This is a genomic window from Azovibrio restrictus DSM 23866 (assembly GCF_000429665.1).
GTDB lineage: Bacteria > Pseudomonadota > Gammaproteobacteria > Burkholderiales > Rhodocyclaceae > Azovibrio > Azovibrio restrictus.
This window is the reverse complement of record NZ_AUCH01000001.1, coordinates 1-221,854: the sequence shown is the minus strand read 5'-3', so window position 1 is coordinate 221,854 and position 221,854 is coordinate 1. Positions and strand designations below refer to the sequence as shown.

The 221,854-nt window shown below is 65.6% G+C and carries 215 protein-coding genes, 9 tRNA genes and 1 pseudogene (1 of these 225 cut by a window edge); 111 read left to right on the top strand and 114 right to left on the bottom strand.

The window, feature by feature from the left end; all coding sequences use genetic code 11:
• Positions 1-119 carry the 3' portion of a lipoprotein-releasing ABC transporter ATP-binding protein LolD gene (lolD, locus tag G474_RS0101125; RefSeq protein ID WP_026685383.1) on the top strand. The gene continues 568 nt to the left of window position 1, outside the view, so the window shows 119 of its 687 coding nt (coding positions 569-687); its start codon lies off the left edge, out of view; the stop codon is at positions 117-119.
• Here lolD and G474_RS0101120 read toward each other — a convergent pair.
• Entirely contained in the window at positions 91-645 is a 555-nt protein-coding gene (locus G474_RS0101120) for a DUF2062 domain-containing protein (protein ID WP_026685382.1), read from the bottom strand. The two genes, lolD and G474_RS0101120, sit on opposite strands and share 29 nt — an antisense overlap.
• 100 nt (positions 646-745) lie before the next feature.
• Here G474_RS0101120 and G474_RS0101115 point away from each other — a divergent pair, with 100 nt between their 5' ends.
• Both G474_RS0101115 and G474_RS0101110 read left to right on the top strand, forming a co-directional pair.
• Entirely contained in the window at positions 746-3,121 is a 2,376-nt protein-coding gene (locus tag G474_RS0101115) for a DNA internalization-related competence protein ComEC/Rec2 (RefSeq protein WP_043462744.1), read from the top strand.
• Positions 3,122-3,151: 30 nt separating this feature from the next.
• Entirely contained in the window at positions 3,152-4,012 is an 861-nt protein-coding gene (locus G474_RS0101110; RefSeq protein WP_026685380.1) for an alpha/beta fold hydrolase, read from the top strand.
• 154 nt (positions 4,013-4,166) lie between these two features.
• Here the strand turns inward: G474_RS0101110 and G474_RS0101105 are convergent, their stop codons facing one another.
• Positions 4,167-7,016: a ribonuclease E/G gene (locus tag G474_RS0101105; RefSeq protein WP_026685379.1), complete on the bottom strand. Its 2,850-nt coding sequence runs from the start codon at positions 7,014-7,016 to the stop codon at positions 4,167-4,169.
• Positions 7,017-7,460: 444 nt separating this feature from the next.
• Here G474_RS0101105 and G474_RS0101100 point away from each other — a divergent pair, with 444 nt between their 5' ends.
• Genes G474_RS0101100 through G474_RS0101085 form a run of 4 tightly spaced genes read left to right on the top strand, consistent with a single transcriptional unit; the run spans position 7,461 to position 10,458 of the window.
• Complete coding sequence (locus tag G474_RS0101100; RefSeq protein WP_026685378.1) at positions 7,461-8,483, top strand: RluA family pseudouridine synthase; 1,023 nt, start codon at positions 7,461-7,463, stop codon at positions 8,481-8,483.
• A gap of 12 nt (positions 8,484-8,495) precedes the next feature.
• On the top strand, positions 8,496-9,152 hold the full coding sequence (locus tag G474_RS0101095; protein ID WP_026685377.1) for an HAD family hydrolase: 657 nt from the start codon (positions 8,496-8,498) through the stop codon (positions 9,150-9,152).
• Entirely contained in the window at positions 9,131-9,478 is a 348-nt protein-coding gene (locus tag G474_RS0101090; RefSeq protein WP_026685376.1) for a Rieske (2Fe-2S) protein, read from the top strand. The genes G474_RS0101095 and G474_RS0101090 overlap by 22 nt, the downstream gene beginning before the upstream one ends.
• Before the next feature lie 11 nt (positions 9,479-9,489).
• Positions 9,490-10,458 carry a S49 family peptidase gene (locus G474_RS0101085; protein ID WP_026685375.1) on the top strand — a complete coding sequence of 323 codons (969 nt, stop codon included), beginning with the start codon at positions 9,490-9,492 and terminating at the stop codon, positions 10,456-10,458.
• A gap of 62 nt (positions 10,459-10,520) precedes the next feature.
• On the opposite strand, the gene G474_RS0101080 is transcribed toward G474_RS0101085, so the two are convergent.
• A complete protein-coding gene (locus tag G474_RS0101080; protein ID WP_026685374.1) occupies positions 10,521-11,228 on the bottom strand; it encodes an SAM-dependent methyltransferase in 708 nt (235 codons plus the stop codon).
• A complete protein-coding gene (locus G474_RS0101075; protein ID WP_026685373.1) occupies positions 11,228-11,821 on the bottom strand; it encodes a Maf family protein in 594 nt (197 codons plus the stop codon). The genes G474_RS0101080 and G474_RS0101075 overlap by 1 nt, the downstream gene beginning before the upstream one ends.
• Before the next feature lie 195 nt (positions 11,822-12,016).
• Here G474_RS0101075 and G474_RS22345 point away from each other — a divergent pair, with 195 nt between their 5' ends.
• The 9 genes from G474_RS22345 (at position 12,017) to G474_RS0101030 (ending at position 18,433) form a co-directional block, all read left to right on the top strand.
• Positions 12,017-12,430, top strand: a complete 414-nt coding sequence (locus tag G474_RS22345) for a YceD family protein (RefSeq protein ID WP_245589278.1) — start codon at positions 12,017-12,019, stop codon at positions 12,428-12,430.
• Between the two features lie 22 nt (positions 12,431-12,452).
• Positions 12,453-12,632 carry a 50S ribosomal protein L32 gene (gene rpmF / locus G474_RS0101065; protein ID WP_026685371.1) on the top strand — a complete coding sequence of 60 codons (180 nt, stop codon included), beginning with the start codon at positions 12,453-12,455 and terminating at the stop codon, positions 12,630-12,632.
• 79 nt (positions 12,633-12,711) lie between these two features.
• A complete protein-coding gene (gene plsX, locus G474_RS0101060; RefSeq protein WP_026685370.1) occupies positions 12,712-13,731 on the top strand; it encodes a phosphate acyltransferase PlsX in 1,020 nt (339 codons plus the stop codon).
• The gene (locus G474_RS0101055; RefSeq protein WP_043462742.1) at positions 13,731-14,696 is read left to right on the top strand and encodes a beta-ketoacyl-ACP synthase III; all 966 of its coding nucleotides are present in this window, start codon (positions 13,731-13,733) and stop codon (positions 14,694-14,696) included. Before plsX ends, G474_RS0101055 begins: the two co-directional genes overlap by 1 nt.
• Positions 14,697-14,707: 11 nt before the next feature.
• Positions 14,708-15,634 carry an ACP S-malonyltransferase gene (gene fabD / locus G474_RS0101050; RefSeq protein ID WP_026685368.1) on the top strand — a complete coding sequence of 309 codons (927 nt, stop codon included), beginning with the start codon at positions 14,708-14,710 and terminating at the stop codon, positions 15,632-15,634.
• Between the two features lie 4 nt (positions 15,635-15,638).
• Complete coding sequence (gene fabG, locus G474_RS0101045; protein WP_026685367.1) at positions 15,639-16,379, top strand: 3-oxoacyl-ACP reductase FabG; 741 nt, start codon at positions 15,639-15,641, stop codon at positions 16,377-16,379.
• 96 nt (positions 16,380-16,475) lie between these two features.
• Positions 16,476-16,712, top strand: coding sequence for an acyl carrier protein (acpP, locus tag G474_RS0101040; RefSeq protein ID WP_026685366.1), 237 nt, complete (start codon positions 16,476-16,478; stop codon positions 16,710-16,712).
• Positions 16,713-16,786: 74 nt separating this feature from the next.
• Positions 16,787-18,019 (top strand): beta-ketoacyl-ACP synthase II, encoded by a 1,233-nt coding sequence (gene fabF / locus G474_RS0101035; protein WP_026685365.1) that lies wholly within the window; start codon positions 16,787-16,789, stop codon positions 18,017-18,019.
• A gap of 15 nt (positions 18,020-18,034) precedes the next feature.
• A complete protein-coding gene (locus tag G474_RS0101030; protein WP_026685364.1) occupies positions 18,035-18,433 on the top strand; it encodes a protein YgfX in 399 nt (132 codons plus the stop codon).
• Here the strand turns inward: G474_RS0101030 and nadB are convergent.
• Positions 18,410-19,996: an L-aspartate oxidase gene (nadB, locus tag G474_RS0101025; protein ID WP_026685363.1), complete on the bottom strand. Its 1,587-nt coding sequence runs from the start codon at positions 19,994-19,996 to the stop codon at positions 18,410-18,412. The genes G474_RS0101030 and nadB overlap by 24 nt on opposite strands.
• Positions 19,997-20,162: 166 nt before the next feature.
• Here nadB and rpoE point away from each other — a divergent pair, with 166 nt between their 5' ends.
• The 10 genes from rpoE to recO all read left to right on the top strand — a co-directional run bounded on the left by rpoE (position 20,163) and on the right by recO (position 28,246).
• The gene (gene rpoE, locus G474_RS0101020; RefSeq protein WP_026685362.1) at positions 20,163-20,762 is read left to right on the top strand and encodes an RNA polymerase sigma factor RpoE; all 600 of its coding nucleotides are present in this window, start codon (positions 20,163-20,165) and stop codon (positions 20,760-20,762) included.
• Positions 20,763-20,813: 51 nt separating this feature from the next.
• Positions 20,814-21,254, top strand: a complete 441-nt coding sequence (locus G474_RS18970; RefSeq protein ID WP_051281619.1) for a SoxR reducing system RseC family protein — start codon at positions 20,814-20,816, stop codon at positions 21,252-21,254.
• A gap of 12 nt (positions 21,255-21,266) precedes the next feature.
• Entirely contained in the window at positions 21,267-22,688 is a 1,422-nt protein-coding gene (locus G474_RS0101010) for a DegQ family serine endoprotease (protein ID WP_156919095.1), read from the top strand.
• Positions 22,689-22,698: 10 nt separating this feature from the next.
• Positions 22,699-22,935 carry a glutaredoxin family protein gene (locus G474_RS0101005; protein WP_043462740.1) on the top strand — a complete coding sequence of 79 codons (237 nt, stop codon included), beginning with the start codon at positions 22,699-22,701 and terminating at the stop codon, positions 22,933-22,935.
• A gap of 68 nt (positions 22,936-23,003) precedes the next feature.
• Entirely contained in the window at positions 23,004-24,794 is a 1,791-nt protein-coding gene (gene lepA / locus G474_RS0101000; protein WP_026685359.1) for a translation elongation factor 4, read from the top strand.
• A gap of 9 nt (positions 24,795-24,803) precedes the next feature.
• Positions 24,804-25,592: a signal peptidase I gene (gene lepB, locus G474_RS0100995; RefSeq protein ID WP_026685358.1), complete on the top strand. Its 789-nt coding sequence runs from the start codon at positions 24,804-24,806 to the stop codon at positions 25,590-25,592.
• Between the two features lie 10 nt (positions 25,593-25,602).
• Positions 25,603-25,953 (top strand): DUF4845 domain-containing protein, encoded by a 351-nt coding sequence (locus G474_RS0100990; RefSeq protein ID WP_026685357.1) that lies wholly within the window; start codon positions 25,603-25,605, stop codon positions 25,951-25,953.
• A gap of 5 nt (positions 25,954-25,958) precedes the next feature.
• Positions 25,959-26,636: a ribonuclease III gene (rnc, locus tag G474_RS0100985; protein ID WP_026685356.1), complete on the top strand. Its 678-nt coding sequence runs from the start codon at positions 25,959-25,961 to the stop codon at positions 26,634-26,636.
• The gene (gene era, locus G474_RS0100980; RefSeq protein ID WP_026685355.1) at positions 26,633-27,517 is read left to right on the top strand and encodes a GTPase Era; all 885 of its coding nucleotides are present in this window, start codon (positions 26,633-26,635) and stop codon (positions 27,515-27,517) included. Before rnc ends, era begins: the two co-directional genes overlap by 4 nt.
• A gap of 3 nt (positions 27,518-27,520) precedes the next feature.
• Positions 27,521-28,246 carry a DNA repair protein RecO gene (gene recO / locus G474_RS0100975; protein ID WP_026685354.1) on the top strand — a complete coding sequence of 242 codons (726 nt, stop codon included), beginning with the start codon at positions 27,521-27,523 and terminating at the stop codon, positions 28,244-28,246.
• Here the strand turns inward: recO and G474_RS0100970 are convergent, their stop codons facing one another.
• Positions 28,247-29,503, bottom strand: coding sequence for an MgtC/SapB family protein (locus G474_RS0100970; protein ID WP_026685353.1), 1,257 nt, complete (start codon positions 29,501-29,503; stop codon positions 28,247-28,249).
• Between the two features lie 43 nt (positions 29,504-29,546).
• Between G474_RS0100970 and ispD the strand changes: the two genes are divergently transcribed.
• Together ispD and ispF are read left to right on the top strand one after the other, a co-directional pair.
• Complete coding sequence (ispD, locus tag G474_RS0100965; RefSeq protein ID WP_026685352.1) at positions 29,547-30,260, top strand: 2-C-methyl-D-erythritol 4-phosphate cytidylyltransferase; 714 nt, start codon at positions 29,547-29,549, stop codon at positions 30,258-30,260.
• On the top strand, positions 30,257-30,763 hold the full coding sequence (gene ispF, locus G474_RS0100960) for a 2-C-methyl-D-erythritol 2,4-cyclodiphosphate synthase (RefSeq protein WP_026685351.1): 507 nt from the start codon (positions 30,257-30,259) through the stop codon (positions 30,761-30,763). The genes ispD and ispF overlap by 4 nt, the downstream gene beginning before the upstream one ends.
• A gap of 34 nt (positions 30,764-30,797) precedes the next feature.
• Here ispF and G474_RS0100955 read toward each other — a convergent pair whose 3' ends face one another.
• From G474_RS0100955 to ompR, 3 genes are all read right to left on the bottom strand, one after another.
• Positions 30,798-31,370: a response regulator gene (locus tag G474_RS0100955; protein ID WP_026685350.1), complete on the bottom strand. Its 573-nt coding sequence runs from the start codon at positions 31,368-31,370 to the stop codon at positions 30,798-30,800.
• A gap of 109 nt (positions 31,371-31,479) precedes the next feature.
• Positions 31,480-32,811, bottom strand: coding sequence for an ATP-binding protein (locus G474_RS18965; protein ID WP_043462819.1), 1,332 nt, complete (start codon positions 32,809-32,811; stop codon positions 31,480-31,482).
• Positions 32,812-32,819: 8 nt separating this feature from the next.
• Positions 32,820-33,554 (bottom strand): osmolarity response regulator transcription factor OmpR, encoded by a 735-nt coding sequence (ompR, locus tag G474_RS0100945; protein WP_026685349.1) that lies wholly within the window; start codon positions 33,552-33,554, stop codon positions 32,820-32,822.
• 164 nt (positions 33,555-33,718) lie between these two features.
• Between ompR and G474_RS0100940 the strand changes: the two genes are divergently transcribed.
• From G474_RS0100940 to G474_RS0100925, 4 genes are read left to right on the top strand one after another with little or no spacing between them, the layout of a single operon-like run.
• On the top strand, positions 33,719-34,102 hold the full coding sequence (locus tag G474_RS0100940) for a DUF3106 domain-containing protein (protein WP_026685348.1): 384 nt from the start codon (positions 33,719-33,721) through the stop codon (positions 34,100-34,102).
• Positions 34,103-34,132: 30 nt separating this feature from the next.
• Positions 34,133-34,819 (top strand): tRNA (adenosine(37)-N6)-threonylcarbamoyltransferase complex dimerization subunit type 1 TsaB, encoded by a 687-nt coding sequence (tsaB, locus tag G474_RS0100935; RefSeq protein WP_026685347.1) that lies wholly within the window; start codon positions 34,133-34,135, stop codon positions 34,817-34,819.
• Between the two features lie 38 nt (positions 34,820-34,857).
• The gene (gene rimI / locus G474_RS0100930) at positions 34,858-35,295 is read left to right on the top strand and encodes a ribosomal protein S18-alanine N-acetyltransferase (protein WP_245589277.1); all 438 of its coding nucleotides are present in this window, start codon (positions 34,858-34,860) and stop codon (positions 35,293-35,295) included.
• Positions 35,292-36,113, top strand: a complete 822-nt coding sequence (locus G474_RS0100925) for a uracil-DNA glycosylase (RefSeq protein ID WP_026685345.1) — start codon at positions 35,292-35,294, stop codon at positions 36,111-36,113. Before rimI ends, G474_RS0100925 begins: the two co-directional genes overlap by 4 nt.
• Before the next feature lie 30 nt (positions 36,114-36,143).
• On the opposite strand, the gene lplT is transcribed toward G474_RS0100925, so the two are convergent.
• The gene (gene lplT, locus G474_RS0100920; RefSeq protein WP_026685344.1) at positions 36,144-37,394 is read right to left on the bottom strand and encodes a lysophospholipid transporter LplT; all 1,251 of its coding nucleotides are present in this window, start codon (positions 37,392-37,394) and stop codon (positions 36,144-36,146) included.
• Positions 37,395-37,604: 210 nt separating this feature from the next.
• Here lplT and G474_RS0100915 point away from each other — a divergent pair, with 210 nt between their 5' ends.
• Genes G474_RS0100915 through G474_RS0100900 form a run of 4 tightly spaced genes read left to right on the top strand, consistent with a single transcriptional unit; the run spans position 37,605 to position 43,485 of the window.
• Positions 37,605-38,507 carry a LysR family transcriptional regulator gene (locus tag G474_RS0100915; protein WP_026685343.1) on the top strand — a complete coding sequence of 301 codons (903 nt, stop codon included), beginning with the start codon at positions 37,605-37,607 and terminating at the stop codon, positions 38,505-38,507.
• A gap of 8 nt (positions 38,508-38,515) precedes the next feature.
• Entirely contained in the window at positions 38,516-39,637 is a 1,122-nt protein-coding gene (gene alr, locus G474_RS0100910) for an alanine racemase (RefSeq protein ID WP_051281617.1), read from the top strand.
• 3 nt (positions 39,638-39,640) lie between these two features.
• Positions 39,641-41,005, top strand: coding sequence for a DNA repair protein RadA (gene radA, locus G474_RS0100905; protein ID WP_026685341.1), 1,365 nt, complete (start codon positions 39,641-39,643; stop codon positions 41,003-41,005).
• Between the two features lie 2 nt (positions 41,006-41,007).
• Complete coding sequence (locus tag G474_RS0100900; RefSeq protein ID WP_051281615.1) at positions 41,008-43,485, top strand: ABC transporter permease; 2,478 nt, start codon at positions 41,008-41,010, stop codon at positions 43,483-43,485.
• Between the two features lie 271 nt (positions 43,486-43,756).
• Here the strand turns inward: G474_RS0100900 and G474_RS0100895 are convergent.
• A tRNA-Asn gene (locus tag G474_RS0100895) sits at positions 43,757-43,832 on the bottom strand.
• A gap of 118 nt (positions 43,833-43,950) precedes the next feature.
• Here G474_RS0100895 and G474_RS0100890 point away from each other — a divergent pair.
• Entirely contained in the window at positions 43,951-45,582 is a 1,632-nt protein-coding gene (locus G474_RS0100890; protein ID WP_169729480.1) for an AsmA-like C-terminal region-containing protein, read from the top strand.
• Between the two features lie 71 nt (positions 45,583-45,653).
• On the opposite strand, the gene G474_RS0100885 is transcribed toward G474_RS0100890, so the two are convergent.
• Complete coding sequence (locus tag G474_RS0100885; protein ID WP_026685338.1) at positions 45,654-46,862, bottom strand: amino acid aminotransferase; 1,209 nt, start codon at positions 46,860-46,862, stop codon at positions 45,654-45,656.
• Positions 46,863-46,970: 108 nt separating this feature from the next.
• Between G474_RS0100885 and uvrB the strand changes: the two genes are divergently transcribed.
• On the top strand, positions 46,971-49,049 hold the full coding sequence (gene uvrB, locus G474_RS0100880) for an excinuclease ABC subunit UvrB (protein WP_026685337.1): 2,079 nt from the start codon (positions 46,971-46,973) through the stop codon (positions 49,047-49,049).
• Positions 49,050-49,220: 171 nt separating this feature from the next.
• Complete coding sequence (locus G474_RS0100875) at positions 49,221-49,706, top strand: low molecular weight protein-tyrosine-phosphatase (RefSeq protein ID WP_026685336.1); 486 nt, start codon at positions 49,221-49,223, stop codon at positions 49,704-49,706.
• Here G474_RS0100875 and G474_RS0100870 read toward each other — a convergent pair.
• The 5 genes from G474_RS0100870 to G474_RS0100850 are packed head-to-tail and all read right to left on the bottom strand — an operon-like array spanning position 49,699 to position 53,241.
• The gene (locus tag G474_RS0100870) at positions 49,699-50,457 is read right to left on the bottom strand and encodes a M90 family metallopeptidase (protein ID WP_043462736.1); all 759 of its coding nucleotides are present in this window, start codon (positions 50,455-50,457) and stop codon (positions 49,699-49,701) included. The genes G474_RS0100875 and G474_RS0100870 overlap by 8 nt on opposite strands.
• On the bottom strand, positions 50,454-51,371 hold the full coding sequence (locus G474_RS0100865) for a DMT family transporter (protein ID WP_026685334.1): 918 nt from the start codon (positions 51,369-51,371) through the stop codon (positions 50,454-50,456). The genes G474_RS0100870 and G474_RS0100865 overlap by 4 nt, the downstream gene beginning before the upstream one ends.
• Positions 51,361-52,095: a DNA polymerase III subunit epsilon gene (gene dnaQ / locus G474_RS0100860; protein WP_026685333.1), complete on the bottom strand. Its 735-nt coding sequence runs from the start codon at positions 52,093-52,095 to the stop codon at positions 51,361-51,363. Before dnaQ ends, G474_RS0100865 begins: the two co-directional genes overlap by 11 nt.
• Positions 52,092-52,529: a ribonuclease HI gene (gene rnhA / locus G474_RS0100855; protein ID WP_026685332.1), complete on the bottom strand. Its 438-nt coding sequence runs from the start codon at positions 52,527-52,529 to the stop codon at positions 52,092-52,094. The genes dnaQ and rnhA overlap by 4 nt, the downstream gene beginning before the upstream one ends.
• Positions 52,522-53,241, bottom strand: a complete 720-nt coding sequence (locus G474_RS0100850) for a class I SAM-dependent methyltransferase (RefSeq protein ID WP_026685331.1) — start codon at positions 53,239-53,241, stop codon at positions 52,522-52,524. The genes rnhA and G474_RS0100850 overlap by 8 nt, the downstream gene beginning before the upstream one ends.
• Positions 53,242-53,269: 28 nt before the next feature.
• On the opposite strand from G474_RS0100850, the gene gloB reads away from it, so the two are divergent.
• Complete coding sequence (gene gloB, locus G474_RS0100845) at positions 53,270-54,028, top strand: hydroxyacylglutathione hydrolase (protein WP_026685330.1); 759 nt, start codon at positions 53,270-53,272, stop codon at positions 54,026-54,028.
• Positions 54,029-54,050: 22 nt separating this feature from the next.
• Here gloB and G474_RS18960 read toward each other — a convergent pair whose 3' ends face one another.
• Together G474_RS18960 and G474_RS0100835 are read right to left on the bottom strand one after the other, a co-directional pair.
• On the bottom strand, positions 54,051-54,440 hold the full coding sequence (locus G474_RS18960; protein WP_043462734.1) for a response regulator transcription factor: 390 nt from the start codon (positions 54,438-54,440) through the stop codon (positions 54,051-54,053).
• 5 nt (positions 54,441-54,445) lie between these two features.
• Positions 54,446-55,399, bottom strand: coding sequence for a GGDEF domain-containing response regulator (locus G474_RS0100835; RefSeq protein ID WP_026685329.1), 954 nt, complete (start codon positions 55,397-55,399; stop codon positions 54,446-54,448).
• 83 nt (positions 55,400-55,482) lie between these two features.
• Between G474_RS0100835 and G474_RS24350 the strand changes: the two genes are divergently transcribed.
• The 3 genes from G474_RS24350 to G474_RS0100820 are packed head-to-tail and all read left to right on the top strand — an operon-like array spanning position 55,483 to position 59,662.
• Positions 55,483-56,799 carry a DNA recombination protein RmuC gene (locus G474_RS24350; protein WP_211228034.1) on the top strand — a complete coding sequence of 439 codons (1,317 nt, stop codon included), beginning with the start codon at positions 55,483-55,485 and terminating at the stop codon, positions 56,797-56,799.
• Positions 56,796-57,212 (top strand): DUF3293 domain-containing protein, encoded by a 417-nt coding sequence (locus G474_RS0100825; protein WP_026685327.1) that lies wholly within the window; start codon positions 56,796-56,798, stop codon positions 57,210-57,212. Before G474_RS24350 ends, G474_RS0100825 begins: the two co-directional genes overlap by 4 nt.
• A gap of 56 nt (positions 57,213-57,268) precedes the next feature.
• Entirely contained in the window at positions 57,269-59,662 is a 2,394-nt protein-coding gene (locus G474_RS0100820) for a serine/threonine protein kinase (RefSeq protein WP_026685326.1), read from the top strand.
• Between the two features lie 53 nt (positions 59,663-59,715).
• On the opposite strand, the gene G474_RS0100815 is transcribed toward G474_RS0100820, so the two are convergent.
• Positions 59,716-60,492 carry an outer membrane protein assembly factor BamD gene (locus G474_RS0100815; RefSeq protein ID WP_026685325.1) on the bottom strand — a complete coding sequence of 259 codons (777 nt, stop codon included), beginning with the start codon at positions 60,490-60,492 and terminating at the stop codon, positions 59,716-59,718.
• A gap of 95 nt (positions 60,493-60,587) precedes the next feature.
• Here G474_RS0100815 and rluD point away from each other — a divergent pair, with 95 nt between their 5' ends.
• The 3 genes from rluD to G474_RS18955 are packed head-to-tail and all read left to right on the top strand — an operon-like array spanning position 60,588 to position 63,178.
• Positions 60,588-61,535: a 23S rRNA pseudouridine(1911/1915/1917) synthase RluD gene (gene rluD, locus G474_RS0100810; protein ID WP_026685324.1), complete on the top strand. Its 948-nt coding sequence runs from the start codon at positions 60,588-60,590 to the stop codon at positions 61,533-61,535.
• A complete protein-coding gene (gene pgeF / locus G474_RS0100805; RefSeq protein ID WP_026685323.1) occupies positions 61,528-62,274 on the top strand; it encodes a peptidoglycan editing factor PgeF in 747 nt (248 codons plus the stop codon). The genes rluD and pgeF overlap by 8 nt, the downstream gene beginning before the upstream one ends.
• 31 nt (positions 62,275-62,305) lie before the next feature.
• The gene (locus G474_RS18955; RefSeq protein WP_084513495.1) at positions 62,306-63,178 is read left to right on the top strand and encodes a ZIP family metal transporter; all 873 of its coding nucleotides are present in this window, start codon (positions 62,306-62,308) and stop codon (positions 63,176-63,178) included.
• Positions 63,179-63,186: 8 nt separating this feature from the next.
• Here G474_RS18955 and G474_RS0100795 read toward each other — a convergent pair whose 3' ends face one another.
• Positions 63,187-63,411 carry a hypothetical protein gene (locus tag G474_RS0100795; protein WP_211228033.1) on the bottom strand — a complete coding sequence of 75 codons (225 nt, stop codon included), beginning with the start codon at positions 63,409-63,411 and terminating at the stop codon, positions 63,187-63,189.
• A gap of 162 nt (positions 63,412-63,573) precedes the next feature.
• Between G474_RS0100795 and phaC the strand changes: the two genes are divergently transcribed.
• The 6 genes from phaC to phaR all read left to right on the top strand — a co-directional run bounded on the left by phaC (position 63,574) and on the right by phaR (position 71,495).
• Entirely contained in the window at positions 63,574-65,319 is a 1,746-nt protein-coding gene (phaC, locus tag G474_RS0100790; RefSeq protein WP_043462731.1) for a class I poly(R)-hydroxyalkanoic acid synthase, read from the top strand.
• 66 nt (positions 65,320-65,385) lie between these two features.
• Positions 65,386-66,126: an acetoacetyl-CoA reductase gene (phbB, locus tag G474_RS0100785; RefSeq protein ID WP_026685320.1), complete on the top strand. Its 741-nt coding sequence runs from the start codon at positions 65,386-65,388 to the stop codon at positions 66,124-66,126.
• A gap of 68 nt (positions 66,127-66,194) precedes the next feature.
• A complete protein-coding gene (phbB, locus tag G474_RS0100780) occupies positions 66,195-66,938 on the top strand; it encodes an acetoacetyl-CoA reductase (RefSeq protein WP_026685319.1) in 744 nt (247 codons plus the stop codon).
• A 154-nt stretch (positions 66,939-67,092) separates the two neighbouring features.
• Positions 67,093-67,917 (top strand): phosphate/phosphite/phosphonate ABC transporter substrate-binding protein, encoded by an 825-nt coding sequence (locus G474_RS18950; protein WP_043462729.1) that lies wholly within the window; start codon positions 67,093-67,095, stop codon positions 67,915-67,917.
• Between the two features lie 4 nt (positions 67,918-67,921).
• Positions 67,922-70,855, top strand: a complete 2,934-nt coding sequence (locus tag G474_RS18945; protein WP_051281613.1) for a response regulator — start codon at positions 67,922-67,924, stop codon at positions 70,853-70,855.
• Between the two features lie 91 nt (positions 70,856-70,946).
• The gene (gene phaR / locus G474_RS18940; RefSeq protein WP_043462726.1) at positions 70,947-71,495 is read left to right on the top strand and encodes a polyhydroxyalkanoate synthesis repressor PhaR; all 549 of its coding nucleotides are present in this window, start codon (positions 70,947-70,949) and stop codon (positions 71,493-71,495) included.
• Positions 71,496-71,507: 12 nt separating this feature from the next.
• Here phaR and gspN read toward each other — a convergent pair whose 3' ends face one another.
• The 13 genes from gspN to G474_RS0100700 form a co-directional block, all read right to left on the bottom strand.
• Complete coding sequence (gspN, locus tag G474_RS0100760; protein ID WP_026685318.1) at positions 71,508-72,326, bottom strand: type II secretion system protein N; 819 nt, start codon at positions 72,324-72,326, stop codon at positions 71,508-71,510.
• Positions 72,323-72,820, bottom strand: coding sequence for a type II secretion system protein GspM (gene gspM, locus G474_RS0100755; RefSeq protein WP_026685317.1), 498 nt, complete (start codon positions 72,818-72,820; stop codon positions 72,323-72,325). The genes gspN and gspM overlap by 4 nt, the downstream gene beginning before the upstream one ends.
• The gene (gene gspL / locus G474_RS0100750; protein ID WP_026685316.1) at positions 72,817-73,992 is read right to left on the bottom strand and encodes a type II secretion system protein GspL; all 1,176 of its coding nucleotides are present in this window, start codon (positions 73,990-73,992) and stop codon (positions 72,817-72,819) included. The genes gspM and gspL overlap by 4 nt, the downstream gene beginning before the upstream one ends.
• Complete coding sequence (gene gspK, locus G474_RS0100745) at positions 73,989-74,900, bottom strand: type II secretion system minor pseudopilin GspK (protein ID WP_026685315.1); 912 nt, start codon at positions 74,898-74,900, stop codon at positions 73,989-73,991. Before gspK ends, gspL begins: the two co-directional genes overlap by 4 nt.
• Positions 74,901-75,494 (bottom strand): type II secretion system minor pseudopilin GspJ, encoded by a 594-nt coding sequence (gene gspJ / locus G474_RS21735; protein WP_026685314.1) that lies wholly within the window; start codon positions 75,492-75,494, stop codon positions 74,901-74,903. It abuts the gene before it with no gap.
• A complete protein-coding gene (gene gspI, locus G474_RS0100735) occupies positions 75,491-75,862 on the bottom strand; it encodes a type II secretion system minor pseudopilin GspI (RefSeq protein ID WP_051281611.1) in 372 nt (123 codons plus the stop codon). The genes gspJ and gspI overlap by 4 nt, the downstream gene beginning before the upstream one ends.
• The gene (locus G474_RS0100730) at positions 75,862-76,362 is read right to left on the bottom strand and encodes a prepilin-type N-terminal cleavage/methylation domain-containing protein (RefSeq protein WP_169729479.1); all 501 of its coding nucleotides are present in this window, start codon (positions 76,360-76,362) and stop codon (positions 75,862-75,864) included. The genes gspI and G474_RS0100730 overlap by 1 nt, the downstream gene beginning before the upstream one ends.
• Positions 76,331-76,786 carry a type II secretion system major pseudopilin GspG gene (gspG, locus tag G474_RS0100725; RefSeq protein WP_043462724.1) on the bottom strand — a complete coding sequence of 152 codons (456 nt, stop codon included), beginning with the start codon at positions 76,784-76,786 and terminating at the stop codon, positions 76,331-76,333. Before gspG ends, G474_RS0100730 begins: the two co-directional genes overlap by 32 nt.
• 7 nt (positions 76,787-76,793) lie before the next feature.
• Complete coding sequence (gene gspF / locus G474_RS0100720; RefSeq protein ID WP_026685310.1) at positions 76,794-77,999, bottom strand: type II secretion system inner membrane protein GspF; 1,206 nt, start codon at positions 77,997-77,999, stop codon at positions 76,794-76,796.
• A gap of 7 nt (positions 78,000-78,006) precedes the next feature.
• A complete protein-coding gene (gspE, locus tag G474_RS0100715; protein WP_425386865.1) occupies positions 78,007-79,479 on the bottom strand; it encodes a type II secretion system ATPase GspE in 1,473 nt (490 codons plus the stop codon).
• Positions 79,480-79,484: 5 nt separating this feature from the next.
• Positions 79,485-81,563, bottom strand: coding sequence for a type II secretion system secretin GspD (gspD, locus tag G474_RS18930; RefSeq protein ID WP_043462722.1), 2,079 nt, complete (start codon positions 81,561-81,563; stop codon positions 79,485-79,487).
• A complete protein-coding gene (locus tag G474_RS0100705; RefSeq protein ID WP_026685308.1) occupies positions 81,560-82,075 on the bottom strand; it encodes a type II secretion system protein N in 516 nt (171 codons plus the stop codon). Before G474_RS0100705 ends, gspD begins: the two co-directional genes overlap by 4 nt.
• A 142-nt stretch (positions 82,076-82,217) precedes the next feature.
• A complete protein-coding gene (locus G474_RS0100700) occupies positions 82,218-84,458 on the bottom strand; it encodes a PhoX family protein (RefSeq protein ID WP_245589276.1) in 2,241 nt (746 codons plus the stop codon).
• 165 nt (positions 84,459-84,623) lie between these two features.
• Here G474_RS0100700 and G474_RS0100695 point away from each other — a divergent pair, with 165 nt between their 5' ends.
• The 4 genes from G474_RS0100695 (at position 84,624) to G474_RS0100680 (ending at position 88,871) form a co-directional block, all read left to right on the top strand.
• Positions 84,624-85,748 carry a response regulator gene (locus G474_RS0100695; protein WP_026685306.1) on the top strand — a complete coding sequence of 375 codons (1,125 nt, stop codon included), beginning with the start codon at positions 84,624-84,626 and terminating at the stop codon, positions 85,746-85,748.
• A 129-nt stretch (positions 85,749-85,877) separates the two neighbouring features.
• The gene (gene rimO, locus G474_RS0100690) at positions 85,878-87,167 is read left to right on the top strand and encodes a 30S ribosomal protein S12 methylthiotransferase RimO (protein WP_425386863.1); all 1,290 of its coding nucleotides are present in this window, start codon (positions 85,878-85,880) and stop codon (positions 87,165-87,167) included.
• A complete protein-coding gene (locus G474_RS0100685) occupies positions 87,136-88,569 on the top strand; it encodes an FAD-binding oxidoreductase (protein WP_051281609.1) in 1,434 nt (477 codons plus the stop codon). The genes rimO and G474_RS0100685 overlap by 32 nt, the downstream gene beginning before the upstream one ends.
• 101 nt (positions 88,570-88,670) lie before the next feature.
• The gene (locus tag G474_RS0100680; protein ID WP_026685303.1) at positions 88,671-88,871 is read left to right on the top strand and encodes a hypothetical protein; all 201 of its coding nucleotides are present in this window, start codon (positions 88,671-88,673) and stop codon (positions 88,869-88,871) included.
• A 74-nt stretch (positions 88,872-88,945) separates the two neighbouring features.
• Here G474_RS0100680 and hslO read toward each other — a convergent pair whose 3' ends face one another.
• From hslO to G474_RS0100640, 8 genes are all read right to left on the bottom strand, one after another.
• Positions 88,946-89,833, bottom strand: a complete 888-nt coding sequence (gene hslO, locus G474_RS0100675; RefSeq protein ID WP_026685302.1) for an Hsp33 family molecular chaperone HslO — start codon at positions 89,831-89,833, stop codon at positions 88,946-88,948.
• Positions 89,830-90,174 carry an ArsC family reductase gene (locus tag G474_RS0100670; RefSeq protein WP_026685301.1) on the bottom strand — a complete coding sequence of 115 codons (345 nt, stop codon included), beginning with the start codon at positions 90,172-90,174 and terminating at the stop codon, positions 89,830-89,832. The genes hslO and G474_RS0100670 overlap by 4 nt, the downstream gene beginning before the upstream one ends.
• 95 nt (positions 90,175-90,269) lie before the next feature.
• On the bottom strand, positions 90,270-90,734 hold the full coding sequence (locus G474_RS0100665) for a cyanophycin metabolism-associated DUF1854 family protein (protein WP_026685300.1): 465 nt from the start codon (positions 90,732-90,734) through the stop codon (positions 90,270-90,272).
• Positions 90,735-90,744: 10 nt separating this feature from the next.
• Complete coding sequence (locus G474_RS0100660) at positions 90,745-92,976, bottom strand: cyanophycin metabolism-associated ABC transporter (RefSeq protein WP_026685299.1); 2,232 nt, start codon at positions 92,974-92,976, stop codon at positions 90,745-90,747.
• Between the two features lie 130 nt (positions 92,977-93,106).
• Positions 93,107-95,062, bottom strand: a complete 1,956-nt coding sequence (locus G474_RS21730) for a putative bifunctional diguanylate cyclase/phosphodiesterase (RefSeq protein ID WP_051281605.1) — start codon at positions 95,060-95,062, stop codon at positions 93,107-93,109.
• Between the two features lie 12 nt (positions 95,063-95,074).
• Entirely contained in the window at positions 95,075-95,923 is an 849-nt protein-coding gene (locus tag G474_RS0100650) for a phosphate/phosphite/phosphonate ABC transporter substrate-binding protein (protein ID WP_084513493.1), read from the bottom strand.
• Between the two features lie 60 nt (positions 95,924-95,983).
• On the bottom strand, positions 95,984-97,393 hold the full coding sequence (locus G474_RS0100645) for a sensor histidine kinase (protein WP_026685297.1): 1,410 nt from the start codon (positions 97,391-97,393) through the stop codon (positions 95,984-95,986).
• Between the two features lie 3 nt (positions 97,394-97,396).
• A complete protein-coding gene (locus tag G474_RS0100640; protein WP_026685296.1) occupies positions 97,397-98,089 on the bottom strand; it encodes a response regulator transcription factor in 693 nt (230 codons plus the stop codon).
• Positions 98,090-98,280: 191 nt separating this feature from the next.
• Here G474_RS0100640 and G474_RS21725 point away from each other — a divergent pair, with 191 nt between their 5' ends.
• From G474_RS21725 to G474_RS18910, 5 genes are all read left to right on the top strand, one after another.
• Positions 98,281-98,826 carry a Spy/CpxP family protein refolding chaperone gene (locus G474_RS21725; RefSeq protein WP_051281603.1) on the top strand — a complete coding sequence of 182 codons (546 nt, stop codon included), beginning with the start codon at positions 98,281-98,283 and terminating at the stop codon, positions 98,824-98,826.
• Positions 98,827-99,230: 404 nt separating this feature from the next.
• The gene (locus tag G474_RS0100630) at positions 99,231-99,899 is read left to right on the top strand and encodes an EF-hand domain-containing protein (RefSeq protein ID WP_026685295.1); all 669 of its coding nucleotides are present in this window, start codon (positions 99,231-99,233) and stop codon (positions 99,897-99,899) included.
• Positions 99,900-100,063: 164 nt separating this feature from the next.
• Positions 100,064-102,226, top strand: coding sequence for a cyanophycin synthetase (locus G474_RS18915; protein ID WP_043462717.1), 2,163 nt, complete (start codon positions 100,064-100,066; stop codon positions 102,224-102,226).
• Positions 102,227-102,262: 36 nt separating this feature from the next.
• Complete coding sequence (cphA, locus tag G474_RS0100620) at positions 102,263-104,842, top strand: cyanophycin synthetase (protein ID WP_026685294.1); 2,580 nt, start codon at positions 102,263-102,265, stop codon at positions 104,840-104,842.
• Positions 104,843-104,849: 7 nt separating this feature from the next.
• Positions 104,850-105,914, top strand: a complete 1,065-nt coding sequence (locus G474_RS18910) for an acyltransferase family protein (protein WP_051281601.1) — start codon at positions 104,850-104,852, stop codon at positions 105,912-105,914.
• A 51-nt stretch (positions 105,915-105,965) separates the two neighbouring features.
• Here the strand turns inward: G474_RS18910 and G474_RS18905 are convergent, their stop codons facing one another.
• Both G474_RS18905 and G474_RS0100605 read right to left on the bottom strand, forming a co-directional pair.
• Positions 105,966-106,655, bottom strand: a complete 690-nt coding sequence (locus tag G474_RS18905; protein ID WP_051281599.1) for a hypothetical protein — start codon at positions 106,653-106,655, stop codon at positions 105,966-105,968.
• A 20-nt stretch (positions 106,656-106,675) separates the two neighbouring features.
• Positions 106,676-107,176 (bottom strand): GNAT family N-acetyltransferase, encoded by a 501-nt coding sequence (locus G474_RS0100605; RefSeq protein WP_026685293.1) that lies wholly within the window; start codon positions 107,174-107,176, stop codon positions 106,676-106,678.
• A 76-nt stretch (positions 107,177-107,252) separates the two neighbouring features.
• Here G474_RS0100605 and G474_RS0100600 point away from each other — a divergent pair, with 76 nt between their 5' ends.
• From G474_RS0100600 to G474_RS0100575, 6 genes are all read left to right on the top strand, one after another.
• Entirely contained in the window at positions 107,253-107,555 is a 303-nt protein-coding gene (locus tag G474_RS0100600; RefSeq protein WP_026685292.1) for a hypothetical protein, read from the top strand.
• Positions 107,556-107,589: 34 nt separating this feature from the next.
• The gene (locus G474_RS0100595) at positions 107,590-108,945 is read left to right on the top strand and encodes a sodium-dependent transporter (protein ID WP_026685291.1); all 1,356 of its coding nucleotides are present in this window, start codon (positions 107,590-107,592) and stop codon (positions 108,943-108,945) included.
• On the top strand, positions 108,945-109,343 hold the full coding sequence (locus G474_RS0100590; RefSeq protein ID WP_026685290.1) for a YchJ family protein: 399 nt from the start codon (positions 108,945-108,947) through the stop codon (positions 109,341-109,343). The genes G474_RS0100595 and G474_RS0100590 overlap by 1 nt, the downstream gene beginning before the upstream one ends.
• Before the next feature lie 192 nt (positions 109,344-109,535).
• Positions 109,536-110,087, top strand: a complete 552-nt coding sequence (locus G474_RS0100585; RefSeq protein ID WP_026685289.1) for a DUF2062 domain-containing protein — start codon at positions 109,536-109,538, stop codon at positions 110,085-110,087.
• Positions 110,087-110,560, top strand: a complete 474-nt coding sequence (gene tadA, locus G474_RS0100580; protein WP_026685288.1) for a tRNA adenosine(34) deaminase TadA — start codon at positions 110,087-110,089, stop codon at positions 110,558-110,560. Before G474_RS0100585 ends, tadA begins: the two co-directional genes overlap by 1 nt.
• The gene (locus G474_RS0100575; RefSeq protein ID WP_026685287.1) at positions 110,554-111,036 is read left to right on the top strand and encodes a L,D-transpeptidase; all 483 of its coding nucleotides are present in this window, start codon (positions 110,554-110,556) and stop codon (positions 111,034-111,036) included. Before tadA ends, G474_RS0100575 begins: the two co-directional genes overlap by 7 nt.
• On the opposite strand, the gene G474_RS0100570 is transcribed toward G474_RS0100575, so the two are convergent.
• Both G474_RS0100570 and ygfZ read right to left on the bottom strand, forming a co-directional pair.
• Positions 111,006-111,773 (bottom strand): NRDE family protein, encoded by a 768-nt coding sequence (locus G474_RS0100570; protein ID WP_026685286.1) that lies wholly within the window; start codon positions 111,771-111,773, stop codon positions 111,006-111,008. The two genes, G474_RS0100575 and G474_RS0100570, sit on opposite strands and share 31 nt — an antisense overlap.
• 10 nt (positions 111,774-111,783) lie before the next feature.
• Entirely contained in the window at positions 111,784-112,809 is a 1,026-nt protein-coding gene (gene ygfZ, locus G474_RS0100565; protein WP_026685285.1) for a CAF17-like 4Fe-4S cluster assembly/insertion protein YgfZ, read from the bottom strand.
• A gap of 89 nt (positions 112,810-112,898) precedes the next feature.
• On the opposite strand from ygfZ, the gene mltG reads away from it, so the two are divergent.
• The 7 genes from mltG to G474_RS23080 all read left to right on the top strand — a co-directional run bounded on the left by mltG (position 112,899) and on the right by G474_RS23080 (position 117,940).
• Complete coding sequence (mltG, locus tag G474_RS0100560; RefSeq protein WP_026685284.1) at positions 112,899-113,894, top strand: endolytic transglycosylase MltG; 996 nt, start codon at positions 112,899-112,901, stop codon at positions 113,892-113,894.
• 15 nt (positions 113,895-113,909) lie between these two features.
• Entirely contained in the window at positions 113,910-114,524 is a 615-nt protein-coding gene (gene tmk, locus G474_RS0100555; protein WP_026685283.1) for a dTMP kinase, read from the top strand.
• Positions 114,521-115,549 (top strand): DNA polymerase III subunit delta', encoded by a 1,029-nt coding sequence (gene holB / locus G474_RS0100550; RefSeq protein ID WP_026685282.1) that lies wholly within the window; start codon positions 114,521-114,523, stop codon positions 115,547-115,549. Before tmk ends, holB begins: the two co-directional genes overlap by 4 nt.
• 9 nt (positions 115,550-115,558) lie before the next feature.
• A complete protein-coding gene (locus tag G474_RS0100545; RefSeq protein ID WP_026685281.1) occupies positions 115,559-115,924 on the top strand; it encodes a PilZ domain-containing protein in 366 nt (121 codons plus the stop codon).
• A 7-nt stretch (positions 115,925-115,931) separates the two neighbouring features.
• A complete protein-coding gene (locus G474_RS0100540) occupies positions 115,932-116,714 on the top strand; it encodes a TatD family hydrolase (RefSeq protein WP_026685280.1) in 783 nt (260 codons plus the stop codon).
• On the top strand, positions 116,711-117,382 hold the full coding sequence (locus G474_RS18900) for an ankyrin repeat domain-containing protein (protein WP_051281597.1): 672 nt from the start codon (positions 116,711-116,713) through the stop codon (positions 117,380-117,382). The genes G474_RS0100540 and G474_RS18900 overlap by 4 nt, the downstream gene beginning before the upstream one ends.
• A gap of 189 nt (positions 117,383-117,571) precedes the next feature.
• The gene (locus G474_RS23080) at positions 117,572-117,940 is read left to right on the top strand and encodes a hypothetical protein (RefSeq protein WP_156919093.1); all 369 of its coding nucleotides are present in this window, start codon (positions 117,572-117,574) and stop codon (positions 117,938-117,940) included.
• Here the strand turns inward: G474_RS23080 and G474_RS0100530 are convergent.
• The 4 genes from G474_RS0100530 to G474_RS0100515 form a co-directional block, all read right to left on the bottom strand.
• Positions 117,841-119,445 carry a glycoside hydrolase family 17 protein gene (locus tag G474_RS0100530; protein ID WP_026685279.1) on the bottom strand — a complete coding sequence of 535 codons (1,605 nt, stop codon included), beginning with the start codon at positions 119,443-119,445 and terminating at the stop codon, positions 117,841-117,843. The two genes, G474_RS23080 and G474_RS0100530, sit on opposite strands and share 100 nt — an antisense overlap.
• A 15-nt stretch (positions 119,446-119,460) precedes the next feature.
• A tRNA-Leu gene (locus G474_RS0100525) sits at positions 119,461-119,545 on the bottom strand.
• Positions 119,546-119,597: 52 nt separating this feature from the next.
• Positions 119,598-119,673 (bottom strand) — tRNA-Gly (locus G474_RS0100520).
• A gap of 31 nt (positions 119,674-119,704) precedes the next feature.
• Positions 119,705-119,780 (bottom strand) — tRNA-Gly (locus tag G474_RS0100515).
• A gap of 147 nt (positions 119,781-119,927) precedes the next feature.
• Here G474_RS0100515 and G474_RS0100510 point away from each other — a divergent pair.
• On the top strand, positions 119,928-120,857 hold the full coding sequence (locus tag G474_RS0100510; RefSeq protein WP_026685278.1) for a hypothetical protein: 930 nt from the start codon (positions 119,928-119,930) through the stop codon (positions 120,855-120,857).
• 229 nt (positions 120,858-121,086) lie between these two features.
• Here the strand turns inward: G474_RS0100510 and G474_RS0100505 are convergent.
• From G474_RS0100505 to uvrC, 12 genes are all read right to left on the bottom strand, one after another.
• Positions 121,087-121,160 (bottom strand) — tRNA-Cys (locus G474_RS0100505).
• A 61-nt stretch (positions 121,161-121,221) separates the two neighbouring features.
• Positions 121,222-121,297: transfer RNA gene (locus tag G474_RS0100500), tRNA-Gly, on the bottom strand.
• Between the two features lie 68 nt (positions 121,298-121,365).
• Entirely contained in the window at positions 121,366-124,110 is a 2,745-nt protein-coding gene (locus G474_RS0100495) for a nitrate reductase (protein ID WP_026685277.1), read from the bottom strand.
• Positions 124,111-124,644: 534 nt separating this feature from the next.
• Entirely contained in the window at positions 124,645-124,953 is a 309-nt protein-coding gene (nirD, locus tag G474_RS0100490; RefSeq protein WP_026685276.1) for a nitrite reductase small subunit NirD, read from the bottom strand.
• Positions 124,954-124,964: 11 nt separating this feature from the next.
• Positions 124,965-127,424 (bottom strand): nitrite reductase large subunit NirB, encoded by a 2,460-nt coding sequence (gene nirB / locus G474_RS0100485; protein ID WP_026685275.1) that lies wholly within the window; start codon positions 127,422-127,424, stop codon positions 124,965-124,967.
• A gap of 11 nt (positions 127,425-127,435) precedes the next feature.
• A complete protein-coding gene (gene cobA, locus G474_RS0100480; RefSeq protein WP_026685274.1) occupies positions 127,436-128,206 on the bottom strand; it encodes a uroporphyrinogen-III C-methyltransferase in 771 nt (256 codons plus the stop codon).
• A 21-nt stretch (positions 128,207-128,227) separates the two neighbouring features.
• Entirely contained in the window at positions 128,228-129,019 is a 792-nt protein-coding gene (locus tag G474_RS0100475; protein WP_211228032.1) for an ABC transporter ATP-binding protein, read from the bottom strand.
• 17 nt (positions 129,020-129,036) lie between these two features.
• On the bottom strand, positions 129,037-129,945 hold the full coding sequence (ntrB, locus tag G474_RS0100470) for a nitrate ABC transporter permease (protein ID WP_156919092.1): 909 nt from the start codon (positions 129,943-129,945) through the stop codon (positions 129,037-129,039).
• A 61-nt stretch (positions 129,946-130,006) separates the two neighbouring features.
• Positions 130,007-131,296, bottom strand: a complete 1,290-nt coding sequence (locus G474_RS0100465) for a CmpA/NrtA family ABC transporter substrate-binding protein (protein WP_051281595.1) — start codon at positions 131,294-131,296, stop codon at positions 130,007-130,009.
• A gap of 289 nt (positions 131,297-131,585) precedes the next feature.
• Positions 131,586-132,161 carry an ANTAR domain-containing response regulator gene (locus G474_RS0100460; RefSeq protein ID WP_026685270.1) on the bottom strand — a complete coding sequence of 192 codons (576 nt, stop codon included), beginning with the start codon at positions 132,159-132,161 and terminating at the stop codon, positions 131,586-131,588.
• A gap of 35 nt (positions 132,162-132,196) precedes the next feature.
• Positions 132,197-132,778: a CDP-diacylglycerol--glycerol-3-phosphate 3-phosphatidyltransferase gene (gene pgsA, locus G474_RS0100455; RefSeq protein ID WP_026685269.1), complete on the bottom strand. Its 582-nt coding sequence runs from the start codon at positions 132,776-132,778 to the stop codon at positions 132,197-132,199.
• Between the two features lie 21 nt (positions 132,779-132,799).
• The gene (gene uvrC, locus G474_RS0100450; RefSeq protein ID WP_084513491.1) at positions 132,800-134,677 is read right to left on the bottom strand and encodes an excinuclease ABC subunit UvrC; all 1,878 of its coding nucleotides are present in this window, start codon (positions 134,675-134,677) and stop codon (positions 132,800-132,802) included.
• A 108-nt stretch (positions 134,678-134,785) separates the two neighbouring features.
• On the opposite strand from uvrC, the gene earP reads away from it, so the two are divergent.
• The 4 genes from earP to G474_RS0100430 all read left to right on the top strand — a co-directional run bounded on the left by earP (position 134,786) and on the right by G474_RS0100430 (position 138,131).
• Complete coding sequence (gene earP / locus G474_RS0100445) at positions 134,786-135,931, top strand: elongation factor P maturation arginine rhamnosyltransferase EarP (protein ID WP_156919091.1); 1,146 nt, start codon at positions 134,786-134,788, stop codon at positions 135,929-135,931.
• A 37-nt stretch (positions 135,932-135,968) separates the two neighbouring features.
• Positions 135,969-136,526: an elongation factor P gene (gene efp / locus G474_RS0100440; protein WP_026685266.1), complete on the top strand. Its 558-nt coding sequence runs from the start codon at positions 135,969-135,971 to the stop codon at positions 136,524-136,526.
• 171 nt (positions 136,527-136,697) lie between these two features.
• On the top strand, positions 136,698-137,246 hold the full coding sequence (locus tag G474_RS0100435) for a YbhB/YbcL family Raf kinase inhibitor-like protein (protein WP_026685265.1): 549 nt from the start codon (positions 136,698-136,700) through the stop codon (positions 137,244-137,246).
• A gap of 66 nt (positions 137,247-137,312) precedes the next feature.
• The gene (locus tag G474_RS0100430) at positions 137,313-138,131 is read left to right on the top strand and encodes a helix-turn-helix transcriptional regulator (protein ID WP_026685264.1); all 819 of its coding nucleotides are present in this window, start codon (positions 137,313-137,315) and stop codon (positions 138,129-138,131) included.
• Between the two features lie 22 nt (positions 138,132-138,153).
• Here G474_RS0100430 and nagZ read toward each other — a convergent pair whose 3' ends face one another.
• The 3 genes from nagZ to G474_RS0100415 are packed head-to-tail and all read right to left on the bottom strand — an operon-like array spanning position 138,154 to position 140,297.
• Positions 138,154-139,173 (bottom strand): beta-N-acetylhexosaminidase, encoded by a 1,020-nt coding sequence (gene nagZ, locus G474_RS0100425; RefSeq protein ID WP_026685263.1) that lies wholly within the window; start codon positions 139,171-139,173, stop codon positions 138,154-138,156.
• Positions 139,170-139,547: a holo-ACP synthase gene (gene acpS, locus G474_RS0100420; RefSeq protein ID WP_026685262.1), complete on the bottom strand. Its 378-nt coding sequence runs from the start codon at positions 139,545-139,547 to the stop codon at positions 139,170-139,172. Before acpS ends, nagZ begins: the two co-directional genes overlap by 4 nt.
• Positions 139,548-139,550: 3 nt before the next feature.
• Positions 139,551-140,297 (bottom strand): pyridoxine 5'-phosphate synthase, encoded by a 747-nt coding sequence (locus tag G474_RS0100415; RefSeq protein ID WP_026685261.1) that lies wholly within the window; start codon positions 140,295-140,297, stop codon positions 139,551-139,553.
• Positions 140,298-140,418: 121 nt separating this feature from the next.
• Here G474_RS0100415 and G474_RS0100410 point away from each other — a divergent pair, with 121 nt between their 5' ends.
• Together G474_RS0100410 and G474_RS0100405 are read left to right on the top strand one after the other, a co-directional pair.
• Positions 140,419-140,802 carry a DUF6394 family protein gene (locus G474_RS0100410; RefSeq protein ID WP_026685260.1) on the top strand — a complete coding sequence of 128 codons (384 nt, stop codon included), beginning with the start codon at positions 140,419-140,421 and terminating at the stop codon, positions 140,800-140,802.
• A 3-nt stretch (positions 140,803-140,805) separates the two neighbouring features.
• The gene (locus tag G474_RS0100405) at positions 140,806-142,515 is read left to right on the top strand and encodes a potassium channel family protein (RefSeq protein ID WP_026685259.1); all 1,710 of its coding nucleotides are present in this window, start codon (positions 140,806-140,808) and stop codon (positions 142,513-142,515) included.
• 73 nt (positions 142,516-142,588) lie between these two features.
• On the opposite strand, the gene G474_RS0100400 is transcribed toward G474_RS0100405, so the two are convergent.
• From G474_RS0100400 to G474_RS0100390, 3 genes are all read right to left on the bottom strand, one after another.
• A tRNA-His gene (locus G474_RS0100400) sits at positions 142,589-142,664 on the bottom strand.
• A gap of 9 nt (positions 142,665-142,673) precedes the next feature.
• Positions 142,674-142,750: transfer RNA gene (locus G474_RS0100395), tRNA-Arg, on the bottom strand.
• A gap of 49 nt (positions 142,751-142,799) precedes the next feature.
• Positions 142,800-142,876 (bottom strand) — tRNA-Pro (locus tag G474_RS0100390).
• Positions 142,877-143,050: 174 nt separating this feature from the next.
• Here G474_RS0100390 and dksA (G474_RS0100385) point away from each other — a divergent pair.
• Complete coding sequence (gene dksA / locus G474_RS0100385; RefSeq protein ID WP_026685258.1) at positions 143,051-143,476, top strand: RNA polymerase-binding protein DksA; 426 nt, start codon at positions 143,051-143,053, stop codon at positions 143,474-143,476.
• A gap of 129 nt (positions 143,477-143,605) precedes the next feature.
• Here dksA (G474_RS0100385) and pnp read toward each other — a convergent pair whose 3' ends face one another.
• The 4 genes from pnp to G474_RS0100365 form a co-directional block, all read right to left on the bottom strand.
• Positions 143,606-145,726, bottom strand: coding sequence for a polyribonucleotide nucleotidyltransferase (pnp, locus tag G474_RS0100380; RefSeq protein ID WP_026685257.1), 2,121 nt, complete (start codon positions 145,724-145,726; stop codon positions 143,606-143,608).
• A gap of 141 nt (positions 145,727-145,867) precedes the next feature.
• Positions 145,868-146,137: a 30S ribosomal protein S15 gene (rpsO, locus tag G474_RS0100375; RefSeq protein WP_026685256.1), complete on the bottom strand. Its 270-nt coding sequence runs from the start codon at positions 146,135-146,137 to the stop codon at positions 145,868-145,870.
• Between the two features lie 127 nt (positions 146,138-146,264).
• Positions 146,265-147,164 (bottom strand): tRNA pseudouridine(55) synthase TruB, encoded by a 900-nt coding sequence (gene truB, locus G474_RS0100370; RefSeq protein ID WP_026685255.1) that lies wholly within the window; start codon positions 147,162-147,164, stop codon positions 146,265-146,267.
• 17 nt (positions 147,165-147,181) lie between these two features.
• Positions 147,182-147,682 carry an FKBP-type peptidyl-prolyl cis-trans isomerase gene (locus G474_RS0100365; RefSeq protein ID WP_211228031.1) on the bottom strand — a complete coding sequence of 167 codons (501 nt, stop codon included), beginning with the start codon at positions 147,680-147,682 and terminating at the stop codon, positions 147,182-147,184.
• A gap of 189 nt (positions 147,683-147,871) precedes the next feature.
• On the opposite strand from G474_RS0100365, the gene G474_RS0100360 reads away from it, so the two are divergent.
• Positions 147,872-148,558 carry an SIMPL domain-containing protein gene (locus G474_RS0100360; protein ID WP_026685253.1) on the top strand — a complete coding sequence of 229 codons (687 nt, stop codon included), beginning with the start codon at positions 147,872-147,874 and terminating at the stop codon, positions 148,556-148,558.
• A 201-nt stretch (positions 148,559-148,759) separates the two neighbouring features.
• Here the strand turns inward: G474_RS0100360 and infA are convergent, their stop codons facing one another.
• The 8 genes from infA to G474_RS18895 form a co-directional block, all read right to left on the bottom strand.
• Positions 148,760-149,017, bottom strand: coding sequence for a translation initiation factor IF-1 (gene infA / locus G474_RS0100355; RefSeq protein ID WP_026685252.1), 258 nt, complete (start codon positions 149,015-149,017; stop codon positions 148,760-148,762).
• Positions 149,018-149,121: 104 nt separating this feature from the next.
• Positions 149,122-149,325, bottom strand: a complete 204-nt coding sequence (locus tag G474_RS0100350; RefSeq protein ID WP_026685251.1) for a cold-shock protein — start codon at positions 149,323-149,325, stop codon at positions 149,122-149,124.
• A 215-nt stretch (positions 149,326-149,540) separates the two neighbouring features.
• Positions 149,541-149,885: a cell division protein FtsB gene (ftsB, locus tag G474_RS0100345; RefSeq protein ID WP_026685250.1), complete on the bottom strand. Its 345-nt coding sequence runs from the start codon at positions 149,883-149,885 to the stop codon at positions 149,541-149,543.
• A gap of 39 nt (positions 149,886-149,924) precedes the next feature.
• Positions 149,925-151,208 carry a phosphopyruvate hydratase gene (gene eno / locus G474_RS0100340; protein ID WP_026685249.1) on the bottom strand — a complete coding sequence of 428 codons (1,284 nt, stop codon included), beginning with the start codon at positions 151,206-151,208 and terminating at the stop codon, positions 149,925-149,927.
• 44 nt (positions 151,209-151,252) lie between these two features.
• Positions 151,253-152,089, bottom strand: a complete 837-nt coding sequence (gene kdsA, locus G474_RS0100335; protein ID WP_026685248.1) for a 3-deoxy-8-phosphooctulonate synthase — start codon at positions 152,087-152,089, stop codon at positions 151,253-151,255.
• A complete protein-coding gene (locus G474_RS0100330; protein ID WP_026685247.1) occupies positions 152,086-153,723 on the bottom strand; it encodes a CTP synthase in 1,638 nt (545 codons plus the stop codon). Before G474_RS0100330 ends, kdsA begins: the two co-directional genes overlap by 4 nt.
• Positions 153,724-153,801: 78 nt before the next feature.
• Complete coding sequence (locus G474_RS0100325) at positions 153,802-154,968, bottom strand: response regulator (RefSeq protein WP_026685246.1); 1,167 nt, start codon at positions 154,966-154,968, stop codon at positions 153,802-153,804.
• A complete protein-coding gene (locus G474_RS18895; RefSeq protein WP_026685245.1) occupies positions 154,965-159,326 on the bottom strand; it encodes a response regulator in 4,362 nt (1,453 codons plus the stop codon). Before G474_RS18895 ends, G474_RS0100325 begins: the two co-directional genes overlap by 4 nt.
• A gap of 138 nt (positions 159,327-159,464) precedes the next feature.
• Here G474_RS18895 and hmuQ point away from each other — a divergent pair, with 138 nt between their 5' ends.
• Both hmuQ and G474_RS0100310 read left to right on the top strand, forming a co-directional pair.
• A complete protein-coding gene (gene hmuQ, locus G474_RS0100315) occupies positions 159,465-159,770 on the top strand; it encodes a heme-degrading protein HmuQ (protein ID WP_026685244.1) in 306 nt (101 codons plus the stop codon).
• A gap of 21 nt (positions 159,771-159,791) precedes the next feature.
• On the top strand, positions 159,792-160,637 hold the full coding sequence (locus tag G474_RS0100310) for a 23S rRNA (adenine(2030)-N(6))-methyltransferase RlmJ (RefSeq protein ID WP_026685243.1): 846 nt from the start codon (positions 159,792-159,794) through the stop codon (positions 160,635-160,637).
• Positions 160,638-160,651: 14 nt separating this feature from the next.
• Here G474_RS0100310 and G474_RS0100305 read toward each other — a convergent pair whose 3' ends face one another.
• Complete coding sequence (locus G474_RS0100305) at positions 160,652-161,011, bottom strand: nucleotide pyrophosphohydrolase (RefSeq protein ID WP_043462713.1); 360 nt, start codon at positions 161,009-161,011, stop codon at positions 160,652-160,654.
• Positions 161,012-161,045: 34 nt separating this feature from the next.
• On the opposite strand from G474_RS0100305, the gene pepD reads away from it, so the two are divergent.
• The 3 genes from pepD (at position 161,046) to G474_RS18890 (ending at position 166,374) form a co-directional block, all read left to right on the top strand.
• The gene (gene pepD, locus G474_RS0100300; RefSeq protein ID WP_043462711.1) at positions 161,046-162,509 is read left to right on the top strand and encodes a beta-Ala-His dipeptidase; all 1,464 of its coding nucleotides are present in this window, start codon (positions 161,046-161,048) and stop codon (positions 162,507-162,509) included.
• 13 nt (positions 162,510-162,522) lie between these two features.
• Positions 162,523-163,050, top strand: coding sequence for a gamma carbonic anhydrase family protein (locus tag G474_RS0100295; protein ID WP_026685240.1), 528 nt, complete (start codon positions 162,523-162,525; stop codon positions 163,048-163,050).
• Positions 163,051-163,146: 96 nt separating this feature from the next.
• The gene (locus G474_RS18890; protein ID WP_051281593.1) at positions 163,147-166,374 is read left to right on the top strand and encodes an EAL domain-containing protein; all 3,228 of its coding nucleotides are present in this window, start codon (positions 163,147-163,149) and stop codon (positions 166,372-166,374) included.
• Positions 166,375-166,431: 57 nt separating this feature from the next.
• Here the strand turns inward: G474_RS18890 and fliW are convergent, their stop codons facing one another.
• Entirely contained in the window at positions 166,432-166,875 is a 444-nt protein-coding gene (gene fliW / locus G474_RS0100285; protein ID WP_026685239.1) for a flagellar assembly protein FliW, read from the bottom strand.
• 198 nt (positions 166,876-167,073) lie between these two features.
• Here fliW and G474_RS0100280 point away from each other — a divergent pair, with 198 nt between their 5' ends.
• Positions 167,074-169,401, top strand: coding sequence for a Tex family protein (locus G474_RS0100280; RefSeq protein ID WP_026685238.1), 2,328 nt, complete (start codon positions 167,074-167,076; stop codon positions 169,399-169,401).
• A gap of 168 nt (positions 169,402-169,569) precedes the next feature.
• Here G474_RS0100280 and G474_RS0100275 read toward each other — a convergent pair whose 3' ends face one another.
• Positions 169,570-170,136 carry a DNA-3-methyladenine glycosylase I gene (locus G474_RS0100275; protein ID WP_051281591.1) on the bottom strand — a complete coding sequence of 189 codons (567 nt, stop codon included), beginning with the start codon at positions 170,134-170,136 and terminating at the stop codon, positions 169,570-169,572.
• Positions 170,137-170,329: 193 nt separating this feature from the next.
• Here G474_RS0100275 and dksA (G474_RS0100270) point away from each other — a divergent pair, with 193 nt between their 5' ends.
• The 3 genes from dksA (G474_RS0100270) to G474_RS0100260 are packed head-to-tail and all read left to right on the top strand — an operon-like array spanning position 170,330 to position 172,429.
• Positions 170,330-170,749: an RNA polymerase-binding protein DksA gene (gene dksA, locus G474_RS0100270; protein WP_026685236.1), complete on the top strand. Its 420-nt coding sequence runs from the start codon at positions 170,330-170,332 to the stop codon at positions 170,747-170,749.
• The gene (locus tag G474_RS0100265; protein ID WP_026685235.1) at positions 170,746-171,819 is read left to right on the top strand and encodes a CobW family GTP-binding protein; all 1,074 of its coding nucleotides are present in this window, start codon (positions 170,746-170,748) and stop codon (positions 171,817-171,819) included. The genes dksA (G474_RS0100270) and G474_RS0100265 overlap by 4 nt, the downstream gene beginning before the upstream one ends.
• 49 nt (positions 171,820-171,868) lie before the next feature.
• A complete protein-coding gene (locus tag G474_RS0100260; protein WP_026685234.1) occupies positions 171,869-172,429 on the top strand; it encodes a gamma carbonic anhydrase family protein in 561 nt (186 codons plus the stop codon).
• 75 nt (positions 172,430-172,504) lie between these two features.
• Here G474_RS0100260 and guaA read toward each other — a convergent pair whose 3' ends face one another.
• From guaA to guaB, 3 genes are read right to left on the bottom strand one after another with little or no spacing between them, the layout of a single operon-like run.
• Positions 172,505-174,136, bottom strand: coding sequence for a glutamine-hydrolyzing GMP synthase (gene guaA, locus G474_RS0100255; RefSeq protein ID WP_026685233.1), 1,632 nt, complete (start codon positions 174,134-174,136; stop codon positions 172,505-172,507).
• Positions 174,137-174,138: 2 nt separating this feature from the next.
• Positions 174,139-174,537, bottom strand: coding sequence for a four helix bundle protein (locus G474_RS22340; RefSeq protein WP_281171685.1), 399 nt, complete (start codon positions 174,535-174,537; stop codon positions 174,139-174,141).
• 9 nt (positions 174,538-174,546) lie between these two features.
• A complete protein-coding gene (guaB, locus tag G474_RS0100250; RefSeq protein ID WP_026685232.1) occupies positions 174,547-176,010 on the bottom strand; it encodes an IMP dehydrogenase in 1,464 nt (487 codons plus the stop codon).
• Between the two features lie 78 nt (positions 176,011-176,088).
• Between guaB and G474_RS0100245 the strand changes: the two genes are divergently transcribed.
• On the top strand, positions 176,089-176,547 hold the full coding sequence (locus G474_RS0100245) for a DUF4124 domain-containing protein (protein ID WP_026685231.1): 459 nt from the start codon (positions 176,089-176,091) through the stop codon (positions 176,545-176,547).
• Positions 176,548-176,626: 79 nt separating this feature from the next.
• On the opposite strand, the gene G474_RS0100240 is transcribed toward G474_RS0100245, so the two are convergent.
• Together G474_RS0100240 and G474_RS0100235 are read right to left on the bottom strand one after the other, a co-directional pair.
• Positions 176,627-176,950, bottom strand: a complete 324-nt coding sequence (locus tag G474_RS0100240; protein WP_026685230.1) for an RnfH family protein — start codon at positions 176,948-176,950, stop codon at positions 176,627-176,629.
• Positions 176,943-177,389 (bottom strand): type II toxin-antitoxin system RatA family toxin, encoded by a 447-nt coding sequence (locus G474_RS0100235; protein ID WP_026685229.1) that lies wholly within the window; start codon positions 177,387-177,389, stop codon positions 176,943-176,945. Before G474_RS0100235 ends, G474_RS0100240 begins: the two co-directional genes overlap by 8 nt.
• Before the next feature lie 62 nt (positions 177,390-177,451).
• On the opposite strand from G474_RS0100235, the gene smpB reads away from it, so the two are divergent.
• On the top strand, positions 177,452-177,907 hold the full coding sequence (smpB, locus tag G474_RS0100230; RefSeq protein WP_026685228.1) for an SsrA-binding protein SmpB: 456 nt from the start codon (positions 177,452-177,454) through the stop codon (positions 177,905-177,907).
• A gap of 57 nt (positions 177,908-177,964) precedes the next feature.
• Positions 177,965-178,627 carry a trimeric intracellular cation channel family protein gene (locus G474_RS0100225; protein WP_026685227.1) on the top strand — a complete coding sequence of 221 codons (663 nt, stop codon included), beginning with the start codon at positions 177,965-177,967 and terminating at the stop codon, positions 178,625-178,627.
• On the opposite strand, the gene G474_RS18885 is transcribed toward G474_RS0100225, so the two are convergent.
• Positions 178,587-178,943: a hypothetical protein gene (locus G474_RS18885; protein WP_043462706.1), complete on the bottom strand. Its 357-nt coding sequence runs from the start codon at positions 178,941-178,943 to the stop codon at positions 178,587-178,589. The genes G474_RS0100225 and G474_RS18885 overlap by 41 nt on opposite strands.
• A gap of 78 nt (positions 178,944-179,021) precedes the next feature.
• Here G474_RS18885 and G474_RS0100215 point away from each other — a divergent pair, with 78 nt between their 5' ends.
• Positions 179,022-179,687 (top strand): VC0807 family protein, encoded by a 666-nt coding sequence (locus G474_RS0100215; protein WP_211228030.1) that lies wholly within the window; start codon positions 179,022-179,024, stop codon positions 179,685-179,687.
• 13 nt (positions 179,688-179,700) lie between these two features.
• Here the strand turns inward: G474_RS0100215 and nudC are convergent, their stop codons facing one another.
• From nudC to G474_RS18875, 15 genes are all read right to left on the bottom strand, one after another.
• Positions 179,701-180,474 carry an NAD(+) diphosphatase gene (gene nudC / locus G474_RS0100210; RefSeq protein WP_026685225.1) on the bottom strand — a complete coding sequence of 258 codons (774 nt, stop codon included), beginning with the start codon at positions 180,472-180,474 and terminating at the stop codon, positions 179,701-179,703.
• Between the two features lie 24 nt (positions 180,475-180,498).
• Positions 180,499-181,710 (bottom strand): MFS transporter, encoded by a 1,212-nt coding sequence (locus tag G474_RS0100205; RefSeq protein ID WP_026685224.1) that lies wholly within the window; start codon positions 181,708-181,710, stop codon positions 180,499-180,501.
• 112 nt (positions 181,711-181,822) lie between these two features.
• Positions 181,823-182,617 (bottom strand): aldolase/citrate lyase family protein, encoded by a 795-nt coding sequence (locus G474_RS0100200; protein WP_026685223.1) that lies wholly within the window; start codon positions 182,615-182,617, stop codon positions 181,823-181,825.
• Positions 182,618-182,685: 68 nt separating this feature from the next.
• Positions 182,686-183,603, bottom strand: a complete 918-nt coding sequence (locus tag G474_RS0100195; RefSeq protein WP_026685222.1) for a SphA family protein — start codon at positions 183,601-183,603, stop codon at positions 182,686-182,688.
• A 68-nt stretch (positions 183,604-183,671) separates the two neighbouring features.
• Positions 183,672-183,863, bottom strand: a complete 192-nt coding sequence (locus G474_RS0100190; protein WP_026685221.1) for a 2-hydroxymuconate tautomerase — start codon at positions 183,861-183,863, stop codon at positions 183,672-183,674.
• Positions 183,864-183,881: 18 nt separating this feature from the next.
• Positions 183,882-184,670, bottom strand: coding sequence for a 2-oxo-3-hexenedioate decarboxylase (gene dmpH, locus G474_RS0100185; RefSeq protein ID WP_026685220.1), 789 nt, complete (start codon positions 184,668-184,670; stop codon positions 183,882-183,884).
• A complete protein-coding gene (gene dmpG, locus G474_RS0100180) occupies positions 184,661-185,698 on the bottom strand; it encodes a 4-hydroxy-2-oxovalerate aldolase (protein ID WP_026685219.1) in 1,038 nt (345 codons plus the stop codon). Before dmpG ends, dmpH begins: the two co-directional genes overlap by 10 nt.
• A gap of 16 nt (positions 185,699-185,714) precedes the next feature.
• Positions 185,715-186,626, bottom strand: a complete 912-nt coding sequence (locus G474_RS0100175) for an acetaldehyde dehydrogenase (acetylating) (protein WP_026685218.1) — start codon at positions 186,624-186,626, stop codon at positions 185,715-185,717.
• Between the two features lie 25 nt (positions 186,627-186,651).
• Positions 186,652-187,446, bottom strand: a complete 795-nt coding sequence (locus tag G474_RS0100170; protein ID WP_026685217.1) for an SDR family NAD(P)-dependent oxidoreductase — start codon at positions 187,444-187,446, stop codon at positions 186,652-186,654.
• Positions 187,447-187,458: 12 nt separating this feature from the next.
• The gene (dmpE, locus tag G474_RS0100165) at positions 187,459-188,247 is read right to left on the bottom strand and encodes a 2-oxopent-4-enoate hydratase (protein ID WP_026685216.1); all 789 of its coding nucleotides are present in this window, start codon (positions 188,245-188,247) and stop codon (positions 187,459-187,461) included.
• A 12-nt stretch (positions 188,248-188,259) separates the two neighbouring features.
• Entirely contained in the window at positions 188,260-189,111 is an 852-nt protein-coding gene (locus G474_RS0100160; RefSeq protein ID WP_211228038.1) for an alpha/beta fold hydrolase, read from the bottom strand.
• An 8-nt stretch (positions 189,112-189,119) separates the two neighbouring features.
• Positions 189,120-190,580, bottom strand: a complete 1,461-nt coding sequence (locus G474_RS0100155; protein ID WP_026685214.1) for a 2-hydroxymuconic semialdehyde dehydrogenase — start codon at positions 190,578-190,580, stop codon at positions 189,120-189,122.
• Positions 190,564-191,043, bottom strand: coding sequence for a GlcG/HbpS family heme-binding protein (locus tag G474_RS18880; RefSeq protein ID WP_051281588.1), 480 nt, complete (start codon positions 191,041-191,043; stop codon positions 190,564-190,566). Before G474_RS18880 ends, G474_RS0100155 begins: the two co-directional genes overlap by 17 nt.
• A complete protein-coding gene (locus tag G474_RS0100145) occupies positions 191,043-191,972 on the bottom strand; it encodes a catechol 2,3-dioxygenase (RefSeq protein WP_026685213.1) in 930 nt (309 codons plus the stop codon). The genes G474_RS18880 and G474_RS0100145 overlap by 1 nt, the downstream gene beginning before the upstream one ends.
• Positions 191,973-191,986: 14 nt before the next feature.
• A complete protein-coding gene (locus tag G474_RS18875; protein WP_043462702.1) occupies positions 191,987-192,343 on the bottom strand; it encodes a 2Fe-2S iron-sulfur cluster-binding protein in 357 nt (118 codons plus the stop codon).
• Between the two features lie 207 nt (positions 192,344-192,550).
• Between G474_RS18875 and G474_RS0100130 the strand changes: the two genes are divergently transcribed.
• Entirely contained in the window at positions 192,551-193,291 is a 741-nt protein-coding gene (locus G474_RS0100130; protein WP_026685212.1) for a GntR family transcriptional regulator, read from the top strand.
• Here the strand turns inward: G474_RS0100130 and G474_RS0100125 are convergent.
• From G474_RS0100125 to G474_RS0100100, 6 genes are all read right to left on the bottom strand, one after another.
• Entirely contained in the window at positions 193,278-194,336 is a 1,059-nt protein-coding gene (locus tag G474_RS0100125; RefSeq protein WP_026685211.1) for an NADH:ubiquinone reductase (Na(+)-transporting) subunit F, read from the bottom strand. The genes G474_RS0100130 and G474_RS0100125 overlap by 14 nt on opposite strands.
• Before the next feature lie 127 nt (positions 194,337-194,463).
• On the bottom strand, positions 194,464-194,823 hold the full coding sequence (locus tag G474_RS0100120; protein WP_026685210.1) for a phenol hydroxylase subunit P4: 360 nt from the start codon (positions 194,821-194,823) through the stop codon (positions 194,464-194,466).
• 64 nt (positions 194,824-194,887) lie between these two features.
• The gene (locus G474_RS0100115; RefSeq protein WP_026685209.1) at positions 194,888-196,441 is read right to left on the bottom strand and encodes an aromatic/alkene/methane monooxygenase hydroxylase/oxygenase subunit alpha; all 1,554 of its coding nucleotides are present in this window, start codon (positions 196,439-196,441) and stop codon (positions 194,888-194,890) included.
• A 23-nt stretch (positions 196,442-196,464) separates the two neighbouring features.
• Positions 196,465-196,734: an MmoB/DmpM family protein gene (locus tag G474_RS0100110; protein ID WP_026685208.1), complete on the bottom strand. Its 270-nt coding sequence runs from the start codon at positions 196,732-196,734 to the stop codon at positions 196,465-196,467.
• A gap of 2 nt (positions 196,735-196,736) precedes the next feature.
• Positions 196,737-197,735 carry an aromatic/alkene monooxygenase hydroxylase subunit beta gene (locus G474_RS0100105; RefSeq protein WP_026685207.1) on the bottom strand — a complete coding sequence of 333 codons (999 nt, stop codon included), beginning with the start codon at positions 197,733-197,735 and terminating at the stop codon, positions 196,737-196,739.
• 34 nt (positions 197,736-197,769) lie between these two features.
• The gene (locus G474_RS0100100) at positions 197,770-198,078 is read right to left on the bottom strand and encodes a phenol hydroxylase subunit (protein ID WP_245589275.1); all 309 of its coding nucleotides are present in this window, start codon (positions 198,076-198,078) and stop codon (positions 197,770-197,772) included.
• Between the two features lie 240 nt (positions 198,079-198,318).
• On the opposite strand from G474_RS0100100, the gene G474_RS0100095 reads away from it, so the two are divergent.
• Positions 198,319-200,013, top strand: a complete 1,695-nt coding sequence (locus G474_RS0100095; RefSeq protein WP_026685205.1) for a sigma-54-dependent Fis family transcriptional regulator — start codon at positions 198,319-198,321, stop codon at positions 200,011-200,013.
• Between the two features lie 57 nt (positions 200,014-200,070).
• Here G474_RS0100095 and G474_RS0100090 read toward each other — a convergent pair.
• The 3 genes and pseudogenes from G474_RS0100090 to G474_RS0100080 form a co-directional block, all read right to left on the bottom strand.
• Positions 200,071-200,820 (bottom strand): annotated as a pseudogene (locus G474_RS0100090) (YoaK family protein); the annotation flags it as partial.
• A 67-nt stretch (positions 200,821-200,887) separates the two neighbouring features.
• The gene (gene ppsA, locus G474_RS0100085) at positions 200,888-203,263 is read right to left on the bottom strand and encodes a phosphoenolpyruvate synthase (RefSeq protein WP_026685203.1); all 2,376 of its coding nucleotides are present in this window, start codon (positions 203,261-203,263) and stop codon (positions 200,888-200,890) included.
• 19 nt (positions 203,264-203,282) lie between these two features.
• On the bottom strand, positions 203,283-204,083 hold the full coding sequence (locus G474_RS0100080) for a GntR family transcriptional regulator (RefSeq protein ID WP_026685202.1): 801 nt from the start codon (positions 204,081-204,083) through the stop codon (positions 203,283-203,285).
• Between the two features lie 235 nt (positions 204,084-204,318).
• Between G474_RS0100080 and G474_RS18870 the strand changes: the two genes are divergently transcribed.
• From G474_RS18870 to G474_RS21720, 13 genes are all read left to right on the top strand, one after another.
• Positions 204,319-205,080: a (Fe-S)-binding protein gene (locus tag G474_RS18870; protein WP_051281586.1), complete on the top strand. Its 762-nt coding sequence runs from the start codon at positions 204,319-204,321 to the stop codon at positions 205,078-205,080.
• Positions 205,077-205,730 (top strand): LutC/YkgG family protein, encoded by a 654-nt coding sequence (locus tag G474_RS18865; RefSeq protein ID WP_043462699.1) that lies wholly within the window; start codon positions 205,077-205,079, stop codon positions 205,728-205,730. The genes G474_RS18870 and G474_RS18865 overlap by 4 nt, the downstream gene beginning before the upstream one ends.
• Positions 205,731-205,750: 20 nt before the next feature.
• Positions 205,751-207,169, top strand: coding sequence for a LutB/LldF family L-lactate oxidation iron-sulfur protein (locus tag G474_RS0100065; protein WP_211228037.1), 1,419 nt, complete (start codon positions 205,751-205,753; stop codon positions 207,167-207,169).
• A gap of 79 nt (positions 207,170-207,248) precedes the next feature.
• A complete protein-coding gene (locus tag G474_RS0100060) occupies positions 207,249-208,631 on the top strand; it encodes a cache domain-containing protein (RefSeq protein ID WP_245589274.1) in 1,383 nt (460 codons plus the stop codon).
• A gap of 163 nt (positions 208,632-208,794) precedes the next feature.
• Positions 208,795-209,436, top strand: coding sequence for a response regulator transcription factor (locus tag G474_RS0100050; protein ID WP_026685199.1), 642 nt, complete (start codon positions 208,795-208,797; stop codon positions 209,434-209,436).
• Positions 209,437-209,458: 22 nt separating this feature from the next.
• Positions 209,459-210,037, top strand: coding sequence for a TRAP transporter small permease subunit (locus G474_RS18860; protein WP_043462697.1), 579 nt, complete (start codon positions 209,459-209,461; stop codon positions 210,035-210,037).
• Between the two features lie 10 nt (positions 210,038-210,047).
• Positions 210,048-211,622 carry a TRAP transporter large permease gene (locus G474_RS18855; protein ID WP_084513489.1) on the top strand — a complete coding sequence of 525 codons (1,575 nt, stop codon included), beginning with the start codon at positions 210,048-210,050 and terminating at the stop codon, positions 211,620-211,622.
• 54 nt (positions 211,623-211,676) lie between these two features.
• Positions 211,677-212,777, top strand: a complete 1,101-nt coding sequence (locus G474_RS0100035; protein WP_026685198.1) for a TRAP transporter substrate-binding protein — start codon at positions 211,677-211,679, stop codon at positions 212,775-212,777.
• A 144-nt stretch (positions 212,778-212,921) separates the two neighbouring features.
• Positions 212,922-215,675, top strand: a complete 2,754-nt coding sequence (locus tag G474_RS0100030) for an FAD-binding and (Fe-S)-binding domain-containing protein (RefSeq protein ID WP_026685197.1) — start codon at positions 212,922-212,924, stop codon at positions 215,673-215,675.
• A gap of 44 nt (positions 215,676-215,719) precedes the next feature.
• Positions 215,720-216,508: a sulfite exporter TauE/SafE family protein gene (locus G474_RS0100025; RefSeq protein ID WP_026685196.1), complete on the top strand. Its 789-nt coding sequence runs from the start codon at positions 215,720-215,722 to the stop codon at positions 216,506-216,508.
• Positions 216,509-216,513: 5 nt separating this feature from the next.
• Positions 216,514-217,389: an AEC family transporter gene (locus G474_RS0100020; RefSeq protein ID WP_026685195.1), complete on the top strand. Its 876-nt coding sequence runs from the start codon at positions 216,514-216,516 to the stop codon at positions 217,387-217,389.
• A gap of 21 nt (positions 217,390-217,410) precedes the next feature.
• Entirely contained in the window at positions 217,411-220,173 is a 2,763-nt protein-coding gene (ppc, locus tag G474_RS0100015; protein WP_026685194.1) for a phosphoenolpyruvate carboxylase, read from the top strand.
• Positions 220,174-220,515: 342 nt separating this feature from the next.
• The gene (locus tag G474_RS21720; protein WP_051281584.1) at positions 220,516-221,151 is read left to right on the top strand and encodes a ComEA family DNA-binding protein; all 636 of its coding nucleotides are present in this window, start codon (positions 220,516-220,518) and stop codon (positions 221,149-221,151) included.
• A 266-nt stretch (positions 221,152-221,417) separates the two neighbouring features.
• Here G474_RS21720 and G474_RS18845 read toward each other — a convergent pair.
• The coding region (locus G474_RS18845) for a transposase (protein WP_043462692.1) at positions 221,418-221,854 on the bottom strand (437 nt) is incomplete at its 5' end.

The window sequence follows — 221,854 nt, the reverse complement described above, 5'->3', positions numbered from 1 at the left end:
AACTGCTCCTGGAGCGGGCCCGCTCGGGGCGCACCAGCCTGATCATCGTCACCCACGATCAGGCTCTGGCCGCCCGCACCGGCCGTACCCTCAGTCTTGAGGACGGGCAGCTGATCTGACCCGGCGGCGCCGGCCCCAGGCGCGGATCAGGTAGATGCGCCAGGCTAGGCGCACCAGGAAATAGCCGGCCAGGGCCAGCACCACCGCCAGGATCAGGAGGCCCAGCCCCAGGGGCTTGCCCAGGCCCAGCATCCATTCCCCCATGGCCCGGGTCCATTGGGGCAGGGTGGCCAGGGCGAACTGGGGCGGTTCGACGAAATTCCCCTCCTGGGGCAGGAACAGGCTGCCGATCTCGTAGGCCAGCAGGTACAGGGGCACCAGGGTGAAGGGATTGGTGTACAGGGTGGTGACCACGGCCAGGGGCAGGTTGACCCGGAACAGGATGGCGCAGAGGGCGGCGCCCGGCATCTGGAACGGGCCGGGAATCAGGCCGCAGAACAGGCCGGTGGCGATGCCGCCGGCGGCCGAGTGGCGGTTCAGATGCCACAGCCGGGGATGGCTCAGGGTGGGGCCGAGCAGGCCCAGCCAGCGGTGTTGCTGGAGGCTCTGGGGATCGGGCAGATAGCGTCTCAGGTGTTTGCGCATGCGGGTCCTGGCCTGGGTTTATGGGCTGGGCGGGGTTGCGTCGGGCGGGATTGGGGGGTATGCATTTGGGTTTTGTGCTGCCCTTTGCTTTAATGGCCCGATGGGGCAGTTAACGGGCATCTTTCTCCTGGCGGGGGCCCTGGGGGTCCTTCTCCTGCAGCAGCAGGCGGCACTGCCGGCCTGGGCTGCCCTCGGCCTGGTTCCGGGCATTTTCCTTCATTTCGTCGTCCTTGCCATCCAGGCCCGGGTTTCCCGGGGCCGGGGCCTGGCCCTGGGGCTAAGCGGCCTGGCCCTGCTGGCGGGGCTGGCCGCTGGCTTCGGCTGGGCCGCCTGGCGGGCGGAACTGCGGCTCGGGGATGCCCTGGACCCGGCCTGGGAAGGGCGGGACATCCAGCTGCAGGGGCAGGTGGTGTCACTGCCCATGGACTTCGAGCGGGGTCAGCGCTTCGAGTTCCGGGTCGAGGCGGTCCTGACCCCCGGGGCCCGGGTGCCGGAGTACCTGTGGCTGAGCCGCTATCGCCGTGGCGCCGAGGACGAGGAGGGGGCAGGCGGGCAGCGTCTGGGTGCCGGGGAGCACTGGGCCCTCACCGTGCGCCTGAAGCGGCCCCATGGGCAGGCCAACCCGGGCGGTTTCGATTACGAGGCCTGGTTGCTGGAGCGCAACTTGCGCGCCACCGGTTATGTGCGGGCCGAGCCCGGGGCCCGGCGGCTGGCCCCCCCGGGTTTGGGGGCCGGGATGGCCCTGGTGCACCGGCTGCGCCAGTCCCTGAGGGAGATTTTCCTCGCCCGCCTGGGGGAGGCGCCCTATGGGGGCATCCTGGTGGCCCTGGCCATCGGTGACCAGCGCGCCATTCCCGGAGCGCAGTGGAACGTCTTCAACCGCACCGGGACCACCCACCTGATGAGTATTTCCGGGCTGCACGTGACCCTGATCGCCAGTCTCCTGGCCTTCCTGATCAACCGCCTGTGGCGCCGCCACCCCCGGCTCTGTCTGCGCCTGCCGGCCCAGCAGGCCGCCCTGCTGGGGGGCGCCCTGGGGGCTCTGGGCTACGGGCTCCTGTCCGGTTTCGGCATCCCCGCCCAGCGCACCTGCCTAATGCTGGGCATCGCTGCCCTGGCCCTGCTTTCCGGGCGTCGGGTCGGGGTCGGACGCATCCTGCTGCTGGCCCTGGCCGGGGTGCTGCTGTTCGATCCCTGGGCCGTGCTGGCCCCGGGGTTCTGGCTCTCTTTCGGGGCCGTGGCGGCCCTGCTCTGGGCCGGACTGCAGGAGCAGCCTCCGGATGGGGCGGGCGGCCGCTGGCGCCGCTGGTTGCTGCAGTTCGGCCGGGCCCAGGGGGCTGCCACCCTGGCGACCCTGCCGGTCCTGCTCTGGGTGTTCCAGCAGTTTCCCCTGGTGTCGCCTCTGGCCAACCTGGTGGCCATTCCCCTAGTGAGTTTCATCGTCACGCCCCTGGTGCTGCTGGCGGCCCTGTTGGCCTGGCTGCCTTTCCTGCCCCTCCTGGAACTGGCTCATCTGCTGATGTCCGGCCTGATGGGGGGCTTGGAGCAGCTGGCGGTCTGGCCTTCCTGGCGGCCGCCGGCTGCGGCCCTCTGGGCGGTGCTGCTGGCGGTCCTGGGGGTGCCTTTGCTGCTCCTGCCCCGGGGCGTGCTGGGCCGGGGAGCCGGGCTGGTCCTGCTCCTGCCCCTGCTGTTCTGGCCCGCCCCCCGGCTGGAGCCGGGGCAGCTGCGGGTCACGGTGCTCGATGTGGGGCAGGGGCAGGCGGTGCTCCTGGAGACGGCGGGCCATAGCCTGCTTTATGACGCCGGCCCCGCCTACGGCAGCGATGACGCGGGGCGGCGGGTGGTGCTGCCCTACCTGGGGCAGCGGGGCATAGGGGCGCTGGACATGCTGGTGCTTTCGCACCGGGATCAGGATCACGCGGGGGGCCTGGATTCCATCCGGGCGGCCCTGCCGGTGCGGCGCCTGCTGTCCTCCATTCCCGAGCTGCCGGGCGGGGAGCCTTGCCGGCGGGGGCAGGCCTGGCAGTGGGACCAGGTGCAGTTCGAGTTCCTGCACCCACCGGCCGGCCGCACTCTGGCGGGGGACAACGGTGACAGCTGCGTGCTGCGGGTCGTCACGGCGGCGGGGCGTCTGCTGCTGCCCGGGGACCTGGGGGTCCGGGAGGAGGCGGAGCTGCTGGCTCTGGACCGGGGCGCCCTGTCGGCCGAGGTCCTGCTGATGCCTCACCATGGCAGCACGACCTCCTCTTCCCTGGCTTTCGTGGCCGCCGTGGGGCCGCAACTGGCCCTGGCCTCCGCCGGTTACCGCAACCGTTTCCAGCATCCCCGTCCGGAAGTGCTGGAGCGTTACTCAGGTCTGGGGGCCCAGGTCTGGCGTACGGACCGGGACGGGGCCCTGATCCTGGAATTCTCCGGGAGCGCCCCCCAGTTGACCGCCTGGCGTCAGGCCGGGCAGCGCTACTGGTGGGGGCGGTAAGATGCCGGTCATCAACAGGGAGGAGAGGCCATGGGCCAGGAGCTGGAACGACGGGAGGAATGGGTGCGTTGCCCGGATGGGCGGGGCAGCCATCGCATGGTTTATTCGGAATGGGGTCCCCGGGATCATCCCCGGGTGCTGGTGTGCGTCCATGGCCTGACCCGCAACGGCCGGGATTTCGACGATCTGGCCCGGGCCCTGGCGGCCGATTACCGAGTGGTCTGTCCCGATGTGGCGGGGCGGGGCCGCAGCGAGCGGCTGGCGGACCCGGCTGCCTACGGCATGCCCCAGTACCTGGCGGACATGCTGGTGCTGCTGGCCCGCCTGAATGTGGAGCAGGTGGATTGGCTGGGCACCTCCATGGGCGGCTTGATCGGCATGGGCCTGGCTGCCCTGGCGGATACGCCGGTGCGGCGCCTGATCCTCAACGACGTGGGGCCGGTGATCACCCGGGCGGCCCTGGAGCGGATCGCCAGCTACGTGGGGGAGGACCGGCGCTGGGACAGCCGGGAGGAGGCCAGTCGCTATTTCCGCCGCATCTGTGCTCCGTTCGGCGCCTTGAGCGAGGCCCAGTGGCAGCACCTGGAACGGCACAGCCTGGTCCAGGAAGCGGGCGGCTGGCGGCTGCATCACGACCCGGCCATAGGCGAGCCGTTCCGGGGCAATTACCTGGCCAGTGAAGTGGAGCTCTGGCCCCTTTACGAGGCCATTTCCTGCCCGGTGCTGGCCCTGCGCGGCGCCGATTCGGACCTGCTCACCCGGGAAGCCTGGCAGGCCATGGGGGCCCGGGGCCCCCGGGCCAGCCTGCTGGAAGTGCCCCAGGTGGGCCACGCCCCCATGCTGATGGACGACAGCCAGATTCAACCGCTACGGGACTGGTTGCTGGCTTAGCTTCCAGGCTCGGGTTACCGGAGTGGGGCAAGGCTGATGCGCCCGACAGGGCAGCGCGCCGTCGTTTCAGCCGGGCCGTGCCGGCGAGTCCGGGCGGCCGCAATGAAAAAGGAGCCCCGGGGGCTCCTTTTTGAGTAGGTTGGGAATTCCCGTCTTACTGCCGGGTTTCCACCATCACCAGGGGCTCGTCTGCCGGGGCGGCAGCGGCCTGGCGGTTACGCCGGGGCCGGCCCAGTTGCACCGGCGCTTCCTGGACGGCGGGAGCCGCAGGGGCGCTGCTGGTCTGCACCAGAACCAGGCCGCTGGCTTCCAGCTCCTTTTCCAGGTCGGCAACCACCAGGGGAGCGGCTGGCTCTGCCGGGGCAGCGGCTGCCACGGGCACCTGAATCGGGGCCGCCGTCAGCTCTGCCTCAGGGGCCGGCGTTGCGGCGACCTCGGTGGATACCGGGCTGGCCGTTTCAGCCGGAGCAGTCTTGGCCACCACCGCCTCTTCTACCGCCGGCGCGCTGTTTTCCACCGGAGCCGGGATGCTTTCCGGGGCGGGGCTCAGTGCGGCTGCTGCTGCCTCGGCCGTTGCCACGGTTTCAGCTGCGGCAGTTTCGGCTACTACAGTTTCAGCTGCCATGGCGGGCTGGGGCTTGGCCTCCACCGGTTCAGGGGCTTCCACCACCGGGGCGGGTTGGGCGGCGACCGCTTCCACCGTCGCCGTGAGCGGGATTTCCGGAGCGGCGGCGCTTTCCTGCACGGGCGCTTCGCTGCTTTCCTGGATTTCGCTGCCGGCTTCGGCATTGTTGCGGTTACGGCCACGGCTGCGGCGGTTGCGGCGGCGGCTGTTTTGCTCCTCGCCGGCTTCCGCATCCGTACTGCCTTGGGTGTTTTCCAGCGCGGCATTGACCGTGGCGGCCACGCCAGCGGCGGCAGCGGCTGCATTCACGTCCAGATTTTCCTGGTCCACCTGGGGCGCTGCCTGGGGGCGTTCCCGACGTTCGCCCCGGGGCCTGCGCTCACGGGGAGCCTGGGCTTCCTGGGGGGGGGCCTTCTCTTCCCGGGGTTCCCGGGATTCGCGCGGCTCACGCTGGTTGCGGCTGCGGGATTCGCTGCGGGCGTTTTCCCGGTTTTCACCCCGTTCCGGACGGTTCTCCCGGGCCGGCTTGTCGCCTTCCCGTTCTTCACCCCGGCGGCTGTCGCTGCGACCATTGCTGCGGCCGTTGCGACGGCTGTCGTTACGGTCCCGGCGGCCTTCCCGGCTTTCCCGGGGCTTGCGCTCGGGGGCTGCGGCGGGGGCCGGCGCGGCCGGGGTGCTGCGGAACCAGGAGAAGATGCGGGAAATGATGCCCGGGTAGGCTTCGGCGGGCTGGGGCGCAGCCGCCGGTTTTTCCTGCACCACCGGGGCCGGCTGTTCCGGGGTGATGTTCTTGATGGCGGCTTCCTGGCGCGGCTTGACGGCCTCGGGCTTGCCGTTGGCCGGCTTCTGGGCTTCCTCGCTGGGGGCTTCCACCATCTTGTAGGAAGGTTCGCGCAGATCCTCGGCATTCAGGTCGTCGTGACGCAGACGCTGGATGTCGTGGGCCGGGGTTTCCAGATGGATGTTGGGAATCAGCAGGATGGACACCCTGTGGCGCAGCTCGATGGCCTGGATGTCGGCACGCTTTTCGTTGAGCAGGAAGGTGGCCACGTCCACGGGAACCTGGACATGCACGGCGGCCGTGTTGTCCTTCATGGCTTCCTCTTCGAGGATGCGCAGGATGTGCAGGGCGGCGGATTCCGTGGAGCGGATGTGGCCGGTGCCGGTACAGCGGGGGCAGGGGATGTAGCTGGTCTCGGCCAGGGCCGGACGCAGGCGCTGGCGGGACAGTTCCATCAGGCCGAAGCGGCTGATCTTGCCCATCTGCACCCGGGCCCGGTCGAACTTCAGGGCGTCCTTGAGGCGGTTTTCCACCTCGCGCTGGTTGCGCTGGGATTCCATGTCGATGAAGTCGATCACGATCAGGCCACCCAGGTCCCTGAGACGCAGCTGGCGGGCCAGTTCATCGGCGGCTTCCAGGTTGGTCTTCAGGGCGGTTTCCTCGATGTCCGCACCCTTGGTGGCACGGCCGGAGTTCACGTCCACGGCCACCAGGGCTTCCGTGTGGTCGATCACGATGGCGCCGCCGGAGGGCAGGTTCACCTGCCGCCCGAAGGCGGTCTCGATCTGGTGTTCGATCTGGAAGCGGGAGAACAGGGGCACGTCGTCCCGGTAACGCTTCACCCGGTTCACGTTGTTGGGCATGACCTGGGCCATGAAGGCCTGGGCCTGCTCGAAGATTTCGTCCGTGTCGATGAGGATTTCACCGATCTCGGGCTGGAAATAGTCGCGGATGGCGCGAATCACCAGGCTGCCTTCCTGGAAGATCAGCAGGGGAGCCTTCTGCTCGGTGGCGACGCTGTCGATGGCGCGCCACAGCTGCAGCAGGTAGTTCAAGTCCCACTGCAGTTCCTCGGCCTGGCGGCCGATGGCGGCGGTGCGGGCGATCAGGCTCATGCCGTTGGGCACTTCCAGCTGATCCATGGTTTCCCGCAGTTCGGCGCGCTCGTCACCGTCTACACGGCGGGAAACGCCGCCACCCCGGGGGTTGTTGGGCATCAGCACCAGATAGCGACCCGCCAGGGAAACGTAGGTGGTCAGGGCAGCGCCCTTGTTGCCACGCTCGTCCTTGTCCACCTGGACGATCAGCTCCTGACCTTCCTTGAGCGCTTCCTTGATGGAGGAGCGGCTGTCGGCACCGGGCTGGAAGTAGCTGCGGGAGATTTCCTTGAACGGCAGGAAACCGTGGCGGTCTGCGCCGTAATCAACGAAAGCAGCTTCCAGAGAGGGCTCGATGCGGGTGATCACGCCCTTGTAGATGTTGCTCTTCCGTTGCTCCTTGGCGGCCGATTCAATGTCGAGATCGATCAGTTTCTGACCATCGACAATGGCGACACGGAGTTCTTCGGCCTGTGTCGCATTGAATAACATGCGTTTCATGTTGTTATGGGGCTCCTGCGCACGCCAAGACAGGCGGCGCGCCCACGCAGCAGCGACCGGTCAGATAACGGTTGATTCCATGGATGCCGTTGTTTGAAGGTTCAAGATCAGGGGTCTGCTTTTAAGCAGTCTGGAGCACGAGGGCTACAGACCATGAATTCTGCGAGGACGATCCGAGGATGCTTGCGATGCGCGAATCAAGTAGTATCGCTACTTTTGGTGAGCGAACTTAACCGGTTTGATCTGCGGGAGACTGGGCAAGTTTGGCCTTTTGCCTGTATGTGAAGCAGCCAGGTGGGCCGGACCTGCCGACATTTAGGTTGTGGTAACAACTGCAGCTTGGAAGGCCCCGGACGGGTTGCCGGGAACCAGGTGCTGGTCGGTCTGACGGTGCGGCTTGTCTTGCAGTCCATGACGCAAAATCGAGGGGCAGTATATTGCAAAATGTCTGACGCAGGAACAAATTCCGTTGCCTATCTGGTGATCGGTGAAGAGGAGCAGGGGCAACGCCTGGACAACTATTTGCTCAGGTATTGCAAGGGGGTTCCCAAGAGCCACGTCTACAGGGTTTTGCGCAGTGGCGAGGTGCGGGTCAACAAGAAGCGCTGCGACGCCACCTACCGGGTCCAGCTGGGTGACAGCATCCGGCTGCCACCCATGCGGCTGGCCGAACGCCGGGTCTCCGAAGTGGAGGAGGCGGCCCAGGCCCGGGTGCAGTTGCCCCTGGTGTATGAGGATGATGCGCTGCTGGCCATAGACAAGCCGGCGGGCATTGCCGTGCACGGCGGCAGCGGCGTCAGTTTCGGGGTGATCGAGTCCCTGCGCCGGCAACGGCCCCAGGCCAAGTTCCTGGAGCTGGCCCATCGCCTGGATCGGGAAACCTCGGGCCTGCTGCTGGTGGGCAAGAAGCGCTCGGCCCTGAATGCCCTGCATGACATGTTCCGGGAAGCGGGGCAGGTGGCCGACAAGCGCTACCTGATGCTGGTGCGGGGGCGCTGGATGAATCCCCTGCAGCAGGTGAAGCTGCCCCTGTTCAAGTATCTGCTCGAATCCGGCGAACGCCGGGTGCGGGTCGATCCCCAGGGCAAGGCTTCCCACACGGTGTTCCGCCTGGTGGCCCGCTGGCAGCGCTTCAGCCTGCTGGAGGGGCAGCTGAAAACCGGTCGTACCCACCAGTTGCGCGTGCATCTGGCACACCTGGGCTATCCCATCCTGGGGGACGAGAAGTACGGGGACTTTGCGCTCAACAAGAGTTTGCAGAAGGAGGGCCTGAAGCGCATGGCCCTGCATGCCCGTTCCATGGATTTTCCCCATCCCCTGGAGGCGCGGCGCCTGCATCTGGTGGCGCCGCTGCCCGAGGCGCTGCGCCAGTTCATCACCCACCTGGATGCGCGGGAGCCCCGGGATTACAGCGCCGACAACCTGGCTGAACTGCTGGCGGGGCCGGAACTCCAGCCGCCCGCCTGACTCCGAGACACCATGCAGACCAATTTCGACCTCATTGTTTTTGACTGGGACGGGACCCTGATGGATTCCGCCGCTGCCATTGTCCATGCCATCCAGGCAGCCAGCCGCGACCTGGGCCTGCCCGAGCCCCCGGAGCAGCGGGCCCGGCACGTGATTGGCCTGGGCCTGTCCGACGCCCTGCAACTGGCGGTTCCGGACCTGCCCGAGACGGCTTATCCGGAGATGGTGGAGCGTTACCGCCACCACTATCTCTCCCGGGACCATGAGCTGGTGCTGTTTGCCGGTGTGGAGGCCCTGCTGCAGGAACTGGCAGCCCGGGGCTACCGGCTGGCCGTGGCCACCGGCAAGAGCCGCCTGGGTCTGGACCGGGCCCTGGATCATTCCGGCCTGCGCGCCTATTTCCATGCCCTGCGCTGTGCCGACCAGTGCCACTCCAAGCCCCATCCCCAGATGCTGGAGGAGCTCATGGATGAACTGGGGGCCGAGCCGGGTCGGACCCTGATGATAGGCGACACCACCCATGACCTGCAGATGGCCCGCAATGCCGGGACCGGTGGCGTGGGGGTGAGCTACGGTGCCCATGCCCTGGAGGACCTGCTGGCCCTGGATCCCTTGGCCTGTGTCCATAGCGTGGAGGCCTTGCAGCAATGGCTGCAGGAGAACGCCTGATCTGTGCCGGGGCGGCCCTGGAGGACGGGGGCGCCGGGGTGCGTTTCGAGGTCGAGCGCTACGGTGAGCAGGTGCCGGCTTTCGTGGTGCGCTACCGGGGGCGGCCCCGGGCTTACCTGAATCGCTGCAGCCATGTGCCGGTAGAGCTGGATTGGCAGCCGGGGCTGTTTTTTGATTCCAGCGGGTTATACTTGATCTGCGCCGTCCATGGCGCCCTGTTTGCCCCGGAATCGGGGCATTGTCTTTCGGGGCGTTGCGCCGGGCGGGGGCTGGAGCCCCTGCAGGTGGAAGAGCGGGCGGATGGCATTTTTCTCATGGAAAACTAGAAGACCGATAAATGGATACCCCTCCCAACGATCCCCGCAATGCTCCCGACTGGGAGCGCAAGACCCTGGAAAAGCTGGCTTTTGCCGCCTTGAGCGAGCAGAAGGCCCGGCGCCGCTGGGGCATCTTCTTCAAGCTGGTGGGTTTTGCCTACCTGGCTGCCGTGCTGGTGGCGGTGATGGACTGGGCGCCCAGCAGCGAGCCGGCCAGCAGCGAGCGCCATACGGCGCTGATCAACGTTTATGGCGCCATCGAGGCCAAGGGGGAGGTGAGTGCTGACAAGATCAACGCGGCGCTGCAGTCCGCCTTTGAAGACAAGAACACCGCTGGCGTGCTGCTGCGCATCAACAGCCCCGGGGGCAGCCCGGTTCAGTCCGGCATCATCTTTGATGAAATGCGCCGTCTGAAGGCCAAACATCCGGATATTCCCCTGTACGCGGTGGTGGAAGATCTCTGTGCCTCCGGCGGCTATTACATCGCTGCTGGTGCGGACAAGATTTACGTGAACAAGGCCAGCATCGTCGGCTCCATCGGCGTGCTGATGAACGGTTTTGGCTTCACGGGCGCCATGGAGAAGCTGGGGGTGGAGCGCCGTCTGCTCACGGCGGGAGAGAACAAGGGCTTCCTGGATCCCTTCTCACCCGTGAATCCGGCCCAGAAGGCCCATGTGGAAGCCATGCTGGGTGCCATCCACCAGCAGTTCATCGACGTGGTGAAGCTGGGGCGGGGCAAGCGCCTCCAGGAGACCCCGGACATGTTCTCCGGGCTGGTCTGGACCGGTGAGCAGAGCATCAAGCTGGGCTTGGCCGACGAGCTGGGAACCGTGGATTCCGTGGCCCGGGACGTGATCAAGGCGGAAAAGCTGGTGGATTACTCGGTCAAGGAAAATCTGGCGGAGCGCTTTGCCAAGCGGCTGGGGGCCGATGCGGCTTCCGGTTTCGGGCGGGGGCTGGTGGAGAGCCTGGGGATGAAGGCCCAGTAACGACTTCTGCAGCTTGTATTCAGGAAAAAAATGGGGCCCATCGAAGGCCCCTTTTTTTGGGCTCAGGCCAGGAGCAGGAATACCGTGGGCCGTCGTTCAAAGTCGGGGGGCGGCTGGCGGCGCCATTCGCCCAGGCTCAGGGTGCGGATGGATTCGCTGGTCAGGGTCAGGTCGGTGGCCAGGCAGAGGCGGGTGGCCGGGTTGCAGTGCTGCAGCAGGGCCTGGAACAGGGCCTGGTTGCGGTAGGGGGTTTCGATGCAGAGCTGGGTCTGGCGCAGGCGCCGGGATTCCTTTTCCAGCTGCAGGATGGCTTGGCGGCGCTCGTCTTCCTTGGCGGGCAGGTAGCCATGAAAGGCAAAGCGCTGGCCGTTGAGGCCGGAGGCCATCAGGGCCAGGAGCAGGGAGGAGGGGCCCACCAGGGGGCGGACCCGGATGTTCCGGGCCTGGGCCAGGGCCACCAGATCGGCGCCCGGGTCGGCCACGGCGGGGCAGCCGGCTTCCGAGATCAGGCCCAGGTCATGGCCCTCCAGCAGGGGCTGGAGCAGGGTGGGCAGGGCCTCCTTGCGGGTGTGTTCGTTCAACTCCTGCAGTTGCAGCTCCTGCAGGGGGACGGGCATGTCCACCCCTTTCAGGAAGGCCCGGGCGGTCTTGGCGTGTTCCACCACGAAGTGGCGCAACTGCCGCACTTGCTCCAGCACGGGGGCGGGCAGTACCTGCCCGGTGTCGCCGGGGCCCAGGGGAACGGGGATCAGGTGCAGGGTGCCGGTCATCAGAGCACCCGCAGGCCGGTTTCCCGGAACAGGTCGCACAGGGCGATCAGGGGCAGGCCCACCAGGGCATTGGGGTCGCTGCCTTCCAGGCGTGCGATCAGGGCGATGCCCAGGCCTTCAGACTTGGCCGAGCCGGCGCAGTTGTAGGCGGGTTCCCGCTCCAGGTAGGCTGCGATTTCCTGGTCTGTCAGGTCCCGGAAGGTCACCAGGGTGGGGATGCCGCGTACATGGGCCTGGTTGTTGCGAGTGTCCAGCAGGCAGAGACCGGTGAAGAAGTTCACGGTCCGGCCCCGGAGTTCCTGCAGTTGCGCCACGGCCCTCTCATGATTGCCGGGCTTGCCATAGATTCTTCCGTCGCAGACGGCCACCTGGTCGCTGCCGATGATCAGGGCGCCGGGGTGGCCGGGGGCCACGGCTCGGGCCTTGGCTTCGGACAGGCGCAGCGCCAGGGCTTCGGGCGTTTCGTCGGGGAGGGGGGTTTCGTCGGTCCTGGGGTCGGCGACCTGGAAATCCGCGATCAGCCGGGACAGGAGCTCACGGCGGAACGGGGAGGTGGAGGCTAGAACCAGGGGGGGCGTGGCGGGCGTGGGCATGGGAGGCGTTGGGTGTCGGGGCAAAAGCGAAAATGTCACAACACCTTAGCTTCGATATTTAGAGTGCTTTAGTGCTTTGACTTACAAAGCCAAAAATAATATCATCCCGCCCCTATGTCGCAACAGCTCGTGATCGACGCCCACCGATTTGTCCGCGAATCCAGGAATCTTGAAGGTTCCCTGGAGTTGTTGGAGTTGCCGCGTCTGCATGATCTGGTCACCCAGGTGGCTGGAAAAGTGCAGTACCGGCTCAAGGGGGTTTCGGGTGAGCGGGGTCAGCCCCGTTTGCATCTTGAGGTGAGCGGTGTCCTGCCCCTGATCTGCCAGCGTTGTCTTGCTACGGTGGAAGAGGAGCTGGAGATCGACAGCCTGCTGGAACTGGTTCCGGAAGGCAGTGAGCCCACCCAGGAAGAGCTGGAGGACGACAGTCTGGATTTTCTGCCCGTGGCGGGTGCCCTGGATGTCAGGGCCCTGATCGAGGACGAGATCCTGCTGGCTTTGCCAGTGGCACCGCGCCACGAAGCATGTGGCTTGCCTTCCGATACCGAAGCGGGCGAACGGCCTCATCCGTTTGCTGCGCTGGCGGGCTTGAAGGGCAAGCTTAACTGATTGTTTTTGAGGAGTTTTACAAATGGCCGTTCAACAGAACAAGAAATCCCCTTCCAAGCGTGGCATGCACCGCGCTCATGACTTCCTGACCAATCCCCCCCTGGCCGTGGAAGCTACCACCGGTGAAGTTCACCTGCGTCACCACATTTCTCCCTCCGGCTTCTACCGGGGCAAAAAAGTCCTGAAGACCAAGGGCGAATAATAAAACACCATCAGGCAGGCAGTTCTACTGGGACTGCCTGCCTTTTCTTTTGCGCGCAATTTAGGTTCGTGCACCCCTGATGCCCCATACCATCGCTATCGACTGCATGGGGGGGGACCATGGTCCCTCCGTTACCGTGCCGGCGGCGCTCGCCTTTCTTCGCTCCCATCCCCAGGCCCGGGTTGTGCTCGTGGGCCAGGAAGCCCTGATCCGTCCCCTGCTTGCAACGACACTTTCCGACCGCTGCCGCATTCAGCATGCCAGCGAGGTGGTGACCATGGACGAGGCTCCGGCCCTGGCCATGCGCAACAAGAAGGATTCTTCCATGCGGGTGGCCGTGAACCTGGTCAAGGCCGGGGAGGCCCAGGCCTGTGTCTCGGCCGGTAATACCGGGGCCCTGATGGCTATTTCCCGTTTCGTGCTGAAGATGCTGCCGGGCATAGACCGGCCGGCGCTTTGCCCGGTGCTGCCCACCATGACCGGCCATGTGCACATGCTGGACCTGGGGGCCAACGTGGATTGTGCAGCGGAGCACCTGCTCCAGTTCGGCATCATGGGCGCCATGCTGGCTGCCGCCGTGGATCACCAGGAACAGCCCCGGGTGGGCCTTCTCAACATCGGGGAGGAGGACATCAAGGGGAACGAGGTGGTGAAGCGGGCGGCGGAGCTGCTCAAGGGATCCGGCCTGAATTTCGTGGGTAACGTCGAGGGTGACGGCATCTACAAGGGCCATGCGGACGTGGTGGTGTGCGACGGGTTTGTCGGCAACGTGGCCCTCAAGGCCTCGGAAGGGGTGGCCCAGATGATGGCCACCGGGCTCCGGCAGGCTTTCAGCCGCAATGTCTTCACCAAGCTCGCTGCCCTGGTGGCCATGCCGGTGCTGAAGCGCTTCAAGCACAATCTCGATCACCGCCGCTACAACGGCGCCTGCCTGCTGGGCCTGAAGGGCCTGGTGGTGAAAAGCCACGGTTCTGCCGATGCCTTTGCTTTCGAGCAGGCCGTTAGCCGTGCCTACGAGGCGGCCAGCAACGGGGTGCTCGAACGTATCGCCGGCAAGCTGGCTGAGTTGCAGGTGCCCCTTGCCGAGGAGGCTGTCTGATGAGTATTTATTCCCGTATTGCCGGGGTTGGCAGTTATCTGCCCGGCAATCCCGTCAGCAACGACGATCTGGTGGCCCGGGGTATCGACACCAGTGACGAATGGATCGTGACCCGCACCGGCATCCGCGCCCGGCATCTGGCTGCGGCCGGGCAGACTTCCAGCCAGATGGGCCGGGAGGCGGCGGAGAAGGCCCTGGCCATGGCCGGCATCGATGCGGCCGAGCTGGATCTGATCATCGTTGCCACGTCCACCCCTGATTACATCTTTCCCAGCACCGCCTGCCTGCTGCAGGGCGCTCTGGGCAACAAGGGGGCCACGGCTTTCGATCTGCAGGCCGTATGCAGCGGCTTTGTCTACGCCCTGAGCGTGGCGGACAAGTTCATCCGCTCCGGGACCCACAAGAAGGCGCTGGTGGTGGGGGCCGAGACTTTCTCCCGCATCCTGGACTGGAAGGACCGGGGCACCTGTGTCCTGTTTGGCGATGGGGCTGGCGCTGTGGTGCTGGAAGCTTCTGCCCAGCCCGGCATCCTGGCCACGGCCCTGCATGCGGACGGCAGCCAGGTGGGCATCCTGTCGGTGCCCGGTCAGGTTGCCGCCGGGCAGGTGACTGGCGACCCCTTCCTGCGCATGGAAGGCCAGGCGGTTTTCAAAACTGCGGTGCGGGTTCTCGCCGATGTGGCCGAGGAGTGCTGTACGGCAGCTGGCATCGCCAGCGGCGAGCTGGACTGGCTGATTCCCCATCAGGCCAACATCCGCATCATCGATGCCACCAGCAAGAAACTGGGCCTGTCCCGGGACAAGGTGGTGGTGACCGTGGATCGTCACGGCAATACCTCGGCTGCTTCCGTGCCCCTGGCTCTGGATGAGGCGGTGCGCGACGGACGCATCCAGCGCGGCCAGAAGGTGCTGCTCGAAGGGGTGGGCGGCGGCTTCACCTGGGGCGCCGTCCTGTTCCAATTCTGAGGAGAAATTTCATGGCCTTTGCTTTCGTGTTTCCCGGTCAGGGTTCCCAGTCGGTCGGCATGATGGGGGCTTACGGCGATGCCGCCGTGGTCCGCGCCACCTTTGACGAGGCTTCCACTGCCCTGGGTCAGGATCTGTGGCAGATGGTGGCCGAGGGGCCGGCCGAGGTGCTGTCCCAGACCGTCAATACCCAGCCGGTGATGCTCACTGCCGGTATTGCCGCCTGGCGCTTGTGGCAGGAAAAAGGGGGCAAGCTCCCTGCCGTGCTCGCAGGCCACAGCCTGGGCGAATATTCCGCCCTGGTGGCTGCCGGGGTGCTGGCCTTCAGCGATGCGGTTCCCCTGGTGCGCCTGCGCGCTGCTGCCATGCAGGAAGCCGTGCCCCTGGGCACCGGCGCCATGGCCGCCATTCTCGGCCTGGACGATGACGGCATCCGTACCGCCTGTGCCGAAGCGGCCCGGGGCGAGGTGGTGGAGCCGGTCAATTTCAATGCCGCCGGCCAGACCGTGATTGCCGGCCACAAGGCCGCCGTGGAGCGGGCCATGGAAGCCTGCAAGACCCGGGGGGCCAAGCGCGCCCTGGCCCTGCCCGTGTCCGCGCCTTTCCATTCTTCCCTGATCCGGCCCGCCGCCGACAAGCTGGCGGCCCGCCTTGCCGAACTGGAGCTCCGTGCTCCGGCCATCCCGGTGGTCAATAACGTGGATGTGGCCGTCGAGTCCGATCCGGCTCGCATCCGAGACGCCCTGGTGCGGCAGGCCTACAATCCCGTGCGCTGGGTCGAAACCATCCAGAAGATGGCCGGCATGGGCGTGACCCTGGTGGCCGAATGCGGTCCCGGCAAGGTTCTGGCGGGGCTGACCAAACGTTGCGCCGATGGCGTCAATGGGGTGGCCCTGGCCGACCTGGCTGCCATCGAAGCCAATCTCAACCTGGAGTAAGACCATGCTGCAAGGACAAATCGCCCTCGTCACCGGCGCTTCCCGGGGTATCGGCAAGGCCGTGGCCCTCGAACTGGCCCGTCTCGGTGCCACCGTGATCGGCACCGCCACCAGCCCCGAAGGGGCCGGCAATATTTCCGCCTACCTGGCTGAAGCCGGTGCCCAGGGGCGGGGCGAGGTGCTGGAAGTGCGTGACCAGGCCCAGGTGGATGCCCTGATCAGCGGCATCGAGAAGGAAATCGGGCCGGTCTCCATCCTGGTCAATAATGCCGGCATCACCCGGGACAACCTGGCCATGCGCATGAAGGACGAGGAATGGGATGCGGTGATCGACACCAATCTCAAGGCCGTGTTCCGCCTGTCCAAGGCGGTCATGCGTGGCATGATGAAGGCCCGTAGCGGCCGCATCATCAACATCACCTCCGTGGTGGGGCATGCCGGCAATCCGGGTCAGGCCAACTACTGTGCCGCCAAGGCGGGCGTTGCCGGCATGACCCGCTCCCTGGCGCGGGAGCTGGGCAGCCGCAACGTGACGGTCAACTGCGTCGCCCCGGGCTTCATCGATACCGATATGACCAAGGTCCTTTCGGACGAACAGAAAACTTCGCTTTTGGGTAATATCCCCCTGGGCCGCCTGGGCCTGCCCGAGGATATCGCGGCGGCAGTGGCCTTCCTGGCTTCCCCCGGCGCTGCCTATGTCACGGGCACCACGGTGCATGTGAATGGCGGAATGTACATGGATTAAGAGTGATCCGGCCGGTGGGAAGATTCTCCCGGGGGCCGGGTTTTGGTAAACTAGCGCGGTTTTTTTATATCCCCGAACAGGGAAGGAGTTTTTTCAATGGATAACATCGTTGAGCGCGTCAAGAAGATTGTCGCCGAACAACTCGGTGTAAACGAAGCGGACATCAAGAACGAGTCCTCCTTCGTGGACGATCTGGGCGCCGATTCGCTGGATACCGTCGAACTGGTGATGGCCCTCGAAGAGGAATTCGAGTGCGAGATCCCGGACGAAGAGGCCGAGAAGATCACCAGCGTCCAGCAGGCGATTGATTACATCCTCGCCAACAAGAAGTAATCCATTCGGTTTGTTTTTCTCGCGAGGCCGGCTTTAATGCCGGCCTCCGTCTATGTATGTGATTGGAGTGCAACTTGGCACGTCGCAGAGTCGTCATCACCGGCCTGGGCATCGTCAGCCCCGTCGGTAACACTGTCGAAGAAGCATGGCAGAACATCCTGGCCGGCCGTTCCGGTATCGGCGCAATTACCAAGTTTGATGCTTCCACCTTCCCCACCCGTATTGCCGGGGAGGTCAAGAATTTTGACATCGGCGCCTACCTTTCTCCCAAGGAAGCGCGCCGCATGGACACCTTCATCCATTTCGGCATGGCCGCCGGCATCCAGGCCGTGCGCGATGCGGGGCTGGATCAGGAACAGGCTGACGCGGAGCGCATCGGCGTCTGCATCGGCTCCGGCATCGGCGGCCTGCCCTTGATCGAGGCCACCAAGGATGAGTTCAACGGGGCCGGGGTGCGCAAGGTTTCCCCCTTCTTCGTGCCGGGCTCCATCATCAACATGATCTCCGGCAACCTGTCCATCCAGTATGGCTTCAAGGGGCCCAACATCGCCCTGGTGACGGCCTGTACCACCGGTACCCATTCCATCGGCGAGGCGGCCCGCATCATCGAGTACGGCGATGCCGACGTGATGGTTGCCGGCGGGGCCGAATCCACGGTATCGCCCCTGGGGGTCGGGGGCTTCTGTGCTGCCCGGGCCCTGTCCACCCGCAATGACGATCCGGCTACCGCCAGCCGCCCCTGGGACAAGGACCGGGACGGTTTCGTGCTGGGCGAGGGTGCCGGGGTGCTGGTGCTGGAAGAGTACGAGCATGCCAAGGCCCGGGGGGCGAAGATCTACGCCGAACTGTCCGGCTACGGCATGAGCGGTGACGCTTACCACATGACGGCTCCCAATGCTGATGGCCCCCGGCGCTGCATCCAGGCTGCCCTGAAGAATGCCGGGGTGAATCCGGACCAGGTGCAGTACCTGAATGCCCATGGTACTTCCACCCCCCTGGGGGACAAGAACGAGTCCGACGCCATCAAGCTGGCTTTCGGCGAGGCGGCCCACAAACTGGTGGTCAATTCCACCAAGTCCATGACCGGCCACCTGCTGGGGGGCGCCGGCGGCATCGAGTCCCTGTTTACCGTGCTGGCCCTCCATCACCAGGTTTCCCCGCCGACCATCAACATCTTCAACCAGGATCCCGAGTGCGACCTGGACTACTGTGCCAACACGGCCCGGGAGATGAAGATCGAGGTGGCCCTGAACAACAACTTCGGGTTCGGCGGCACCAACGGTTCCCTGGTCTTCAAGCGGGTCTGACCCCGCCCTGATGCGGTGCAGTTCCCGGTTTTCGTCGAACTGCACCGCTCCCGCCTGCTGCTGTCCTCCCTGGCGCTCAGCCATTTCCTGGCTGCCCTGGGGATATTCCTGAGCGACTGGCCCCCGGGGCCACGCCTGTTCCTGATCCTGTCCGTTCTGGGTTTGTTCCTGCTCGCCTTGCGCCGCTGGCGGCAGGGGGGCGTCAGGCTGTGTCTGCAGGCTGATGGGGGGCTGACCGTGGATGGGCTTGCCGCCACACGGCTGCCGGGAGGGCTGATCCAGCCCTGGTTGTGCGTGTTTTTCTGGCAGGCAGGGGAGGGACGGCGCCAGACCCTGGTGTTGCTCCCTGACAGTAGCGACAGGGAGAGTCTGCGTCGTCTGCGCGTCTGGCTACTGCTGGCCCGGCGTTCCTAGGCGGCGGTGCAAGGTGGTGTTGCGTGCAATGGGGAGTAGGTCCGGATAGTCGCGGGAGAAGTGCAGGCCGCGGCTTTCCTTGCGCTTCAGGGCGCAACGGACGATCAGGTCGGCGGTGACCACCAGGTTGCGCAGTTCGATCAGGTCGTGGCTGACCCGGAAGTTGGCGTAGAACTCTTCGATTTCCCGCATCAGCAGGCGAATCCGGTGCTGGGCCCGCTTCAGCCGCTTGGTGGTGCGCACGATGCCCACGTAGTCCCACATGAAGCGGCGCAGCTCATCCCAGTTGTGGGCGATCACCACTTCTTCATCCGCATCGGTGACCCGGCTCTCGTCCCACCTGGGGAGTTCAGGGAATGCGCGCCTGGGTTGGGCGAGGATGTCCTGCACGGCGGCTTCGGAAAACACCAGGCATTCGAGCAGGGAGTTGGAGGCCAGCCGGTTGGCCCCGTGCAGACCGGAGCAGGAGGCTTCGCCGGCGGCGTAGAGGCCGGGAATGCCGGTGCGGGCCTTGAGGTCGGTGACGATGCCGCCGCAGGTGTAGTGGGCTGCCGGCACCACCGGGATCGGGTCCCGGGTGATGTCGATGCCCAGTTCCAGGCAGCGGGCATAAATGTTGGGGAAGTGGGCCTTGATGAAGGCTTCGCCCTTGTGGGAGATGTCCAGGAACACGCAGTCCAGGCCGCGCTTCTTCATCTCGAAGTCGATGGCCCGGGCCACCACGTCCCGGGGCGCCAGTTCGGCCCGGTCGTCATGTTCGGGCATGAAGCGGGTGCCGTCCGGGAGCTTGAGCAGCCCGCCTTCGCCGCGCACCGCCTCGGAAATCAGGAAGGATTTGGCCTGGGGATGGTAGAGACAGGTGGGGTGGAACTGGATGAACTCCATGTTGGCCACCCGGCAGCCCGCCCGCCAGGCCATGGCAATGCCGTCGCCGGTGGAGGTGTCTGGATTGGTGGTGTAGAGATAGACCTTGCCGGCGCCGCCAGTGGCGATCAGGGTGTGTTCCGCGCCTATGGTTACCACCTCGCCGCTGTCGTTGTTCAGGACGTAGGCTCCGTAACAGCGGTTTTCGGCCAGACCCAGCTTGTTGCCGGTGATCAGGTCGATGGCGATGTGGTTTTCCAGGATGGTGATCTTCGGGTGCCGGCGGACCTTCTCGGTCAGAGTTTCCTGCACGGCCAACCCGGTGGCGTCGGCCACGTGGATGACCCGGCGGGCGCTGTGGCCCCCTTCCCGGGTCAGGTGGTAGCCGGATTCGTCCTTGGTGAAGGGAACGCCCTGTTCGATCAGCCATTCGATGGCCCGGCGCCCGTTTTCCACCACGAAGCGGGTGGCCCTGGCGTCGTTCAGGTGAGCGCCGGCAATGAAGGTGTCACGAATGTGCGCTTCAATGGAATCCTGGTTGTCCAGCACGGCGGCGATGCCGCCCTGGGCCCAGCTGGAGGCGCTGTCTTCCAGGGCCCGTTTGCTGACCAGCAGGACCCGGCAGTGGTCGGCCAGGCGCAGGGCGGCAGACTGGCCGGCAAGGCCGCTGCCGATGATCAGGACATCATATCGAATCACCTTGAAAATCCTTCCCGGAAAAGTGCCCGGAATATAGCACGGGCGCGGCTTCTCGGCCTGTTTTGCAATTACATTTGGTCACACGGTTTTCGCGTGGGGCAGAGCCAAGGGATGGAGGGCTGGGGTATACTCCTTCGCACCCATAACCCTCAGGATTTCCTGGCGCATGAGCGAGCGTGAGATAGACCAGCAACTGGTGGAGCAGGCCCAGCAGGGCGACCGGCATGCCTTTGACGTGCTGGTGGCCAAGTACCAGCGCAAGCTGGGACGGCTGGTGGCTCGCCTGGTCAAGGACAGCGCCGAGGTGGAGGATGTGGTCCAGGAGGCTTTCATCAAGGCCTACCGGGCCTTGCCGGCTTTCCGCGGCGAGAGCGCCTTCTATACCTGGCTGTACCGGATCGGCGTCAATACGGCCAAGAATTATCTGGTTTCCCAGGGGCGCCGGGCGCCCACCTCCACGGAATTCAACAACGACGAAGCCGAGGGCTTTGCCGAGGGGGACCTGCTGCGGGATATCGATACGCCCGAGAGCCTGTTGATGACCAAGCAGATTGGTCAGACGGTGAACCAGGCCATGGAGACCCTGCCCGAGGAGCTGCGCAACGCCATCGTCCTGCGCGAGATCGAGGGGCTTTCCTACGAGGAAATTGCCCGCATCATGGATTGCCCCATCGGCACCGTGCGTTCCCGCATCTTCCGTGCCCGGGAGGCGGTGGCCAACAAGTTGCGCCCCATGCTGGACGTGGCCCCGGACAAGCGCTGGTAAGCCGCCCCTGCAGTCGGTTCCCTTTGTAAATTCCTTTCCGGTCCTGTTTTGATGGATATTTCCAGTCAGAGTGAACAAACCGGCCGTGTCGTCAGCCTGGAGGGGGAGCATGCCCTGATCCAGGTGCTGGGCGGCGGCTGTGGTCGTTGCCATGAGCCGGGGGGCTGCGGTGGGCAGCAGCTGACCCAGATGTTCTGCAGCACGCCGCGTCAGTACCGGGTGCGCAATCTGCCGGGAGCCCGGCCTGGTGACCTGGTGACCGTGGTGTTGCCCGCCGGGGTGCTCAGCCGCCATGCCACCCTCGGTTATGGCCTGCCGCTCCTGGGGCTGCTCCTGGGGGCCTTGCTGGGGCAGTTGCTGGCGGGCAATGGCGGGGCTCTGGGCGGTGCCGGCCTGGGGCTGCTGCTGGCCTGGGGGGCGGTGCGTTACCGCAGCCGTCAGCTGACTGGAAATTCCCGTAACGAACCCTATATCGGTCGAATCAAGTCCTAGGAGGATAAGCTCGTGATCAGGAAATTACTTGCCTTCGCCGCAGTCTTGCTGGTGGCCTTCCAAGTCCATGCCCAGGCTCCTGCCGGGCGCAGTCTGCCCGATTTTGCCGAGCTGGCGGAGCGCCAGGGGCAGGTGGTGGTGAATATCAGCACTACCCAGATCCAGCGCAACCGGCAGGCTCAGGCTATTCCCTTCGACGAGAACGATCCCATGGCGGAGCTGTTCCGCCGCTTCATGCCCCGGGGCCTGCCCGGCGTTCCCCGGGAATCCGAGAGCCGTTCCCTGGGGTCGGGATTCATCATCAGCGCAGACGGTTACATTCTCACCAATGCCCATGTGGTGGATGGGGCCGACGAGGTGACCGTGCGCTTGAACGACAAGCGGGAGTTCCGGGCCCGCATCATCGGGGCCGACAAGCGTACCGATGTGGCGCTGATCAAGATTGAGGCCTCCGGCCTGCCCGTGGCGCGTCTGGGCAGCCCCGACAGGCTGCGGGTGGGCGAGTGGGTGGCGGCCATCGGTTCTCCCTTCGGGTTCGAGAATTCGGTGACGGCCGGCATCGTGTCCGCCAAGGGGCGTTCCCTGCCCCAGGAAAACTACGTACCTTTCATCCAGACCGACGTGGCCATCAATCCGGGCAATTCCGGCGGCCCCCTGTTCAACATGAGCGGCGAGGTGGTGGGTATCAACTCCCAGATCTACAGCCGCAGTGGTGGCTACATGGGACTTTCCTTTGCCATCCCCATTGACGTGGCCATGGATATCCAGAACCAGCTGCGCGCTTCCGGCAAGGTCAGCCGGGGCCGCATGGGGGTGGTGATCCAGGAGGTGACCAAGGAGCTGGCCGAGTCCTTCGGGCTGGACAAACCCCATGGTGCCATCGTCAATTCCGTGGAAAAGGGCGGGCCTGCCGAGCAGGCCGGGATAGAGGCGGGGGACGTGGTCCTGCGTTTCGACGGCAAGGTCATTTCCTCTTCTGCCGATCTGCCCCGCATTGTGGCGGCGACCCGCCCGGGGACTCGGGTGAGCGTGCAGCTGTGGCGCAAAAGCAGCCTCCGGGAGGTGCATCTGACCGTGGGTGAGGTGCAGGAGGAGAAGGTCCAGGCCCCGCGGCAGGGCAGGGGACAGCGTTCCGAGCAGCAGGCCAACCGCCTGGGGCTGGTGGTGAGCGAGCTGACGCCCGAGCAGCGGCGCCAGCTGGGGGTTGCCGGCGGTCTCCTGGTGGAGGATCTGCGCGGCAATGTGGCACGGGCCGATCTGCGTCCGGGAGATGTGATCCTGGCGCTGATCAACCGGGGGGTGACCACCGAGGTCCGCAGCGTGGAGCAGTTCAACAAGCTGCTGTCTTCCTTCGGGCGGGGGGCCAACGTTACCCTGCTGGTGCGCCGCGGGGAGCTGCAGACCTTCATCACGATCAAGGGCATCAGTGACTGAGGCGCCTCCCATGCTGACCCTGATCAGCAGGGGCTACTGCCATCTCTGTCATGACATGGAGGTGGCCCTGCAACCCCTGCTGGAGGAGTTCGGCATCAGCTTGGAGGTTCTCGATGTGGATGCGGACCCGGAGCTGGAAGCCCGCTACGACGAGCTGGTTCCGGTGCTGCTGCTGGATGGGGTGGAGCTCTGTCATTATTTTCTGGATGAGCCCAAAGTCCGTGCTGTTTTGGCGCGAATTCGCTAGAATTCACGGTCTTTCAGATTCCAGGAAGGGTGCCAGGCGCACCCTTTTTAATTCCTGAACGGGAACCAATGAAGCACATCAGAAATTTCTCCATCATCGCCCACATCGACCATGGCAAGTCCACCCTGGCTGACCGCATCATCCACTACTGCGGTGGCCTCTCCGACCGGGAGATGGAAGCCCAGGTGCTCGATTCCATGGACATCGAGCGGGAGCGGGGCATCACCATCAAGGCCCAGACTGCGGCCCTGAGCTACAAGGCCAGGGACGGGCAGGTGTACAACCTGAACCTGATCGACACCCCGGGCCACGTGGACTTCTCCTACGAAGTCTCCCGCTCGTTGTCGGCCTGCGAAGGGGCCCTGCTGGTGGTGGACGCTTCCCAGGGGGTGGAGGCTCAGACCGTGGCCAACTGCTATACGGCCATCGAACTGGACGTGGAGGTGCTCCCGGTCCTGAACAAGATCGACCTGCCCTCCGCCGACCCGGACAATGCCCGCCAGGAAATCGAGGACGTGATCGGTATTGACGCCACCGATGCGGTGCTGGCTTCCGCCAAGACCGGTCTTGGCGTCGAGGACATCCTGGAAGCCGTGGTGGCGCGCATTCCGGCTCCCGAAGGGGACCCGGAAGCGCCCCTCAAGGCCCTGATCATCGACTCCTGGTTCGATAACTACGTGGGCGTGGTGATGCTGGTCCGGGTCGTGGATGGAGAGCTGAAGCCCAAGGACAGGCTGCAGCTCATGTCCAATGGCAAGCAGTACCTGTGCGAGCAGGTGGGGGTGTTCACGCCCAAGTCCCTGCAGCGGGAGGCCCTGCGGGCCGGGGAGGTGGGCTTCATCATCTCCAACATCAAGGAACTGGATTCCGCCAAGGTGGGCGACACCATCACCCTGGCCACCCGTCCGGCCAGCGAGCCCCTGCCGGGTTTCAAGGAAATCAAGCCCCAGGTGTTCGCCGGCCTTTACCCAGTGGAGGCCAACCAGTACGACCAGCTGCGCGAATCCCTGGAAAAGCTGAAACTGAATGACGCTTCCCTCCAGTACGAGCCGGAAGTCTCCCAGGCCCTGGGCTTCGGTTTCCGCTGCGGCTTCCTGGGTCTCCTGCACATGGAGATCATTCAGGAGCGCCTGGAGCGGGAATTCGACCAGGACCTGATCACCACTGCGCCCACCGTGGTCTACGAAGTGGTGATGAAGGACGGCACGGTGATCCAGGTGGAGAATCCCTCCCGCCTGCCCGATCTCTCCAAGATCGAGGAAATCCGTGAGCCCATCATCACCGCCACCATTTTCGTGCCCCAGGACTACCTGGGCAGCGTCATCACCCTCTGCAACCAGAAGCGCGGCAACCAGGTGGACATGCACTACCACGGCCGCCAGGTGAAGGTGGTGTACGAGATGCCCATGGCCGAAGTGGTGATGGACTTCTTCGACAAGCTCAAGTCCGTGTCCCGGGGTTATGCCTCCCTGGACTACGACTTCAAGGAATACCGGGCCGCCGATGTGGTGAAGCTGGACATCCTCATCAACGGGGAGAAGGTGGATGCCCTGTCCCTGATCGTGCACCGCTCCAACTCCCAGTACCGGGGCCGGGAACTGGCCGCCAAGATGCGCGAACTGATTCCCCGCCAGATGTACGACGTGGCCATTCAGGCGGCCATCGGCTCCAACATCCTGGCTCGGGAAAACGTCAAGGCCATGCGCAAGGACGTGCTGGCCAAGTGCTACGGCGGCGACATCACTCGCAAGAAGAAGCTGCTGGAAAAGCAGAAGGCCGGCAAGAAGCGCATGAAACAGGTGGGTAGCGTGGAAATTCCCCAGGAAGCTTTCCTGGCCGTGCTACGCGTCGATAACTGAGGTTTGTCCATGAATTTTCCCCTGATCCTGTTTGTCCTGCTGGTGGTGACCGGTATCGTCTGGCTGGTGGATCTGCTGTGGTTCAAGAAGCAGCGCGGCAAGTCGGACAAGGACCCCTGGTGGGTGGAGTATGGCGCCAGCTTCTTCCCGGTGATCCTGGTGGTGTTCGTGCTGCGCTCCTTCATCGTCGAGCCTTTCAGGATTCCCTCGGATTCCATGGTGCCCACCTTGTTGAACGGGGATTTCATCCTGGTTAACAAATACACCTACGGGGTCCGCTTACCCATCATCAACAAGAAGGTTCTGGCCATCAATGAGCCCCAGCGGGGAGATGTGATGGTGTTCCGTTTTCCGGAAGATCCCAGCCAGGACTACATCAAACGGGTGATCGGTTTGCCCGGAGATACGGTGGCCTATCAGGACAAGCGCCTGACCATCAACGGCAAGGAAATCCCCGTGGAAGCCCGGGATGATTACCTGCATCCCGAGCGGCTTTATTACTCGGCCCAGTTCGAGGAAAACCTCGGTGGAGTGACCCACCGGATGCTCAATGACCGGGATGCGCCGGCCTATGTCCCCGATGCCAGCCGCTTTCCCGGGCGCGATAAATGCAAATACAATACGGCCGGTGTGATCTGCCAGGTGCCGGAAGGCCATTACTTCGTCATGGGGGATAACCGTGACAACAGTCGCGACAGTCGTGCCTGGGGCTTCGTGCCCGAGGAGAACATCGTAGGCAAGGCATTCTTCATCTGGCTTAATTTTTCCGACTGGAGTCGTGTCGGATCTTTCAAATAAGGGGTTGGGTATGAACAAACAACGTGGCCTGGCGCTCAGTTCTCTGATTTTCTGGTGTATCGGTATCGCGCTGGTGGCGCTGATTGGGATGAAGGTGGTGCCATCGGTGATTGAATACAAAACGGTATTGAATACAGTGAAAACCGTGGCCAATGAAGCGGGAGCGCAGAGTACTGTCGCCGACATCCGGAAGGCGTTCGACAAGTATGACAATGTTAACGACTTCCAATCGGTTTCTGCGCAGGACATCGAAATCACTAAGGAAGGGGGCCAGATCGTTGTTTCCTTCTCCTACGAAAAGCGCATCCCCCTGTTTGCCAACGTCAGCCTGGTGATTGACTACGCCGGTTCTTCAAACTGATATCCATGGAACTGGCGGTACTTGAACGTTCCCTGGGTTACCTTTTTCAGGACAAGCGCCTCCTGGCCCTTGCCCTGACCCACAGGAGCTCCTCGGCCCAACACAATGAGCGGCTCGAGTTCCTGGGGGACGGGGTGCTCAACTGCGTGATTGCGGCAGCCCTGTTTTCCCGTTTCGAAACCTTGCCCGAAGGCGATCTGTCCCGTCTGCGGGCCAATCTGGTGCGCCAGGACACCTTGCACCGCTTGGCCTTGCAACTGCGGCTGGGGGAGTGCCTGCAACTGGGGGATGGGGAGATGCGCAGTGGCGGCCATCAGCGTCCCTCCATCCTGGCGGATGCCCTGGAAGCCATTTTCGGGGCCATCTACATGGAAGCCGGCTTCGAGGCGGCGGCCCTGGTGATCCGCAGGCTCTTTGCCCCGCTCCTGGAGGCCATCGTCCCCGGTCAGGCCATGAAGGACCCCAAGACCCGTTTGCAGGAGTGGCTCCAGGGGCGGCGGCGGCCCCTGCCCAAGTACCAGTTGCTGGAAACCTCGGGCGCAGCCCATGACCAGCGCTTTCATGTGGCCTGCCAGATCGAAGGCCTGGGATTGATCACACAAGGTACGGGCGCCAGCCGGCGCCTGGCCGAACAGGCGGCCGCCGAGCAAGCACTCGCGGCCCTGGAGGAGCAACATTCATGAGCGTCATCCGCTCCGGTTACATCGCCATCGTGGGGCGTCCCAATGTGGGCAAATCCACCCTCCTGAACCAGTTGGTGGGCGAGAAGATCAGCATTGTCTCGCGCAAGGCCCAGACCACCCGTCACCGGATCATGGGCATCCTCACCAACCCGGATGCCCAGTACGTATTCGTGGATACCCCTGGCTTTCAGACCCGTTTTTCCAATGCCCTGAACCGGGCCATGAACCGGGGCGTCACCCAGACTCTGGCGGATGTGGACGTGGTGTTCTTCGTGGTCGAGTCCGGCCGTTTCGATGCCAAGGACGAGGCGGTCCTGCGCCTCCTGCCCGAGGATGTGCCGGTCATCCTGGTGGTCAACAAGACTGACCAGGTGAAGGACAAATCCAGCCTGCTGCCTTTCCTGGCCAAGGTGGCCGAGAAGCGGGAGTTTGCCGCCGTAGTGCCGGTCAGCGCGGCCAAGGGCAAGCAGACGGATGATCTGCTCAAGGTTGCGCGCAAATATCTGCCCCACGAGGAACTGCTGTTCCCGGAGGATGAGCTTACCGACAAGAGCGAGCGTTTCCTGGCCTCCGAGTACATCCGGGAAAAGCTGTTTCGTCTCCTGGGGGATGAGCTGCCCTATGCGGTGACGGTGGAAATCGAGAAGTTCGAGGTGGAAGGCCAGCTGCGCCGCATCTACGCCGCCATCGTGGTGGACAAGGACAGCCACAAGGCCATGGTGATCGGCAAGGGCGGGGAATCCCTGAAGCGCATCGCCTCCGAAGCCCGCCAGGACATGGAGCGCCTGTTCGACGGCAAGGTGTATCTGGAAGTCTGGGTCAAGGTGAAGTCCGGCTGGGCCGATGACGAGCGGCTCCTGAAAAGCCTCGGTTACGAATAAAAGATGCCGCGTGGCAAGGCGGATGGCCAGCGGGCCTATGTCCTCCATACCCGTCCCTACCGGGAAACCAGTCTGCTGGTGGAAGTCTTCAGCCGGGATTACGGCCGGGTAGCCCTGCTAGCCCGGGGGGCGCGTCGTCCCCGTTCCGCCCTGCGGGGCCTGCTCATGGGTTTTCAGCCCCTGGAACTGTCCTGGTCCGGCAAGGGTGAGGTCCTGAACCTGATCAAGGCCGAGTGGCAGGGGGGGCAGCCGCTGTTGATGGGCTTGCCCCTGTTCTGCGGCTATTACCTGAACGAACTGCTGTTGCGGCTGCTGCCCCGGGAGGACCCCCATCCCTTCCTGTTCGAGCGCTATGCCCAGATTCTGCTGCACCTGGGGCAGTCTCCACGCCACCAGGTGGCCGAGGCGGATCTGCGCTGTTTCGAGCGGGCCCTGCTGGGAGACTTGGGCTATGGCCTGCGGCTGGACAGGGACTGGCAGGGGGCGGCCATCGATCCTGGCGCAGCTTATCGCTACGAAATGGAACGAGGGCCTGTGGGGCTTGAAGCCGGGGAGGCCGGGGGCTGGATCATTTCCGGTCAGACCCTGCTGGACATGGCCAGGGACGATTACAGCCGCCCGGTGAGCCGCAGCGAGGCCAAGCAGTTGATGCGCCGTTTGCTGGCCTACTATTTGGACGGGGTGGAACTGGAGTCCCGCAAGCTGTTCAAGGAATTCCAGGAACTCTGATCAGAGCAGCCAGCCCAGGATGCTGCCGGCGGCGATGGTGGAGAACCCGAGGGCGATGGGGCAGGCCATGCGCCGTCCCGCCACCATCACCACGATGCCCAGCTTGAAACTCAGATTGGCGAGCATGGCGATGGTGATGGAGTTGACCGTTTCCGCACTGCTCAGCTTTTCCAGGCCGTATAGACGCAGGGAGGAGAGGGCGATGGCATCCACGTCCGTCAGGCCGGAGACCAGGGAAGCCACGTAAAGCCCGGAACTGCCGGCATAGTCGGACAGGGCAGCCGTCACCACCAGCACCACCGCATAGATGCAGCCGAAGGTCACGGCCGTGCGGATTTCCGCCGGATTGGAAAACTCCATGGCCGGCACCTCTTCGGCACTGGAAAGCCCTCTCCAGGCCAGCAGCACATAAGCCGTCCCGAATGCCAGACCGCCCAGGAGCACCGGCAGCAGCTCTGCCAGCAGGGCGGGTTGCAGCACCGCGGCGTAAGCGCCCAGGCGGAACAGCACCACGAGATTGGCGGTCAGCACCACGACCAGGGCCAGCTTCACCAGGCTGGAACTGCTGGCCGCATGGCGGGCGAACACCAGGGTGGTGGCGGTGCTGGAAGCCAGGCCCCCGAATATCCCCAGCAGTGGGGCCCCCAATTGCTGCCCCATCAGTCGCAGGGCCGCATAACCTGCCAGGCTGAAGCCCGAGATCAGCACCACCATCCACCAGACCTGCCGGGGAGACAGGGCGTCGTAGGGCCCCATGGTGGTATCCGGCAGGATGGGCAGCACCACCAGGGAAAGCACGGCAAACTGCAGGATGGAAATGATGTCCTTGCGGGTCAGTTTTTCCGAGACCTTGCGCAGTTCTGCCTTGAAATAGAGCAGGACCGTGGTGGAAATGCCCAGCATCACGGCCAGGGTCTGGTAGCCGTACCAGATCATGGCGCCATAGCAGTAACACAGCAGCAGGGCCACCACGGAGGTGGTGCCCGGGTCCTTTTCGTCCGGATGGGTGAGATAAGCGGCCACCATCATGGCCCCCACCATCAGCAGGCCTGCGGCCAGGACCCAGGGGGTACCGGTCTTTTCTGCCAGCAAGGCAGTCACCGTTCCCAGCATGCCGACCAGTCCGAAGGTGCGCAGCCCTGCGCGGGCGGAAGGATTGCGCTCCCGTTCCAGGCCCATGAGCAGGCCCAACCCCACGGCGACGGCAAAATCCAGGACCAAATCCATGCTCACGGTGTTTACCACGGTGCCGTTCATTGTTTTCCTCGGTTGGCAGTGTCTCCTGCATTAAAATTACGCTATGGCTCGTTACTACGCAATCGTCCCCGCCGCTGGCAGCGGTTCCCGCTTTGGCGCCGATACTCCCAAGCAATATCTGCCCCTGTTGGGCAAGCCCCTGATCTGGCATACCCTGGCGGCCCTGTGCCGTCACCCCGGCCTGGACCGGGTGTGGGTGGTGCTGTCTCCGGGGGATGCCTGGTGGCAGACTCCCGCATGGCAGGGGTTGTGGCTGGAGCTGGGGCCCAAGCTGGAGGTGGTGACTTGCGGTGGTTCCACCCGGGCCGAGAGCGTCTGCAATGGCCTGCAGGCAGCAGCGACGGCGGTGGCGCCCGACGACTGGGTGCTGGTGCATGACGCGGCGCGCCCCTGCCTGTCCGCCGTCATGCTGGACCGGCTGCTGGAAGAACTGGCAGGGGATCCCGTGGGGGGGCTGCTGGCCGTACCGGTGGCGGATACTTTGAAGCGGGCCGATGAGGCACAGCGGGTGGCGGCGACCCTGGACAGGGATGGGCTGTGGCAGGCCCAGACCCCGCAGATGTTCCGCTATGGCCTGCTGCAGGCGGCCCTGGCGGGGCGTACCCTGGTGACCGATGAGGCGGGGGCCATGGAGGCTGCGGGGCATGCCCCCCGCTTGGTGAAGAGCGAGACCACCAATCTCAAGGTGACCTATCCGGCCGACCTGGGGCTGGCCGAATGGATTTTGCGTGGACGCAATGCCGGAGGGCAGGGATGAACAAGGCAAGTGGATTCAGGATTGGCCAGGGCTATGACGTGCATGCCCTGGTTCCGGGGCGGAAATTGATTCTGGGCGGGGTAGAGATTCCCTTCGAGCGGGGGCTGCTGGGGCATTCCGATGCCGACGCCCTGCTGCACGCTGTCACCGATGCCCTGCTGGGGGCGGCGGGGCTGGGGGATATCGGGCGGCATTTTCCCGATACCGATCCCCGTTACCAGGGGGCGGACAGCCGAGTGCTGCTGCGCGATGCCCTGGCTCTGGTACTTCAGCAGGGATGGCGGCCGGTCAATGTGGATGCCACCCTGATCGCTCAGCAGCCGAGGCTGGCCCCCCATATTCCTGCCATGTGCCAGGTGCTGGCCGCCGATCTGGGCCTGGATGCGGGCTGCGTGAACATCAAGGGCAAGACCAACGAGAAGCTGGGCTATCTGGGGCGCAATGAAGCCATCGAGGCCCAGGCCGTGGTGCTGCTGGTGGCTTCCGGGGAAGGCGGGGACTGATCCAGAGTCCCCTGGGGCAAACCAGCCTGAGTGCTCAGGCCTGCTGCATGGCCACCGCGGGTTGCGATGGCTGGGGGATGGAGGCAGTCTTGGGCCGGCGGGGAATCTGGTTTTCATCCAGCAGGCGCTCGATCCGGGCGAACACCTCGAAGCGGGAAAAGGGCTTCTTCATGAAATCATCGGCGCCGATGCGGGTGCCGAAAAACTGTTCCGTGGCCTGTTCATTGCCGCTGATCATGATGACCGGGATGTCCTTGGTCATGGGGTCCTTGCGCAGGGCGCGCAGCGCGGCAAAACCGTTCATGCCGGGCAGGACGATGTCCAGGAAGATCAGTTCCGGGTGCTGGTTCTGAGCCAGTTCCAGGCCGGATTCGGCATCCAGAGCCTCCAGGGTGACGCAGCCGGCAGAGCGGAGGATGCGTTTCAGGGCCGTGACGATGGTGGGCGAATCGTCAATCAGGAGGATGCGGGTTCCTTCCCTGGGGTTGACGCGACTGCGGGTACGACGGTCTTCCAGGGCGGCAACCTTGACTTCGGGTGCCGGCGCTGGTGTCGCTGGAGTGGATGCTTTGGCAAAAATGGAGCGGAACTGATCGAACAAGCCCACGGTAAACCTTTCCGGACGTGGAGGCGGAGGGGCCGTTATTCGGCTTCTGTTGGTGTTTCCGCCTGGTTGACTATGCTCTGGGGGTGTGACGCGGGGATATTGTACGACGTTATCCTGGGCGGGGCGAGTCCGGTGCCGGGCTCAGGGGAAATTTCAGGGTGGCCAGCAGGCCCCTGCCGTCGATACCGGGACCCAGTTCCAGGCTGCCGCCATGGTTGCGGGCCACCCGTTCTGCGATGGCCAGCCCCAGTCCTGTGCCGCTGGCGCCGCTGCGGGCGCTCTCCCGGCGGGTGAAGGGTTGTTTCAGACGTTCCACCTCGGCAGGCGGAATGCCTTCGCCGCTGTCCTGAACCGAAAGTTCGAGCCAGCCTTTATGGACCCGGCCAGAGAGGGTGACGGGGGGGCTGCCGTATTTCCAGGCGTTATCCACCAGGTTTCCCAGGGCCCGGCTGATGGCCCGGGGCCGCATCGGGGTGGGGGGAAGACTCCCGTGGATTTCCAGGTGCACGGGGCGCTGGATGGCTTGGCCATGATGGGCCAGGGATTCCAGCAGGGCCCTCGGGTCATATTGTTCCACCAGTTCCTCTCCTTCGCCCCGGGCGTAATCCAGGAACTGGGCGATGATGGCATCCATCTGGGCGATGTCGGCGGCCATGCCGGCCTGGGCAGGGCCTTCCGGCAGACTCAGCTCTGCTTCCAGGCGCATCCGCGCCAGGGGGGTGCGCAGATCATGGGAAATCCCGGCCAGGATCTCGGCCCTCTCTTTTTCGTGGTAGGCCAGGTCCCGGGACATGCGGTTGAAAGCCGATGCCAGACGCTGCAACTCTTCCGGGCCTTCTTCCAGCAGGGGCTGGGGGGTACGCCCCAGCCCCACCTGGCGGGCGGCCTGGGCCATGCGGCGCAGGGGGCGGCTGATACGTGAGGCCAGCAACCAGGCCACCACCAGGGCGAGCATGGCGGCCAGGGCGCCCCAGCCCAGCCAGGGCCAGGGAATCCGCCGCTCGGCCCGGTCTACCGGCAGGATCAGCCAGAATTCATCGGGTTCGCTGGGGGCCATGGCAAAACTGATCCACAGGCCGGCTTCACCATTGACCTTGAGGGAAAGGGTGGTGCCTTGTCCCAGGAGCAGACGGATCTGTTCCTGGGTCATGGCCATGAATCCGTCGTGGGGGAGGGGGGTGATCTGATCGTGGTGATCCCGGGGCAGCAAGCGTATGCCCTCCCGGTCGGAGAGTTCCTGCAGCAGGGCCGGACGCAATTCGGGGGCTGCGGTGAGGAGGGCAACCCGCACCAGATTAACGGCGCTGGCGGAGAACTGGGCCAGGGCCCGTGCCCTGGGTTCGGCATCGGCAAGCCGGAAAATCATCACCCAGGCGGCATTGGTCACGACCACCAGCAGGGCAACCCAGAGGAAGGTCCGGGCCAGCAGGGAGCGGGGCATGCCCATTTTTAGTCCTTGCTGGCAGGACTGTCGTCGTCAGGCACGAATACGTAACCGAAACCCCAGACCGTCTGCAGGTAGCGGGGCTTGCCCGGGTCGGGCTCCACCAGCTTGCGCAGGCGGGAAATCTGCACATCGATGGCCCGGTCGAAAGGGCCCTGCTCCCGGCCCCGGGCCAGGGTCATCAGCCGGTCCCGGGACAGGGGCTGGCGGGGATGCTGGAGCAGGGCGGCGAGGACGGCGAACTCTCCGGTGGTGAGGGAGAGCACTTCCCCGGATCGGGTCAGGGTGCGGGCGCTCAAATCCACTTCCAGGCCGCCGAAGGCGACCTTGCCCGGGGTTTCCAGGGGCGCACCGCCGGGGCGTTGCCCCTGACGGCGCAGGACTGCCTGGACGCGGGCCAGCAGTTCCCGGGGATTGAAGGGTTTGGGGAGGTAATCATCGGCTCCCATTTCCAGGCCGACGATGCGGTCGATCTCGTCGCCCCGGGCAGTGAGCATCACGATGGGGAGGTTGTTGCCCTGGCCACGCAGGCGGCGGCAGATGGCCAGCCCGTCTTCCCCTGGCAGCATCAGGTCCAGGACCATCAGGTCGAAGTGTTCCCGCTGCAGGTATTTGTCCATCTGGGCGGCGTCAGCCACGGGCCGTACTTCGTAGCCCTGTTCGCCCAGATAACGCTGGAGCAGGTCCCGGAGGCGGACGTCGTCGTCCACGATGAGCAGGCGTTGGGTGCGTTCGTTCATGGCAGGTAAACTAATGCATCGGGCGTCGGGCTCCAATGGTCAATTGGTAACAAGTCTGGCCCGGGCCGGGATTGGGGCAACATGTTGTTACAAACTGCACCAGGCCCGCTTACAGGCCTGAAGGACAATATTTCCACCATCCATGCTGCCCTGAACTCCTTGTCATGAAAAGGTTTTTTGCCCTGTTGGCCCTGTTTTCCGGAGTGCTCCTCTCGGGCCTCGTGCCGGTCTGGGCAAGACCGCCGGAGGGGCATGAATGGCAGCAGCTGTCCCGGACCGAGCGGGAGCAGATGCGTCAGCAGATGCGCGAGGAGTGGCAGCGCCTGGGGCCCGAAGAGCGGGAATCCCGCAAGCGGGCTTACCGGGAGTACTGGAACAGCGTCGATCCGGAAACCCGGGAGCGGCAGCGCCAGCGTTTCCTCCAGGAGCATCAGCGCCAGCTGCAGCAGATGAGTCCCGAGGAGCGGGAGAATCTCCGTGAAACCTTGCGCCGCCATCATCAGCCGCCCCCCCCTGCCGAGGGCCGGGAGCGGGCGCCCTGGAACTGAAACAGGCCCGGACAGGGTAAAATCCGGGCCATGCAAATACTGGCCCTGGAAACTTCCACCGATGCTGGCTCCTGCGCCCTCTGGCAGGATGGTCAGCTCCTTTCAGCCAGCTGCCCTGCCGGCCGGCCCCATTCCGAAACCCTGATTCCCCTGGTGCAGCAGATGCTAGCCGAGGCAGGCAGCGGCTTTGCCTGTCTGGACGCCATTGCCTTCGGCATGGGGCCCGGGGCTTTCACGGGATTGCGGGTGGCCTGCGGCATTGCCCAGGGCATGGCCGTTGCCCTGGATCGGCCCCTGCTGCCGGTGGGTTCCCTGGAAACCATGGCCTGGGAGGCTGGCGGGCAGCGGGTTGTGAGCCTGCTCGATGCGCGCATGGGTGAGGTCTATTGGGGTCTCTGTGAGCGTCACGCGGATGAGGGCATCGTTCTGCTGGAGGAACCCGGCTTGCTGCTCCCTGACGCGGTGCCCCTGCCTTCTGGAGAGGATTGGCAGATCGTGGGCAATGCCCTGCAGGCTTATCCGGCCCTCGGCAGCCGTCTGGCTGCCTGGGACTGCCAGCCCCAGATACTGCCCCAGGCCCGCAGCGTGGCGGAACTGGGGGCTCTGGCCTTGGCCCGGGGCGAAGCCCTGGATCCAGCCCTGGCGGCACCCCGCTATGTGCGCAACAAGGTGGCGCGCACCACGGCGGAACGCCTTGCGGACGGAGGCCGGCCCTGACTGACATGGCCGCACTGCTGCCCTTGGAGATCGTACCCATGGCGGAAGTCGACCTGGACGGTGTGGCGGCCCTGGAGGCCGTGGCCCAGTCTTTTCCCTGGAGCCGCAGTCATTTTGCCGATTCCCTGGTGGCTGGATATGGGGCCTGGGTGCTGCGCCAGGGGGGCAGTCTGCTGGGTTTCCTGGTGGTGATGACGGCCGTGGATGAAGCCCATCTGCTCAACGTGGCGGTGGCGCCTATGCACCAGGGGCGCGGCCTGGGCGCCCGCCTGCTGCGTCACGCCATGACTTGGTCGGCCCGTAACGGGATGCTCGACATGTATCTGGAAGTCCGGCCTTCCAACACCCGGGCGGAAGCCCTGTACCGCCATTTCGGCTTCCGCCTGATCGGGCGGCGCAAAGCCTACTATCCCGCCCTGGAAGGGCGCGAGGATGCCCTGGTGTTCCGCCGCAGCCTGGAAGGAGTCCTGCCATGAACGAAGCCCATCAGATCCTGCTGCAGGAAATGGGATACACCCTCTGGCAGCTGCGCCAGCCCCAGGTCACCGGGGATATGCCAGAGCAGGAGTGCCGGGAAACAGTTGTCCTGGAGTCTCCGGTTGTGCCGGTGGCAGTGGCCCAGCCGGTTCCTGAAGTCCCTGCACCGGTGGCGCCGGCTGTGGTGCCGGCAGGGGCGGCAGAACCGGCTGCCATGCCGCCGGGCACTGATGCGCGGGCCGCCCGGATTGCCCGTATGGACTGGGATGAGCTCGCCCGGGCCGTGCAGGAGTGCCGGGCCTGCGAGCTCTGCAAACAGCGCCAGCAGGCGGTGCTGGGTGTCGGGGACCGGCAGGCGGACTGGCTGTTCGTGGGCGAGGGACCGGGAGCCGAGGAGGACGCCCGGGGCGAACCTTTCGTGGGCCAGGCGGGCAAGCTCCTGGATGCCATGCTGGCGGCCATCGGGTTGCGGCGGGGTGAAAACGTCTATATCGCCAACGCGGTGAAGTGCCGTCCGGAGGGCAATCGCACGCCCCATGCGGACGAAATGGCCGCTTGCCGGCCCTTCCTGATGCGTCAGGTGGAACTGCTGCAACCGCGGATCATGGTGCTGCTGGGCAAGGCCGCCGTCCATAGCGTCCTGGGGGAGGACAAGTCCCTGGCTTCCATGCGGCAGAAGCTGTTCCGCGCCGGCGAGGTGCCGGTGCTGGTGACCTACCATCCGGCCTATCTGCTGCGCAATCTGCCGGAAAAGGCCAAAGCCTGGGAGGATCTGTGTCTGGCCCGGCGCCAGATGCAAGGCCGGCCGGGCAACTGACGCGGCGGGGTACGGCGGGCCGGGAGCGGCTCAGTGGGGGCTGTCGTCCAGGTGGGCCACGTCGTCGTGCTTTTTCTGGTTGTCCAGATGGCGCCCCCGGATCAGGTACATGATGGTGCTGACGAACAGACCGAACAGGGTCAGGACCCAGTAGATGGACATGTCCATCTTGATCATCAGGTAATAAAGGCCGGTCATGGCCAGCACCGAGAGATTTTCGTTGAAGTTCTGCACCGCGATGGAGTGGCCGGCTCCCATGAGGATGTGGCCCCGGTGCTGCAGCAGGGCATTCATGGGGACCACGAAGAAGCCGGACAGGCCGCCGATCAGCACCAGCAGGGGGACGGCAACCCACATGCTGGTGACGAAGTTCATCACCAGCACGATGATGCCCATGGCGATGCCTAGGGGAATGACCCGCACCGACTTGCGCAGGGTGACGAAGCGGGCCGCCAGGGTGGCCCCTGCCGCCACACCCACGGCCACCACCCCCTGGAGCATGGATGATTTGGAAAGATCCAGGTGCAGGGCGACTTCCGACCACTTGATCACGATGAACTGCAAGGTGGCGCCGGCGCCCCAGAACAGGGTGGTCACCGCCAGGGAAATCTGCCCGAGCTTGTCCCGCCAGAGCAGGGAGAGGCAGTGCTGGAATTCGTGGATCAGGTAGATGGGGTTCTTCTTCAGGGGCTTGTGGTCCACCCCGGTGTCGGGCACGTAGAGGTTGAACAGGGCGGCCACCACGTAGAGCAGGCCGATGATGGCGATGACGATCTCGCCGCTGCTTTCCATGAAGGGCAGCTCCAGGGCCATCAGGGCCTGGGAGACGTTGGGGGTGATCAGGGCGCCGCCCAGGACCACGCCGAGGATGATGGCGCCCACGGTCAGGCCTTCGATCCAGCCGTTGGCCACCACCAGCAGCCGGTGCGGTAGGTATTCGGTGAGGATGCCGTACTTGGCCGGGGAGTAAGCCGCGGCACCCAGGCCCACCACGGCGTAGGCCACCAGAGGATGGACTCCGTAGAACATCATGGCGCAGCCGACGATCTTGATGCTGTTGCTGATCAGCATCACCCGCCATTTGGGCATGGAGTCGGCAAAAGCCCCCACGAAGGCCGCCAGCACCACGTAGGACACGGTGAAGAAGGTCTTCAGCAGGGGCTCGTATTCGCTGGGCGCCTGCATGTCGCGCAGGGCGGCGATGGCGGCAATCAGCAGGGCGTTGTCGGCAAGCGCGGAAAAGAACTGCGCCGCCATGATGATGTAGAAGCCGAAGGGCACGAAGAACTGTCTCTTATGTTGTTTGGCCGGCATGCTACACCCAAGGCGGCAGATTGTGGGTACGGCTTTGTTGTGCTAGGGCGTATTCGCGGCGACCGGGCGTGAACACGCCCTGGAGCGTTCCGGGGGCTTTTTCCCGACCCGGGAGTGCGGCGGGGCATTTCCCTCCTATAATCCCCTGATAAAAAATACTTGTGGGAGGAGACCCCCATGGCTGATCGCCGTTTGCAAGTTTTTCATGCGGTTGCCAAGCATCTGAGTTTCACCAAGGCCGCCGAAGCCCTGTTCATGACCCAACCTGCCGTCACGTTCCAGATCAAGCAGCTGGAAGACCAGTACAACACCCGCCTCTTTGAGCGGGGCCATGGCCGCATCGGCCTGACCCCGGCTGGGGAGATGGTGCTCCAGTACGCGGAACGGATCCTGTCCATGTCCGACGAACTGGAAGCCCGGCTGGGAGAAATGACCGGCGAGATGCGCGGCCCCCTGCTGGTGGGCGCCAGCACCACCATTGCCGAGTTCATCCTGCCCCGGGTGCTGGGGGAGTTCAACGCCCTGTATCCCCAGGTGCGGGCCCGGCTGATCGTGGCCAATTCGGAAATCATCGAGAACCGGGTCGGGGAGCACACCCTGGACATCGGCCTCATCGAAGGTCCGGCCCATCTGCCGGAGCTGCTGGCCGAGACTTGCTGCGAGGATGAGCTGGTGGTGATCTGCGCCCCCGACTATCCCCTGGCCGGTGAGCCGGAAATCACCCCCGCCCTGTTGCGGGACTATGAGTTCATCTCCCGGGAGCCCGGTTCGGGGACCCGGGAGGTGACGGACAATTATTTCAAGGCGGCGGGTATCCCGCCCCAGGATCTGAAGACCCTGATGGAGCTGGGGAGTCCCGAAGCCCTGAAGGGCGTGGTGGCCACGGGCCTGGGCTATGCCATCGTCTCCAAGGTGGTGTGTGGCAAGGAATGTCAGCTGGGGAGCCTGGTGGAGATTCCCTTGTCGCCCCGGCTGACCCGGACCCTGTCCATGGTCTATCCCCGGGATCGTTTCCGTACCCGGCTGGTCACCACATTCGTCGAGTTTGCCAAACAGAAAATGAGGGAGTTGGTGCTGTGAATTCATCCATGCCTGGGATTGCCCAGGCCCAGTCAGCGGTTAGCCGTGTCATCACCCATCGCCCCATCCGGGCCAGCGTCAGGCTCCAGGCCCTGCAGCACAATTTTGCCCAGGCCAGGCGCCTGGCGGGGGAGGCCCGGACCTGGGCCGTGATCAAGGCCAACGCCTATGGTCATGGCCAGTTCCAGGTGGCCCGGGCCCTGCAGGGGCTGAGCGACGGTTTTGCCCTGCTGGAGGTGGAGAACGCCCTGGCCCTGCGGGCGGCGGGCCTGACTCAGCCCATGCTGCTGCTGGAAGGATTCTTCGCGGCTGAAGATGTGCCGGTCCTGGCCCGTCACGACCTGACGGCCGCCATCCATTGCCGGGAACAGCTGGAGATGCTGGCGGCCGCCGAAGCCCGGCCGGCCCGGGCCTACATCAAGCTCAACACCGGCATGAACCGGCTGGGCTTCCGGCCCGCCGACCTGGGTGCCGTGCGCCAGCAACTGGAGCGGCTGGGCATCCGCGATCTGACCCTGATGAGTCATTTTGCCGGGGCGGACACCCCGGAAGGCATCGAGACCCAGCGGCAGGTTTTCATGCAGGCCGCGGCAGGCACGGGCTTGCCTCTGTGCCTGGCCAATTCCGCCGCCCTGATCCGCTACCCGGAAGCCCGGGGCGACTGGGTGCGGCCGGGGATCATGCTCTACGGTGGCAGCCCCTTTGCCGAAACCCCGGCCGATGCCCTGGGGCTGGAGCCGGTGATGACCCTGGAGAGCCGCCTGATCGGCATCCAGGAGCTGCGTGCCGGTGAGCGGGTGGGCTACGGGGGCACCTTCACCGCCCCCGGGCCCATGCGCATCGGGATCGTGGCCTGCGGTTATGCGGACGGCTACCCCCGCCATGCTCCCACGGGAACGCCCGTGGCCGTGGCCGGGCATCCCAGCCGCACCCTGGGCCGGGTGTCCATGGACATGCTGGTGGTGGATCTCCAGGATATGCCGGAAGTCCGCGTGGGAGCGCCCGTCACCCTCTGGGGGGTGGGGGAGGGCGGCCGGGTGGATGCCGACGCGGTGGCCGCCGCCGCCGGCACCATCAGTTATGAGCTCTTCTGCGCCCTGGCTCCCCGGGTGCCCATGGAGTGGCGCTGAGCCATGGCCAAGCCCCGGAGTGTCTATTGCTGCAGTGAATGCGGCGCCACCTCTCCCAAGTGGCAGGGCCAGTGCCCGGGCTGCGGCGCCTGGAACACCTTGGTGGAGGGGGTGGCTGAGACGGGGGGCGGTGCCGGCCACCGCTTCCAGTCCCTGGCGCCTGCTTCCAGGCTGCAGGCCCTGGCGGAGATCGAGGCCAGGGAAGCGGAGCGGATTCCCACCCGCATCAGCGAATTCGACCGGGCCCTGGGAGGCGGTCTGGTGGCCGGCGGCGTGGTCCTCATCGGCGGCGATCCGGGCATAGGTAAAAGCACCTTGCTGCTCCAGGCCCTGGCCGGCCTCTCGGAGCACCTGCCGGCCCTTTACGTGAGCGGCGAGGAATCCGGTGAGCAGGTGGCCTTGCGGGCCCGGCGCCTGGGGCTGGAGGCGAGCCGCCTGAAGCTGCTGGCGGAAATCAACCTGGAGCGCATCCTCGCCGTGTTGCAGGGGGAGCGGCCCCAGGTGGCCGTGGTGGATTCCATCCAGACCCTGTGGTCGGAACAGCTGACCTCGGCCCCCGGGTCCGTGGCCCAGGTGCGGGAATGCGCCGCCCAGCTGACCCGGCTGGCGAAGCAGCTGGGCATCACCGTGATCCTGGTGGGCCACGTGACCAAGGAGGGTGCCCTGGCGGGGCCCCGGGTACTGGAGCACATCGTCGATACGGTGCTCTACTTCGAAGGGGATACCCACTCCAGTTTCCGCCTGATCCGGGCTTTCAAGAATCGCTTCGGGGCGGTCAACGAATTGGGCGTGTTTGCCATGACCGAGAAGGGCCTGAAGGGGGTCAGCAATCCTTCCGCCCTGTTCCTCTCCCAGCATGGCCAGGAGGTGCCGGGAACCTGCATCCTGGTCACCCAGGAGGGCACCCGGCCCCTGCTGGTGGAAATCCAGGCCCTGGTGGACCAGTCCCATGGCAATCCCCGGCGCCTCACCGTGGGGCTGGATGCCCAGCGTCTGGCGATGCTGCTGGCGGTCCTGCACCGGCACGCGGGGGTGGTCTGTTTCGACCAGGATGTGTTCATCAATGCGGTGGGCGGGGTCAAGATCGGGGAACCTGCCGCTGATCTGGCGGTCCTTCTGTCCATAGTCTCCTCCCTGAAAAGCCGGCCCTTGCCGAAGAAGCTGGTGGTCTTTGGCGAAGTGGGCCTGGCCGGGGAGATCCGTCCGGCGCCCCGGGGCCAGGAGCGGCTCAAGGAAGCCGCCAAGCTGGGCTTCACCCACGCCCTGGTGCCGGAAGCCAACCGACCCCGCCAGGCCATCCCGGGCATGACGGTCCTGGGGGTTTCCCGGATCGAAGAGGCGGTGGAAAAACTGCGTTCCCTGGATTGAGCGTGAATAAACTGGCTTTCCGATTGCTGTACCGGGACGCCCGCTCCGGCGAGCTGCGTCTCCTGGTACTGGCCCTGGTGCTGGCGGTGGCTGCGGTCACTGCCGTGGGCTTCTTTACCGACCGGGTGCGTCAGGCCCTGGAGGTGGAGGCCAACCAGCTGCTGGGGGCTGACCTGGTGCTGGCGGCCGACCATCCGCTGCCTGCCGAGTTCCTGGAAGAGGCTGCCAGACTGGGGCTGGAGCGGACCGATACGGTCAGTTTCCCGAGCATGGTCATGACGTCCGGGGGCTTCCGTCTGGCTGACGTGAAGGCGGTGCAGGCCGGCTACCCCTTGCGCGGCCAGCTGCGTCTGGCCCAGGAGGCCGAGGCGGAGGGGGAGCCCCAGCGAGGCGCACCGCCCCGGGGGCAGGTGTGGATAGAGCCGCGCCTGGGCGCCGAATTGGGGTTGAAGCCTGGAGACAGTCTGCAGCTGGGCGAGCGTACCCTGAGCGTGGCGGCCTATCTGACCCTGGAACCCGATCGGGGAGTGAATTTCATGGGGCTGGCGCCCCGGGTCATGCTCAACCTGGATGATCTGGAGTCCACCGGCCTGATCCAGCAAGGAGCCCGGGTGACCTACCGCCTGCTGCTGGCCGGGGAGCGTGCCCGGGTCAAGGATTTCTCGGCCTGGCTGCAAGTCCGGCTGGGACGGGGGGAAAAGCTGGAGGAGGGCAGCCGTCAGGAGGTCCGCTCGGCCCTGGACCGGGCCCGGCGCTTCCTGGGCCTGGCCAGCCTGCTGACCGTGATCCTGGCCGCCGTGGCCATGGCCATGGCGGTGCGGCGCTACATCCAGCGCCATCTGGATGCCTGTGCCCTGCTGCGCTGTCTGGGCGCCAGCCGGGGCGAGGTCCTGGGCTTGTACCTGACCCAGTTCCTGCTCCTGGGGCTGGGGGCCACCCTGGCAGGGATAGGGGCCGGGTATCTGGTGCATTTCGCCTTGCACCAGATCATTTCCGGCCTGCTCAAGACGGTTCTGCCCCCGCCCGGGTTCATGCCCGTTTTTCAGGGTTTAGCCCTGGGGTTGGCCCTGTTGCTGGGTTTTGCCTTGCCGCCCCTGTTGCGCCTGCACCGGGTTTCTCCCCTGCGGGTGATGCGCCGGGATCTGGGGCTGCCCTCCCTGTCTTTGGGGCTGGCCTATGGCCTGGGCCTGGGGGTGCTGGCCGGGCTGATCTTCTGGATGGCTGAAGATCCCACCCTGGGGGCGGCCACCCTGGCTGCCTTCGGCATCGCCCTCCTGGTGTTCCTGCTGCTGGCCCGGGGACTGGTGTGGCTGCTGGCCTGCTGGCGGGGCAGGGGAGGGAGCTTCGGCTGGCGTTACGGGCTGGCGAATCTGGATCGCCATGCCTGGTCGTCCAGCCTGCAGATCCTGGCCCTGGCCCTGGGTTTCATGGCCCTGCTGCTGCTCACGGTGATCCGCAGCGAGTTGCTGGCGGCCTGGCAGCAATCAGTGCCGGCCGATGCCCCCAACCGGTTCATCATCAACATCCAGCCGGAACAGCGCCAGCCCCTGGCCCGGCAACTGGCCGAGGCGGGCTGGCAGGCGGAGCTCGCTCCTATGGTGCGGGGGCGTCTGGTCAGCATCGCCGGGCGCCCGGTACGGGCCACCGACTATCCCGAGGACGAACGGGCCCAGCGCCTGGTGGAGCGGGAATTCAACCTGTCCTGGCGCGCAGACCTGCCGCCGGGCAACCGTATCGAGGCGGGAGCCTGGTTTCCGCCGGACAGCACCGAGGCCCAGGCTTCCGTGGAGGCCGGACTGGCGCGTACCCTGGGCATCAAGCTGGGGGACAGCCTGGAGTTCCAGATTTCCGGCCGCTCGGTGACGGCCCGGGTCAGCAGCCTGCGCAGCCTCAGCTGGGACTCCATGCGCATCAATTTCTTCGTGCTCATGTCCCCGGGTGTGATCGACGCCCTGCCGGCCAGCTACCTGGCCAATTTTCACCTGCCGGACGGGCAGGGGGAGCGTCTGGGGCGCCTGCTCCAGGATTTCCCCAATCTGACGGTGATCGACATCGGCGCCCTATTGGCTCAGTTGCGGGAGGTCATTGCCCAGGTCTCCGGGGTCGTGCAGCTGGTCTTCCTGTTCACCCTGGCGGCCGGGCTGCTGGTTCTACATGGGGCCCTGGTCTCGGCCTTTGATGAGCGGCGTCAGGGATTGGCCATCATGCGCGCCCTGGGAGCCAGTAGTGCCCAGCTGCGCGTCAGCCTGCTGGCGGAGCTGGCGGCCGTCGGTCTGCTGGCCGGGGTGCTGGCGGGTCTGGGGGCGCTGCTGGCGGGGCAGGTGCTGGCCTGGCGCCTGTTCGAACTGTCCCTGCTGCCAGCCTGGTGGGTGCTTCCCCTGGCTGCCCTGGGCGGGCTGTTGTTGACCGTCGCCGTGGGGCGAATTAGTCTGAGCAGGCTATTACGCGTCCGTCCCCTGGAGATGCTCAGGGCTGTCTGATGTATGAATCCGGCTGCGCTCAGGATCATGACGTAGTGCTTGGCTGGAATCGGGAGGAAAACCGGTGTTTTTCTGCTTATGCTCCTGTTTGTCCAGGGATTTTGCACATGGATGCCGTTCGCATGTGCTATAGTGCTGCCCTGCTGGAAACGGGGAGATACAGGAAAAATGCGGGCAAAAAGCAGCTTGGCGATGACCGGTCTGGTGCCGGGTCAGGATGCGGTGCAAAACGCAATGAAAAAGGCCACACCGGAGTGTGGCCTTGCAAATCTGGCTCCTCGACCTGGGCTCGAACCAGGGACCTACGGATTAACAGTCCGGCGCTCTACCGACTGAGCTATCGAGGAATCGATGGGCGGCATTCTATAGAGGCGGGTCGTCCACGTCAACAATAAAAAGGGAGAAATCGGCGCTTTTATGAATTCCAACGATATTTATGTCAAAACTCCTCTGGGCGAGGAGGCCATGACCCAACGGACCCGGGTGGTCCAGCGCAGCCAGCGCATGATTCTGGTGCTGGTGGACGGCAAGACCCGGGTTGGGGAACTGGGGACCAAGATCGGCGATAGCCGTCTGGCGGAAACCGCCCTCAAGGAGCTGGAGGCGGGGGGCTTCATCGCCCTGGCCGATACCCCTGCGGCTTCCATGTCGGTGCCTCCGGCAGCCTTGCCCATGGCTACTCCTTCCCAGCTTTCCCAGTTTTCCACCTTCGGTCCCAAGCCGGTGCGGCAGACGGCGGCCACTGCCAATGCCGAAACGGTGATGCCTAGCAATTTCTCCACTTTTGGCCGTCCGGCCCTGCCCAAGGGGCAAAAGCCCAAGGCAGAGCCCCAGACGCCAGCCCCCATGCGGGCTCCGGTGGAAGAGGCGCCTGCCGATCTGTACCGGCCGCCGCGGCGTCCCCTGCCGCTGGGCAAGGTGATTGCCGGCAGTGTGGTGGGGCTGGTGCTGGCCGGAGTGGCAGGCCTGTTCCTGTATCCCTACGACAATCAGAAAGGGGCCCTGGAGGCCGAACTGAGTCAGCAGCTGGGAACCCCGGTCAGGATAGGTGCCATGGGTCCGGGCTTCGCCCCGGAGCCGGTGCTGGAACTGAAGCAGGTGCGCCTGGGGCCGGCTGGAGAAGGGCAGATCGATACCCTGCAATTGCCTGGCCTGTTCAGCCATTTGACCGGGGGCAGCATCGATCCCCTGGCGCCGGTGACCCTGAAGGGCGGGCACGTGGATCTGGCCCTGCTGGCCGGCTGGCTGGGCAAGCCCACCCCGGGGGCACCCCAGAAGCTGAAGTGGCAGCAGATGCAGCTGATGCTGGGCAGCCGCGTGGTGGCGGAAGTCAATGGTGAGGTGCTGCGAACCGGCAGCGGGCAGCTGCAGCGGGCCAGCCTGGCCACGGCGGATCGTAGCTTCAAGCTGGAAATGGAGCCCCAGGGGCAGGATCTGGGGGTGACCCTGGATGCGGCTTCGTGGAAGCCGCAACCGGAGTTCCCCGTGGTGGTGGATTACTTCTCCGGCAAGGGGCAGCTGCGCCAGGACAAGCTGGTCCTCAGCAGTGCCGATGTGCGTCTGCTGGACGGCCGCTACGAAGGCGAGTTGCTGGTGGACTGGGGGCAGGGCCAGGGGCTGGCCGGCAGCGGTGTCCTGCATCGCATCAATCTGGGCAATCTGGTGGCTGCCACGGGCAGTCAGGCCAAAGTCTCCGGCGAGCTTTCGGGAACCTTGCGTTTCCGGGCCCAGGGCAATACCCCCGAGGCGCTGCTGGGCAGCCTGGAAGCGGATGGGGAGTGGCGGATCGAGCGGGGCGAGCTGCGCGGCGTGGATCTGGCGGATGCGGTGCGACGCGGCAAGGGTCAGGTGGTGCGCGGGGGCAGCACCCGCTTCGAACGGCTCAGCACCGTGGCGCGCCTGGGGGCTTCCGGCCTGCAGCTTTCCGGTGTCCAGGTGGAAGCCGGCCTGATGCGGGCAGAGGGGCGGGCCGATGTGAGCCGGGCCAGCGAGTTGCGGGGGCGCATGCAGGTCAGCCTGTCCCGGGGGAACATGGGTTCCGGCGGGGTGGTGCTGCTGGAGGGGAATTTCCCCAATCTGGAAGCCTCAATCCAGTAACAGCCGGCCGGCGGCAGGCAACAAAAAGGCGGGGTCGAAACCCCGCCTTTTTGTTGCTGCAAGAAAAGGCCTCAGCCCTTGACCACGGCGCCGATGGCTTGAGCCACGGCGGACAGGTTCTTGCTGTTCAGGGCGGCCAGGCAGATGCGTCCGGTGGACACGGCGTAGATGCCGAACTCGGTCTTCAGGCGCTCCACCTGGGCGGCGGTGAGGCCGGTGTAGGAGAACATGCCGCGCTGCTGGATCACGAAGGAGAAGTCCTGGGACACGCCCTGGGCCTTCAGGGCATCCACCAGGCCGCTACGCATGGCGCGGATGCGGTCCCGCATGCCGGCCAGCTCGTCTTCCCACATCTGGCGCAGCTCGGTGCTGCCCAGCACGGCGGCCACCACGGCACCGCCGTGGGTGGGGGGGTTGGAGTAGTTGGTACGGATGACGCGCTTCACCTGGGACAGGACCCGGCCGGCCTCTTCCTTGCTGGCGGTGATGATGGACAGGGCGCCGACCCGCTCGCCGTACAGGGAGAAGCTCTTGGAGAAGGAGCTGGAAACGAAGAACTGCATGCCGGAGGCGGTGAAGGCGCGGATCGCCACGGCGTCCGGGTCGATGCCGTCGGCAAAGCCCTGGTAGGCCATGTCCAGGAAGGGAACCAGGCCCTTTTCCTTGCAGACGGCGACCACTTCCTGCCACTGGGCGTCGGTCAGGTCGGCGCCGGTGGGGTTATGGCAGCAGGCGTGCAGCAGGATCACGGAGCCGGCGGGCAGGGAGGCCAGCTTGGCCTTCATGCCGTCGAAGTTCACGCCCCGGGTGGCGGCATCGTAGTAGGGATAGGTGTCCACGGGGAAGCCGGCAGCCTCGAACAGGGCCCGGTGGTTTTCCCAGGAGGGATCGCTGATGTAGATGGTGGTCTGGGGCAGCAGCTTCTTCAGGTAGTCGGCACCCACCTTCAGGGCGCCAGTGCCGCCCAGGGCCTGGATGGTGACCACGGAACCGTTGCTGGCCAGGTCAGAGCCGGTGCCGAACAGCAGGTTCTGCACGGCCTGGTTGTAGGCGGCGTTGCCTTCGATGGGCTGGTAGCCCCGGGGGGGCTGGGTCTTCAGGCGGGCTTCCTCGGCGGCCTTGACGGCGGCCAGGAGCGGCAGTTTGCCGTTGTCGTCGTAATAGACGCCGACGCCCAGATTGACCTTGGTGGCGCGGCTGTCGGCGTTGAAGGCCTCGGTCAGGCCGAGAATCGGGTCACGGGGCGCCATTTCGACGGCGGCAAAAAGCGAAGCGGTCATGATCTCTCCAGGTGTTCGGTGGTTTGCTTGGGCGGGCCGGTGAATTGGGCAATAATCCGGACTCGGCTCCAGTTAAGGGGTCCAACAAAAACAGCCGGAAATTCTATCATGGCAGCTTCTCCCGACAGCACCTCCAATACACCGGAAAGCCAGGTCATTTCCTTTCCGGGCAGTCCCTTCCGCCTGCACCAGCCTTTCCCCCCGGCCGGAGACCAGCCCGAGGCCATCGGGCAGTTGGTGGAAGGGCTTGCCGACGGGCTCTCGTTCCAGACCCTGCTGGGCGTCACCGGCTCCGGCAAGACCTTCACCATGGCCAACGTCATCGCCCGCACCGGGCGTCCGGCCCTGATCCTGGCCCATAACAAGACCCTGGCGGCCCAGCTCTATTCGGAAATGAAGGAGTTCTTCCCGGAAAATGCGGTGGAGTATTTCGTCTCCTATTACGACTACTACCAGCCGGAAGCCTATGTGCCGTCCCGGGACCTGTTCATCGAGAAGGACTCGGCCATCAACGAGCACATCGAGCAGATGCGCCTGTCGGCCACCAAGAGCCTGCTGGAACGTCGGGACGTGGTGATCGTGGCCTCGGTCTCCTGCATCTACGGCATCGGCGACAAGGAGGACTACCACGACATGATCCTCACCATGCGGGTGGGGGACAAGCTGGACCAGCGGGCCATCGTCAAGCGGCTGACGGAGATGCAGTACCAGCGCAACGACCTGGATTTCCATCGGGGCACCTTCCGGGTCCGCGGCGACGTGATCGACATCTTTCCTGCCGAACACGCCGAGCACGCGGTGCGGGTGGAGCTGTTCGACGACGAGGTGGAGTCCCTGCGCTTCTTCGATCCCCTCACCGGGGAACTGCTGCACAAGGCCCTGCGTTTCACGGTCTTCCCTGCTTCCCATTACGTGACGCCCCGGGACACGGTGCTGCGGGCGGTGGAGGCCATCAAGGAGGAACTGCGTCAGCGGGTGGATTTCTTCCAGCGGGAACAGAAGCTGGTGGAAGCCCAGCGCATTGACCAGCGCACCAAGTTCGACCTGGAAATGCTCAACGAAATCGGCTTTTGCAAGGGCATCGAAAACTACTCCCGGCACCTGTCCGGGCGCCAGCCCGGGGAGCCGCCGCCGACCCTGATCGACTACCTGCCCCGGGATGCCATCATGTTCATCGATGAATCCCACGTCACCATCGGCCAGGTGGGGGGCATGTTCAAGGGGGACCGGTCGCGCAAGGAAAACCTGGTCAATTACGGCTTTCGCCTGCCTTCGGCCCTGGACAACCGGCCCCTCAAGTTTGAGGAATTCGAGGCCATGCTGCGCCAGACCATCTTCGTCTCGGCCACGCCTTCCGCCTATGAAGGGGAGCATGCGGGCCAGGTGGTGGAGCAGGTGGTGCGGCCCACGGGGCTGGTGGACCCGGTGGTGGAGGTGCGTCCCGCCACCACCCAGGTGGATAATCTGCTGCCGGAGATCAAGGCCCGGGTGGCAGTCAATGAACGGGTGCTGGTGACGACGCTCACCAAGCGCATGGCCGAGGACCTGACCGATTTCCTGCGTGAGAACGGCATCAAGGTGCGTTACCTGCACTCGGACATCGACACCGTGGAGCGGGTGGAAATCATCCGCGACCTGCGCCTGGGGGAGTTTGACGTGCTGGTGGGCATCAACCTGCTGCGGGAAGGGCTGGACATTCCTGAAGTGGCCCTGGTGGCCATCCTGGATGCGGACAAGGAAGGCTTCCTGCGCTCCGAACGTTCGCTCATACAAACCATCGGCCGGGCGGCCCGTAACCTGAATGGCAAGGCCATCCTCTATGCGGACAAGATCACCGACTCCATGGGCCGGGCCATGGCTGAAACCGAGCGGCGCCGGGAAAAGCAGATCGCCTTCAACAAGGAACACGGCATCGAGCCCAAGGGCATCGTCAAGCGCATCAAGGACATCATCGATGGCATCTACGATGCGGAGTCGGCCCAGAAGGAACTGAAGGCGGCCCAGCAACAGGCCGGTTACGAGGCCATGAGCGAGAAAGCACTGGCCAAGGAGATCAAGCGCCTGGAAAAACTCATGGGTGAATACGCCAGGAACCTGGAGTTCGAGAAGGCGGCGGCGACTCGGGACGAACTGTTCCGGCTCAAGGAAAGGGTCTTTGGTGCCGCCCTCCACGACCATGAGGGTTGATGCTAATGGCATCAATTTTGGTGGGCGTTATTGCCATCAGGATGACATGGGCGCAGAATGAAACCATAACAACAAGAAACCCTCCAATCCCACAACAAAGGAACAATCATCATGGATACCGCATGGGCGCGCCGGACCCTGTTCCCCCATGCCGTCCGGGAGGATGGCCCGATGAGTAGGTTGTTGTTCGTGTGCATGGGGAACATCTGCCGCTCCCCCACGGCGGAAGGGGTGTTCCGCAAATTGCTGCAGACCCGCAAGCTCGATGCCCGGTTCGAGGTGGATTCGGCCGGCACCCACGGCTACCACGTGGGCGAGCCTCCCGATCCCCGTACCCAGCGGGCTGCTGCTGCCCGGGGCTACGACCTCTCCCAGATGCGGGCCCGCAAGGTGGCCCCCCAGGATTTGGAGTATTTCGACCTGATCCTGGCCATGGACAAGACCAATCTGGACAACCTGCGCCGCATGGTCGATCCGGAAAAGCACCAGAAGCTCCACCTGTTCATGGAGTTCGCCCGGAATTACGACGACGATGAGGTCCCCGATCCCTACTACGGCCTGGGCTATGGCTTTGATGTGGTGATCGACATGGTGGAAGACGCCTCCCAGGGCTTGCTGGAAGCCCTGCTGGCACCCCAGTCGGTGCAGATCAAGTAGGGCGCCGGGCCGGGTCCTGGCGGTAGTAGCGGCGCAGCAGCTGGTACAGCTCCGGGTAGGCGGCCTGCAGGCCGTGGGGATTGGCGAAGAAACTCTCGCTGGTGACTGCAAAGAACTCCGAGGGATGCTCGGCCGCATAGGCGTCCAGCATCAGGGCCTCGCCGTTGTCCAGCCGGTGGCAGAAGTCGTCGTAGGCCCGATACAGCACATTTTCCCACTCGCTGCGCTGCAGGCCCGAGTGTAGGGCGGGAATGCCGTCCACCTCCCCGTTGAGCATGTCCAGCTTGTGGGCGAATTCGTGGATCACCACGTTGTAGTCCCCGTCGGCCAGCTGGGCATCCTGCCAGGAAATGAGCACCGGCCCTCCCTCCCAGGCCTCGCCGGCCACCGTGTCCTCGTACTCGTGCAGGACTCCGGCTTCATCCATCACCTGGCGGGGCACCAGGAATTCCCCGGGATAAACGATGATGCCGACCCAGTCCCGGTAGGCAGACAGGCCCAGCTCCAGGATGGGCAGGCAGGCCTGGGCGCTGATGTTGGTCAGCATGGCATCCTGGAGTTCCAGGCCCTGGGCCCCGGTGAACTCCTTGCTGGCCAGGAACTCCTCGCTCAGTTGCTTGAGTCGGGCCCGCTCCTCCGTCCCCAGGTGATCGAAGATGGACAGCTGGTTCAGGGTGTGCTGCCACAGGCCATGGGGAATCTCCGGGCGGCGGCGGAACCAGCGCTTGAAGGGGGCCAGCCAGCTGCTCATGGGGCCGGTTTCCGGAGCGGGGAGCGGGTGGCCATGCCTATGCCCAGGAAGATCAGGGCGATCCCGGCCAGGTGGTAGGTGGCGGGGCGTTCGTCCAGGAACAGGGCGGCCAGCAGGGTGCCGAACACGGGCATCAGATGGATGAAGAGGCTGGCGCGGCTGGCCCCCACTTCCATGACCCCCCGGTTGTAGAAGATGTAGCCCACGAAGCTGGGGAAAATGCCCACGTAGGCCAGGCTGAGGAGGCTGCCCGGATGCACGTGCATGCTGCGGCCTTGGGCCAGTTCCCAGAGGTAGAGGGGCAGCAGCATGGCCAGTCCCAGGGCGATCAGCAGGGCCAGCAGCAGCATCGGCGCCAGTCCGGGGGGGCGGAACTGCAGCCCCAGGGTGTAGCAGGCCCAGACCAGCACGGCGCCCAGCATCCACAGGTCGCCGCCGTTCAGGGTGAGCTGGGCCAGGGTGGCCGGATCGCCCCGGGTGACGATGGTTAGGGCACCGAGCAGGGAAACCAGCACGCCCAGGCCTTCCAGCCGGCCCAGGTGCTTCTTGAACAGCAGCCAGGCCAGGGTGATGGTGGCTACGGGGATGAAGGAGTTGAGCAGCACCGCATTGGTGGCCGTGGTGGTCTGCAGGGCCAGATAGGCCAGGGTGTTGTAGCCGGCAATGCCCAGGGCCGCCAGGATCAGCAGGGCCGGCCAGTGGCCGGCGAGCAGGTGGCGCTGCTGCCGCCAGTGGGGCCAGGCCAGGGGCAGCACCAGGAGCAGGGCGATGCTCCAGCGCCAGAAAGCCAGGGCGATGGGGGGGATGTCTGCCCGGATGCCGCGTCCCAGGACCATGTTGCCGGACCAGAACAGGGCGGTGAGGGTGAGCAGCAGATAGGGGTTGGCGTACCAGCCGCGCTTTTCAGCTTGCACTGCCGGCAGATTCCGTTTCTGGCTGCAGCCACAGACAGGCGCCCTTGCTCTCTTTCTGGATGCCCTCCAGGACCTGGAGGTGGGCTTCCAGTTCCGCAGCTTCCGCCCGGCGCACGATCAGGGGCGGGCGCTCCCGGGGCGGGCGCTGGGCCACGTCCTCCTGGAGGGCGGCCTGGGTGCTGGTCGGCTGGTCCATGATCAGGCTTTCCTGGCCGCGGGTCATGGCCAGGTACACCTCGGCCAGCAGTTCCGCATCCAGCAAGGCCCCGTGCAGGGTCCGGTGGGCGTTGTTGATCTGGTAGCGCTCGCACAGGGCATCCAGGTTGTTGCGTTTGCCCGGGTAGAGCTCCCGGGCCATCTTCAGGGTGTCCTGGACGCCGCTGCAGACTTCCAGGGTGCGGGGGAAGTTGATGCGGCCGAACTCCATGTCCAGGAAGCCGATGTCGAAGGTGGCATTGTGGATCACCAGTTCCGCACCGCTGATGAAGTCCCGCAGCTCCTGGGCCACATCGATGAACTTGGGCTTGTCTTCCAGAAACTCGTTACTGATGCCGTGCACCGCCATGGCGCCCGCGTCCACTTCCCGTTCCGGATTCACGTAACGGTGCAGGTGGCGGCCCGTGAGGCGGCGGTTTTCCAGCTCGACGCAGGCCACTTCGATGATGCGGTGGCCCTGGCGGTGATCCAGGCCCGTGGTTTCCGTATCCAGGAAAATCTGTCTCATCGGCGTAACTCCTCGATGCCGCGATTGGCCAGGGCATCGGCCCGTTCATTCTCCGGGTGGCCGGCGTGGCCCTTGACCCAGATCCACTGCAGCTGGTGCTGGGCCACCAGCTTGTCCAGCTGCTGCCACAGGTCGGCATTCTTGACCGGCGCCTTGCTGGCGGTCTTCCAGCCGTTCCGCTTCCAGCCGTGGATCCATTCACTGATGCCCTGCTGGACGTACTTGGAGTCCGTATAGACCCGCGCCTGGACCGGCCGTTTCAGGGCTTTCAGGGCCCGGATCACGGCGGTCAGCTCCATGCGGTTGTTGGTGGTCTCGGGCTCGCCGCCCCAGAGTTCCTTCTCGTGGGCGCCGGAGCGGAGCAGGGCGCCCCAGCCGCCGGGGCCCGGGTTGCCCTTGCAGGCGCCGTCGGTATAAATGTCGATGTCAGCCATCCATGTGTTCCTTGCGCACGATGGGGGTGAGGGCCTTGGCGCCAAGCTTGCGGTTGCTCCAGGCCGGCAGGATCAGGCGCATGCCATGCACCCGCTTGATGGCGCGGATCATGTAAACGCTGCCGGCAAAGCCCCACCAGCGGTCGCCCGCCGGCTCCATGAAGCGCCAGCGGCGCAGCCACTGGGCGCTCTTGCAGGGCGGCGCGTAGGCGCCGAAGGCCCCCCGGTCCAGTTCGAAATTGAGGAGTTTGAGCCAGTCCTTGAGCCGCAGGATGGAGAGGTACTGGCCGTTCCAGGGAAAACCCTGGGGGCGGCCGGGCAGGTGCCGGCGCAGCCCCCAGAGGGAGAAGGGGTTGAAGCCGAGGATGAACAGCCGGCCCTCGGGAATCAGGATGCGCTCCACCTCGCGCAGGATCTGGTGGGGGTCCGGGTAGAACTCCAGCACATGGGGCAGGACCACCAGGTCCACGCTCTGGGAGGCGATGGGCAGCTGGGTGAACTCGCACCGCAGCTGGGTGCTTCCGGAAGGGCCGATGCACAGGCGCAGGGGGATGCGGTTGCTGCGCAGGAAGTCCCGTTCCGGCAGGCCCAGTTGCAGGGCGTTGAAGCCGAACACGTCGGCCAGGGCCTCGTCCAGCTTGGCTTGTTCCCAGTCCAGGACATAGTGGCCCTGGGGGGTGTTCAGCCAAGCATCCAAGCCGGGAATTGACATCGTGTGCGCTTCAAACAATAGTTTCGCAATGTTCGAGATTACTGCCATTCCCGCATTCCGGGACAATTACATCTGGGGGCTCTGCCGTAACGGCCGGGCAGTCGTGGTGGACCCGGGCGACGCGGCCCCGGTCCTGGACTGGCTGGCCTCCGGCGCCCTGGCCCTGGAGGCCATCCTGATCACCCATCACCACCAGGACCATCAGGGCGGAGTGCCCGGCCTGCTGGAGCGCCACCCCGGCCTGCAGGTTTTCGGGCCGGGGGCCGAGTCTATCACAGGCCTCAACCATCCCCTGGCCGGCGGGGAGATGATCCAGGTGCTGGATACCCCCGTGGCGGTCTGGTCCGTTCCCGGCCATACCTGCGGGCATCTGGCCTATCTGGCGGAGGATGCCCTGTTCTGCGGCGATACCCTGTTTGGCGCGGGCTGCGGCCGCCTGTTCGAGGGGACGCCGGCGCAGATGTTCCAGGCCATGGAGCGGATTGCCGCCCTGCCGGATTCGACCCGCATTTTTTGCGCCCACGAATACACCCTGCTGAACCTGCCCTTTGCCGCCCTGGTGGAGCCGGAAAATCCGGCCATCCGGGCGCGCGTGGCGGAGAGCGAGGCCCTGAGGCTGGCCGGCCGGGCCACGGTGCCCTCCAGCCTGGCCCTGGAAAAGGCCACCAATCCCTTCCTGCGCTGCCATGAGCCGGCCGTGCAGGCCCGGGTCCGGGAGCGGCAGCCCCAGGCGAGCACGGCCGAAGCGGTGTTTGCCGTGCTACGGGCCTGGCGCGACGAGTTCTGAGTGCAAGCCGCAGCAGAGGGGCTCAGTAGCCCGCGGGGAGAGGGGGCAGGGCGGCGAGGGTGTCGATGATCCGCGCCGCGTTGAAGGGTTTGATGATGAAGCCGTTGGCGCCCAGGCTCATGGCTTCCTGGACATTGCCGGCGCTGGGGGTGCCGGTGATCATCACCACCTGGGTTTCCGGGCGCTTCTGCTTGATGGCCCGGAGGGCCTCCAGGCCGTCCATTTCCGGCATGACCACGTCCAGGCAGACGATGTCCGGTTTCATGCGTTCGTTCATCTCCACGGCGGCCAGGCCGTTTCTGGCCTCGCCTACCACTTCGAACTGGTTTTCGCTGCGCAGGATGGCCCGCAGCAGGGTACGCATGACGTCGTTGTCATCCACGATCAGGACGCGCTTGAGTTTTTCGGGCATGGCTTTCAGGAAGGATGGGTAAGGGGGGCCTGGTGCTGGACCCGGTTGCGGCCGGCGTGCTTGGCCCGGTACAGGGCCTCGTCCGCCTGGCGGAGCAGGTGCTGGCAGGGGGTGTTCCGGCTGGCGGGAATGGAGGCGGCACCTATGCTCAGGGTGACCACCCCGTGGGGGGAATCCGGATGGGCGATGCGCAGGGCGGCCACGGCTTGGCGCAGGCGTTCGGCCACGAAGATCGCGCCACCCAGGCTGGTGTCGGGCAGGATCACGGCGAATTCCTCGCCGCCGTAGCGGGCCGCCAGATCGCCGCCCCGGTCCAGGGTGTCGGCCAGCCCCCGGGCCACCAGCCGCAGGCAGTCGTCCCCGGCCTGATGGCCGAAGCGGTCATTGAAACGCTTGAAGAGATCCACGTCGCAGAGCAGCAAGCCCAGATCGCTGCCCGTACGGTTGGTGCGGCGCCATTCCCGCTCCAGGCTTTCATCGAAGTGGCGCCGGTTGGCGATGCCCGTGAGGCCGTCCACCGAGGACAGGCGCCGCAGTTCCCGGTTGGCGGAGTCCAGGCGCCTGGCCAGCACCACCAGGGAGGTGCGCATCTGGATGATGCGTTGCATGGCGCGGATCTTTGCATTCAGCACCACTTCGCTGACGGGCTTGAACAGGTAGTCGTCCCCCCCGGCAGCGATGCCCCGGGCCATGTCCTCATCGTTGTTGAGCACGGTCAGGAAGATGATCGGGGTCCAGTCCTCCTGGGCTTCCTGCTGGCGCAGGTAACTGGCTACCTGGAAACCGTCGGTGTCGGGCAGCACCACATCGAGGAGCACCAGGTCCGGCTTTTCCCGCGCGAAAGCGGCCATCGCCTCGCCGCCATCGTGGCAGGGAATCGGGGTGTGACCCTGCTGGGCGAGGATCTCGCACAGTACCAGCTGGCTGCTCTGGGTGTCTTCCACCACCAGGATTTTCATAAGGGACGGGGCTTGTCTCGGGTGGGCCTATTCTAGCAGGGGCCGGGGCGTAAAATGGCGCCCCTGACTCGTGAGGAGCTCTCTTGACCGATTATCTGCTGCTGGCCCTGATCGCCTTGCAATTCCTGCTGCTCATCCTGTTCTGGCGTACCCGCCCGTCTCGGGACGGGACGGCTCCGGCCCAGCATCAGGAACTGCTGGGGGGATTGGGGCGCCTGGAGCGCGCCTTGCGTGAAGAGCTGGCCCAGAACCGCCGGGAGTCGGCCGAGGCGGCTTTCCGGGAGCGGGAGGAGCGGCTCCGGGGCCAGGCCCATCTGGCCCAGAGCCTGGGGCAGCACCTGAGCCAGCTGGGCACCCTGCAGGGCGAGCGGCTGGAAGGTTTTGCCCGGGAACTGACACGTTCTTCTCAGGGGCTGGACGAGCGCTTCGTGCAATTGCGCGGCGCCGTGGAGCAGCGGCTCCAGGCCTTGCAGGCGGACAACGCCGGCAAGCTTGAAGAAATGCGGCGCACGGTGGATGAAAAGCTGCACGCCACCCTGGAACAGCGCCTGGGGGAATCCTTCAAGCAGGTGAGCGAGCGCCTGGAGCAGGTGCACCGGGGCCTGGGGGAGATGCAGAATCTGGCCGCCGGGGTGGGGGACCTGAAACGGGTGCTCACCAACGTCAAGACCCGGGGAGCCTGGGGGGAGGTGCAACTGGCCAGCCTGCTGGAGCAGTTGCTCACCGCCGAGCAGTACGGTTGCAACGTGGCGACCCGGCCGGGCAGCAACGAGCGGGTGGAGTTTGCCCTGCGCCTGCCGGGCAAGCTGGACGAACAGCCGGTCTGGCTGCCCATCGACGCCAAGTTTCCCCTGGAGGACTACCAGCGGCTGCTGGAAGCCCAGGAGCGGGGCGAACCCCTGCCAGCCGAGGAGGCCGCCCGGGCCCTGGAGAACCGCCTCAAGGCCGAGGCCCGCAGCATTCGGGAAAAGTATGTGGCGCCGCCCCACACCACCGATTTCGCCATCCTTTACCTGCCCATCGAGGGCCTGTACGCCGAGGCCCTGCGCCGTCCCGGCCTGGCGGACACCCTGCAGCGGGAGTGGCGCATCAATCTGGCCGGGCCCACCACCCTGGCAGCCCTGTTGAACAGTCTGCAGATGGGGTTTCGCACCCTGGCCATTGAGCAGCGTTCAGCCGAGGTCTGGGCCCTGCTGGGCGCCGTCAAGACCGAGTTCGGCAAGTTCGGCGAGGCCCTGGCCCACACCCGCCGCAAGCTGGATGAAGCGAGCAGCAGCATTGGCAAGGCGGAAACCCGGACCCGGGTGCTGTCCCGGCGGCTGAAGGCGGTGGAGGCCCTGCCGGGCAGCGAGGCGGAACGCCTGATCGGCCTGGGGGAGCTGGACGGGGAGGGGCCGTGAGCCACAGCCCGGCACTGGAGGCGGCGTACCGGGCCACCACCTACCGGGTGGAACTACCCGGCCAGACCCTGGCCTTGCGGGTGGGGCAGGCCGAGCCCCGCCTGGATGCCTGGCTGCGGCAAGAGGGCGGGGCGTGCTGGGCGATTATCACGGCCTGGAACCCGGAATCCCGGCCCCTGGGACTCACGGAAAATTCCCGGAGGCAGGAAAAACTGCGGCAAATGCTGCTGGACTGGGGTTATCGCTTCTTTCCCGCTGAGAATCGTTCCGATTCCGGTGTCTGGCCGCCCGAGCCCAGCTTTTTCGTGCTGGGCATACCCAGGGAGAAAGCCCTTGAGCTGGCCGGTGGCTGGGCACAAAATGCCATCTTATGGGGTGGAATTGCCAAAATTCCACAACTATTGTGGATTTAGATAAAAGTTTGTAATACTCACGAAATACTCGCTGCCCTGCTGCCGGACCTGCTCAGATGACAAGAAAAATAGGACGTTTCGAAATCCGCCGGGAGCTGGGGCGCGGTGCCCAGAGCGTGGTGTATCTGGCCTTCGATCCGCAGCTGGAGCGGGAGGTGGCCCTCAAGACCCTGCACTTCGAGCGGCCCGACCCGGCCCAGAATGCCACGCTCCTGGCCGAGGCCCGCATGGTGGGCAAGCTGCGCCACCCGGGCATCGTGCCCATCTTCGAGGCCGGCGAGGAAGGCGGCGACCTGTTCCTGGTGTTCGAGTACGTGCCCGGCGAGAACCTGGCGGTGTATCTGCGCCGCCAGGGGGCCCTGCCGCCGGCCAGGGCGGCGGCTCTGATCGTCGATGTGCTGGATGCGGTGGCTCATGCCCACGCCCACGGCATCATCCACCGGGACCTGAAGCCCAGCAACATCCTCATGGACGAAACCGGGGTGCCCCGGGTCATGGACTTCGGCATCGCCACCCACGTGGCCGAAGCCAGCGGCGGCCAGCAGGAGTTCACCGGAACCCCAGCCTACATGGCGCCCGAGTACATTTCCAGCCGGCTGGTGAGTGAGCGTACCGATGTTTTTGCTGCCGGCCTGATCCTGTTCGAGATGCTGACCGGACAGCGGGCCGTCCAGGGCGACAACATCTATCAGATCATGCACCGGATCGCCAACGAGAGCCTGGAGCTGCCCGGGGACGATGGCAATGTGCGTCTGGATGACCGGCTCGGCAACATCCTGCTCAAGGCCACGGCCCGGGATCCCCAGCAGCGCTACGAGAGCGCCTTGCAGTTCCGCCAGGCCCTGGAGGCCTATCTGGCGCCGGCGGAGGATGCGGCTGCCCAGGGGGGCAGCCCCCAGAGCACCGTGGATTTCCTGCTGCGCCGCCTGCGGCATAAGGGCGACTTTCCGGCCCTGTCCGAGTCGGTCAGCGCCATCAACAAGATCGCCTCCAGCGAAACCGAGAGCATTTCCCGGCTGTCCTCCTCCATCCTCAAGGACTTCTCCCTCACCAACAAGATTCTGCGGCTGGTCAATTCCGCCCATTACCGCCAGGCGGGGGGCGGCAACATCAGCACCGTGTCCCGGGCCATCATCGTCCTGGGCTTCGATGCGGTGCGCAATATCGCGGTCACGGTGCTGCTCTTCGAACACCTGCAGAACAAGGCCAACGCCAACCAGCTCAAGGAAGAGTTCCTGCGCGCCAATCTGGCGGGGCTGCTCTCCAAGGACATCGCCATCAAGCTCCAGTACCGGGACCAGGAGCAGCCCTTCATCTGCGCCGTGTTCCACAACCTGGGCCGGCTCCTCTCCCAGTACTACTTTCCCGAGGAAAGCGAGGAAATCCGCAAGGTGATGCTGCAGAAGGATGTGTCCGAACAGGTAGCCGCCCTGCAGGTGCTGGGGGTGAGTTTCGAGGACCTGGGTATAGGCATTGCCCGCAACTGGGGCTTTCCCCAGCTCATCGTGAGCAGCATGCGCCAGGTGCCTTCCGGACCAGTGCGCAAGCCCAATACTCCCGAAGAGCGCCTGCAGGTGCTGTCGGCCTTCTCCAACGAGGTCTGCCAGGCCATCGCCAGCGCAGCTGCCGAGGACAGGGACAAGGAAATCCGCAAGATTTCCGGCCGTTTCGCCGCCTCCGTGCCCATGGAAGAGAAGGAGCTGAAGCAGACCATCCACGCGGCCGTGGAGGAAGTGACCGAATTCGCCCGGATCATCCGGGTCAACCTGCAGCAGACCCAGTTCGGGCGTCAGCTGCGCAAGCTGGGCGGCGACGCCGGAGCGCCCCGCGGCGAGGACACCACGGTGCTGGGCGAAGCGAGTCTTGAAGGCACGGTCCTGGCGGCTGACGGGGCGGTGGATACGGCCAGCTTTGGGGCCGAGGGGGAGAAGGCCCACGATGCTCAGGCGGTGCTGACCGCCGGCATCCAGGACATCAGCAATACCCTGGTGGAAGGCTTCAAGCTCAACGACATCCTGCGCATCATCCTGGAGACCATGTACCGGGCCATGGGATTCCGGCGGGTCATCCTGTGCATCAAGGACGCCAAGCACAACGTGATGCAGGGCCGTTTCGGCTTCGGCCCGGAGGCCAACGAACTGGCCAAGCAGTTCCGTTTCACCCTGAGCTTCACCCCGGACATCTTTCATGCTGCCACGTCCAAGGGGGTCGATATCCTGATCAGCGACATCGACGATCCCAAGATCGCCACCCGCATTCCCGACTGGTACCGGAAGGCGGTGACGGCCAAGACCTTCGTGGTTTTCCCCCTCAACATCAAGACCAACCCCGTGGCCCTGATCTACGCCGATCGGGAAGAGGCGGGCGGCATCGAGATTTCGGAGAAGGAGCTCTCCTTGCTGCGCACCCTGCGTAACCAGGCGGTCCTGGCCATCAAGCAGGTCAGCTGAGCAGAGGGGGGAGGGGCCGCCTGGCTGTCCAGGCGGCGGGGGGCAGGCTGGGCTCAGAAGACCTGCCACCAGGGCTTCTTCTTTTCCAGGCCCTGGGTGTAGTAGACGCTGTTGGGATAGTTGAGGCGCATCACCCGTTCCGCATCGGCGCGCAGGGCTTCCATGCCCATCTTGTCGTAGGCAGCCACCAGGATGAACAGGGCTTCTTCCTGGGCCGGGGTGTTCGGGTACTGCTTGATGGCGTACTGGCTGCGGTTGGCCGAGGCCACGTAGGCGCCCCGCTTCAAATAGTAGCGGGCCACGTGCACCTCGTGGGCAGCTAGGGCATTGACCAGGTAGTTGAGCCGCTGGATGGCATCGGGGGTGTACTTGCTGTTGGGGAAGCGCTGCACCAGTTCCTTGAAGGTGTCGAAGGATTCCCGGGCCGACTTGGGGTCCCGCTCGGTCTGGTCCTGGGTGTTCAGGTAGCCCATGAAACCCAGGTCGCCGTTGAAGGTGATCAGCCCCTTCAGGTAATACATGTAATCCACGTGGGGGTGGTTCGGGTGCAGTTTGATGAAGCGGTCGCAGGCGGCCAGGGCGGAGGCGGAGTCGCCTTCCTTCCAGTGGGCGTAGGCCACTTCCATCTGGGCCTGCTGGGCGTAGCGGCCGTAGGGGTAGCGGGATTCCAGCTTCTGGAAGTACTTGACCGCTTCCTCCCAGTTGTTGTCGTTCATGGCCGACTTGGCTTCGGAGTACAGCTTGGAAGCCGACCAGCCGGCCGTCATGTCGATCTGTTCGGGCAGCAGGCTGCAGCCGGTGGCTAGGGCCACGGCCAGCACCATGGTCATGCGCCGGATGGGAAGCCGCCATGATCCCGGCCTGGGACGGGAAGACATCTGATGGGCCACCTGCTTTGCCTCAACCCCGGGTACACTTCGCATATATGAACAGTCCAGAAGAAAATCCCGAAGATTATAGCCCAAGCCCGGAAGAGGTTCTGTGGGTTCCCGAGAGCGAGGCCGGACGGCGCCTGGATCAGGTCCTGGCCCTGCTGCTGCCTCAGTATTCCCGCAACCGCCTGCAATCCTGGATCAGGGCCGGGCAGCTGTGGCTGGACGGGGAGGTGGAGCGGGAGCCCAAGCGCAAGGTCCGGGGCGGCGAATCCCTGGCCCTGCTGGCAGTCCCCGACCAGGAAACCCTGGCCCAGGTGCCAGAGGATATTCCCCTGAATATCGTCTACCAGGACGAGGCGCTGCTGGTGCTCGACAAGCCGGCGGGCATGGTGGTGCATCCGGGCAGCGGCAACTGGAGCGGCACCTTGATGAATGCCCTACTGCACCATGATCCGGCTCTGGCGGGCGTGCCCCGGGCCGGGATCGTGCATCGCCTGGACAAAGATACCAGCGGCCTGCTGGTGGTGGCCCGCAGTCTGGAAGCCCAGACCGATCTGGTGCGCCAGCTCCAGGCGCGCACGGTGAAGCGGGAGTACCTGGCCGTGGCCCTGGGTCGGGTGGAGCGGGATGGCAGTGTCGATGCGCCCATCGGCCGGCATCCCAGCCAGCGCATCAAGATGGCCGTGGTGCCCGGGGGCAAGCCGGCGCTCACCCACTACCGGGTGCTGCAGCAGTTCGCCGGGGCGACCCTGCTGGCCTGCCGTCTGGAAACCGGGCGCACCCACCAGATCCGGGTGCATATGGCGCACCTGGGTCATGCCCTGCTCGGGGACCCGGTTTATGGCCGCAGCCCTGCCGGGCTGCCGCCCTTTGCCCGTCAGGCCCTGCATGCGGCGCGGCTGGGCCTGCTGCATCCCCTCAGCGGTGCTCCCATGAGCTGGGAGGCGCCGCTGCCCGAAGACATGCGGCAGCTGCTGGAGGCCCTGGAGCATGCCTGAATTCATCATTCCCGACTGGCCCGCCCCGGCTCGGGTGCGCAGCCTGCAGACCACCCGCCTGGGCGGCATCAGCCTGCCGCCCTATGAGAGCCTCAATCTGGGCCTGCACGTGGGGGATGCGCCTGAGGCCGTGGCCGGCAACCGGGCCCGGGTGGCGGCCAGTCTGCCGGCCCAGCCGTGCTGGCTGGAACAGGTGCACGGCACCCGGGTGCTGGACCTGGACGAGGAGGGCACCCGGGAACGGCGCGCCGATGCTGCCTTTTCCCGTCAGCCGGGGCGGGTCTGCGCGGTGATGACCGCCGACTGCCTGCCGGTGCTGTTCTGCGACCGGGAGGCCCGGGTGGTGGCGGCCGCCCACGCGGGCTGGCGCGGTCTCCTGGAGGGAGTGCTGGAAAACACGGTGGCGGCCATGGGCTTGCCGCCGGCTGTGCTCATGGCCTGGCTGGGGCCGGCCATCGGCCCCGGGGCCTTCGAGGTGGGGGAGGAGGTGCGCCAGGCCTTCACCGCCCGGGACCCGGCCGCCGCCGCCTGCTTCGTCCCCGGTGTGCCAGGCCGGCATCTGGCCGATCTCTACGGGCTTGCCCGCCTGCGCTTGAAGGCTTGCGGGCTCACCTCCATCCACGGGGGCGGCTATTGCACCCATGGGGAGGCGGCGCGCTTCTTTTCCTACCGCCGGGACGGGCGTACCGGCCGCATGGCTAGCCTGATCTGGCTGGAAGCGCCGCCGGAGAGCGTATAATCCACTCCCCTTTTTTCAGGTGTGATGCTCAGTGAGCCCCCTCAACTGGATTCTCTTCAGCAGTGTGGCCGGCGGTGCCGTGAGCGTGCTGGCTGCAGCCCTGCTGGGCAACCTGCTCGGGACCGGGCGGCTGTCGCTGCTGGTCTCCTACGCCATCGGCGCCCTCCTGGGGGCGGCCTTCCTGGAAGTGATTCCCCACGCCTTCAGCGATGGGGGCGACCCGACCCGGGTGGCGGCCACCATCCTGGCCGGCATCCTGGGCTTCTTCGTGCTCGAAAAGCTGGTGCTCTGGCGCCATTGCCACCACGACCACTGCGAGGCCCACGATGCCCGTCCGCCCACCCATGATCATGGACGTTCCGGCCTGCTGATCCTGGTGGGCGACACCTTCCACAATTTCGTGGATGGCATCCTGATCGCCGCGGCCTTCATGCAGGATACCCAGCTGGGCATCGTCACCGCCCTGGCCATCATCGCCCACGAGATTCCCCAGGAGCTGGGGGATTACATGGTGCTGCTCCACTCGGGCTACAGCAAGAAGAAGGCCCTGGTGTTCAACCTGCTCTCCAGCTGCTCCACCCTGGTGGGGGGGCTGCTGGCCTATGTGGCCCTCTCGGCCCTGCAATCCTGGATTCCCTACATCCTGGCCGTGGCCGCGGCGAGCATGATCTACGTGGCCGTGGCCGACCTGATTCCCGGCCTGCACAAGCGGACGGAACTGAGTGCCACCTTGCAGCAGGTCCTGCTCATCGGCCTCGGGGTGGCCACCATCTTCCTGGCCCAGAATCTGTTCGGCCATGATCACGGGCCCGCGGACGGGCACGACCACGAACACGGCAGCTTCTACAGTGAGGGCAACCAGCCTCCCTGGGTGCCCCGGGAACAGCCGCCCCACCGGCATTAGCCGGTGGTTCAGGCTTCCGGACGGCGTTCCTGCTGTTCGGCGAGCCGCTCCCGGTGGGCCCGGTAGCGGCGCCGGGTTTTCGAGGTGGCGAAATAGAGGATCAGGCAGCAGGGGATGCCGCCGTAAAGGATGAAGGTGAGGATTCCGGCAATCAGGCTGGTTTCGGTGGCGGCCACCAGGACGGTCACGTAGAGCCAGCCGATCAGGACGATGTGGATGATCATGGCCGGCATTGTGGAAGATTCGCGCCGGCGGGGCAATCGAGGCGAGCCGGGGCTGGCGCTATCCCGCTCACAGCCCTCTGGGCGGCGCGCCCCGTCAATTGACAGTCGCTGGACTGACATGGAGAATCGGTAAGCTCTGTAGTTCATGCCATTTGCCCACAGGAGCTGTTCATGTCTCAGGCGCAGGGAAGCGACGACGCCATCCACCCGTTGTTCCAGCAGTTTTTCCAGGCGGGCCAGTCCATGGCCCAGGGCTTCGTGTCCTTTCTCCAACAGATGCCCCAGACCGGCATCACCCCGCCGCCGGTGCAGATTCCGCCCCAGGCCGAGGAGCTGACGGCCCTGCAGAAGCAGTTCATGGCCCAGCAGGCCCAGCTCTGGCAGGCCATGCTGGCCCGCAGCCAGGGCAAGGACCAGGACGCCCCGTTCAAGGTGGAGCCGGAGCCCGGCGACCGACGCTTCGTGGCGCCGGAGTGGAACGAAAGCCCCATCTTCGATTACATCCGCCAGAGCTATCTGCTCAATGCCCGCTACCTGAAGGAGATGGTGGAGAAGCTGCCGGTGGATGACGAGCGCTCCAAGGAGAAGCTGCGCTTCGCGGCGCGCCAGTACGTGGATGCCCTGGCGCCCTCCAATTTTGCCGCCACCAACCCGGAATTCATCAAGCTGGCGGTGGAAACCAAGGGTAAGAGCATCACCGACGGCATCAACAACCTGATCGCCGACCTGGAAAAGGGGCGCATCTCCATGACCGACGAATCGGTCTTCGAGGTGGGCCGCAACATCGCCACCACGGAAGGCTGCGTGGTCTTCGAGAATGACCTGATCCAGCTGATCCAGTACAAGCCTCTTACCGCCAAGGTGGCCAAGCGTCCCCTTCTGGTGGTGCCGCCCTGCATCAACAAGTTCTACATCATGGACCTGCAGCCGGAGAACTCCCTGATCCGCTTCATGGTGGAGCAGGGCCATACGGTGTTCCTGGTGTCCTGGCGCAATCCCAAGGCCGAGCAGGCGCATCTGGGCTGGAACGACTATCTGGAGCGGGGCCCCATCGCCGCCATCCAGGTGGTCCAGGAGATCAGCCGCCAGAAGGAGATCAACACCCTGGGTTTCTGCGTCGGCGGCACCCTGCTGGCCTCGGCCCTGGCGGTGCTGGCCGGCCGGGGCGAGAAGCCGGCGGCGTCGCTCACCCTGCTCACCACCCTGCTGGATTTTTCCGACACCGGGGAAATCGGCCTGTTCATCGACGAACAATCCCTGGCGGCCCGGGAGGCCGCCATCGGCAAGGGTGGCCTGCTCCAGGCCCGGGAGCTGCAGAGCACCTTCTCGGCCCTGCGTCCCAACGACCTGATCTGGAACTACGTCACCAACAACTACCTGAAGGGCCAGAAACCCCAGGCCTTCGATCTGCTCTACTGGAACTCCGATTCCACCGGTCTGCCCGGGCCCTTTGCCTGCTGGTACATGCGCAACCTCTACCACGACAACAGCTTGCGCATTCCCGGCAAGCTAGAGATGTGCGGCGTCAAGGTGGATCTGGGCAAGCTGGACATGCCGGTGTACCTGCTTGCCACCCGGGAGGACCACATCGTCCCCTGGCACTCGGCCTACCAGAGCACCCGGCTCCTGTCCGGTGCCATCCGCTTCGTCCTGGGGGCTTCCGGCCATATCGCCGGGGTCATCAATCCCGCCGCGAAGAACAAGCGCAGCTACTGGGTCCATGAGGACGTGAAGGCCGATGCCGAGTCCTGGCTGAGCGCTGCCCAGGAGCAGAAGGGCAGCTGGTGGACCGACTGGGCCGCCTGGATCAAGGCCCACGGGGCCGGCGAGAAGGCTGCACCGAAGAACCCGGGCAACGCCAGGTACAAGCCCATCGAGGCTGCTCCGGGCCGCTATGTGAAGGAAAGGGCCGTCTGATCGGCGCCACCCTTTCTTCTGCATGTAATCCCCGCGTGCAACAATAATTCCAAGGAGAGAGACAAGATGAGCAGGATTGCATTGGTGACTGGCGGCATGGGTGGCCTGGGCGAGGCCATCTGCATCAAGCTGGCGGGCCTGGGCTATCGGGTGGTCACCACCCATTCGCCGGACAACACCAAGGCCGGGGAATGGCTGGCCCGCATGAACAACATGGGCTACGGCTTCAAGGCCTATCCCTGCGACGTGACCGATTTCGATGCCTGCAAGGCCTGTGTCGAGCTGGTCTGCAAGGAAGTGGGGCCGGTGGATGTGCTGGTCAACAACGCCGGCATCACCCGGGACATGACCTTCAGGAAAATGACCAAGGCCGACTGGGACGCGGTCATGCATACCAACCTGGATTCCGTCTTCAACATGACCAAGCAGGTCATGGAGGGCATGCTGGAGAGGGGCTGGGGCCGGGTGGTCAATGTCTCTTCGGTGAACGGCCAGAAAGGCGCCTTCGGCCAGACCAACTATTCCGCCGCCAAGGCCGGGATGCACGGCTTCACCAAGGCCCTGGCCCTGGAAGTGGCCAAGGGCGGGGTGACCGTCAACACCATTTCCCCGGGGTACATCGGCACCCGCATGGTGACCGCCATTCCCCAGGAAATCCTGGATTCCAAGATCCTGCCCCAGATCCCCGTCGGGCGTCTGGGCAAGCCCGAGGAAATCGCCGGCCTGGTGGCCTATCTGGCCTCCGACGAGGCGGCTTTCGTCACTGGCGCCAACATCTCCATCAACGGAGGCCAGCACATGTTCTGAACCGGAACGGTGCTTTCTCTGTTAATTTGTCGCTTCAACAACATCATCAACAAAGGGAAGGAAACTCTATGACCCAACGCGTTGCTCTCGTAACTGGTGCCATGGGTGGTCTCGGTACCGCCATCTGTCAGGAACTGGCCAAGGCCGGTCACAAGGTGGTTGCCGCCTACCATCCCCAATTCGACAACAAGGATGAGTGGGTGAAGGAAATGGAAGCCGCCGGCTTCAAGGACTTCATCCCCGTCGCTGGCGACGTCTCCGACATCGCTTCCGTCCAGGCCATGGTGGCCGAGGCCGAAGCCAAGGCCGGCCAGATCGACATCCTGGTGAACAATGCCGGCATCACCCGCGACAAGATGTTCGCCAAGATGGAAAAGGATCAGTGGGATGCCGTCATCGCCACCAACCTGACCAGCCTGTTCAACGTCACCAAGCAGTGTTCCGCCAAGATGGCCGAGCGTGGCTGGGGCCGCATCATCAACATCTCCTCCGTCAATGGCGTCAAGGGTCAGGCTGGCCAGACCAACTACTCTGCCGCCAAGGCCGGCGTCATCGGCTTCACCAAGGCCCTGGCCCAGGAACTGGCCGCCAAGGGCGTGACCGTCAATGCCATCGCCCCCGGCTACGTGGCCACCAAGATGGTCATGGCCATCAAGCCCGAAATCCTGCAGACCATCGTGGATTCCGTGCCCATGAAGCGTCTGGCCAAGCCCGAGGAAATCGGCTTCGCCTGCGCCTTCCTGTCCTCCGACCTGTCTGGTTTCACCACCGGTGCCACCCTGAACATCAACGGCGGCCTGTACTACCAGTAATCGCTGCCAGACGCACGGATGCGCCAGAAGCCCGGGTTTCCGGGCTTTTTCCATTCTGGCGGGGGATTTCCGGTCCCCGGTATTGAGCTTCCGGCTGGCTGCCTTTGCCGGAGCGGCGCAGAATGTCTCCTGAAAGCAAGAAGAGGAGGAGGGTATGAAGATCAAGATCAGGCATCTGCTGTTGGGGTTGCTGGGGGGGCTGGCCCTGCTGGGGCAGGCCTGGGCCGGGCCCGTGTACAGCTTTTCGGTGGCGCCCCAGTTCGAGCGCCGGGTCCTGTTCGGCATCTGGCAGCCGGTGCTGGCCGAGCTGCAGCAGCGTACCGGCCTGCGCTTCGAGCTGGTGACTTCCCTGTCGGTCAATGACTACGACCAGGATATACGCCGGGGCCGTTACGATTTTGTCTATATCAATCCCTACTTGATGCTGGATGCGGCCAGGTCTCCCGGTTACCTGCCCCTGGTTCGGGATGAGCGGCCTCTGCACGGCATCCTGGTGGTGCGCCAGGACAGCCCGGTCGAGAAGGTGGAGGAACTGCAGGGCAAGACCCTGGCCGTGCCCGCCCTCTCGGCCATGGGGGCCAGCCTGCTGCTGCGGGCCGAGCTGGAGCGCAAGTTCGGCTTGCGCCTGCGGCCGGTGATTGCCAAGACCCACAGTTCCGTGTTCCTGCATGTGGTCAATGGTCTGGCCGACGCCGGGGGCTCCGTGCAGAAGGCGTTGTCCGAGCAGGAGCCCCAGGTGCGCAATGCCCTGCGGGTGCTGTATCGCACCAGCGATGTGGCTTCCCATCCCGTGGCCGTGCACCGGCGGGTGCCGGCAGAGGTGCGCGAGCAGGTCCGGCAGGCTTTCATCGCCATGTCCGCCGATCCCGGCGGCCGGGCCCTGCTGGCCCGGATTCCCATGCAGGAGGCAGTGGCCGCCCGGCTGGAGGACTACCAGGTGATGGAAGAACTGCATCTGGAACGTTATCTGCAGGAATAGGCCCATGTCCCTGCGCTGGAAACTGCTGCTGCCCTTGTTGCTGGCGACCGCCCTCATGGTGCTGACCATGGAGCGGCTGTGGCTGGACCGTTCCCTGGCCCTGGTGGAGCGGCAGCAGGTCCAGTCCATGCAACGCCACCTGGACAGCCTGGGGGAAACCCTGATTCCCCTGGTAATGGGGCAGCAGCTGGACATCATCCACGAAAACCTGGATGCCCTGATGCTGCGCAACCCGGACTGGGTGGCCATGGTGCTGCTCGATGCCCGGGGCCGCCAGCTCTATCCCCTGCAGCTTGCCGGCCGGGATGGGCAGCGCCTGGAGCAGGAGGGGGAACGCCGGCACCTGACGGCGCCCCTGAATTTCGGCGGCCAGGAACTGGCCCGGCTGGAAGCCTGGGTGGATCTGGCACCCTACATGGAGGCCCAGCGGGCCGAGTATCGGGAAATCAGTCAGATCCTGCTGGGCATCCTGCTCCTGGCCACAGGCTCTCTGGTGATCCTGGTGGAGTGGATCGTCTATCGCCCCCTGCGCCGTCTTTCCAGCGCCGCCACCGCTCTGGCCGAGCAGGATTACGATGCGCCCCTGCCCGCCGGAGGCAGGGATGTGCTGGGCACCCTGGTGGGCAGCTTTGCGCGCATGCGGGAACGGCTGAAGGTCCTGCATGGGGAGCTGAGTCGGGAAATCGAGGAGCGTCGGGAGGCCGAAATCAACCTGCGCAAGTTCTACCTGGCGGTGGAACAGAGCCCGGAGAGCATCGTCATCACCAACCTGAAGGCCGAGATCGAATATGTGAACCGGGCCTTCCTGCAGGTCACCGGCTTCACCCAGGAGGAGGTGTTGGGCCAGAACCCGAGGCTGCTGCATGCGGGCAAGACGGGCCAGCAGATCTACCGGGCCCTGTGGGAGGCCCTGGTGGCCGGGCGCTCCTGGCGCGGAGAGTTCGTGAACCGCAAGAAGAATGGCGACGAGTACGTGGAGTCGGCCATCATCATGCCCATCCGCCAGGCGGATGGGGCCATCACCCACTACGTGGCCATCAAGGAAGACATCACCGAGAAGAAGCGCATCGCCGAGGAACTGGAACGCCATCGCAGCCATCTGGAGGAACAGGTGGCGGAACGCACCGGCGAGCTGGTTCTGGCCAAGGCTGCGGCTGAGGCCGCCAACCAGGCCAAGAGCGCCTTCCTGGCCAACATGAGCCACGAGATCCGCACCCCCCTGAATGCCATCCTCGGGCTCACCCACCTGATGCGCAAGGAAGCCAGCCCGGGGCAGCTGGAGCGCCTGGCCAAGATTGACAATGCCGGCCGGCACCTGCTCTCCATCATCAACGACATCCTGGACATCTCCAAGATCGAGGCCGGCAAGCTGCAGCTGGAAGAAAGCGACTTCGCCCTCTCCGCCGTCCTTGACCACGTGCGCTCCCTGCTTTGGGACGCGGCCCGGGCCAAGGGGCTGGAAATCAGCATCGACGGGGACGCGGTGCCGGTCTGGTTGCGCGGCGACGTGATGCGCCTGCGCCAGGGGCTGCTCAACTACGCCAGCAATGCCATCAAGTTCACCCAGGCCGGCAGCATCTGCCTGCGGGCCCGGCTGCTGCAGACCCGGGGGGAGCAGCTGCTGGTCCGTTTCGAGGTGGCCGATACCGGCATAGGCCTGGCCCCGGAGCAGATGGGCCGGTTGTTCCAGGCCTTCGAGCAGGCGGATGCCTCCACCACCCGCAAGTACGGGGGCACCGGCCTGGGGCTGGTGATCACCCGGCGCCTGGCGGAGCTGATGGGCGGCGAGGCCGGCGTCGAAAGCACCCTGGGAGTGGGCAGCACCTTCTGGTTCACGGCCCGGCTGCAGCGGGGCCGGGGCGGGCCCCTGCAGCAGGAGCGGGTCGTGGGCGATGCCGAGCAGCAACTGCGGCAGCGCCACGAAGGCATGCGCCTGCTGCTGGCCGAAGATAACGCCGTCAACCGGGAGGTGGCCCTGGAACTGCTGCACGGGGTGGGGCTGGCCGTGGATGTGGCCGAGAACGGGGTGGAAGCGGTGGAACTGGCCCGTCAGCACCGCTACGACCTGGTGCTGATGGACATGCAGATGCCCCATCTGGATGGCCTGGAGGCTACCCGGGCCATCCGTGCCCTGTCGGGCTGGGCCGCCATTCCCATCCTGGCCATGACCGCCAATGCCTTCGAGGAGGACCGCCGGGCCTGCGCGGCAGCCGGCATGAACGACTTCATCGCCAAACCCGTGGAGCCCGAGTTCCTCTACCACTGCCTGCTGAAATGGCTGCCCAGCCAGGGGAGCGGCAGCGTGGCTGACGGGGCAGGGCCTGCCCAGCCTGAGGCGGCTTCCTCCTGCCACGAGTTAGCTGCCGTGCCGGGGCTGGACCAGGTTGCCGGTCTGGCCCTGGTGCGGGGTAACCGGGAAAGCTACCGGCACATCCTGGAGCTCTTTGTCTCGGGGCACGGGGAGGAGGGGGCGCAGCTGCAAGAAGCCCTGGCCCGGCAGGACTGGCCTGCCATCCAGGCCCGGATTCATGCCTTGAAGGGGGCTGCCGGCAACCTGGGGGCCGTGGCCCTGGCGAGACAGGCGACGGAGCTGAACCTGAGTCTGAAACAGGGGCGGCAGGAGGAGGTGGCCCGGCAGTTGCCGGCTTTCGTTGCTGCCCTGCAACAACTGCTGGCCGATCTGCGCCTGGCCCTGGCCAGCCGGGAGCGTCCCGATACGGCGCCGCCCCAGGTGCTGTCCGGGGACGAAATCCGGGATGCCTGGCAGGCGCTGCTGCAGCTGCTGGAAAGCGACGATCTGGGCGCCCGGCGCCTGCTGGCCAGCCGCCGGGCCGTATTTGCCGGGGTGCTGGGGGAGGAGCGCTGCCGGCAGCTGGAGGCCTGGGTGGCCGACTTCGATTACGACCAGGCCATCCTGTTGCTGCGGGAATCCGCCTGAGCCGGCCTGGGCTTCGGCGCCGGGGAGAGCGGGGCAGGCTTTTTCATTTATAATGCTGCACCGCACATAAACAGCCCTCGGGGAAAACCACATGACTGAGCAGGTCCGGCTGATCAAGAAATATCCCAACCGCCGTCTCTACGACACCAAGACCAGTGCCTACATCACTCTGGGCGACGTCAAGGAACTGGTGCTGAAGTTCGAGAATTTCAAGGTGGTGGATGCCAAGAGCGGTGACGACCTGACCCGCAGCATCCTGTTGCAGATCATCCTGGAAGAGGAAACCGGCGGCGTGCCCATCTTCTCCACCGAGCTCCTGGGCCAGATGATCCGCTTCTACGGCAACGCCATGCAGGGCATGCTGGGCAAGTACCTGGAAAACAACATCAAGATCTTCGTGGAGTTCCAGCAGAAGCTCCAGGACCAGCCCCGTTCCATGTATGGGGAGAACCCCCAGATGCAGACCGATTTCTGGGCCCAGTTCCTGAACTTCCAGCAGCCGGCCATGCAGAGCATGATGTCCGCCTACATGGACCAGAGCAAGAAGATGTTCCAGCAGATGCAGGACCAGATCCAGAGCCAGACCCGCAACATGTTCACCGGCGTTCCCTACGGTCCGGCCGGGGACGACAAGCAGTAAGGCTGGTCCGGCTCAGTTTTCCTGGGCCGCCTTGCCTGTTCCTGCAGGCCTTCCCCCGGCTTTTCCTCCTCCCGTTTTCCCTCCCCACTCCAGTTGCAGCAGATGGCGGCCCGGTTGTTGCGGGTCCCTGCGCCCCAGCTGCGCCAGCCAGGTTTCCAGGGCCGGGGCCAGGCGCCCCGGGTGCCAGGCCTGGCCCTCGAGCCGGTAGCGGCCTCCGGGCTGCCCCTGGAGCCGGCCTTCCAGCTGCAGGGGGCCTGCCAGGGTGTGGAGCTGGAATTCCCCCTGACCCGTTTCGCCCCATACTCCGGTCAGCCGGTAGTCGCCCAGGGCGGCCGGCGCCAGGCTGGTGTGCCCGGCCCCATGCCAGCTCACCGCCAGCTTTCCTGCCCAGCCCTGACCCAGGTTTCGGGCCTCGAACTGTTCCAGTCCCAGCCAGCCCTGCCAGCCGCTTCTAGGCAGCTTTCCGTGCAGCCAGGGCAGCAGGGCGGCGGGCAGGCGCAGGTCCTGGCCGCTCAGGGCCAGCCCGCCCGGAGCCGGGGTCAGTTGCAGCTGCCCCTGGTCCAGCCTGAGCTCGAGCATGGGACCGTCCGCCCAGCCCAGCTGCCAGCGTAGCCAGCCCAGAAGCCGGAAATCCTGTTCCCGGCCCAGCAGCAAAAGGCCCTCGCCGCGCCAGAGACTGCCCCGGGTGGCCGCCAGGGCCAGCTGGCCCTGGCTCAGGGCGGGCAGCAGGCGTTCCCCCAGGGTGGCCGGGGCGGTGCCCAGGAGCAGGGCCAGGAAGCATGCCAAGAAGCCCGCCAGGAACAGCAGGGGCCGGCCTGCTGCCTTCCTCATGGGGCCTCCGGCCCGCGCAGCAGGGCGTCCACCTGCACCCGGCCCGGGCCCCGGGGCTGCAGGTGCAGCTCCGTGGGGCGCAGGCCGAACTCCTGCTGCATGCGTCCCAGCCACTGGAGCCAGCCGTCGAAGGGCACCTGACCCTGGAGCCGCAGCAGGCCGCCCCCTTCCCATTGCAGCCGGGCTTCCCCCCCCAGTTCCCCGGCGCTGGCCAGGATGGCCTGCTGCACCCGGGGTTCGGCCAGGCTGGGCAGGGGGGGCGCCGGATTGTTTTCCAGCTCCTGCCATTGGGCCTGGCCCTGGCGCATCAGCGCCAGTTGCTGCTCCAGGACGGGCAGCTGACGGCGCAGCCGCTGGCTGCGTTCGTGGGCGGTCCACAGGAGCTGCCCCAGCATGGCCAGAGCCAGGATCAGCGCCAGGCTACGCAGGGCCAGCCGCTCCCGGGGGGCGAGCGCCTGCCAGCGCTCTTTCAGGGCGATCAGGGTGCTGTTCATGGGGCGCTCCCGGGGGTGATGTCCAGTTTCAGGGCCAGCATCTCCCCCTGCCGTTCCTGTTCTTGCAGGCGCAGCCGCAATCCGGCGGCGCCCAGCCTGGCCTGCAGCACTTCCAGCCCGGCGGCGGGCAGGCGGGCCCGGGCTTCGAGCCGGCCGTCCAGGTAGTCCAGCTGCTGCAGTTCCAGCCCCGGGTGCTGGCCTAGTGCCTGCAGCAGGGGCAGGAAGTCCCGCTCCCCCAGCAATCCCCTGGCCTGACGCCGGGCATCCAGCTGCCGTTGCAGCTGCAGCAGGGGATCCACCAGGACCGCCTGGGGAAAGGTCTGGCGGAAGTGGCTGCGGATCTGCGCCTGCAATTGCCCTGCCTGCCAGGAGAACAGGCCCCATTGCAGCAGCACTAGGCAGCAGCTGGCGACGGCCAGGGTCAGCAGGGGTTTCTTCAGGAAGCGGTAATGGTGTCCCGGGAGATGGCTGGAACTGCGCGGGCTGTAGTCCCCGTGCAGCAGGCCCGGCCCCGGGGCGGGCTGGAAGGGGCAGCCCTGTTCGGCTTCCAGTTCCCAGGCGGGGGGCAGCGGTTCGGGCGGGGGCTGACCCCCATGGCGCAGCAGGGTCGGCTGGCTGTCTGCGGCCAGCAGCGCCAGCCACTCCCGGGGGTATTCCCTGTAGCCGCCGGCCTGGGCCAGCAGCAGGGTGTCCCCGTCCCAGCGGGCCGAGCGGCGGGGCTCAGTCCCGGTCCCTGCCGGAGGCAGCAGGGCGCCGGCCGGCCAGGCGGCCTCCACTTCCAGCCCCAGCTCCCCGAGCAGGCCCAGTAGCCCTTCCAGGCGGGTCCGGGAAATGACGGCCACCTGGCCCTGGCCGTCCTCCTGGCGGGTCAGCAGCAGGAACTGGCACTGGGCCGGATCGTCCAGCAGCCGTTCTTCCAGGGCGGCGGCCAGCACCTCCGCCCGGCTGGCGGCCGTACCCCGGGGCAGCAGCACCTGGTGCACGGCCACCTGGGCGCCCTGCAGCAGCAGTTCCACCCGGGGCCGGGCCTCGGGGGCGTTCTCCATGCCGGGCCAGTGGCGCGGGGCGCTGCGGCCCTGACCCAGGAGTCGGGTCCCGTCGCAGAGGAACCAGGGGCAGTCCAGGTGTTCCTGGGGCCAGCGGGAGTCGATCAGTAAGCGCAGGGTCGTCATTGCATCAGTAACCAGAGCAGTTGGGGCTGGGGTTGTTGGGGCGTGCGTCGCAACAGGCCCTGGAAGGTGGCCTGGGTGTCGCCTACCCGGGCCGTGACCACGGCCAGGAAATGGTTGCTGCGGGTGTCCAGGGCGGCGGCGGTGCCGGCCCCAGACAGGCGTCCCTGATAGTCGGACAGGTCCCGGAACGGCAGTTGTTCCCGGCTCCGGAGCAGTTCCTGGAGTTCGGCCGGGCCGAGCTCCGGGTGCAGGGCGGCGAGGAGCTGGGCCGAGGCGGTGTTGACGTTGACCGGCTGGGCCTGGGGCAATACCGCCACGTGGGGACGCAGGCGGGCCAGCACGGGACCGTCGTAGCCCTTCACCCGCAGCAGGTTGGAGAGATGTTCCAGGGGCCGGTTGGCGGCCGGGTAGGGAGGCTGGAGGGACAGGTAATAGTCATCTTCCGCGCCCTCCGGCCGGGAGCTGGCGTCGGCATCGAGCCAGTCCGCCAGGGTGTCGGCCAGCTGGGGCGGGAGCTCCAGGGCCCTGAGCAGGCGGCGGTAGAGGTCCAGGGCCTGGGGGTCGATGCGGCCGTCCCGGACCAGGTTGTTCAGGTTCCAGCGCCCCTGCAGGTCCTCCAGGTAGCCGGATACCTCGCCTCCCTCGGCCTGGAAGGGGGGCAGGGGGCGGGCCCAGGCTTCGCCCGGGTGATCCATGGCGCTACGGCGGCCGTCTTCGGCCAGCAGCAGCCGGGCGTATTCAATGCCGCTCCTGGCCAGCTCCCGGGCCTGGGCGTGGTCCCGGGCCGCGGCCTGCTGATCGGTCCAGCGGCTCAGCTGGGTGAGCAGGGCCGTGGCCAGGACCGCCGCCAGGGCGGTCACCAGGAGGGCCATGATGATGGCGGCGCCGTGGTGCCGGAAGCTGCCCATCTATTGCCCCACCGGAATGTCCACCAGCCGTTCCAGCTCGCCCCCTTCGGCCAGACGCAGGCGCAGGCGCACGGCGCGGGGAAAGGGATTCGCATTCGGGCCGGTATCCACGGGCCAGCTGGCGTGCCATTGCTGGCGGCTGTCCAGGTACTGGAGTTCCAGGAGTTCCACCCCCTCCAGCAGGGGATAGGCCTGGAAATCGCCAGCGGGGGACTCGGGGCTGGGCCAGAACAGCATTTCCCAGCGCCCCTGGTGCCAGCGATGCGCCAGCCGCTGGGTGTCCATGCCTTCGTTGCCCAGGCGGCTCAAGGTGAGCTGGGGCTGGGGTCCGTCCCCGGGCCGGGCCCACCAGGGCGGGGCGGCGCTGCCATCTTCCTGCCGCCCCGGGCGGGCAGCCGGCTGCTGCAGGTCCCGGGCGAAGCGTTCCAGGGCCCGGGCCAGATCCTGCCAGCGCCGGGCGCTCTGTTCCACGTGGGCGGTGCTGCGCTGCATGGCTTCCAGGCCCCGGTAGGCGAGCACGGCCATGATGGCCAGCAGGCTCACCGCCACCAGGATTTCCAGCAGGGTGAAGCCCCGGGACCGGACGCCGCTCATGGCTGCCCCAGGTAGGTGACGATGCTCCCGAGGGCCTGGCTCTCCGGGCGGCTGGCATCCATGACCCGGATTTCCACCCGGCGGAAATGGCGGTTGCCGGTGCTGCTCACCACCTCCCGCCAGAGGAAATCCTGCCGGTCCTGGGTGCTCAGGCCCTGCCGTTCCCCCAGGGCGGGCAGGCGCGCTTCGGTGCGCAGGCTGGCCAGCCGGTTTTCCGCCACCCAGCCGGCCAGAAGCCGGAGGCGCAGCTCGCTGGCCTGGGCTGCCCCCTGGCCTCCGGCCCGCAGGGCGGCGCTCAGGGCGATGGCCAGGATGCTCAGGGCCACCAGTACCTCGAGCAGGGTGAAGCCTTGGGGGCGGCGGGCCATCAGCCGGCGCCTCCCAGGAATTCCAGCGCCATGCGGCCGCTGGGGCTGCCCTGGATGCGCCAGCGGCCGGTGCTGCCGGCAATGTCCACCTGGAAGCGGGGGGACTGGCCTGCCGGAAAGATGATGCGGCCTTCCGACCCCAGGGCCTGGCCTTCCACTTCCAGGCGTTCCAGGCGCTGCTCCCCGTCCAGGGGCCGGGGCTGCCCGTCCGGGCCGGCCAGCACCTGCCAGCTCCCGTCCGCGTGGCGCAGCAGCTGGCGGCCCTCGGGGCCCGGACTCCAGGCGTGGGGCCGGCCCTGGCGCAGGCTCAGTTCAGCGGCCCGCTGCAGTTGCCAGAACCAGTCCTGGACCGCCTGCTGCTGCCGTGCTCGGGCCGGGTCCGGCAGGGTCAGGCTGATGCCGCCGGCCAGTACCGCCAGGATCACCAGGGCCACCAGGATTTCCACCAGGGTGAAGCCCCGGGGCGGCTTACAGGGACCAGTTGCCGATATCCGCGTCATGGCCTTCGCCTCCCGCCTCCCCGTCGGCGCCGAAGCTGAATACATCCACCTCGCCGCGCAGGCCCGGGTTCAGATACTGGTAGGGCTGGCCCCAGGGGTCCAGGGGCAGGCGCTCCACGTAGCCGCCGGCCTTCCAGTTGTCCGGCTGGGGCGCCTGCACCGGTTTCTGCACCAGGGCCTGGAGCCCCTGTTCGGTGCTCGGGTAGCGGCGGTTGTCCAGGCGGTAGAGCTTCAGGGCTTGCATCAGGCTGCCGATGTCCTGCCGGGCGGCGACGATGCGGGCCTCATCGGGCCGGCTCATGACCTTGGGCACGATCAGGGCTCCCAAGATGGCGATGATGACCACCACCACCATGATCTCGATCAGGGTGAAGCCGCGGCAGGGGCGGCGGGCGGAGGAAGGCAAGGAGCTGGGCAGGGACATGGTTTTCCTAGTGCAGCAGTTGGTTGATGGCGATGATGGGTTGCAGGATGGCCAGCACGATGAGCAGCACGAAGCCGCCCATGGCCAGGATCAGCAGGGGTTCCAGGAGGCTCATGGCCACCGCGAGGCGGTTGCCCACTTCCTCCTGCTGCTGGCGGGAGACCTTTTCCAGCATTTCGTCCAGGCGCCCGGTCTGCTCGCCGCTGGCGATCATGTGCAGGAGCAGAGGCGGAAAGCGTTTGTCCCGGGCCAGGGCCCGGTGCAGGCTCACCCCTTCCCGCACCAGGCGGATGGCGCCTTCCAGGGACTCCTGCAGGGGCATCAGCCAGAGCACGGCGCGGCCTGCTTCCAGGGCGTGCAGCAGGGGCACGCCGCTGCCCACCAGGATGGCCAGGGTCTGGGCCAGGCGGGCGCTGTCCACGCTCACCAGCAGCCGGCCCAGGGCGGGCAGGCCCATCAGGCGCTGATGCCAGCGGCGGCGCAGGGCCGGCCGGGCCAGGGCGCGGCGGGCCAGCCAGGCCAGGGCCAGGCTGCCCAGGAGCAGCACGGGCCAGGCCAGGCGCAGGAAATCGCTCACGGCGATCAGGGCCCGGGTGAGCAGGGGCAGGGTCTGGTGACCGCTCTGGAACACCCCGACCACCTGGGGCACCACGTACACCATCAGGGCCATGATCACGGCCGTGGCCACCAGCACCACCAGCAGGGGGTAGATCAGGGCCTGGATCAGCTTCTGGCGCAGGGCGTGCCGGGCTTCCAGGGTGTCGGCCAGGCGTTCCATGACCAGGGCCAGCTGGCCGCTCTTTTCCCCCGCCTGCACCAGGGCCTGGTACAGGGGCGGGAAGCTGTCGTCGAACCGGGCCAGGGCCTGGTGTAGGGGATGGCCGGCCAGGATCTCGCTGCGCACCCCGGCGAGGATGGGGCGGCAGGCCGGGTCCTCGCTCTGTTCCATCAGGGCGCTCAGGCTTTGTTCGATGGGTAGGCCCGCATCGAGCAGGGTGGCCCACTGGCGGGTGAGCAGGGTCAGGGCCTGGTGTCCCAGGCGCAGGCGCCGCCGGCCTGGACCCGGCCGGGCCTGGGCGACGCCTTCCAGGGCCAGGGCGAACAGGCCCTGGGCCTTGAGCTGGCTGCGGGCCTGGCGCAGGGTGTCCGCTTCCACCACCCCGGCCAGTTCGGCCCCTTGCAGATCCAGGGCACGGTAACGGAATGCCGCCATGTTCCCCTCAGTCCCGGGTGACCCGCAGCAGCTCTTCCAGGGCGGTTTCGCCCTGGAGCACCCAGCGCAATCCGTCTTCCCGCAGCAGGCGCAGGGGGGCCGGATGCTCCGGGGCGGCGGCGGCCTGGCGCAGCAAGGCTTCCGGGGCCCGGTCGTGGATCAGGCGGCGCAGGCTGTCGTCCACCTCCAGGAGTTCGTAGATGCCGGAACGGCCCTGGTAGCCCGTCTGGGCGCAGCGGGGGCAGCCCACGGGCCGGTACAGCCATTGCGGCTGATGCGGCACCAGGCGTTCCAGCTCCGCCGGGTCGGGACGGACGGCCTCCTTGCAGTGGGGGCAGAGGCGGCGCACCAGGCGCTGGGCCAGGACCCCCTGGAGGCTGGAGGCGAGCAGGAAGGGTTCGATGCCCATGTCCACCAGCCGGGTGACGGCACTGGCGGCGTCGTTGGTGTGCAGGGTGGCGAGCACCAGGTGGCCGGTGAGGCTGGCCTGGACGGCGATCTGGGCGGTTTCCAGGTCGCGAATCTCACCTATCATCACCACGTCCGGGTCCTGGCGCAGGATGGCCCGCAGGGCCTTGGCAAAACTCAGGTCGATGCGCGGATTGACCTGAATCTGGCCGATACCCTGGAGCTCGTATTCCACCGGGTCTTCCACGGTCATGATGTTCTGCTGGCGGCCGTCCAGACGGGACAGGGCCGCGTACAGGGTGGTGGTCTTGCCGGAGCCCGTGGGACCGGTGACCAGCAGGATGCCGTGGGGCTGGCGGATCAGGCCGTCGATCCGGGCCAGGGTGTCCGGGGCCATGCCCAGGGCGGTCAGGTCCAGGCGTTCCGGGTCCTTGTCCAGGAGCCGCAGCACCACCCGTTCCCCGTGCCGGGTGGGCAGGGTGGACACCCGCACGTCGATGGGCCGGCCCGCCACCCGCACGCCGATGCGGCCGTCCTGGGGCAGACGCTTCTCGGCGATGTCCAGGCTGGCCATGATCTTGATGCGCGACACCATGGCCGCGTGCAGGGCCCGGTTGGGGGCGATCACGTCGCGCAGCACCCCGTCCAGGCGGAAGCGCACCACGGACTGGCGCTCGAAGGCTTCCACGTGGATGTCCGAGGCCTCCTCCCGCACCGCCTGGGTGAGCAGGGCGTTGATCATGCGGATGATGGGGGCGTCGTGCTGGCTGTCGAGCAGGTCCTCCACGGGCGGCAGCTCCTGCACCAGGCGGGCGATGTCCAGATCCTGGCCGATGTCGTCGGCCACCTGGGCCGCCGTCTGCTCCCCCTGGCCGTACTGGCTGTCCAGGGCGCCCATGAAGGCTTCCGGGCTGACTCGCTCCAGAGGCGGGGCCACCTGCCAGTGGCGCCACAGCTCGGCCAGGATGGCCGGGTCCGCGTCCTGGCGCAGCCACAGGCGCGCCGCCGCCTCTCCCTCCTGGCGCAGCAGCACCCCGTGGGTCTTGGCAAAGGCGTAGGGCAGGGGCGGCAGGAGGCTCAAGGGGTGGGCTCCTGCAGGGCGGGTAGCCGCGGCGGCTCGGACTCGGGAATCAGTCCCCGCTGGTCCCGGGCAAACTGCTGCTGGGTGCCCAGCAGCTGCTCGTAGCGGTCCTGGGTGTAGCGTTCGTAATCGGCGCTGTCGCGCACGATGCGGGGGCGCAGGAAGACCATCAGCTGGGTTTTCTTGCGCTTCCGGGTCTCGTAGCGGAACAGGTTGCCCAGCACCGGCAGGTCTCCCAGCACCGGCACCTTGTCGTCGCCGCTGCCGTAGTCGTCCTCGATCAGCCCGCCCAGGGCGATGATGTTGCCGTCGTCCACCAGCACGTGGGATTCCAGGGCCCGCTTGTTGGTGGTGGGGCCGGCAGTATTGCTGGCCGTGCCGCTCTGGACCGTGGAGGTTTCCTGGTAGATCTGCACCCTGACCACGCCGCCCTGGGTGATCTGGGGGCGCACCTTGAGGGTCAGGCCCACGTCCTGGCGCTCATAGGTCTGGAAGGGGGTGACGCTGGTGCTGGAGCTGCCGGTGTTGGTGTAGGAGCCGGTGACGAAGGGCAGGTTCTGGCCGACGATGATCCGGGCTTCCTCGTTGTCCAGGGTGAGGATGTTGGGGGTGGACAGGATGTTGGCCTTGGCCTCCGACTCCAGGAAGCGGGCCAGGACCCCCAGGTTGGTGATGGTGCCGATGCCGGGGATGTACACCTGGCCTTTGGCGACGCCGATGTTGAGGCCCTGGCCGGCGCTGCCCACGTTCTGGGCGGTGCTGATGATGTTCTGGCCGCTGCCGCCGAAATTGGTGCCGCCGAAGAAGCGGGAACCGTTGCTGTTGCTGCCCAGCCCGGAAAAATCCTGCCACTGGAGGCCGAATTCGGTGGCCCGCTCGGAGGAGAGCTCCACCACCAGGGCTTCGATATAAACCTGGGCCTGGCGCCGGTCGAGCATTTCGATGACATTGCGCAGATTGTTGAAGATGGGGCCCGGGGCGGTGATGATCAGGGCGTTGCTGGCCACGTCGGCCTGGATCAGGCTGCCCGCCTGGAGGCCGCCTGTCGGGCTGGCGCTGGGGGCGAGGGGGGGCGGGGTGTTGCTGTTCTGGCTGGCGGCCGCGCTCGGGGCTGGGGCCGTCGGCGCGGCGGTGCTCAGGGCGGCGGCGGACTGGCTGTTGTTGGCGCTGCTGTTGTCGCCCCCCAAGATGGCCCGCAGGGTCTGGGCCACCCGGGTGGCCTGGGCATTTTTCAGATACACCACGTGGATGTTGCCCAGGCCCGATTCCTCCTGGTCCAGCTCCGCCACCAGGGCCCGGGCCCGGGCCAGCAGGCCGGGGTTGTCGGTGCGCAGGATCAGCCGGTTGGCGCGAGGGTCGGGAACTGCCGTCAAAGCCGGCTGGCCCGGCAGGTTGCCGCCCTGCATGCCGCTGTAGAGCTTGTTCAGGTGTGCTGCCACCTCCACCACCGAGGCGTGGCGCAGGCCGATCACCTGGGGTTCGTCCCCGTGGGAGACGTCGATGGCGGCGATGATCTTTTCCAGCCGGCGCAGGTTGTCGGCCGCATCCGTGATCACCAGGGCGTTGCCGCCCGGATGGACGGCGATGGACTGGTTCGGGCTCACCAGGGGTTTCAGCACGGCCACCATCTGGTTGGCCGATTCATGGCGGATGGGGAACACCTGGGTCACCACCTGCTCCCCGGAGACGCCGCCCCGGCCCACCAGGGGGCCGGCCTGGGTACGGGCCTCGGCCTCGGGGAGGATCTTGGTGGCCGAGCCCCCTTCCACCACCGCGTAGCCCTGCAGGCGCAGGGCCGAGACCAGCACCTGGTAGGCCATGGGGCGGGGAATGGGCTTGCCGGAGACGATGTTGATGTTGCCCTTGACCCGGGGGTCCATGATGAAGTTGCGGCCGCTCACCTGGGAGATGGCCTTGACCACCGACTCGATGTCCGCATTGACGAAGTTGAGGGTGACTTCCTCGCCGCTGTTGCCGGCGCCAGACTGGGCCTGGGCGGCGGCGGGCAGGCCCAGCAGCAGGGACAGACAGAGGGCCGCCAGCAGCGGGCGGCTTCCCTTGGGGGAAGGCTTCATTCGCGGGATCTCGGAAAACTGGGTTCAGGAAGGGCCAGGCGGGTTTCCACGCCGTCCCGGGAGAGCCACACGGCCCGGGGCTCCATGCGTTGCAGCACCAGGCCCGGGGCGGGACTGGCGCCGTTGGCCACCACCAGGGGCCGGCTTTCCCCCTGGCGCAGCAGCAGGGCGGCGCCCGGCTTGTCGCCGCTGGCGGCGATCAGGCCTACCAGCCGGAACTCCTGGCTTTCCGCCTGGGTCGGCCGGGGCTGGGCGGCCAGGCCGAACAGGTGCAGTTCGGCCAGCTGGGCGGCGGTGGCGGAAGGGCTCTCCGGCAGGGGCGGGGCGGGCAGGCCGCGGGGAGTGAGGAACTGCCAGAGCTGCAGTTGCAGCAGCCAGATACCGCCCAGGCCCAGGGCCAGGGCCAGGAAGCGGGCCAGCCAGCGGTGCGCCCCGGGGGGTAGTTGCACGCCGCGGGCGTCAGAGGAACGGGGCGAAAAAAAGGGCAGGCGCGGCAGCGCGGAAAAGGTCATGGGTTCTTGGAAACGGGGGCGGCGCTAAAGGGCTGCACTATAGGAAACCCAGGTGACAGGCCTGTTACATGCCAGGGTGCGGCGGCCAGTAAAAAGCCCATCCCCCGGAGGGAATGGGCTGCAGGGTGCGGCAGGGGAAAGCTCAGACGCCGACCGGGCCGCCGTCGTTACGGGTGATGACGATGGTGGTGGAGCGGGGACGGGCCGTGCCGCCATCCGGGTAGTGGCTCTGGTAATTGGCCGGGGTGCCGATGTCGGCGGCGGTGGTGTTTTCACCCGGGTGCTGGATGTTCACGAACAGGGCCTTGCCGTCGGGGGTTTCGGTGATGCCGGTGAGCTCGCAGCCCTTGGGGCCGACCAGGAAGCGCTTCAGCTTGTCGCCGGGCGCCTTGCCCACGTAGGTGGTGACGTTCTGATCCGCGTCGCCATTGGCGGGGACCACCTTGCTGGTCACCGTGACGGCGCCGCCATCGCTGACCGTGCCGGGGAGGGCGGCCAGCAGCATGCAGTTGGTCATGTCCGTGTAGGCGCCATCGTCGGTCTGCAGCCACATCAGGCCCGGGGTCTTGCGGCTGAACCAGAGTCCGTCAGGGCTGGAGAAGTCGTTGTCGTCGGTCAGGTCGGAGAGGTTGATGTGGGCCTGGTAGAAGGCTTCGTCATAGTTCACGTTGGCGGCATCGGCCTTGGCCTGGGCCCCGAACAGGTACACGTCCCAGACGAAGCTGGTGGCGGTGGGGTCGCTGCCGTTTTCGCGCCAGCGCACGATGTGGCCATTCACGTTGCCCTTGTTGGGGGAGTTGCCGCCCTTGCTGTCCTGGTAGTAGCGGGGGTTGGCCGCGTCCAGGCCCTTGCCGGCGGAGCCGCGGCTGGCGTTGTTGGTCAGGGTCACATAGACATCGCCATTGACCGGGTTGATGCCGGCCCATTCGGGACGGTCCATCTTGGTGGCGCCCAGGGCGTCGGCCGCCAGGCGGCAGTTGATCAGCACATCGGCCTGGTCGGTGAAGCTGTAGGTGGCGTAGCCGGCGATGGCGGCCTGGGCGATGTCCAGCTTCAGCCAGTTGCCGGTGCCGTCGGCGTTGAAGCGGGCCACGTAGAAGCTGCCGTTATCCAGGTACTTGTCCCCGGCAGCCAGGCCCTTGTTGGCGTCGGCCGGGTCCCAGTTGGCGGCGGAGACATACTTGTAGATGTACTCGTTCTGGGCGTCGTCGCCCATGTAGAACACCAGGGGCTTGCCGGCGGTGACCTTGGCGCAGTTGCAGCCCTCGTGGCCCATGCGGCCCAGGGCGGTACGCTTGCGCGGTGCAGCCGTGGGGTTGAAGGGATCCACCTCGACCACCCAGCCGAAGGTGTTGGTGATGTTGCGGTAGTCCAGGTTGGCGCTGGCGCCGGTGACGCTGGCATTCCAGCGGTCATAGAGGTCGCCGGCGGGAGTGGCGTTGGCCCAGCCGTAGCTGCCGTTGCTGCTGGTGATGCCGTAACGCTGCATGGCCACCTGTTCCTGGGCGGTGTGGGTGGCAACGCCGCTCTTGAAATAGCCGGCCCAGTTTTCCTCACAGGTCAGGTAGGTGCCCCAGGGGGTGTCGCCGTTGGCGCAGTTGTTGAGCGTGCCCCGGGTCTGGGTGCCGTTGGGGGAGTAGGCGGTGACCATCTGGGCATGGCCCCGGGCAGGACCATGGATGTCGCAGGGAGTGGCGGCCGTGATGCGGCGGTTGAAGCTGGAGGCGGTATTCAGTGCGAACGCCCCGGATTTCTTCTGGATCTCGATGACGGACACCCCGTGGGCATGGACTTCCTTGTCCACCTCGGCAGCAACCCGGGCGCTGACGTTGTAGGCGGCCACTTCGGCCGGGGTGTGCAGGAAGATGCGGGTGATGTTCTCGTGGTTCATGCAGATGATGCCACGCTCGGCATTGGCCGCATCCCAGCCGTTGCCGGCGCTGTTGAGGCCGAAGTAGCTCATGCCGTCATTGTGGTCGCCGCAGCGGTACTGGAAGCTGGCGGCCGTATCGGTGCCGTCGTTCAGGTAGGCGGGCGTGCTGGTGTTGATGGGGTCGCCCAGGCGGTACAGGGGAGTGGCGGTATAGCCGGCGGGAACCACGACCATGTCGGCCAGGCTCTTGGCGATGGGATTGAAGCTCAGGGTCAGGGGCGGGGTTTCGTTGTCATCGTCGCTGCCGCCATCGGAGCCGCCGTCGTTGCAGCCGGCGATGCCGAAGGAAAGCATGGAGGTGGTGAGCAGGCCCAGGCTGCCCTTGAGCACGCTGCGGCGGCTCATGCGGGCTTCCAGGATGCTGGTGAAGCTGGGGCTGTCGCTGTTGTTGTGGCCCGTATCGTCAGCGCTCTGGAATTCGCGCTTGGTCATGGGGAGTTTGTCGTTCACGTGGAGCTCCTGTCCGGTTGGTGAAGCCTGGGAATCTAGCCCGCCGGGGTTACGCTTTTATGTTGCCAATATGACGGCCGTTCCCGGGCCACCACTGCCGCGTGCGCCGGCGCCAAAAACGGGGATAATCTCCCGTCATCGTGTAACCCCCGGATGTGAGGCATCATGCAGAACAAGGTACTTGTGGTGGACGACAGCCCGATCAGCCTGGAGATCATGGAAGCCACCCTGGCGGATGCATTCCAGGTCTGTTGCGTCACCTCCGGCGAGGCATGTCTGGAAGCCGTGGCCCGGGAAGTCCCCGACCTGATCCTGCTGGACGTGGAAATGGGCGGCATAGACGGTTACGAAACCTGCCTGCGCCTGAGGGAAAACCTGGATGTGCCGGTGATCTTCGTCTCGGCCCACGACACCCTGGAAGAACGGCTGGCCGGCTACGACGCGGGAGGCGACGACTTCATCGTCAAACCTTTCGACGGGGAGGAAATGCTGCGCAAGGCCCGGCTGCTGGTGGAAAAGCACAACCGGCAGCTGGAGCTCAATGCCCAGCAGGCAGCCATGCGCGAGATGGCCCTGCACTACCGGCGGGACCTGGGGGAAGCCGGGGTATTGCTCAACTTCATGCGCCACAGCCAGAACTGCCTGGATTACCAGGAACTGGCCCAGAAACTGGTGGCCGCCATCAAGGCCTACGACGTGATCGCCCACGTGCAGCTGCGCTGGAATGAGGGCTGCTGCAATCTCACCCCCCAGGGCGAAGCCTCGCCCCTGGAAGTGTCCATCATCGAGCAGAGCCGGGACCTGGGCCGTCTGTTCCAGTTTTCCTCCCGGCTGGTGCTCAACTACGACATGGTGTCCATCCTGGTGCTCAACATGCCCCGGGACGCTGCGGCGGCCACCCGTCTCCAGGACACCCTGATCACCCTGGCGGAAAACACCGAGGCCATCGCCGAGGCGGTGAACATGCGCCAGGAGTCGGCCCAGCGGGCCGAAGCCCTGCAGGTGGCCACCATCAAGAGCCTGGAAACCGTGGAAGGCCTGCGTGACCTGTACAACCGCCAGCGCAGTGAAACCGCCCAGCTGCTGCAGGAACTGGTGAAGAACGTGGAGGATTCCTACCTGTTCCTGGGGCTCACCGACGCCCAGGAAGAAGCGGTGAGCGCCTCCCTGCGCCAGGGGGCCGAACGGATCCTGCAGCTCTTCGCCATGGGCGACCAGATGGACGCACAGTTCGCCTCCCTGCTCGACACCCTGGGCCAGAAGCCCTCCGGCGGGGCCGAGTTGTGGTGAGCTGAGGGCTTGGCGGGCGGGGCTGCCGTGCCCCCATGGCTGCGGCGGCGTGTCCCGGGGGCGGCAGGCGGTATACTCCGGGCTTGTCCATTTGCCCTCTTTGCTATGTCTCAACCCAAACGTGTAGGGATGGTCTCCCTGGGCTGCCCGAAAGCCTCTTCCGACGCGGAACAGATTCTCACCCGCCTCAGGGCCGAGGGTTACCTGATTTCCCCGTCCTACGACGATGCCGATCTGGTGGTGGTCAATACCTGTGGCTTCATCGATGCGGCCGTGGCCGAATCCCTGGATGCCATCGGCGAAGCCCTGGCCGAAAACGGCAAGGTGATCGTCACCGGCTGCCTGGGGGCCCGGGAAAACGTGGTCCTGGAAGCCCATCCCCAGGTACTGGCGGTGACCGGCCCCCATGCCACCGATGAGGTGATGGCGGCCGTGCACCAGCATCTGCCCCCCAGCCATGATCCCTTCACCTCCCTGGTGCCGCCCCAGGGCATCCGCCTGACCCCGGACCACTTTGCCTACCTGAAGATTTCCGAGGGCTGCAATCACAGCTGCACTTTCTGCATCATTCCCTCCCTGCGCGGCCCCCTGGTGTCCCGCCCGGTGGGGGATGTGCTGGAGGAGGCCAGGAAGCTGGCCGAGGCCGGGGTCAAGGAACTGCTGGTGATCTCCCAGGACACCAGTGCCTATGGTGTCGATCTCAAGTACCGCACCGGTTTCTGGGGCGGCAAGCCGGTCAAGACCCGCCTGAAGGAGCTCTGCGAGGCCCTGGCCAGCCTGGGCATCTGGGTGCGGCTCCATTACGTCTATCCCTATCCTTCCGTGGATGACCTGATTCCCCTGATGGCCGAAGGCAAGCTGCTGCCCTACCTGGACGTGCCCTTCCAGCACGCCAATCCGCGCATCCTCAAGGCCATGAAGCGCCCGGCAGCCACCGAGAACACCCTGGCCCGCATCCGCCGCTGGCGGGAAATCTGCCCGGAAATCACCATCCGCTCCACCTTCATCACCGGCTTCCCCGGCGAAACCGAAGAAGAATTTCAGGAGCTCCTGGACTTTCTCCAGGAAGCCCGCCTGGACCGGGTGGGGGCCTTTGCCTACTCGCCGGTGGAGGGCGCCACCGCCAACGAGATTCCCGGTCTGCCCCCGGAAGAGGTGCGGGAGGAGCGCCGCCGCAGGCTGATGGAGCTCCAGGAGGACATCAGCGCCGACAAGCTGGCCGAGAAGATCGGTCGGGAGATCACGGTGCTGGTGGATGCGGTGGACGAGGAGGGGGTGATGGCCCGCACGCCCGGCGATGCGCCGGAAATCGACGGCCTGGTGTACGTGGACGGCTTTTTCGACGCCGAGCCCGGGGATTTCATCCAGGTCAGGATCGTGGACGCGGATGAGCACGACCTCTACGCCGAACCCCGCTGAGACTTCCCGTTTCCTGGAGCGCCTGGCCGCCATCGTCGGTCCCGGGCGGCTGCTCACCGATCCGGCCGACCTGGCTCCCTGGCTGACCGACTGGCGCGGCCGCTACACGGGCCGGGCCCTGGGTCTGGCCAGGCCGGGCAATAGCGCCGAGGTCCAGGCCCTGGTCCGGGCCTGCGTCGCGGCCGGGGTGCCGATGGTGCCCCAGGGGGGCAATACCGGGCTCTGCGGCGGCGCCACGCCGGACTCCAGCGGCAAGGCCCTGATCATCCAGCTCGGGCGGCTGGACCGCATCCGCCAGCTGGACGCCGGCAACCACACCCTGGTGGCCGAGGCCGGCTGCACCCTGGCCAATATCCAGGAAGCCGCAGCGGCGGCCGGGCGCCTGTTTCCTCTCTCCCTGGCCTCGGAGGGCAGCTGCCAGCTGGGGGGCAACCTGTCCACCAATGCCGGCGGCGTTCAGGTGCTGCGCTACGGCACCACCCGGGACCTGGTCCTGGGGGTGGAGGCGGTGCTGCCCAACGGGGAGCTCTGGGACGGTCTCAAGGCCTTGCGCAAGAACAACACCGGCTACGATCTGCGCCACCTGCTGATCGGCGCCGAAGGCACCCTGGGCATCATCACCGCTGCCGTGCTGAAGCTTTTTCCCATGCCCAGGAGCCGGGTCACCTGCTGGCTGGGGGTGGCGTCTCCAGCCGCCGCCGTGGCGCTCCTGGAGCGCACCCTGGAAGTCTTCGATGCGCGCCTCACCGCCTTCGAGCTGGTCTGCCCCCGGTCCCTGGGCCTGGTGCGGCAGTTCATGCCAGGGGCCGTGGCCGTGCCCGAGGCGCCCTGGCATGTGCTGTGCGAATTTTCCGGGGCTGGCGGGGACGAGGCGCTGCAGGCCCGGGTGGAGGAATTCCTGGCCCTGGGCATGGAGGCCGGGAGTCCCCTGGCGGCCCTCCTGGCTCAGTCGGAAAGCCAGCGCCAGGGGCTCTGGGCCCTGCGGGAAAACATTTCCGAGGCCCAGAAGCGGGAAGGCCCCAGCATCAAGCACGACATCGCCCTGCCCATCACCGCCATCGCCACCTTCCTGGATCGGGTGGCTCCCCGCCTGGAGCAGGTTTTTCCCGGCATCCGCCACGTGGTTTTCGGCCACCTGGGGGACGGCAACCTGCATTTCAACCTGTCCATGGCCGGGCGCGACGCCAACGGAGCCCTGCTGCAGCGCCAGGCCGAGGCCAACCGGCTGGTCCACGACCTGGTCCATGAGCTGGGCGGCAGCATCTCCGCCGAGCATGGCCTGGGGCAGCTGAAGCGGGAGGAAATCCGGCGCTACAAGTCGCCGGTGGAGCTGGCGGCCATGGCCGCCATCAAGGGGGCTCTGGACCCCCTGGGGCTGATGAATCCAGGCAAGGTGCTCTGAAAGCGGGAATGCACAGGGGGTATTGCAAGGAGGCGAGGGCTGCTGCTAATCTCCGTCTCAGGTCCGGCGTTTGATCTGGATCAAGAAAAAAGGGAGGCCCCATGAGTAACAACAGCGAAAAATTGCGTGCCGATCTTCTGAATTTCGGCCAGGACGTGGCGGAAAAAGGCCTGGTGGGGGTGGTGGAAGTGCCCGCTCGGGAAGTGCGTTTCGTGGAGCAGGCCTATCGTTCCAGCCTGTTCTGGCTGGCCTGCACCGGGCTGCTAACCTTGGGGCTGGTGGGTTTCCGTTTCATGGGCTGACGCTGACCAGGCCGGCGGCACCGGCCCGGTCGTCAGGCTGCAAGCCCCGTTGTGCAGCACCGGGGCAGAGCCGATCAATGGAGGGGTTTGCTGGCGAACAGCCGGGCCACGTCTTCCTTGCTGAAGCGGTATTCCCGGTTGCAGATGTCGTCCTTCACCAGGATTTCCCCATGCTCGGCCAGCACGGCCTCGGCTTCTTCCCGTCCCAGGGAGAGCAGCATGCCTTCCACCTTTTCCCGGTCCTCCGGGCAGTGGTGGGTGACCGGGCGGGGGTCATAGAGCCGTACGCCCTTGCCGCTTTGTTCCCCCTGCAGGATTTCCTCGTGGAACAGCCGGCCCAGCAGGGTGGCGGCATCCAGTTCCAGCAGTTCCGCTTCCTTGACCGTGGCGGCCAGATGGCTGATCCGGTCCCAGCCGTCCGGGTCCAGGGCATCGGCGCCGGGCAGTTTCTGCAGGAACAGGCAGCAGGCGGCCTGGTCGCTGGCGGCCAGGAAGAGGCGGGCGGCCTGCTGTTCCGACTGCTCCAGGTAGTGTTCGAAGATGCTGGCGATGGAGTCGCCTTCCAGGGGCACGAAGCTCTGGTAGGGCTGCCGGGCCACGGGGAAATCCAGGTTGAGCATCAGCTGGCCGCCCTGGTCCGCGCCCAGCAGCTGCGGCACCGGGGCCGGGGCCAGATTCGCTACGGCTCGGGCCATGCCGCGCAGACGCAGTTGTTCGTCGCAGTCCATGACCAGCAGGGAAATGGGGCCGCCGCCGCGCAGCTGGAAGGTGAGCCGGCCGGGCTGTTTCAGCTGCGCGGCGATGAGCACCGTGACGGCAGCCATCTCGCCCAGCAGCCGGGCTTCCACGGGGCCGTAGCCCCGGCCCCGCTGCAGGCTCTGCCAGCTGGGGCCCAGGTGCACCAGGGCGCCGCGGATGTCCAGGCCCTCGAACAGGAAACGGGTGACGGTATCCGGGCTCACAGCAGCTCCTTGGCGTATTTTTCCGGGTCGAAACCCACCAGCAGGGTCTTGCCGGTGTCCAGCACCGGGCGCTTGATCAGGGCCGGGTATTGGGCCATCAGGGCCTGGGCCTTGGCGGCGTCCACCCCGGTCCGTTCTTCTTCCGTGAGTTTCTTCCACATCAGGCCCCGGGTGTTGAGCAACACCTTCCAGTCGGCCCGGGCCATCCAGTCGGGCAGCTGGCTTTCGGCCACACCGGCCTTCTTGTAGTCGATGAATTCGTAGGCGACGCCCTGTTCACTCAGCCAGTTCATGGCCTTCTTCATGGTGTCGCAGTTCTTGATGCCGTAGATCTTCAACATGGGAACTCCAGAATGCGTTGCGGCCCGGTCTGGCGGGCCGCATCGGGGGCGAATGATAGCAGGGCGGGCCAGCCCCGGCATCCCGGGGCGGGGTTTTACAGGAAGCGCATGAGGAACTTGCGGCTCTGGTGGTTCAGGGCCTGGCGGTCCCGGATCAGGTACTGGAGGCCGTGGTGGTCGGCGATGATCAGGGCGTTGGGACCCAGGCGGCGGATGTCTTCCTCACCCTTCAACACCAGCCGGGTCGGGCCCCGGTCCGTGTCCACTTCCCAGGTGCTGGGGGTGGCAAAGCTGCTGACGTGGCGGATGGCGCGGATTTCCGGCATGAATTCCCGCTGTTCCAGCTCTTCCTGGAGGAGCCGGGCCATGGTTTCCGGCAGGGCTGCCAGGGTGTCGATCCAGAGCAGTTCGTGGCCTTCCGGGCTCATCAGGGCCAGACCCTGGTCGGGGGCGGTGATGGCGAAGGCGCGTACGGGGACAACCCCGGTGTGGGCTTCGCCACTGGCATCGGTAAACACCAGTTGGCCAAAGGCATTGCGTTCCAGTTGTAGGGTTTGCATGGTGCTTTCCTCAGGCGGAGGCCGGGGGCAGGCCCAGCACTTCGTCCAGCTGCTTGGTCTGGGCCTGGTAGAGGCGGTAGTAATGGTCTTCTTTGGCCATCAGTTCGTCGTGATTGCCGATCTCCACGATCTGGCCCCGGTCCATGACCACCAGCCGGTCGGCCTTTCTCAGGGTGGACAGGCGGTGGGCGATGGCGATGGTGGTGCGGCCCTTGATCAGGTTGTCCAGGGCCCCCTGGATTTCCAGCTCGGTTTCCGTATCCACGGCCGAAGTGGCCTCGTCCATGATCAGGATCTTCGGGTCGATCAGCAGGGCCCGGGCGATGGAGATGCGCTGGCGCTCGCCGCCGGAGAGGGCCTGGCCCCGTTCGCCCACCAGGGAGTCGTAGCCGTGGGGCAGGCGCAGGATGAATTCGTGGGCATGGGCGGCCCGGGCGGCGGCGACGATTTCCTCCCGGGTGGCGTCGGGGCGGCCGTAGGCGATGTTCTCGGCGATGGTGCCGAAGAACAGGAAGGGCTCCTGCAGCACCAGGCCGATGTGCTTCCTGTACTCGGACACGGGCAGGCTGCGGATGTCCACCCCGTCGATATGGATGCCCCCGTCGGTCACGTCGTAGAAGCGGCAGATCAGGTTCACCAGGGTGCTCTTGCCCGAGCCGGAGTGGCCCACCAGGCCGATCATCTCGCCCGGGCGGATGTCCAGGTCCACGCCCCTGAGCACCGTGCGGCTGCCGTAGCGGAAGCCCACCCGCTGGATGCTGATGCTGCCTTCCACCCGTTCCAGGTGCTGGGGTTTGGTGGGTTCGGGGACGCTGGAGACATGGTCGAGGATGTCGAAGATGCGCTTCGCCCCGGAGGCCGCCTTCTGGGTCACCGAGACGATGCGGCTCATGGAATCCAGGCGGGTGTAGAAGCGGCCGATGTAGGCCAGGAAGGCGGCCAGCACGCCCACGGTGATCTCGTCGTGGGCCACCAGCCAGATGCCGAAGCCCCAGACGATCAGGAGGCCCACTTCGGTAAGCAGGGTGACCGTGGGGGTGAACAGGGACCAGACGAAGTTGACCCGGTCATTGACCGCCAGGTTGCGGTTGTTGGCTTCCCGGAAGCGGGCTACCTCGCGCTTTTCCTGGGCGAAGGCCTTGACCACCCGGATGCCCGGGATGGTGTCGGCCAGCACGCTGGTGACGTCGGCCCAGACCCGGTCCACCTGCTCGAAACCGTGGCGCAGCTTGTCGCGCACGAAGTGGATCATCCAGGCGATGAAGGGCAGGGGCAGCAGGGTCACCAGGGCCAGCCAGGGATTGATGGAGATCAGGATGGCCGCGGTCATGGCGATCATCAGCACGTCGGTGGCGAAATCGAGCAGGTGCAGGGACAGGAAGACGCAGATCCGGTCCGACTCGCTGCCGATGCGGGCCATCAGGTCGCCGGTGCGCTTGCCGCCGAAATATTCCAGGGAGAGGCCCTGCAGGTGTTCATAGGTGGTGGTGCGCAGGTCGGCGCCGATGCGCTCCGACACCAGGGCCAGGATATAGGTCTTGGCCCAGCCCAGTGCCCAGGCCATGAGTGCCGCCACCAGCAGGCCGCCCAGATACAGGGTCACCTTGTCCTGGTCGATGGCCTGACCGTTCTGGTAGGGAATCAGCACCTCGTCCATGAGCGGCATGGTCAGGTAGGGAGGCACCAGGGTGAAGGCGGTGGCGGCCAGGGTCAGCAGGAAGCCGGCCAGCAGCCGCCCCTGGTAGGGTCTGGCGAAGCGCCAGAGGCGCAGCAGGGTCCAGGTGGAAGGCGGTTGCAGCAGGGCCTTGGCGCAGGTGGGGCATTCTTCCTGGCCGGGCACCATGGGGTTCTGGCAGCGTTCGCAGAGGATTTCTTCCGGCGCCTCGGGGGCCTGGCCGGTTTCCAGTTCCAGGATGCGGGCGGCAAAGGCATCCATCAGCCGCCGGGCCTGCACGTCCTGGCCCAGGGTGTAGTGCCAGAAGGCCCGCCGGCCATGGGCATCCATGAGTTCCAGGGTGACCACCCCGGCATGGTCCCGGCGCCGCAACTCCAGGCCGGGCTGGCAGGCCCATTCCCGCACCTGACCGCTGGCACTGGCGGCCAGGAGGCGCCGGGAGCTGAGCAGCAGGAAGCCGGGGGCAAAGTGCAGGTTCTCATCCAGGTCGGTGGTCATGCCGGCCAGGGAGGTTTCTTCCGGGGACAGCTGGGATTCGAGACGGTTACGCAGATCGTCAAAGGACATGGGCGGCATCAACAGGGGAGGACGGCAGGGCGCCGAAGGGCGGCATTATCCGCAAAAGCGGATGCCAGAGTTAACTGGCGATGGGGCCCCAGGTTGACCGGGGCCCGGGGTTTATTTGCGCGGCCGGGGCTCAGAACGGTTCCGGCTGGTGCAGGGCATAGCCCTGGGCGTAGTCCACGCCCAGTTCGCGCAGGATGGGCAGGAGCTCCGGCACCGCCACGTATTCGGCCACGGTTTTCAGCTGATGGGCCCGGGCCAGGCCGACGATGGCTTCCACCGTGGCCCGGTCGATGGGGTCCTGCAGCAGGTTGTGCACGAACTGGCCGTCGATCTTCAGGTAATCCACATGGAAGCGCTTCAGGTAGCCGAAGGAGGAGAGGCCGCTGCCGAAGTCGTCCAGGGCCATGGTGGCGCCCATGTGGTGGGCATCGGCGATGAAGGCCAGGGCGCCGGCCAGGTTGCCGATGGCCTGGCTTTCGGTGATCTCGAAGCAGATCAGGCGGGGGTCGATGCGGTGATGGGTGATGCGGGCGGCGATGAAGTGGCGCAGCTCTTCCTCGGCCAGGCTGCCGCCGGAGAGGTTGATGTTGAGGTGGTGGAAGGGCAGGTTCCCCGCATCCAGCCGGGCCCGGATGCGGGCCAGGGCGTGGTCGATGACCCAGCGGTCGATGAAGGGCATCAGGTTGTAGCGCTCGGCGGCCGGGATGAATTCGCCCGGGGGCACGATGCGGCCATCCTGGTCGCGCATGCGGATCAGGATTTCGGCGTGGTCGGCGTTGCGGCCATCCAGGCAGGCAATGCGCTGGTGGTAGAGCACGAAACGGTCTTCCTGGAGGGCGGCGGTGATGCCGGTCAGGGACAGGAGCTCCTGCTGGCGCTGGCGGAAATAATCGTCTCCGGGGGCATAGACCTCCACCCGGTTGCGGCCGTGCTCCTTGGCCGCATAACAGGCGGTATCGGCGGCGATCAGCAGGCCGGTCACCGTGTCGATCTGGGGCGAGACCTGCACCAGGCCGACGCTGGCCCCCAACTGGAAGGCCTTGCCTTCCCAGATGAAGGGCAGGGCGCGGATCTCGTCAGTCATCCGCTGAGCGCTCTGGCGAGCCTGCTCCAGGGTCTTGTTGCGGATGATCAGGCCGAACTCGTCACCCCCCAGCCGGGCCACGAAATCGGCGCCGAAGCGCTCGCTCATGACCCGGGCCAGGTTCTGCAGCAGGCGGTCGCCGGCGGCATGGCCGCAGCTGTCATTGACGGCCTTGAACTGGTCCAGATCCAGGTAGAGCACGTACAGGGCCTGGTTGTGGCAGAGGCGCAGGGCTTCCTCCAGGTAGGCCTCGAAGGCGCGGCGGTTGTGCAGCCCGGTGAGGGGGTCGTGGCCGGCCTGGTGGGCCAGTTCCTCCACCCGGGTTTCCACGGCGCTGGCCATGGTGTTGAAGCTGCGGGCCAGGAGGCCGATTTCGTCCTGGGTGGAAATGTCCACATGCACCCGGTAGTCCCCTTCGGCGACCCGGCTGGCTGCTTCGGCCAAGGTGCGCAGGTGGCGGGTGAGCCACAGGCTGGTGACAAAGAGCATGATGGCCGTGAGCAGGATGCCCGCCAGGGCGACGCTCATGCCCTGCCAGATCAGGCGGCTGCGGGCGGCGGCGATGAACCCGGTGGACAGGCCCAGCTGCACCTCCCCATAGGTCTGGCCGATGTAGGTGACCGGGAAGCGCACATGCAGGGTCTGCCCCCAGGGGACGCTGGCCTGGGGTTCCGGCAGGGTCTGTCCGGCATCGATGCCGGAGGCGGCGAGGATCTGGCCCTGGGGGTCCCGGACCGCGATGTAAAGCAGTTCATCGGTCTGGCGCCAGCCGTCGAGAATGTCCCGCAGGGTGGCATAGTCCCGGGCCACCAGGGGCACCGCGATGGCGGTCTGGTAGGCCCGTTCCAGGGACACCACATGCTGGTTCAGCTGGCGGGCCAGTTCCTCCTCCATGCGCAGCAGGCCGCTGACCAGCATCCCGGCCAGGGCCAGGAGTTCGATGATCAGGGCCGCCAGCAGCAGACGGGAACGGAGGGAGCGGAAAAAGGGGACGGAGCTCATGGTGGCCTTGGGTTACGGGGTTTCCAGTTCCATCTGCTGGCGCACGATGGCCACATAGGGGGTGAGGGCCTGGAGGTCGGCATCGCTGACCGGGTCGTAGCCCTGGTAGCCGGTGTCGAGGAAGAAACGCTGGCCTGAGGGGCTCTCGGCGAAGTCCCGCAGGGCCTTCCTGATCGCGGCGATGCGGTTGTCCCCGAGGCGGCGGTGGGCCAGGGTCATCAGGTGCGGAATGCGGATTTCCGAGGGCAGTTCCACCACCTTGCTGCGCACGTCGGGAGGAATCTGCTTCAGGGGGGTGTGGGTGGTCAGGGCGGCGTCGGCTTCGCCCACCGCCACCGCGGCGATGGCGGCTCCGTGGGTGGGATATTCGCGGATGCGGTAGTCGCGGCCCGCCTGCATGCCCTTGTCGGCCAGCCATTTCATGCCGCCGATGGAGGAGATGGAAAACAGGCTGGACAGGGCGATCACCCGGCCGCGCAGGGCCTCCGCATCGCCGATGCCGCTGTCCGGACGGATGACGAAGATGGGCTGCAGGGGGGCACGGTAATGGACCAGGGGCACGTAGCCCTTTTCCGCCGACATCACCGCGAAGTGGGGGCCGGTGATCAGCAGGTCATAGCGCCCGGCCAGGGACTCGCGCACGAAGCTCGTGTAGTCGGCCGCCGTGAACACGTCGATGGGCTGGCCCAGGCGGGCTTCCAGGGCCTGGCGCAGGGGCTGGTGGGTCTTGAGCAGGGCCAGGGCGCTGTTGAAGGGCATGATGCCCAGGGTCAGCCGGGTGTCGGCACGGGCTCCGGTTCCGGATAGTAGCAGTGGCAAGACGGCAAGTCCTGCCAGGAAGGTCCTGCGGCCTGTATGCATGATTTCTCCGCGTTTTTGGAGAATCTATCACTTTGGGCCTATTTTGTCTCCAGCATCATGTCATGGAGCCTTGGGCAGCAGAGGCAGGGTGATCTGCATCAACAGGCCGCCGCCGGGCCGGTTTTCCGCCGTGATCCGGCCCCCGTGGGTTTCCAGGGCGCGGCGGGCAATCGCCAGTCCCAGGCCGTAGCCGTTCGGGTGGCTGTGCGGGTGGGCCCGGCAGAAGGGTTTGAAGATGGTTTCCAGGGCTTCCGGTGGCACCCCGGGGCCCTGGTCGCCGATGTTAAGCCGCAGCCAGCCGTCTGCGGCCGCCGCTTTCACGTCGATCAGCCCTCCGGGCGGCGAATACTTGAGGGCGTTGCGGATCACGTTTTCCAGGGCCCGGCCCAGGAGTTCCTCCCGACCCCGCACCCAGGCCTGTTCGGGGCCCCGGTATTCCACCCGGCAGCCGCTGCCGGAGGCTTCGAAGCTGGCGTCCTCGACGATGCCTTGGAGCAGGGCGGCCACGTCCACCGCCTCGTCCATGGGGCCGGGCATGCCCGACTCCAGGCGGGCCAGGGTCAGCAGTTCGCCCACCAGCCCGTCCATGCGCCGGGTTTCCCGCGTCACCCGCTCCAGGGTCACGGCCATCTTTTCCGGGTTCTGCTGGGCCAGACCGATGGCGGCTTCCAGCCTGGCCAGGGGCGAACGCAGTTCATGGGAAACGTCGTGGAACAGGCGGCGCTGGGAGGTGATCAGGGATTCCAGCTGCTGAGCCATGGCGTCGAAATCCTCCCCCAGCTGGGCGAACTCATCGTGCCGGCGGCCCAGGTGCGCCCCTACCCGGGTATCGAGCCGGCCCGAGGCCACGGCCCGGAAGGCGGCCTGCAACTGGCGGATGGGCTTGACCACGTACCAGGCCAGCAGGGCGCTGAAGGCGAGGCTGGCCAGCAGTCCGGCCAGGATGTGGAACCAGGGCAGGGGCCGGGGACCGGGGGAGGGGCCGGCTCCCTCCATTCCGGGCAGCGGTGGCCGGAGGCCCGCCTCGTCCGGGAGTGGTGCGCGGAATTCCGGGGGCGGGCGGAGACCCGGGGAATGGGGCGGCATGTAGAGCAGGTAGGTCTGGCCCGCCGGGCTCAGGACCTGCAGGGCTGCGGCCTCCCCGTTTGCCTGGCCGGCGGCCAGCATCTGCCGGGCGGCGGCCAGGGGCTCGGGATCCAGGGGGCGGTCCAGGAGCTCCCGGCCCCCTGCATCCACCACCAGGATCTGTTCCGGCCCCCGGTAGTCCTGCAACTGCCGGCGCAGGGCGGTTTCGCCGCCCTGGCGCAGGACCTGAGCGGCCAGCTGCAGCACCAGTTGACTGCGCGGGTCCCTGTTCAGGAGCTGCTGGCGGCTGTCCGCATGCAGCCAGATGAACAGGCCAACGCTGCCCCCCAGGAGCAGCTGGGCGCCCTGGAAGGCCAGGAAGAATTTCCAGAACAGGCGTCCCATCGCTTATTCCCGGGACAGCTGGTAGCCCTGGTTGCGGATGGTCTGGATCCAGTTCTGGCCGTCGGCCCGCTGTCCCAGCTTGTGCCGGATGCGGCTCATGTGCACGTCGATGCTGCGGTCGAAGCGGGACAGGGGGCGGCCCAGCCCCTGTTCGGACAGCTCCCCCTTGCTCACGGCCTTGCCTGCATGCCGGGCCAGCAGGGCGAGCAGGTTGAATTCGGTGCTGGTCAGTTCCAGGGGCAGCGTCTTCCACTCGGCGGTGCGCAGCTGGGGAAAGAGTTTCAGGGGGCCGGCCAGGATGGGCTGGGACAGGCTGTCGTCCCCCTCGTCCCGGGCCTGGAAGCGGCGCAGCACGGCGCGGATGCGGGCGGCCAGTTCCCGGGGGGTGCAGGGCTTGGGCACGTAGTCGTCGGCGCCCATTTCCAGGCCGACGATGCGGTCCACATCATCTCCCTTGGCCGTCAGCATGATCACCGGCATGTCGCTCTGGGCCCGGATCCGCCCCAGCACCTCGACCCCGCTCATCAGGGGCATCATCACGTCGAGCACGGCCAGATCATGCCTGCCGCTCAGGGCCTCACGGCTGCCGCTTTCGCCATCGTGGACCAGGGTCACGGCAAAGCCCTCCTGTTCCAGGTACTCCCGCAGCATCGCCGACAATTCCTGGTCATCGTCCACCAGCAACAACTTCGCCATTTCTTGCAACCTCCTGTTTCAGCGCTGCCCATGATAGCGCCAAGCCTCCCGCTCCTAACCCGGGCGCTGCCTGGCTTTACCAGGATTTACATGGGACTTACCGCCTTTAACCGGCGCCTGAAACACAATGGCATGGCCCCGGGCGCCCCTGTCCGATCAGGTCCGGCCCAGCCATTACCAAGGAGATTCCCATGTCCCACACTTTCGATCTCAGACACTTCCTGCTCTTGAGCAGCCTCGCCCTGGGCCTGCCCCTGCCGGCCCGGGCCCAGATGCCTCCCGGTCCGGAACTGCCGCCGCCGCAGCGCCTGGCCGGGGCCGACTGCCGGCCCGGCCCCTTCCAGGGTGAGCCCCTGCCGCCGTTCCTGGCGGGCCTGGGTTTGAGCGAAGCCCAGCAGGACAAGCTGTTCGAGCTCATGCACGGCCAGGCCAGGCAGCGGCGCGAACTGGGCAAGGCCCTGGCCCGGGCCGATGCCGCCCTGGCCGAGCTGGGGCTGTCACCCGCCTATGACGAGGCCAGGGTCCGGGCCCTGGTCCAGCGCCGGGCGGAGGCCCTGGCGGAACTCACCTTGCTGCAGGTGCGCAGTGAGCACCAGATGTATGAACTGCTGACCCCCGAGCAGCGCCAGACCTTGGCTTCCCGGCCTCCGCGCCGGGAGGGGCCCGGCCCCGACGCAGGCCCCCGGCCCGGGCCTGAAGGCCGCCATCCTCCGCTCCGGGGGCAGGAGCCCCGCTGAAACAGGGTGGGCGCGGCTGTGTGCCTCTGTTCCAGGCGTGACCGGCAGCCTCCGGGGGCGGCAAAACTTGCCGCCCTCTCCGGTCTGTTCATGCAAGCCCATGTTTTCCAATCCGGATTTGCTGCCGGGGCATGTGCCCCTTTTTGCCGCCATGCCGGGGCGGACTGCCGCTACCGGGCTCCGGCGCCGGGGAAATGCTCGAAGAACCGGGCCAGGGCTGTTTTTCCTTAACTTAACTTTACCCGGATTTACTTCGAATAACCTGAATATTCAGTGATTTAGGCCGGTTAATTGCAATAGGGGGGAGCAGCCTCCGGCCTGGCAAGGGGCGGCAGGTACCCCGGGGAGAGGCCGGCAACGGCCCCTTCAGGTTCGTCCATCATTGCATTTGCGAGGAGTTCGCCATGTCTATCAGCAGCGTCAGCAGCAACTCAAGTCTGTCCCAGTACTACAGCACCCGTTCCCTGAAGAACGACACGTCCGAGGTCGTCGATAAACTGTTCTCCCAGCTGGACACCAAGGGTCAGGGCTACCTGGAAGTCAGCGATCTGGAAAACGCTTTCAGTCAGCTGGATTCCGGCAGCGACTCGGGGGTCAGTGCCGAGCAGGTGTTCAGCAGCCTGGATCAGGACGGGGACGGCAAGATCACCAAGGACGAGATGTCCAGCAACCTGGAAAAGCTGGCCGAGGATCTGAACAGCCAGTTTGACGCCATGCGCGTGGCCTCCGGCATGCCTCCGCCGCCGCCGCCCGCCGAGGCAAGCAGCGAGGAGGACGAGGGCTTTACGGCCGAGGAGCTGGAGTCCCTGGCCAGCAGCACCGAGGACAGCAATCTGGCCACCCTGATGAACAGCCTGGCTGCCAACTTCGATGCGGCCGATACCGACGGGGATGGCAAGGTCAGCAGTCAGGAAGCCAGGGCTTACCAGGAGTCCAGCAATACCGAGACGACCAGCAGCACGGCCAGCACCGACAGCACCAGCGAGGCGGCCATCATGCGGCGCATCATGGATCTGGTGCAGGCCTACGGCTCCGGCAGCAGCACCGACAGCGGCCTGTCCGTGTCCGCCTGACGCGGGGTTCCGCGGTGCCCAGGGGCTCCCTGTTTTATCTGGGAGCCCTTTTCATTTGGCACAATTATTTCAGGCGCGGGTAAACCAGCTGTGGAATGATGCGTTTATTTGGGCACCGGACATGAACGGTGTCGATTAATCCACGCTGGAATATCCCCATAAAAATGACCCATAAAAGCATCGAATTCCGCCGCATCCAGTATCTGCGCGGTCCCAATGTCTGGACCTACCGCCCGGTCCTGGAGGCCCTGGTGGATATTGGCGAACTGGAGGACTTCCCCTCCAACAAGATTCCCGGTTTCTATGAACGTCTGTCGGCCTGGCTGCCTTCCCTGATCGAACATCGCTGCAGCTATGAAGAGCGGGGCGGTTTCCTGCGCCGGGTCCAGGAAGGCACCTGGCCCGGGCACATCCTCGAACACGTGACCCTGGAGCTGCAGAACCTGGCCGGCATGCCCGGCGGTTTCGGCAAGGCCCGGGAAGTTTCCGAACGGGGTGTCTACAAGGTGGTGGTGCGGGCCTGGAACGAACAGGTGACCCGGACTGCCCTCCAGTACGGCCGCGATCTGGTGATGGCGGCCATCGAGAACCGGCCCTTTGACGTGGCCGCCTGCGTCGAACACCTGAAGGATCTGGTGGATACTCACTGCCTGGGCCCCAGCACCGGCTGCATCGTGGATGCCGCCGACGACCGGGATATTCCCGCCATCCGTCTCACCGACGGTAACCTGGTGCAGTTGGGTTACGGCTGCCGCCAGCGCCGCATCTGGACGGCGGAAACCGACCGTACCAGCGCCATTGCCGAAAGCATTTCCCGGGACAAGGATCTGACCAAGACCCTGCTCCAGTCCTGCGGCCTGCCGGTCCCCGAGGGGCAGCTGGTGGATAACCCCGAGGCGGCCTGGGAAGCTGCCGAGGACATCGGCCTGCCGGTGGTGGTCAAGCCCGATGACGGCAACCACGGCCGCGGCGTGTTCCTCAACCTGAATACCCGGGCAGAGGTGGAGGCCGCCTACCGGGTTGCCAATGAAGAAGGCAGCAACGTCATTGTCGAGCGCTACATTCCCGGCATCGAGCACCGGCTCCTGGTGGTGGGTGACCAGGTGGTGGCGGCTACCCGGGGCGAAATTGCCCAGGTGGTGGGGGATGGCCAGCACAGCGTGCGCGAGCTGATCGACCTGCAGATCAACGCCGATCCCCGTCGGGGCAGCAGCGAGGAGCATCCCCTCAACTTCATCGGCCTGGATTCCGCCGCCCGGCTGGAAATCCAGCGCCAGGGCTACACCCCCGAAGACGTGCCGGCCGCGGGCAAGGTGGTGGTGGTGCAGCGCATCGGCAACCTGGCCATCGACTGCACTGACGAGGTGCACCCGGACACGGCCCGCACCGTGGCCCTGGCCGCCCGCATCGTGGGGCTCGACATCGCCGGGGTGGACCTGGTGGTGCAGGACATCTCCAAGCCCCTGGAGCCCCAGGCGGGGGCCATCGTCGAGGTCAATGCCGGTCCCGGCCTGCTGATGCACCTGAAGCCCGCCGAGGGCAAGCCCCGGCCCGTGGGCAAGGCCATCGTCGAGCTGCTGTTCCCCAATGGCGACAGCGGCCGGGTGCCCGTGGTGGGCATCACCGGGGCTAGGGGCAAGACCGCCACGGCGCGGCTGCTGACCCATTTCCTTGACCTCACCGGCCAATACATCGGCATGGCCTGCAGCGACGGCATCTTCCTCAACCGCCGCCAGGTGGAAACAGGGGCCCAAACGGCCAAGGTCCAGTGGGAGGCGGCCCGCCGGGTGCTGATGAACCGCCAGGTCCAGGCGGCCGTGATCGAGAACGGCGCCGACGCCATCCTCCGGGATGGCCTGGCCTATGACCGCTGCCAGGTGGGTATCGTCCTGAACAGCGCGCCCATGGCCGATCTTTCCCACCATTACGTGGAAACGCCGGAGCAGATCTACAACGTGCTGCGCACCCAGGTGGATGTGGTGCTCGAAGGCGGGGCCGCCGTGCTCAATGCGGCGGATGCCCAGGTGGCCGACATGGCCCGCCTTGCCGATGGGGAAGTGATCTACTTCGCCCGGGACGGGGAACTGCCGGTGCTGCGCGAACATTGTGTCCAGGGGGGCAGGGCGGTGTTCATCCGCGCTGGCCAGCTGGTGCTGGCCCAGGAGGGGCACGAAACCCCGTTCCTGGAGATGGCCAGCCTGCAGCCCCATCTGGTGGCAGGCCCCATGGCCGACAGCCTGCTGGCCGCCGTGGCCGCTGCCTGGGCCCTGGGCCTGGGCACCGACGTGATCCGGGCCGGCCTGGAAACCTTCCCCGCTGCTGCCTGATCATCCGAAAAAAAGAATATCCAGAGGATTCCTGTCATGGAAATTTCCCGTATCCGCGCCTTGCGCGGTCCCAATCTGTGGAGCCGCCACACCTCCATCGAGGCCATCGTCAGCTGTGAGGAAAGCGAACGGCAGCTGAGCCGTCATCATCCCCAGTTCGAAACCCGCCTGCGGGCACGCTTCCCGGAAATCGGCCAGGTGGCCCTGGCCGACACGGCCCAGACCTTTTCCCTAGCCCACGCCCTGCAGCTGTCCGCCCTGGGGCTCCAGGTCAGCGCCGGCTGCCCGGTAACCTTCGGGCGCACCACCCAGACCGTGGAAACCGGGGTGTACCAGGTGGTGGTGGAATACACCGAGGAAGCCGTGGGCCGCCGCGCCCTGGCCCTGGCCGAGGCCTTGTGCCGGGCCGCCCTGGCGGACACGCCCTTCGATCTGGAACAGGCCCTGGCGGAACTCCGGGAGCTGGACGAGGACGAGCGCCTGGGGCCCAGCACCGGCGCCATCGTCGACGCGGCCATCGCCCGCAACATCCCCTTCCGCCGCCTGACTTCCGGCAGCCTGGTGCAGTTCGGCTGGGGCAGCCGCCAGCGCCGCATCCAGGCCGCAGAGATCGACCGCACCAGCGCCATTGCCGAGGCCATCGCCCAGGACAAGGACCTGACCAAGGATCTGCTCCGGGCGGCCGGGGTCCCCGTGCCCCTGGGCCGGGCCGTGGAGGATGCCGAGGACGCCTGGGCCGCCGCCCAGGAAATCGGTGGCGCCGTGGTGGTCAAACCCCAGGACGGCAACCAGGGCAAGGGGGTGGCGGTGAACCTCAGCACCCGGGAAGAGGTGCTGGCCGCCTATGCAGTGGCTTCCGAGATCAGTTCCAAGGTGCTGGTGGAGCGCTATCTGCCGGGCCAGGACTTCCGTCTGCTGGTGGTGGGTAATCAGCTGGTGGCGGCCGCCCGCCGGGATCCGCCCCAGGTGATCGGCGACGGGGTCCATTCCATCCGGGAACTGGTGCAGCAGGTCAACAGCGACCCGCGCCGGGGCGAGGGCCACGGCACGGCGCTCACCAAGATCCGTTTTGACGACATCGCCCTGGCCACCCTGGAAAAACAGGGTTACAGCGCCGACAGCGTGCCGCCCAAGGGCGCCCTGGTGGCCCTGCGCAACAACGCCAACCTGTCTACCGGGGGCACCGCCACCGACGTGACCGGGGACGTGCATCCGGAACTGGCAGCCCGGGCCGTGGATGCGGCCCAGATGGTGGGCCTGGACATCTGCGGTGTGGACGTGGTCTGCCAGACCGTGCTGAAACCCCTGGAAGAGCAGGGGGGCGGCATCGTCGAAGTGAATGCGGCCCCGGGCCTGCGCATGCACCTGCAGCCTTCCTTCGGGCGGGGCCGGCCCGTGGGCGAGGCCATCATCTCCACCCTGTTCGGCGACGGCGGCAATGGCCGCATTCCCGTGGTGGCGGTGGCCGGTACCAACGGCAAGACCACCACCGTGCGGCTGATCGCCCACATGCTGACCGGCGACAAGCTGCGGGTGGGCATGACCACCACGGACGGGGTCTACATCCAGGACAGGCGCATCGATACCGGCGACTGCAGCGGCCCCCGGAGCGCCCGCAACGTGCTCATGCATCCGGAAGTGGATGCGGCGGTGTTCGAGACCGCCCGGGGCGGCGTGCTGCGCGAGGGGCTGGGCTTCGACCGTTGCAACGTGGCCGTGGTCACCAATATCGGCCAGGGGGACCACCTGGGGCTGTCCTACATCAGCACCGTGGAAGACCTGGCGGTGGTCAAGCGGGTGATCGTGGAAAACGTGGCTCCCGACGGCATGGCGGTGCTGAATGCCACTGACCCAGTGGTGGTGAAGATGGCCGAGCAGTGTCCCGGCGGCATCATCTTCTTCGCCCAGGATGCCCACCATCCGGTGCTGTCCACCCATCTGGCCAAGGGCAAGCGGGGCGTCTACGTGAGTGACGGTCATCTGGTCTATGTGGCCCAGGGGGAGGAGCAGCAGCGCATTTCCCTGGCCCGGGTGCCCCTCACCCGGGGCGGCAGCATCGGCTTCCAGGTGGATAACGTCCTGGCCGCCACGGCCGCCGCCTGGGCCTTGGGCCTGGACTGGCCCACCATCCGCCGCCAGCTGGCCAGCTTCGTCAGCGATGCCAGCACCGCGCCCGGCCGTTTCAACCTGTTCGACTACCGGGGCGCCACACTGATCGCCGATTACGGCCACAATCCGGACGCGATCCAGGCCCTGGTCCAGGCCATCGACAGCATGCCTTCCCGGCGTCGTTCGGTGGTCATCAGCGGCGCCGGGGACCGGCGCGACGAGGATATCCGGCAGCAGACCCAGATTCTCGGTACGGCCTTCGATGACGTGATCCTCTACCAGGACCAGTGTCAGCGGGGCCGGGCTGATGGAGAGGTGCTGGCCCTGCTGCGCCAGGGGCTGGAAGGGGCGAGCCGCACCACCTACGTGGATGAGGTGCGGGGCGAGTTCCTGGCCATAGACCGGGCCCTGGAACGCCTGGAGGCAGGGGATGTCTGCCTGATCCTGGTGGACCAGGTGGAAGAAGCCCTGGCCCACATTGCTGCCCGCGTACAAGAGGTCGCCTGAAACCGTCATGTCCAATACAGTCCGGCGCCTGGCCTTCATCGACCTGTTGAAGGCCTCGGCAGCCCAGTTGGTGGTGCTGCATCATCTGGCCTTCTACGGCCCCATGTCCGACGCAGCCCGGGAGCTTCTGCCCGGGCTGGTGGATTGGTTCAGTGAGTATGCCCGTATCGCGGTGCAGGTGTTCCTGGTGGTAGGCGGCTTTCTAGCGGCCCGGGGGCTGGCGCCCGAGGGGCGCCTGCGGTCCGGCCTGACTCCGCTGCCCTTGATCCTGCAACGTTACCGGCGCCTGGCCGGCCCCTATCTGGTGGCCCTGCTGGTGGCCATAGCCGGGGCCTGGCTGGCGGACCGGTGGATGGATCACGAATCCATCCCGGCGGCGCCGGGCTGGACCCAGTTTGCCGCCCATGCCCTGCTGCTGCACAACATCCTGGGCGTGGAGGCCCTGTCGGCCGGGGTCTGGTATGTGGCCATAGACTTCCAGCTCTTTGCGCTCCTGGTTCTGCTGCTCTGGCTGGGGGCCCGGCGCCGTTACCTGGGCATGGCCCTGGTCCTGGGGCTGGCCCTGGCCTCCCTGTTTCATTTCAACCGGGATGCGGAATGGGATATCTGGGCCCCGTACTTCTTCGGCTCCTACGCCCTGGGGGTCCTGGCCTGGTGGGGTTCGGATCCCCGCTGGAGCGGTCGGGGCCGCAGCCTGATGCTGGCGCTGGTGTTCGGCGCTGCCCTGCTGGCCCTGCTGCTGGACTTCCGGCTGCGCATCGCCGTGGCCCTGGGGGTGGCTGCCTGCCTGGTGCTGGCCCGCAGAGGCGGTATCCTGGAGCGCTGGCCAGACTGGCGTCCGGTGACTTTCCTTGCGCGCATCTCCTACTCCACCTTCCTGGTGCACTTTCCCGTCTGCCTGGTGGTCAATAGCCTGTTCGTCCGCTACGGAGGCGAGGATCCCTGGCTCAACCTGATGGGCATGGGCCTGGCCTGGGCTGCCAGCCTGGGGGCGGGGACCCTGTTTCACCGCTGGGTGGAAACCGCCCGTCTGCCGGCCCTGCATCTGCCGCGCCCGGCGGCCGCCGACTGATCATGGCGCGCCGTGCCTGGCCCGGTTGCCCGGGGCAGGCACGGCCGAGGCTCACTTCCAGTAGGGCAGCAGGGCCTTGGCGGCCCTGATCCGTTCCCGCAATGCCACTTTCTCATCCTGCATCACTGCCAGCAGGAACTGCCTGGGGTCCTGTCGGGGCCCCGGGCCGGCAGCGCCTTCCGGCGCCTGGGTGAGCTGGGCCAGGGCGCGGCTGAAATCGGCGGGGCGGATGCTGCCGATGCCCGCCAGCATGTCGGCCTGCCGTTCCGGGTTGGGGGCCAGGTCCAGGCCCGGGGCGTCGGCGAACATGCTGCCCATGCCCGGGTCGATGAAGGCCGACCAGCGGCCGCTTTCCGGGTCGAAGGCCGGGACCGGGTTCAAGATGTCCGCCCCGGGTCGGGGAAAAATATGCACCCTGGCGGCCGGCAGCCCGGCCAGATGCTGGCGGACCAGGGCTTCGAGAAAGGCTTCCGCCTGGGCCCGGGGTACCGGCTCCGCCAGGGAGAACCAGGCCTGGAAACTGGCCGTGGGCGACACGGACAGGGCCGGGGCGGGCAGGGCCAGTTCATCCTGCACGGCGGCGCAGAGCTTGGCCAGGGCCTCCCAGTCTTCTCCCCGGGAAAGGCCGAGCACCAGGCAGCGGCTCTCTCCGTCCGCGCCCACCAGCCGCAGGGGGGCAGGGGGCAGGGCCTGGCCCGGGAGGAAATAGAGCCGTTCCAGTTCGGCGTGGAGTTTGGGCATGGCGGACCTCTCTTCGGGTTTCACAGGGGGCGGGTCAGGTACACGGCACCGGGGCCGTAGCTTTCCAGGGATTTTTCCGGCGCTGCGTCATTAAAACCGAAGCGGCGCCAGTAGGGGGCCGAGTCCTGCACCGCCACCAGGGTGACCCAGCGCCAGCCCTGGCGGCTGCCCCAGGCCAGGGCGCCGTCGAGCAGGCGGCGGGCCAGCCCCTGGCCCTGAGCCTCCGGGGCCACCGCCATGTCGTGCAGATGCAGGGCATCGGCGGTACCCACCTCCAGGCCCGGGTCATTCAGGGGAGGCGGCAGGCCGCAGCAGGCCGGCTGGGCGAACAGGTAGGCCAGCAGATGGTGCTGGCGCACGGCTACCCAGGCGCTGTCGGGGTAGCGGGCCAGCTTGCCGGCAAAGGTGTCCGGACCTTCATGGAAGTCGCTGTGGTAGGCCTGGTACTGGAGTTGCAGCACCTGTTCCAGGTCGCTGGCCTGCATGGGGCGGAACTGGAGGGGGGAAAGATTTTCAGGCATGGGGGATGGCGCGGTGCGCCTCTGCATTTAATATAACGTTATACAAATTTTAACCCAGGCGCCGGCCTCCCGTTCCATGCCCGATTCCCGTACCGATCCTTCTTCTGTCCCGGCGCTGCCGGATGAAGCCCCGGGCCGCAGCCGGGGCCGGCCCAAAAGCCGTTATGCGGACCGGGGCGAGCAGGTGCGCCAGAACATGCGTCTGTACCGGGCCCGGCGCCAGGCTGAACAACGGGCCCTGCAGCGGGCCATGGAACAGTTGCTGAGGGCCGTGGAGAGCGGCGACCTGCACCAGACCTTTGCGGCGGGCGCCGCCGTGGCGGGAATCTGGAAGGAAAGCACCCAGCGGGACCAGGGCCGCAAGCGCGGCAAGCCCTGATTTTGATAACGTTATCAAAAGTATCGGAAATCCCATGAGCCAACCTGCCTCCTTCCGTTCCACCTGGACCAACCGCTGGGCCTTCATCCTGGTGACCATAGGTTCCGCCGTGGGCCTGGGCAATATCTGGAAGTTCCCCTACATGGCCGGTTCCCAGGGGGGCAGCGCCTTCGTGCTGGTGTATCTGGTCTGCGTGCTGCTGATCGGTCTGCCCCTGCTGATGGCGGAAATCATGATCGGCCGACGGGGGCGGGGCAACCCGGTGTCGGCCATGCTCAACGTGGCAGGGGAAACCCGCAGTTCTTCCTGGTGGGGGCTGGTGGGCTGGGTCGGGGTGGTGGGGGCCCTGCTCATCCTTTCCTTCTACAGCGTGGTGGCGGGCTGGATTCTTGACTACCTGTTCAAGGCCCTGACCGGTTTCCGGGTCGAAACGGCGGCGGCCGCCGGGGCCAGCTTCGAGGCCCTGCTCGGGAATCCCGGGCAGATGATGGTCTGGCACAGCCTGTTCATGATCCTCACCGTGGGGGTGGTGGCCCGGGGCGTGATCGCCGGTATCGAAAAAGCCAACCGGGTGATGATGCCGGCCCTGTTCCTGATCCTGGTGCTGCTCACCCTGTGGGGCGGGGTGGCGGGGGACATGGGGGCGGCCTGGCACTTCATGTTCGATTTCAAGCCCGGGGACCTGACCCCTGGGGTGATTCTGGCGGCCGTGGGGCACGCCTTCTTTTCCCTGAGCCTGGGCATGGGGGCCATCATGGCCTACGGGTCCTACCTGGACCAGGATTCCAGTATCGGGGCCACCAGCCTCTGGGTGGCGCTGGCGGGCACCCTGGTGGGGCTGCTGGCGGGCCTGGCGATCTTTTCCCTGACCTTCGCCCAGGGGCTGGAGCCGGCTTCCGGTCCCGGGCTGATCCTGCAGACCCTGCCCTTGGCCTTTTCGGCCATGCCGGGGGGACAGGTGTTCGCCATCTTCTTCTTCATCCTGGTGCTCTTTGCCGCCTGGACTTCCGCCATTTCCCTGGTGGAACCCTTCGTGGCCTGGCTCACCGAGCGTCTGGGCATCCGTCGGGGGCCGGCGGCCTGGGGCACGGGGCTGGCTGTCTGGTTCCTGGGGCTGGGGGTCTGCCTGTCCTTCAACAACTGGTCGGCTTACACCCTGTTCGGGCTCAACCTCTTCGAGCTTCTGGATTTCCTCACCAGCCGCATCCTGATGCCCCTGTCCGGTCTGGCCATAGCCCTGTTCGTCGGCTGGGCCATGGGCCGGGCGCCAGTGCAGGAGGAGATGCGCCTGCCGGACGGCGCTTTCTCCGCCTGGTACCGGGTGCTGCGTTATCTGGCGCCTCTGGGGATCGTCCTGGTGTTCCTGCATGTGCTGGGAGGGATAGGCTGATGGGGCGCCAGAAAACTCAGAGCGGGGGCTGTCCCTGCGGCAGTGGCAACAGCTACGAGGCCTGTTGCGGGCCCTTGCACCAGGGGGTGCCGGCCGTCACCCCGGAAGCCCTGATGCGCTCCCGCTATGGGGCCTACGTCCTGGGGCTGGAAGCGTATCTGCTGGAAACCTGGCATCCGGGTACCCGCCCGGGGCCCCTGGGTCTGGGTGAAGATGCGGTGCGCTGGCTGGGGCTGGAGGTTGTGCAGGCGCCTGTGCCGAAGGGGGGCGAGGGGGAGGTGGAATTCGTGGCCCGCTACAAGGTGGGAGGGCGGGCCCACCGGCTCCGGGAGCGCAGTCGTTTCCGGCTCCAAGAGGGGCGCTGGTACTACGTGGACGGTATTTTTCCCGACGCTTGAGTTTGCTGGTGCCAGGGGCGGGAACCTGGCCCGGGTTTTTCCACTCCCAGACCTGGTGGCCCCCCGCTGCAGCAAGGGGCGCGGCCCTTGAGTGGCGTCCCGATTGGGGCTATCGTAGCGCCTTTTTTGCAACCTGCTGGCGGGTGGGGCTGACCTCTTCCTGACCGGGCTTTTCGAGTCCACCACACCCCCATGAGCCAATTTTTCAAGCGCTTCCTGCCGGACCCGGACCGCCTCGCCAACACCTGGGGCCTGCGCTGGCTGGGGCCTGCCCTGAAGCATCCGCGCCTGTGGCACTTTTCCCGCCGGGGCATCGCCGTGGGCCTGGGGCTGGGCATCTTCTTCGGTCTCCTGATTCCCATTGCCCAGATTCCCTTTTCGGCCGCTTTTGCCGTGCTGCTGCGGGCCAATGTGCCGACCGCTGTGGCCAGCACCCTGGTGACCAATCCGGTGACTTTCGGTCCCATCTATTATCTGGCCTACCAGGTGGGGGCCACCCTGCTGGGTGAGGATGCAGCGCCTCCGCCGCTCCCCGGGGCCGCCGCCGGGGAAGAGGGTGCCGATCAGGAAAGCATCTGGGACAAGATCACCGGCCTGGGCAAGCCGCTGCTGCTGGGGCTGGGCATCTTTGCCGCCCTCGGGGGGCTGGGCGCCTATCTGCTGGTGTCCTGGATCTGGCGCCTGAAAATCTGGTGGGCCTGGCGCCAGCGGGTGCGCCGGAGAAGGATGGTGCAACTGCCATGATGAGCGACGAATTCTTCATGCGCGAGGCCCTGTCCCAGGCTGAGGCTGCCGGCTGCCTGGGCGAGGTGCCCGTGGGGGCTATTGTGGTGCGGCAGGGGGTGATCGTGGGCCGGGGCTTCAATTCCCCCATCGGCGACCACGATCCCACCGCCCACGCCGAGGTGGCGGCCCTGCGGGATGCTGCCCGGAATCTGGGCAACTACCGCCTGCCCGGGTGCGAACTGTTCGTCACCCTGGAACCCTGCGCCATGTGCGCCGGGGCCATCATGCATGCCCGCATCGCCCGGGTGATCTACGGCGCCCGGGACCCCAAGACCGGCGTCCATGGCAGCATCCTGGACCTGTTTGCGGAAACCCGCCTGAACCATCACGCGGAGGTGGTGGGCGGGGTGCTGGCGGAGGAATGCAGCCGCCTCCTGAGCGATTTCTTTGCGGCCCGGCGGCGCAAGCGGGTGGAGGATTGCCCGTGCTGATGCGCATCTCCCTGGCGGCCCAGACCCTGGAATTGCTCGATGACGCGGGGGAGCTGCTGCGCCGTTATCCGGTGTCCACGGGGGCCCGGGGCGCCGGGGAGCGGCAGGGCAGTTACCAGACGCCCCGGGGGCGGCATCTGGTGCGGGCCAAGATCGGGGCCGGCTGTCCATTGTTTACGGTGTTTTCCGGGCGGCGGCCCACGGGGGAAATCTGGTCCCCGGAGCTGGATGCCGCCTATCCCGGACGGGACTGGATCCTGACCCGCATCCTCTGGCTGTCCGGCTGTGAGCCCGGCTGCAACCGTCTGGGAGAGGTGGATACCATGCGCCGCTACATCTACATCCATGGCACCAGCGAGCAGGCGCCCATGGGGGAGGCCCAATCCCATGGCTGCATCCGCATGCGCAACCGGGACATCCTGGAGCTCTTCGACCTGGTGCCTCCTTACACCCCGGTGGACATCACCGAAGCCTGAGCCCGTTGTTCTCCCAAGTAGCTGCCGCCAGGGCCGAAACTGCGTTCCTGCAGGGTGAAGCCCCCCTGCCTGTGGCCCAGGACCAGGGTTGATGCCCGGGTGCCGTAATCTTCCGAACTCACGAAAATGGCCGAAAGCATGCGTTCCTTGTCCAGGGGAATGCCCGTGTCCGGCAGTTCCCCGTCGGTAGCCCGTTCCCGGTTGGCCAGCAGCGCGAAGAAGGGTTCCGTGGCCGGTAGCTGTTCCAGGGCCTGTTCGAAGGCTTGTTTGGCGGCCAGCAGCTTGGGCCAGGGGGTTTCCAGCTGGTGATTGGAGAGACCGTAGATGCCTGGCTTCAGGGCTTGCGGCTGCCTGCCGTTGCGGTTGCTCCAGTAAAGAAGACGTTCCCGGTCCCCTAGGAGCAGGTTCAGGCCGCCGTAGGAGTCCGGTTCAATTTCTTTAATGAATTCATCTGCCTGGGTGTGGTTCTTGAGGTAGTTTCCAATAAGCGCGCCTCGGGAGCGGGGGGCGGCTTCGGGGCGGCCCTGGCGGACATTGGTGACTGCGGCAAAGCGGCCGTTCCGGTGGCAGGCCAGCCAGCTGCCGCCGGCTTCCAGGTCCCGCCCGCCGAGGATGTCCGGGGCTTCCTCCCAGGGCGCCAGGGGCAGGGTGGGGCGGCGGTAGTATTCGTCCCGGTTGGCCGCCAGGACCAGGGGATAGTCCCGATGCACCTGCCAGGCCACCAGAATCAGGCACATCGGGGAGCCCTCAGGGATTGACGGCCACGGCCTCCAGCAGCGGGCCGCTGGCATCGCCCTGGTGCAGGTCCTCGGCCCCGGGGGCTAAAACCACGGCCAGGGCCACGTAGGCGCCGGCAGGGTCAGGGGCGCAGACCAGCACCTGGCCTGCGGCCTGGTCGGGACTGGCCGGGGAGTGCAGATGCTCGCCGGCAGCCAGGGGCACGGGGCTCTTCAGGCGGTAGAGATGGCGTTTGACCTTGCCCAGATACTGGGTGCGGGCCACCACTTCCTGACCCGGGTAGCAGCCCTTGTGGAAACTGACCCCGCCCATCTTTTCGAAATCGGCCATCTGGGGCACGAATTCCTCCCGGGTGGCGCCGGTAACCCAGGGTAGGGCGGCCTGAACGTCCAGCCAGTGCCAGGCGGGCAGGCCGGCGGCAGGGAGGTGGGCGGAGAGTTGTTGCCACAGGGTGGGCAGGATTTCTTGAGGAGCCGCCACGATGAAGCGGCCATCCGCCAGGCGGATGACGCAGACCTGGTCCTGGACTGCCGTACTCATGGGCGCGTCGGGCACCGGCAGGCCGGCGGCGGCCAGGGCCGGGGCAGCAGCTGTTCCGGCCAGGCCCAGGTGACCCAGCTGCCCGGACAGATCGGCTAGCTGCACCTGGGAGCGCAGCACGAACATCTGCAGGCGTTTCAAGATGGGAGGCACCAGTTCGGCGGCCATCAGCAGGCGGTAGCTCTGCTCCAGGGGATAGTTGATGAAGCTGGCCTGCATCCGTCCCTTGGCGTTACACCAGGACGAGAGCTGGGCCTGGCCGGGCTGGAGGTGGTTCACATCGTTGGTGAACTGGCTGTGCAGGAAGGATTTGGCATCGGGACCGCCGGCTTCGATGCAGGCCAGCTGGAGCAGGGGAACCAGGATGGAGCCGGTGGCGGCTTGCTGCAGTTCCTGGCCGGGCTGACCGAAGTCCAGGATTTCCGTGTTGTCCGGATTGAAGCGGGCGCCAGCGGCGCCCAGGGCTTGCAGCCAGGGGTTGGCTTGGGGATTCATGGGACCTCGCGTAAGGGGTTTGGGCTATTATAGCGCCCGTTCCCTCCACAGCCGGGCCGGGCGGCCTGTCTCTTTGACCTGATCCTGTCGTGAAGTTTCTGCTGCGTACCCTGGTTTTTTGCATCCTCCTTGGCGTCCTGGCCGGCGGTGCTTTTTACGTCTGGTTCACCCGCCCCCTGGAGCTGCCTGCGGCCACGGTGGAATTCCGGGTGGCCCAGGGCAGCGGTTTGCGCGCCGTGGCCCGGGTTCTGGATCAGGCCGGGGTGCCGGTGCAGCCGGATCTGCTGGTCCTGGCGGCCCGTCTGCTGGGCAAGGAAGGGGCGATCCGGGCGGGGACCTATGGCATCGAAAGGGGCATCACCCCGGAACAGTTGCTCGATACCCTGGTCCAGGGCAAGGTGCTGCAGCTGGAGCTGCGGCTGGTGGAGGGCTGGACCTTCCGCCAGTGGCGGGCCCAGATGGCTCGTCAGCCCGGCCTTGAACTCCTGGCCGGGCAGCTTTCCGAAGCGGAGCTGATGGCCCGCCTGGGCCTGGCGGGTCAGGCGGCGGAGGGCATGTTCTTTCCCGATACCTACTTGGTGGACAAGTATTCCTCCGACCTGGAACTCCTGGCCCGGGCGGCCAAGGCCATGCAGAAACACCTGGAGCGGGAATGGGCTGCCCGGGACCCGGGGCTGCCCTACCGCAATGCCTACGAAGCCCTGATCATGGCCTCCATCGTGGAGAAGGAGACCGGCGTGGAGGCGGACCGGCCCCTGGTGGCCGGGGTGTTTGTCAATCGCCTGCGCCAGGGCATGCGCCTGCAGACCGATCCCACGGTGATCTATGGTCTGGGGGAGCGTTTCGATGGCAACCTGCGCAAGGTGGACCTGCAGACCGATACCCCCCACAACACCTATACCCGCGTCGGCCTGCCGCCCACGCCCATCGCCATGCCCAGCCTGGCTTCCCTGCGGGCGGCCCTGCACCCGGCCCGCACCAATGCCCTCTATTTCGTGGCGCGGGGCGACGGCAGCAGCCATTTTTCCGCATCCCTGGATGAACATAACCAGGCCGTGAACCGCTACCAGCGGCGCGGTCGTTGATTGAACGGAGCACCCGTGAGCGGCAGATTCATTACCCTGGAAGGCATAGATGGTGCCGGCAAGAGCAGCCATGTGGAATGGCTGGTGGAGTTCCTGCGGGGCCGGGGGCACCAGGTGGTCTCTACCCGGGAGCCCGGCGGTACGCCCCTGGGAGAAAAACTGCGGGAATGGCTGCTGGCCGAACCCATGCACCTGGAAACCGAGACCCTGCTGATGTTCGCCGCCCGCCGGGAACATCTGGCCCAGGTCATCCTGCCGGCCCTGGCCCGGGGCGAATGGGTGGTCTGCGACCGCTTCACCGATGCCACCCACGCCTACCAGGGCGGAGGCCGGGGGCTGGACCGGCACAAGCTGGCCCAGCTGGAGCAGTGGGTCCATGGGGATTGCCAGCCGGACCTGACCCTGCTGTTCGACGTGCCCTGTGCCGTGGCCCGGAGCCGTATCGCCCTGGCCAACCGGCATCTGGACAGGTTCGAGCAAGAGCAGGCCCAATTCCATGAGCGGGTGCGCCTCGCCTATCTGGATCGGGCTGCAGCTCACGCCCAGCGCTTTCGCGTCATCGACGGGGAGCAGCCTCTGGAAGTAATCCGCCTGCAACTGGAACAACTGCTGCTGGCGGCCGGGGCATGAACAGCATCGAGCTCCATGCCGGCAGCTGGCAGCGCCTGCAGGACTGGCGCGCCAAGCTGCCCCACGCCCTGTTGCTCAGCGGGGTCCGGGGGTTGGGCAAGGTGGAGCTGGCCACGGCTTTTGCCGCCGGTTTGCTGTGTGAAATGCCTCAGCCGGATGGCCGGGCCTGTGGCAGCTGCCTGGCCTGCCGCTGGTTCGAACAGGGCAACCACCCGGATTTCCGCGTCCTGCAGCCGGAGGCCCAGCGGCTGGCGGAGGAGGGGGGCGAGGCCGGCGACAAGGCCAAGCGCGGCGGACAGCAGATCACCATCGATCAGGTGCGGGAGCTGGACGACTTCTTCGCAGTGGGAACTCACCGGCAGGGGCTGCGCATCATTCTTGTGCATCCGGCTGAAACCCTGAACCGCAATGCGGCCAATGCAATTCTTAAAGTACTTGAAGAACCGCCGCCAGGTACATTGTTTTTATTGGTTTCCAATGAGCCCATGCGCTTGTTGCCCACCTTGCGTAGCCGCTGTCAGTCCCTGCCTGTAGGTTTGCCGTCCCGGGAGTCCGCCGTGCGCTTCCTGACGGCGGCCGGTGTCAGTGACGCGGAAACCTGGCTGGCCCTGGCCGGGGGGGCCCCGGGCCTGGCGCTGGGGCTGGCGGAAAAGACCGGGAGCGACTGGATGGAATCCCTGACCCAGGCCCTGGGGCAGGGGGGGCGGCTGGAGGTGATCGCCACGGCCGCGTCCCTGGAAAAGACCCTGAAGGCGGTGAAGGGAGAAAATCCCTTGCCCCAGCTGGTGGATTGGTCCCAGAAGTGGCTGGTGGACCTGAATCTGGCGGTTCAGGGGCTGCCGATTCGTTTTTATATGCAGCAACGCGCTAGAATCGAGGCCTTGGCCGGTAAGAGCAATCCGGTGAAGCTGGTCCGTTTCTATCGCCAGCTACTGAAACTGAGGCGCGAAAGTGAGCACCCTCTCAATGTCCGCCTCTTTCTGGAACAGTTTTTTTTCAGCTATCGCGCCCTGTTCGTGGAGTGAAAGCCAATAATGAGTCAACCTGCAAAAGCCGCAACGCCTCGTCCCAGCGTACTTTCCCTGAACATCAACTCCAAGTCCGCCCTCTACGCGGCCTTCATGCCGATGCTCAAGAATGGCGGCATCTTCATTCCCACCACCCGCAATTACGCCCTGGGTGACGAGGTGTTCATGCTCTTGTCCCTGATGGAGGATCCGGCCAAGCTGCCCATTGCCGGCAAGGTGGTGTGGACCACCCCTGCCGGAGCCCAGAACAACCGGGCCCAGGGGATAGGCATCCACTTCAACGCCGATGAAAGCGGCCAGGAGGCCCGGCGCAAGATAGAAGGGCTGCTGGCCGGGGTGCTCAATTCCACCCGGCCCACCCATACCCTCTGACCGGACGATGCTGGTCGATTCCCACTGCCACCTGGATTTCCCCGATCTGGCCGGGCAGTTGCCGCAACTCCTGGAAGCCATGCAACAGAATGGGGTGGCCGGCGCCCTGTGCATCGGGGTGAACATGGAAGATTTCCCCGGGGTCCTGGCCCTGGCGGAACAGCATCCCCATCTCTTTGCCAGCGTGGGCCTGCATCCCGAGTATGCTGATGTGGACGAACCGGATCAGGCGCGGCTGGAGGCCCTTGCCGCGCACCCCAAGGTGATTGCCATCGGCGAGACCGGCCTCGACTACTACTGGCACAAGGACAAGCCCGAGTGGCAGCGGCAGCGTTTTCGCACCCATATCCGCGCAGCCAGAGCCGCAGGCAAGCCCCTCGTCATCCACACCCGCGACTCCGCCGAGGATACCCTGCGGCTCCTGGAAGAAGAGGGGGCTGCTACAGTGGGCGGCATCATGCACTGCTTCACGGAAAGCTGGGAAATCGCCCGCCGGGCCCTGGATCTGGGTTTCTATCTGTCCTTCTCCGGGATCGTGACCTTCAAGAATGCCACCCAGGTCAAGGAGGTGGCCAGCAAGGCGCCCCTGGATCGCATTCTGGTGGAGACCGATGCGCCTTATCTTGCCCCGGCCCCCTACCGGGGCAAGCTCAACCAGCCCGGCTATGTCCGGTTCGTGGCCGAGGAAATCGCCCGCCTGCGGGGCATGGAATTCCCGGATCTGGCCGTGGCCACCAGTAACAACTTCTTCACCCTGTTTCCCCAGACCCGCGAGGTTCTTGCACCATGATCATTTTTCCGAAAGTCCGGCAACTGGCCTGCGCCCTGATGGTGGCGATTCCCTGCATCACCTCTGCCGCTGTCTATGACGACATGATGTCGGCGGTCAAGCTGGGGGATAAGGGCACGGTGATTGAGCTGCTGAACCGGGGCATGGATGTGAATACCTCGGACAGCGAGGGCAACACCCTGTTGATGCTGGCCGTCCGGGAAGGGAACCTGGAACTGGTGAACCTGTTCATCGGCCAGCGCGCCAAAATCAACGCCCGCAACCGGCACGGAGATTCTGCCCTGCGCATCGCCGCTTACCAGGGGGATCTGCCCATGGTGCAACGCCTGGTGGAGGCCGGCGCCCAGATCAACATGGAAGGCTGGACACCGCTGATCTACGCAGCGTTCAACGGGCACCTGCCGGTGGTGCAGTTCCTGATGAACAAGGGCGCAGACATCAATGCCGTCAGCGAGAATGGCATGACTGCGGCCATGGCAGCCGCCCGGGGCGGGTTCATGGATATCCTGGCGCTGCTGGTCCAGGCCGGAGCCGACCTCAACAAGCAGACCGCCAGCGGTGAAAGCGCTCTGGATTGGGCCATCAAGACACGCAATACCGATGCCGCCGACTACCTGAAGGCCCATGGCGCCTTGCCCGGCAAGGCCGTCAAGATCCAGATCCAGTAAATTGGCAGCATGAACCGCCTGGGTAACGCACCATCCGGAAGCTTTAGTTCTTTTCCTGCAGGCCTGGGGCAGCGCAGTGCCAATATCCAATGGATATCCATCCTTGACTGCGCATAATTTTTATTATGTAAAATTGTGGAGCGATCACAAAAGCTTGGGCGTCTGGCATCACGAGGAGATTTGAACAGGATGAGCCGGAATGTGTTGTTCCTGACAGGCATGGCTGCTTTGGGGGTGGCCCTGGGCTTGCGTCATGGGCTGGTGGAGGCCGAGGGGCTGGGCGTACTGTGCGCCCAGGGGCTGGATGGACGTTGTGTCGTGCGTCAGTGGGTCATCGAGTTGTTCAGCCAGAACCGGCTTGGAATCCTGAGCCTGGGGGCGGCCCTGCTGGCACTGGTGCCGCGTTTTCGGATGCTGGCCTGGCTGGCCTGGGGGGCTGCCATCATGGGACTGGTGCTTTACTGCTTCGATGCTTCGGCCCCAGCGGTTTTGCTGGCCTTGCTGATCCTGACCAGACCGGTGAGTCCCAATAACAGACAGAGCATGGCCCAGGCCTGAGCCTCGGGGTTACCCGGCTCCATGAGCCAGCGCCCCAGTCCGCACAGCATGATCACTACGGCCAGGATGCCCTCCTCCCTTCCGGTCTGGACCGTTCCTGACCAGGCCAGAGCGGCCAGGGTTGGCAGGGGAAGCAGATACAGCCAGTAAGGAAAATCCCGGTAGCGGGGATCGGCCAGGAGCAGCAGGGATGCGGTTGCGGCAGCAAACAGTATTCCCGAACGCAGGCCGGGCAGTATTCTTGCCTGAATGGTGGCGTCAGCCATCATGAAGGGCTGGCGGGCCCGGGCGCCTGCAGCGTGGGCCAGGGCCAGCAGTCCCCCCGCCAGGGCAATGCCGCCAAGTACGCTCCACTCCCATGAATTGCGATAAGCCATCAGGCCGTGTTCCCAGGCCAGCCAGCTGGCGCTTCCCGTCCAGACTCCCGCGATGGCGGCAGCCACCAGATCCTGGCGTGGTCTTTTACGGATCAGGGCCAGGAGGCCGAAGAGCATGAGGCCGCCAGCGCTGGCCAGGACCAGAGCGGTTAGCGAATTCCTCTGGGCTACCGGGCCCTGGAAAGGGAAATTGGCGTGCAAGTCCGTATCCAGGATGCCCCAATATCCCCCTACCGTGCCTTCCAGATGGCGTTTCCAGGGTTGGTCTATGGCCTCGATCAGGTTGTAATCCCAGTCCCGGCGGTGGGCCTCATGAACGAAGCTGCGGATGTATCGGGCCTGCTCCACCTTTCCCGGGCGGGCTGCTTCCCGCTGCCGGCCCTGGCTGGGCCAGCCGGTTTCGCCGATCAGCACCGGTTTGCCATAGTGTTCCAGTAGTTGTTGCCGGACCTGGCCTACGTGGGACACTGCCTGATCCACGGCCACCGGCTCGTCTTCCCAGTAAGGCAGGATGTGGACGGTGATGAAATCCACGCTGTCGGCAAGGCTGGGGTGGCGTAACCAGAATTCCCACACATCCGCGTAGGTGACAGGGACCTGCACCCGGCTCCGGGCTTCATCCAGCAAGGCTTTCAGGGCTGCTTCCGATTGTTCCCGGCGCAGCAGGACTTCGTTACCCACGATCAGGCCCCGTATAACTTTGGGATGACGGTTGGCCAGTTGGATGGCCGTCTCGAGCTCCTGGCGATTCAGGGCTGGATCGTGACCTATCCAGGCACCTAGCAGGACCTTGAGCCCAAGTTGGGCAGCAATTTCAGGTACCAGCTCCAGACCCTGGTTGACCGCGTATATGCGGATACAGCGGGTCAGGGGCGCCAATGCAGCCAGATCACTGGCAATCTGTTCCCGGGAAATCCGGGTGTCGGGATCCAGGGGGGTCTGGCCAGGTAGATGGTAGGGGGCGTAGGAAACGCAAGCGAGCTTCTCCCCTTCCGCCAGATGCAGGTCCGGGAGCGCCTGGGGGCGGGTTTGTAACCCGACGGTCAGCCACAGACCCAGACAGGCCAGCAGATGCAACAACAGGAAGAGCTGCTGGAAGCGGGAGGCCGAGGGATGGGGTGTTTTCATGGCTGAAAACCGGAATGGTGCCCGGGACGGGACTTGAACCCGTAGGCCTTGCGGCGGCGGATTTTAAGTCCGCTGTGTTTACCAATTTCACCACCCGGGCGGTGGATAGATGTAAAAAAGGGAAAGCCGGATCGGCTTTCCCTTTTCTTGTCTGGAGCGGCAGAAGAGTCTCGAACTCTCGACCTCAACCTTGGCAAGGTTGCGCTCTACCAACTGAGCTACTGCCGCAAATCCGGTGAAAACTGTGCTGTGCAAATTCTGGAGCGGCAGAAGAGTCTCGAACTCTCGACCTCAACCTTGGCAAGGTTGCGCTCTACCAACTGAGCTACTGCCGCCCGTTCCTGCATCAGGAAGGCGCGCATGATACCCCCCTGGAAGAATCCTGGCAAGAGGGAAAAGCATCCTGTTTTCCTTCTTCGGTCGTGAAAAAAATGTCCTTTGCCTTAAAATGACAAATTCAAATATGAACAGAGGATTTGTTGATGAAGAAAACGAGTCTGGCCCTGCTTCTGGCAAGCCTTTCCGCGGCTTCCGTCGCCCAGACCGGGGCGGCTGATGTCAAACTGAAGCGGCTGCAGGACCTGGAGTCCTGTCTGCAGGCCTACGCGCCGGAACGTTGCCTGGAGTCCCTGGAGGCTTATGTGGCCCGCAAACCCGGGGAGGCCTATCAAGCCGGTAAAGCGGCGCGGCTGAATTTCAGGCCCTGGGCAGGGCTGCGCTTCTTTGAAAAGGCCTTGCAGGGCAAGCAGGCCAGCCAGGTCTGTGCAGACCAGGATTTCGCCCTTTCCATGCTCTCCGCCCTGGAGCTGCCTACGGATTACCCTGATCAGCAAAGGGCTGTAAAACTCCTCGAAGGGCATTGCGGGAGTACGGTGCTGCCGTTCCTGGAGAAGGAGCTGCAGCAGCCCTCCCCCAGCACTTACCTGGTGAAATCCCTCTGCCCTACCCTGCTCAAGCAGGGGCGCAAGGTTGTTGCCTGTCAGCCGGAAGCCCAGGCGCCCCAGGTGGCTCCAGCCGAGCTCCCCGATAAACTGCCCAAGGTCAATCCTGCTGAAATGCGGGTGGAGGGCAGTGTGAAGGTCTATTCCGGTCCCGAGGGGGCGCAGCTGTACCTGGCGCCGCTCCAGGAAAAGGGCCTGTATCTGCTCAAGGTTGCCGGCGTGGGCGGTGAATGGGAGGGGCGGGTCCTCTTGCACCAGGAGGACAGCAAAGGTATGGAAGCTTCGGATTTCTGGACGGAATACCAGGGGCGCCGCTTTGTCGCCATCGCCCGTAGGGAAAACCGGGGCTACTCCGGTTACACGGTGTCCCTGCCGGGGCGCAGCAGTGCGGTGTTCGGGTACTCCCTTGACGAGAGCCGCAAGGCTTCTGCGCAGGCCCTGCTGGAAGACTGGCGGCGCCAGGTGAAGTGACGGTCGGCTGACGAGAAAAGCCAGCTCCCGAGTTGGCTTTTTTGATTCTGGAGGTGCGAGCCGGAGCCGCACCGGCTTACACGGATTCGGAGCGGTTTGACCGCTCACGCCAATCGGTTTGAGGTGGAAATGTAGCCTGAACGGGGCAGTTTTGACCGGGGATGCGGCCCAGGAAAAACAAAAAGCCCGCACTTGGCGGGCTATGTTGCTGAATTTATTGCTTAAATTCTGGAGGCGCGATCCAGAGTCGAACTGGACTAGCCGGATTTGCAATCCGGTGCATAACCGCTTTGCTATCGCGCCGTGCTGAAACTCTATTCGAATCAACTAAAAAGGGAAAGCGAAGTGCTTTCCCCAGATAGATTGGAGCGGCAGAAGAGTCTCGAACTCTCGACCTCAACCTTGGCAAGGTTGCGCTCTACCAACTGAGCTACTGCCGCCTCGAATAGGTGCGCATTATAGTTTCAAAAAAAGGAAAGTCAACTTTTCTGCGAGAAAAGACATGTTTTCAGGTCTGCTTGCTCAGGCGTCTCAGCTCCGGCATGCAGGCGCCGCAGCCGGTGCCGCAACGCAGTTCCGTCTGCAGGACCTCCAGGGTGGCACCGGCGGCCAGGGCTTCCCGGATCTGGTTTTCTCCCACATTCATGCAGTTGCAGACGATACGCCCACGGGAGATGCCGCCGGCCGGAGGCTGGGAACGGGGAGCGAACAGCCAGGGTTTCAGGTCCTGCATGGCCCGTTGCTCCACCAGGGCCTCCAGCAGCCAGCCGGTGGCGGCGGTTTCCCCGGCAAAGACCAGGCCGGTGAGATTGTCGGCTTCCACCAGGGCCCGCTTGATGATGCCGCGCCGTTCGTCCAGATACACCAAGGACTGGTCCTCCGGCAGGTCCAGGGCCCGGGCTACCTGTTCCAGGCATTCGGCCTGGAGGTCAGGGGCCGCATGTTCCGGGGACCAGGCCCACTGCAAATGCAGCACCGGCCGCTCCCGGCCGGCCAGGGTCAGGGTGGCGCTGCCGTCCTGGGGCAGGATGCTCCCCAGGCGCTGGCGCCAGATCAGCACCTGTTCCCTGCCCTCCTGGCCTGGGGCAGTGGTGCGCAGGGCCACCAGTTTTTGCGTCAGTTCCACCTTGTCGATGCGGACGGCCGCATGCTTGAGTTCGGGCTGGCGGGAGACCGGGTCGGTGGCGCCCAGGGTGAACAGATTGGCGCCCGGGGTGCCGGTGACCATTTCGCCCCAGTGCATGGGCAGGTAGGCCTGGGCGGGGGCGATTTCGGGGCGGGCGGAAACCTGCCAGAGGCTGTGGCCGCGCTTGTTGCTGACCTGGGCCCAGTCCCCCTCCTCCAGATTGCGGCGGGCCATGTCGCCCGGGTTGAGATGCAGGCGGGGCTGGGCTTCGTGGGCCTGCAGGGCGGCGACCCGTCCGGTGCGGCTCATGCCGTGCCATTGGTCCCGCAGGCGGCCGGTGTTGAGGCTGAAGGGATAACGGGCGCTGGTTGCCTCGGCCCGCTGGGCCTTGGCTAAGGTCTCGCCCAGGGGTAGGAAACGGGCCTTGCCGGAGGGCGTGGCGAAGCGGCCGTCGCCATAGAGGCGGGCCGGGCCGGGGTGCTCGGGATCGGGCCGGGGCCAGGTCTGGGGACCGGCCTGTTCCAGCAGGGGGTAATCGATGCCGCTCAGGTCCAGGTCGCGGCCCCGGGTGCTCCGGGCGTGTTCGGCAAAGATGCTGGCGGTGTCGGGGTAGTCGAACAGTCCCTGGGCCAGTTCGGCCTGGCCCAGGGACTGGCCCAGGGCCAGGGCGAAGTCCCGGGCGATGCGCCAGTCGCCCCGGGCTTCGCCGGCTGCGGGAATGGCGGCCCGGACCCGGCTGATGCGCCGTTCGGAGTTGGTGACCGTGCCCTCCTTCTCGCCCCAGGTGGCAGCGGGCAGGAGCAGGTCGGCGTAGGCGCAGGTTTCCGTGTCGGCGAAGGCTTCCTGCACCACCACGAAGTCGCAGCGGGCCAGGGCCGCCCGCACCCGGGTCTGGTCCGGCAGGGAATGGGCGGGGTTGGTGCAGGCGATCCAGAGGGCCTTGATCCTGCCCTCTTCCACCGCCTGGAACAGTTCGACGGCGGTCAGGCCCGGCTGTTCGGGAACGCTGGGAATGCCCCACAGCTCGGCGATTTCCTGGCGATGGGCCGGATTGCTCAGATCCCGATGGCCGGAGAGCAGATTGGCCATGGCCCCCACCTCCCGGCCGCCCATGGCGTTGGGCTGGCCGGTGAGGGAAAACGGCCCCATGCCCGGCTTGCCGATGCTGCCGGTGGCCAGGTGCAGGTGGATCAGGGCGGCATTGTTGGCGGTGCCGTGGGCCGACTGGTTGAGGCCCTGGCACCAGAGGGAAAGCGGCGCCTTGGCCTGACCGAACCAGCGGGCGGCGGTGACGATGTCTTCGGCCTTGACGCCGCAGATTTGGGCGGCCACGGCCGGGGTCAGCTCCCGCACGCTTGCGCGCAGGGTGTCGAAGCCTTCCGTATGGGCAGCGACGAAGGCCTGATCCGCCAGGCCTTCCCAGAGCAGCACATGCAGCATGGCCGAATACAGCACCACGTCGGTGCCGGGCAGGATTTGCAGATGCAGGTCGGCGCTGGCGGCGGTGTCGGTGCGGCGCGGGTCTACCACGATCATTCTGGCGCCGCTTTGCCCCCGGGCTTCTTCCATGCGGCGGAACAGGATGGGGTGAGCCCAGGCGGCGTTGGAACCGGCCAGAAAGAACAGGTCGGCCAGCTCGAAATCCTCGTAGCTGCAGGGCACGCTGTCGGCCCCCAGGGTGGCCTTGTAGCCGGCCACGGCGGAGGACATGCAGAGGCGGGAATTGGAGTCGATGTTGTTGGTGCCGATCAAACCCTTGGCCAGCTTGTTGAAGACGTAGTAGTCCTCGGTGAGCAGCTGGCCGGAGACGTAGAAGGCCACGGCATCGGGGCCGTGTTCCTTGATGACTCGGGCGAACTGCTCCGCCGCGTGCTTCAGGGCGAGATTCCAGCCGACCCGCTGGCGGGGGGCTGACTTGCTGGTCCGCAGTTCCGGGTACAGGGCCCGGCCGGTCTGGACGGCGGACAGGTGCAGGGTGGAGCCTTTGGTGCACAACTTGCCGAAGTTGGCGGGGTGATCCGGGTCGCCGCGCACGTTGGTGATCTGCCCGTCCTGGCTTTCGATGATGACGCCGCAGCCGGTGCCGCAGTAGGGGCAGGTGGATTTGGTTTCTTGGGTGGTACTCATGGTGGCCCCCGATTGGTTAGACGCTGCGTTCCGCCTTGCGGGCGGGCATACTTTCTTTTGCTTCGCCAAAAGAAAGTAGCCAAAGAAAAGGCGACCCCTGGTTGCGCGGTCGGCTACGCCGACTGCCCTGCGCTACTCGAAGCTGGCGGGGGCTGCGGAACTCGCCGCTAGGCGGCTCAGACAGTCCTCGCCCTTTTTCCGCCAGCCTCTCCGTTGCTCGGCGCTCCACAAGGGGAGAGGTAAAAACCACCTGTGCTGAAACGTTGTGCGGGTAAAGCTCGGAGGCTTTTCCCCTTGCCCTCTGTCTTGCCGAGCAGCGCAGACGGGCCGGGGGGAAGTCGGCGAGGACTGTCTGAGGGCCGCAGGTCCGAGTTCCGCAGCCGCCCCGGCTCGTTGAGCAGCGCAGGGCACCCCGCCGCAGGCGGGGCAAGACTGTGGGCGCGCCTTCTCTTTGCTTACTTTCTCTTGGCAAGGCAAGAGAAAGTAAGACGCGCCGCAAGCGCGGAAAGCAACGTTTCCCGGCGCGCACCAGCATCACAACTCCAGCAACACCACCCCGCCCTCAACCCGGGCGGGAAACTTCTTGGCGCAGCCCACGTCCGGGGCGCAGGCCTCCCCTGTTTCCAGGGCCAGGTTCCAGCCGTGCAGGGGGCAGGTGACCCGCTCTCCATGGACGATGCCCTGGGACAGGGGGCCACCCTTGTGGGGGCATTTGTCGCGCAGGGCGAATACCCAGTCGTCAGCGGTGCGGAACAGGGCGATGTCCCCCTCCGGGTGGGCTACCACCTGGGCGCCCAGGCGGGGAATATCGTCGAGACGGCAGATTGCTTTCCATTGGCTCATGCGGATGCTCCTCAGGCGACCAGGGTGATGGGGATGAATTCCTTGCGGCGGGGGCCCTGGGTGATCTCGGCCCAGGGGTCCGGCTCGCCCTGCAGGGCATACAGCAGGCGTTCGTGCAGGGCCTTGCGATTTTCCTGGTCGTCCACCACCTGGGCCTTGACGTAATCCAGACCGACCCGGCTGACGTAATGGACGGTGCGTTCCAGATACCAGCCCTCCTCCCGGTACAACTGCAGGAAGGCGCCGGAGATTTCCATCACTTCCGCGTCGTCCTTGGCCTTGCAGAAGAAATGGGCCACCTCGGTCTTGATGCCGCCGTTGCCGGCCACGTAGATTTCGTAACCGGCATCGACGCCGATGATGCCCACGTCCTTGATGCCGGATTCGGCGCAGTTGCGCGGGCAGCCGGAGACCGCCAGCTTGACCTTGTGGGGCGACCACATGGCGAACAGCATCTTTTCCAGCTTGACGCCCAGGTCCATGGAACGCTGGGTGCCGAAGCGGCAGTGCTCGGCACCGACGCAGGTCTTCACGGTACGGATCGACTTGCCGTAGGCATGGCCGGAGACCATGCCGGCGGCGTTGAGGTCTTCCCACATTTTCGGCAGGTCTTCCTTCTTGACCCCCAGCAGGTCGATGCGCTGACCGCCGGTGACCTTGACCGTGGGCACCTGGTACTTCTCGGCGGCGTCAGCGATGGCGCGCAGTTCCGCCGGAGTGGTAAGCCCCCCCCACATGCGCGGCACGACGCTGTAGGTGCCGTCCTTCTGGATGTTGGCGTGGGCCCGCTCGTTGATGAAGCGGGACTGGGGATCGTCCTGGGCCTCGTGAGGCCAGGTGGACACCAGGTAATAGTTGAGGGCCGGGCGGCAGGTGGCGCAGCCGTTGGGGGTCTTCCACTCCAGGGTTGCCATCACCTGGGGAATGGAGAGCAGCTTCTGCTCCCGGATCGCCTGGCGCACTTCCCCGTGGTTGTGGTCGGTGCAGCCGCAGATGGCCTTCTTGGTGGTATCCACCGCCTGGTAGGCGCCGCCCAGGGTGGAGGCGAGGATCTGCTCCACCAGGCCGGAACAGGAACCGCAGGAGGAAGCCGCCTTGGTGTGCTTCTTCACCTCGTCCAGGGTGAACAAGCCCTTTTCCTGGATGGCCTTGACGATGCTGCCCTTGCACACCCCGTTGCAGCCGCAGACCTGGGCGCTGTCGGGCAGGCTGGCGGCGGAACTGGCGCCCGCGTGGCCCGTGTCGCCCAGGTGGGAACTGGCGTAGGACTGGCCGAACATCAGGTGGTCGCGCAGCTCGCCCAGGTCCTTGCCCTCGCGCAGCAACTGGAAGTACCAGCTGCCATCCACGGTATCCCCGTACATGACGGCGCCCACCAGGGTGTTGTCCTTGAGCACCAGCTTCTTGTACACGCCGCCGGAGCGGTCGTGCAGCAGGATCGCCTCGGTGCCCTCGCCGCCCATGAAGTCGCCGGCGGAAAACACGTCGATGCCGGTGACCTTGAGCTTGGTGGAGGTGACCGAGCCCTGATAGCGGGCGATGCCCATCTGGGCCAGGTGGTTGGCGCACACCTTGGCCTGATCGAACAGGGGCGCCACCAGGCCGTAGGCGATGCCCCGGTGGGCGGCGCACTCGCCCACGGCGTAGATGCGCGGGTCGGTGATGGTCTGCAGGGTGTCGCTGACCACGATGCCCCGGTTGCAATGGAGGCCGGCAGCTTCGGCCAGGGCGGTGTCCGGGCGGATGCCGGCGGCCATCACCACCAGGTCAGCGGGGATTTCCTCGCCATTCTTGAACTTCACGGCGCCGACCCTGCCATCTGCGGCGGGCAGCAGTTCGGCGGTCTGGTGGGCCAGGCGGAACTTCATGCCCTTGGCTTCAAGGGAAGCCTGCAGCATGTCGGCGGCGGTCTTGTCGAGCTGGCGCTCCATGATCCACTCGCCCAGGTGCACCACGGTCACGTCCATGCCGCGCAGGATCAGGCCGTTGGCGGCTTCCAGGCCCAGCAGGCCGGCACCGATCACCACCGCGTGCTGCTTGCTGGCGGCGGTGTCTATCATCACCTGGGTATCGGCGATGTCCCGGTAGCCGATCACCCCGGGCAGGTCCTTGCCGGGCACGGGCAGGATGAAGGGCTGGGAGCCGGTGGCGATCAAGAGCCGATCGTACTCGGCACTGGTACCGTCGGCGGCGATGACCTTGCGGCCGATCCGGTCGATCTGGGTGACCCGCTTGCCCACGTGCAGGGTGATGCCGTGCTCGGCGTACCAGTCCAGGTCGTTGAGGATGATGTCCTGGACCTGCATTTCCCCGGCCAGCACCGGCGAGAGCAGGATGCGGTTGTAGTTGCCGTGGGGTTCGGCGCCGAAGACGGTGATGTCGTATTGCTCGGGGGCCAGCTTCAGCACTTCTTCCAGGGTCCGTACCCCGGCCATGCCGTTGCCGATCAATACCAGTTTCTGTTTTGCCATGATCAATTCCTTCAGGCAGCGTGGCGCAGGGGGCTGTCCAGGCTGGCTAGACCGGACAGCCGGTCCGCCCGGGCCAGGGACACCACGGCGCCGATGACGATGATTGCGGGAGCCGGCAGGCCAGTGGCGGCCTCGGGCAGATCGACCAGGCTGGCGATAACCTGCTGCTGGCCGGGCTGGCAGCCCTGGGCGATGACGGCGGCCGGGGTGTGCGGCGCCATACCGGCGGCCAGCAATTCGCGGGTGATTTCCCCCAGCCGGGCCAGGCCCATGTAGACCACAAGGGTGGTGCCGGCTTTCGCCAGGGCGGCCCAGTCGGGCTCCGGGCTACCCTGGGTGCCGGCCCGGGCCGTGACGAAGGTGACGCCGGCGGCCAGGCCCCGGTGGGTGACGGGAATGCCCAGGGTGGCGGGGACGGCGATGCCGGCGGTGAGGCCGCTCACCACTTCCGCCGCGAAGCCGGCGGTACGCAGAGTCAGCAGCTCCTCCCCTCCCCGCCCGAACATGAAGGGATCGCCCCCTTTCAGGCGCACCACCGTGCGGCCCTGGCGGGCGTAGCGGAGCATCAGCCGCTCGATGAAGGCCTGGGGGGTGGAAGCCCGGCCGCCCCGCTTGCCCACCTTGAGGATGCGGGCCTGGGGCCGCACCAGGGCCAGCACTTCGGCGGACACCAGCTCGTCGGCGAGCACCACTTCGGCCTCGTCGGCGAGGATTCTGGCAGCCCGCAGGGTGAGCAGGTCCCCGGCGCCCGGTCCGGCACCGATCAGATATACCTTGGACATGGAAGTCTCCTGGGGCTGGCGCTAGGCGGCTTTTTTCAGCTGCTTCTGGTAGAGGAACTCCAGGATCGCCGCCCGGCATTCGACGAAGTGGGGGTCGTTGGCCAGGGCCAGGCGGTTGCGCGGATGTTCCAGCTTCACGTCCAGGATTTCGCCGATGGTGGCGGCCGGGCCGTTGGTGAGCATCACCACCCGGTCCGAGAGCAGCACCGCCTCATCCACGTCGTGGGTGACCATCACCGTGGTGGCGCCGGTGGCGGCCATGATCTTCATCAGCTCGTCCTGGAGGTTGGCCCGGGTCAGCGCATCCAGGGCGCCGAAGGGCTCGTCCATGAGCAGGATCTTGGGTTCCATGGCCAGGGCCCGGGCGATGCCCACCCGCTGCTTCATGCCGCCGGAAATCTCGTGGGGATACTTGATTTCCGCGTGGCTCAGGCCCACCAGGGCCATGGCGGCATGGGTGCGTTCCTTCAGCCTGGCCTTGCCTTCCTTGCCGCCGAACACCCGCTCCACGCCCAGGTAGACGTTGTCGTAACAGGTGAGCCAGGGCAGCAGGGAATGGTTCTGAAACACCACCGCCCGCTCCGGGCCGGGGCCGGCGATCTCGCGGCCGTCGCAGAGCATGGAGCCGCTGCTGGGCTTGGTGAGCCCGGCGATCAGGTTGAGCAAGGTGGATTTGCCGCAGCCCGAATGGCCGATCAGGGTGACGAACTCCCCTTCGCGGATATCCAGATTCACGTCCCGCAGGGCCACGAACTTGCCGTTCTTGGTATCGAAGGTCTGGCCCACGTTCTCGATTTGCACGATCTTTTTCATGATGTTGCCTCCAGTACTCAGCGGGTTTCGTAGGTGAAGCGCTTGGCCAGCAGGACCAGGCACTGTTCAAGGATCAGGCCGACGATGCCGATCACGAAGATGGCGATGATGATGTGTTCCACCTTGAGGTTGTTCCACTCGTCCCACACCCAGAAGCCGATGCCGACGCCGCCGGTGAGCATTTCCGCCGCCACGATCACCAGCCAGGCGGTGCCGATGGAAAGCCGGATGCCGGTCAGCATGTAGGGCAGCACGGAGGGGAAGAGGATCTTGGTGAAGATCTTCCACTCCGACAGGTTGAGCACCCGGGCCACGTTCAGGTAGTCCTGGGGCACCCGGCTGACGCCCTGGGCGGTGTTGAGGATCATCGGCCAGATGGAACAGATGAAGATGGTCCAGGTGGCGGCCGGGTCGGCGCGCTGGAAAACCAGCAGGCCGATGGGCAGCCAGGCCAGGGGCGACACGGGCCGCAGCAGGCTGATGATGGGATTCACCATGGCCGACAGGGTGGCGAAGCGCCCGATCAGGAAGCCCAGGGGAATGCCCACGGCGGCGGCGATGCCGAAGCCTATGGCCACCCGCTGCAGGGAGGCCAGCACGTTCCAGCCAATCCCCTGGTCATTGGGCCCTTCCCGGTAGAAGGGGTCGGAGAACAGGGCCACCGCCGCTTCCCAGGTCTTGCCCGGGCCCGGGATGCGGGCGTCGGCGCCGGCCGTGCCCACGTACCAGATGCCGATCAGCAGGGCCAGACCGAGGATGGGGGGCAGGATGGCCTTGAACACCTTGCGCAGCCATTCGGCATCGGCATTGGTACTGGAGGAGGCTGCCAGCCCTGGCTGCGGCGCAGCCAGGGGAGCCTGGGTATCGTGAGAAAAAGCGGCCCCGGGGGCCGGGGGGCGCAGCGGTGCGTCTTGGGGGCTTGCCATGGCGGCATCTCCTGTCATGGTCATCGTGGTCATGGGATTTCTCCTCCTGGTGGAACGGGGGTCAGCCCCTGATCTTGAAGCCGGCGGCGTACTTCTTCGGGTCCTTGCCATCCCAGACCACGCCATCCATCAGCTTGTGGCTGCGCATGTCGCTCTTGGGCAGGTTGACCCCGGCGGCGGCGGCGGCCTGCTTGTAGATGTCGATGCGGTTGATGGCCTTGGCCACGCCCAGGTAATCCGGGTCCTTGTCGAGCAGGCCCCAGCGCTTGTGCTGGGTCAGGAACCACATGCCGTCGGAGAGGTAGGGGAAATTCACCGCCCCGTCGTTGAAGAACTTCATGTGATTGGGATCGTCCCAGGTCTTGCCCAGGCCATTTTCGTAGCGGCCCAGCAGGCGCCCCTGGATCACGTCCATGTCCGTATTTACGTAGGACTTCTTGGCGATGGTCTCGGCGGTCTTGTAGACGTTGGACTTGGAACTGTCGATCCAGCGGGAAGCCTCCAGGATGGCGGCGGTCAGGGCCCGGGCCGAGTTGGGGTATTTGTTCACCCAGTCGGCGGTGGTGCCCAGCACCTTTTCCGGGTGATCCACCCAGATCTCCTGGCTGGTGGCAACGGAGAAACCCACCTTGTCCATGATGGCGCGCTGGTTCCAGGGTTCGCCGACGCAGTAGCCATGCATGTTGCCGACCCGGGCATTGGCCACCATCTGGGGCGGGGGCACGACGATGCTCTTGACGTCCTTCATGGGATTGATGCCGTTGGCGGCCAGCCAGTAGTAGAGCCACATGGCGTGGGTGCCGGTGGGGAAGGTCTGGGCGAAGGTGTAGGTGCCAGCCGGGCTGGCATCCACCACCTTCTTCAGGCTGGGGCCGTCGGTGGCGCCCTTGTCCTTCATCTGGTTGGAGAGGGTGATGCCCTGGCCGTTGTGGTTCAGGGTCATGAGTACGGCCATGTCCTTCTTGGGGCCGCCGACGCCCAGGTGCACCCCGTAGACCAGGCCGTAGAGCACGTGGGCCGCGTCCAGCTCGCCGCTCACCAGCTTGTCCCGTACCGAGGCCCAGGAGGCTTCCTTGGAGGGAATGATCTTGATGCCGTATTTCTCGTCGAACTTCTGCACCGCGGCCATGACTACCGAGGCGCAGTCGGTCAGGGGGATGAAGCCCACCTTCAGTTCCTTCTTCTCCGGGGCGTCGGAACCGGCCGCCCAGGCGCCGCCGGCAGTGCCGACTCCGGCCGAAGTGATTAGGGCGGCGCCACCCAGGGCGGCCGTGCGGCGCATGAAGTCCCGGCGGGCGGGCTGGAACTCCTCGGAGCCCAGGGGGGACGGTTCGTTGGTGAAGTCTTTCATGGTCAGCTCCTGAAAAAAACCCGAAAAAAAACGGCGTCACATCCGCAGCGGAAAGTTCCCGCCACGAATGGACGCCGTTGTCCAAAATATCTCAAACCACCGGACCGCCTTTGACCCGATATGGCCTTCTATAAACAAAACCCGTGCCAGCTGCTGGTTTTTCTTGGAAATCCTAATTAAATCATCGCGTTGCTATTGCTTTGACGATCCGGGAGGGGGTTTCCGGAGGCGGAGGCCGCGCCCCGAATCGGTGCGGATCCTCTGCTGCAATGCACCAACAGCAGGCGGCTCAGAGCAGCAGCTGGGCCATGTCGATCAGGTCCTGGGCCACCGTCGCCATGGGTTTGGCCCGTTCCATGGCCAGCTTGCGCAGGGCCCCGTAAGCCCCCTCCTCGTCCAGGCCACGGGTCTTCATCAGGATGCCCTTGGCCTTCTCCACCACCTTGCGCTCCGAGAGCTTGCGGGTGGCCGAGGCCAGCTCCTGTTTCAGGGCCTGCTGCTCCTCGAAATGGACCACCGCCACGTCGATCACCGAGCGCAGCCGGGCCGGGTCCACCCCGTCCACCATGTAGGTGGACACCCCGGCCTTGACCGCCGCACGGATGGTTTCCTGGTCGCCTTCCTGGGAAAAGATGATCACCGGCCGGGGCATTTCCCGGTCCATCACCGCCAGGTTTTCCAGGGTGTCCCGGGAGGGGGAGTCGGTTTCGATCAGGATCACGTCGGGCTTGATGGATTCGATCCGGGCCGTCAGGTCCTGGGAGCTGGGCAGCACCGCCGCCACCTGGTGCCCGGCCAGGGCCAGGCCGGCGCAGAGTTCGGCTGCCCGGGTGCGGGATTCGTCGATGATGAGTACACGTAGCATGGGGAGCCTTTAGCAAGCCCCATGCCTTGCGGGGCTCAGAGGCCGGCGCCGGTGCGCTTGGCGATTTCGGGCCAGGCCTTGTGCAGGTAGTAGCCCATGGACCAGAGGGTGAGCAGCGCCGCGACCCAGATCAGCAGGTTGCCCAGTTGGAGGGAATCCCAGCCCAGCAGGGGTTCCCGGTACAGGAGCAGGGTGATGGCCAGCATCTGGGCCGTGGTCTTGATCTTGCCCAGCATGGAGACGGCCACGTTCTTGGAGGCGCCGATCTTGGCCATCCATTCGCGCAGGGCGGAGATGGTGATTTCCCGGCCGATGATGATGGCGGCCACCACCGCATTGGTGCGGTCCAGCTCCACCAGGATGATCAGGGCGGCGGCGACGATCAGCTTGTCCGCCACCGGGTCCAGGAAGGCGCCGAAGGAGGATGTCTGGTTGAGCTTCCTGGCCAGGTAGCCGTCCAGCCAGTCGGTGAAGGCGGCGCCCATGAACAGCAGGGTGGCGAACAGGTCGCGCTCATGCCCGGGGAGCCAGCCCTGGGGCAGGTAATACAGCACCACCAGCAGGGGAATGGCGAGGATGCGCAGCCAGGTCAGGAAAATGGGCAGATTGAAGGGCATGGGGTGCGGGCTATTCGGTTTTCAGTGCAATGCGGCGTAAATGGTTGCGGCCAGGGCCGGGCTGATGCCTGGCGCCTGGGACAGCTGCTCCACCGAAGCGGCCGCCACTCCAGGCAGGCCGCCGAAATGGGTGACCAGGGCCTTGCGCTTGGCGGGGCCGACGCCGGGGATGTCTTCCAGGCGCGAGGTGTTGCGGGTCTTGCTGCGTCGGGCCCGGTGGCCGGTCAGGGCAAAGCGGTGGGCTTCGTCGCGGATTTCCACCACCAGGTGCAGGGCCGGGTTGTCGGCCCCCAATTGTAAGGCCTCCCGGCCATCCGGGAACACCAGGGATTCCAGCCCCACCTTGCGCCCTTCCCCCTTGCTGACGCCGACCATGGGCAGATGGGCGAGGCCCAGCTCTTCCAGGGCGGCGGCGGCCATGGCCACCTGGCCCTTGCCCCCGTCGATGAGGATCAGGTCCGGAGCGATCCCCTCCCCTTCGGCCAGCTTGTCGTAGCGGCGGCTCACCGCCTGGCGGATGGCGGCGTAATCGTCCCCGGGTTCGATGTCGCGGATGTTGAAGCGCCGGTAGTCGGACTTCTTCATGCCGTTACCCTGGTAGACGACGCAGGAGGCCACCGGCGACTCCCCCTGGGTGTGGCTGATGTCGAAGCACTCGATCCGCTCCAGGGGGGCGGCCAGGTCCAGGGCTGCGCGCAGGGCTTCCAGCCGCTGCTCCTGCTGGGCGCTGGCCTGGTTGCGGGCGGTGATGGCTAGCCGCGCGTTCTGCAGGGCCATGTCCACCCACACCTTGTGGGTCACGGCCCGGGCCTCGTTGATGGGCACCGGTCGGCCGGCTGCGGCTTCCAGTCCGGTGGCCGTGTCTTCCAGCTCGTCGGGCAGGGGCGAGGCCAGCAGTCGGGCCGGCGCGGGATGCAGGGCATAGTGCTGGGCGATGAAGGCGGCCACCGCCTCCTCGGGGCTGGAGTCGCCTCCATGCACGGGAAACTGGGGCCGGTCCCCCAGGTGCCGGCCGCCCCGGATCATGGCCAGGTTCACGCACAGCTGGCCGGCCTGGCGCAGCGCCACGATCACATCCACATCCTCCCCCTTGTGGCTCTCGATGAACTGCTTTTCCTGAACCTGGCGCAGGGACTGGATCTGGTCCCGGTACACGGCGGCCTGCTCGAAGGCCAGGTTGGCCGCAGCCGCCTCCATGGCCTGGGTGAGGCGCTGGACCACTTCGTTCTGGCGCCCGAGCAGGAACCAGGCGGCCAGCTGCACGTCCCGGGCGTAATCCTCGGCGCTCACCAGACCCGGGATGCAGGGGCCGCTGCAGCGCCTGATCTGGTGCAGCAGGCAGGGCCGGGAACGGTTGGCGAAGACCGAGTCCTCGCAGGTCCTGAGGCGGAACATCTTCTGCAGCAGGTAGAGGCTGTCCCGCACCGCCGAAGAGGAGGGATAGGGGCCGAAGTAGTCGGCCTTGCGGTCCGGGTTGCCGCGGAAGAAGCCCAGGCGCGGGAAGGCATCCCGGGTGATGACGATGTAGGGGTAGGACTTGTCGTCCCGGAACAGGATGTTGTAGCGGGGCGAGAGACTCTTGATCAGGTTGTTTTCCAGCAGCAGGGCTTCGGCCTCGGAGCGGGTGGTGGTGATCTCGATCCGGGCGATCTGGCTCACCATCATGGCGATGCGGGGGCTGGAGAGAGTCTTCTGGAAATAGGAGGAAACCCGCTTTTTCAGGTTCTTCGCCTTGCCCACGTAGAGCACCGCGTCCTCGGCGGAGAGCATGCGGTACACCCCGGGCAGGTCCGGCAGGGTGGGCAGGAAGGCCTTGTAATCGAAGCTGACGGGAGGGTGGGCAACGGGCCGGGGACGCTCCTCCGGCGCCTCCGGTACGGCCTGGCGGGGAGTGCTCATGCCGGCTTCCGGGGATCGGGCCGGGCTCGGGGCCGGAGGGGCGGCGGCAGCGGGCGCAGGCGGGATGGAGCAAGTTCGAGCATGGGGCGGATGTTACCATGCACCCCCATGAAAACTCCCGCCCCCTGCCCCGCTCCCCGGCCCCGCTGGGACATCTTCTGCAAGGTCATCGACAACCTGGGCGACATGGGGGTCTGCTGGCGTCTGGCCCGGCAACTGGCCGCCGAACACGGTCTGGCCGTGCGTCTCCTGGTGGATGCGCCGGGCTTGCTGGCGCCCCTGCTGCCGGCCCTGGACCCGGCCCAGGCGGAGCAGGAGGTGCAAGGGGTGCGCATCGGCGCCTGGACAGAAGCCCTGGCCCTTCCCGGGGCCGCTGACGTGGTGGTGGAAGCCTTTGCCTGCGATCCGCCGGCCGCTTACCTGGAAGCCATGGGGGCCCGCCCCCGTCCGCCCTGCTGGATCAACCTGGAGTACCTGAGCGCCGAAGCCTGGGTGGCCGGCTGCCATGGAGCCGCTTCGCCCCACCCGCGCCTACCCCTGGTGAAGTTCTTCTTCTTCCCCGGCTTCGGGCCGGGAACCGGCGGTCTGTTGCGGGAGCGGGGGCTGCTGGCCCGGCGCGACGCCTTTCTGGCCGCTGGCGGCCGGGAGACCCTGTTGCAGCGCCTGGGGCTGGCAGCGGGAAGCGACACCCTGCTGCTTAGTCTCTTCTGTTATGACACGGCGCCCCTGGAGGCCCTGTTCCGGGCCTGGTCCGCGTCGAGCCGGCCCCTCCTCTGCCTGGTGCCGCCAGGCAAGCCCCTGGCGGCGGCAAGCTGCTGCCTGGGAGGCGATGGCCCCTGGCAGCTGGGACCGGCCCGCATCGTGCCCATCCCCTTCCTGTCCCAGGCGGATTACGACGAACTTCTCTGGAGCTGCGACCTGAATTTTGTCCGGGGGGAGGATTCCTTCGTGCGGGCCCAGTGGGCCGGGCGCCCTTTCGTCTGGCAGATTTATGCCCAGGAGGACGGGGCCCATCTGGAAAAACTGGAGGCTTTTCTGGCCTTGCCGGAAAGCCTTCCTCCCGGGCCCGGGGGCGAGACACTGGCCGCCTTCTGGCGCAGCTGGAACGGGGCTTCCGACGCCGCTCCGGACTGGGAGGCCCTGGTCCGGGCCCTGCCGCTCCAGGACCGGCACGGGAAGCGCTGGAGCGAAAAACTCGGGAGCACCCCGGACCTGGCTGCGAGCCTCGTCAAATTTTGTGAATCACGGGTATAATCGCGCGTTTTGTTTTGGCCTAACGCTCTGAAAGATCATGAAAACCGCACAGGAACTCCGCTCCGGCAACGTCATCATGGTGGGTAACGACCCGCTGGTGGTGCAGAAAACCGAATACAACAAGTCTGGCCGCAATGCCGCAGTGGTCAAGATGAAGCTCAAGAACCTGCTCACCGGCGCTCCCTCCGAGTCCGTGTACAAGGCCGACGACAAGTTCGAGGTGGTGCAGCTGGAACGCAAGGAAGTGACCTTCTCCTACTTCGCCGATCCCATGTACGTGTTCATGGACGCCGATTACAACCAGTACGAAGTGGAAGCGGACAACATGACCGACGCCCTCAAGTACCTGGAAGACGGCATGCCCTGCGAAGTGGTGTTCTACAACGAAAAGGCCATCTCCGTGGAACTGCCCACCTCCGTGGTGCGCGAAGTCATCTACACCGAGCCCGCCGTCAAGGGTGATACCTCCGGCAAGGTCATGAAGCCGGCCAAGATCACCACCGGTTTCGAGCTGTCCGTGCCCGCCTTCGTGGAAATCGGCGACAAGATCGAAATCGACACCCGTACCGACGAGTACCGCAACCGGGTCAAGTAATTCCTGCCTTTGGGCAAACTGAACGGGCAGCTGCGGCTGCCCGTTTGCTTTTCCGGTTTCCCCTTTTCTGCCGTTGAGCGGATCGGGACAATCCTTGCGTGCTACGAAGCGGCCGCCTGGGCCCGGGAGGGGCAGACTGGAGGCTCCTGCAACTGCTTCTGGAGCTTCCCCATGAAATCCTCCCTGCGTCTTACCTTGGCCAGCTTCCTGCTGGCCGCCGCCGGCCTGGCCCAGGCCGGAGAGTTCCGCCTGGAAGTGGATGCCGGCGCCGACGGGCAGCTGGCTCCCGTGCATTACGCCAACAGTTTCGGCTGCAGCGGCGGCAATGTCTCCCCTGCCCTGCGCTGGAGCGGTGCCCCGGCCGGCACCCGGAGTTTCGTCGTCACCCTCTACGATCCCGACGCCCCCACCGGCTCCGGCTGGTGGCACTGGGTGGTGGCCAATCTGCCGGCGGACACGGATCATCTAGAAGCGGGGGCCGGCAATCCCGGCGGCGCCCTGCCGGCCGGGGCCCGCAGCATCGCCGGGGATAACGGCGAGCCTGGCTACCTGGGCAGCTGCCCGCCGCCGGGACCGGCGCACCGCTATGTGTTCACCGTCCATGCCCTGAAGGTGGAGCAGCTTGATCTGCCGGCCCGGGCTACCCCGGCGCTGGTGGGTTTTTACGCCTGGGCCCATGGCCTGGGCAAAGCCAGTGCCACCTTCCTCGGCGCCCGTTGAGGGGGCGGCCGTTCAGGAATGGGTGATCCGGTTCTAAAATCGCCCCTTGATCCCATGGAGCACCCCATGCAGCCCACCTTTGCCCTGCGTCCCGGTGTTGCCGTCGCCGGCGGCATCGTCCAGCGTCAGCCCCTGAAGTTCCGGCGCCTGTGGCTGGACCTGCCCACCCTGGTGTTGGTGGAGTCCGGCTGCAAGGTCCTGCATGGCGAGGCCGGCACCTTCCGTGTCGAGGCCGGGCAGGCGGTGGCCCTGGCGGGGGGCCAGGCTTTCGATGTGAGCAATTTTCCGGGCGAGGCCGCCAGCTACCGGGCCCGCTGGCTGGCCTGGGAGCGCGGTCTGCTTGAGGGCTGGCGGACGCCGCCCGGAGTACGGCCCCAGCCGGTGGTGGCCCTGGGCCCGGTGGCGCCGGCTTTTGCCGAGGCCTTCACGGCCCTGACCCTATCCCTGGAGGATCCCGCCCTGCCCGATGCCGTGGTCGGCCACCGGGCTCTGGAAATGCTGGTCTGGCTGGAAGGGGCCGGCCGGCTCATTCTGGACGATACCCAGTTCGCGCCCCGGGTGCGCCGGCTGCTGGCCGGCGATCCGGCGCGGGAATGGCGCTCCCCCGGAGTCGCCGCCCAGTTCGCCATGAGCGAGGCCAGCCTGCGCCGCCATCTGGCCGCCGAAGACACGTCCCTCTCGGAAATCCTCCTCGATGTGCGCATGTCCACGGCCCTGACCCTGCTGCAATCCACGGGGCAGCCGGTGACGCGCATTGCCGGCGAGGTGGGCTACCAGTCTCCGTCCCAGTTCGCCGTGCGTTTTCGCCGCCGCTTCGGCTGTTCCCCCAGCGACATCCGCCGCGATAGCCCGCGCCGTGGCGCTGCTCCCGGTTTGTCTTCCTGAGTTACCCGTGCCCTGGTCAGATTCAGACTGCCAGGGCCTGAATGGCGGCGACAGCGGCCTGATAGTCGGGATCGGCCTGCAGGGCTTGCCAGCTCGGGGCCGGGGTCCGGGGCATGAGCCGGGCGACCCGGGCGCTGCGCAGCGGGTCCGGTGTCACCTGCCAGCGGGCCAGCACGTCGCCGGCTTGGTCCGGGGCATTGCACACCAGCAGCATGTCGCAGCCTGCCTGATAGGCCGCCTGCACCCGGGCCAGGGTGTCGCCCACCACGCTGGCGCCTTCCATGGACAGGTCGTCGCTGAATACCACCCCGTCGAAGCCCAGCTCCTGGCGCAGATAGCCGTGCCATGTCCTGGAGAAGCCCGAGGAGCTGCCATCCACCCGGGGGTAGATCACGTGGGCCGGCATCACCGCATCCAGGGCCAGCTCCCGGTAGGGGCGGATGTCTTCCTGCAGGGCTTCGAGACTGCGCTCATCCACGGGAATGGCCAGGTGGGAGTCCGCCTCGACCCAGCCGTGGCCGGGGAAATGCTTGCCGCAGCTGCCCATGCCGGCGGCTCTGAGGCCTTCTATCAGGGCTCCGGCCAGGGCGATCACCGCTTCCGGGCGGCGATGGAAGGCGCGGCTGCCGATCACGCTGGAGCGGCCGTAGTCCAGGTCCAGGTCCGGGGTGAAGGAAAAATCCACTCCCCGGGCCCGCAGTTCGGCAGCCAGCACGTAGCCCACCTGCCGGGCCAGGCGGAGGGCGCCCGGGGCATCGGCATCCCAGGCCTGGCCCAGGCTGGCCATGGGAGGCAGGCGGGTGAAGCCCTCCCGGAAGCGCTGCACCCGTCCGCCTTCATGATCCACGGCGATCAGCAGCGGCGGCTGGCGCAGGGCATGGATTTCCGTGCTCAGGGCGAGGAGTTGTTCCGGGTCCGTGTAGTTGCGGGAAAACAGGATGATGCCGCCCACCAGGGGGTGGCGCAGGCGTTCCCGGTCCAGGTCGGTGAGCACGGTGCCCTGGATGTCTATCATCAGGGGGCCAAGGGCTTGTTCAGTCATGGGCGTTCGAGGATCACGTAGGCGACGGCGTATTCCGCCTCGTCGCTAAGGGAAAGATGGGGGGTGAGCTGGCGGCTGTCCAGCAGGGCCTGGAGCTCGGGGCCCAGGATGAAGCAGGGTTTGCCCAACTCGTCGTGGCCTACGCCGATGGCGGGCAGCAGCGCCGGCGGGCGGACTCCGGTGCCCAGGGCCTTGGCAAAAGCCTCCTTGGCGGCCCAGCGCTTGGCCAGGAAGCGGGCGGGCTCCCGGGCCTGGGCCAGTTCCTCCTGCTCATGGGGCGCCAGGATCTTGTCCGTGCCCCGGCGGCCGTGGCGTTCCAGCAGGCGGGCCAGGCGGCTGACGGCGACGATGTCGGTGCCGATGCCGTGGATCATGAATCAGGCGGCGGCCCGCTGCATCAGGGCCTTCATTTCCCGCACCGCTTCGCGCAGGCCCACGAATACCGAGCGGCTGACGATGGCGTGGCCGATGTGCAGTTCGCGCACCCCGGGCAGGGCTGCGATGGGGCCCACGTTGTAATAGTTGAGGGCGTGCCCGGCATTGAAGCGCATGCCCAGTTGCTGGACGGCTGCGCCGGCCTGGCGCACCTGGGCCACCGCGGTTAGTACCGCGGGGGCTTCCACGTCGCGCCCCTGGGTGTGGAAGGCGTGGGCATAGGGGCCCGTATGGATTTCGCAGACCCGGGCGCCGATGCGGGCGGCGGCTTCCACCTGGGGCAGTTCGGCGTCGATGAATACGCTGGTGACGATGCCCGCGTCGGCCAGGCGGGCCACCACTTCCTTCAGGCGGGCTTCCTGCCCGGCCACGTCCAGGCCGCCTTCGGTGGTCACCTCGTGGCGGCCTTCGGGCACCAGCATCGCCATCTGGGGCTTGGTGCGGCAGGCGATGTCCACCATCTCGTCGGTGGCCGCCATTTCCAGGTTGAGCTTCACCTGGGTCAATTCCTTCAGGCGCCGCACGTCCTCGTCGCCGATATGGCGGCGGTCTTCGCGCAGGTGGATGGTGATGCCTTCGGCACCACCCAGGTGGGCTTCCACGGCGGCCCAGACCGGGTCCGGTTCCCAGGTGCGGCGGGCCTGGCGCAGGGTGGCCACGTGGTCGATATTGACGCCCAGTTCGATCATGCAAGACTCCTTTATCCGGTGCCCCCGGTTGGGGGGCCGGAAGCGGGGTCCGATGCTACCAGCTTTCCCCCCGTTTTCCCTTATGATTGATTTTCCTCTCATAAAAAGGAAAGCCTCTGCCATGAATCTGGAGAAGGTCATTTTCGGGTTTTTCATCGTCCTGGCCGCCACCCTCAATTTCGGCTTCTTCGTGGGCGATATCGACAATCCCACCCATCACCATGTCTATGAGCTGTTCGCCGCCATCGTGGTCAATCTGATTGCCACGGTGCTCAAATTCGGAGACCGGACCCAGATCGGCGCCGTCCATCTGGCCACCAGCCTGGTGGCCGACCTGCAGCTGATCGCAGCTGGGATCATCTGGGCCGTGGCCGTGCATGTCACCGGGGAAGGCATGACGGCTACCTCCGTCAGCAGCGTCGTATCCCTGGCCGGGGGCGCCATGCTGGCCAACCTGGTGTCGGTGACCCTGCTGGTGGTGGAGACCGCCATGATGCGCCGCTGAGCCATGGTTGCCGGCAACGTCTTCTTCCTGATCCTGCGGCGCATGCGGGCGCCGCTGATCCTGCTCATCCTCATCTACGCGGTTTCCATCCTCGGGCTCACCCTGATCCCCGGCGTGGACGAACAGGGCCGGAGCGCCCCGCCCCTCTCCATCTTTCATGCCTTCTACTTCATCAGCTACACCGCCACCACCATCGGTTTCGGCGAGATTCCCCAGGCTTTTTCCAATGGTCAGCGGCTCTGGGTGATCGTCTGCATCTACCTTTCCGTGGTGGGCTGGAGCTATTCCATCCTCACTCTCCTGGGGCTGGTGCAGGATTCCAGCTTCCAGCATGCCCTGACCACCACCCGTTTCCGCTGGCGGGTACGGCGCATGGGGGAGCCCTTCCTGCTGATCTGCGGCTGCGGTGAAACGGGCAGCCTGGTGGGCCGGGCCCTGGACCGGCAGGGACGGCGCTTCGTGGTGCTGGAGGCCAGCAAAGAGCGGGTGGAGGAACTGGATCTGGAGGATTTCAAGACCGACACCCCGGCCCTGGCCCTGGATGCCCGGCTGCCGGAAAACCTGATCTTGGCCGGTCTCCAGCATCCCCGCTGCCAGGGGGTGCTGGCCCTGACCAATTCGGATGAGGCCAATCTCGCCATCGCCATTGCCGTGCGCCTGCTCAATCCCTCGATCCAGGTCCTGGCCCGGGCCGAGCAGCGGCGGACCGAGGACAACCTGAAATCCTTCGGCACGGACCAGGTCATCAATCCCTTCGAGCGCTTCGCCGACTACCTGGCCCTGGCCGTGCATTCCCCGGTCTGTTACCAGCTGGTGGAGCGGCTGACCGGGACGGCCGGGCAACAACTGCCCTCCCCTCTGCCCCTGCCGCCCCGGGGCCATTGGGTGATCTGCGGCTACGGCCGTTTTGGCCAGGCCGTGGCCCGGCGCTTCGATGCCGAGGGGCTGGACTACAGCATTATCGACCCCCGTTCCGACCTGGGGCATGACAAGCTCCAGGTGGTGGGCATGGGTACCGAGGCCGAGCCCCTGCGGGCAGCCGGGATAGAAGGCGCCGTCGGCATCGTGGTGGGGACGGAAAACGACGTGACCAATCTTTCCGTGGCCATGACGGCCCAGGAGATCAATCCCCGCCTGTTCGTGGTCATGCGCCAGAACCAGGTGGCCAACTCCATCCTGTTCCAGGCCTTCAAGGCCCATATCTGCATGGTGCCCAGCCGCATCATCGCCCAGGAGTGTCTGGCCCTGCTGGCCACGCCCCTGCTGGCCCTGTTTCTGGCGCGTCTGCAGCAGGCCGGGGATGCCTGGGCCCAACCCCTGGAACAGGAGATGCAGCGGCGCTTTGGCCAGGAAATTCCCGAAGTCTGGAATGTGCGCCTCAATGCCCAGGAGGCCCGGGCCTTGCATCGGACCATGGTCATGGAGGGAAGCAGTGTTTTTCTGGGGGATTTGCTCAAAAACCCGAGTCAGCGGGAAAACAACAACAATCTGCTGCCTTTGCTGCTCCAGCGGGACGGCGGTGCCATCCTGCTGCCGGGGCCCGAGACTTCCCTGCAGCCCGGAGACTGGCTACTCTTTGCCGGCACCGGAAGTGCCAGGCGGGACCTCTGGCTGACCCTGTTCAGCGAAAAGACCCTGACCTACGTGCGGACCGGCAGGGAGCTGGCCGGCAGCTGGCTGTGGCAGCAGCTGCAGGGACAGCACAAGGCCTGATACGGAACGGCAAACAGAAGGGAAACGGGGAGGCAGAAAGGGAAAAACCGGCCCGAAGGCCGGTTTTTTTGTTTGGGGCGACGTATGGGGATCGAACCCACGACCACCGGAGCCACAATCCGGTGCTCTACCAACTGAGCTAACGCCGCCATTGTTCCTGGCGCGCCCGGCGAGAATCGAACTCACAACCTACGGCTTAGAAGGCCGTTGCTCTATCCAGTTGAGCTACGGGCGCCTTGCAATCGACTCGCCGGGGTACTACATGCAACCTGTTCTTGCTGTTCTGGTCGGGGTGGTGGGATTCGAACTCACGACCCTCTGTTCCCAAAACAGATGCGCTACCAGGCTGCGCTACACCCCGAAGAAGCGCGCATTCTATAGGTCCGGACGCAGCTCGTCAACAGGAAAAGAAATACCCTGCAAAAGCCCTCCCAGCCCTGGAAGCCTTGTCTTTCCGTGCGCTTTTTTCCATTTCTTGCAGCCAGTCCCTATTTCTGATATTAAATGCGTTTTTCGTCATCAGGGACGGCTATAAATGGCAGAAGAACTGCTCCACAAACACTTTGCACCCTATACGCCCAAGGACGGCGAGGATTACATGAGCGCCGACCAGCTCAAGCACTTCCGCGCCATGCTGGAGAGCGTCAAGAAGGAGCTCAGTGAGGATATCGAGCGCACGGTCCATACCATGCAGGATGAGGCAACCGTCTTCGCTGATCCCAATGACAGGGCCAGCCAGGAAACCGACATTGCCATCGAACTGCGGAACCGGGACCGGGAGCGCAAACTGATCAAGAAGATCGACGAGACCCTGGCCCGCATCGACAGTGGCGACTATGGCTATTGCGACAAGTGCGGCGTGGAAATCGGCATCAAGCGTCTGGAGGCCCGTCCCACGGCCACCCTCTGCATCGACTGCAAGACCCTTGATGAGATGAAGGAAAAGCAGATGGCGAAGTGATTCGCCCTCCCCGCCTTCAAGCGCAGAAAAGGAACCTTCGGGTTCCTTTTTTGTTGGATGGGTGGCGGGAGGCAGGCAAAAAAAGGGCACCCTTCCGGGTGCCCTTGTCTGCTGCAGGTGGATTACGGCTTACTGCTGGGCGGGAGCCTCGGCAGCACCGGCCTCTTCCGCGGCCACGGCCTTCATGGACAGCTTGACGCGGCCCCGGTCGTCGGTTTCCAGCACCTTGACGCGCACCACCTGACCTTCCTTGAGGTAGTCGGTGACGGCGTTCACGCGCTCCTGGGCGATCTGGGAGATGTGCAGCAGGCCGTCCTTGCCGGGCAGCACGCTGACGATGGCACCGAAGTCGAGGATCTTCAGCACGGTGCCTTCGTAGATCTTGCCCACTTCCACCTCGGCGGTGATGGCATCGATACGGGCCCGGGCGGCAGCAGCAGCCTCACCGCTGGTGGCGGCGATGGTGATGGTGCCGTCGTCCTGGATGTCGATGGTGGTGCCGGTTTCCTCGGTCAGGGCACGGATCACGGCGCCGCCCTTGCCGATCACGTCACGGATCTTTTCCGGATTGATCTTGAAGGTGTACAGGCGCGGGGCGTAGGCGGACATCTCTTCCCGGTGGCCGGACATGGAGCCTTCCATGATGCCCAGGATGTGCATCCGGGCTTCGTTGGCCTGGGCCAGGGCGATGGCCATGATTTCCTTGGTGATGCCCTGGATCTTGATGTCCATCTGCAGGGCGGAAACGCCGTTGCGGGTACCGGCCACCTTGAAGTCCATGTCGCCCAGGTGATCTTCGTCACCCAGGATGTCGGTCAGCACGGCGAAGCGGTTGCCTTCCTTGATCAGGCCCATGGCGATACCGGCCACGTGGGACTTGAGGGGCACGCCGGCGTCCATCAGCGCCAGGGAGCCGCCACAGACGGAAGCCATGGAGGAGGAGCCGTTGGACTCGGTGATTTCGGAGACCACGCGCATGGAGTAGGAGAAATCTTCGGGCTTGGGCAGCACGGCCAGCAGGGCCCGCTTGGCCAGACGGCCGTGACCGATTTCCCGGCGCTTGGGGGAGCCGACACGACCGCATTCGCCGGTGGCGAACGGGGGCATGTTGTAGTGCAGCATGAAGCGCTCCCGGTACTCGCCGCCCAGGGCGTCGATGATCTGCTCGTCCCGGTTGGTGCCCAGGGTGGCCACCACCATGGCCTGGGTTTCGCCACGGGTGAACAGGGCGGAACCGTGGGTGCGGGGCAGCACGCCGGAGCGCACGGAAATGGGGCGCACGGTGCGGGTGTCGCGGCCGTCGATACGGGGCGCGCCAGAGAGGATGCGGCCGCGCACGATGCCGGCTTCCAGGGCGAAGAAGTAGTCAGCCACCAGGCCTTCGTCGTAGGCATTCTCGCCTTCGCACAGGGCGGCGATCACTTCAGCCTTGATCTCCTTGACCTGCTGGCTGCGGGTCTGCTTCACGGTGATGTTGTAGGCCTCTTCCAGCTTGGCCTTGGCCAGGCTCTCCAGGCGGGTCGCCAGGGCCTCGTCCTTGGCGGGAGCCTGCCAGTCCCATTCGGGCTTGCCGGCTTCTTCCACTAGGTCGTTGATGGCGTTGATGGCGGCCTGCATCTGCTCGTGGCCGAACACCACGGCGCCCAGCATCACTTCCTCGGACAGTTCCTGGGCTTCGGATTCCACCATCAGCACGGCGGCTTCGGTACCGGCCACGACCAGGTCCAGCTGGCTTTCCTTGAGCTGGCTGGCGGTGGGGGAAAGCACGTACTGGCCGTTGATGTAGCCGACCCGGGCGGCGCCGATGGGGCCGCTGAAGGGGACGCCAGAGATGGCCAGGGCGGCGGAGGCGCCGATCATGGCGGGAATGTCCGGATCGATTTCAGGGTCCAGGGAGAGCACGGTGGCCACGATCTGGACTTCGTTGTAGAAACCTTCGGGGAACAGGGGGCGGATGGGACGGTCGATCAGGCGGCAGGTCAGGATTTCCTTTTCGGAGGGGCGGCCTTCGCGCTTGAAGAAGCCGCCGGGAATGCGGCCGGCAGCGTAAAACTTTTCCTGATAATCAACAGTAAGGGGGAAGAAATCCTGTCCGGGCTTGGCGGACTTGGCGGCAACCACGGTGACCAGCACCACGGTATCGCCCATGCTGACGACGACGGCACCAGAGGCCTGGCGGGCGACTTCACCGGTTTCCAGGGTGATCTGATGTTCGCCGTAGGCAAAGCTCTTTTTCACGACATTAAACATATTTTCCTTTCTTCTATCTCAACTCAACACATCAATATTTGCGCGCGACATTCTAACCCGGCGGGCAAACAAAAAGAGCGGGCTACCGCGTGGCAGACCGCTCCTTGGGGCAGACTGGGCCGCTTGCGGCCCGGAACGCCATTACTTGCGCAGACCCAGACGTTCGATCAGGGTGCGATAGGAATTCAGATCCTTACCCTTCAGGTAGTCCAGCAGCTTGCGGCGCTGGCTCACCATGCGCAGCAGGCCGCGACGGGAGTGGTGGTCCTTCTTGTGTTCCTTGAAGTGACCGGTCAGGTCATTGATGCGGGCGGTCAGGAGTGCGATCTGCACTTCGGAGGAGCCGGTGTCGCCCTTGGCGCGCTGGAAGTCGGCAACGACCTGTGCCTTCTGTTCGGTAGTAAAAGCCATGTTTCAAACTCTCTTTTCTTTGAAACGGCATCGCCCCAGTTTGATAGAGCTGATGCCAGGTTGGTGAATTTCCGTCCGGGGAGGCCGGGCGGAAGCGGCGGATTATAGCAACAAGGGCTGGACCGGCTCAAGCTGCATTTGCGATCAGGCGTTTGGGCCAGAGCAGGCCGTCTGCCTTGAGCTGCCCCAGGCCCAGGAGCCGACCCGCGCCATAGACCCGGGCGGCTGCGCCCATGCCCTCCGGGGCTGCCACGGGGTTGCCATGGGAGAAGCGCTCCATCTCCGCCAACTGCAGCTCCACGGCGGGCAGGGAGGCCAGCAGGCTGTCTACCGGTTTCAGGAAGGCGGCCCGCCCCTCCTCGCCTCCGGCTTCCAGCTCGGCCAGGGTGGCTGCCCCCTCCAGGTTGAGGGGCCCAACCCGGGTGCGCCGCAGTCCCGTGAGGTGGGCGCCACAGCCCAGGGCCCGGCCCATATCCTCGGCCAGTACCCGGATGTAGGTGCCCTTGCTGCAGGTGACCCGCAGGGTGAAGCCGGGCAGCGGGCAGCTCAGCAGTTCCAGGCTGTGGATGGTCACGGCTCGGGGCTGGCGCTCCACTTCCTGCCCCTTTCGGGCCAGTTCGTAGAGAGGGCGCCCGTCCCGCTTCAGGGCCGAGTACATGGGGGGAATCTGCTGGATTTCCCCGGTAAAGCGCGGCAACAGGGCCCGCACTTCCGCTTCAGAACAGGTGACCGGCCAGGAGCCCGTCACCTGCCCTTCCCTGTCGCCGGTATCCGTGGTGCTGCCCAGCAGCACCTGAGCCTCGTAAGTCTTGTCCGCATCCAGCAGGTCGGCGGAAAACTTCGTGGCTTCCCCGAAGCACAGGGGCAGCAGCCCGGTGGCCATGGGGTCCAGGGTCCCCGTATGGCCACCCTTGGCGGCGGAAAAGAGGCGCCTGGCTTTCTGCAGGGCGTCGTTGGAACTCATCCCCTGGGGTTTGTCGAGCAAAAGAACCCCATCCACCTGTTTCCAGGTGCGTTTTTGTTGCATGGGTTTTCCTGTTGGGCTTAGTGGCAGGTGTGCTCGTCGCCGTCCAGGCCGTGCACGTGACCGTGCTCGATTTCCTCTTCGCTGGCGGGACGCACGGCGGTCACCGTGCAGGTGAACACCAGGGCGGTGCCGGCCAGGGGATGGTTGCCGTCCAGGACCACCTTGTCGTCGGCGATGTCGGTGACCCGGTAGATGACGAATTCGTCTTCGTCGGCGCCCTGGGGGGCACCTTCGAACTGCATGCCCACTTCCAGTTCCTTGGGGAAATCCTTGCGCGGCTCGATCTGCACCAGCTCCGCGTCGTATTCGCCGAAGGCGTCGTCAGGTTGCAGCTTGACAGTCACGGTCTCGCCCACCTTCTTGTCCTGCAGGGCTTCCTCGATCTTGGGGAAGATGTCGTCGTAACCGCCGTGCAGGTAGATCAGGGCATCACGGCCTTCGTCCACGACGGTGCCATCGGGATCGGTGACGTTGTAATCCAGGGTCACGACGGTATTCTTGCTGACTTGCATGTTCATGTATCAATTCCTTGGTGGGAGCGGCCGTGCCACTGGGGTCGGGTACCCGGAATGCGGCGGCATGGGGGCTGGCTTCACGTTCCGAAACAAATTCCAGCCCCGGTCCGGTCCGGGCGTGAGGTATAAAAGCGACGGAACGCGCCGGATTCTAGCAACCTATCGTTCAATTCCCAAAGAAAAGGAAATGCCATGATGCCGATCTTGACCCGGAAGGGCCGCAATGCCGCCCTGTTTGCCCTGTGCATCAGTCCAGCCGCCTGGGCCGGGACCCTGGTGGATGTCTCCGCCGAGGCCATGCAGGAGGCGCCCAATGACCTGGCCCAGGCTACGGTGTTTGCCGAGGCCAGTGGTCTTGCGCCCAGGGCCCTGGCGGCCCAGGTCAACAGCCTGATGGCCGAGGCGGCAAATACGGCCAAGGCTTATCCCCGGATCAAGAGCCGCAGCGGTGCCACCTTCACCCATCCTAACTATGGCAAGAACGGCCGGATAGATTCCTGGCGCATGCGTTCCGAGCTGGTGCTCGAATCCGGGGATACGGAAGCCCTGTCGGAATTGCTGGGGAAGCTGCAGGAAAAGCTGGGCGTTGCCAACGTGCAGTTCCTGCCCAAGCCGGAAACCAGGAAGAATGCCGAGGACCAGGCCATCCAGGCTGCCATTGCCGCCTTTCAGGTTCGTGCCCAGCTGGTGGCCAGGACCATGGGGAAGTCCTACAAGATCAAGCAGATGAGCATCAACAGCGCTGCCCAGGGGCGGCCGCCGATGATGCAGTATCGCAAGGCCAACTCCATGTTGTCGGAGGCGGCGCCCATGCCCATGGAGGCTGGCGAGAGCCAGATTCAGGTGCACATCAACGGCCAGATCGAACTGGCTGATTGAACCTTAAAACCTCAGTTAAACCACAGAGGCACAGAGACGCCGAGGAAAAACAAAGACTTTCCTGGAAGGCCAGGTCACTTTCTAGGTGAGCGCAGAAGATAGTACAAGCCATTGTTTTTTTGAACTTCTCTGTGTCTTTGTGTCTCTGTGGTGAGGTTTTTAGGTTGAAAGGAGTCGGCGCGCTGCCGCTCCCCAGGGGAATCAGCGGCGGCCGCCGGGGGCGTTCTGGGGGGTACGGCCCGGCATGTGCCGGAAGGTGATGCGCCCCTTGCTGAGGTCGTAGGGCGAGAGTTCCAGGGTTACCTGGTCGCCAGCGATGATCCGGATGTGGTGCTTCTTCATCTTGCCGGCGCTGTAGGCCACCAGGCCATGGCCGTTTTCCAGGGTGACCCGGTAACGGGAGTCCGGCAGCACTTCACTGACGACGCCCTGCATTTCGATGATTTCTTCCTTGGCCATGACCTTCCCTTTCTAGTGTCGCAAAAGAAAAACCCGGCCGCAGCCGGGTTGTTCGGGAGTTGGGGGCAACCGGGGGCTGCTCCGCATTCCCGGATGCATGCGCCTTATTCGGGGCGGATGTTGGTGGCCTGGGGGCCCTTGGGGCCGGTGGTCACATCGAAGCTGACGCGCTGACCTTCGGTCAGGGTCTTGAAGCCTTGGGATTGAATCGCGGAGAAGTGAGCGAAGAGATCGTCACCGCCGTTTTCGGGGGAGATGAAACCGAAGCCCTTGGCGTCGTTGAACCACTTAACAGTACCTGTTGCCATGTCTTGTATCCTTTTAGGAAAAATAAAGGGGAATGCCCCTGAAGGGACGAAACTCAAGACGGCGGGGTATTGAAGGGGGACGAACCGGAACTACGGGAACTGAACCTGCCAAAACTGCACTACTTGAAAATCGCTGAAACGAACTATGCGCCCCATGAGCGATAAAAGCAAAGCTTATTTGTCTTTTTTGCGAAAAAAACTGAAAACTGCGTTTTTCAGCGGCCGGGAGCAGGTTTCTTTTCCTGGGGGGGCGGCAGGGGCGTGGCGGATTTGGCACCCGGGTCCTGGGGTTTTTCCGGGATGGGGACGAACACCTCGCCAGCCTTGATCATGCCCAGTTCGAAGCGGGCCCGCTCCTCGATGGCTTCGTAGCCGGTCTTCAGGTCCCGCACTTCCGCATCCAGCCCGGCGTTGCGCACTTCCAGCTGGCGGGAGACTTCCTTGTGCTGCTGCAATTGACGGTCGTACTCCCACACCTTCAGCCAGCCCCCCTTGCCGAACCAGAGGGGGTACTGCAGAAGGGCGATGAGGGCGAGGAGTCCGACCGTAAGCCAGCGCATGATGGGGAAAAGCCCCGGTTCCCCGGGGCTTCACACGCCTTAGCGGAGGTTGTAGAAGGTCTCGCGACCGGGGTAGGAGGCGGTATCGCCCAGATCTTCCTCGATGCGGATCAGCTGGTTGTACTTGGCGATCCGGTCGGAGCGGGACAGGGAGCCGGTCTTGATCTGGCCGGCGTTGAGGCCCACGGCGATGTCGGCGATGGTGCTGTCCTCGGTCTCACCGGAGCGGTGGGAGATGACGGCGGTGTAGCCGGCGCGCTTGGCCATTTCCACGGCGGCGAAGGTTTCGGACAGGGTGCCGATCTGGTTGATCTTGATCAGGATGGAGTTGGCAATGCCCTTCTGGATGCCTTCCTTCAAAATCTTGGTGTTGGTGACGAACAGGTCATCGCCGACGATCTGGACCTTGGCGCCCAGGCGCTCGGTGAGCAGCTTCCAGCCGTCCCAGTCGCCCTCGGCCATGCCATCCTCGATGGACACGATGGGGAACTGGTCGGCCAGGTTGGCCAGGTAATCCACGAATTGGGCGGAGGTCAGCTGCAGGCCCTCGCCTTCCAGGCAGTACTTGCCGTCCTTGTAGAACTCGGAGGCGGCGCAGTCCAGGGCGATCAACACGTCCTGACCGGGCACGTAGCCGGCCTGTTCGATGGCCTGCATGCACAGCTGGATGGCTTCGGCGTGGCTGCCCAGGTTGGGGGCAAAGCCGCCCTCGTCGCCCACGGCGGTGGAGAAGCCCTTCTTGTCCAGCAGCTTCTTCAGGGCATGGAAGATCTCGGCACCGCAGCGCAGGGCTTCCCGGAAGGTGGCTGCACCCACGGGCATGATCATGAATTCCTGGATGTCCAGGCTGTTGTTGGCGTGAGCGCCGCCGTTGATGATGTTCATCATGGGCACGGGCATCTGCATGGGGCCCATGCCGCCGAAGTAGCGGTACAGGGGCAGGCCGGATTCCTCGGCGGCGGCCTTGGCCACGGCCATGGAGACGGCCAGGATGGCGTTGGCGCCCAGGCGGGACTTGTTCTCGGTGCCGTCCAGATCGATCATGGTCTGGTCGATGAAGGCCTGTTCCTGGGCATCTAGGCCGATGATGGCTTCGGAGATTTCGGTGTTGATGTTCTCGACGGCCTGCAGTACGCCCTTGCCCAGGTAGCGGCCCTTGTCGCCGTCACGCAGTTCGATGGCTTCCCGGGAACCGGTGGAGGCGCCGGAGGGCACGGCAGCCCGACCCATGACGCCGGATTCGAGCAGCACGTCGCATTCGACGGTGGGGTTGCCGCGGGAATCCAGGATCTCGCGGGCGATCACATCAACCACAGAACTCATACTTCTCTCCTATTTTCAATTACTTGAATTGCAAACCAAAGAAACTACTTCAATTCTTCGAAGCCGGCGGCCTTGGCCGCCTTGTCCAGGGCCACCAGGGTGGTGAGCAGGCTTTCCATGCGCGGCAGGGGCCAGCTGTTGGGGCCATCGGAAAAGGCCTTCTCGGGGTGCGGGTGGGTTTCCATGAACAGGCCGGCGATACCCACGGCCACGGCGGCCCGGGCCAGCACGGGGACGAATTCCCGCTGCCCACCCGACGAGGTGCCCTGCCCGCCCGGCAGCTGCACCGAGTGGGTGGCGTCGAACACCACCGGACAGCCGGTCTCGCGCATGATCGCCAGGGCGCGCATGTCGGACACCAGGTTGTTGTAGCCGAAGGAGGCGCCCCGCTCGCAGACCATGATGTTGTCGGCGCCGTTATTCACTTCCCTGGCCTTGTCCACCACGTTCTTCATGTCGCCCGGAGCCAGGAACTGGCCCTTCTTGATGTTCACCGGCTTGCCGCAGGCGGCCACCGCGTGGATGAAATCGGTCTGGCGGCAGAGGAAGGCCGGGGTCTGCAGCACATCCACCACTTCCGCCACGGCGGCAATATCGGCTTCCGTGTGCACGTCGGTGAGCACCGGCACGCCCACCTGGCGGCGTACTTCGGCCAGCATGTTGAGACCGGCTTCCATGCCGGGACCGCGCACGGACTTGCCCGAGCTGCGGTTGGCCTTGTCGTAGGAGGCCTTGAAGATGTAAGGCAGGCCCAGGCGACCGCACACTTCCTTGAGGGTGCCGGCCACCTCGACGCAAAGCTCCAGGGATTCGGCCGTGCAGGGGCCGGCAATCAGGAACAGGGGCCGGTCGAGACCGGCCTCGAAGCCGCAAAGCTTCATGCCTTGCCCAGCTTGCGGGCCAGTGCGGCCTGCACGTAGGAGGTGAACAGGGGGTGACCCTGGCGGGGATTGGAGGTGAATTCCGGGTGGAACTGGCAGGCCACGAACCAGGGATGCACGTCGGCGGGCAGTTCGATCATTTCGCACAGGTCGGTGCCAGGGGCACGGCCGGAAACGATCAGCCCCTTTTCTTCCAGCTGGTTCAGGAGGGTGTTGTTCACCTCGTAGCGGTGCCGGTGCCGCTCGATGATTTCCGGCTGGCCATAGATGGCTCGGGCCTTGCTGCCTTCCTTCAACAGGCAGACCTGGCCGCCCAGGCGCATGGTGCCGCCCAGGTCGGAATCTTCGGAGCGCTTTTCCACCTTGCCGGAGGCGTCCAGCCATTCGGTGATCAGGCCGATCACCGGGTAGGGGGTGTTTTCCTCGAATTCAGTGGAGTGGGCGCCGGCCATGCCGGCCACGTCCCGGGCGAATTCCACCACGGCCATCTGCATGCCGAGACAGATGCCCAGGTAGGGCACCTTGTTTTCCCGGGCGTAGCGGATGGCGGCGATCTTGCCCTCGGTGCCTCGCTTGCCGAAGCCGCCGGGCACCAGGATGGCGTCCATGGACTTCAAGACCCCTACCCCTTCGGTTTCCAGGGTCTCGGAATCCAGGTAATGGATGTTCACCTTGCAGCGGGTGTGCATGCCGGCGTGGTTGATGGCTTCGATCAGGGACTTGTAGGACTCGGTAAGGTCCACGTACTTGCCCACGAAGGCGATGTTGAGCTGATGGGCCGGGTGTTCCAGGGCGTCGATCAGCTTTTCCCAGACGCTCAGGTCGGCGGCCTTGGCCAGGATACCCAGCTTGTGGCAGACGATCTCGTCGAGCATCTGGTCGTGCAGCATGCCGGGAATCTTGTAGATGGAATCCGCGTCCAGGCACTCGATCACGGCTTCGGGCATGACGTTGCAGAACAGGGCGATCTTGCGCCGCTCTTCCGCCGGCATGGAGCGGTCGGCCCGGCAGAGCAGGATGTCCGGCTGGATGCCGATTTCCCGCAGTTCCTTGACCGAATGCTGGGTCGGCTTGGTCTTCAGCTCCCCGGCCGTGGGGATGTAGGGCAAGAGCGTCAGATGGATGTAGCAGACGTTGTTGCGGCCTTCCTCGATGCCCATCTGGCGGATGGCTTCCAGGAACGGCAGGGACTCGATGTCGCCCACGGTACCGCCCACCTCGACGATGGCCACGTCGGCACCTTCGGCGCCGGCCATGATCTTGCCCTTGATTTCGTCAGTGATGTGGGGGATGACCTGGACGGTCTTGCCCAGGTATTCGCCGCGCCGTTCCTTCCTGAGCACCGAGTCATAGACCTGGCCGGTGGTGAAGTTGTTGCGCTTGGACATCTTGGCGCTGGTGAAGCGCTCGTAGTGGCCCAGGTCCAGGTCGGTTTCGGCACCATCTTCGGTAACGAACACCTCACCGTGCTGGAAGGGGCTCATGGTGCCCGGGTCCACGTTGATGTAGGGGTCCAGCTTGAGATGGGTAACCTTGATGCCGCGGGATTCGAGGATGGCCCCGAGAGACGCGGCGGCGATGCCCTTCCCCAGGGAAGACACCACACCGCCGGTGACGAATACGTATTTGGTCATGGAAATACAGGCTGCGGGAAAGCGCAATTCTAGCCGAAAAGCCCCGAACCCGTCGACGGCCTTGGGACAAACGGCTCCCTACAGCTTCACCTGCTCCGCCACTTCCGCGTCCATGCGCCGGGCCTCCCGGGCCAGATCCGCGTCGCTGTCCCCGTAGCGGGCGGCGATGGCCTGGAACTCGGACTCCAGGGCCAGAAAGGCCTGCACCATGTCCGGGTCGAAGTGGCTGCCGCTTCCGGCCAGGATGATCTCCCTGGCCTGGGCATGGGGCATGGCCGGCTTGTACACCCGCCGGCTGATCAGGGCGTCGTAGACATCCGCCAGGGCCATCAGCCGGGCCGAGAGGGGGATGTCCTCCCCGGCCAGTCCCTGGGGATAGCCGCTGCCATCCCATTTTTCCTGGTGGCTGAAGGCGATTTCCTTGGCGCAGGCCAGGAAATCCACTTCCATGCCCAGCTGTTTTTCTGCGTGGGCGATGGCATCCCGGCCCAGGGTGGTATGGGTTTTCATGATCTCGAACTCGTCGGGAGTGAAGCGCCCGGGCTTGAGCAGGATCCGGTCGGGGATGCCCACCTTGCCGATATCGTGCAGGGGGGCCGACTTGAACAGGGTATCGATGTAGGTGCCGTTCAGGGTTGCGGCGAAACGGGGATGGTGCTGCAGGTGGGCGGCCAGGGCCCGCACGTAATGCTGGGTGCGGCGGATGTGGTTGCCGGTCTCGTTGTCCCGGGTTTCCGCCAGGGAAGCCATGGCCAGGATGGTCACGTCCTGGATCGCCTGCAGCTCCCGGGTGCGTTTGGCCACCTCCTGTTCCAGGAAGGCCGCCTTGTCGCGCAGGAAGTCGGCGCTGGCCTTCAACTGCAGGTGGGTGGCCACCCGGGCCAGGACGATGGGGGGGCTGATGGGCTTGGTGATGTAGTCCACCGCCCCCAGGGCAAGGCCGTGCTGCTCATCTTCCACTTCGGTCTTGGCGGTGAGGAAGATCACCGGGATGTCCCGGGTGGCCGGGTCTCCCTTGAGCCGTTCGCAGACCTGGTAGCCATCCAGGTCCGGCATCATGATGTCGAGCAGGATCAGGTCCGGGGGGCTGTCCGAGGCCGCGATCTTGAGGGCTTTTTCCCCGTGGTTGGCCACCTTGACCTTGTAGCTGTCCTTGAGCAGGCCGCTCATCAGGGCCAGGTTGTCGGGGGTGTCGTCCACCACCAGGATGGTGGGCCTTTCGGTGAAATCCAGGGCGTTGTTCATGACTGACCCTCCAGGTCGATTTGAGACTGGGCACAGGCTTGTTTCAGGACATCCAGGGCGGTATCGAATTCGAAGCGGCCGATGGCGCCTTCCAGGACGGCGAATTTTTCGCCCAGCCCCTGGGAAAGCAGTTCCCGGGCTTCCTGCAGCAGGTCGCCGGCTTCGGCGTCATCTTCTCCCAGCAGGGTGGCCAGGCGCTGCAGTACGGGCTGCAGGCGGGCCTGGTCTACGGGCGGCTTCTGCCCGGTTTCCCGAGGTCCGGTTTCCAGGGCGCCGGCCAGGCCCTGGAGCAGCGGCGCCAGGGCCTGTTCCAGAGTCTGGAGCAGCGGGGGAATGTGCTCGGCGGAGGCTGGGCTGCGGCAGGCGCTTTCCAACTGGCTGGCCGCTTCCTGCACGGCTGCCGCGCCGATATTGCCGGCTACACCTTTCAGGGTGTGGGCCAGCCGCTCGGCCAGGGGCCAGTCGCCGGCAGCCGCAGCTGCCGCCACCCGGGCCGGTGCGTCGGCCTGGCCGGCCAGGAATTTCTCCAGCATGGCCCGGTACAGGGATTCCTTGCCCAGCACCCGGCGCAGGCCCTGGGCGGTATCCAGGCCGGGAATGTCCAGGGACAGGCCGGTACTGGCGGCCTCGTTCCGGCGGGGGCTGGTGAGACGGGTGCCCAGACCAGGCCGGGGAACGATCCAGCGTTTCAGGGCCGCCCAGAGCTGTTCGGGCTCTATGGGCTTGGCCAGGTGGTCGTCCATGCCGGCCGCGATGCAGCGGTCCCGGTCCCCCTGCATGGCATTGGCCGTCATGGCCACGATGGGCAGGGTCTGCCCCTGGGCCCGCAGCTGCCGGGTGGCTTCCAGCCCGTCCATCACCGGCATCTGCATGTCCATCAGCACCAGGTCGTAGGGGGCGCTGGCCTGGCGTACCCGTTCCAGGGCAATGGCCCCGTCGGCGGCCACCTCCACCAGGAAACCCGCATCTTCGAGGATTTCCCTGGCCACCTGCTGATTCAGATCGTTGTCCTCCACCAGCAGGATGCGCGCGCCGGCCAGGGCTTCCAGGCCGTTGCCAGTCACGGGGGACTGCTCCCTGGCCGTCTCCCCTTTGTCCTCCCCTTCCCCGCCACCCAGCACCCGTACCATTTCGTCGAACAGCAGGGAGGCGCTAACCGGCTTGATCAACACGTTTTCCACCCCGGCCTGGCTGGCGCCGTGCATCACCTCTTCCCGTCCGTGGGCGGTGATCATCACCAGGCGCGGACAGTCCTCCCCCAGCTCCGCCTTCAGGCGCCGGGCGGTTTCGATGCCATCCATGCCCGGCATCTGCCAGTCCAGCAGCACCACCTGGAAGGGGGCGAGGCCGGCCTGGGCCTGGAGGGCCTGGCTCAGGGCGGAGAGACCGGATTCGGCCTCGCTCACTTCCAGGTTCATGGACTGGAGCATGTCGCGGATCACGGCCCGGGCATTTTCGTTGTCATCCACCACCAGCACCCGTTTGCCGGCCAGCTCGTGGCTCAGGACCAGGGGGCGCCGCTTTTTCTGGCTGCGCCCCAGGCGGGCGGTGAACCAGAAGGTGGAGCCCTGCCCCAGCTCCGATTCCACCCCCACTCCGCCTTGCATGAGCTCCGCCAGCCGCTTGGAGATCGCCAGCCCCAGACCGGTGCCACCGTACTTGCGGGTGGTGGAGGTGTCGGCCTGCTGGAAGCTCTGGAACAGGCGCTCCTGCTGCTCCCGGCTCAGGCCTATGCCCGTGTCGCGCACGGCGAAATAGAGCAGCACCTGGGACTCGTCCGCTTCGCGCAGCTGCACCAGGATGTCGATTTCCCCCTGTTCGGTGAATTTCACCGCGTTGTTGGCATAGTTGATCAGCACCTGGCCCAGGCGCAGGGGGTCGCCGAGCAGGTGGGAGGGCACGTCCTGGTCCACGTTGAAGACCAGTTCCAGCCCCTTGGCCGCGGCCTTCTCGGCGATCAGGTTGCTGACATTCTCGAGCACCTGCTCCAGGTCGAATTCCACCTGTTCCACGCTCAGCTTGCCCGCCTCGATCTTGGAGAAGTCGAGGATGTCGTTGATGATGCCGAGCAGGTGCTGACCCGATTGCTGGATTTTCTGCAGGTAGTCCCGCTGCTTGGGGGTGAGCTCGGTTTTCAGGGCCAGGTGGGACATGCCGATGATGGCATTCATGGGGGTGCGGATCTCGTGGCTCATGTTGGCGAGGAAGTCCGACTTCATGCGGGTGGCTTCCTCTGCCACTTCCTTGGCCTGCTGCAGGGCTTCCTGGGCCTGTTTCAGGGTGGTGATGTCCACCAGCACGCCGATCAGCCCCCCGGGGCTGCCGTCGGCCAGGCGGAAGCCGCTCACCGAGTACAGCACCTGCCGCAGTTCGCCGCTGGCGTACTCGATCTGCATCTCCCGCTGGGCAAAGCCGGAGCTGGCGATCAGCCCCATGTCCTCGGCGTGGAAGGCCTGCCGGTCTGCCTCGGGGAGATAGTCCAGATCGAGCACCGTCTTGCCCGCCAGGAAGTTCCGGTCCGTGGCGAAGGCCTGCTCGTAGGCCCGGTTGCAGCCCAGGAACCGCCCCTCGGGGTCCTTGAAGAACAGGGGGTTGGGCAGGGTGTCGATGAGCCCTTCCTGGAACAACAGCTGGTCGGCCAGTTCCTGCTTGGCCAGCTGCTGCTCGGTCACATCCAGCCAGTAGCCGTTCCAGCACTGGCTGCCGTCGGCCATCACCGATTTTTCCGCCCGGGTCTCCACCCAGCGCAAGCCCTTCTCCGGCAGGACCACCCGTTCCAGGAAATAGCCGCCCTCCCCGCCCGCCAGGGTGGTCAGGGAGAGCTGGCGCACCTGTTCCAGATCGTCGGGGTGCACGTGGCTCCAGCGCAGCTCCGGCTCGGCCAGGATGTCCAGGTGGCTGAAGCCGAGGATTTCCTTCACCTGGCTGCTGATGAAAACGAAGCCCTCGTCCCCGTCTTCCGGCTTTTCGTAGCGGAACACGGCGCAAGGCAGGGAATCCGCCATGTCCATGAGCAGGCGCCGGGAGTGCTCGGCGGCGGACTTGGTTTCTTCCAGCTGCCGGGTGCGCTCGTGCACCTTGTCCTCCAGGTTGGCGTTGGTTTCCTCCAGCCACTGGGTGGCCTGGAGCAGTTCGATGCGCATGGCCTCCTGGGCCGCCGCCAGCTGGTCGATTTCCTTCCAGGAGGGATCCACCCGCACCGGTTCCTGGAGCTGCATGTTGCCCAGGCGTTCACTTTCGGCGGTGAGCTGCTCCAGGGGATGGGAGAAGCGGCTGGCCATGCGCAGGGCCACGAAGAAAGCGAAGATCAGGGCGCCCATGACCAGGGCGGCCACCAGGAAGATGTCCCGGGTGCGGCCGGGGATGAAATCCTCCTCGGGGGCCAGCACCCCCAGCCAGAAGTGCTGGGCGCCCAGGGTCAGGGGCCGGAAATAGGCAAACCAGGGGGTGTCGCCGTAGGCGTAGGGCACCAGGGTGTTGCTGGGCGCCTGGGCCTGCTGCCATTGCTCCACGCCCCGGGAAAGGGTGGGAATATCCAGCTCCCCAGTGGTCTTCAGCACCGACTGGCGCATGACTTCGTCGTTCTGGAAGCGCGGGTGGCGGGGCAGGCCCATGATCTTCTGGTTGGTCTCGGCCATGAGCATGGAGAAACCCTGCTGCCCGACCTGGAGCTGGGAGGTGAAGCGGGAAAGATCCAGCAGCTTCACGTCGTGACCGATGATGTAGCGGCTGCCGTCAGGGCCGGTCCAGCGCCGGGCGGCGGTGATGCCCGGCTCCTTGGTGGTGAAGAAGATGTAGGGTTCGGTCCAGTGCCGCTGGCTGTCGTTTTCCAGGGCCATGGCGCCCTTGAACCAGGGGCGGGTGCGGGCATCGTAGTCCCGCTCCAGCATTTCCACCTTTTCCAGCTGCCCGTCCCGGTCCCAGGTCAGCCAGAAGGTCTGCTTGCCCCACAGGTCGGGATTGCTGATGCGGTTGACCCAGTGGCCGTCATCCTTGTGCAGCAGCAGGATTTCCCGCCCCGATTCGTGGGCAAAGATGACCGAGGAGATTTCCTTGTGATTCTGGATGACCGGGAAGAAGAACTGGTTGAAGCGCAGCAGCTCGTCCAGGTCCAGGGTGCCGTCCCGGCCCCATTGCTGGCTGGTGTCCAGGGTGGTTTCCACGGTATCCAGGAGGCGCTGCATGCGCGCCTGAACTTGGGTCGCGGCCTGGTCCATCTGGGAATGGGCGATTTCCTGGATGGCCGGGGCGATGATGAACTGGTAGGCGCTGAAGGTGAACAGCACCAGGGTGGCCAGCACGATGAGGAAGGCGCGCAGGACCAGGCTTTCGCGGATGCTCAGACGGTAGGGACCCATGGACGACTTCCCGGGGAGAGGTTGTGAGTGAGTATGCCAGTGGGGCAGGCTGCTCACAATCACATAGCGCAAAAGTCCCACTCCGATAAAATGCCGCCTTTGCCACGGATTCCCGTGGGACCCTACCGGAGTCAGCCCATGTTTCTTGCCATGAACCGTTTCAAGATCGCCCGGGGCCGGGAGGAGGAATTCGTCGACCACTGGCGCCGCCGGGAAAGCTATCTGCAGGAAGTCCCGGGCTTTGTCCGCTTTCACCTGCTGCAGGGGGCAGAAACCGAGGAGTACACCCTGTTCGCCTCCCATACTGAATGGACGGACGAAGCAGCCTTTACTGCCTGGACCCAGTCGGAAGCCTTCATGAAGGCCCACGCCAATGCCGGGAAATCCGCTCGGGAGCTCTACCTGGGACCGCCCCAGCTGGAACTCTTCGAATCCGTGCTCTGAACCCCTGCCGAAACCTCATCCATGCTCAGCTACCGCCACGCCTACCATGCCGGCAATCACGCCGACGTCCTGAAACACCTGATCCTGGTGCAGATGCTCCAGTACATGACCCAGAAGCCCGCCCCCCTGTGGGTGGTGGATACCCACGCCGGGGCCGGGCGCTACAGCCTGGAGTCCGAGCAGGCCAAGAAGTTGGGGGAATTCCAGGACGGGGTCGGCCGGCTCTGGAAAGCCACGGGCCAGCCCAAGGCCGTGGCCGAATACCTGGATACGGTGCGGGAGCTGAACCCGGACGGGGAGCTGCGCCATTACCCGGGTTCCCCCTGGCTGGCCTACCAGCAACTGCGCAAGGACGACCGGCTGCGCCTCTTCGAACTGCACAGCAACGAGGTCAAGCTCCTGGCCCGCAGTTTCAACGGCACCGGCCGCCAGGTGCATATCGTCGAAGGTGATGGCCTGGGAGCCCTGAAGACCCTGCTGCCGCCGCCCACCCGCCGGGGGCTGATCCTGATGGATCCCTCCTACGAGACCCGCAACGATTACGCGGCCGTGCTCCAGGCCCTGAAGGAATCCCTGAAGCGTTTCGCCACGGGCACCTATGCTCTCTGGTATCCCCAGCTCGCCAAGATCGAATCCCGCCAGCTGCCGGACCGGCTGAAGCGCCTGCCGGCGGGGAACTGGCTGCATGCCACCCTGCGGGTCCAGGCGCCGGCCACGGACGGTTTCGGCATGCACGGCAGCGGCATGTTCATCATCAATCCCCCCTGGACCCTGGCGGAAAGCCTGCGCCAGGCCCTGCCCTGGCTGGCCCGGGAGCTGGCCCTGGGCGATGGGGCCGACTGGTCCCTGGAAGTGCAAGAGGCCTGATGCCCGAACCGGCCTCAGTCCAGGGTGGAATACTTGTCCCGGCGCCCGTAGCACTTATCCACCGGGTATTTGATGGCGTTCTTGGCCAGCTTCTGCTCCAGGGCCCGGGCCAGGTCCAGGCCGGCCCGGTCGGCCAGGAGCAGCAGGTAGGCCAGCACGTCGGCACATTCGTCGGCCAGGGCCTCCCGGCCGGAAGCGTCGGTGGCCAAGGCTTCCACCTCGGCATCACTCTTCCACTGGGCCAGCTCCAGCACCTCGGCCGCCTCCAGGTTCAGGGACACCATCAGGTGCCGGAGACCGTGAAACTGGGCCCAGTTGCGTTCATCCCGGAAAGCCAGCACGGCCCGGGTCAGTTCTTCCAGCGTATCCGCCATGGATTTCCTTCCTCATTCTTTGCACGAGTCCGCCATGATAACGGCCCCCCTCTTCGATTCCCTTGAACCCCGCGCCGTCTGGCGCCATTTCGCCTGCCTCTGCGCCATTCCCCGGGCCTCCAAGCAGGAAGCGGCCCTGGTGGCCCACCTCCTGGACTGGGCCCGGCAGCGGGGGCTGCCGGCCCGTGTCGATGCCGCCGGCAACCTGATCCTGACGAAGCCCGCCAGCCCTGGCCGGGAACAGGCCCCGGGCATCGTGCTGCAGGGACATCTGGACATGGTCTGCCAGGAGCGTAGCGGCCACGGCCACGATTTCAGCCGCGACCCGATCCAGGTGGAGCTGGAGGATGGCTGGCTGCTGGCCCGCCATACCACCCTGGGGGCCGATAACGGCATCGGCGTGGCCCTGGCTCTGGCCGTCCTGGAAGACGAGAATCTGGCCCATGGTCCCCTGGAAGTGCTGCTCACCGTGGACGAGGAAGCCGGCATGGGCGGCGCCCGGGGCCTCTCGCCGGGCAGTTTGCAGGGGCGCTACCTGCTCAACCTGGATACGGAGGAATGGGGCCAGTTTTACCTGGGCTGTGCCGGCGGTGTCGATGTGGAAGCCAGCCTGCCGGCCCCGGCGGTACCGGCCCCTGCCGGCTGGAGCGGCCTGGAGGTGACCCTGGACGGCCTGAGTGGCGGCCATTCGGGAATAGACATCCACACCTCCCGGGGGCACGCCATCCGGCTGCTCCTGGACCTGCTCCAGGAGCTGGGATTCCAGTACCGCTTTGCCGTGGCCGAGCTGGAAGGCGGCACGGTCCGCAACGCCCTGCCCCGCTCCGCCACTGCCCGGCTGTTGCTGACGCCCCAGCAGCAGGCGGCCTTCATCCATGCCCTGAGCCGCATCGAAGCGCGGCTGCGGCAGCAGTATGGGCAGACCGACCCGGCGCTGCAGCTGTCCACCCGCCCCTGGGCCGGCAGCGCCATGGTGGTGGAAGCCGGGGCCTGGAAGAAGATCGCCGCCACCCTGAGCCGCGCGCCGTACGGGGTGGCGGCCATGAGCCCGGCCTTTGCCGGGGTGGTGGAGACCTCCAACAACCTGGCGCCCCTGCGCCTGCAGCCGGGCCGTTGCGAGGCGGTGTTCCTGGTGCGCTCCCTGCGGGACGAGGCCAGGGACGCCCTGGCCGGGCATATCGCCGAACGCATCCGGGCTGCCGGGGGCGAGGCGCACATCCTGGGCAGCTACCCGGGCTGGGAGCCCCGTCCGGATTCCGCCCTGCAGGCCCGCTGCCAGGCCATCTACCAGGACCTGTACGGCGCCCCCCCGGGCCTCCAGGTGATCCACGCGGGCCTGGAGTGCGGCCTCATCGGCCTTGGCCATCCGGCCCTGGAAATGCTCTCCTTCGGTCCCGACATCCGCGGCGCCCATGCCCCTGGCGAACGGGTCCGGGTGGCTTCCGTGGCCCAGTGCTGGACCCTGCTGCGCTGCCTGCTCGACCAGCTTTCCCTCTGAAAGGAGTTTTCCCATGAGCCTCTACCGACTCGACCAGATCGCCCCCCGGCTGGGCCAGGAGGTCTGGATTGCCCCCAACGCCACCCTGATCGGCGACATCCGCCTGGAGGACCGGGCCTCGGTCTGGTTCAACGCCGTGCTGCGGGGCGACAACGATCCCATCTGCATCGGCCCGGAAACCAATATCCAGGACGGCTCCATCCTCCATACGGATGCCGGCATTCCCCTGCAGCTGGGCGCCCGGGTCACCGTGGGGCACCAGGTGATGCTGCATGGCTGTACGGTGGGGGACGGCAGCCTGATCGGCATCGGCTCCATCCTGCTCAACCGCTGCAGCATCGGCAAGCACTGCATCGTCGGCGCCAACACCCTGATTCCGGAGGGAAAAATCTTTCCTGACCGGGTCCTGATCGTGGGCTCCCCGGGCAAGGTGGTGCGGGAACTGAGCGACGAGGACGTGGCCCGCCTGGAAAAATCCGCTGCCCATTACGTGGCCAACGCCCGGCGCTACCGGCTGGGGCTGCAGGCCATCGCCCCGTGACATAGATCAAACGGACTAGGCTGCCCTCGCCTAGAATCCCTCCTCTTTGGCCTTTCCTTGCTCATGCCCATGAAGTCTCTCCACCTCGCCGATATCATGACCCGCAACCTGGTGACCCTGCCCCCCGAGGCTACCCTGGGCCAGGCCGTGGAGCAGCTGGCGGAGACCCGTATCAGTTCCATCCTGATCCGGGCCGGGGAGCAGGTCCTGGGGATCGTCACCGAGCAGGACATCCTGCGGGCCTACGGCAACAATCAGCCCGACAACACGCCCCTGGCGGGCTTCATGAGCAGTCCGGTGCTCAGCGCCCCGGAGGATATGGAGTTCCGCAGCGCCTATCACCACATGACCAGCCATGGGGTGCGCCATCTGCTGGTGCTGGATGCCAGTGGTCTGGCTGCCGGCATCGTCAGCCAGACCGACTTCGAGCGGCACCTGAGCCTCGCCTATTACCGGCGCCTGAAGGCGGTGCAGGCCGTGATGCAGCACAGCCTGCCGACCCTGGCGCCCCAGGCCACCATCGCCGAGGCGGTCAGCGCCATGGCCGAGAGCCACGGCGGCTGCGTCGTGGTGGTGGAACAGCAGCGCCCCGTGGGCCTGCTCACCGAGCGTGACGTGGTACGCCTGTTCCGCCATCACGCCACCCGCCAGCGGGCGGTGGGCGGGGTGATGACCCTGAACCCGGTCTGCATCCCCTCCTCCACCTCCGTGGCCGATGCCGCCGACCTGATGCACAGCCGCAACATCCGCCACCTGCCGGTGGTGGATCAGGAGGGGCTGCTGGTGGGACTGGTGAGCGAGACCGACCTGCTCCAGCGCCTGGAAAGCGAGCTGGTGGAAATCACCGGCCAGGACAGCCGCCTGGCCCGGCGCAAGCTGGCCCTGGCGGAAGCCCGCTGGCAGGCCATCTTCCATCAGGCGGCCCAGTTCATGGGCGTGCTCGATGGCGACGGCCGCCTCCTGGAGGCCAACAGTTCGGCCCTGGAGCTGATCAATGCCCGGCGGGAATCGGTGCTGGGCCGGCTGTTCTGGGAAACCCCCTGGTGGACCCACGACCCGGAGCAGCAGGAGAAGCTGCGGCAGGCCATGGGTCAGGCCCTGGCCGGCCGGCCGGTGGCCTTCGAGGTCAGCCACCCGGGCCGGGACGGCAGCCTGCACTGGGTCAGCTTCCGGCTGCGGCTCCTGGAGCAGGACCCGGATCACCCGCCCCGGCTGCTGGCCGAGGGGGTGGACATCACCCAGCGGCATCTGGCGGAAAGCCGCCTGCGCCTGGCTGCCGGAGTGTTCAGCCACAGTCATGACGCGATCCTGATCACCGACCCCATGGGGGTGATCATGGATGTGAACCCGGCCTTCTGCCGCCTCACCGGCTATGCGCGCCAGAAAGTGGTCGGCCAGCATGCCCGCCTGCTCAATTCCGGGCACCACGACGACAACTTCTTTGCCCAGGTGTTTGCCGAGGTCCGGGAGCGTGGTCACTGGCAGGGGGAAGTGGTGAATCGGCGTCAGGATGGTTCCGCGGTCCTGGTCCTGATGACCATTTCCGTGGTCCATGACGAGGATGGCCAGGTGATCCAGTATGTGGGCCTGTTCTCGGACATCACCGACAAGAAGGAACACGAGAAGCGGCTGGAGCGCCTGGCCCATTACGATGGCCTGACCGGGCTGCCCAACCGCAGCCTGCTGGCCGACCGCCTGCGCCAGGCCATCGCCCAGGCCCGGCGTCGTGGCTCCCGCCTGGCCGTGGCCTATCTGGATCTGGACGGCTTCAAGCCGGTCAATGACCAGTACGGACACCATACGGGGGACCGGCTCCTGGTGGAGGTGGCGTCCCGTCTCCAGGGCCTGCTGCGGGCCGGCGACACGGCGGCCCGGCTGGGGGGGGACGAGTTCGTGCTGCTGATCAACGACCTGGATTCACTGGCCGAGCTGGAGGGCATCCTGGAGCGGGTCCTGGACCACCTGTCCCAGCCGTTCCAGGCCAAGGGCCACACGGTGCAGATTTCCGCCTCCATCGGCGTCACCCTGTTTCCCGATGACGGCAGCGACGGGGATGCCCTGCTGCGCCATGCGGACCAGGCCATGTATGAGGCCAAACGGCGCGGCCAGAACCGCTATTACCTGTTCGACGTGGCCCAGGACCAGCTGGCCAGGGAACTGCGGCAACTGGTGGGGGACGTGCGCCAGGGCCTGGCGGCCGGAGAGTTCCAGCTCCATTACCAGCCCAAGGTGAATCTCTGCAACGGTCTGGTGGTGGGCCTCGAGGCCCTGCTGCGCTGGCGGCCGGCCGGCAGCGACAGCCTGCGCCTGCCGGGCAGCTTCCTCCCCTCCCTGGCCAATCACGAGGTGGTGGAAGAGATCGGCCATTGGGTGATCCGCGAGGCCCTGGCCCAGATGGAGCGCTGGCAGCGCCAGGGGCTGCAGCTCCCTGTCAGCGTCAATCTGGCGCCCCGGCAGCTCCAGGCCCAGGATTTCCTGGCGCGGCTCCAGGAGGCCCTGGCCTGCCATCCGGACCTGGATCCGGGTTTGCTGGAGCTGGAAGTGGTGGAAACCGCCGCCCTGGAGGACCTGCACCATACCAGCCGGATCATGGCCGAATGCCAGTCCCTGGGCGTGAGCTTCTCCCTGGACGATTTCGGTACCGGCTATTCATCCCTCGCCTATTTCAAGAATCTGCCCGCCACCACCCTCAAGATCGACCAGTCCTTCGTGCGCGACATGCTGCACGAGCCGGAAGCCCTGGCCATCGTCGAGGGCATCATCGGGCTGACCAATGCCTTCCAGCGCAACGTGGTGGCCGAAGGGGTCGAGTCCGAGGCCCATGGCACCCTGCTGGTGCGCCTGGGCTGCATCCTGGCCCAGGGCTTTGCCATCGCCAGGCCCATGCCCGGCGACCAGGTGCCGGCCTGGGTCAAGGCCTTCGAACCCCTGCCCGCCTGGATCAGTGCCGCCGAGGAGCAGTGGCGGCACGAAGACTACCCCCTGATCGCCGCCGAAGTGGATCACCGGCACTGGAAGGAACAGGTGGAGGTCCTGCTGGCCCGGGACCAGTCCCTGCCCCCGGGCCAGAGCATTCCCTCCGCCCACCACTGCCGCCTGGGACGCTGGCTGTCCACCCAGGGGCGTACGGCCTACGGCCATCTGGACATCTACGGGGAACTGGTGCGCCACCACGACGCCATGCATGCCATGGTGAGCGAACTGCTGGCGGCGGGCACTCTGGATGCCGGGCGGCTGCAGGCCTTTCAGCAGGCCGGCGATCTGGTCCTGGCCGATCTGCGCAAGCTGCAGCAGATCGTCTCCCGGCTGCGGCAGATCAGCTGAAAACAAAAGACCCGGGAAATTCCCGGGTCCTGGGGGTGGCAGAGGCGCTGCCGTAGATCAGGCGGCGCTGCTCAGGTTGGAAAGCACCACGTTGGGCCGTACCTTGGTCAGCAGTTTCTGCAGGCCCAGGCGGGCCTTGGTGTTCACCACCAGAGGGGCGCGCAGGTTGGCGCCCATGCCTGCCGTGGCTTTGCCTTCCTGCTTGAAGAGCACCAGCACCACCACCGCATCGGCGGGGTCGGTGAGCTTGATGGCGGCGGTTTCCGCATCGGTCAGGGCCAACTCGTAGGTGAAACCCAGGGCGGCGGGATCGATGATCTGCAGGGCCAGGTGGGGATCGTCCAGAGACTGCAGGGTGAAGCTGACGGGGTCGCCGGATTCGGTTTCATGGATCAGCATGAAGCGCTTGTTGTTCTCGAAGCTGAGCAGGCCGGCGGGGAACTCGATGACCTGCTCGGGATTCACGTCCACGCTGCCAAACAGAAAAGTCTCAACTTTCATAGTCCCTCCTAGAAATGATTTCGGAATGATCACTGGTGTTCCGGATGCTACTCCATTTCCCCAGGCAGCAGAAGGCATGGGGACAGTTATTTTCCGGCCTTCCGGGGCATCTCCGGGGCCGGATCAGGGCTTGTTCCGGCTTGCCATCCGGCGCCGGTTTTGGCATGGTTCGCCCTTTTCCGGAAAAAGCCGCATCCCATGCTCGCACCCATCGAACACCGCATCGCCATCGAACTGGGCGTGCGTCCCGCCCAGGTCATGGCCGCCGTCCAGCTGCTTGACGAAGGCGCCACCGTGCCCTTCATTGCCCGCTACCGCAAGGAAGTCACGGGCGGCCTGGACGACACCCAGCTGCGCAACCTGGAGGAACGGCTCACCTACCTGCGGGAATTGGAGGAGCGCCGGGATGCCATCCTGGCCAGCATCGAGGAACAGGGCAAGCTGACCCCGGAACTGAAGGCGGAAGTCCTCCTGGCCGAGACCAAGCAACGCTTGGAAGACCTGTACCTGCCCTACAAGCAGAAGCGCCGCACCAAGGCCCAGATCGCCCGGGAAGCCGGTATCGAGCCCCTGGCCCTGGCGCTCCTGGAAAACCCCCTGCTGGTGCCGGAAGAGGAAGCCGCCAAGTATTTCAACGTGGAAGCCGGCTTTGCCGACCCCAAGGCGGTGCTGGATGGGGCCCGGCAGATCCTCATGGAAAAGTTCGCCGAAGACGCCGGACTTCTGGGCCAGCTGCGGGAATACCTGAACGAGCACGGCCATGTGAAATCCACGGTGGTGGAAGGCAAGGAAAACGAGGGGGCCAAGTTCCGGGACTGGTTCGACTTCGCCGAGCCCATCACCCAGATGCCCTCCCACCGGGCCCTGGCCCTGCTGCGGGGCCGCAACGAAGGGGTATTGAACGTGGCCCTGGTGCTGGATTCCGAGCTGGACCCGGAACAGGTGAAGCCGGGTCCCAACCCTTGCGAAAACCGGATCGCCGCCCGTTTCGGCATCAGGAACCAGGATCGTCCCGCCGACAAATGGCTGGCGGATACGGTGCGCTGGGCATGGAAGATCAAGATTTTCCTGCACCTGGAACTGGAACTGATGAACGGCCTCAGGGAGCGGGCCGAGGAAGAAGCCATCCACGTCTTTGCCCGCAACCTGAAGGACCTGCTCCTGGCCGCCCCCGCCGGCGCCAAGTGCACCCTGGGCCTGGACCCGGGCATCCGCACCGGCTGCAAGCTGGCGGTGGTGGACGCCACCGGCAAGCTGCTGGGCACCACCACCATCTATCCCCACGAGCCCAGGAACGACTGGGACGGCTCCATCAACGTCCTGGCCAAGGTCTGCAAGGAATTCGGCGTACAGCTGATCGCCATCGGCAATGGCACCGCCAGCCGGGAAACCGATAAGCTGGTGGCCGAGCTGATGAGTCGCCATCCGGAACTGAAGCTCACCAAGATCGTGGTCTCCGAAGCCGGGGCCTCGGTCTATTCCGCCTCCGAATTCGCCGCCCGGGAGTTCCCGGAGCTGGATGTGTCCCTGCGCGGCGCCGTCTCCATCGCCCGCCGTCTGCAGGACCCCCTGGCCGAACTGGTGAAGATCGACCCCAAGTCCATCGGCGTCGGCCAGTACCAGCACGACGTTTCCCAGAGCAAGCTGGCGAAGAGCCTGGATGCGGTGGTGGAAGACTGCGTGAACGCCGTGGGGGTGGATGTGAATACCGCCTCGGTGCCGCTCCTGACCCGCATCTCCGGGCTCAATGCCGGCCTGGCCGCCAACATCGTCAGCTATCGGGACAGCAACGGCGCCTTCCGGAGCCGCGGTGACCTGAAGAAGGTGCCGCGCCTGGGGGATAAGACCTTCGAACAGGCCGCCGGCTTCCTGCGCATCATCAACGGGGAGAATCCCCTGGATGCCTCCGCCGTGCACCCGGAAGCCTACCCGGTGGTGGAAAAGATCCTGGCCGACATCAAGAAGGGCATCAAGGAGGTGATCGGCGACAGTCGGGCGGTCCAGGCCCTGAGTCCGGCGAAGTACACGGACGAGAAATTCGGCCTGCCCACGGTCCAGGACATCCTCAAGGAACTGGAAAAGCCGGGCCGGGACCCCCGCCCCGAGTTCAAGACCGCCACCTTCGCCGACGGCATCGAATCCGTGAAGGACCTGAAGCCCGGCATGATCCTCGAAGGGGTGGTCACCAACGTGGCCGCCTTCGGCGCCTTCGTGGACATCGGCGTGCACCAGGACGGCCTGGTCCATGTCTCCTGCCTGTCCACCAAGTTCGTCAAGGACCCCCATGAGGTGGTCAAGGCCGGCGAGGTGGTGAAGGTGAAGGTGCTGGAGGTGGATCTCCCCCGCCAGCGCATCAGCCTCACCATGCGTCTTTCCGACGAGGCCGCCCCGGCCCGCCGGGAGCCGGGCCGGCAGGAGCCGCGTAGCACGCCTTCCCGCTCCGGCCCCGCCGGCCAGCGCCGGCACGAGAGCCCCACCCCGGCGGGGGGCGCCATGGCAGCCGCCTTCGCCAAGCTGAAACGCTAAGGGGCCCCGATCCACCCAAGGGGGCCCAGGCCCCCTTGCTTCATTTTTAACGATCTTATCGGGAGCCTCCCGGTACCGATGACACTGAGGAAAAGCCAGGCCGCTCCCCAAAAGGAAATTTCTGTCTTCCTCCGGGCCTCTGTGCCTTTGTGGTAAAGGAATTCAGTTTCACACCTGATCGTGGCGGAAACAGCTGACCAGATGATCATTGACCATCCCCGCCGCCTGCATGAAGGCGTAGCAGATGGTGGAACCCACGAACTTGAAACCGGCTTGGCCCAGGGCCTTGCTCATGGCGTCCGATTGTGGCGTCTTCGCCGGCACCTGGGCCAGGCTTTCCCAATGGTTCCGGATCGGCTGGCCGCCCACGAACTGCCAGAGGAAGTCGCTGAAGGAAACACCCTGCTCTGCCAGCCTCAGATAGGCCCGGGCATTGCCGATGGCGGCGGCCACCTTGGCCCGGTTGCGTACGATGCCCGGGTCCGCCAGCAGGGCCTGGACCTTCTCGTCCCCGTAGGCCGCCATCAGGAGCGGATCGAAGCCATCGAAAGCCCGCCGGTAGCCTTCCCGCTTCTTCAGGATCGTGGCCCAGGACAGCCCGGCCTGGGCCCCTTCCAGGAGCAGCAGTTCGAACAGGGCCCGGTCATCCCGCAGGGGCACCCCCCACTCCTCGTCATGGTATTGCCGGTAAAGTTCGAAGCCTTCGCACCAGGGGCAACGTGGCAGGACTGTCATGGGGCACCCCTCAAGGGTCAAAGCCCGGAGACTACCGGAATGCGGCAGGATGCGAAATCTCCGGGCCTGGAGCCATAGCGGCAGCGATGTTATAACATTGCATCCGCTGAAAGACGTAGGCGTGCCGGGGGAACAGGTTCAAACTAGCCCATTCACCAGGGATTTCCGCCATACAACCAGAGGGGGACCGATCATGGAACAACATTTCAAGCTCCTGAGCGATGCCGAGTTGCTGGCCGCGCCTGAATCCGAGTACATGGGCCCGGCCCAGCTATACACCTTCCGCCAGCGGCTGCTGGCCGAGGAGCAGGCCCTGTTTGCCACCGCCGGGGAAACCAATCTGCACCTGCAGGAAACGGTGATGGCCTCGGACCCCACGGACCGGGCCAGTGCGGAAGAGGAACATACGCTGGAACTGCGGGTCCGGGACCGGGAACGCAAGCTGATCAAGAAGATCCGCCAGGCCCTGCAGCGCATCGACAACGGTTCCTACGGCTGGTGCGAGGATACCGGCGAGCCCATCGGCATTCCCCGCCTGATCGCCCGGCCCACCGCCAGCCTCTGCCTGGAAGCCCAGGAACGTCATGAACAGCGGGAGCGCCAGTTCGGATGATGTCCCCGGATCAGGATCGCCGCATTCCCGTCACCCTCCTGACGGGTTTCCTCGGGGCCGGCAAGACCACCCTGCTCAACCATCTGCTGCGACAGCCGGACATGGCCCGGGCCGCGGTGTTGATCAACGAGTTCGGCACCATTCCGGTGGATCACCACCTGGTCACCCGCATCGACGACGACCTGATCCTGCTCGACTCCGGCTGCATCTGCTGCACGGTGCGCAGCGATCTGAGCCGCAGTCTCACTGAACTCTTCATGCGCAGCCTGCGCCGGGAGATTCCCCCCATCAACCGGGTGATCATCGAGACCACGGGCCTGGCGGACCCGGCTCCCGTGATCTACACCCTGATGGAAGATTTTTTCGTGGCCGAGCGTTTCCGCATGGACGGGGTGCTCACCGCCGTAGACAGCACCCTGGCCCTGGCGCAGCTAGCCCGGCACCCGGAACCCGTGAAGCAGGTGGTCATGGCCGACCGTCTGCTGCTCACCAAGTGCGACCTGGCAGATGCCGGGCAACTGGAAGCTCTGGGCGCCGTCCTGAGCCGTCTCAACCCTGGCGCGGCCCAGCTCCAGCTGCGCCAGGGGGAACTGCAGCCCGCCGCCGTGATGGGCTGCGGCCTCTATGATCCGGGCGGCAAGACCCGGGAGGTGGGCGACTGGCTGGCCGAAGAGCAGGTACGCGAGGCCGCCCGGCGGCACCATGAGCACGCTCACACCCATCATCATGATCCGGACCGCCACGACGCCCTGGTGCACAGCTTTGCCCTGACCTTCGATACGCCCCTGCCCTGGGCATTCTTTGCCGACGCCATGGCTGCCCTGCTGGAATCCCGGGGCGAGCACATCCTGCGCGTCAAGGGACTCCTCAACGTCAGCGGCGACCCCCTGCCCCGGATCGTCCAGTGCGTGCAGCATGTCATGTACCCCGGCTCCAGCCTGGGAGCCTGGCCGGAAACCGCGCCCTGCAACGACCGCCGTAGCCGCCTGGTATTCATCGTCAGGGACCTGCCCAAAACCGTGGTGGAACAGGCTTTTGCCATGTTCTGCGGAGTGCGGGACCAGGGCTGAGCCGACGCAAACCCTCTACTCTTTTTCGACAACCATCCGAGCCAGCACCATGATCCGCAAGAATCCCCGCGGCGACCTGCCGCAAATCCATGAATCCGCCTATGTGGACCAGACCGCCATCATCTGCGGCAAGGTCATCATCGAGGAAAACGTCTTTGTCGGCCCCTACGCCGTGATCCGGGCCGATGAGGTCAATGCCGAAGGCGACCTGGAGCCGATCCGCATCCGCGCCCATTCCAACATCCAGGACGGGGTGGTCATCCACTCCAAATCCGGCGCCCTGGTGGACATCGGCGAGCACACCTCCATCGCCCACCGCTCCATCGTCCACGGCCCCTGCGTGATCGGCAACAACGTCTTCATCGGGTTCAACAGCGTGGTCTTCCACTGCCGCATCGGTGACGGCTGCGTGGTCCGCCACAACGCCGTGGTGGACGGCACCGACTTGCCCCCGGGCTTCTACGTCTCCTCCACCCTGCGCATCGGACCCAAAACCGACCTGGCCACCATCCCCCGGGTCAGCGCCGCCGCCACCGAGTTTTCCGAAGACGTGGTGCGCACCAATCACGAGCTGGTGCAGGGCTACAAGAAACTTCAGAACGAGTTCTGAGCATGCAAAAGGCCCTTGACGAATCAAGGGCCTCAGGACATTCCAGCTAGGTGACGGGGCATCAAGCCCTCGGCGTCACTCCCACTCGATCGTCGCCGGCGGCTTGCCGGAGACGTCGTACACCACCCGGTTGAGCCCGCGCACTTCGTTGATGATGCGGTTGGAAACACGACCGAGCAATTCGTACGGCAGATGCGCCCAGTGTGCGGTCATGAAGTCGCTGGTGACCACGGCGCGCAGTGCGACGACGTTCTCGTAGGTGCGGCCATCGCCCATCACGCCGACGCTCTTGACCGGCAGGAAGACGGCGAAAGCCTGGCTGGTCAGGTCGTACCAGGTCTTGCCGATGTCGGCTGCGGTGCAGGCACCAGCGGCAACGTCGCGCTCGGTGGCGACGGTGGCGCGCAGTTCGTCGATGAAGATCGCATCGGCGCGTTGCAGCAGGTGGGCTGCCTTCAGGGTGACTTCGCCAAGGATGCGCACGCCCAGGCCCGGGCCCGGGAACGGATGGCGATAGACCATCTCGCGCGGCAGGCCGAGCGCGACGCCGAGTTCGCGCACTTCATCCTTGAACAGTTCGCGCAGCGGCTCAAGCAGCTTCAAGTGCATGTCTTCCGGCAGGCCGCCGACATTGTGGTGGCTCTTGATGGTGTGGGCGCCCTTCTTGCCCTTGCCGGCCGATTCGATCACGTCCGGATAGATGGTGCCCTGGGCCAGCCACTTGGCCGACACCAGCTTCTTCGACTCGGCCTGGAAGACTTCGACGAATTCCTTGCCGATAATCTTGCGCTTCTGTTCCGGGTCGGAGACGCCCGAAAGCTTGCCCATGAAATCGTCGACCGCATCGACGCGGATGACCTTGACGCCGAGGTTGCGCGCGAACATGTCCATGACCATGTCGCCCTCGTTGAGGCGCAGCAGGCCGTGATCGACGAAGACGCAGGTCAGCTGGTCGCCGATGGCGCGGTGGATCAATGCTGCGGCAACGCTCGAATCGACGCCACCGGACAGGCCGAGGATGACGTCATCGCTACCGACCTGGGCGCGGATCGCCGCCACGGCTTCGGCGATGTAGTCGCCCATCACCCAGTCGGTGCCACAGCCGCAGATGCCATGCACGAAGCGTTCGAGGATCGCCCGGCCCTGCAGCGTATGGGTGACTTCCGGGTGGAACTGGACGGCGTAGAAACCGCGGCTCTCATCAGCCATCGCCGCGATCGGGCAGGACGGCGTCGACGCCATGGTCTTGAAGCCGGGCGGCAGTTCCATCACCGAATCGCCATGGCTCATCCACACCTTGAGCATGCCGTGGCCTTCGGCTGTCGTGAAGTCAGCGATGTCCTTCAACAGCGCAGTATGGCCGTGCGCGCGCACTTCCGAGTAGCCGAATTCGCGCGCCTTGCCGGCGGCTTCGGCAGTCATCACCTGGCCGCCCAGTTGCTGCGCCATGGTCTGCATGCCGTAGCAGATGCCGAGCACCGGAATGCCCAGTTCGAAAACGATCTTCGGCGCGCGCGGCGTATCGCCTTCGGTCACCGAACTCGGGCCGCCGGAGAGGATGATGCCCTTGGCGCCGTAGTTGCGGATGAAGTCATCCGAGACGTCGTAGGGATGGATCTCGCAGAAGACTTTGGCTTCACGCACGCGACGGGCGATCAGCTGGGTGACCTGGGAGCCAAAGTCGAGGATGAGGATTTTCTGATGCATGGTTAGTTGAGAGTCGAAAGTTTTGAGTCGAGAGTTTTCTGCATGCCCCGAAGCATACGGCTCAACTCTTCTATTGCAGCGCCTATCGGGGAATAGGCGTCAGAAGTTATAAAACCTAGCTGTTCGGTCAGCATGACCTGAGTGTGCAACTCCGCTAGGGAGCCACGGGCAATGCGGAGAAAGCGGCCAAAATCTCCGGGGGTTTCACGACCATGGCCTTCGGCAATATTCGACACTACCGAAACCGCTGATCGCCTGACTTGAGCAGTCAAGCCAAACTGTTCAGCCGGGGGAAACGCTGCCGACAGTTGGTAAACACAACGGGCCAAATTCATGGCCCGTTGCCAAATCAACAAGTCGCGAAAGTCGCGAACCTTGGCTCTTGACTCTCGGCTCTCCACACTCGACCCTTAATCCACGTGGTAGTTGGGAGCTTCCTTGGTGATCTGCACGTCATGGACATGGGACTCGCGCACCCCGGCAGAGGTGATTTCCACAAAGGTGGCACGCTCGTGCATCGTCGCAATGGTGGCGCAGCCCAGATAACCCATGGAGGAGCGCAGGCCGCCCATCAGTTGATGGATCACGGCGAGCACGGAACCCTTGTAGGGCACCCGGCCTTCGATGCCTTCCGGCACGAACTTGTCCACGTTGGCGGTGTTGTCCTGGAAGTAGCGGTCGGAGGAGCCGGCCTGCATGGCTCCCAGGGAACCCATACCCCGGTAGGACTTGTAGGAGCGGCCCTGGAACAGTTCCACTTCGCCCGGGGCTTCCTCGGTGCCGGCGAACAGGCCGCCCAGCATGACCGTGTTGGCACCGGCCGCGATGGCCTTGGCGATGTCGCCGGAGTAGCGGATGCCGCCGTCGGCGATCATGGGGATGCCGCTGCCCTGGAGGGCTTCGGAAACATTCTGGATGGCGGTGATCTGGGGTACGCCCACACCGGCCACGATGCGGGTGGTACAGATGGAGCCGGGGCCGATACCCACCTTGACTGCGTCAGCGCCCATGTCCGCCAGGGCACGGGCGGCCTCGGCGGTGGCGATGTTGCCGCCGATCACTTCCACGTGGGGGAAGTTCTGCTTGACCCAGCGGACCCGGTCCAGGACGCCCTGGGAATGGCCGTGGGCCGTATCCACCACGATCACATCCACGCCGGCTTCCACCAGCAGTTCGACCCGCTCTTCGGTGCCAGCCCCGACGCCGACGGCCGCACCGGCGCGCAGGCGGCCGGAGCTGTCCTTGCTGGCATTGGGATGTTCGGTGGCCTTGGTGATGTCCTTGACCGTGATCAGGCCCCGCAGATGGAATTCATCATCGACCACCAGCACCCGTTCCAGACGGTGGGCACGGATCAGTTCCTTGGCGTCCTCGATGCTGGCCCCTTCCCGGACCGTCACCAGACGCTTGCGGGGCGTCATGATGGCCTTGACCGGTTGTTCCAGATTGGTCTCGAAGCGCAGGTCACGGTTGGTGACGATGCCCACCACCTTGCCGGCCCGGTCCACCACGGGGAAGCCGGAAATGCGGTGGTGGCGGGACAGCTCCATCACCTGTCCCACGCTCATCAGGGGATTGACGGTGATGGGGTCCTTGAGAATGCCAGATTCGTGGCGCTTGACCTTGGCCACTTCGGCGGCCTGGGCCCGGGCAGGCAGGTTCTTGTGAATGATGCCGATGCCGCCCTCCTGGGCCAGGGCAATGGCCAGGCGCCCCTCGGTGACGGTATCCATGGCAGCGGATACCAGAGGCATATTCAGGACGATATTTCGGGTAAACTGGGTGGAGAGGCTGACATCCCGGGGGAGAATCTGGGAGTGAGCCGGGACGAGAAGAACGTCATCAAAAGTAAGGGCTTTTTGCAGCAGTCGCATGGCCTTTGATCCAAGGTCACAAAAAAGTATTATACAGCAAGCGCTCCATTGATCGAACCACCCATAGAGGTTTTCCCCATGAGATACAGCCTGATTCTGACCACCCTGCTCTCCCTTGCCATGACCCTGCCGGCCCAGGCCCAGGTGTACAAATGGAAGGATGCCCAGGGCCGCACGGTGATCTCCGACACCCCCCAACCCGGCTCCGGCAAGCAGGCCCCGGCGGTGCAGACACCCGCAGCGGCCACTCCTGATGCTGAAGAAGACAAGAACAAGAGCTGGGCCGAAAAGGACATGGAGCTGAAGAAGCGTCAGCAGGAAAAGAAGGAAAGCGCCGCCAAGGCGGAAAAGGAAAAGGCAGAGGCGGCCCAGAAGCAGGAGAACTGCGAGCGGGCCAAGAAGCAGAAGGCCTTGGTGGACTCCGGGGAGCGCCTGGCTACCCGCAACGCCCAGGGTGAGCGGGAATTCATGGGCGACGCCCAGCGTCAGCAGGAAAGCCAGCGGGCCAGCCAGGCCGTGCAGGAATGGTGCAAATAAGCCTGTCAGCCTGAAACACCGAAGGGGCCGCAAGGCCCCTTCTGCTTTTCTGATGCGACGGGAGCGGGGGGCTTTGGGATCAGGCGGCTTCGCCCTCTTCCCCGGCGCCCTTCTTCATGACCTTTCCTTCTGCAGCCCGCTGCTTGCGGACCTCCTTGGGGTCGGCAATCAGGGGGCGGTAGATTTCCACCCGGTCCCGGTTGCGCAGCACCGTATCCAGCTTGGAGAGCTTGGCGAAGACGCCAAACTTGTTCTTCTTCAGGTCAATGTCCGGATACTTTTCCAGGAGACCCGAGGCTTCCAGGGCCTGCTGCAGGGTGCTGCCCTCAGGTAGCTTCAAGCGGACGCATTCCTGTTTGCCCGGCAGGGCGTAGATCACTTCTATGCTCAAGGATTCAGCCATGGGTATGGGCTCCATAAACCTGCTCTGCCCGCTTCACGAAGGCATCCACGAAGGTGTTGGCGATGTGGCTGAACACGGGGCCGATCACCTTTTCGAACAATTTGCTGGAAAATTCGTAGCGCAGCTGGAATTCGATCTTGCAGGCATCTTCGCGCAGGGGTTTGAAGTGCCAGCTGCCTTCCAGGTGCCGGAAAGGGCCATCCACCAGGCGGATGCGCATGGAAACCGGGATTTCCTTGTCGTTCTCGGTGGTGAAGTGGGATTTGACGCTGTGGTAGTTGATGTGCAGGGTTCCCACCGTCTTCTTGTCGTCCCGGTAGCGGCATTCGGTATGACTGCACCAGGGCAGGAACTGGGGGTAGTCCTCGCAGCGATCCACCAGATCAAACATTTGCTGGGCTGAATAAGCGATCAGCACCGATTTCTCGACCAGGGCCATGGTCCGCCAGAAGCTCCGATTCTTGTTAGAATCCGTCGATTCTATAGGAATCGCGCGGCACCATGAGTATTGCCAACAACAAAAAGGCCTTCCACGATTACTTCATCGAGGAAAAATATGAGGCTGGGCTTGCCCTGGAGGGATGGGAGGTGAAGTCCATTCGCGCCGGGCGGGTACAGATCAAGGAAGCCTACGTGGTCATCAAGCGGGGCGAGATTTTCCTGCTGGGCATGCACATCACCCCCCTGCCCACGGCTTCCACCCACGTGCATCCGGACCCGGTCCGCACCCGCAAGCTGCTGCTGCACGAAAACGAGATCATGAAGCTGATCGGCAAGGTGGAACGGGCCGGTTACACCCTGGTGCCCCTGGACCTGCACTACACCCGGGGCCGCATCAAGGCGGAGATCGGTCTGGCCAAGGGCAAGAAGCAGCACGACAAGCGCGAGGACGCCAAGGAAAAGGACTGGGCCCGAGAAAAGCAGCGGCTCATGCGCGACAAGGTCCGGGGCCACTGAAGATGCATCTGCCTGTCGGGCTGTTTACGGCTCCGGGCCGGCCACCGGAGTTGTCCCGTGCCTGTTGAAATCCCGCTCATCACGGTCGACGCCTTCCTCTACGGCCTCGGCATTGCTGCTTCCGTGGTCTGCGGCGCCACCGGCGTGCTGGAGGCCGGGCGCAAGCAGGTGGACCTGTTCGGCGCCATCATGGCCGGAATTGCCGCTTCCCTGGGGGGCGGTACCGTGCGCGACCTGCTTCTGGACCGGCAGGTATTCTGGATCGCCGACCAGACCTATCTGATCGCCACCGTCCTGGCCGCCATTGCCACCTTCTTCCTGGCCAGGCGCAAGCCCCTGCCCGGCAAGCTGTTCCTGCTGCCGGACGCCATCGGCCTGGCCCTGTTCACCGTGGTCGGCACCCAGGTGGGCTTGCAGTTCAATGCCCCCTGGCTGGTGGCCAGCCTGATGGGGGTGATCACCGCCGTGTTTGGCGGCCTGCTGCGGGACGTGCTCACCAACGAGGTGCCTCTGGTCTTCACCAGCGAGCTGTACGCCACCGCCGCCTGGTTTGGCGCCCTGACCTTGATCCTGCTGCAAAGCCTGGGCATGGATCATGTGAGCGCCGGCTTCATCGGCATGGGGGTGGTGATCCTGGTCCGGCTGGCGGCCATCCGCTGGCGCCTCACCCTGCCCCGCTTCACTTCCGGGAGTCAGCCTCCGGACGTTCCCAGCCAATGACTTCCCCCTCGATGACTTCGCCCTCGATGAGCTCCCCTGCCGTGCCCCGGTCCCGGAAGGTCCCGGGAGCCTCGGTCGGTACGGTATATCCCTGTTCCTGCAACTTCTGCCGCAGTTTACGGGTCTTCCACCAGAAGTAGCCCCAGGCCAGGGCTCCACCTACTGCCAGGACCGCGAAGGCCACCAGGGAAAACATGAAACCCAGTACCAGCACGACCAGCACCACCAGCAGGCGCAGCGCCCGGGCCAGGAGCCCCGGCGGTTTGCCGGCGCCTTGCAGCCGGGCCTGGTAAAAGGTGTATTCGCTTCTATCCATTACCTATCCTTGCACCATCGCAGCCAGCCATTCTATCTGCCCATGTCCACGCCTGTCCCCGCCAGAAAACCGAATGCTTTGTTCGAGCTGTTGATCAACATCGTCATTCCCTCCCTGATCCTGATGAAGTTGAGTGGCCCGGAACGGCTGGGCAGTGTCGGTGCGCTGCTGCTGGCCCTGGCCTTTCCCCTGGTCTGGGGGGGCGTGGATCTGGCCCGCAGTCGCAAGTGGAACCTGTTCTCCGCCCTGGGGCTGGTGAGCATCCTGCTCACGGGCGGCATAGGCCTGCTGGAGCTGGACAACCAGTGGCTGGCCGTGAAGGAAGCCGCCGTGCCGGGCATCATCGGCTTGGTGGTGCTGGCCTCGGTGCGCAGCCGCTATCCCCTGATCCGGACCCTGCTCTTCAACCCCGGCGTCGTGGATGTGGACAAGGTCCAGGAACATCTGGAGCAACGGGGCACCCAGGGCATCTTCGAGGCGCGGCTGCAGAAGGCCACGGTGATGCTGAGCGGCACCTTCTTCTTTTCCGCCGCCATGAACTACATGCTGGCCACCTGGATCGTCACCAGCCCCGCTGGCAGCGAGGCTTTCAATGAGGAACTGGGCCGGCTCACCCTGCTCAGCTACCCCATGATCGCGCTGCCCTCGATGCTGATGATGGTGGCCGTGTTCTATTACCTGTCCCGGAGCATCCGGCAGCTGACCGGTCTGGGCTTGATGGACATCCTCAGGCAGGAGGCCTGAAGCCCCCTGCCCTTTACGTGTCCTGCGCCAGGGCCGCTTCGATCAGGTGCCGGGAGATGCTCACCGGGTCGGGAAGGAGCGGCAGGGCTTCCGGGAGGAACCAGTCGGCCGCCTCGATTTCCCCGGGTTCCGGCCTGATCTGACCGCCCGCGTAATCGGCGAAAAAGGCCACCATCAAGGAGTGGGGAAAAGGCCAGGGTTGGCTGGCGAAGTAGCGCAGGTTGGCGATTTCCAGTCCCACCTCTTCCCGCACCTCCCGGACGGCACACTGTTCCAGGGTTTCCCCCGCTTCCACGAAACCGGCCAGGGCGCTGTACACCCCGGGTTTGAAATGGGGGCTGCGGGCCAGCAACAGGCGGCGCCCGTCCCGGATCAATACCATCACTGCCGGGGAAATGCGCGGGTAGGCGAGCAGACCGCAGGCGGGACAGGCCATGGCGAACTCTCCGGCCAGGGGCGCAGTCCCGGTGCCGCAACGGCCGCAGAAGCGGTGCTGGGCCCGCCAGTCCAGCAACTGGGAGGCGCGCCCCGCCAGGGAGAACAACGCGGGCCCCGCCAGGGTGAAGAGGGCCCGCAGGGGCACTCCCTGGCCCCCCGGGAGGGCCGGCAGGGCCGTCACATCCCGGGCCCGGCAGGGGCGGCCGTTCCAGCTACCCACCTCCAGGCAGTCGGCCGGATCGCCGGCTTCCACCTCGGCGCAGGTCGGAAAACGGACTTCCTGCCCTTCTGGGGCAAGTACCAGGAGTTGTCCCGCGCAGCGCAGGATCAGATAGCTCTCATCGTTCATGGGCATGGTTTCCAGCCAGCAGGTTCAGGCATCGCGCCCGTGCATGATGATGCGCGAGGCCCCCCAGATGCCCAGCAGGTTGGCGGCCACGGCCACGTAGCCCACCAGGCCGTAACCCTGCATCAGCCCCTGGTCGTCCAGGCTGATCAGGAAACCGGCCAGGGTGGTGGCCAGCCCCATGGCCAGGGACTGGACCGTACCGTTCAGGGACATGAAGGTGCCGCGCAGGGCGGGCTGGGCGGCGGAAGCGGTGATGGCCATGGCCGGAATCATGCGCCCCGACACCAGCACGAAGAAGCTGGTGGAACAGAGCAGCCACAGTCCCAGGGGCAGCGCCCCCACGTGGGTCACGGCCAGGAGCGGCAGCGTGCTTAGCAGGGCCACCCAGCGGTAGCTTTCCACCTTGCCGTGCCGGTCGGCCCAGCGGCCGATCAGCCGGGCGCTGAAGAAGGTGGCGAAGCCGCCCACCAGGTAGACGATGGGAATGTCCCCCTGGGCGATTCCCACGTTGCCCACCGCGTAGACGGTGATGTAGGGAATCACCATGAAGCCGGAAAAGATCACCAGGGCGGAAAACAGCAGGGCGCGCAGGTGGTTGCCCTCCCCCAGTACCTGAAAGGTGTCCGAGAGCAGGTGGGCCCGCTGTTCCCGTTCCAGGTGCTGACGCAGCTCGGGCAGGCAGCGCAGACCCACCAGGATGAACACCAGGCTCAGGCCGGCGATCAGCACGAAAGGCGCGCGCCAGCCCAGGTGATTGGCCAGCCACAGGGACAGGGGCACCCCGGCGATGGTGGACAGGGCGAAGGCGCTGGCCACCACTCCACTGGCCTGGGCCCGCCGGGAAAAGGGAATGGCGTCGGCGATCATGGTATGGATCATGGCCCCCATGATGCCGCCGAACACGCCCGCCAGCCCCCGGGCCAGCATCAGGGCCGGATAGCTGGGAGCCAGGGCGCAGGCCAGGGTGGACAGGGCAAACAGGGCAAAACTGACAAGGAGCAAGGCCTTGCGCTCGAACCGGTCCACGAAGGTGGCCGCCAGTACCCCCGAAGCAGCCGCGCTGAAACTGTAGGACGCCACCAGCAGGCCGAATTCGTGGGTGCCGATGCCGAAAGCGGCCATCAGGATGGGCCCCAGGGGCATCATGATCATGAAGTCCAGCACATGGCTGAACTGGGTGCCCCCCAGGGTCAGGAGGAAAAGCCGCTCATGGCGGGGAGAAAGCGCTGTACTCATCGGGGGGCAGATCAACAAATCCGTGGGGGGCGACTAGGATACGCGCCCGGGGGAGCGGGCGGTGGATTTTCCCTGCCCTGTCACCCCTGGCAAGGGAGCGCCGCCCAGTGGCCTAATACTGCCCTAGCCTTTCCCTGGCCTCGGGCCGGTAGCGCTGCAGCAGGGTATTGCAGGCCTGGGCCAGCAGCAGGACATCCACGCCCACAGCGAGAAAGCTGGCCCCGGCTTCCTGGTAAATCCGGATCAGGGTTTCATCGCTGGACAGCACCCCTCCTCTTTTACCGGCCGTCCGTGTCCGCTGCAAGCCACTGCAGATCGCCGCCACCACTTCCGGGTGCGAGGCCTGTCCCAGATAACCCATGGAAGCCGCCAGATCCACCGCGCCGAAAAACACCCCGTCCACCCCCTCTTCCGCCAGGATCGCATCCAGATTGCTCATGCCCAGGCAGGTTTCCACCTGCACCAGCAGGCAGACCTCCTGGTTGGCCCGTTCCAGGTAGTCTTCCACCCTGCCCCAGCGGGATGCCCGGGCCAGAACGCTGCCTACCCCGCGGATACCCAGAGGCGGATAGCGCATGGCCCGCACCAGCTCCCGAGCCTGTTCAGGGGTGTCAACCATGGGAATCAGCAGGGTCTGGACGCCCGTGTCCAGCAACTGCTTGATGAGGACGGTGTCCCCCTGGGGCGGCCTGACAACCGGCTGGGAGGCGTAGGGGGCGATGGCCTGGAGCTGGGCCAGGATGCTGCGCAGCTCGTTGGGACCATGTTCGGCATCGATCAGGAGCCAGTCGAAGCCGGCCCCGGCACAGACTTCCGCACTGTAGGTTTCCGCCAGCCCCAGCCAGAGCCCATATTGAATCTGGCCTGCCGCCAGGGCTGCCTTGAAATGATTGCGGGGCATCTTCATCACAGTTTCTCCAAAAAAGAGGGCATCCGGGGAAGCCAGCCGGATGCCCCTGGAACCCGTTTTCCCGCTCAGAAAGCAGTGATCAGCTTGAAGTAGAACTTGTCGCCGGCAAACCGGTTTTCCACCATGGTTTCGTGTTGCCACTGGCCGATGAAGGAAATCCCCCCCTTGCTGGTGTAACTGAGCGAGGGGCCGATGGCAAAGACCTGACCACGCCGGCCCTCGTCGTACACGCCATCCACGGCTGCCACACTGCGTCCCTTGTATTTGTCGTCAGTGGTCTGCTTCAGGTAGTAGCCTCCCAGACCATAGGCCCAGGGGCCTTGGTGCTGTCCCACCCAGTAGTCGAAGTGGAATTCGTCGCCAGACTGGTAGTCCGTATCCTGGTTCTTGGTCTTGATGTTGTACATCAGCTTGATGCTGCCTTCGAAGCCGCTCTGATTACGGTAAGTCAGGGCCAGCACCGGCTCGTAACTGTAGTAATTGGCACCCACCGATTTCCGGGAATCATCCTTGTCGAAATGTCCGGTGGGCAGGTTGATGTCCAGCCCGGCGATGGCATGCCAGTCCCCGAAGTGCCAGCCCAGCACCAGGGGATCGATGGTGATGTCCCCGACGCTGCTACGGCTTCCCCTGCCCCCCAGGGGCGGGAAATCCATGCTCTGATGCACCAGCGGAACAATCACGTGCCAGCCCCAGTCGGCACCCAGTATCTTGGTGTGGGTCACCTTGATGTAGCGCAGGGCGTCGAAAGTGGCATTGACCTTGGCCTCCCTGCCGCCGAAACGGACCTTGTCGCCGCTCCCGTCCCGCAGGGTGCCGCTGTAGTAACCGGCATAGTTGATGAAGTAATCCCCGGGAGGCGGCAGCGCCCCCACCATTTCCCGGGCTTCGGCTCCGTTGGGATACTGGTCTCCCCCTTCCTTGGCCTGGGCCGCTCCGGCCAAGGCCAGGGGTAGCAACAGGGCCAGGGTGATTTTTTTCATGGTGTCTCCTCCATTGTTTTCTGGTACTGCAAAAAAGCCCGCAGGATCATCCTCCGGGCTGGAAACGGTCAGCGCCCCAGTTCCTGCGCCGTCTTGCCGGCAATGCCCCACTGGGTCTTGGGCACTTCCTGAATCCACACGCGGACGTTCTCGCGCGGTGCGCCGACGGCCTCCACCAGCGCGTCGGTGACCTTCTCGATCACGGCCCGCTTCTGCTCGTCGCTACGGCCTTCAATGAGGAAAATCTGTGCAAATGGCATGGCTGACTCCTTGTCTGATCAGACGAAACGCACGCCCAGGCTGCCCATGCCCTGGACCCGCAGGTTGATGTGGTCACCAGCCGCCACGGCCACTGCCTCGGTGACCCCGCCGGAGAGGATCAGGGCACCGGCGGGAATTTCCTCGCCCCGGGCGCCCAGGTGATTGGCGAGCATGGCGATTGCCGCCGCCGGATGGCCGAGGACCGCGGCGCCAGCGCCGAAGGCCACCGGCACGCCGTTCTTTTCCATCACCAGGCCGACGGTACGCAAATCCACCTCGCTCACCGGCTGCGGCTGCCCGCCCACCACGAAGCGGGCGGCCGAGGTGTTGTCGGCAATCACGCTCTTCAGGTCGAACTTGAAGTCCCGGTAGCGGGAATCGATGATCTCCAGCCCCGGGATGATGAAATCGGTAGCCGCCAGCACCGCGCCGATGTGGCAGCCTGGCCCCTTGAGGGCGTGCTTCATGACGAAGCAGATTTCCGGCTCGATCTTGGGGTGGATCAGCTCCGCCACCTTCACCTCGCCGCCATCCGGCACGCAGCCGTAATCGGTGACGAAGCCGAAACAGGGGGTCTCCACCCCCATCTGCCTCATCTTGGAGTAGGAAGTCAGGCCACATTTGAGGCCGACGATTTTCGTGCCGCGGGCGATCTTGCGGCGACGGATCTCCTCCTGGATGGCGTAGGCGTCGTCCCAGTCCATCTCGGGATGGGCGTCGGTGATCTTCACCACGTCATGGGCCTGCAGCTCGGCGTTTTCCAGATGCTCGGCCAGCTGGGCGATGGTTTCCCGATTCAGTTGCATTGCAGCACTCCTCGTTCGCGGGCCATGGTGATGGCGGTGTCTTCGATCATGTCTTCCTGGCCGCCCACCATGCCGCGCCGGCCCAGTTCGACCAGGATGTCCCGGGCAGGTACGCCGTACTTGGCGGAAGCGCGCTTGGCAAACAGCAGGAAGGAGCCATAGACGCCGGCGTAACCGAGGGTCAGCGCGTCCCGGTCGATGCGGATCGGGAAGTCCATGATCGGCACCACCAGGTCTTCGGCGACGTCGGTAATCTTCGCCACATCGACGCCGGTCTCGATGCCCATCAGGCTGCACACGGCGATGAATACTTCCATCGGCGTGTTGCCGGCACCGGCGCCGAGCCCGGCGGCGGCCGCGTCAATGCGGTTGGCACCGACTTCGATGGCGGCGATCGAGTTGGCGACGCCCATCGCCAGATTATGGTGGCCATGGAAGCCGAGTTCGGTTTCCGGCTTCAGCGCCTCGCGTACCGCGCTCAGGCGGGCCTTGACCGTCTCCGGCAGCAGATGGCCGGCGGAGTCGGTGACGTAGATGCAGTTGGCGCCGTAGGACTCCATCAGTTTCGCCTGCTTGACCAGGCCTTCCGGGCTGTTCATGTGGGCCATCATCAGGAAGCCGACGGTGTCCATGTCGAGCTTCCTGGCCAGCGTGATGTGCTGCTCGGAGACGTCGGCCTCGGTGCAGTGGGTGGCCACCCGGATGGTGTGGACGCCCAGCTCCCGCGCCATCTTCAGGTGGTCGACGGTGCCGATCCCCGGCAGCAGCAGCGCCGAGACCTTGGCCTGCTTCATCTTCGGAATCACCGCGCCGAGGTATTCCTCGTCGGTGTGTGCCGGGAAGCCGTAATTGACCGACGAGCCGCCCAGGCCGTCGCCGTGGGTGACTTCGATCAGCGGAATGCCGGCGGCGTCGAGGCCGGTGGCGATGCTGACCATCTGGTCGAGCGTCATCAGGTGGCGCTTGGGGTGCATGCCGTCGCGCAGCGTCATGTCGTGGACGGTGATTTTCTTGCCTTGCAGATCCATGTTGTTCTCCTTTTCCTCAGGCCGGCACGGGTTCGAGTTCGAGCTTGCCCTTGATGATTTCCTCGGCAAACATTTCCGCCGTGCGGGCCGCGGCAGCGGTCATGATGTCCAGATTGCCGGCGTAGGTCGGCAGGTAATCCCCGAGCCCGGCGACTTCCATGAACACCGACACCCGGTTGCCGTCGAACACCGGACCATTGACCAGCCGGTAGCCGGGCACGTACTGCTGCACCTCCGCCAGCATCTGCTGCACTGATACGGTGATTGCCGCCTGGTCGGGGGCGCTTTCGGTCAGGCAGTGGATGGTGTCGCGCATGATCAGCGGCGGCTCGGCCGGGTTGATGATGATGATCGCCTTGCCCTTCTTGGCGCCGCCCACCTTTTCCACGGCACCGGCCGTGGTGCGGGTGAACTCGTCGATGTTCTTGCGGGTGCCGGGACCGGCGCTGCGGGAGGACACCGTGGCCACGATCTCGCCGTAGGCCACCGGCTGCACCCGCGATACCGCACGGATCATGGGAATCGTCGCTTGGCCACCGCAGGTCACCATGTTCACGTTCATCTCCCCCTGGCCGACGTGCTGGAGCAGATTCACGGCCGGCACGCAGTAGGGACCGATGGCAGCCGGCGTCAGGTCGATCATGAGCACGCCCAGGGCGTTCAGCTTGCGGGAGTTTTCGGCATGCACGTAGGCCGAAGTCGCATCGAAGGCGATCTGGATTCCGTCCGCCTGGACGTGGGGCAGCAGCCCGTCCACCCCCTCGGCCGTGGTCTTCAGCCCCATTTCCCGGGCCCGGGCCAGGCCTTCCGAGGCCGGATCGATGCCGACCATCCACACTGGCTCCAGCACGGCGCTGCGTTTGAGTTTGTAGAGCAGGTCGGTACCGATGTTGCCGGGGCCGATCAGGGCACACTTGATTTTCTTCATGATGAATTCCTTGCTGAACTATTCGTTAAACCATGGATGCCACGACCCCGCCGTCCACTCGCAGGGCCGCGCCGGTGGTGGCGGAAGCCCGGGGGCTGCAGACGTAGGTGACGAGGGCGGCCACTTCGGCCGGATCGGCCAGTCGTTTGAGCAGCGAGGTGGGACGGGCCTCGGCGAAGAAGCGGCGCTCGAATTCCTGCTCGGCGACGCCGGCTTCCGCCGCCAGGCGGGCGAAGAAATCCCCCACGCCTTCGGAACGGGTGGGACCGGGCAGCACCGCATTGACGGTGACGCCGCTGCCGGCGGCGTCCTGGGCGAGGCCACGGGCGATCGACAGCTGGGCCGCCTTGCTCATGCCGTAATGGATCATTTCGGTCGGCGGGCTGATCCCCGATTCGCTGGAAATGAAGACGATGCGCCCCCAGCCGGCTTCCTTCATCAGCGGCAGATAGTGGCGGGAGAGACGCACACCGCTGAGGACATTCACTTCGAAGAAGCGCAGCCAGTCCTCGTCGGGAATCGCGGCAAACGGCTTGGGCTCGAAGATGCCCAGGTTGTTGACCAGAATGTCCACCCGGGGACAGGCCTGCTGCAGGCGCTCGCAGCCTTGGGCAGTGCCCAGGTCGGCCGCCAGTCCATTCACCCGCGCACCAGGCAGCGCCGCCTCGATACGGGCGATCGTCTGCGCGACGCGCCCGCTATCGCGGCCATTGACGGTCACATGGGCCCCTTCGCGGGCAAGTTCGAGGGCCGTGGCGTAGCCGATGCCGCGGGTGGAACCCGTCACCAGGGCGTGTTTGCCGGCCAGTTGCAGATCCATCGCTGGCTCCCTTTACTGGAAACGCACCGAGCAGCCGCCGATGCCGCCGATGGCGATGCGCAGGCTGTCGCCCGACCGCACTGGGATCAGCGCCGCCAGGGAACCGGAGAGGACCACTTCGCCGGCTTTCAGGGGAATGCCAAGACGGCCCAGGGTATTGGCCAGCCAGGCGATGGCATTGACCGGCGAGCCGAGGGCCGCCGCGCCGGCGCCGGTGCCGACGATTTCGCCGTTCTTTTCCAGCACCATGCCGCACAGGGCCAGATCGACCTTGTGCGGTGCGACCGCCTGGTCGCCCAGCACGAAGACGCCGCAGGAGGCGTTGTCGGCCACCGTGTCCTGGATGCGGATCTTCCAGTCGTGGATGCGCGAATCGACGATCTCGAAGCAGGGCATCACGCATTCGGTGGCGCGCAGCACGTCGGCGTTGGTGACGCCGGGGCCCAGCAAATCCTTTTTCAGGATGAAGGCGATCTCACCCTCGGCCCGCGGCTGGATCAGGGTGTCCATGGGAATGGTCTCGCCCTCGTTGTACACCATGCCGTCGAGCAGGTAGCCGAAGTCGGGCTGATGCACGTCGAGCATGTTCATTACCACCTTGCTGGTGACACCAATCTTCTTGCCGACCACCCGCTCCCCGGCCTCGATGCGCCGCCCCACCATGCGTTGCTGGATGTGGTAGGCATCCTCGATGTCGAGGTCCAGTCCGCGACTGGTGAAGGGTGTGATGGTGTGGCGGCCGGTCAGGGCGGCGTACAGCTCGTCGCCCAGGGTTTCCACCGTTTTTGCGTCTAGCGCCATGGGTTTTCTCCTTTAAGTGCGCGCCTCGCCCTCGGCGAGGAAATCGCCGACCAGACGGGCGAAGCGCGCGGCGTGTTCGATTTGTGTCCAGTGCCCGCAACGCCCGAACAGGTGCAGTTGGGCGCGTTCGATCAGTTCCAGCAGGCGCAGGGCATTGCTGACAGGAATCACCCGGTCCTTGCGGCCGTGAATGATGAGGACCTCGTGGGGCAGGCTGCGGATGTCGCGCTCCTCGCTCGCCAGGGCATCGACCCAGCGCTGTCGCGGCGCCGGGAACATGGCTGCGAAGGACTCCTGGACACCCGGCCGGATGCTGGCCTGGTAGCGCAGCTCTGCCAGTTCGTCGTTGACCAGTCCCCGGTCGTGGGCGAACAGGTCCAGCAGTTCCCGCATGTTGGCCAGTGAAGGTTGATAGCCCCAGACCCGGTCCAGTCCGTTGCTGATCGGAAACGGCACGCCGACGCTGCCCATCAGCACCAGCCGCCCCACCCGCTCCGGCCGACGGATCGCCGCGGCCAGGGCAATCGCCCCGCCGAAGGAATTGCCGACCAGATGCACCTGCTGCAGACCTTCGGCGTCGAGCAGGGCGAACAGGTGCTCGAGCCAGATTTCCAGGCTGTAGCGAACGGCGGCGGGCCGCTCGGTGAAGCCGAATCCCAGCATGTCCGGCGCCAGCACCCGGAAGCGGCGGGCCAGTTCCGGCAGTACCGGACGCCAGTTGGCCCAGGCCGAGACACCAGGGCCGGAGCCGTGGATCAGGACTACCGGCGTGCCCTCGCCCAGGTCGTGGCAGTTGGTGGCAATGGCGCCGAAACTGCCTGTCGTGGCGATGCTGCGGCCGAGTTCGGGATTGTCGGAAGGCATGGACATGCTCAGAGCTTGATGCAGACGTTCTTGAGTTCGGTGTAGAACTCCAGGGAATGCACGCCGCCTTCGCGCCCGATGCCGGAATTCTTGGAACCACCGAAGGGGGTGCGCAGGTCGCGCAGGAACCAGGAATTGACCCAGCACAGCCCCACCTCCATGCGCGCCGCCACCCGGTGCGCCCGTGACAGGTCGCGGGTCCACACCGCCGCTGCCAGTCCGTACTCGGTGTTGTTGGCCCGCGCCACCACCTCGTCCTCGCTGTCGAAGGGGAAGACGTGGCAGCAGGGCCCGAAGATTTCCTCGGTCGCCACCGCCGCGTCGTCACCCAGGCCGGTCCAGATGGTCGGTTGCACCCAGGCCCCCTTGGCGAGATCGCCGGGCATCGCGGGTACGCCGCCGCCGGTCACCACCGTCGCCCCTTCTTCCACCGCCTTCCGGTAGTAGGAGAGCACCTTGGCCTGATGTTCGAGGGAAACCAGCGGGCCCATGCCGGTCGCCGGATCTTCGGGAACGCCGATCTGCAGGGCTTCGGCGCCGGCCTTCAGGGCCGCCACGAAACGATCGAAAATCGGCCGTTCCACGTAGACCCGTTCGGTACCGAGACAGACCTGCCCGCAATTGACGAAGGCCGAACGCAGGGTGCCTTCGATGGCGGCATCGAAATCCGCATCGGCAAAGACGATGGCCGGATTCTTGCCGCCCATTTCCAGGGACACGGGCCGGGCACCGTCGGCCGCGGCCTTCATGATGGCCATGCCGGTGCGGGTTTCGCCGGTGAAGGTGATGGCATTCACCCCCTTGTGGGTGGTGAGGAATTCGCCGGCGGAATCGGGGCCGAAGCCATGCACGACGTTGTACACCCCCTTGGGAATGCCGACTGCGTTCATCACCTCGCCCAGCAGGGTCGCGGTCTGGGGCGTCACCTCGGAGGGTTTCACCACCACCGTGTTGCCACAGGCCAGGGCCGGTCCCACCTTCCAGGTCATCAGCAGCAGCGGCAGGTTCCAGGGACAGACCACGCCGACCACGCCGACCGGGCGGCGGGTCGCGTAATTGATCGCGCCGCGGCCGTCGGGGGTCGCCGTTTCGAAGAACTCCGTCGGCGTGTTCTTGATCACGTCGGCGAAGATCTTGAAGTTGGCGGCGCCGCGAGGAATGTCGATATGGCTGGCGAGGCTGCGCGGCTTGCCGGTGTCCGCCACCTCGGCCGCCAGGAAATCGTCGAAACGGCGATTGATCTCGTCGGCGACGGCGTTGAGCAGTTTCACCCGCTCATCCACCGTCATCTTGCCCCAGGGACCTTCCAGCGCTGCCCGAGCCGCCGTCACGGCAGCATCCACCTCGTCGCGCCCGGCCTCGGAAACGAGGGCGATCAATTCGTTGTTGAGGGGCGAACGCTTCTCGAACACCCTGCCGCCCGCCGCGACGACAAAGGCTCCGTCGATGAAATTAGCTATGGTCTTCATGGTCTTGTCCGTGTTGTTTTCCTTGGCTCAACTGTGTTTCGGCCGGATTCAGGGCTGCCAGCCCGGCCCGGGCACAGATTTCGTCTTCTTCCTCGGAGGCGCCGGATACCCCGATGCCGCCTATCCAGTCGCCCTCCCAGGGAATCGGGATGCCGCCGCCAAAGACAATCAGCCTGGGCTGAACTGCAAAACCCAGCTTCATGCCTTCATCGTGGCCCACCAGGCTCATCCAGTCCTTGGTGCGAAAGCCGAAACTGGCTGCCGTGTAGGCCTTGTCCATGGCAATCTGACTGCTGTGTAAAAAGGCACCCGGCATGCGCAGGAAGGCCATCAGGTTGCCGCCCCGGTCCACCACGGCCACGTTGATCTTCCAACCCTGACCTTCCGCGTGGCGGACCGCTGCTCGGGCGGCGGTGCTGGCCGCCTCCCAGGAAAGGCCAGGCGTGCTGACCTGGACCTGCATCAGGTCACCACCGAGAGGAAGGTGTCGTTGAGGGCTCGGTCGTGGTAGAAAATGCCGCGCCCCACATCGCCCATGGTCCACTTGATCGGCTTGCCGTCCGGATAGGACTGATAACCGCCGCAGAATGTCTCGAAGCGGTTGCCGGAGGGGTCAAAGGCGTAGATGGTGGTGCCTCGGGTGACCCCGTGGCGGGTGGGCCCGATATCAATGGAAACCCGGTTGATGGACATCAGATCGGCCGCGCGCAGCACCTTTTCCCAGCTGTCGAGCAGGAAGGAAACATGGTGCAACTTGCCCGGTTCCGGGTGGCGGACGAAGGCGATGTCGTGGGCCTTGATCGAGGTGGACAGCCAGATGGCCAGATCCCCCGATCCGTCTTCCAGCTCGATGTGCTCGACCAGATAGAAGCCGAGCACATCCTGCAGGATGGCCTGGGCCTTCTCGATGTCGGGCCCGTAGCAGAGCAGATGGTCGAAACGGACGGGCGCGATGCCATGTTCCGCGGCCGGAATCCAGGCTTCCGGATTCACGTAGGGCTGGCCGTTACCGATATCCGTCTTTTCGGCATAGAGCTCGAAGGTGTGCCCCGTGGGCAGCAGGAAGCGGACCCGATCGCCGGTTTCCAGCATTTCCCCGGCCGGGATCCGTTCCGTCATGACCCCATAGGCCTTCAGGTCGGCTTCCAGCTGATCGAGGGTGGCCACGCTGTCCACCTTGAAGCCGACGAAATCGAGGCCGGCCGTATCGGCCTGGCGGATCAGCACGCTGTTGTGGTCGCGCTCATCCCAGGCCTTGAAATAGACACGCCCCTGGCTGTCTCGGCCGGTCTCGATCAGGCCTAGGACGTTGGTGTAGAAATGGATGCTTTCTTCGAGATCCAGAACGCGCATCTGTACGTGCCCGGGACGAAGTACTCCTGTCATTGCCATGGTGTTGTCTCCTCTTATTGAACTGCAGGTTGGTGTTGCTCGCTTGCCTTAGCTGCGTCCCCTCCTCCGGGAGCGCAGACAGTACGTTGCATCTTGCCCAGCACCCGCAGGGAAAGGTCTCCCCGGGGATAACAGCGGCAGGCCAGAACCACGCCGCTCTGGCGTTCCTCCGGCGTCACATGGGCCGCACTCATGGGACCGGTCTGGTAATCCCCTTGGGTGATGGCCACCTTGCAGACACCGCAGCCGCCGCCCCGACAGCCCAGGGGAATGCCCTTCCGGCCCAACTGGGCCAGTCCCCAGAGCAGGGATTGTTGTTCCGTGCAGGCATAGACCTCGCCTGTTTCCTCGATCTGTACCGAGTAACGCATCTTGTCTCCTCCTTCTGTATTGGAGTTTTGGCCTGAGGCTCTTTTCATAATCTCGATAATTTTTGTCATTATCGATATTCAAGAAGATAAAACCAGTTTTAGCTGGGGTCAAGCATTTTCTCGAGATTTTTTTCTTCCTCCATAAACGTGAAAATCGGTAAAGTAGCGGCCTGACGCGGCCCCCCGCCCACAGTCTTCCTCAAGAGCATGCACACCCACCCCTTGCCCCAACCGGGACCTGCCCCCAAAACACTGGTAGAAGCGGCCTATCTGCAACTGCGAAGGGACATCATCAGCGGCCGCCGTGCGCCCGGCGAAAAGCTCCGGGTGGAGCATCTGAAGGATGAGTACCAGGTGGGGGCCGGCACCCTGCGGGAGGCGCTTGCCCTCCTGGTGGCCGATGCGCTGGTAGTGACCCAGGGGCAACGGGGCTTCCGGGTCACGTCCATGTCCCTTTCCGATTTCGAGGACATCACCCGGACCCGGGTGCTGCTCGAGACCCAGGCCTTGAGAAATGCCATCGAACATGGGGATGACGCCTGGGAAGCGGATCTTGTCGCGAGCTTTCATCAACTCACGAAAGCCGAGGAGCGTCTGGGGGAGCATCACGGAGCCTGGGTGGATGAATGGGAAGCGCGCAACCGGGAGTTCCATGAGGCCCTGATCGCCGCCAGCCCTTCCCGCTGGATCAGGCATTTCCTGGCGGTGCTTTACCGTCAGTCCGAGCGCTACCGGCGTCTGGCCGTCACGGCGCGCCCTATTCCCCGGGACCTGCATGCAGAGCACACGGCCATTTTCCAGGCAACCCTGGGGCGTAATGCGGAACTGGCTTGCCAACTGCTTGCGGAACATATTCTGCTCACCCTGAAATCCATTCGTGAACTTCCGGTGGAGACCATGAGCTCCACCGACCTGCAAACCCCGGGGGGCGGCGCTACAGCCGCCTGAACAGGGGACTGCGCACCTGCTGGGCATCGGCGGCGCTGAAGAACTTCTCCGTGTAAATGTCCTCTTCGAACAGGCGGCCTTGCATCAGGGTGGCAATGCAGGCTTCGATCATGGCCGGAGGGCCGCAGAGATAGGCCTTGTGCCCCCGGAAGTCGCCTTCGAAATGGGCGCGTGCAGCGTCGTGAGCCAGCCCCCGGGCACCGTTCCAGCCGCTCTCGGCGGGTTCGTCGGAGAGCACCGGCAGGTAGGTGAAAGCGCTGTATTCCTCGGCAAGGGCCAGGAATTCCTCGTGGTAATAAAGCTCGGCCCGGTTGCGGGCACCGTAGATCAGGGTGATGGGCAGGCGGCTGCCCCGGGCCAGGAGATCCAGGATCATGGCCCGGGGGCTGGAGAGCCCTGAACCGCCGGCGATGAAGAGCGTGGGCAAGCCAGCTGATTCACGCACGAAGAAACGTCCGTAGGGCCCCGAGAGCGTGAGCCGGTCTCCCACCTGCAGCTGGTCGTGCAGGTAGGTGGTGACCTGCCCCCCGGGCACCCGCCGGATGTTCAGCTCCAGTTCCGCCTGCCCGGGCTGGTTGGCCAGTGAAAAGGCCCGGCTGGCGCTGCCGTCGGGCAGATGCAGATTGACGTACTGACCGGCCTGGAAATCCAGCTTGGCCCCGGCTTCCAGTTCGAACCAGAAGCCTTTGATGGTCGGGGTCAGGGTTTCGATCCGGCTCACCCGGGCCTGGAAATCCCGTACCGGGATGGAGCGGGCATCAGGCTCCTCCTCGATGTCAGCCTCGATCACCAGGTCGCTCTGGAGGGTGGCGCAACAGGCCAGGATCTTGCCTTCGTCCCGCTCGAAATCCATGAGGGCAAAACTGGATGCTTCCCCATGGTCCACTTCTCCATCCAGCACCTGCACCTTGCAGGTGGCGCACAGGCCGTGGCAGCAGGCATGGGGCAGATAGAAGCCTGCCCTCAGGCAGGCATCGAGCACGCTCTGCCCCTCCTCCACTTCCAGACATTCGCCGATGGGCTCCAGGGTCAATTGATAACTCATGATGCATTCCTCTGTTGCCAGCTCAACCGGCGGGCAGGAGCCACCCGCCGGCTGGCCGGAAGACGATTTCTATCCAGGGCCCGTGGGGGCCCGACAAGGGCTGTTCCGGGCGGGCTGCCCGGGGATGTCAGCTGCAGCTGCCTGCTATCCCGGTCAGACCGGGGGTCTGGAAACGCAGCACTTCCTTGTGACCCAGGCCGTTTTCCGCCAGGGTCTTGTCGAAATCCGGTTGCCAGGGCCGGCCGGAACGGAACCAGCGGGCTTCGCTCCAGTCGACCCGGGCCCAGTCCGGGTGGGCGCCATAGGCGCCGGGCAGGATCTGCTCCGGCAGATCGCCGAACCGCAGGTCCGGGGGCAGCATGAAACACAGGGGGGCACAGAACATCAGGTGGTCTTCCCAGCCCACGTACAGCAGCTGGTTGCCGTGAAAGTTCTCCTGGCGATCCTTGACTTCGCCTTGGTAGGGTTTGAGGGCCACAACGGGCATGATTTGTCTCCTTTATCTTGATTTTCGGGGAGCCCCGGGGGAACGCTGCCCCCCGGCACTCGGGTCAGTCGTTCCGGGTGGCCATGCCGCGCCAGGCCGCGAAATTGCGCTGGTCTTCGGAACCGTTGAAGTCCTTGTTGTCCTGGCCATCCACCAGGTTGTACCAATCGAGGACCGCTGCCAGGGGATCGAAACCAGGTGCCGTGGGATCCACGTCCGGCTTGAAGCAATGTCCCTGGTAGATCTGATGTACGGGAAGCCAGGCCTGGACGTATTTCTCCGGCTCGTTGTCGAAGATTTCCTTGCAGCCGTCGGAACAGAAGTGGTACTTCTCCCCCTGGTAATCGCTCTCCCGGTAGGCGATCTTGGTGGGGTCGTCAGGCTCGGTGAACACCAGGGGAATCTGGCAGGTCTGGCAGAGCATGGGCAGGCTGTTGTTGTAGAAACGCTTGCCCTGGGCTTCCTGTTCGCGCCAGTAGGTGAAACGGGGCCGGTAATACTTGTCGAAGGTGTTGGGATACTTGGCGGAAAGCCAGTCCATTTCCTCGTCGGAGGGCATCCAGGTATGGAAGGCTGCGACGCCGCCGTACTGGTAGAAGGTGGACCACACCTGGTGGGAGATGTGTTCCTTGTCCTTGGTCACCTGCTCCACACACTTGGGGATGGTGATGCCGTAGCGGGCCAGGTCCTTGAACAGGGCGCCGCCGTTCTGCTCGAAGTAGATTTCCCAGGCTTCCTGCCAGCTCATGACCCGCTTGGGCAGCATGTAATCCATCATCATGCCCACCAGGGAGAGTACCCGGACTCCCCGCCAGGTCCATTTGTCTATCCATTTCTGGACGATGGGCAGGTTGTCCGGGTCCTGCTCCAGCATGAACTTGATGCATTCCAGCCCCAGGGTCATGTGCCGGGCTTCGTCGGACTGGGCCGAGAAGCCGAAGGTGGTGGCGCCCATGTCCCCATTGAAGGCCGCGCCGGAGATGAAGGGGACGAACAGGAGGTTGGTGAGCACGTATTCGAAGGAAAAACCGATGGCGATCATGAATTCGAAGGGACCCGCCGTCACCGCATCATCGAAGAAGGAACGGGGCACCGACAGGTACCAGACCTTCTCGATCATGTTCTTGAAATCATGCATCCCGTTGTAATGCCGGTTGTAATTCGACATCGAATGAATCTGGGTCTGGGAGTGGCGGATCTCGTCGATGGCCTGCATCTGGCAGGCCACCCGGGGGCCAACCCCGCGAAAATGCCGGCCCACATGGGTGAAGCCCCGGTGGGCCATGTATTCCAGGGGGGAAATCCCGGTGATGAACAGCTTCAGGGCATTCACGTAACGGGCATCGGTGATGCCCAGGTGACCGTTGTTCTGCTGAAAGGCGTCGATGATGGCGTAGAGCTTGCGCTCCTTTTCCGCCTGGTATTTCCAGTAGGCATCCATGGTCAGGCGGAAGGGGTCTTCCCACTTGTCCCAGTCGTGAATCTTGATGCCTTCGAATTTGTCGAAGGGAAACACGTCATCCATCTTCTGGTAGCTGGTTTCCCAGTCCAGACCGCGGGTCAGGTGGGCGTAGCGTTCCTTCAGACCCAGTTTCTTCTTGCTGGCTTTCATATCCATGTTCAGTGCTCCTTGGGGCCGGCCTAGTGGGCCCAGCTCAGGGTGAATTCGTCATCCGTCTCGTCCACGTGGCCCGAGAGGGAAATCAGGTTGATCTGCAGCTCCTGGAGATCGAAGGGCCGTCCCAGGATGGCTTCGATGGAGGACCGGCGTACCACCAGGGAGCCTTCCGCATCGATCTTCACCATGGCCGGCTCTTCCCGCAGCACGGCCTGGGGGTTGTCTGCCAGGATCGCCTCGATCAGGGGGCGGGTATCGTCATTGGTCTGCAAGGCAAGAAATACGGTGGACATGCTTATTGCCCTCCCCCAACACCGGCCTTGGTCAGCCGTTGCCGGAACTGTTCGAGGATTTCCGCCATGACTTCCCCGGCACCGTCGGTGAATACTCGGGCAGCCAGCGGTGTCAGGGCTTCCTGGGCACGTTCCAGCCAGTGCCCGCACCAGGCCTCGAGCCGTTCCCGGTTCGCGGCCGATTCACCGGCGGCGACCTTGATGCAGCTGTCCACCCAACGGGAGGATTCCGCGAACCACTCGTTCTGGAAGCGGGTGAGCATGGACAGGGTGGGCCCGCCACGGCAGGCCAGGAAGCGATCGAAATGTTCATAGACCAGGGGATACAGAAGCCCATCCAGAACCAGGTTCTGGGCCACGAACAGTTCGAACCAGTCCTGCAGTACCAGGGTGTCTTCCACGTAGCGGCGTAGTCCCTGCCATTCGGGCGCCTGCAGCCAGGCCGCCTTGGCGGCATCCAGGTCCTCAGGTTCTCCCAGGAGCAGTCCCAGACGGGAGATGTACTGGGCAATACCCAGCTGATCCATGGCCTGATACAGGCAGGGCTGGGTGATGGCCGTACCGTAGCCGTAGTCACTCATGGTGCAGTTATTCATGTTGCTGCCCCAGGCCACGTGCCGCAGGGGAAGCAGCATTTCCATGGCCAGCTGGCGCAGTTCGTCAGGCAGCAGTTCAGCCAGCCCCCGCTCCTCCACGAACTGGAAATCTCCCTCCGCCGTTTCCTGCAGTTTGGCGCGCGCCAGGGTGTAGGTGCCGTAGTAGAACTGGCGGGGATCCTTGAAGGCATACCAGTCCGCCATGACGATGGCGGTGCGGCGCTTGTCGAAAATCTCGAACTCGGGCGCCCACAGGGGGCGGTAGTGGAAGTTGGTCTCCATCTGGAGATCCAGGGTGCCTTCCTGGTAGCGGCTGGCGGGTTTGTCCGCCCCCAGCCGCCGGGCCACGTGGTCGAACGTCTGACGCAGGGGCTTGATGGCCACCGTGCGAAGATCCATCTGCATGTCTTGTCTCCTCTTTATTATCGGATTGCTGCGATTAACGCTTGCGCAGCCCTTCCCGGGATGCCTGCTGCATCCGCCAGTCCCAGTCGGGCACGGGGCCCGCCTCCGGTTCCTTGGGTTCCAGCAGGATCACCTGGTGGGCCAGGCAAAAGTCGGCAAAGGCCGGCCGGGGCAGCACCAGCTCCACATAGAGCTCGGGCTCACCGACGGCGAACTCGAACTCCACCAGCCCATCGGCCCGGTACTGGCTGAGCCGCACGTACTTGCGGGCCGTATCGAAATGGGTCACTGACATCTGCTCCTCCCGTTTTGCAGCCGCCAGGGCGGCGGCCATGGAGCTCATTGCAGGAGCTGTGCCAGAAGTTTTGATTTTGTAAGGCTTTGATTTTAATGGATGCATTTGTGAGCCGCAGGCCCACGGGCATGGCCGAGTTATCAATTGATAAAGACGTTTCGATTAGGTTGATGAATTCATCACGCCTTCTGCCGGCAAAAGGTGGCAGAATCCCTTCTGAAATTTCTCGAGATTTCATCCGTGAAAAAAGCTGGCGTCCATGCAGACGACCGGCCTGGAAGGAGACAAATGGATATCAAGGACTACCCCGACATCCAGGACCTGCGGGCCCTGATCCGTTTTTCCGAGAAGGATGGCACCATCTGGCTGGCGGAAAACCGCATGGTGCTGATGCACAACGCTTCCCTGGCGGCGCTGCGCAAGGAGTTGATCGACTCCGTGGGCCGGGACCATGCCCGCCGGGTTCTGACCCGGATGGGGTTCGCTTCGGGAGTCCGGGATGCGGAGCTGGCCAAGCGGGTCCGGGCCGGACGCAGCCTGGAGGACGGTTTTTTTGTCGGTCCCCAGTTGCACATGCTGGAAGGGGTGGCCAGGGTGGTGCCGGTAGCCCTGGAAATCGACGTGCCTGCAGGCCATTTCTACGGCGAATTCCTCTGGGAGAGCTCCTGGGAAGCGGAAGCCCAGGTGGCGGACTACGGCAATGATCCGGAGCCGGCCTGCTGGATGCATATTGGCCACGCCTCCGGTTATGCCAGCGCCTTCATGGACCGCTTCATCCTGTTCCGGGAAGTGGAATGCGCCGCCAGTGGCGCCAATCACTGCCGCATCGTCGGCAAGCCCGTGGAAGCCTGGGATGATGCCGCCGAGTACACCCCCTATTTCGAAGCGGACTCCCTGCTCAACCGTCTGCTGGAACTGCGTCACCAGGTGGACTACCTGCGCAGCAGCATCGTCCAGCAGACATTGACCCCCCATATGGTGGGGGCCTCCCGTGCTTTCCGGCAGGCCTACGATCTGGTCCAGAAGGCAGCCGCCAGCAATGTGAGCGTCCTGCTCCTGGGGGAAACAGGGGTGGGCAAGGAACGTTTTGCCCGCACCCTCCATGCCCTGAGCGCCAGAAAGAATGGGCCTTTCGTGGCCATCAACTGTGCCGCCCTGCCCCACGACCTGATCGAATCGGAACTGTTCGGTGCCGAGAAAGGTGCTTATACGGGAGCCCAGGCGGCACGCATGGGCAAGTTCGAGCGCGCCGACGGAGGCACCCTCTTCCTCGACGAGATCGGCGAACTGCCTCTGGCGGCCCAGGCCAAGCTGCTAAGGGTGCTGCAAGAAGGCGAGATCGAGCGCCTGGGGGATGACCGTACCCGCAAGATCAATGTGCGCTTGGTCACGGCGACCAACGTCAATCTCCATGAGGCCGTGGGCCAGGGCCGCTTCCGGGCTGATCTCTACTACCGGCTCAATGTCTATCCGATACACATCCCTCCCCTGCGGGAGCGCATTGCCGATATCCCCCCGCTGGTGGAGGCCATGCTGGAGCGTTTCTATACCCTGCATGAAAAACGCCTGCTGGGGGTGACCGACAAGGCCATGCAGTTCCTCAAGGCCCACCCCTGGCCGGGAAACATCCGGGAACTGGAAAACATGCTGGAGCGGGGCGTGATCCTGGCGCCCCAGGGAGGCTGGATCGAGGTGGAGCATCTGTTCTCGCACATTCCCCAGGCAGGGGAACAGGATGCCGCGGTTTGTTCAGCAGGCCACCTGCAGGTGGAGGACAGCCCGGAAGCAGGAGAACTGGCTGAGCGCTTCTTCTCTTCCGGGCTGTCTCTGGAACAACTGGAAGCTATGCTGCTCAACGAATCGATGCGCCGGGCCGAGGGCAACATGGCCTGTGCCGCTCGCAGGCTGGGGATTACCCGCCCCCAACTGGCTTATCGCTTGAAAAAGGAGCCGGGCGCCTGCGTCCCTCCTGCTCCCCACTGATCCCCGCGCCAGGAGAGAACATGCCTCTGCTGCCGGGGAACGGCGCTTCTAGCTATCCCGCCAGCTCCGCGCCGAGCCCAGCATGTCATCCACCACGGGTACCAGGGCCAGAAACAGGAGGATCAGGGCCAGGGGCACGGTGGAGAGAAAACCTATGGTCTTGAAGCCCCAGGCGCCGCTCAGGCCGCCCCAGAAGAAACAGCCCACCAGGCCGGCATTGACCCGCAAGCGTTCCCGATCCGCCTGTACCGGCTGCTCCTGGGTGTGATGGCGGTTCAGGTAGAACAGCTTGCCCAGTTCGATGCCGATGTCCGTCACCATGCCGGTGATGTGGGTGGTGCGGATTTCTGCCCGGGAAAGCTTGGTGATCACGGCATTCTGCAGGCCCATGATGAAGCAGAGCAGCATCACGGTGAGGGGGACGAACAGTCCCTCAACGGCCAGCAGACGCGCCCCGAGCACGCCGAAACAGAGCAGCAGCACGGCCTCCAGCACCAGGGGCAAGGCGTATTCGCCCTGCAGGCGCCGCCGCCGGGAGAAGTTGATGAGGATGGCGGAGGTCATGGCGCCGCACAGAAAGGAGATCAGCCCGCCCAGTCCCCCCAGGGCCAGTTCCGTGGCGCCCAGCACCAGGTTGTCGGCCATGGCCGAGACGATGCCGGTCATGTGGGAGGTGTATTGCTGTACCGCCAGGAATCCTCCCGCGTTGGCGGCTCCGGCCACGAAGGCCAGGGCAAATCCCAGGTGCCGGTTGGCGTGCCGGGAGCGCTGCTTGCCGGTGAGCCGGCGGGCGTACTTGATGGGCATGAAAAACCTTCTCGACCATGGAAAAAGGCCGGGTTTCCCCGGCCTTCTTGAGCGCAACCGCCCTTGCTTACTTCTTGTGGCTGGCCAGACGCTGCCAGGTATCCACCACCGTGTCCGGGTTCAGGGACATGCTCTGGATGCCCTGGTCCATCAGCCATTCGGCCAAGTCGGCATGGTCGGAGGGGCCCTGGCCGCAGATGCCCACGTACTTGCCCTTCTTGTTGGCGGTGGCGATGGCCATGGCCAGGAGCTTCTTCACGGCCGGGTCACGCTCGTCGAACAGGTTGGCCACCAGGCCGGAGTCCCGGTCCAGGCCCAGGGTGAGCTGGGTCAGGTCGTTGGAACCGATGGAGAAACCGTCGAAGATGTCGAGGAACTCGTCGGCCAGCAGGGCGTTGGAGGGAATCTCGCACATCATGATCAGCTTCAGGTCGTTCTCGCCCTGCTTCAGGCCGTGCTCGGCCAGCAGGTTCACCACGCCCTGCCCTTCCTCGAGGGTACGTACGAAGGGCACCATCAGCCAGACGTTGGTGAGGCCCATTTCCTCGCGCACCTTCTTCATGGCCCGGCATTCCATCTCGAAGCAGTCCCGGAAGGACTGGGCGATGTAGCGGGAGGCGCCGCGGAAGCCCAGCATGGGGTTTTCTTCCTCGGGCTCGTACAGCTCGCCGCCCAGGAGCTTGCGGTATTCATTCGACTTGAAGTCGGAGAGGCGCACGATCACGGGCTTGGGGTAGAAGGCGGCGGCGATGGTGGCCACGCCTTCAGCCAGCTTTTCCACGAAGAATTCCACCGGGCTGGCGTAGCCCCGGGCCCGGCGCTGGATTTCCTCGCGCTTGGAAGCGGGCAGGCGCTCCAGGTCCAGGATGGCCTTGGGGTGGATGCCGATCACGTTGTTGATGACGAACTCCACCCGGGCTAGGCCGACGCCGGCGTTGGGCAGCTGGGAGAATTCGAAGGCCAGTTCCGGGTTGCCCACGTTCATCATCACCTTGACGGGGATGTCGGGCATGGCGGAGATGTCCTTGGTCACCACTTCGAAGTCCAGCTTGCCCCGGTAGATGTGGCCGGTGTCGCCCTCGGCGCAGGAGGCGGTGACGATCTCGCCTTCGGTCAGGGTCTCGGTGGCATCGCCGCAGCCGACGATGGCGGGCACGCCCAGTTCCCGGGCGATGATGGCCGCGTGGCAGGTGCGGCCGCCCCGGTTGGTGATGATGGCGGAGGCCCGCTTCATCACCGGTTCCCAGTTGGGGTCGGTCATGTCGGCCACCAGCACGTCGCCGGGCTGGACCTTGTCCATTTCCTTGGGGTCGTGGACGATGCGCACCGGGCCCACGCCGATCTTCTGGCCGATGGCGCGGCCGGAGGCCAGCACCTTGGAGAAGGACTTGAGCTTGAATTTTTCCAGGCGGTTGTGGCCTTCCTGGGACTTCACGGTCTCGGGCCGGGCCTGCAGGATGTACAGCTTGCCGTCCACGCCGTCCTTGCCCCACTCGATGTCCATGGGCCGCTGGTAGTGCTTTTCGATGATCATGGCGTAGCGGGCCAGTTCTTCCACTTCCGCGTCGTTGATGGAGAAGCGGATGCGCTCGGCCTCGGCCACGTCCTCGGTGATGGTGGACTTGCCCGCCACCTTCTCGGCGGAGAAGGTCATCTTGATCATCTTGGAACCCAGGTTGCGGCGCACCACGGCCTTCTTGCCGGCGGCCAGCATGGGCTTGTGCACGTAGAACTCGTCCGGGTTCACGGCGCCCTGGACCACGGTCTCGCCCAGGCCGTAGCTGGCGGTGACGAACACCGCATCGCGGAAACCGGATTCGGTATCCAGGGTGAACATCACGCCGGCTGCGCCCTTGTCGGAACGCACCATGCGCTGGATGCCGGCGGACAGGGCCACGTCGGCGTGGATGAAGCCCTTGTGCACCCGGTAGGAGATGGCCCGGTCGTTGTAGAGGGAAGCGAACACTTCCTTGATGGCGTGCAGGATGTTGTCCAGGCCGACGATGTTGAGGAAGGTTTCCTGCTGGCCGGCGAAGGAGGCGTCGGGCAGGTCCTCGGCGGTGGCGCTGGAGCGCACCGCGAACGACATATCACTTGAAGAATCGGCCACAAGGCGCTGATATTGCTCGGTAATGGCAATGGTCAGGTCCATCGGGAAAGGGGTATCCATGATCCACTTGCGGATCTGCTCGCCGCAGGCCACCAGGGCGTTCACGTCATCCACGTCCAGGTGTTCCAGGGCGTCGGCGATCTTCTTGTCCAGGCCGCTCTGGGCCAGGAACACCCGGTAGGCGTGGGCGGTGGTGGCGAAGCCGCCGGGCACGCGCACGCCGGTGTCGGCCAGCTGGCTGATCATCTCGCCCAGGGAGGCATTCTTGCCGCCCACCTGGTCCACGTCCGTCATGCGCAGACGCTCGAAGGGAATGACGTAGTTGTCGCTCATTGCAGAGTCCTTTCAGGAATCAATTGGAAGATGTGTGGGTATTGCTGGAATCGGTGGAGAAATCGCCCCCCTTCAAGCGGCGGGCGGCGGTTTCCCGGCGGGCGGCGGAGCGCAGGGACTGGGCCAGGCTCTCGTGCACGAAATCGATATGCACCTCGGCGGCGGAGCGGGCCGCCCCGGGCTTGCGGTCGCGGATGGCCTCGAACAGGGCCGTGTGCTGGGCCTTGAGCAGGGAAAAAGCCCGGGAGACATTGCCCAGTTCGGTGAGGTTGAGGCAGATGTTCTCTTCCATCAGGCGCAGCATGGTGGAGGTCAGGTGGCCCAGCAGGGCGTTGTGGGAAGCCTCGGCGATGGCCTGATGGAAAGCCATGTCGCAGGCGGCCTGGCGCTTGCGGTCCTCCCCGTCGAAGACGGCCTGCAGCTCTTCGAAAGTCTGGGTCAGGCGCTGCATGTCCTCGTCGGTGCGCCGTTCGGCGGCCCATTCGGCCATCTGGCCTTCGAGCATGCGGCGGAATTCCAGCAGGTCTTCGCGCAGGTTGGGGTGAGCCCCCAGCATTTCCTGCCAGGGGTCGAAGAAGGTGGAATTGAGCCGGTCGGTGACGAAGGTACCGCCGCCCTGGCGGCTCTGCAGCATGCCCTTGGAAGCCAGCTTCTGGATGGCCTCGCGCAGGGAAGGCCGGGAGACCCCGAGCTCCGCCGCCAGTTCCCGCTCCGGCGGTAGGCGGTCACCGGGCTTCAGCGAGCCCTCCAGGATGCGGCGCTCCAGGGTCTCGGCGATGGCATCGGAAATCCTGGGGACGGAAAGCTTGCTCGGGGGCATGGAGAGGATGGGACATCCCTAATTGGTAAGACCACTAAATTCTAATCGCCATTAACAGCCCTGGCAAGCCCCGGGATAAGCGCAAATAATTTGACCAAGCCCCTGCATTCATGTAACTTTTCGCCTCACCGATGAATTGGTATTACCAATTAACCAAGCGTCGGCGCAGCAATTAATTCCATGTGCAATCCGGGGCGGCGACCCAGACCGCAGCCCGTAACAGGAGGAGACATCCATGCCACTGACTCCCGGCAAACGTCCGGCCACGGTGTATTTCTTTGGCACCTGCCTGGTGGATCTGTTCGATCCCGAGGCGGGCATTTCCGCCATGGACATCCTGGAGCGGCAAGGCATCCGTGTCGTCTTTCCCGATGCCCAGTCCTGTTGCGGCCAGCCCGCCTATACCAGCGGTTATCCGGCCGAAGCCCTGGCCGTGGCTGAGCAGCAGGTACGCCTGTTCGTGGAAGACTGGCCCATCGTCGTGCCCTCGGGCTCCTGCGCCGGGATGATGAAGCACCACTGGTCTCGCCTGTTCGGTCCCGACCATCCGCTGGCGGCCCAGGTCCAGGCCATCAGCGGCCGCATCTACGAATTCACCGAATTCCTGGTCAAGGTCCTGAACGTGCAGCTGGAAGACCGGGGGCAGCCCGCCAGGGTGGTGCTGCACACCTCCTGTTCCGCCCGCCGGGAAATGGGCGTGCACCTCACCTCCAGGGCCCTGCTGGCGCAGCTGGCCCAGGTGGAAGTGGTGCAGCAGGCCCGGGAAGCCGAGTGCTGCGGTTTTGGCGGCACCTTTTCGGTCCGCCATCCGGAACTTTCCGCCGCCATGGCGGCCGACAAGGCCGAGGCCCTGACGGATTCCGGGGCTCAGCAACTGGTATCCGCCGACTGCGGCTGCTTGGCCAACATCAACGGCACCCTGGCCAAGTCCGGTGCCGCCCTGCAGGGGCAGCACATCGCCTCCTTCCTCAAGTCCCGCCTGGAGCCCCAAGCATGACCGCCGCCCATTCCGCCCGCGCCAGCATCCTTGCCCGCCTGCGCCAGGGGCAGGTATCGCCCCTGCCCGCCCCCACCCTGGATACCTGGACCAGCCAGCTGGACCAGGCCGAATACCTGCACAGCCTGGAAACCCAGCTTACGGCAGCCCACGCTGAAGTCCTGCATGCGGGTCCCCAGGGCTGGCGCCTGGCCCTGGAGCAGGTGTGCGCCCGTTACGGCATCCGTCAGCTGATGCTGCCGGACATGCCCGGCTTGCTTTCCGCCTGGGAAGGCGGCCCGGCCCTGCAGACCTTCGACCAGCCCATGGAGGCCCTGAAGGACTCGCTGTTCGATCAGGTGGACGCGGGCCTGACCCTGGCCACCTGCGCCATTGCCGATACCGGCACCCTGGTGATCCTGTCCTCCCCGGCCCAGCCCAGGAGCCTGTCCCTGGTGCCACCCGTACACATCTGCCTGCTCGATGCCCGCCGGCTTTACCCGGACATGCCCACGGCCCTGGCCGAGGAGCGCTGGGCGGCGGCCATGCCCACCAACCTGATCTTCGTATCCGGCCCCTCCAAGACTGCCGACATCCAGCAGACCCTGGCCTACGGTGCCCACGGCCCCAAATCCCTGGTGGTGATCCTGACTGAGGAGGACCTGCTGTGAATGACGCAACCCTGCACTACATGCCCGGCGCCGGGTTCCGCGGCCGCAGCAAGGAGGTTCTGGACAATCCGGCCCTGAGGAAGAGCTTCCGCGGCGCCATGGATTTCCTGATGCAGAAGCGGGCCGCCCAGTTTCCCGACCCGGCCAGACTGGAGGCCCTGCGCCGCCAGGGGGAGGCGATCCGCAAATACAGCCTCTCCCGCCTGCCCGACCTGCTGGAGCAACTGGAGGCCAATCTCAAGCAGAACGGCGTCCAGTTGCACTGGGCCGAGAACCCGGAGCAGGCCCAGGGCATCATCAGCGAGATCATGCTCCGGGCCGAAGCGGACCTGATCGTCAAGGGCAAGTCCATGGTGAGCGAGGAAATCGAGCTCAACCACGCCCTGGAAGCCCGGGGCATCGCCGCCCTGGAGTCGGACATGGGCGAATACATCGTCCAGCTGGCCGGGGAGCGCCCCTCCCACATCATCATGCCGGCCATCCACAAGACCAAGGAAGAGATCGCCCGCCTGTTTGCCGAAAAGGTGCCCGGCGTCGATTACACCGACTCGGTGGATGAGCTGATCCAGATCGGCCGCCGGGTGCTGCGGGAGAAATTCCGCGCCACCAAGGTGGGGCTTTCCGGGGTGAATTTCGCCGTGGCCGAGACGGGCACCCTTTGTCTCGTGGAAAACGAGGGCAACGGCCGCATGTGCACCACGGTGCCCGAGGTGCACATCGCCGTCACCGGCATCGAGAAGGTGGTGGAAAAGCTCGAACACGTGCCGCCGCTCCTGGCGCTTTTGACCCGCTCCGCCACCGGCCAAGCGGTCACCACCTATTTCAACTGGATCACCGGTCCGCGCCGGCCCGGGGAGCTGGACGGGCCCAAGGAAGTGCACCTGGTGCTGGTGGACAACGGCCGTACCCAGGCCTACGCCCGTCCGGACTTCCGCGCCACCCTGCAATGCATACGCTGCGGCGCCTGCATGAACCACTGCCCGGTCTATACCCGTATCGGCGGGCTGGCCTACGGCACCACCTACCCGGGCCCCATCGGCAAGATCATCTCCCCCCACATGCTCGGTCTCAAAGGCACCAGCGACCTGGTGACCGCGTCTAGCCTGTGCGGCGCCTGCGGCGAGGTCTGCCCGGTGAAGATTCCCATCCCGGAACTGCTCATCGACCTGCGCGCCAGAAGCCAGGCCGGGGGCGCCGATCCCTATGCCCTGCACTTGGCCGGCGAGGGGGAAGGCAGGAAACCCCTGGTGGCCCTCTCGTTCAAACTCTGGAGCCGGCTCTACCGCTCCCCTGCCCTGTACCGCCTGTTCGCCTTCCTGGCCACCCGCTTCCGGGCTCTGACGCCCAGCAGCCAGGGAGCCTGGACCCGCAGCCGGACGCCCCTGGTGCCGGCCCGTAAAAGCCTGCACGAGCGGGTGAAGGAAAGACGGTCTCGGTAGAACTACTGAGCCCCTTTACGTAGCACTACCCATTCAAGCATCGGTAATCCGGGTTCAAACTGTTGAAAAGCCAAGCAAAGTGGAAGCCCCTGTGCGCCTGAAGAACAAGCTGTTCCTGCTGACCGTGTTGCCCCTGCTGGTGGTGATCACCGCCGTGGGGCTCATCGTCTTCATCCAGGCGGAACGGCTGGCAGCCCAGCAGGCGGCGGCCATCGAGGAAAGCCAGCTGGCGGCCGGGCAGAAGGAGCTGCACCACTACGTGCACCTGGCCAGTACCGCGATCCGCTACCTGAACACCCTGGACCTGCCCGAGGAAACCCTGCAGCAGCGTGCCCGGGCCATCCTCAAGTCCATGAACTACGGGGATGACGGCTACTTCTTCGTGTATGCCCCGGACGGGACCAACCTGGTGCATCCCCGCCAGCAGGAGCTGGAAGGACGCAATCTCTGGAACATGCGCGATCCCCAGGGCGTGCCGGTGATCCAGGAGCTGACGGCGGCGGCCCGGGCGGGCGGCGGCTACGTGCGCTACCAGTGGCGCAAGCCTTCCACCAGCCAGGGCACCGACAAGCTGGGCTATGCCACCCTGGTGGAACCCTGGGGCTGGATGATGGGCACGGGCATCTACCTGGACGACATGGAGCGCACCATGCAGCGGGTGCGCCAGGAAACCTCCGCCAACATCCGCGCCACCATGGGCTGGCTGGCCCTGGTGGCGGTCCTGGCGGTGCTGCTGGTGTTTGCCGCCGGCCTGGCCCTGAACATCAGCGAGAACCGGCTGGCGGACAAGAAGCTGCGCACCCTGGCCCAGCGCATCGTCAGCGCCCAGGAGGAGGAGCGGGCCCGCCTCTCCCGGGAGCTCCACGACGGCATCAGCCAGGACCTGGTCTCCATCAAGTACCAGTTCGAACTGGCCCAGCACAAGCTCGATACCGGCAGCGCCGCCCCGGAACAGGAGCTGCGCCAGGGCATTGGCCGGCTGTCTGCCGCCATCGCCGAAATCCGCCGCATTTCCCACGACCTGCGCCCCACCCTGCTCGACGACCTGGGCCTGCCTTCGGCCCTGGTGCAGCTGGCCACGGATTTTTCCCGGCACACGGGCATCCAGGTGCTGGCCGATGTGCAGATCGGCGCCGAGCCCCTGCCGGCGGACGCAGCCCTGGCCCTGTTCCGGGTGGCCCAGGAGGGGCTGACCAACATCCAGCGCCATTCCCAGGCCAGCGAAGCCTGGATCCACCTGAGCCGGGAAGCGGGGCAGCTGATACTCTGCCTGTCCGACAACGGCCAGGGCTTCCGGGAAGAGGACACGGCCCGGGACCCCAAGCGCGGCATCGGGCTCAGGAACATGCGCGAGCGCCTGGAATACCTGGGCGGCAGCCTGACCGTGGAATCCAGCCCGGGGGAAACCCGGCTTACCGCCACCCTGCCCTTGAACCGTCAGCCGGGAGCCCTGCCCTCGTGAACATGAACCGCTCAACCCGGCGCCCTGGAGGCGCGGAGAAGGTGAGGAATTCCATGCCCTGTCCTCTTTCCCAGTCCGATCTGCCGGTTCAGGCAACGGTCCGCCAGGTGCTGTTGTTCCTCTGTGTGCTCAGCGTCTCCCTGCTGCACTTGGGGATTCCCGCATGAACATGCCGGTGCGCATCCTGCTGGTGGACGACCACCCCCTGGTGCGGGACGGGCTCAAGGCCCGGCTCCAGGTGGTGGAGCACCTGCACGTGGTGGGCGAGGCCGGCCATGGCGCCGAGGCCCTGGAGCTGGCTTCCCGGGTGCAGGCGGACCTGGCCCTGGTGGACATCAGCATGCCGGACATGAACGGCATCGAGCTGACCCGCCGCCTGCGGGAATCTTCACCCGATCTGCATGTGCTGATCCTCAGCATGTATGACAATGCCGAATACGTGAGCAGTGCCCTGAAGGCGGGTGCCCGGGGTTACCTGCTCAAGGACGCGCCCGCCAGCGAGGTGTTGCGCGCCATCGAAACCGTGGCCGAGGGGGGCAGCTACTTCTGCCAGTCCGCCGTGGCCGCCATGGCCGAGGCCCCGGCCGAAAATACGCCCCTGACCGACAGGGAAAGGGAAATCCTGATCTTCATCGTGAAGGGAGAAAGCAACAAACGCATTGCCCAGCAACTCAACATCAGTGTGCGGACCGTGGAAACCCACCGCATGAGCCTGCGCCGCAAGCTCGGGGTGATCACTTCGGCCGGTCTGGTCCACTACGCACTCAAACAAGGCTGGATCGATTCAGCCAGCAATCCCGGTTAGTCCCTAAGGAGGAGATACCATCGTGAAACAGCTTCTATCCCTGGCGCGTCTCGTCGACGCGCTCAATGAAGGGATCGGCAAGGCGGCGGCCTGGCTGGTCCTGGTGGCGGTGCTGGTCAGCACCCTGAACGCCCTGGCGCGCTATACCCTGAACATCGGCTCCAATGCCTTCCTGGAGCTGCAGTGGTACCTCTATTCCGCCGTGTTCCTGCTCGGGGCCGCCTGGACCCTGCGCCGTAACGAACACATCCGCATCGACGTGGTGGTGGGCCGCTTCTCGCCCAAGGTCCACGCCTGGATCGACATCCTGGGCGGCGTGTTCTTCCTGCTGCCCCTGTGCGTCCTGATCCTCTGGGCCGGCATTCCCTTTGCCATGGACGCGATCCGTTCCGGGGAAGTCTCCTCCAACGCTGGTGGCCTGATCCTCTGGCCCGCCCGTCTGCTGGTGCCCGTGGCCTTCTTCCTGCTCCTGGCCCAGGGCTGTTCCGAAATCATCAAGCGCTTCGCCTTCCTGGCCGGCCTCATCGAGGCCAGCGAGTTCGAGAAGACCGGCCACCACGGCCCGGTTCCCGACCAGGAACCGACCGCTGCCGCCAGCTGAGGGGAACGACATGCCACTTGAGTTTCTCGTACCCATCATCGGGGATTACCTGGCCCCGATCATGTTCACCTGCCTGGTGATCTTCCTCCTCTCCGGCTATCCCGTCGCCTTCGCCCTGGCCGCCAACGGCCTGGTGTTCGCCGTGCTCGGCATCGGCATGGGCTTGTTTACGCCGGAGTTCCTCCAGGCCCTGCCCAACCGCATCTTCGGCATCATGGCCAACGACACCCTGCTGGCCATTCCCTTCTTCACCTTCATGGGCCTGATCCTGGAGCGATCCGGCATGGCCGAGGACCTGCTCGACACCATCGGCCAGCTGTTCGGCCCGATCCGGGGTGGCCTGGCCATCGCCGTGATCTTCGTGGGCGCCCTGCTGGCGGCCACCACCGGCGTGGTGGCGGCTTCGGTGATCTCCATGGGCCTGATTTCCCTGCCCATCATGCTGCGTTACGGCTATGACCGGCGCCTGGCCACCGGGGTCATCGCCGCCTCCGGCACCCTGGCCCAGATCATTCCGCCCTCCCTGGTGCTGATCATCATGGCCGACCAGGTGGGCCGCTCCGTGGGCGAGATGTACATGGGCGCCATGATTCCCGGCCTGGTGCTGACCGGCTTCTACGTGGGTTACGTGATCCTGGTCTCCCTGTTCAAGCCCCAGCATGCCCCGGCCCTGCCCCTCTCTGCCCGCTCCATCACCGGCATTCCCCTGCTGGTGAAGTGCCTGGTGGTGCTGGTGCCGCCCCTGTTCCTGATCTTCCTGGTGCTGGGCACCATCTTCCTGGGCATCGCCACCCCCACCGAGGGCGGCGCCATGGGCGCTTCCGGCGCCATGCTGCTGGCCCTGGCCAAGAAGAAGCTGGATTTCACCCTGCTGCGTCAGGCCATCGAATCCACGGCCAAGCTCTCCTCCTTCGTGATGTTCATCCTGATCGGCGCCACCGTGTTCGGCCTGGTGTTCCGGGGGGTGAATGGGGACCTGTGGGTGGAGCACCTGCTCACCTCCCTGCCCGGGGGCCAGGCGGGCTTCCTGATCGCGGTGAACATCCTGTTCTTCGTGCTCGCCTTCTTCCTGGACTTCTTCGAGCTGGCCTTCATCCTGGTGCCCCTGGTGGCGCCGGTGGCGGAAAGCCTGGGTATCGACCTGGTCTGGTTCGGCGTGCTGCTGGCGGTGAACATGCAGACCTCCTTCATGCACCCGCCCTTCGGCTTTGCCCTGTTCTACCTGCGTTCGGTGGCGCCCACCAAGCGCTACAAGGATGCGGTCACCGGCGAGACCATGGAGCCCGTCACCACCAGCCAGATCTACTGGGGTTCGATTCCCTTCGTCTGCATCCAGATCCTGATGGTGGCCCTGATCATCGCCTTCCCCCAGCTGGTATCGGTGGAAAAGCGCGAAGTGATGGAAGATACCCCCCTGGAAATCAACCTGCCCATGGATGAGCAGTCCCTCCAGGAAGGCATGGCCGGCATGGAAAGCGCCGCCAACGAAAATCCGCACCTGCAGGGCTACGGCGAGGATGAGCAGGCCCTCGATCCCTCCAAACTCCAGTTTTCCACCGATGAGCCCGGTGAAAAGAAGCAGTAAGGCAATTGCCATGGCTCAAACCACCATCCATTCATTCCATCGAGGAGACACCACATGGAACGTCGTGACTTTCTGAAAAAAGCAGGTATCAGCGCCGCCGCCGGCGCCGCCACTGTCGTCGCTGCCCCGGCCATTGCCCAGAGCGAACCCAACATCAAGTGGCGCCTGGCTTCCAGCTTCCCCAAGACCCTGGACACCCTGTTCGGCGGTACCGAGGATTTCTGCAACCGCCTGCGCCAGCTGACCAACGGCAAGTTCGACATCCGTCCCTTCCCGGCCGGTGAAATCGTGCCCGGCCTGCAGGTCCTGGATGCGGTCAAGGACGGCACCGTGGAGCTCTGCCATACGGCGCCCTACTACTTCTTCGGCAAGAACGAGGCCTTTGCCTTCGACTGCGCCGTGCCCTTTGGCATGACCGCCCGGGCACACAACGCCTGGATGTACTACGGTGGCGGCATGGAAGCCCTGCGCGCCTTCTACGCCAACTACGGGGTGGTGAACTTCCTGGCGGGCAACTCCGGTTGCCAGATGGGCGGCTGGTTCAGAAAGCCCATCAATTCCGTGGCTGACCTGAAGGGCCTGAAGATGCGCATCGGCGGCTTCGCCGGCCGGGTCATGGAACGCCTGGGCCTGGTGCCCCAGCAGATCGCCGCCGGGGACATCTACCCCTCCCTGGAAAAGGGCACCATCGACGCCGCCGAGTGGATCGGTCCCTTCGATGACGAAAAGCTGGGTCTCAACAAGGTGGCGCCCCACTACTACTACCCCGGTTGGTGGGAAGGCAGCACCGCCTTCTCCTTCCTGGTGAACAAGAGCCAGTGGGACAAGCTGCCCAAGAGCTACCAGGCCGCCTTCGAGACCGCCGCTGCCGAAACCAATGTGCGCATCCTGGCCGACTACGACGCCAAGAACCCCCAGGCCCTGGGCCGTCTGATCAAGTCCGGCGCCAAGCTGTCCGCCTTCTCCAAGGACATCATGGAAGGCTGCTTCAAGGCCGCCAACGAGGTCATGGAAGAAACCGCCAGCAAGAACCCGGAGTTCAAGAAGATCTACGAACCCTGGAAGCGTTTCCGCAACGACGAGTTCCAGTGGTTCCGGATCGCCGAGCAGGCCTACGCCCAGTTCACCTTCGGCAAGCAGTTCGGCAAGAAGTAAGCCCCATGTCCGGGAGGCCTCGTCGGGCCTCCCGGTTTTGAAAGCCCAAGGCAAAGACCCGGGGGAGCCCCACAGGTTCCTCTTCTCTCCTCTGCACCCTGTGCCCCTGGGTCTTTGCCTTGCGTTTTTTAGTGACTGGCCGCCATGACTCCCCTGCTCCACGGGCTCGCCCGTTTCATTCCCGCCGAACGCATGGTCACCGATCCCCTGCGCCGGCTCGCCTATGGCACCGATGCCAGCTTCTACCGGCTGATCCCCGAGGTGGTGGTGATCGTCGACAGTGAAGCTGAAATCCAGGCCCTGCTCGCCCTGGCCCGGGACCTGGGCAAACCGGTCACCTTCCGGGCCGCCGGCACCAGCCTTTCCGGCCAGGCCGTCACGGACGGCATCCTGGCGGTGCTGGGCGACGCCTGGCGCCAGGTCAAGGTCAGCCCGGACGGACGCCTGATCCACCTGGGGCCCGCCGTGGTGGGGGCCGAGGCGAACCGGAAGCTGGCCCCCTTCGGGCGCAAGATCGGTCCCGACCCGGCCTCCATCGCCACCTGCAAGATCGGCGGCATTGCCGCCAATAACGCCAGCGGCATGTGCTGCGGTACTGCCCAGAACAGCTACAAGACCCTGGCGGGCCTGCGCCTGATCCTGGCCGACGGCACCGTGCTGGACAGCAGCGACCCCTACAGCCGGGCCGCCTTCACCGCCAGCCACGCCTCCCTGCTGGCGGCCCTGGGCGCCATGGCCGACCGGGTCCAGGCCGACCCGCTGCTGAGCGCCCGGATCAGGAAGAAATTCCAGATCAAGAACACCACCGGCTACAGCCTCAATGCGCTGCTCGACTTCACCGATCCCATCGACATCCTCACCCACCTGATGGTGGGCTCCGAGGGCACCCTGGGCTTCATGGCCCGGGTCAGTTACCACACGGTGGAGGAGCATGCCCACAAGTCCAGTGCCCTGGTGATCTTCCGGGACATGGAAAGCGCCTGCCAGGCGGTGATCGCCCTGAAGGAGGCGCCGGTGGCCGCCGTGGAGCTCATGGACCGGGCGGCCCTGCGCTCGGTGGAAAACCAGCCGGGCCTGCCCTTTCCCCTGGCCGGACTGGCCGGGGGCGCCACGGCCCTGTTGATCGAAACCCGGGCCTCGGACCCGGGGGCCCTCGACGACCAGATCGCCGCCATCGAAACCCTGCTGGCTGAACACGCCACCCTGCTGCCGGTGGCGTTCCAGCGCGACCCCAAGGCCTGCGACACCCTGTGGAAGATCCGCAAGGGCACCTTCCCTGCCGTGGGCGCCATCCGCCCGTTGGGCACCACGGTGATCATCGAGGACGTGGCCTTTCCCATCGCATCCCTCGCTGCTGCCACCCTGGACCTGCAGGCCCTGTTCGAGCGGCATGGCTACCACGAGGCCATCATTTTCGGGCACGCCCTGGAGGGCAACCTGCACTTCGTGTTCACCCAGGATTTTTCCACCCCGGCCGAGGTGGAGCGCTACGCCCGTTTCATGGACGAGGTCTGCCACCTGGTGGTGGACAAGTACGACGGCTCCCTCAAGGCCGAACACGGCACCGGCCGCAACATGGCGCCCTTCGTGGAACTGGAATGGGGCAAGGAGGCCACGGCCCTGATGTGGGAAATCAAGCAGCTGCTGGACCCCAGGGGCATCCTCAACCCCGGCGTGGTTCTGAATGGGGACCCCGAGGCCCACCTCCGCCACCTGAAACCCATGCCCGCCGTCCATAGCCTGGTGGACCGCTGCATCGAATGCGGTTTCTGCGAGCCCCAGTGCCCCTCGGCGGGGCTCACCTTCTCGCCTCGTCAGCGCATCGTCGCCTCCCGCCACATCCACGCCCGTCAGGAGGCCGGGGAAGCCGTGCCGGAGCTGGAGAGCGCCTACCGCTACCAGGGCATGGATACCTGCGCCGGCTGCGGCCTCTGCTCCACGGTCTGCCCGGTGGGCATAGAAACCGGCGCCCTGATCCGGGAACAGCGGGCCGGCAGCATCGGCAGCGTGGCCCGCTTCCTGGGCCGTCAGGCGGCTGAACACTATGCCGCCACCACGGCCCTGGCCCGCTGGAGCCTGGGGGCCGGCAAACTGGCCGCCGCCGCCCTGGGCCACGCGGCCCTGGGCAAGCTGAGCGGCGGAGCCTGGCGCCCTTCCCTGGCCCCAGCCCGACACTCGGCGCCCGTTCCGGCCGGGAGCCTGCCGGAACAGGTGGTCTATTTCTCCGGTTGTGCCGGGCGCATGTTCGGGGAAACGGAAGGGGACGACCTGCCCACGGTGATCCGCCGCCTGCTGGATAAGGCCGGCCTGGGGGTGCGCCTGCCCCGGGAGCAGAACGGCCTGTGCTGCGGCCAGCCTTTCCACAGCAAGGGCCTGTTCGACACGGCCACGGCGAAGGCCAGGGAGCTGGCCGAGGCCCTGGCCGACGCCAGCGAGGGGGGGCGGCTGCCCATCTTCTTCGATGCCAGCCCCTGTACCCTGCGCATGCGCCAGTACCTGGCGGCCCAGCCTGATGCGGCGCTGCCCATCCAGGATTTCGGCGAGTTTGCCCACGACCACCTGCTGACCCGCCTGAAGCTCCAGCCCCGGGCCGAACCCGTGGCCTTGCACGTGAACTGCAGCGCCCGGCGCCTGGGTGAGGCCGACAAGCTGCTGGCCCTGGCCCAGGCCTGCAGCCGCCACGTGATCGTGCCCCCCGAGGTGAAGTGCTGCGGCTTTGGCGGTGACCGGGGTTTTGCCGTGCCGGAATTGAACGACCATGCCCTGCGCGACCTGCAACTGCCGGAAAGCTGCCGCGAGGGCTATTCCAGCAACCGCACCTGCGAGCTGGGCCTGTCGGACCACAGCGGCATTCCCTACCGTTCCATCGCCTATCTGCTGGATGGGTGTGCCAAGTGAAATTTTCAGAACCCACCATAGTGAGGTTTCCAGGTTGAATCCCGATGACTGAACTCCTACCCATGCTCCTCGTTGCCGGCGGGGCTTTCCTGGCCGGCGCCATGAATGCCATGGCCGGCGGCGGCACCTTTTTCTCCTTCCCCGCCCTGCTCGCTGCCGGGCTCCCCCCCGTCACCGCCAATGCCAGCAACACCGTGGCCCTCTGGCCCGCCAGCCTTTCCAGTGCCTGGGCCTACCGGCAGGAGCTGGCCCGGCACAGGGGCTGGGTCATGGGCCTCACGGCGGTGTCCTTCCTGGGCGGCATCGGCGGCGGTCTGCTGCTGCTGGCCACCTCCAATGCCGCTTTTGCCAGGATGATTCCCTGGCTGCTGCTGATCGCCACAGCCCTGTTCGCTTTCAGTAACCAGGTGGGCAGCCTGGTGAAACGGGTCAAGGGTTGGCTCGGGCAGCAGACGCAAAAGAGCAATCCGGGCGGCCCCGGCGGGCTGCTGTTCCAGTTCATCGTCGCCGTCTATGGGGGCTTTTTCGGCGCCGGGCAAGGCATCCTCACCCTGGCCGCCCTGTCCATCCAGGGGGTCACCCATGTGCAGGAGCTGAACGGCCTGAAGAACTGGATTGCCGCCGTCACCTACACGGTTTCGGCGCTCACCTTCATCATCGCCGGGGCGATTTCCTGGCCGCACACCCTGGTGATGCTGCTCACCGCCACCTTGGGCGGCTATGCGGGGGCCCTGCTGGCCAAGCGGCTGCCCGCTCTCTGGCTGAAGCGCCTGGTGATCGGCGTGGGGGCCAGCCTGACCCTGATCTACTTCTACAAGACCTATGTGAGCTGAGCTCCGTGCTGATCCGCATCGTCTCCATCCTGCTGCCCATCTTTGCCATCGTCGGCATCGGCTACCTCTATGCCCGCCGCTGCAAGCCCGACATGAGCGCCGCCAACAACGTGAACATGGATGTGTTCGTGCCCGCCCTGGTGTTCTACGCCCTGGCCGGCAAACCCCTGGACCTGGGCAGCTACGGCCCCCTGGCCCTGGGCGCCCTGGTGGTGGTGCTGGGCAGTGGTCTCCTGGCCTGGCCTCTGGCGCGGCTCTTGGGCTACCGGAACAAGACCTTCATCCCGCCCATGATGTTCAACAACTCGGGCAACATCGGCCTGCCCCTGGCGGTGCTGGCCTGGGGCGAGGCGGCCCTGCCGGCGGCCATCGTGCTGTTCATGGTGGAAAACACCCTGCATTTTTCCCTGGGGGCCCGCTGGCTCAATCCCCAGGCCCGGCTGCTGCAGCTCTGGCGGGTGCCGGTGGTGGCGGCCGCCATCCTGGGCCTGGCCTTCAACCTGGCCGGGCTGCACCTGTGGGAGCCGCTGCTGATCTCGATCCGGATGCTGGGCGAGATTGCCGTGCCCCTGATGCTGTTTTCCCTGGGGGTGCGTCTGGCCAGCACGGCCCTGGGGGAATGGAAGATCGGCCTGGTGGGCGCCCTGTTCTGCCCCCTCAGCGGCCTCTTGCTGGCTGCGGCCAGCGCCTGGGCCCTGGGCATCACGGGCCGCGACTGGGAAATGCTGATCGTCTTCGGCGCCCTGCCCCCGGCAGTGCTGAACTTCCTCTTTTCCGAACGCTACCGCCAGGAACCGGAACGGGTGGCCTCCATTGTCCTGATCGGCAACCTGGCGGCCCTGTTCTTTCTGCCCCTGGCCCTGTACCTTACCCTCCACTGATTCCAGACCCGCGAGACACCCATGAGTACAACCGAATTCGACAAGGACGAACCCCTGCGCCAGGACATCCGCCTCCTGGGCCGCCTCCTGGGCGACACGGTGCGGGAACAGGAAGGCCAGGCCATCTTCGACCTGGTGGAAAGCATCCGCCAGACCGCAGTGCTGTTTGCCCGGGAAGGGGAAGACCGGGTCCGGGCCGGACTCAATGAACTGCTGGTGGGCCTGTCCCGGGATGAAACCATGTCCGTGGTGCGGGCCTTCAGCTACTTCCTGCAACTGGCCAACATCGCCGAGGACCAGCACCACATCCGCCGCCGCCGGGCCCACGAGATCGCCGGCTCCCCGGCCCGGGAAGGCAGCCTGCAGAAGGCTTTCGCCTCCATCCAGGAGGCCGGGGTTTCCCTGGACACCCTGGCCGACTGCCTGCGCCAGGCCCTGGTGGTCCCGGTACTCACTGCCCACCCCACCGAGGTGCAGCGCCAGAGCACCCTCCAGTGCCAGCACGCCATCGCCGGCCTGCTGGAACAGCGGGACCGGCTGCAACTCACGCCCGAAGAAGAGGCGGAGAACGACGGAGAACTGGCCCGGCTGGTGCTCACCCTGTGGCAGACCCGGCTGATGCGCCCGAACCGCCTGAAGGTGGTGGATGAGGTGAAGAACGGCATCAACTTCTTCCACGAAACCTTCTTCACCGAACTGCCCCGGCTGTATGGCCAGCTGGAAGACCTGCTGGCCCGCAACGGCGAGCCGGAGGAACTGCCGCCCTTTTTCCGCATCGGCTCCTGGATCGGCGGCGACCGGGACGGCAATCCCTTCGTCACGGCAGAGATCCTCACCGAGACCCTGCGCCTGCAATCGGCCGCCGCCTTCAACTTCTACCTGGAGGAAATCCATGCCCTGGGCCGGGAGCTGCCCCTGTCCCAGCTGCTGATCCAGGTTTCCCCGGCGCTGGCCGCCCTCTCGGAAGCCTCTCCCGACACCTCGCCCCAGCGGGCCGACGAGCCCTACCGGCGCGCCCTGGCCGGCATCTACGCCCGTCTGGCCGCCACCATCCAGGCCCTGGATCACCAGCATTCCCTGCGCCACCCGGTGGCCCAGGCCGAGCCCTACCCCACGGCCGATGCCCTGGCCGCCGACCTGGCCGTGCTGGCCGGCTCCCTCGAGCAGAACGGTGCGGCCCGCCTGGCCAGAGGGCGCCTGCGCCGGCTGATCCGGGCCGTGCAGGTGTTCGGTTTCCACCTGGCCCCTGTGGACCTGCGCCAGAATTCCGACGTGCACGCCAGGAGCGTGGCCGAACTGCTGGCCCTGGCCGGCCGCTGCGCCGATTACGAAGCTCTGCCCGAGCCCGCCCGCATCGCCCTGCTCTGCGAAGAACTGGCCACGCCCAGGCCCCTCCATTCCCCCTGGCTTGATTACAGCGAGGAAACCCGGGGCGAACTGGCGATCTTCTTTGCCGCCCGGGAACTGCGCCAGCGTTACGGCGCGGCGGCCCTGCCCAACTGCATCATCTCCAAGACCGACGGGGTCTCGGACCTCCTGGAAGTGGCCCTGCTGTTGAAGGAATCCGGCCTGCTGCTGCCGGCAAATGGGCCAGGAGCCCTGCCGCAACTGGCCATGAACATCATCCCCCTGTTCGAAACCATCGGCGACCTGCGCCAGGCGGGCCCGGTGATGGACGCCATCTTCCAGCTGCCCCTCTACCGGCAGCTGGCCAAGAGCCGCGGCGACGAACAGGAAGTCATGCTCGGTTACTCGGACAGCAACAAGGACGGGGGCTTCCTCACCTCCGGCTGGGAGCTCTACCAGGCCGAAGTGCAGCTCACCCGGGTGTTCGCCCGCCACGGAGTGCGCCTGCGCCTGTTCCATGGCCGCGGCGGTTCCGTGGGCCGGGGCGGCGGCCCCAGCTACCAGGCTATCCTGGCCCAGCCCGCCGGCGCCGTCTCGGGCCAGATCCGCATCACCGAACAGGGGGAAGTCATCGCCTCCAAGTACGCCAACCCGGAAGTGGGCCGGCGCAACCTGGAAATCCTCGTGGCCGCCACCCTGGAAGCCACCCTCACCGACCACGAAAACCAGGTGGAACGGGCCGAGGCCTTCCACCCGGTGATGGACGAACTCTCCCGCCGGGCCTTCGCCGCCTACCGGGGCCTGGTGTACGAAACCCCGGGCTTCACCACCTACTTCCGGGAATCCACGCCCCTCTCGGAAATCGCCAACCTCAACATCGGCAGCCGCCCTGCCTCCAGGAAGAAGTCCGAGGCCATCGAGGACCTGCGCGCCATTCCCTGGGTATTCTCCTGGGCCCAGTGCCGCCTGATGCTGCCCGGCTGGTATGGCTTCGGCACCGCAGTAAACGGCTGGCTGGAGGCCAACCCGGAAGGACTGCCCGTGCTGCAACGCATGTACCGCCACTGGCCCTTCTTCCGCACCCTGCTCTCCAACATGGACATGGTGCTGGCCAAGACCGATCTCGCCATCGCCTCCCGCTACGCCGAACTGGTCACCGACCCGGCCCTGCGCCAGCAGGTCTTCGGCCGCATCCAGGCCGAATGGGAACTGACCCGCCAGCACCTGCTCGCCATCGAGGAGCAGCAGGACTTCCTGGCCGACAACCCGCTCCTGAAGCGCTCCATCCGCAACCGCTTCCCCTACATGGACCCCTTGAACCACCTCCAGGTGGAACTCCTGCGCCGGCACCGGAGCGGCGCGGAAGACGAACGCATCGCCCGGGGCATCCACATCACCATCAACGGGATTGCGGCGGGGCTGCGTAACAGCGGCTGAACACGCCCCTGCGCTCCCAAGCAAAAAGCCAGCCTTTGAGGCTGGCTTTTTGCTTGGCAGGCGGATGGAGTCTTACCATGCCGGATGTATGGTGTCAGGGATGCCAAATGAGGTATCGTTCCCCTCCAGTGAGATAAGTTGGCGATACGAAGAGACCCGTCTAACCTTCCGCTCCAGAGGGACGCTACGCCGGCAAGCCGGCTTCGCGTCCCTTGTGTGCTAGCACTTTGCGGGCGTCTAACATCCCGCTCAAGACACTCCCTTCGGTCGCTGGGACATTAGGCTGCAACAACACCATAAAGCATATCGACTGACATGAAAATAATACCAAGAGCTTTACTTATGATCGCTGCCGTTGCGGCGGTGGCGTGCAAGCCTTCCCAGCCCTCTGCTGACTATCTTGCCGTATGCGAAGGCGAACCACTCCTTACGTTAGAACGGCGTAATCAGGCGATGGAAGATGGTTATGAGATTGACCGTCGCTACGATTGCATTACGAAGCATTCTGCCAAGGTATTGGCCGAGCAGAAGGCACAGTGGGAATCTGCCAATACACCCGAAGCGAAGGCCGCGCGGCATGCAGAGTTCGAGCGCAGCGTCTCGGAAAGCAAGATTCGCCTCGAGGCGGAAGCGAAAGTTGAAGCCGAGGCGCGCGCAGAGCGCGAACGGCAATGGGCCGCAGCCGAGGCAGCGCCAATCGAGAATATAGAGATCAACAGTGCGACCGAGCTGCAGCTTGCGGACTTGCAGGGGTTGAGTGACGACGTTGTGCACCAAATCGTGGAAGAGCGGACGAAGGCTCGTTTTAAGGGTTGGGACGATGTGGTCAGACGCGTAGGGGGACTAAGCGCTGCTGAAACTGCGGTGCGGGCTTCCGCATTCGGTCTTACCGTGAACGGCCGCAGCCTCGATGGTGCGGAACCCGATTCCGCCATCGCTCGGTATGCGCGCGATAAGTGGCGGCGCAGGAATGGATGAGAGTCGCGGCAGATATTGCGGTCAAAGCAGCTCCCGGTCGTTGGACGCTGCGCGATAAAGCGTCGCGTAGCGTCCATTACCTACTACAAAGGCTTCGTTAGCAGGCTGGTGAGAAACTCATCGTGATTCCCGATTTTCTTTCCCTGCCGAGATTTTTTACGGGGCGGCAGCCCCGACGGCCCGGTTTTTCGGGCCTTTTCGCCCTTTGTCACGGGGCTTTCGGCCCCATTTCCCCGCCACCGGGCCGGCAGCGGGCGCACCTCGCCCTATGTGGGCAGCAATTTCATCCTCGGCGCCAGCAGGGTTTGCAGCCGGGTCAGGTTGTAGGCGGCAAAGCAGAGAAGCGCCTGGCCGGCAAGTTTGGCCACGCCCTTGTGGCGGGTCTTCCGCAAGCCGCCCACGGTCTTGATCCAGCCAAACGCCTCTTCAATCATCTTGCGGCGCTTCAGGCTCAGGGCGTAGCCCTTACCCCGGGCCGTGCGGCCATCGACCGCGCTGCCGCTCGTCTTCCTTGCCACGTGGGCTTTGATGCCCAGGCCCTGAAGATGGCTCACGAAATCCGCCGTGTCGTAGCCCTTGTCCGCGCCCACCGTTGCCCCAGACTGGACGGTGCGGCCGATCATGCGCTTGGCCGCTTCCCATTCGGCAGTACCGCTGGCCTGGGTGGTTTCCACATCAACGACGAGGCCGTTGCGGTTCTCGG

Bases quoted from the DNA above. Each gene is read 5' to 3' on its own strand.
- G474_RS0101120 (WP_026685382.1), bottom strand. From the start codon at position 645: ATGCGCAAACACCTGAGACGCTATCTGCCCGATCCCCAGAGCCTCCAG.
- G474_RS0101115 (WP_043462744.1), top strand. From the start codon at position 746: ATGGGGCAGTTAACGGGCATCTTTCTCCTGGCGGGGGCCCTGGGGGTC.
- G474_RS0101110 (WP_026685380.1), top strand. From the start codon at position 3,152: ATGGGCCAGGAGCTGGAACGACGGGAGGAATGGGTGCGTTGCCCGGAT.
- G474_RS0101105 (WP_026685379.1), bottom strand. From the start codon at position 7,016: ATGAAACGCATGTTATTCAATGCGACACAGGCCGAAGAACTCCGTGTC.
- G474_RS0101100 (WP_026685378.1), top strand. From the start codon at position 7,461: ATGTCTGACGCAGGAACAAATTCCGTTGCCTATCTGGTGATCGGTGAA.
- G474_RS0101095 (WP_026685377.1), top strand. From the start codon at position 8,496: ATGCAGACCAATTTCGACCTCATTGTTTTTGACTGGGACGGGACCCTG.
- G474_RS0101090 (WP_026685376.1), top strand. From the start codon at position 9,131: ATGGCTGCAGGAGAACGCCTGATCTGTGCCGGGGCGGCCCTGGAGGAC.
- G474_RS0101085 (WP_026685375.1), top strand. From the start codon at position 9,490: ATGGATACCCCTCCCAACGATCCCCGCAATGCTCCCGACTGGGAGCGC.
- G474_RS0101080 (WP_026685374.1), bottom strand. From the start codon at position 11,228: ATGACCGGCACCCTGCACCTGATCCCCGTTCCCCTGGGCCCCGGCGAC.
- G474_RS0101075 (WP_026685373.1), bottom strand. From the start codon at position 11,821: ATGCCCACGCCCGCCACGCCCCCCCTGGTTCTAGCCTCCACCTCCCCG.
- rpmF (WP_026685371.1), top strand. From the start codon at position 12,453: ATGGCCGTTCAACAGAACAAGAAATCCCCTTCCAAGCGTGGCATGCAC.
- plsX (WP_026685370.1), top strand. From the start codon at position 12,712: ATGCCCCATACCATCGCTATCGACTGCATGGGGGGGGACCATGGTCCC.
- G474_RS0101055 (WP_043462742.1), top strand. From the start codon at position 13,731: ATGAGTATTTATTCCCGTATTGCCGGGGTTGGCAGTTATCTGCCCGGC.
- fabD (WP_026685368.1), top strand. From the start codon at position 14,708: ATGGCCTTTGCTTTCGTGTTTCCCGGTCAGGGTTCCCAGTCGGTCGGC.
- fabG (WP_026685367.1), top strand. From the start codon at position 15,639: ATGCTGCAAGGACAAATCGCCCTCGTCACCGGCGCTTCCCGGGGTATC.
- acpP (WP_026685366.1), top strand. From the start codon at position 16,476: ATGGATAACATCGTTGAGCGCGTCAAGAAGATTGTCGCCGAACAACTC.
- rpoE (WP_026685362.1), top strand. From the start codon at position 20,163: ATGAGCGAGCGTGAGATAGACCAGCAACTGGTGGAGCAGGCCCAGCAG.
- G474_RS18970 (WP_051281619.1), top strand. From the start codon at position 20,814: ATGGATATTTCCAGTCAGAGTGAACAAACCGGCCGTGTCGTCAGCCTG.
- G474_RS0101005 (WP_043462740.1), top strand. From the start codon at position 22,699: ATGCTGACCCTGATCAGCAGGGGCTACTGCCATCTCTGTCATGACATG.
- lepA (WP_026685359.1), top strand. From the start codon at position 23,004: ATGAAGCACATCAGAAATTTCTCCATCATCGCCCACATCGACCATGGC.
- lepB (WP_026685358.1), top strand. From the start codon at position 24,804: ATGAATTTTCCCCTGATCCTGTTTGTCCTGCTGGTGGTGACCGGTATC.
- G474_RS0100990 (WP_026685357.1), top strand. From the start codon at position 25,603: ATGAACAAACAACGTGGCCTGGCGCTCAGTTCTCTGATTTTCTGGTGT.
- rnc (WP_026685356.1), top strand. From the start codon at position 25,959: ATGGAACTGGCGGTACTTGAACGTTCCCTGGGTTACCTTTTTCAGGAC.
- era (WP_026685355.1), top strand. From the start codon at position 26,633: ATGAGCGTCATCCGCTCCGGTTACATCGCCATCGTGGGGCGTCCCAAT.
- recO (WP_026685354.1), top strand. From the start codon at position 27,521: ATGCCGCGTGGCAAGGCGGATGGCCAGCGGGCCTATGTCCTCCATACC.
- G474_RS0100970 (WP_026685353.1), bottom strand. From the start codon at position 29,503: ATGAACGGCACCGTGGTAAACACCGTGAGCATGGATTTGGTCCTGGAT.
- ispD (WP_026685352.1), top strand. From the start codon at position 29,547: ATGGCTCGTTACTACGCAATCGTCCCCGCCGCTGGCAGCGGTTCCCGC.
- ispF (WP_026685351.1), top strand. From the start codon at position 30,257: ATGAACAAGGCAAGTGGATTCAGGATTGGCCAGGGCTATGACGTGCAT.
- G474_RS18965 (WP_043462819.1), bottom strand. From the start codon at position 32,811: ATGCCCCGCTCCCTGCTGGCCCGGACCTTCCTCTGGGTTGCCCTGCTG.
- ompR (WP_026685349.1), bottom strand. From the start codon at position 33,554: ATGAACGAACGCACCCAACGCCTGCTCATCGTGGACGACGACGTCCGC.
- G474_RS0100940 (WP_026685348.1), top strand. From the start codon at position 33,719: ATGAAAAGGTTTTTTGCCCTGTTGGCCCTGTTTTCCGGAGTGCTCCTC.
- tsaB (WP_026685347.1), top strand. From the start codon at position 34,133: ATGCAAATACTGGCCCTGGAAACTTCCACCGATGCTGGCTCCTGCGCC.
- rimI (WP_245589277.1), top strand. From the start codon at position 34,858: ATGGCGGAAGTCGACCTGGACGGTGTGGCGGCCCTGGAGGCCGTGGCC.
- G474_RS0100925 (WP_026685345.1), top strand. From the start codon at position 35,292: ATGAACGAAGCCCATCAGATCCTGCTGCAGGAAATGGGATACACCCTC.
- G474_RS0100915 (WP_026685343.1), top strand. From the start codon at position 37,605: ATGGCTGATCGCCGTTTGCAAGTTTTTCATGCGGTTGCCAAGCATCTG.
- alr (WP_051281617.1), top strand. From the start codon at position 38,516: ATGCCTGGGATTGCCCAGGCCCAGTCAGCGGTTAGCCGTGTCATCACC.
- radA (WP_026685341.1), top strand. From the start codon at position 39,641: ATGGCCAAGCCCCGGAGTGTCTATTGCTGCAGTGAATGCGGCGCCACC.
- G474_RS0100890 (WP_169729480.1), top strand. From the start codon at position 43,951: ATGACCCAACGGACCCGGGTGGTCCAGCGCAGCCAGCGCATGATTCTG.
- G474_RS0100885 (WP_026685338.1), bottom strand. From the start codon at position 46,862: ATGACCGCTTCGCTTTTTGCCGCCGTCGAAATGGCGCCCCGTGACCCG.
- uvrB (WP_026685337.1), top strand. From the start codon at position 46,971: ATGGCAGCTTCTCCCGACAGCACCTCCAATACACCGGAAAGCCAGGTC.
- G474_RS0100875 (WP_026685336.1), top strand. From the start codon at position 49,221: ATGAGTAGGTTGTTGTTCGTGTGCATGGGGAACATCTGCCGCTCCCCC.
- G474_RS0100870 (WP_043462736.1), bottom strand. From the start codon at position 50,457: ATGAGCAGCTGGCTGGCCCCCTTCAAGCGCTGGTTCCGCCGCCGCCCG.
- dnaQ (WP_026685333.1), bottom strand. From the start codon at position 52,095: ATGAGACAGATTTTCCTGGATACGGAAACCACGGGCCTGGATCACCGC.
- rnhA (WP_026685332.1), bottom strand. From the start codon at position 52,529: ATGGCTGACATCGACATTTATACCGACGGCGCCTGCAAGGGCAACCCG.
- G474_RS0100850 (WP_026685331.1), bottom strand. From the start codon at position 53,241: ATGTCAATTCCCGGCTTGGATGCTTGGCTGAACACCCCCCAGGGCCAC.
- gloB (WP_026685330.1), top strand. From the start codon at position 53,270: ATGTTCGAGATTACTGCCATTCCCGCATTCCGGGACAATTACATCTGG.
- G474_RS18960 (WP_043462734.1), bottom strand. From the start codon at position 54,440: ATGCCCGAAAAACTCAAGCGCGTCCTGATCGTGGATGACAACGACGTC.
- G474_RS0100835 (WP_026685329.1), bottom strand. From the start codon at position 55,399: ATGAAAATCCTGGTGGTGGAAGACACCCAGAGCAGCCAGCTGGTACTG.
- G474_RS0100820 (WP_026685326.1), top strand. From the start codon at position 57,269: ATGACAAGAAAAATAGGACGTTTCGAAATCCGCCGGGAGCTGGGGCGC.
- G474_RS0100815 (WP_026685325.1), bottom strand. From the start codon at position 60,492: ATGACCATGGTGCTGGCCGTGGCCCTAGCCACCGGCTGCAGCCTGCTG.
- rluD (WP_026685324.1), top strand. From the start codon at position 60,588: ATGAACAGTCCAGAAGAAAATCCCGAAGATTATAGCCCAAGCCCGGAA.
- pgeF (WP_026685323.1), top strand. From the start codon at position 61,528: ATGCCTGAATTCATCATTCCCGACTGGCCCGCCCCGGCTCGGGTGCGC.
- G474_RS0100795 (WP_211228033.1), bottom strand. From the start codon at position 63,411: ATGCCGGCCATGATCATCCACATCGTCCTGATCGGCTGGCTCTACGTG.
- phaC (WP_043462731.1), top strand. From the start codon at position 63,574: ATGTCTCAGGCGCAGGGAAGCGACGACGCCATCCACCCGTTGTTCCAG.
- phbB (WP_026685320.1), top strand. From the start codon at position 65,386: ATGAGCAGGATTGCATTGGTGACTGGCGGCATGGGTGGCCTGGGCGAG.
- phbB (WP_026685319.1), top strand. From the start codon at position 66,195: ATGACCCAACGCGTTGCTCTCGTAACTGGTGCCATGGGTGGTCTCGGT.
- G474_RS18950 (WP_043462729.1), top strand. From the start codon at position 67,093: ATGAAGATCAAGATCAGGCATCTGCTGTTGGGGTTGCTGGGGGGGCTG.
- G474_RS18945 (WP_051281613.1), top strand. From the start codon at position 67,922: ATGTCCCTGCGCTGGAAACTGCTGCTGCCCTTGTTGCTGGCGACCGCC.
- phaR (WP_043462726.1), top strand. From the start codon at position 70,947: ATGACTGAGCAGGTCCGGCTGATCAAGAAATATCCCAACCGCCGTCTC.
- gspN (WP_026685318.1), bottom strand. From the start codon at position 72,326: ATGAGGAAGGCAGCAGGCCGGCCCCTGCTGTTCCTGGCGGGCTTCTTG.
- gspM (WP_026685317.1), bottom strand. From the start codon at position 72,820: ATGAACAGCACCCTGATCGCCCTGAAAGAGCGCTGGCAGGCGCTCGCC.
- gspL (WP_026685316.1), bottom strand. From the start codon at position 73,992: ATGACGACCCTGCGCTTACTGATCGACTCCCGCTGGCCCCAGGAACAC.
- gspK (WP_026685315.1), bottom strand. From the start codon at position 74,900: ATGGGCAGCTTCCGGCACCACGGCGCCGCCATCATCATGGCCCTCCTG.
- gspJ (WP_026685314.1), bottom strand. From the start codon at position 75,494: ATGAGCGGCGTCCGGTCCCGGGGCTTCACCCTGCTGGAAATCCTGGTG.
- gspI (WP_051281611.1), bottom strand. From the start codon at position 75,862: ATGGCCCGCCGCCCCCAAGGCTTCACCCTGCTCGAGGTACTGGTGGCC.
- G474_RS0100730 (WP_169729479.1), bottom strand. From the start codon at position 76,362: ATGACGCGGATATCGGCAACTGGTCCCTGTAAGCCGCCCCGGGGCTTC.
- gspG (WP_043462724.1), bottom strand. From the start codon at position 76,786: ATGTCCCTGCCCAGCTCCTTGCCTTCCTCCGCCCGCCGCCCCTGCCGC.
- gspF (WP_026685310.1), bottom strand. From the start codon at position 77,999: ATGGCGGCATTCCGTTACCGTGCCCTGGATCTGCAAGGGGCCGAACTG.
- gspD (WP_043462722.1), bottom strand. From the start codon at position 81,563: ATGAAGCCTTCCCCCAAGGGAAGCCGCCCGCTGCTGGCGGCCCTCTGT.
- G474_RS0100705 (WP_026685308.1), bottom strand. From the start codon at position 82,075: ATGACCTTTTCCGCGCTGCCGCGCCTGCCCTTTTTTTCGCCCCGTTCC.
- G474_RS0100695 (WP_026685306.1), top strand. From the start codon at position 84,624: ATGCAGAACAAGGTACTTGTGGTGGACGACAGCCCGATCAGCCTGGAG.
- rimO (WP_425386863.1), top strand. From the start codon at position 85,878: ATGGTCTCCCTGGGCTGCCCGAAAGCCTCTTCCGACGCGGAACAGATT.
- G474_RS0100685 (WP_051281609.1), top strand. From the start codon at position 87,136: ATGAGCACGACCTCTACGCCGAACCCCGCTGAGACTTCCCGTTTCCTG.
- G474_RS0100680 (WP_026685303.1), top strand. From the start codon at position 88,671: ATGAGTAACAACAGCGAAAAATTGCGTGCCGATCTTCTGAATTTCGGC.
- G474_RS0100670 (WP_026685301.1), bottom strand. From the start codon at position 90,174: ATGTTGAAGATCTACGGCATCAAGAACTGCGACACCATGAAGAAGGCC.
- G474_RS0100665 (WP_026685300.1), bottom strand. From the start codon at position 90,734: ATGCAAACCCTACAACTGGAACGCAATGCCTTTGGCCAACTGGTGTTT.
- G474_RS0100660 (WP_026685299.1), bottom strand. From the start codon at position 92,976: ATGTCCTTTGACGATCTGCGTAACCGTCTCGAATCCCAGCTGTCCCCG.
- G474_RS21730 (WP_051281605.1), bottom strand. From the start codon at position 95,062: ATGAGCTCCGTCCCCTTTTTCCGCTCCCTCCGTTCCCGTCTGCTGCTG.
- G474_RS0100650 (WP_084513493.1), bottom strand. From the start codon at position 95,923: ATGCATACAGGCCGCAGGACCTTCCTGGCAGGACTTGCCGTCTTGCCA.
- G474_RS0100645 (WP_026685297.1), bottom strand. From the start codon at position 97,393: ATGGGACGCCTGTTCTGGAAATTCTTCCTGGCCTTCCAGGGCGCCCAG.
- G474_RS0100640 (WP_026685296.1), bottom strand. From the start codon at position 98,089: ATGGCGAAGTTGTTGCTGGTGGACGATGACCAGGAATTGTCGGCGATG.
- G474_RS21725 (WP_051281603.1), top strand. From the start codon at position 98,281: ATGTCCCACACTTTCGATCTCAGACACTTCCTGCTCTTGAGCAGCCTC.
- G474_RS0100630 (WP_026685295.1), top strand. From the start codon at position 99,231: ATGTCTATCAGCAGCGTCAGCAGCAACTCAAGTCTGTCCCAGTACTAC.
- G474_RS18915 (WP_043462717.1), top strand. From the start codon at position 100,064: ATGACCCATAAAAGCATCGAATTCCGCCGCATCCAGTATCTGCGCGGT.
- cphA (WP_026685294.1), top strand. From the start codon at position 102,263: ATGGAAATTTCCCGTATCCGCGCCTTGCGCGGTCCCAATCTGTGGAGC.
- G474_RS18910 (WP_051281601.1), top strand. From the start codon at position 104,850: ATGTCCAATACAGTCCGGCGCCTGGCCTTCATCGACCTGTTGAAGGCC.
- G474_RS18905 (WP_051281599.1), bottom strand. From the start codon at position 106,655: ATGCCCAAACTCCACGCCGAACTGGAACGGCTCTATTTCCTCCCGGGC.
- G474_RS0100605 (WP_026685293.1), bottom strand. From the start codon at position 107,176: ATGCCTGAAAATCTTTCCCCCCTCCAGTTCCGCCCCATGCAGGCCAGC.
- G474_RS0100600 (WP_026685292.1), top strand. From the start codon at position 107,253: ATGCCCGATTCCCGTACCGATCCTTCTTCTGTCCCGGCGCTGCCGGAT.
- G474_RS0100595 (WP_026685291.1), top strand. From the start codon at position 107,590: ATGAGCCAACCTGCCTCCTTCCGTTCCACCTGGACCAACCGCTGGGCC.
- G474_RS0100590 (WP_026685290.1), top strand. From the start codon at position 108,945: ATGGGGCGCCAGAAAACTCAGAGCGGGGGCTGTCCCTGCGGCAGTGGC.
- G474_RS0100585 (WP_026685289.1), top strand. From the start codon at position 109,536: ATGAGCCAATTTTTCAAGCGCTTCCTGCCGGACCCGGACCGCCTCGCC.
- tadA (WP_026685288.1), top strand. From the start codon at position 110,087: ATGAGCGACGAATTCTTCATGCGCGAGGCCCTGTCCCAGGCTGAGGCT.
- G474_RS0100570 (WP_026685286.1), bottom strand. From the start codon at position 111,773: ATGTGCCTGATTCTGGTGGCCTGGCAGGTGCATCGGGACTATCCCCTG.
- ygfZ (WP_026685285.1), bottom strand. From the start codon at position 112,809: ATGAATCCCCAAGCCAACCCCTGGCTGCAAGCCCTGGGCGCCGCTGGC.
- holB (WP_026685282.1), top strand. From the start codon at position 114,521: ATGAACAGCATCGAGCTCCATGCCGGCAGCTGGCAGCGCCTGCAGGAC.
- G474_RS0100545 (WP_026685281.1), top strand. From the start codon at position 115,559: ATGAGTCAACCTGCAAAAGCCGCAACGCCTCGTCCCAGCGTACTTTCC.
- G474_RS0100540 (WP_026685280.1), top strand. From the start codon at position 115,932: ATGCTGGTCGATTCCCACTGCCACCTGGATTTCCCCGATCTGGCCGGG.
- G474_RS18900 (WP_051281597.1), top strand. From the start codon at position 116,711: ATGATCATTTTTCCGAAAGTCCGGCAACTGGCCTGCGCCCTGATGGTG.
- G474_RS23080 (WP_156919093.1), top strand. From the start codon at position 117,572: ATGAGCCGGAATGTGTTGTTCCTGACAGGCATGGCTGCTTTGGGGGTG.
- G474_RS0100530 (WP_026685279.1), bottom strand. From the start codon at position 119,445: ATGAAAACACCCCATCCCTCGGCCTCCCGCTTCCAGCAGCTCTTCCTG.
- G474_RS0100510 (WP_026685278.1), top strand. From the start codon at position 119,928: ATGAAGAAAACGAGTCTGGCCCTGCTTCTGGCAAGCCTTTCCGCGGCT.
- G474_RS0100495 (WP_026685277.1), bottom strand. From the start codon at position 124,110: ATGAGTACCACCCAAGAAACCAAATCCACCTGCCCCTACTGCGGCACC.
- nirD (WP_026685276.1), bottom strand. From the start codon at position 124,953: ATGAGCCAATGGAAAGCAATCTGCCGTCTCGACGATATTCCCCGCCTG.
- nirB (WP_026685275.1), bottom strand. From the start codon at position 127,424: ATGGCAAAACAGAAACTGGTATTGATCGGCAACGGCATGGCCGGGGTA.
- cobA (WP_026685274.1), bottom strand. From the start codon at position 128,206: ATGTCCAAGGTATATCTGATCGGTGCCGGACCGGGCGCCGGGGACCTG.
- G474_RS0100475 (WP_211228032.1), bottom strand. From the start codon at position 129,019: ATGAAAAAGATCGTGCAAATCGAGAACGTGGGCCAGACCTTCGATACC.
- ntrB (WP_156919092.1), bottom strand. From the start codon at position 129,945: ATGGCAAGCCCCCAAGACGCACCGCTGCGCCCCCCGGCCCCCGGGGCC.
- G474_RS0100465 (WP_051281595.1), bottom strand. From the start codon at position 131,296: ATGAAAGACTTCACCAACGAACCGTCCCCCCTGGGCTCCGAGGAGTTC.
- G474_RS0100460 (WP_026685270.1), bottom strand. From the start codon at position 132,161: ATGCTACGTGTACTCATCATCGACGAATCCCGCACCCGGGCAGCCGAA.
- pgsA (WP_026685269.1), bottom strand. From the start codon at position 132,778: ATGCCCTTCAATCTGCCCATTTTCCTGACCTGGCTGCGCATCCTCGCC.
- uvrC (WP_084513491.1), bottom strand. From the start codon at position 134,677: ATGAGCACTCCCCGCCAGGCCGTACCGGAGGCGCCGGAGGAGCGTCCC.
- earP (WP_156919091.1), top strand. From the start codon at position 134,786: ATGAAAACTCCCGCCCCCTGCCCCGCTCCCCGGCCCCGCTGGGACATC.
- efp (WP_026685266.1), top strand. From the start codon at position 135,969: ATGAAAACCGCACAGGAACTCCGCTCCGGCAACGTCATCATGGTGGGT.
- G474_RS0100435 (WP_026685265.1), top strand. From the start codon at position 136,698: ATGAAATCCTCCCTGCGTCTTACCTTGGCCAGCTTCCTGCTGGCCGCC.
- G474_RS0100430 (WP_026685264.1), top strand. From the start codon at position 137,313: ATGCAGCCCACCTTTGCCCTGCGTCCCGGTGTTGCCGTCGCCGGCGGC.
- nagZ (WP_026685263.1), bottom strand. From the start codon at position 139,173: ATGACTGAACAAGCCCTTGGCCCCCTGATGATAGACATCCAGGGCACC.
- acpS (WP_026685262.1), bottom strand. From the start codon at position 139,547: ATGATCCACGGCATCGGCACCGACATCGTCGCCGTCAGCCGCCTGGCC.
- G474_RS0100415 (WP_026685261.1), bottom strand. From the start codon at position 140,297: ATGATCGAACTGGGCGTCAATATCGACCACGTGGCCACCCTGCGCCAG.
- G474_RS0100410 (WP_026685260.1), top strand. From the start codon at position 140,419: ATGAATCTGGAGAAGGTCATTTTCGGGTTTTTCATCGTCCTGGCCGCC.
- G474_RS0100405 (WP_026685259.1), top strand. From the start codon at position 140,806: ATGGTTGCCGGCAACGTCTTCTTCCTGATCCTGCGGCGCATGCGGGCG.
- dksA (WP_026685258.1), top strand. From the start codon at position 143,051: ATGGCAGAAGAACTGCTCCACAAACACTTTGCACCCTATACGCCCAAG.
- pnp (WP_026685257.1), bottom strand. From the start codon at position 145,726: ATGTTTAATGTCGTGAAAAAGAGCTTTGCCTACGGCGAACATCAGATC.
- rpsO (WP_026685256.1), bottom strand. From the start codon at position 146,137: ATGGCTTTTACTACCGAACAGAAGGCACAGGTCGTTGCCGACTTCCAG.
- truB (WP_026685255.1), bottom strand. From the start codon at position 147,164: ATGCAACAAAAACGCACCTGGAAACAGGTGGATGGGGTTCTTTTGCTC.
- G474_RS0100365 (WP_211228031.1), bottom strand. From the start codon at position 147,682: ATGAACATGCAAGTCAGCAAGAATACCGTCGTGACCCTGGATTACAAC.
- G474_RS0100360 (WP_026685253.1), top strand. From the start codon at position 147,872: ATGATGCCGATCTTGACCCGGAAGGGCCGCAATGCCGCCCTGTTTGCC.
- infA (WP_026685252.1), bottom strand. From the start codon at position 149,017: ATGGCCAAGGAAGAAATCATCGAAATGCAGGGCGTCGTCAGTGAAGTG.
- G474_RS0100350 (WP_026685251.1), bottom strand. From the start codon at position 149,325: ATGGCAACAGGTACTGTTAAGTGGTTCAACGACGCCAAGGGCTTCGGT.
- ftsB (WP_026685250.1), bottom strand. From the start codon at position 149,885: ATGCGCTGGCTTACGGTCGGACTCCTCGCCCTCATCGCCCTTCTGCAG.
- eno (WP_026685249.1), bottom strand. From the start codon at position 151,208: ATGAGTTCTGTGGTTGATGTGATCGCCCGCGAGATCCTGGATTCCCGC.
- kdsA (WP_026685248.1), bottom strand. From the start codon at position 152,089: ATGAAGCTTTGCGGCTTCGAGGCCGGTCTCGACCGGCCCCTGTTCCTG.
- G474_RS0100330 (WP_026685247.1), bottom strand. From the start codon at position 153,723: ATGACCAAATACGTATTCGTCACCGGCGGTGTGGTGTCTTCCCTGGGG.
- G474_RS0100325 (WP_026685246.1), bottom strand. From the start codon at position 154,968: ATGAACAACGCCCTGGATTTCACCGAAAGGCCCACCATCCTGGTGGTG.
- G474_RS18895 (WP_026685245.1), bottom strand. From the start codon at position 159,326: ATGGGTCCCTACCGTCTGAGCATCCGCGAAAGCCTGGTCCTGCGCGCC.
- hmuQ (WP_026685244.1), top strand. From the start codon at position 159,465: ATGTTTCTTGCCATGAACCGTTTCAAGATCGCCCGGGGCCGGGAGGAG.
- G474_RS0100310 (WP_026685243.1), top strand. From the start codon at position 159,792: ATGCTCAGCTACCGCCACGCCTACCATGCCGGCAATCACGCCGACGTC.
- G474_RS0100305 (WP_043462713.1), bottom strand. From the start codon at position 161,011: ATGGCGGATACGCTGGAAGAACTGACCCGGGCCGTGCTGGCTTTCCGG.
- pepD (WP_043462711.1), top strand. From the start codon at position 161,046: ATGATAACGGCCCCCCTCTTCGATTCCCTTGAACCCCGCGCCGTCTGG.
- G474_RS0100295 (WP_026685240.1), top strand. From the start codon at position 162,523: ATGAGCCTCTACCGACTCGACCAGATCGCCCCCCGGCTGGGCCAGGAG.
- G474_RS18890 (WP_051281593.1), top strand. From the start codon at position 163,147: ATGACCCGCAACCTGGTGACCCTGCCCCCCGAGGCTACCCTGGGCCAG.
- fliW (WP_026685239.1), bottom strand. From the start codon at position 166,875: ATGAAAGTTGAGACTTTTCTGTTTGGCAGCGTGGACGTGAATCCCGAG.
- G474_RS0100280 (WP_026685238.1), top strand. From the start codon at position 167,074: ATGCTCGCACCCATCGAACACCGCATCGCCATCGAACTGGGCGTGCGT.
- G474_RS0100275 (WP_051281591.1), bottom strand. From the start codon at position 170,136: ATGACAGTCCTGCCACGTTGCCCCTGGTGCGAAGGCTTCGAACTTTAC.
- dksA (WP_026685236.1), top strand. From the start codon at position 170,330: ATGGAACAACATTTCAAGCTCCTGAGCGATGCCGAGTTGCTGGCCGCG.
- G474_RS0100265 (WP_026685235.1), top strand. From the start codon at position 170,746: ATGATGTCCCCGGATCAGGATCGCCGCATTCCCGTCACCCTCCTGACG.
- G474_RS0100260 (WP_026685234.1), top strand. From the start codon at position 171,869: ATGATCCGCAAGAATCCCCGCGGCGACCTGCCGCAAATCCATGAATCC.
- guaA (WP_026685233.1), bottom strand. From the start codon at position 174,136: ATGCATCAGAAAATCCTCATCCTCGACTTTGGCTCCCAGGTCACCCAG.
- guaB (WP_026685232.1), bottom strand. From the start codon at position 176,010: ATGCGACTGCTGCAAAAAGCCCTTACTTTTGATGACGTTCTTCTCGTC.
- G474_RS0100245 (WP_026685231.1), top strand. From the start codon at position 176,089: ATGAGATACAGCCTGATTCTGACCACCCTGCTCTCCCTTGCCATGACC.
- G474_RS0100240 (WP_026685230.1), bottom strand. From the start codon at position 176,950: ATGGCTGAATCCTTGAGCATAGAAGTGATCTACGCCCTGCCGGGCAAA.
- G474_RS0100235 (WP_026685229.1), bottom strand. From the start codon at position 177,389: ATGGCCCTGGTCGAGAAATCGGTGCTGATCGCTTATTCAGCCCAGCAA.
- smpB (WP_026685228.1), top strand. From the start codon at position 177,452: ATGAGTATTGCCAACAACAAAAAGGCCTTCCACGATTACTTCATCGAG.
- G474_RS18885 (WP_043462706.1), bottom strand. From the start codon at position 178,943: ATGGATAGAAGCGAATACACCTTTTACCAGGCCCGGCTGCAAGGCGCC.
- nudC (WP_026685225.1), bottom strand. From the start codon at position 180,474: ATGAACGATGAGAGCTATCTGATCCTGCGCTGCGCGGGACAACTCCTG.
- G474_RS0100205 (WP_026685224.1), bottom strand. From the start codon at position 181,710: ATGAGTACAGCGCTTTCTCCCCGCCATGAGCGGCTTTTCCTCCTGACC.
- G474_RS0100200 (WP_026685223.1), bottom strand. From the start codon at position 182,617: ATGAAGATGCCCCGCAATCATTTCAAGGCAGCCCTGGCGGCAGGCCAG.
- G474_RS0100195 (WP_026685222.1), bottom strand. From the start codon at position 183,603: ATGAAAAAAATCACCCTGGCCCTGTTGCTACCCCTGGCCTTGGCCGGA.
- G474_RS0100190 (WP_026685221.1), bottom strand. From the start codon at position 183,863: ATGCCATTTGCACAGATTTTCCTCATTGAAGGCCGTAGCGACGAGCAG.
- dmpH (WP_026685220.1), bottom strand. From the start codon at position 184,670: ATGCAACTGAATCGGGAAACCATCGCCCAGCTGGCCGAGCATCTGGAA.
- dmpG (WP_026685219.1), bottom strand. From the start codon at position 185,698: ATGGATCTGCAAGGCAAGAAAATCACCGTCCACGACATGACGCTGCGC.
- G474_RS0100175 (WP_026685218.1), bottom strand. From the start codon at position 186,626: ATGAAGAAAATCAAGTGTGCCCTGATCGGCCCCGGCAACATCGGTACC.
- G474_RS0100170 (WP_026685217.1), bottom strand. From the start codon at position 187,446: ATGGATCTGCAACTGGCCGGCAAACACGCCCTGGTGACGGGTTCCACC.
- dmpE (WP_026685216.1), bottom strand. From the start codon at position 188,247: ATGGCGCTAGACGCAAAAACGGTGGAAACCCTGGGCGACGAGCTGTAC.
- G474_RS0100160 (WP_211228038.1), bottom strand. From the start codon at position 189,111: ATGCCTTCCGACAATCCCGAACTCGGCCGCAGCATCGCCACGACAGGC.
- G474_RS0100155 (WP_026685214.1), bottom strand. From the start codon at position 190,580: ATGAAGACCATAGCTAATTTCATCGACGGAGCCTTTGTCGTCGCGGCG.
- G474_RS18880 (WP_051281588.1), bottom strand. From the start codon at position 191,043: ATGCAGGTCCAGGTCAGCACGCCTGGCCTTTCCTGGGAGGCGGCCAGC.
- G474_RS0100145 (WP_026685213.1), bottom strand. From the start codon at position 191,972: ATGGCAATGACAGGAGTACTTCGTCCCGGGCACGTACAGATGCGCGTT.
- G474_RS18875 (WP_043462702.1), bottom strand. From the start codon at position 192,343: ATGCGTTACTCGGTACAGATCGAGGAAACAGGCGAGGTCTATGCCTGC.
- G474_RS0100130 (WP_026685212.1), top strand. From the start codon at position 192,551: ATGCACACCCACCCCTTGCCCCAACCGGGACCTGCCCCCAAAACACTG.
- G474_RS0100125 (WP_026685211.1), bottom strand. From the start codon at position 194,336: ATGAGTTATCAATTGACCCTGGAGCCCATCGGCGAATGTCTGGAAGTG.
- G474_RS0100120 (WP_026685210.1), bottom strand. From the start codon at position 194,823: ATGCCCGTTGTGGCCCTCAAACCCTACCAAGGCGAAGTCAAGGATCGC.
- G474_RS0100115 (WP_026685209.1), bottom strand. From the start codon at position 196,441: ATGGATATGAAAGCCAGCAAGAAGAAACTGGGTCTGAAGGAACGCTAC.
- G474_RS0100110 (WP_026685208.1), bottom strand. From the start codon at position 196,734: ATGTCCACCGTATTTCTTGCCTTGCAGACCAATGACGATACCCGCCCC.
- G474_RS0100105 (WP_026685207.1), bottom strand. From the start codon at position 197,735: ATGCAGATGGATCTTCGCACGGTGGCCATCAAGCCCCTGCGTCAGACG.
- G474_RS0100100 (WP_245589275.1), bottom strand. From the start codon at position 198,078: ATGAGCTCCATGGCCGCCGCCCTGGCGGCTGCAAAACGGGAGGAGCAG.
- G474_RS0100095 (WP_026685205.1), top strand. From the start codon at position 198,319: ATGGATATCAAGGACTACCCCGACATCCAGGACCTGCGGGCCCTGATC.
- ppsA (WP_026685203.1), bottom strand. From the start codon at position 203,263: ATGAGCGACAACTACGTCATTCCCTTCGAGCGTCTGCGCATGACGGAC.
- G474_RS0100080 (WP_026685202.1), bottom strand. From the start codon at position 204,083: ATGCCCCCGAGCAAGCTTTCCGTCCCCAGGATTTCCGATGCCATCGCC.
- G474_RS18870 (WP_051281586.1), top strand. From the start codon at position 204,319: ATGCCACTGACTCCCGGCAAACGTCCGGCCACGGTGTATTTCTTTGGC.
- G474_RS18865 (WP_043462699.1), top strand. From the start codon at position 205,077: ATGACCGCCGCCCATTCCGCCCGCGCCAGCATCCTTGCCCGCCTGCGC.
- G474_RS0100065 (WP_211228037.1), top strand. From the start codon at position 205,751: ATGCCCGGCGCCGGGTTCCGCGGCCGCAGCAAGGAGGTTCTGGACAAT.
- G474_RS0100050 (WP_026685199.1), top strand. From the start codon at position 208,795: ATGAACATGCCGGTGCGCATCCTGCTGGTGGACGACCACCCCCTGGTG.
- G474_RS18855 (WP_084513489.1), top strand. From the start codon at position 210,048: ATGCCACTTGAGTTTCTCGTACCCATCATCGGGGATTACCTGGCCCCG.
- G474_RS0100035 (WP_026685198.1), top strand. From the start codon at position 211,677: ATGGAACGTCGTGACTTTCTGAAAAAAGCAGGTATCAGCGCCGCCGCC.
- G474_RS0100030 (WP_026685197.1), top strand. From the start codon at position 212,922: ATGACTCCCCTGCTCCACGGGCTCGCCCGTTTCATTCCCGCCGAACGC.
- G474_RS0100025 (WP_026685196.1), top strand. From the start codon at position 215,720: ATGACTGAACTCCTACCCATGCTCCTCGTTGCCGGCGGGGCTTTCCTG.
- ppc (WP_026685194.1), top strand. From the start codon at position 217,411: ATGAGTACAACCGAATTCGACAAGGACGAACCCCTGCGCCAGGACATC.
- G474_RS21720 (WP_051281584.1), top strand. From the start codon at position 220,516: ATGATCGCTGCCGTTGCGGCGGTGGCGTGCAAGCCTTCCCAGCCCTCT.